The sequence below is a fragment of the Bordetella flabilis genome, assembly GCF_001676725.1.
Classification (GTDB): Bacteria; Pseudomonadota; Gammaproteobacteria; order Burkholderiales; family Burkholderiaceae_B; genus Bordetella_C; species Bordetella_C flabilis.
This window is the reverse complement of sequence record NZ_CP016172.1, coordinates 4,838,160-5,066,796: the sequence shown is the minus strand read 5'-3', so window position 1 is coordinate 5,066,796 and position 228,637 is coordinate 4,838,160. Positions and strand designations below refer to the sequence as shown.

The 228,637-nt window shown below is 67.0% G+C and carries 202 protein-coding genes, 5 tRNA genes and 1 other annotated feature (2 of these 208 only partly in view); of the genes, 86 read left to right on the top strand and 121 right to left on the bottom strand.

Translation table 11 applies throughout. From position 1 onward, the window contains the following. The 5 genes from BAU07_RS22580 to BAU07_RS22560 form a co-directional block, all read left to right on the top strand. A protein-coding gene (locus tag BAU07_RS22580; protein WP_066662760.1) for an ABC transporter substrate-binding protein crosses the window boundary here: on the top strand, positions 1-770 show its 3' portion. 760 nt of this gene lie to the left of the window's left edge; only the last 770 of its 1,530 coding nucleotides appear in the window; the start codon falls outside the window, past its left edge; the stop codon is at positions 768-770. Positions 771-818: 48 nt separating this feature from the next. Then, positions 819-1,742, top strand: a complete 924-nt coding sequence (locus BAU07_RS22575; RefSeq protein ID WP_066662759.1) for an ABC transporter permease — start codon at positions 819-821, stop codon at positions 1,740-1,742. A 5-nt stretch (positions 1,743-1,747) separates the two neighbouring features. Then, positions 1,748-2,611, top strand: coding sequence for an ABC transporter permease (locus BAU07_RS22570; RefSeq protein WP_066665647.1), 864 nt, complete (start codon positions 1,748-1,750; stop codon positions 2,609-2,611). Between the two features lie 4 nt (positions 2,612-2,615). Continuing rightward, positions 2,616-4,355: a M14 family metallopeptidase gene (locus BAU07_RS22565; RefSeq protein WP_066662758.1), complete on the top strand. Its 1,740-nt coding sequence runs from the start codon at positions 2,616-2,618 to the stop codon at positions 4,353-4,355. A gap of 176 nt (positions 4,356-4,531) precedes the next feature. Beyond that, positions 4,532-4,622 (top strand) — tRNA-Ser (locus BAU07_RS22560). Between the two features lie 383 nt (positions 4,623-5,005). On the opposite strand, the gene BAU07_RS27275 is transcribed toward BAU07_RS22560, so the two are convergent. The 7 genes from BAU07_RS27275 to BAU07_RS22535 all read right to left on the bottom strand — a co-directional run bounded on the left by BAU07_RS27275 (position 5,006) and on the right by BAU07_RS22535 (position 9,382). Beyond that, a complete protein-coding gene (locus BAU07_RS27275; RefSeq protein ID WP_157122407.1) occupies positions 5,006-5,626 on the bottom strand; it encodes a hypothetical protein in 621 nt (206 codons plus the stop codon). 112 nt (positions 5,627-5,738) lie between these two features. Beyond that, positions 5,739-6,107: an HVO_A0114 family putative DNA-binding protein gene (locus tag BAU07_RS22555; protein ID WP_066662756.1), complete on the bottom strand. Its 369-nt coding sequence runs from the start codon at positions 6,105-6,107 to the stop codon at positions 5,739-5,741. A gap of 2 nt (positions 6,108-6,109) precedes the next feature. Further along, positions 6,110-6,385 carry a toxin-antitoxin system TumE family protein gene (locus BAU07_RS22550; RefSeq protein ID WP_066662754.1) on the bottom strand — a complete coding sequence of 92 codons (276 nt, stop codon included), beginning with the start codon at positions 6,383-6,385 and terminating at the stop codon, positions 6,110-6,112. A gap of 341 nt (positions 6,386-6,726) precedes the next feature. Then, positions 6,727-7,539 (bottom strand): DUF5677 domain-containing protein, encoded by an 813-nt coding sequence (locus BAU07_RS22545; protein WP_066662752.1) that lies wholly within the window; start codon positions 7,537-7,539, stop codon positions 6,727-6,729. Positions 7,540-7,795: 256 nt separating this feature from the next. Next, on the bottom strand, positions 7,796-7,948 hold the full coding sequence (locus tag BAU07_RS27270; RefSeq protein ID WP_157122405.1) for an HVO_A0114 family putative DNA-binding protein: 153 nt from the start codon (positions 7,946-7,948) through the stop codon (positions 7,796-7,798). A gap of 32 nt (positions 7,949-7,980) precedes the next feature. Beyond that, complete coding sequence (locus BAU07_RS22540; RefSeq protein WP_066662748.1) at positions 7,981-8,631, bottom strand: DsbA family oxidoreductase; 651 nt, start codon at positions 8,629-8,631, stop codon at positions 7,981-7,983. A 346-nt stretch (positions 8,632-8,977) separates the two neighbouring features. Continuing rightward, complete coding sequence (locus BAU07_RS22535; protein ID WP_066662745.1) at positions 8,978-9,382, bottom strand: RidA family protein; 405 nt, start codon at positions 9,380-9,382, stop codon at positions 8,978-8,980. A 480-nt stretch (positions 9,383-9,862) separates the two neighbouring features. Here BAU07_RS22535 and BAU07_RS22530 point away from each other — a divergent pair, with 480 nt between their 5' ends. From BAU07_RS22530 to BAU07_RS22515, 4 genes are all read left to right on the top strand, one after another. Continuing rightward, on the top strand, positions 9,863-10,759 hold the full coding sequence (locus BAU07_RS22530; protein ID WP_157122403.1) for a zinc metalloprotease: 897 nt from the start codon (positions 9,863-9,865) through the stop codon (positions 10,757-10,759). 182 nt (positions 10,760-10,941) lie between these two features. After that, a complete protein-coding gene (locus BAU07_RS22525; protein WP_066662739.1) occupies positions 10,942-11,265 on the top strand; it encodes a hypothetical protein in 324 nt (107 codons plus the stop codon). Positions 11,266-11,402: 137 nt separating this feature from the next. After that, positions 11,403-11,876, top strand: a complete 474-nt coding sequence (locus BAU07_RS22520) for a cupin domain-containing protein (RefSeq protein ID WP_066662736.1) — start codon at positions 11,403-11,405, stop codon at positions 11,874-11,876. Between the two features lie 280 nt (positions 11,877-12,156). Then, positions 12,157-12,209: a sequence feature (sul1 is cis-regulatory element that is thought to sense ions involved in sulfur or methionine metabolism; They are found in Alphaproteobacteria), on the top strand. Positions 12,210-12,297: 88 nt separating this feature from the next. Next, complete coding sequence (locus BAU07_RS22515; RefSeq protein ID WP_066662733.1) at positions 12,298-13,776, top strand: SulP family inorganic anion transporter; 1,479 nt, start codon at positions 12,298-12,300, stop codon at positions 13,774-13,776. A 91-nt stretch (positions 13,777-13,867) separates the two neighbouring features. On the opposite strand, the gene BAU07_RS22510 is transcribed toward BAU07_RS22515, so the two are convergent. The 9 genes from BAU07_RS22510 to BAU07_RS22470 form a co-directional block, all read right to left on the bottom strand. Continuing rightward, on the bottom strand, positions 13,868-14,179 hold the full coding sequence (locus BAU07_RS22510; protein ID WP_066662730.1) for a hypothetical protein: 312 nt from the start codon (positions 14,177-14,179) through the stop codon (positions 13,868-13,870). A 134-nt stretch (positions 14,180-14,313) separates the two neighbouring features. Then, a complete protein-coding gene (locus tag BAU07_RS22505; RefSeq protein WP_066662728.1) occupies positions 14,314-14,592 on the bottom strand; it encodes a DUF3325 domain-containing protein in 279 nt (92 codons plus the stop codon). Beyond that, a complete protein-coding gene (locus tag BAU07_RS22500) occupies positions 14,589-16,292 on the bottom strand; it encodes a PepSY-associated TM helix domain-containing protein (RefSeq protein WP_232338185.1) in 1,704 nt (567 codons plus the stop codon). Before BAU07_RS22500 ends, BAU07_RS22505 begins: the two co-directional genes overlap by 4 nt. After that, a complete protein-coding gene (locus tag BAU07_RS22495) occupies positions 16,289-16,588 on the bottom strand; it encodes a DUF3649 domain-containing protein (RefSeq protein WP_066662726.1) in 300 nt (99 codons plus the stop codon). The genes BAU07_RS22500 and BAU07_RS22495 overlap by 4 nt, the downstream gene beginning before the upstream one ends. Continuing rightward, positions 16,588-19,017 carry a TonB-dependent receptor gene (locus BAU07_RS22490; RefSeq protein WP_198168835.1) on the bottom strand — a complete coding sequence of 810 codons (2,430 nt, stop codon included), beginning with the start codon at positions 19,015-19,017 and terminating at the stop codon, positions 16,588-16,590. The genes BAU07_RS22495 and BAU07_RS22490 overlap by 1 nt, the downstream gene beginning before the upstream one ends. Positions 19,018-19,123: 106 nt before the next feature. Next, on the bottom strand, positions 19,124-20,155 hold the full coding sequence (locus BAU07_RS22485) for a FecR domain-containing protein (protein ID WP_066662724.1): 1,032 nt from the start codon (positions 20,153-20,155) through the stop codon (positions 19,124-19,126). A 6-nt stretch (positions 20,156-20,161) separates the two neighbouring features. Beyond that, on the bottom strand, positions 20,162-20,683 hold the full coding sequence (locus BAU07_RS22480; protein WP_066662723.1) for a sigma-70 family RNA polymerase sigma factor: 522 nt from the start codon (positions 20,681-20,683) through the stop codon (positions 20,162-20,164). Positions 20,684-21,042: 359 nt separating this feature from the next. Continuing rightward, the gene (locus BAU07_RS22475) at positions 21,043-21,723 is read right to left on the bottom strand and encodes an HAD family hydrolase (protein WP_066662721.1); all 681 of its coding nucleotides are present in this window, start codon (positions 21,721-21,723) and stop codon (positions 21,043-21,045) included. Positions 21,724-21,894: 171 nt separating this feature from the next. Beyond that, on the bottom strand, positions 21,895-22,464 hold the full coding sequence (locus BAU07_RS22470; protein ID WP_066662712.1) for a 4-hydroxylaminobenzoate lyase: 570 nt from the start codon (positions 22,462-22,464) through the stop codon (positions 21,895-21,897). Between the two features lie 556 nt (positions 22,465-23,020). Between BAU07_RS22470 and BAU07_RS22465 the strand changes: the two genes are divergently transcribed. From BAU07_RS22465 to BAU07_RS22455, 3 genes are all read left to right on the top strand, one after another. Continuing rightward, entirely contained in the window at positions 23,021-23,284 is a 264-nt protein-coding gene (locus BAU07_RS22465) for a hypothetical protein (RefSeq protein ID WP_066662707.1), read from the top strand. Between the two features lie 54 nt (positions 23,285-23,338). Further along, complete coding sequence (locus BAU07_RS22460) at positions 23,339-23,815, top strand: YaiI/YqxD family protein (RefSeq protein WP_066665645.1); 477 nt, start codon at positions 23,339-23,341, stop codon at positions 23,813-23,815. Positions 23,816-24,022: 207 nt separating this feature from the next. Continuing rightward, positions 24,023-24,322, top strand: a complete 300-nt coding sequence (locus BAU07_RS22455) for a hypothetical protein (protein ID WP_066662705.1) — start codon at positions 24,023-24,025, stop codon at positions 24,320-24,322. 40 nt (positions 24,323-24,362) lie between these two features. Here the strand turns inward: BAU07_RS22455 and BAU07_RS22450 are convergent, their stop codons facing one another. After that, the gene (locus tag BAU07_RS22450) at positions 24,363-25,544 is read right to left on the bottom strand and encodes an NAD(P)/FAD-dependent oxidoreductase (RefSeq protein ID WP_066662703.1); all 1,182 of its coding nucleotides are present in this window, start codon (positions 25,542-25,544) and stop codon (positions 24,363-24,365) included. A gap of 13 nt (positions 25,545-25,557) precedes the next feature. Beyond that, positions 25,558-27,114 (bottom strand): argininosuccinate lyase, encoded by a 1,557-nt coding sequence (locus BAU07_RS22445; protein ID WP_066662701.1) that lies wholly within the window; start codon positions 27,112-27,114, stop codon positions 25,558-25,560. A gap of 181 nt (positions 27,115-27,295) precedes the next feature. Here BAU07_RS22445 and BAU07_RS22440 point away from each other — a divergent pair, with 181 nt between their 5' ends. The 4 genes from BAU07_RS22440 to BAU07_RS22425 all read left to right on the top strand — a co-directional run bounded on the left by BAU07_RS22440 (position 27,296) and on the right by BAU07_RS22425 (position 31,534). Further along, positions 27,296-27,628, top strand: coding sequence for a hypothetical protein (locus tag BAU07_RS22440; RefSeq protein ID WP_066662697.1), 333 nt, complete (start codon positions 27,296-27,298; stop codon positions 27,626-27,628). A gap of 389 nt (positions 27,629-28,017) precedes the next feature. Next, the gene (locus BAU07_RS22435) at positions 28,018-29,112 is read left to right on the top strand and encodes a TRAP transporter substrate-binding protein (protein ID WP_066662696.1); all 1,095 of its coding nucleotides are present in this window, start codon (positions 28,018-28,020) and stop codon (positions 29,110-29,112) included. A 135-nt stretch (positions 29,113-29,247) separates the two neighbouring features. Then, positions 29,248-29,865: a TRAP transporter small permease subunit gene (locus tag BAU07_RS22430; RefSeq protein WP_066662695.1), complete on the top strand. Its 618-nt coding sequence runs from the start codon at positions 29,248-29,250 to the stop codon at positions 29,863-29,865. Between the two features lies 1 nt (position 29,866). Then, the gene (locus tag BAU07_RS22425) at positions 29,867-31,534 is read left to right on the top strand and encodes a TRAP transporter large permease (RefSeq protein ID WP_066658850.1); all 1,668 of its coding nucleotides are present in this window, start codon (positions 29,867-29,869) and stop codon (positions 31,532-31,534) included. Between the two features lie 48 nt (positions 31,535-31,582). On the opposite strand, the gene BAU07_RS22420 is transcribed toward BAU07_RS22425, so the two are convergent. The 7 genes from BAU07_RS22420 to BAU07_RS22390 all read right to left on the bottom strand — a co-directional run bounded on the left by BAU07_RS22420 (position 31,583) and on the right by BAU07_RS22390 (position 45,067). Beyond that, positions 31,583-35,416: a hypothetical protein gene (locus BAU07_RS22420; protein WP_157122401.1), complete on the bottom strand. Its 3,834-nt coding sequence runs from the start codon at positions 35,414-35,416 to the stop codon at positions 31,583-31,585. A 148-nt stretch (positions 35,417-35,564) separates the two neighbouring features. Then, a complete protein-coding gene (locus BAU07_RS22415) occupies positions 35,565-37,037 on the bottom strand; it encodes an amidase family protein (RefSeq protein ID WP_066662674.1) in 1,473 nt (490 codons plus the stop codon). A 10-nt stretch (positions 37,038-37,047) separates the two neighbouring features. After that, on the bottom strand, positions 37,048-38,247 hold the full coding sequence (locus tag BAU07_RS22410) for an MFS transporter (RefSeq protein ID WP_066662672.1): 1,200 nt from the start codon (positions 38,245-38,247) through the stop codon (positions 37,048-37,050). Then, on the bottom strand, positions 38,234-40,807 hold the full coding sequence (locus tag BAU07_RS22405; protein ID WP_198168834.1) for an amino acid adenylation domain-containing protein: 2,574 nt from the start codon (positions 40,805-40,807) through the stop codon (positions 38,234-38,236). Before BAU07_RS22405 ends, BAU07_RS22410 begins: the two co-directional genes overlap by 14 nt. Positions 40,808-40,821: 14 nt before the next feature. Continuing rightward, positions 40,822-41,823 (bottom strand): hypothetical protein, encoded by a 1,002-nt coding sequence (locus BAU07_RS22400; protein WP_066662668.1) that lies wholly within the window; start codon positions 41,821-41,823, stop codon positions 40,822-40,824. 326 nt (positions 41,824-42,149) lie between these two features. Next, positions 42,150-43,256 (bottom strand): SDR family oxidoreductase, encoded by a 1,107-nt coding sequence (locus BAU07_RS22395; protein ID WP_084025928.1) that lies wholly within the window; start codon positions 43,254-43,256, stop codon positions 42,150-42,152. 14 nt (positions 43,257-43,270) lie between these two features. Continuing rightward, on the bottom strand, positions 43,271-45,067 hold the full coding sequence (locus tag BAU07_RS22390) for a thiamine pyrophosphate-requiring protein (protein ID WP_066662663.1): 1,797 nt from the start codon (positions 45,065-45,067) through the stop codon (positions 43,271-43,273). Between the two features lie 383 nt (positions 45,068-45,450). Here BAU07_RS22390 and BAU07_RS22385 point away from each other — a divergent pair, with 383 nt between their 5' ends. Beyond that, complete coding sequence (locus BAU07_RS22385) at positions 45,451-46,956, top strand: tripartite tricarboxylate transporter permease (protein WP_066662661.1); 1,506 nt, start codon at positions 45,451-45,453, stop codon at positions 46,954-46,956. 62 nt (positions 46,957-47,018) lie between these two features. Here the strand turns inward: BAU07_RS22385 and BAU07_RS27870 are convergent, their stop codons facing one another. Beyond that, positions 47,019-49,307: a sensor histidine kinase gene (locus BAU07_RS27870; protein ID WP_066662658.1), complete on the bottom strand. Its 2,289-nt coding sequence runs from the start codon at positions 49,305-49,307 to the stop codon at positions 47,019-47,021. 524 nt (positions 49,308-49,831) lie between these two features. Here BAU07_RS27870 and BAU07_RS22375 point away from each other — a divergent pair. From BAU07_RS22375 to BAU07_RS22365, 3 genes are read left to right on the top strand one after another with little or no spacing between them, the layout of a single operon-like run. Next, positions 49,832-50,500, top strand: coding sequence for a (2Fe-2S)-binding protein (locus BAU07_RS22375; protein WP_232338184.1), 669 nt, complete (start codon positions 49,832-49,834; stop codon positions 50,498-50,500). Between the two features lie 11 nt (positions 50,501-50,511). Next, a complete protein-coding gene (locus BAU07_RS22370; protein ID WP_066662656.1) occupies positions 50,512-51,516 on the top strand; it encodes an FAD binding domain-containing protein in 1,005 nt (334 codons plus the stop codon). 16 nt (positions 51,517-51,532) lie between these two features. Continuing rightward, positions 51,533-53,764 carry a xanthine dehydrogenase family protein molybdopterin-binding subunit gene (locus BAU07_RS22365; protein WP_066662653.1) on the top strand — a complete coding sequence of 744 codons (2,232 nt, stop codon included), beginning with the start codon at positions 51,533-51,535 and terminating at the stop codon, positions 53,762-53,764. Positions 53,765-53,825: 61 nt separating this feature from the next. Here BAU07_RS22365 and BAU07_RS22360 read toward each other — a convergent pair whose 3' ends face one another. After that, entirely contained in the window at positions 53,826-54,851 is a 1,026-nt protein-coding gene (locus BAU07_RS22360) for an aldo/keto reductase (RefSeq protein WP_066662649.1), read from the bottom strand. 283 nt (positions 54,852-55,134) lie between these two features. Between BAU07_RS22360 and BAU07_RS22355 the strand changes: the two genes are divergently transcribed. The 3 genes from BAU07_RS22355 (at position 55,135) to BAU07_RS22345 (ending at position 58,235) form a co-directional block, all read left to right on the top strand. Next, a complete protein-coding gene (locus BAU07_RS22355) occupies positions 55,135-56,067 on the top strand; it encodes an NUDIX hydrolase (protein WP_066662646.1) in 933 nt (310 codons plus the stop codon). Positions 56,068-56,331: 264 nt separating this feature from the next. Continuing rightward, on the top strand, positions 56,332-57,162 hold the full coding sequence (gene nadC, locus BAU07_RS22350; protein ID WP_066665643.1) for a carboxylating nicotinate-nucleotide diphosphorylase: 831 nt from the start codon (positions 56,332-56,334) through the stop codon (positions 57,160-57,162). 11 nt (positions 57,163-57,173) lie between these two features. Continuing rightward, a complete protein-coding gene (locus BAU07_RS22345) occupies positions 57,174-58,235 on the top strand; it encodes a tripartite tricarboxylate transporter substrate binding protein (protein ID WP_084025925.1) in 1,062 nt (353 codons plus the stop codon). Between the two features lie 10 nt (positions 58,236-58,245). On the opposite strand, the gene fabI is transcribed toward BAU07_RS22345, so the two are convergent. From fabI to gloB, 3 genes are all read right to left on the bottom strand, one after another. Continuing rightward, complete coding sequence (fabI, locus tag BAU07_RS22340) at positions 58,246-59,028, bottom strand: enoyl-ACP reductase FabI (protein WP_066662645.1); 783 nt, start codon at positions 59,026-59,028, stop codon at positions 58,246-58,248. Between the two features lie 142 nt (positions 59,029-59,170). Beyond that, on the bottom strand, positions 59,171-60,592 hold the full coding sequence (locus tag BAU07_RS22335; protein WP_066662643.1) for a transglycosylase SLT domain-containing protein: 1,422 nt from the start codon (positions 60,590-60,592) through the stop codon (positions 59,171-59,173). A 7-nt stretch (positions 60,593-60,599) separates the two neighbouring features. Further along, entirely contained in the window at positions 60,600-61,373 is a 774-nt protein-coding gene (gene gloB, locus BAU07_RS22330) for a hydroxyacylglutathione hydrolase (RefSeq protein WP_066665641.1), read from the bottom strand. Positions 61,374-61,521: 148 nt separating this feature from the next. On the opposite strand from gloB, the gene BAU07_RS22325 reads away from it, so the two are divergent. The 5 genes from BAU07_RS22325 to BAU07_RS22305 all read left to right on the top strand — a co-directional run bounded on the left by BAU07_RS22325 (position 61,522) and on the right by BAU07_RS22305 (position 64,572). Then, positions 61,522-62,286: a class I SAM-dependent methyltransferase gene (locus BAU07_RS22325; RefSeq protein WP_066662641.1), complete on the top strand. Its 765-nt coding sequence runs from the start codon at positions 61,522-61,524 to the stop codon at positions 62,284-62,286. 94 nt (positions 62,287-62,380) lie between these two features. Beyond that, entirely contained in the window at positions 62,381-62,869 is a 489-nt protein-coding gene (gene rnhA / locus BAU07_RS22320) for a ribonuclease HI (RefSeq protein ID WP_415830472.1), read from the top strand. Between the two features lie 19 nt (positions 62,870-62,888). Then, entirely contained in the window at positions 62,889-63,626 is a 738-nt protein-coding gene (gene dnaQ / locus BAU07_RS22315; protein WP_066662638.1) for a DNA polymerase III subunit epsilon, read from the top strand. A gap of 62 nt (positions 63,627-63,688) precedes the next feature. Then, positions 63,689-63,763, top strand: a tRNA-Val gene (locus tag BAU07_RS22310). A gap of 152 nt (positions 63,764-63,915) precedes the next feature. Further along, the gene (locus tag BAU07_RS22305) at positions 63,916-64,572 is read left to right on the top strand and encodes a hypothetical protein (RefSeq protein ID WP_066662636.1); all 657 of its coding nucleotides are present in this window, start codon (positions 63,916-63,918) and stop codon (positions 64,570-64,572) included. A 137-nt stretch (positions 64,573-64,709) separates the two neighbouring features. On the opposite strand, the gene BAU07_RS22300 is transcribed toward BAU07_RS22305, so the two are convergent. After that, positions 64,710-64,910 carry a hypothetical protein gene (locus tag BAU07_RS22300; protein ID WP_066662635.1) on the bottom strand — a complete coding sequence of 67 codons (201 nt, stop codon included), beginning with the start codon at positions 64,908-64,910 and terminating at the stop codon, positions 64,710-64,712. A gap of 437 nt (positions 64,911-65,347) precedes the next feature. Beyond that, positions 65,348-66,082 carry an IclR family transcriptional regulator gene (locus BAU07_RS22295; RefSeq protein WP_066662634.1) on the bottom strand — a complete coding sequence of 245 codons (735 nt, stop codon included), beginning with the start codon at positions 66,080-66,082 and terminating at the stop codon, positions 65,348-65,350. Positions 66,083-66,249: 167 nt separating this feature from the next. Here BAU07_RS22295 and BAU07_RS22290 point away from each other — a divergent pair, with 167 nt between their 5' ends. The 7 genes from BAU07_RS22290 to BAU07_RS22260 all read left to right on the top strand — a co-directional run bounded on the left by BAU07_RS22290 (position 66,250) and on the right by BAU07_RS22260 (position 73,384). Continuing rightward, the gene (locus tag BAU07_RS22290) at positions 66,250-67,068 is read left to right on the top strand and encodes an enoyl-CoA hydratase/isomerase family protein (RefSeq protein WP_066662633.1); all 819 of its coding nucleotides are present in this window, start codon (positions 66,250-66,252) and stop codon (positions 67,066-67,068) included. An 83-nt stretch (positions 67,069-67,151) separates the two neighbouring features. Beyond that, positions 67,152-68,132, top strand: coding sequence for a Bug family tripartite tricarboxylate transporter substrate binding protein (locus BAU07_RS22285; protein ID WP_066662631.1), 981 nt, complete (start codon positions 67,152-67,154; stop codon positions 68,130-68,132). A 108-nt stretch (positions 68,133-68,240) separates the two neighbouring features. Further along, positions 68,241-69,224, top strand: a complete 984-nt coding sequence (locus BAU07_RS22280) for a Bug family tripartite tricarboxylate transporter substrate binding protein (RefSeq protein ID WP_066662628.1) — start codon at positions 68,241-68,243, stop codon at positions 69,222-69,224. Between the two features lie 40 nt (positions 69,225-69,264). Then, positions 69,265-70,464, top strand: coding sequence for a CaiB/BaiF CoA transferase family protein (locus BAU07_RS22275; protein ID WP_066662626.1), 1,200 nt, complete (start codon positions 69,265-69,267; stop codon positions 70,462-70,464). Beyond that, positions 70,461-71,309 (top strand): citryl-CoA lyase, encoded by an 849-nt coding sequence (locus BAU07_RS22270; RefSeq protein WP_066662624.1) that lies wholly within the window; start codon positions 70,461-70,463, stop codon positions 71,307-71,309. The genes BAU07_RS22275 and BAU07_RS22270 overlap by 4 nt, the downstream gene beginning before the upstream one ends. Before the next feature lie 14 nt (positions 71,310-71,323). Continuing rightward, a complete protein-coding gene (locus tag BAU07_RS22265) occupies positions 71,324-72,430 on the top strand; it encodes a mandelate racemase/muconate lactonizing enzyme family protein (protein ID WP_066662621.1) in 1,107 nt (368 codons plus the stop codon). A gap of 24 nt (positions 72,431-72,454) precedes the next feature. Continuing rightward, on the top strand, positions 72,455-73,384 hold the full coding sequence (locus tag BAU07_RS22260) for an SMP-30/gluconolactonase/LRE family protein (RefSeq protein WP_066662618.1): 930 nt from the start codon (positions 72,455-72,457) through the stop codon (positions 73,382-73,384). An 81-nt stretch (positions 73,385-73,465) separates the two neighbouring features. On the opposite strand, the gene BAU07_RS22255 is transcribed toward BAU07_RS22260, so the two are convergent. From BAU07_RS22255 to BAU07_RS22225, 7 genes are all read right to left on the bottom strand, one after another. Beyond that, a complete protein-coding gene (locus BAU07_RS22255) occupies positions 73,466-74,140 on the bottom strand; it encodes an amino acid ABC transporter permease (protein WP_066662615.1) in 675 nt (224 codons plus the stop codon). Positions 74,141-74,143: 3 nt separating this feature from the next. Beyond that, positions 74,144-74,821: an amino acid ABC transporter permease gene (locus BAU07_RS22250; RefSeq protein WP_232338183.1), complete on the bottom strand. Its 678-nt coding sequence runs from the start codon at positions 74,819-74,821 to the stop codon at positions 74,144-74,146. A gap of 21 nt (positions 74,822-74,842) precedes the next feature. Then, the gene (locus tag BAU07_RS22245; RefSeq protein ID WP_066662612.1) at positions 74,843-75,589 is read right to left on the bottom strand and encodes an amino acid ABC transporter ATP-binding protein; all 747 of its coding nucleotides are present in this window, start codon (positions 75,587-75,589) and stop codon (positions 74,843-74,845) included. A 1-nt stretch (position 75,590) separates the two neighbouring features. Beyond that, complete coding sequence (locus BAU07_RS22240; protein ID WP_066662609.1) at positions 75,591-76,469, bottom strand: transporter substrate-binding domain-containing protein; 879 nt, start codon at positions 76,467-76,469, stop codon at positions 75,591-75,593. 10 nt (positions 76,470-76,479) lie between these two features. Then, positions 76,480-77,949, bottom strand: a complete 1,470-nt coding sequence (gene hydA, locus BAU07_RS22235; protein WP_066662607.1) for a dihydropyrimidinase — start codon at positions 77,947-77,949, stop codon at positions 76,480-76,482. A 28-nt stretch (positions 77,950-77,977) separates the two neighbouring features. Then, positions 77,978-78,901 carry a dihydrodipicolinate synthase family protein gene (locus BAU07_RS22230; protein ID WP_066662605.1) on the bottom strand — a complete coding sequence of 308 codons (924 nt, stop codon included), beginning with the start codon at positions 78,899-78,901 and terminating at the stop codon, positions 77,978-77,980. A 114-nt stretch (positions 78,902-79,015) separates the two neighbouring features. Continuing rightward, complete coding sequence (locus BAU07_RS22225) at positions 79,016-79,975, bottom strand: LysR substrate-binding domain-containing protein (RefSeq protein WP_066662603.1); 960 nt, start codon at positions 79,973-79,975, stop codon at positions 79,016-79,018. A gap of 187 nt (positions 79,976-80,162) precedes the next feature. On the opposite strand from BAU07_RS22225, the gene BAU07_RS22220 reads away from it, so the two are divergent. Both BAU07_RS22220 and BAU07_RS22215 read left to right on the top strand, forming a co-directional pair. Then, on the top strand, positions 80,163-80,843 hold the full coding sequence (locus BAU07_RS22220) for an aspartate/glutamate racemase family protein (protein ID WP_066662601.1): 681 nt from the start codon (positions 80,163-80,165) through the stop codon (positions 80,841-80,843). A gap of 7 nt (positions 80,844-80,850) precedes the next feature. Continuing rightward, positions 80,851-82,257, top strand: a complete 1,407-nt coding sequence (locus BAU07_RS22215; protein ID WP_066662599.1) for an FAD-binding oxidoreductase — start codon at positions 80,851-80,853, stop codon at positions 82,255-82,257. Between the two features lie 181 nt (positions 82,258-82,438). Here the strand turns inward: BAU07_RS22215 and BAU07_RS22210 are convergent, their stop codons facing one another. From BAU07_RS22210 to BAU07_RS22200, 3 genes are all read right to left on the bottom strand, one after another. Then, positions 82,439-83,404, bottom strand: a complete 966-nt coding sequence (locus BAU07_RS22210; RefSeq protein WP_157122397.1) for a hypothetical protein — start codon at positions 83,402-83,404, stop codon at positions 82,439-82,441. A 700-nt stretch (positions 83,405-84,104) separates the two neighbouring features. Then, positions 84,105-84,569, bottom strand: a complete 465-nt coding sequence (locus BAU07_RS22205; protein WP_066662595.1) for an NUDIX domain-containing protein — start codon at positions 84,567-84,569, stop codon at positions 84,105-84,107. 170 nt (positions 84,570-84,739) lie between these two features. Further along, complete coding sequence (locus BAU07_RS22200; RefSeq protein WP_232338182.1) at positions 84,740-86,182, bottom strand: N-acyl-D-amino-acid deacylase family protein; 1,443 nt, start codon at positions 86,180-86,182, stop codon at positions 84,740-84,742. 377 nt (positions 86,183-86,559) lie between these two features. Here BAU07_RS22200 and BAU07_RS22195 point away from each other — a divergent pair, with 377 nt between their 5' ends. From BAU07_RS22195 to BAU07_RS22165, 7 genes are all read left to right on the top strand, one after another. Then, complete coding sequence (locus BAU07_RS22195; protein ID WP_066662590.1) at positions 86,560-87,999, top strand: M81 family metallopeptidase; 1,440 nt, start codon at positions 86,560-86,562, stop codon at positions 87,997-87,999. Positions 88,000-88,018: 19 nt separating this feature from the next. Continuing rightward, positions 88,019-89,599, top strand: coding sequence for an ABC transporter substrate-binding protein (locus BAU07_RS22190; RefSeq protein ID WP_066662588.1), 1,581 nt, complete (start codon positions 88,019-88,021; stop codon positions 89,597-89,599). Positions 89,600-89,620: 21 nt separating this feature from the next. Next, entirely contained in the window at positions 89,621-90,556 is a 936-nt protein-coding gene (locus BAU07_RS22185) for an ABC transporter permease (protein WP_066662587.1), read from the top strand. Between the two features lie 17 nt (positions 90,557-90,573). Further along, positions 90,574-91,494 carry an ABC transporter permease gene (locus tag BAU07_RS22180; RefSeq protein ID WP_066662585.1) on the top strand — a complete coding sequence of 307 codons (921 nt, stop codon included), beginning with the start codon at positions 90,574-90,576 and terminating at the stop codon, positions 91,492-91,494. A 25-nt stretch (positions 91,495-91,519) separates the two neighbouring features. Beyond that, positions 91,520-92,536, top strand: a complete 1,017-nt coding sequence (locus BAU07_RS22175; RefSeq protein ID WP_157122395.1) for an ABC transporter ATP-binding protein — start codon at positions 91,520-91,522, stop codon at positions 92,534-92,536. After that, the gene (locus BAU07_RS22170; protein WP_084025922.1) at positions 92,533-93,591 is read left to right on the top strand and encodes an ABC transporter ATP-binding protein; all 1,059 of its coding nucleotides are present in this window, start codon (positions 92,533-92,535) and stop codon (positions 93,589-93,591) included. Before BAU07_RS22175 ends, BAU07_RS22170 begins: the two co-directional genes overlap by 4 nt. 81 nt (positions 93,592-93,672) lie before the next feature. Further along, complete coding sequence (locus tag BAU07_RS22165) at positions 93,673-95,223, top strand: amidase (protein ID WP_084025921.1); 1,551 nt, start codon at positions 93,673-93,675, stop codon at positions 95,221-95,223. A 197-nt stretch (positions 95,224-95,420) separates the two neighbouring features. Here BAU07_RS22165 and BAU07_RS22160 read toward each other — a convergent pair whose 3' ends face one another. Continuing rightward, complete coding sequence (locus BAU07_RS22160) at positions 95,421-96,269, bottom strand: class I SAM-dependent methyltransferase (protein ID WP_084025920.1); 849 nt, start codon at positions 96,267-96,269, stop codon at positions 95,421-95,423. 161 nt (positions 96,270-96,430) lie between these two features. Here BAU07_RS22160 and BAU07_RS22155 point away from each other — a divergent pair, with 161 nt between their 5' ends. Continuing rightward, positions 96,431-98,494 (top strand): transcriptional regulator, encoded by a 2,064-nt coding sequence (locus BAU07_RS22155; protein ID WP_232338181.1) that lies wholly within the window; start codon positions 96,431-96,433, stop codon positions 98,492-98,494. 161 nt (positions 98,495-98,655) lie between these two features. After that, positions 98,656-99,651: a Bug family tripartite tricarboxylate transporter substrate binding protein gene (locus BAU07_RS22150; RefSeq protein ID WP_066662576.1), complete on the top strand. Its 996-nt coding sequence runs from the start codon at positions 98,656-98,658 to the stop codon at positions 99,649-99,651. A 93-nt stretch (positions 99,652-99,744) separates the two neighbouring features. Here BAU07_RS22150 and BAU07_RS22145 read toward each other — a convergent pair whose 3' ends face one another. The 10 genes from BAU07_RS22145 to BAU07_RS22100 form a co-directional block, all read right to left on the bottom strand. Further along, positions 99,745-101,175: an aldehyde dehydrogenase family protein gene (locus BAU07_RS22145; RefSeq protein ID WP_066662573.1), complete on the bottom strand. Its 1,431-nt coding sequence runs from the start codon at positions 101,173-101,175 to the stop codon at positions 99,745-99,747. 33 nt (positions 101,176-101,208) lie between these two features. Continuing rightward, positions 101,209-102,807 carry an acetolactate synthase large subunit gene (locus tag BAU07_RS22140; RefSeq protein ID WP_066662570.1) on the bottom strand — a complete coding sequence of 533 codons (1,599 nt, stop codon included), beginning with the start codon at positions 102,805-102,807 and terminating at the stop codon, positions 101,209-101,211. A 6-nt stretch (positions 102,808-102,813) separates the two neighbouring features. Further along, positions 102,814-103,809, bottom strand: a complete 996-nt coding sequence (locus tag BAU07_RS22135) for a Bug family tripartite tricarboxylate transporter substrate binding protein (RefSeq protein WP_066662568.1) — start codon at positions 103,807-103,809, stop codon at positions 102,814-102,816. Between the two features lie 87 nt (positions 103,810-103,896). Next, positions 103,897-105,237: an aromatic ring-hydroxylating oxygenase subunit alpha gene (locus BAU07_RS22130; protein ID WP_066662566.1), complete on the bottom strand. Its 1,341-nt coding sequence runs from the start codon at positions 105,235-105,237 to the stop codon at positions 103,897-103,899. Positions 105,238-105,433: 196 nt separating this feature from the next. Then, positions 105,434-106,426 carry a 2-hydroxyacid dehydrogenase gene (locus tag BAU07_RS22125; protein ID WP_066662564.1) on the bottom strand — a complete coding sequence of 331 codons (993 nt, stop codon included), beginning with the start codon at positions 106,424-106,426 and terminating at the stop codon, positions 105,434-105,436. Between the two features lie 43 nt (positions 106,427-106,469). Then, complete coding sequence (locus tag BAU07_RS22120; protein WP_066662562.1) at positions 106,470-106,679, bottom strand: hypothetical protein; 210 nt, start codon at positions 106,677-106,679, stop codon at positions 106,470-106,472. 36 nt (positions 106,680-106,715) lie between these two features. Then, positions 106,716-107,042 (bottom strand): 2Fe-2S iron-sulfur cluster-binding protein, encoded by a 327-nt coding sequence (locus BAU07_RS22115; protein WP_066662560.1) that lies wholly within the window; start codon positions 107,040-107,042, stop codon positions 106,716-106,718. A gap of 48 nt (positions 107,043-107,090) precedes the next feature. Beyond that, positions 107,091-108,266, bottom strand: coding sequence for an NAD(P)/FAD-dependent oxidoreductase (locus BAU07_RS22110; RefSeq protein ID WP_084025918.1), 1,176 nt, complete (start codon positions 108,264-108,266; stop codon positions 107,091-107,093). 31 nt (positions 108,267-108,297) lie between these two features. Continuing rightward, positions 108,298-108,876: a 3-phenylpropionate/cinnamic acid dioxygenase subunit beta gene (locus tag BAU07_RS22105; RefSeq protein ID WP_084025917.1), complete on the bottom strand. Its 579-nt coding sequence runs from the start codon at positions 108,874-108,876 to the stop codon at positions 108,298-108,300. A 75-nt stretch (positions 108,877-108,951) separates the two neighbouring features. Beyond that, complete coding sequence (locus BAU07_RS22100; protein WP_066665633.1) at positions 108,952-109,695, bottom strand: FadR/GntR family transcriptional regulator; 744 nt, start codon at positions 109,693-109,695, stop codon at positions 108,952-108,954. Positions 109,696-109,941: 246 nt separating this feature from the next. Here BAU07_RS22100 and BAU07_RS22095 point away from each other — a divergent pair, with 246 nt between their 5' ends. Together BAU07_RS22095 and BAU07_RS22090 are read left to right on the top strand one after the other, a co-directional pair. Next, complete coding sequence (locus tag BAU07_RS22095; protein WP_066662553.1) at positions 109,942-111,300, top strand: aromatic ring-hydroxylating oxygenase subunit alpha; 1,359 nt, start codon at positions 109,942-109,944, stop codon at positions 111,298-111,300. A 141-nt stretch (positions 111,301-111,441) separates the two neighbouring features. Continuing rightward, a complete protein-coding gene (locus BAU07_RS22090; protein WP_066662549.1) occupies positions 111,442-112,431 on the top strand; it encodes a Bug family tripartite tricarboxylate transporter substrate binding protein in 990 nt (329 codons plus the stop codon). Positions 112,432-112,505: 74 nt separating this feature from the next. On the opposite strand, the gene BAU07_RS22085 is transcribed toward BAU07_RS22090, so the two are convergent. From BAU07_RS22085 to dctP, 5 genes are all read right to left on the bottom strand, one after another. Beyond that, positions 112,506-113,336, bottom strand: coding sequence for an amidohydrolase family protein (locus BAU07_RS22085; protein ID WP_066662546.1), 831 nt, complete (start codon positions 113,334-113,336; stop codon positions 112,506-112,508). A gap of 99 nt (positions 113,337-113,435) precedes the next feature. Then, complete coding sequence (locus BAU07_RS22080; protein ID WP_066662543.1) at positions 113,436-114,428, bottom strand: NAD(P)-dependent oxidoreductase; 993 nt, start codon at positions 114,426-114,428, stop codon at positions 113,436-113,438. Next, positions 114,425-115,516 (bottom strand): LacI family DNA-binding transcriptional regulator, encoded by a 1,092-nt coding sequence (locus tag BAU07_RS22075; protein WP_066662540.1) that lies wholly within the window; start codon positions 115,514-115,516, stop codon positions 114,425-114,427. The genes BAU07_RS22080 and BAU07_RS22075 overlap by 4 nt, the downstream gene beginning before the upstream one ends. Before the next feature lie 9 nt (positions 115,517-115,525). Next, positions 115,526-117,427, bottom strand: coding sequence for a TRAP transporter large permease (locus BAU07_RS22070; protein WP_066662533.1), 1,902 nt, complete (start codon positions 117,425-117,427; stop codon positions 115,526-115,528). A gap of 100 nt (positions 117,428-117,527) precedes the next feature. Continuing rightward, on the bottom strand, positions 117,528-118,556 hold the full coding sequence (dctP, locus tag BAU07_RS22065; protein ID WP_335617527.1) for a TRAP transporter substrate-binding protein DctP: 1,029 nt from the start codon (positions 118,554-118,556) through the stop codon (positions 117,528-117,530). Between the two features lie 353 nt (positions 118,557-118,909). Here dctP and BAU07_RS22060 point away from each other — a divergent pair, with 353 nt between their 5' ends. Together BAU07_RS22060 and BAU07_RS22055 are read left to right on the top strand one after the other, a co-directional pair. Then, positions 118,910-119,941: a glycosyltransferase family 2 protein gene (locus BAU07_RS22060; protein WP_066662531.1), complete on the top strand. Its 1,032-nt coding sequence runs from the start codon at positions 118,910-118,912 to the stop codon at positions 119,939-119,941. A gap of 27 nt (positions 119,942-119,968) precedes the next feature. Beyond that, on the top strand, positions 119,969-121,540 hold the full coding sequence (locus BAU07_RS22055) for an ArnT family glycosyltransferase (RefSeq protein WP_157122393.1): 1,572 nt from the start codon (positions 119,969-119,971) through the stop codon (positions 121,538-121,540). On the opposite strand, the gene BAU07_RS27745 is transcribed toward BAU07_RS22055, so the two are convergent. Next, positions 121,500-122,126: a GtrA family protein gene (locus tag BAU07_RS27745; RefSeq protein WP_335617526.1), complete on the bottom strand. Its 627-nt coding sequence runs from the start codon at positions 122,124-122,126 to the stop codon at positions 121,500-121,502. The two genes, BAU07_RS22055 and BAU07_RS27745, sit on opposite strands and share 41 nt — an antisense overlap. Between BAU07_RS27745 and BAU07_RS22045 the strand changes: the two genes are divergently transcribed. Continuing rightward, a complete protein-coding gene (locus tag BAU07_RS22045; protein ID WP_335617525.1) occupies positions 122,010-122,765 on the top strand; it encodes a ChbG/HpnK family deacetylase in 756 nt (251 codons plus the stop codon). The two genes, BAU07_RS27745 and BAU07_RS22045, sit on opposite strands and share 117 nt — an antisense overlap. Positions 122,766-122,774: 9 nt before the next feature. Here the strand turns inward: BAU07_RS22045 and BAU07_RS22040 are convergent, their stop codons facing one another. The 4 genes from BAU07_RS22040 to BAU07_RS22025 form a co-directional block, all read right to left on the bottom strand. Further along, positions 122,775-123,425 carry a GntR family transcriptional regulator gene (locus BAU07_RS22040; protein ID WP_066662527.1) on the bottom strand — a complete coding sequence of 217 codons (651 nt, stop codon included), beginning with the start codon at positions 123,423-123,425 and terminating at the stop codon, positions 122,775-122,777. 43 nt (positions 123,426-123,468) lie between these two features. Continuing rightward, entirely contained in the window at positions 123,469-124,380 is a 912-nt protein-coding gene (locus BAU07_RS22035; protein ID WP_066662524.1) for a dihydrodipicolinate synthase family protein, read from the bottom strand. Positions 124,381-124,446: 66 nt separating this feature from the next. Next, a complete protein-coding gene (locus BAU07_RS22030) occupies positions 124,447-125,403 on the bottom strand; it encodes an alpha/beta hydrolase (RefSeq protein ID WP_084025916.1) in 957 nt (318 codons plus the stop codon). 43 nt (positions 125,404-125,446) lie between these two features. Then, entirely contained in the window at positions 125,447-126,304 is an 858-nt protein-coding gene (locus BAU07_RS22025; RefSeq protein WP_084026100.1) for a DUF2182 domain-containing protein, read from the bottom strand. A gap of 184 nt (positions 126,305-126,488) precedes the next feature. On the opposite strand from BAU07_RS22025, the gene BAU07_RS22020 reads away from it, so the two are divergent. Both BAU07_RS22020 and BAU07_RS22015 read left to right on the top strand, forming a co-directional pair. Beyond that, positions 126,489-127,697, top strand: a complete 1,209-nt coding sequence (locus BAU07_RS22020; RefSeq protein ID WP_415830287.1) for a helix-turn-helix domain-containing protein — start codon at positions 126,489-126,491, stop codon at positions 127,695-127,697. A 9-nt stretch (positions 127,698-127,706) separates the two neighbouring features. Then, positions 127,707-128,339, top strand: a complete 633-nt coding sequence (locus tag BAU07_RS22015; protein ID WP_066662515.1) for a Vgb family protein — start codon at positions 127,707-127,709, stop codon at positions 128,337-128,339. Here BAU07_RS22015 and BAU07_RS22010 read toward each other — a convergent pair. Both BAU07_RS22010 and BAU07_RS22005 read right to left on the bottom strand, forming a co-directional pair. Further along, positions 128,336-128,989 carry a LysE family translocator gene (locus tag BAU07_RS22010; RefSeq protein WP_066662512.1) on the bottom strand — a complete coding sequence of 218 codons (654 nt, stop codon included), beginning with the start codon at positions 128,987-128,989 and terminating at the stop codon, positions 128,336-128,338. The genes BAU07_RS22015 and BAU07_RS22010 overlap by 4 nt on opposite strands. After that, positions 128,986-129,909, bottom strand: coding sequence for a DMT family transporter (locus BAU07_RS22005; RefSeq protein WP_066662509.1), 924 nt, complete (start codon positions 129,907-129,909; stop codon positions 128,986-128,988). Before BAU07_RS22005 ends, BAU07_RS22010 begins: the two co-directional genes overlap by 4 nt. Positions 129,910-130,084: 175 nt before the next feature. Between BAU07_RS22005 and BAU07_RS22000 the strand changes: the two genes are divergently transcribed. The 3 genes from BAU07_RS22000 (at position 130,085) to BAU07_RS21990 (ending at position 132,586) form a co-directional block, all read left to right on the top strand. Then, positions 130,085-131,500, top strand: coding sequence for an aminotransferase-like domain-containing protein (locus BAU07_RS22000; RefSeq protein ID WP_198168944.1), 1,416 nt, complete (start codon positions 130,085-130,087; stop codon positions 131,498-131,500). Between the two features lie 150 nt (positions 131,501-131,650). Further along, complete coding sequence (locus BAU07_RS21995) at positions 131,651-132,001, top strand: protein tyrosine phosphatase family protein (RefSeq protein ID WP_066662505.1); 351 nt, start codon at positions 131,651-131,653, stop codon at positions 131,999-132,001. Positions 132,002-132,115: 114 nt separating this feature from the next. Continuing rightward, entirely contained in the window at positions 132,116-132,586 is a 471-nt protein-coding gene (locus BAU07_RS21990) for a universal stress protein (protein WP_066662502.1), read from the top strand. A gap of 102 nt (positions 132,587-132,688) precedes the next feature. Here the strand turns inward: BAU07_RS21990 and BAU07_RS21985 are convergent, their stop codons facing one another. The 6 genes from BAU07_RS21985 to BAU07_RS21960 form a co-directional block, all read right to left on the bottom strand. After that, positions 132,689-134,356: an OFA family MFS transporter gene (locus BAU07_RS21985; protein ID WP_066662500.1), complete on the bottom strand. Its 1,668-nt coding sequence runs from the start codon at positions 134,354-134,356 to the stop codon at positions 132,689-132,691. 144 nt (positions 134,357-134,500) lie between these two features. Then, entirely contained in the window at positions 134,501-134,758 is a 258-nt protein-coding gene (locus BAU07_RS21980) for a formate dehydrogenase subunit delta (RefSeq protein ID WP_066662498.1), read from the bottom strand. 16 nt (positions 134,759-134,774) lie between these two features. Then, entirely contained in the window at positions 134,775-135,614 is an 840-nt protein-coding gene (gene fdhD, locus BAU07_RS21975; RefSeq protein ID WP_066662496.1) for a formate dehydrogenase accessory sulfurtransferase FdhD, read from the bottom strand. 6 nt (positions 135,615-135,620) lie between these two features. Continuing rightward, complete coding sequence (gene fdhF / locus BAU07_RS21970; RefSeq protein WP_066662494.1) at positions 135,621-138,485, bottom strand: formate dehydrogenase subunit alpha; 2,865 nt, start codon at positions 138,483-138,485, stop codon at positions 135,621-135,623. Positions 138,486-138,523: 38 nt separating this feature from the next. Further along, the gene (locus tag BAU07_RS21965; RefSeq protein ID WP_066662492.1) at positions 138,524-140,101 is read right to left on the bottom strand and encodes a formate dehydrogenase beta subunit; all 1,578 of its coding nucleotides are present in this window, start codon (positions 140,099-140,101) and stop codon (positions 138,524-138,526) included. Beyond that, positions 140,098-140,652: a formate dehydrogenase subunit gamma gene (locus BAU07_RS21960; protein WP_066662490.1), complete on the bottom strand. Its 555-nt coding sequence runs from the start codon at positions 140,650-140,652 to the stop codon at positions 140,098-140,100. The genes BAU07_RS21965 and BAU07_RS21960 overlap by 4 nt, the downstream gene beginning before the upstream one ends. Positions 140,653-140,917: 265 nt before the next feature. On the opposite strand from BAU07_RS21960, the gene BAU07_RS21955 reads away from it, so the two are divergent. From BAU07_RS21955 to mobA, 3 genes are read left to right on the top strand one after another with little or no spacing between them, the layout of a single operon-like run. Beyond that, a complete protein-coding gene (locus BAU07_RS21955) occupies positions 140,918-141,997 on the top strand; it encodes a substrate-binding domain-containing protein (protein ID WP_066662482.1) in 1,080 nt (359 codons plus the stop codon). Positions 141,998-142,052: 55 nt separating this feature from the next. Then, on the top strand, positions 142,053-143,162 hold the full coding sequence (gene moaA, locus BAU07_RS21950) for a GTP 3',8-cyclase MoaA (RefSeq protein ID WP_066662480.1): 1,110 nt from the start codon (positions 142,053-142,055) through the stop codon (positions 143,160-143,162). A 14-nt stretch (positions 143,163-143,176) separates the two neighbouring features. Continuing rightward, on the top strand, positions 143,177-143,791 hold the full coding sequence (gene mobA / locus BAU07_RS21945) for a molybdenum cofactor guanylyltransferase MobA (protein ID WP_066662478.1): 615 nt from the start codon (positions 143,177-143,179) through the stop codon (positions 143,789-143,791). On the opposite strand, the gene BAU07_RS21940 is transcribed toward mobA, so the two are convergent. From BAU07_RS21940 to moaC, 5 genes are all read right to left on the bottom strand, one after another. Continuing rightward, a complete protein-coding gene (locus BAU07_RS21940; RefSeq protein ID WP_066662475.1) occupies positions 143,764-144,969 on the bottom strand; it encodes a molybdopterin molybdotransferase MoeA in 1,206 nt (401 codons plus the stop codon). The two genes, mobA and BAU07_RS21940, sit on opposite strands and share 28 nt — an antisense overlap. A 38-nt stretch (positions 144,970-145,007) precedes the next feature. Beyond that, positions 145,008-145,538, bottom strand: coding sequence for a molybdenum cofactor biosynthesis protein B (moaB, locus tag BAU07_RS21935; protein ID WP_066662473.1), 531 nt, complete (start codon positions 145,536-145,538; stop codon positions 145,008-145,010). Then, complete coding sequence (locus BAU07_RS21930) at positions 145,535-146,020, bottom strand: molybdenum cofactor biosynthesis protein MoaE (protein ID WP_066662471.1); 486 nt, start codon at positions 146,018-146,020, stop codon at positions 145,535-145,537. The genes moaB and BAU07_RS21930 overlap by 4 nt, the downstream gene beginning before the upstream one ends. Positions 146,021-146,025: 5 nt before the next feature. Next, a complete protein-coding gene (locus tag BAU07_RS21925) occupies positions 146,026-146,277 on the bottom strand; it encodes a MoaD/ThiS family protein (protein ID WP_066662469.1) in 252 nt (83 codons plus the stop codon). Positions 146,278-146,539: 262 nt separating this feature from the next. Next, positions 146,540-147,031, bottom strand: coding sequence for a cyclic pyranopterin monophosphate synthase MoaC (moaC, locus tag BAU07_RS21920; RefSeq protein ID WP_066662463.1), 492 nt, complete (start codon positions 147,029-147,031; stop codon positions 146,540-146,542). Positions 147,032-147,219: 188 nt separating this feature from the next. Here moaC and BAU07_RS21915 point away from each other — a divergent pair, with 188 nt between their 5' ends. The 6 genes from BAU07_RS21915 (at position 147,220) to BAU07_RS21890 (ending at position 158,494) form a co-directional block, all read left to right on the top strand. Next, entirely contained in the window at positions 147,220-150,882 is a 3,663-nt protein-coding gene (locus BAU07_RS21915) for a DUF748 domain-containing protein (protein ID WP_066662460.1), read from the top strand. A 169-nt stretch (positions 150,883-151,051) separates the two neighbouring features. Beyond that, positions 151,052-151,939: a dienelactone hydrolase family protein gene (locus tag BAU07_RS21910; protein ID WP_066662456.1), complete on the top strand. Its 888-nt coding sequence runs from the start codon at positions 151,052-151,054 to the stop codon at positions 151,937-151,939. A gap of 32 nt (positions 151,940-151,971) precedes the next feature. Continuing rightward, positions 151,972-152,475: a peroxiredoxin gene (locus BAU07_RS21905; protein ID WP_066662453.1), complete on the top strand. Its 504-nt coding sequence runs from the start codon at positions 151,972-151,974 to the stop codon at positions 152,473-152,475. 77 nt (positions 152,476-152,552) lie between these two features. Further along, positions 152,553-153,908: an MFS transporter gene (locus tag BAU07_RS21900; RefSeq protein ID WP_066662451.1), complete on the top strand. Its 1,356-nt coding sequence runs from the start codon at positions 152,553-152,555 to the stop codon at positions 153,906-153,908. Positions 153,909-154,112: 204 nt separating this feature from the next. Further along, complete coding sequence (locus tag BAU07_RS27265; protein ID WP_157122387.1) at positions 154,113-154,847, top strand: hypothetical protein; 735 nt, start codon at positions 154,113-154,115, stop codon at positions 154,845-154,847. Positions 154,848-154,891: 44 nt separating this feature from the next. Next, on the top strand, positions 154,892-158,494 hold the full coding sequence (locus BAU07_RS21890; RefSeq protein WP_084025915.1) for an RHS repeat-associated core domain-containing protein: 3,603 nt from the start codon (positions 154,892-154,894) through the stop codon (positions 158,492-158,494). A gap of 85 nt (positions 158,495-158,579) precedes the next feature. On the opposite strand, the gene BAU07_RS21885 is transcribed toward BAU07_RS21890, so the two are convergent. The 19 genes from BAU07_RS21885 to tssA all read right to left on the bottom strand — a co-directional run bounded on the left by BAU07_RS21885 (position 158,580) and on the right by tssA (position 180,880). Further along, positions 158,580-160,352, bottom strand: coding sequence for a hypothetical protein (locus BAU07_RS21885; protein ID WP_066662443.1), 1,773 nt, complete (start codon positions 160,350-160,352; stop codon positions 158,580-158,582). A 24-nt stretch (positions 160,353-160,376) separates the two neighbouring features. Further along, positions 160,377-161,126, bottom strand: coding sequence for a type VI secretion system-associated protein TagF (gene tagF / locus BAU07_RS21880; RefSeq protein WP_066662440.1), 750 nt, complete (start codon positions 161,124-161,126; stop codon positions 160,377-160,379). 11 nt (positions 161,127-161,137) lie between these two features. After that, positions 161,138-164,773, bottom strand: coding sequence for a type VI secretion system membrane subunit TssM (gene tssM / locus BAU07_RS21875; RefSeq protein ID WP_415830285.1), 3,636 nt, complete (start codon positions 164,771-164,773; stop codon positions 161,138-161,140). Next, positions 164,770-166,056, bottom strand: a complete 1,287-nt coding sequence (locus BAU07_RS21870) for a DotU family type VI secretion system protein (RefSeq protein WP_066662437.1) — start codon at positions 166,054-166,056, stop codon at positions 164,770-164,772. The genes tssM and BAU07_RS21870 overlap by 4 nt, the downstream gene beginning before the upstream one ends. Positions 166,057-166,077: 21 nt before the next feature. Then, positions 166,078-167,412: a type VI secretion system baseplate subunit TssK gene (tssK, locus tag BAU07_RS21865; RefSeq protein WP_066662434.1), complete on the bottom strand. Its 1,335-nt coding sequence runs from the start codon at positions 167,410-167,412 to the stop codon at positions 166,078-166,080. A 57-nt stretch (positions 167,413-167,469) separates the two neighbouring features. Beyond that, on the bottom strand, positions 167,470-168,039 hold the full coding sequence (gene tssJ, locus BAU07_RS21860; RefSeq protein WP_232338179.1) for a type VI secretion system lipoprotein TssJ: 570 nt from the start codon (positions 168,037-168,039) through the stop codon (positions 167,470-167,472). Between the two features lie 46 nt (positions 168,040-168,085). Continuing rightward, positions 168,086-168,457, bottom strand: coding sequence for a TssQ family T6SS-associated lipoprotein (locus BAU07_RS21855; RefSeq protein ID WP_066662432.1), 372 nt, complete (start codon positions 168,455-168,457; stop codon positions 168,086-168,088). Beyond that, positions 168,454-171,084: a type VI secretion system ATPase TssH gene (gene tssH, locus BAU07_RS21850; RefSeq protein WP_066662430.1), complete on the bottom strand. Its 2,631-nt coding sequence runs from the start codon at positions 171,082-171,084 to the stop codon at positions 168,454-168,456. The genes BAU07_RS21855 and tssH overlap by 4 nt, the downstream gene beginning before the upstream one ends. A gap of 31 nt (positions 171,085-171,115) precedes the next feature. After that, complete coding sequence (locus tag BAU07_RS21845; RefSeq protein WP_198168833.1) at positions 171,116-171,520, bottom strand: DUF2195 family protein; 405 nt, start codon at positions 171,518-171,520, stop codon at positions 171,116-171,118. Then, positions 171,510-172,031 (bottom strand): tlde1 domain-containing protein, encoded by a 522-nt coding sequence (locus tag BAU07_RS21840; RefSeq protein ID WP_084025913.1) that lies wholly within the window; start codon positions 172,029-172,031, stop codon positions 171,510-171,512. The genes BAU07_RS21845 and BAU07_RS21840 overlap by 11 nt, the downstream gene beginning before the upstream one ends. Beyond that, complete coding sequence (tssG, locus tag BAU07_RS21835; RefSeq protein WP_066662428.1) at positions 172,028-173,131, bottom strand: type VI secretion system baseplate subunit TssG; 1,104 nt, start codon at positions 173,129-173,131, stop codon at positions 172,028-172,030. The genes BAU07_RS21840 and tssG overlap by 4 nt, the downstream gene beginning before the upstream one ends. After that, positions 173,106-173,765 carry a DUF3540 domain-containing protein gene (locus BAU07_RS21830; RefSeq protein ID WP_066662426.1) on the bottom strand — a complete coding sequence of 220 codons (660 nt, stop codon included), beginning with the start codon at positions 173,763-173,765 and terminating at the stop codon, positions 173,106-173,108. Before BAU07_RS21830 ends, tssG begins: the two co-directional genes overlap by 26 nt. Before the next feature lie 29 nt (positions 173,766-173,794). Next, positions 173,795-175,696, bottom strand: coding sequence for a type VI secretion system baseplate subunit TssF (gene tssF, locus BAU07_RS21825; RefSeq protein WP_066665625.1), 1,902 nt, complete (start codon positions 175,694-175,696; stop codon positions 173,795-173,797). Next, positions 175,696-176,253, bottom strand: a complete 558-nt coding sequence (gene tssE, locus BAU07_RS21820) for a type VI secretion system baseplate subunit TssE (protein WP_066662423.1) — start codon at positions 176,251-176,253, stop codon at positions 175,696-175,698. The genes tssF and tssE overlap by 1 nt, the downstream gene beginning before the upstream one ends. Further along, complete coding sequence (locus BAU07_RS21815; protein WP_066662420.1) at positions 176,253-177,071, bottom strand: type VI secretion system accessory protein TagJ; 819 nt, start codon at positions 177,069-177,071, stop codon at positions 176,253-176,255. Before BAU07_RS21815 ends, tssE begins: the two co-directional genes overlap by 1 nt. A gap of 4 nt (positions 177,072-177,075) precedes the next feature. After that, on the bottom strand, positions 177,076-177,564 hold the full coding sequence (locus tag BAU07_RS21810) for an Hcp family type VI secretion system effector (RefSeq protein ID WP_066662417.1): 489 nt from the start codon (positions 177,562-177,564) through the stop codon (positions 177,076-177,078). 111 nt (positions 177,565-177,675) lie between these two features. Continuing rightward, complete coding sequence (gene tssC, locus BAU07_RS21805) at positions 177,676-179,178, bottom strand: type VI secretion system contractile sheath large subunit (RefSeq protein ID WP_066662403.1); 1,503 nt, start codon at positions 179,176-179,178, stop codon at positions 177,676-177,678. A gap of 18 nt (positions 179,179-179,196) precedes the next feature. Further along, positions 179,197-179,751: a type VI secretion system contractile sheath small subunit gene (gene tssB / locus BAU07_RS21800; RefSeq protein WP_066662400.1), complete on the bottom strand. Its 555-nt coding sequence runs from the start codon at positions 179,749-179,751 to the stop codon at positions 179,197-179,199. 55 nt (positions 179,752-179,806) lie between these two features. Then, positions 179,807-180,880 (bottom strand): type VI secretion system protein TssA, encoded by a 1,074-nt coding sequence (gene tssA / locus BAU07_RS21795; protein WP_066662397.1) that lies wholly within the window; start codon positions 180,878-180,880, stop codon positions 179,807-179,809. A 492-nt stretch (positions 180,881-181,372) separates the two neighbouring features. On the opposite strand from tssA, the gene BAU07_RS21790 reads away from it, so the two are divergent. The 5 genes from BAU07_RS21790 to BAU07_RS21770 are packed head-to-tail and all read left to right on the top strand — an operon-like array spanning position 181,373 to position 188,217. Then, the gene (locus BAU07_RS21790) at positions 181,373-183,757 is read left to right on the top strand and encodes a type VI secretion system Vgr family protein (protein ID WP_066662394.1); all 2,385 of its coding nucleotides are present in this window, start codon (positions 181,373-181,375) and stop codon (positions 183,755-183,757) included. 18 nt (positions 183,758-183,775) lie between these two features. Then, positions 183,776-184,177, top strand: coding sequence for a hypothetical protein (locus BAU07_RS27260; protein WP_066662392.1), 402 nt, complete (start codon positions 183,776-183,778; stop codon positions 184,175-184,177). A gap of 5 nt (positions 184,178-184,182) precedes the next feature. Then, positions 184,183-186,765 carry a DUF2169 family type VI secretion system accessory protein gene (locus tag BAU07_RS21780; RefSeq protein ID WP_066662390.1) on the top strand — a complete coding sequence of 861 codons (2,583 nt, stop codon included), beginning with the start codon at positions 184,183-184,185 and terminating at the stop codon, positions 186,763-186,765. Continuing rightward, complete coding sequence (locus BAU07_RS21775; protein WP_066662388.1) at positions 186,762-187,817, top strand: pentapeptide repeat-containing protein; 1,056 nt, start codon at positions 186,762-186,764, stop codon at positions 187,815-187,817. Before BAU07_RS21780 ends, BAU07_RS21775 begins: the two co-directional genes overlap by 4 nt. Positions 187,818-187,833: 16 nt before the next feature. Then, on the top strand, positions 187,834-188,217 hold the full coding sequence (locus tag BAU07_RS21770) for a DUF4150 domain-containing protein (protein WP_066662386.1): 384 nt from the start codon (positions 187,834-187,836) through the stop codon (positions 188,215-188,217). An 84-nt stretch (positions 188,218-188,301) separates the two neighbouring features. On the opposite strand, the gene BAU07_RS21765 is transcribed toward BAU07_RS21770, so the two are convergent. Together BAU07_RS21765 and BAU07_RS21760 are read right to left on the bottom strand one after the other, a co-directional pair. Further along, positions 188,302-189,627 carry a sensor histidine kinase gene (locus BAU07_RS21765; RefSeq protein ID WP_066662384.1) on the bottom strand — a complete coding sequence of 442 codons (1,326 nt, stop codon included), beginning with the start codon at positions 189,625-189,627 and terminating at the stop codon, positions 188,302-188,304. A 2-nt stretch (positions 189,628-189,629) separates the two neighbouring features. Beyond that, positions 189,630-190,364 (bottom strand): response regulator, encoded by a 735-nt coding sequence (locus BAU07_RS21760; protein ID WP_066662381.1) that lies wholly within the window; start codon positions 190,362-190,364, stop codon positions 189,630-189,632. Between the two features lie 511 nt (positions 190,365-190,875). Here BAU07_RS21760 and BAU07_RS21750 point away from each other — a divergent pair. Both BAU07_RS21750 and BAU07_RS21745 read left to right on the top strand, forming a co-directional pair. After that, complete coding sequence (locus BAU07_RS21750) at positions 190,876-191,565, top strand: cytochrome c biogenesis CcdA family protein (protein WP_066662375.1); 690 nt, start codon at positions 190,876-190,878, stop codon at positions 191,563-191,565. Between the two features lie 106 nt (positions 191,566-191,671). Continuing rightward, positions 191,672-192,196: a thioredoxin family protein gene (locus tag BAU07_RS21745; protein ID WP_066665624.1), complete on the top strand. Its 525-nt coding sequence runs from the start codon at positions 191,672-191,674 to the stop codon at positions 192,194-192,196. Here the strand turns inward: BAU07_RS21745 and bioD are convergent. The 4 genes from bioD to bioB all read right to left on the bottom strand — a co-directional run bounded on the left by bioD (position 192,145) and on the right by bioB (position 196,663). Continuing rightward, the gene (gene bioD / locus BAU07_RS21740) at positions 192,145-192,891 is read right to left on the bottom strand and encodes a dethiobiotin synthase (RefSeq protein ID WP_066662372.1); all 747 of its coding nucleotides are present in this window, start codon (positions 192,889-192,891) and stop codon (positions 192,145-192,147) included. The genes BAU07_RS21745 and bioD overlap by 52 nt on opposite strands. Continuing rightward, on the bottom strand, positions 192,888-194,159 hold the full coding sequence (locus BAU07_RS21735; protein ID WP_157122385.1) for an 8-amino-7-oxononanoate synthase: 1,272 nt from the start codon (positions 194,157-194,159) through the stop codon (positions 192,888-192,890). Before BAU07_RS21735 ends, bioD begins: the two co-directional genes overlap by 4 nt. A gap of 63 nt (positions 194,160-194,222) precedes the next feature. Beyond that, positions 194,223-195,596, bottom strand: a complete 1,374-nt coding sequence (gene bioA, locus BAU07_RS21730) for an adenosylmethionine--8-amino-7-oxononanoate transaminase (protein ID WP_084025912.1) — start codon at positions 195,594-195,596, stop codon at positions 194,223-194,225. Next, positions 195,593-196,663, bottom strand: a complete 1,071-nt coding sequence (bioB, locus tag BAU07_RS21725; protein WP_084025911.1) for a biotin synthase BioB — start codon at positions 196,661-196,663, stop codon at positions 195,593-195,595. The genes bioA and bioB overlap by 4 nt, the downstream gene beginning before the upstream one ends. Positions 196,664-196,938: 275 nt before the next feature. Between bioB and BAU07_RS21720 the strand changes: the two genes are divergently transcribed. The 3 genes from BAU07_RS21720 to BAU07_RS21710 all read left to right on the top strand — a co-directional run bounded on the left by BAU07_RS21720 (position 196,939) and on the right by BAU07_RS21710 (position 199,971). Then, the gene (locus BAU07_RS21720) at positions 196,939-197,241 is read left to right on the top strand and encodes a YciI family protein (protein ID WP_066662368.1); all 303 of its coding nucleotides are present in this window, start codon (positions 196,939-196,941) and stop codon (positions 197,239-197,241) included. 319 nt (positions 197,242-197,560) lie between these two features. After that, positions 197,561-198,514 (top strand): tripartite tricarboxylate transporter substrate binding protein, encoded by a 954-nt coding sequence (locus BAU07_RS21715; RefSeq protein WP_198168832.1) that lies wholly within the window; start codon positions 197,561-197,563, stop codon positions 198,512-198,514. A 173-nt stretch (positions 198,515-198,687) separates the two neighbouring features. Then, positions 198,688-199,971: a RidA family protein gene (locus tag BAU07_RS21710; RefSeq protein WP_066662364.1), complete on the top strand. Its 1,284-nt coding sequence runs from the start codon at positions 198,688-198,690 to the stop codon at positions 199,969-199,971. A 76-nt stretch (positions 199,972-200,047) separates the two neighbouring features. On the opposite strand, the gene BAU07_RS21705 is transcribed toward BAU07_RS21710, so the two are convergent. Further along, positions 200,048-200,977 carry an alpha/beta fold hydrolase gene (locus BAU07_RS21705; RefSeq protein ID WP_157122383.1) on the bottom strand — a complete coding sequence of 310 codons (930 nt, stop codon included), beginning with the start codon at positions 200,975-200,977 and terminating at the stop codon, positions 200,048-200,050. Here BAU07_RS21705 and BAU07_RS21700 point away from each other — a divergent pair. Further along, complete coding sequence (locus BAU07_RS21700) at positions 200,954-201,634, top strand: HD domain-containing protein (RefSeq protein WP_066662361.1); 681 nt, start codon at positions 200,954-200,956, stop codon at positions 201,632-201,634. The genes BAU07_RS21705 and BAU07_RS21700 overlap by 24 nt on opposite strands. An 85-nt stretch (positions 201,635-201,719) precedes the next feature. Here BAU07_RS21700 and BAU07_RS21695 read toward each other — a convergent pair. From BAU07_RS21695 to BAU07_RS21685, 3 genes are all read right to left on the bottom strand, one after another. Further along, positions 201,720-201,796: transfer RNA gene (locus tag BAU07_RS21695), tRNA-Asp, on the bottom strand. Between the two features lie 95 nt (positions 201,797-201,891). Next, a tRNA-Glu gene (locus BAU07_RS21690) sits at positions 201,892-201,967 on the bottom strand. A 27-nt stretch (positions 201,968-201,994) separates the two neighbouring features. Continuing rightward, positions 201,995-202,070, bottom strand: a tRNA-Ala gene (locus BAU07_RS21685). A gap of 681 nt (positions 202,071-202,751) precedes the next feature. Between BAU07_RS21685 and BAU07_RS21680 the strand changes: the two genes are divergently transcribed. Beyond that, on the top strand, positions 202,752-203,759 hold the full coding sequence (locus BAU07_RS21680) for an aldo/keto reductase (RefSeq protein ID WP_198168943.1): 1,008 nt from the start codon (positions 202,752-202,754) through the stop codon (positions 203,757-203,759). Positions 203,760-203,883: 124 nt separating this feature from the next. Here BAU07_RS21680 and lnt read toward each other — a convergent pair whose 3' ends face one another. From lnt to miaB, 5 genes are all read right to left on the bottom strand, one after another. Next, positions 203,884-205,524 carry an apolipoprotein N-acyltransferase gene (lnt, locus tag BAU07_RS21675; protein ID WP_157122381.1) on the bottom strand — a complete coding sequence of 547 codons (1,641 nt, stop codon included), beginning with the start codon at positions 205,522-205,524 and terminating at the stop codon, positions 203,884-203,886. Continuing rightward, positions 205,521-206,414 (bottom strand): HlyC/CorC family transporter, encoded by an 894-nt coding sequence (locus BAU07_RS21670; RefSeq protein ID WP_066662354.1) that lies wholly within the window; start codon positions 206,412-206,414, stop codon positions 205,521-205,523. The genes lnt and BAU07_RS21670 overlap by 4 nt, the downstream gene beginning before the upstream one ends. Positions 206,415-206,504: 90 nt before the next feature. Next, positions 206,505-206,978: an rRNA maturation RNase YbeY gene (gene ybeY, locus BAU07_RS21665; protein WP_066662351.1), complete on the bottom strand. Its 474-nt coding sequence runs from the start codon at positions 206,976-206,978 to the stop codon at positions 206,505-206,507. Positions 206,979-206,981: 3 nt separating this feature from the next. Continuing rightward, positions 206,982-208,010, bottom strand: coding sequence for a PhoH family protein (locus BAU07_RS21660; protein ID WP_066662349.1), 1,029 nt, complete (start codon positions 208,008-208,010; stop codon positions 206,982-206,984). After that, on the bottom strand, positions 208,007-209,422 hold the full coding sequence (gene miaB, locus BAU07_RS21655; protein ID WP_066662347.1) for a tRNA (N6-isopentenyl adenosine(37)-C2)-methylthiotransferase MiaB: 1,416 nt from the start codon (positions 209,420-209,422) through the stop codon (positions 208,007-208,009). Before miaB ends, BAU07_RS21660 begins: the two co-directional genes overlap by 4 nt. A gap of 256 nt (positions 209,423-209,678) precedes the next feature. On the opposite strand from miaB, the gene BAU07_RS21650 reads away from it, so the two are divergent. Continuing rightward, positions 209,679-210,419, top strand: a complete 741-nt coding sequence (locus BAU07_RS21650; RefSeq protein ID WP_066662345.1) for a phosphatase PAP2 family protein — start codon at positions 209,679-209,681, stop codon at positions 210,417-210,419. Positions 210,420-210,531: 112 nt separating this feature from the next. Here BAU07_RS21650 and BAU07_RS21645 read toward each other — a convergent pair whose 3' ends face one another. Together BAU07_RS21645 and BAU07_RS21640 are read right to left on the bottom strand one after the other, a co-directional pair. Next, entirely contained in the window at positions 210,532-211,389 is an 858-nt protein-coding gene (locus BAU07_RS21645) for an FRG domain-containing protein (RefSeq protein ID WP_066662342.1), read from the bottom strand. Between the two features lie 13 nt (positions 211,390-211,402). After that, positions 211,403-212,197, bottom strand: a complete 795-nt coding sequence (locus BAU07_RS21640) for a transporter substrate-binding domain-containing protein (RefSeq protein ID WP_066662341.1) — start codon at positions 212,195-212,197, stop codon at positions 211,403-211,405. A 276-nt stretch (positions 212,198-212,473) separates the two neighbouring features. On the opposite strand from BAU07_RS21640, the gene BAU07_RS21635 reads away from it, so the two are divergent. Continuing rightward, complete coding sequence (locus BAU07_RS21635; protein WP_066665619.1) at positions 212,474-212,857, top strand: RNA-binding S4 domain-containing protein; 384 nt, start codon at positions 212,474-212,476, stop codon at positions 212,855-212,857. 86 nt (positions 212,858-212,943) lie between these two features. Here BAU07_RS21635 and BAU07_RS21630 read toward each other — a convergent pair whose 3' ends face one another. Together BAU07_RS21630 and BAU07_RS21625 are read right to left on the bottom strand one after the other, a co-directional pair. Next, a complete protein-coding gene (locus tag BAU07_RS21630; protein WP_066662340.1) occupies positions 212,944-213,420 on the bottom strand; it encodes an OsmC family protein in 477 nt (158 codons plus the stop codon). A gap of 83 nt (positions 213,421-213,503) precedes the next feature. Further along, the gene (locus tag BAU07_RS21625; RefSeq protein ID WP_066662337.1) at positions 213,504-214,034 is read right to left on the bottom strand and encodes a hypothetical protein; all 531 of its coding nucleotides are present in this window, start codon (positions 214,032-214,034) and stop codon (positions 213,504-213,506) included. Positions 214,035-214,276: 242 nt separating this feature from the next. Between BAU07_RS21625 and BAU07_RS21620 the strand changes: the two genes are divergently transcribed. Then, entirely contained in the window at positions 214,277-215,005 is a 729-nt protein-coding gene (locus BAU07_RS21620) for a haloacid dehalogenase type II (RefSeq protein WP_066662334.1), read from the top strand. Positions 215,006-215,240: 235 nt separating this feature from the next. Here the strand turns inward: BAU07_RS21620 and secF are convergent, their stop codons facing one another. The 5 genes from secF to queA form a co-directional block, all read right to left on the bottom strand. Continuing rightward, the gene (gene secF / locus BAU07_RS21615) at positions 215,241-216,170 is read right to left on the bottom strand and encodes a protein translocase subunit SecF (RefSeq protein ID WP_066662331.1); all 930 of its coding nucleotides are present in this window, start codon (positions 216,168-216,170) and stop codon (positions 215,241-215,243) included. Positions 216,171-216,275: 105 nt separating this feature from the next. After that, a complete protein-coding gene (gene secD / locus BAU07_RS21610) occupies positions 216,276-218,171 on the bottom strand; it encodes a protein translocase subunit SecD (protein ID WP_066662328.1) in 1,896 nt (631 codons plus the stop codon). Between the two features lie 106 nt (positions 218,172-218,277). Continuing rightward, complete coding sequence (yajC, locus tag BAU07_RS21605) at positions 218,278-218,619, bottom strand: preprotein translocase subunit YajC (RefSeq protein ID WP_066662325.1); 342 nt, start codon at positions 218,617-218,619, stop codon at positions 218,278-218,280. 151 nt (positions 218,620-218,770) lie between these two features. After that, positions 218,771-219,949, bottom strand: coding sequence for a tRNA guanosine(34) transglycosylase Tgt (gene tgt / locus BAU07_RS21600; RefSeq protein WP_066662321.1), 1,179 nt, complete (start codon positions 219,947-219,949; stop codon positions 218,771-218,773). 58 nt (positions 219,950-220,007) lie between these two features. After that, positions 220,008-221,054: a tRNA preQ1(34) S-adenosylmethionine ribosyltransferase-isomerase QueA gene (queA, locus tag BAU07_RS21595; protein ID WP_084025907.1), complete on the bottom strand. Its 1,047-nt coding sequence runs from the start codon at positions 221,052-221,054 to the stop codon at positions 220,008-220,010. Positions 221,055-221,201: 147 nt separating this feature from the next. On the opposite strand from queA, the gene dacB reads away from it, so the two are divergent. Next, the gene (gene dacB, locus BAU07_RS21590) at positions 221,202-222,674 is read left to right on the top strand and encodes a D-alanyl-D-alanine carboxypeptidase/D-alanyl-D-alanine endopeptidase (RefSeq protein ID WP_066662315.1); all 1,473 of its coding nucleotides are present in this window, start codon (positions 221,202-221,204) and stop codon (positions 222,672-222,674) included. A gap of 72 nt (positions 222,675-222,746) precedes the next feature. Next, on the top strand, positions 222,747-223,385 hold the full coding sequence (gene upp / locus BAU07_RS21585) for a uracil phosphoribosyltransferase (RefSeq protein WP_066662314.1): 639 nt from the start codon (positions 222,747-222,749) through the stop codon (positions 223,383-223,385). Between the two features lie 237 nt (positions 223,386-223,622). On the opposite strand, the gene cysG is transcribed toward upp, so the two are convergent. Further along, on the bottom strand, positions 223,623-225,032 hold the full coding sequence (gene cysG / locus BAU07_RS21580; protein WP_066662312.1) for a siroheme synthase CysG: 1,410 nt from the start codon (positions 225,030-225,032) through the stop codon (positions 223,623-223,625). A 387-nt stretch (positions 225,033-225,419) separates the two neighbouring features. Here cysG and BAU07_RS21575 point away from each other — a divergent pair, with 387 nt between their 5' ends. From BAU07_RS21575 to BAU07_RS21560, 4 genes are all read left to right on the top strand, one after another. Next, positions 225,420-226,139, top strand: coding sequence for a hypothetical protein (locus BAU07_RS21575; RefSeq protein ID WP_157122548.1), 720 nt, complete (start codon positions 225,420-225,422; stop codon positions 226,137-226,139). 141 nt (positions 226,140-226,280) lie between these two features. Further along, positions 226,281-226,598: an ElaB/YgaM/YqjD family protein gene (locus BAU07_RS21570; RefSeq protein WP_066662309.1), complete on the top strand. Its 318-nt coding sequence runs from the start codon at positions 226,281-226,283 to the stop codon at positions 226,596-226,598. A 67-nt stretch (positions 226,599-226,665) separates the two neighbouring features. Then, on the top strand, positions 226,666-227,109 hold the full coding sequence (locus BAU07_RS21565) for a phage holin family protein (RefSeq protein WP_066662306.1): 444 nt from the start codon (positions 226,666-226,668) through the stop codon (positions 227,107-227,109). Further along, a complete protein-coding gene (locus tag BAU07_RS21560; RefSeq protein ID WP_066662303.1) occupies positions 227,106-227,492 on the top strand; it encodes a hypothetical protein in 387 nt (128 codons plus the stop codon). Before BAU07_RS21565 ends, BAU07_RS21560 begins: the two co-directional genes overlap by 4 nt. Here the strand turns inward: BAU07_RS21560 and BAU07_RS21555 are convergent. Beyond that, on the bottom strand, positions 227,449-228,637 hold the 3' portion of the coding sequence (locus tag BAU07_RS21555) for a UbiD family decarboxylase (protein WP_066662299.1). The gene runs 356 nt beyond the window's last position; the window shows 1,189 of its 1,545 coding nt (coding positions 357-1,545); the start codon falls outside the window, past its right edge — the gene reads right to left on this strand; the stop codon is at positions 227,449-227,451. The genes BAU07_RS21560 and BAU07_RS21555 overlap by 44 nt on opposite strands.

Below are 228,637 nucleotides of genomic sequence, written 5' to 3'. Positions count from 1 at the left end.
ACACCATCAAGAAGTCGTCCAACGCCACTATCGTGAGCACCAGCGGGCCCGGTACCGTGGTTGCCCGCTACGACACGTCGCGCGGCATCACCAAGGACCGCGACGTGCGCCGCGCGCTCATCATGGCGGTGGACCGCGACGCCATCATCAAGCAGCTGCTGCTGGGCTATGCCAAGCCGATCGCCAGCTTCCAGGGTGACTTGTCGTTCGGCTACGACCCCGCGCTCAAGCCCTTGCCGTTCAACCCCGCCGAAGCCAAGAAGCTGCTGGCCAAGGCCGGGGTCAAGCCGGGCGCGGCGCTGCAGCTCGACATCCGCGGCAGCGATACGCAGTTCCGCGAGGTGGCGCAGGCCATCGCCGGCTACCTGCAAGGTGTGGGCATCAAGACCACGATCAAGCCCTACGAAACGCCGGTGCTGATCAACGACATCATCCCGCAGGGCAAGACGGGCGAGCTGTGGCAGATGTATTGGGGCGGCTGGACCTACGACTACGACAATACCGCCTACCTGATGTACCACAGCGGACAGAAATGGAATCCCTATGACAAGGACGCCAAGCTGGACGCCATGCTCGATGCGCAGCGCAATACGTACAAGACGGACGAACGCCAGAAAACCCTGCGCGAAATCGCCGCCTACGTCGCGGACCAGGCCCTGGAGATGCCGCTGTACGCGCTCGATACCGTCGTGGGCGTGAACAAGCGCGTCAAGAACCTGACCGTGCCGGGCGACATCCGCTTCCGTTTCGTCGACGCCAGTGTCGAATAAGTCTTCGCAACCCGTCGCGCGCCCCGCCAATAACGGGGCGCTCCCCGTATGATCGGATTCCTTATCAAACGCGTGCTGCAGGCCGTCTTTGTGGTGCTGGCGGTGACCTTGCTCGTATCCTATGCCGTCCGCATGACGGGCGACCCGGCCATCATGCTGAGCCAAGGCGCAGGCAGCGTCACCGAGCAGGACTTGCAGAACATACGGCAGGCCCTGGGGCTGAACCGGCCATTCTCGGTGCAGTACCTGTCGTACATGCAAGGCATCCTGACCGGCGATTTCGGCCGCAGCTTCATGGGCGGCACGTCGGTGTCGCAACTGATTGGCGATGCGCTGCCCGCCACGCTGCTGCTGGCCTTTGTCTCGCTGGCGTTGTCCCTGCTGATCTCCATTCCCCTGGGCGTGCATGCCGCCGTGCACAAGGGCAAGGCCAGCGACCAGGTGATACGCATCCTGTCGCTGGTGGGGCTGTCCTTTCCGAATTTCTGGCTGGCGCTGATGCTGGTGCTGTTGTTGTCCATCACCTTCCCGCTGTTGCCGCCTTCCGGCTGGGACGGGCCGATCAGCCTGATCATGCCGTCCTTGACCATGGCCGTAATCCTCAGCGCCACCAATGTGCGGCTGGTGCGCACCACGATGCTGGACACTCTTTCGGCGCAGTACGTGATGGTGGCGCGCAGCAAAGGCTTGCGCGAACGGGTCGTGCTCTACAAGCACGCCTTGCGCAACTGCGCGATCCCGCTGATTACCTACATGGGCTTGCAGTTTGGCGGCCTGATCGGCGGCATCGTGGTCATCGAAAAGGTTTTCAACTGGCCCGGCATGGGCACGCTGGCCTTCGACGCCATCGGTGCGCGTGATTATCCCGTCCTGCAAGGCACGGTGACTGTGCTCGCCCTGGTCATCATCATCGTCAACCTGCTGGTCGATATCGCCTACGGCATTGTCGACCCGCGTATCCGCATCCGATGAATCCCATGCAAACGACGTTGACCAAGACCGCGGCCAAGGGGCGCTCGCGCAACCGTTTCCGCTCCCTGGAATTCGTGCTGGGGGTGGTGCTGACCGCCGCCATGGTGCTGGCCGTGCTGCTGTCGGGCTGGTTGTTTCCGGACGGCGGCGAAGGCATGGACCTGGCCGCGCGCCTGACGCCGCCGTTCCAGAGCCTGGCGCATGTCCTCGGTACGGACCCGCTGGGCCGCGACGTGCTGGCCCGCGTGGTGGTGGGCGGGCAGATCTCGCTCACGGCGGGCTTCGTGTCGGTCGTCTTCGGTGCGCTGCTGGGCACCATCATGGGCCTGGTCGCCGGCTACTACCGTGGCGTATGGGACGTGATCGTGATGCGTTTCGCCGACGTGCAACTGGCCTTGCCCTTCATCCTGGTCGCGATTACGTTCATTTCGATCCTGGGTGGCGGGCTCTTCAATGTAATTTTCTTCATGGTCATTTCGCAATGGGTCCAGTACGCCCGGCTGGTGCGCGGGCAGGTGCTGGCCTTGCGCGAGCGCGAATTCGTCCAGGCGGCGCGCGCCTTTGGCGTACGCGACCTGGCCATGATGCGGCATCACATCGTGCCGAATCTGCTGGGGCCGCTGATCATCCTGATGGCGTTGAACGTGGCCAACAACATCCTGCTGGAAAGCAGCCTGACCTTCCTGGGGCTGGGCGTGGACCCGACCATCCCGAGCTGGGGCGGCATGCTGGCCGACGGACGCACCTATTTGCAGACGGCGTGGTGGATCAGCGTCTTCCCGGGACTCGCCATCATGCTTACCGTATTGGGACTGAACCTGCTGGGCGACTGGCTGCGCGACCGTCTCGATCCCACCGGAAAGGTATAAGGCCATGACAGTGTTGCTGGACAGGACTTTCGATCGCACGCTGGACGTCTGGGTAAGCGAGTTCGAACGCGAGGAGTATCGAGGCGCGCGCGTGCAGGCGTGGTTGTTCGAGGACGAGGCGGCGCGCCGCGCCGCTGAACGGCGGCTGGCGGCGGCGGGTGTCAGCGCCGTTTTCCGCAGCGCCTACAAGCCGCTGCTGCACTTCTTCCTTGAAGAAGCCGACCTGGACGGCCTGGACTCCGTGTCCGTGCGCTATCCCGTGCGTGAGGAAGCCGTGCCGCGCCGTTTCACCTTGGAGGCTTATCCCCTGGCCGGCATGCTGCGCGATGTCGATGTGAGCTTCGTGGCGGGAGATGCGGATCTGCATTACGTTGTCGAACTGCGATACACCGACGGCCGCAGCGAAACGGCGCGCGTGTTCGCCCCCAACCAGGTGGTGGAGGACCATGCCGGCGTCGTCAACCTGTCGCCTACCGGTTGGGTGCGCGTGGATGGCCGCGCCGACGGCGTGGCCATGGATGAAGCCAGGCCCACGGATGTTGCGTCGGTGTTCGCCGCCATTGTGGAATGCGTGCGGGGACATGAATGGGGCGCCACGGAGCCCTATTTTGAGCGTCTGGATATCCGCGTCGACCTGCCGGGCATCGAACGGGAGCTGGCCTACGAAGACGAGGTGGTGAGCACCCCTGAGGCCTTGCACGAGGATCTCTACTTCGGCCTGCTGGAAGTTTTCCAGCGGCACTCGGGTCGGCCCCTGGGCAACCGCGGCCTGCAGCCCGGCCAGATCGTGCCGGATGTGCGCCAGGTAGACGGGCCGTCCCGCGTTCGTGTGGAGACCGTGGCCTTCCCAGCGCCGGCGGCGATCGTACCGGACGGCGCGGGCAAGCGCCTGGACCAGGCGGATGGCCCACTGTCCTTCAGCCGCATCGCGCACGAAATGGCGCTGGTCGGCGGGGAGCCGTTCACCGTGCAGACGCGCCAGGGCCGGCCGGTGCTCTGCACCTACATCAAGGGCGAACAGAAGCCCGTGGTGATTTCCGGCGGCCAGCACGCGAACGAGACGTCGGGCGTGGTCGGGGCATTGCGCGCCGCGCATATCCTGAAGAATCGCCCCGGCGCCCATTTCGCGCTATTCGCCTCCGAGAACCCGGATGGCTATGCGCTGCATCGTGAATTGTGCGCGCACAACCCCCGCCATATGCACCATGCCGCGCGCTATTCCGCGCTGGGCGACGACCTGGCTTATCGCGAGCGCGCACCCTGGTTCGAACGCGAGGCGCGCCGCAAGGCCTTCGAAATGACGGGCGCCGAGCTCCATATCAACCTGCACGGCTACCCCGCCCATGAATGGACGCGGCCGCTTTCCGGCTACCTGCCGCGCGGGTTCGAGCTCTGGACGATACCCAAGGGCTTCTTCCTGGTGCTGCGCCACCATCCCGGCTGGGCCGCCAAGGCCAAGGCGCTGCTGGAGCATGTATCTGCCGAACTGGCCGCGAAGGTCCCCGGACTGGTCGAATTCAATGCCCGCCAGATGAAGATGTTCGAAACGCATGCCTTGCAGCGCGGCTTCGAGGTGATGAACGGCATCCCTGTGCAGCGCACCGAAGGGGTGGGCGAGGACGTGCCGCTGTCGCTGATTTCGGAGTTTCCCGACGAGACGGTGTACGGCGACCGCTTCCGCTTCGCCCATACCGTGCAGACGGAGACGGTACTGGCCGCTGTCGAGGCGTATCTGTCCCTGTAGGACAGCCGCCAAGGAAGTCTGCTAGAATCGCGGATTGCCGTTTTGCGCGTCCGTTTGTAGCAGGGCGCGGATGGGCTGGAGCGCCGCCTTCGAGCTGTTATTCAAGCGAGTAGGGGCGCCTGGTACCAGGAGTGGGATGATGGGTATTCCCCGTGTCCCCGAGCGAAACCGGATCAGGACAGGTGGCCGAGCGGTTGAAGGCGCACGCCTGGAAAGCGTGTATACGTCAAAAGCGTATCGGGGGTTCGAATCCCCCTCTGTCCGCCAGTAACATTTGGTTGCGTTCAGTCGCGGCCACTATCCCGCTAAAGCCCGCAAGTTGCGGGCTTTTTTCGTTTCAGTGGCCCCTCGGCGGGGGTACTTTTGCGGGTATTTCAAATAGACGTCGTCATAGTGCAAAAGTACCCGCACATAAGGCGTGATGCGTTGATTGGGTGATATGGGAGCGTTTTACTGCCGGTCCGAACGTCTGGTCACGACGGGCCTTTACAGGCGGCTTATGCAACGACTCGGATCGCTGGGTTTTCCACTGTGCAGACGTTTCTATGAAATGGGTCTTGTTAAGTCATCAACTCAAGAACCGCACTCATCTCCATAAACGTCGGTACCGGCCCCGCAGCTAGTCACGAGATAAGCGAAATTGCGATGCACTAGTATTGATGTATCCAAGAGATCGTCGAAATACGTTGAGGGGGCAGCGCTTCGAGGGTGACCGCAACTGATCGACCATGCCAGGCCACAAGCCGGCTTGTTGTCGTAGCGGTGACTTCGTGCACCCGTTCGGGATCTAGGAAATGTATGCTGAGTCCCATGGAATACTCTCCAGGACAAACAGGAAGAATCAGGTCATCAGCGATTTTTCCGGCCCTTCCCTTCGTTGCCGCCGACAATTTGGACACAGACTTCGACACGATCTTGGCCCAAGGCATCCAACCATCTTGACGAACGGTGAGGTCTACATCGCCGATGCCAAAGAAGGGCTTTTTGCCTTTGCCTTTGGTCAAGTGAAATGTGCCTGGGGGATGAAATGTAAGGTGAGCGGAACCAATCGGCTTCAGAGCTTTTGGATCGTGTGCGATGATGTACTGAATGGCTTGGCGGTTGAACGCGCTCCATACCCCATGGTGAACATCCATGTCGGGCGGTATAAAGGCGCGGTCATTCAGTCCGACCGAGATTGAGCCGTCTTTCTGAAAATTGATCCATGCAAATTGCGCTATTCCAGCACTCCTCTCAGCGCGAACCCGCAGCATATATTCTGGCAAGGTCACCTCCTATTCATATTGGCTATAAATCTCCGAGAGATAAAAATATCGCTAATTAGGCAAATTTCAGCACCCAGCTGCAGATAGTCGTGAGTGGGCACCAAGCATAGTGAAACCTTTAAGCGGCGAGCCGGGATACATGCATATCTACGTGGATATCCGCATAGGGGCATGACAGCGCGCCGGTTTCGGAGCGTTCGATCAGCCCCAGTTCGACCAAGGCAGTGGCATCGTCATGCACGCGCTTTACATCTCGGCTTAGACGGCGAGCGAGTTCTCGCACACCGATGCTACCAGCACCCTGCAATTCGGCCAGCATTGTCCAACGGTTCGACGTGAGGCGGGAAAAGAACGCGGCGGGTGTCTCGAAATTCAGCGTTTCACCCTGATAAGTACCTCTCTTCATACCCTTGGTAGCCGCTACGCCCGCTTCGCGCAGTGCGGCTGCCCAATCGCGCCGGGTGGTAATGGTCAGGTTTCGTTCCATGGTCATTTTCTCCGACTTACTTCAGCAATGAAGTCTTCGATCAACTGTTCGACGCTGACGAATGTGTAGGGAAGTTGGTCGCCGTCGAGGTGGCAGTGATCGCCCTTGCCCCGCTCGTTGTCGTAGCCGACCACGCGCGTATCGTCCGCGATGTACACCAAGCGGTATTTGTAGAGATGTTCCGATGGCGGAACAGGCGAGGGAAGCTTCCAAACGATCATCTCGATGATGCCATCTTCACCGACGGACTTGAACTGGTGAATGAGTTCGGCCTTCATGTTGTCAATTTAGCCAACAAGCCGTGGTGTTGTCAATATGGACAACGCGATCCAACCTGCGCCTTCCGGCTATGTCGTCAGTTGCGCGCAGCCGGCAAGAATAGCGGCTCCCCTTCGCCCAGATGGATGACGTGCAGCCGCTTCGGCCCGTTCTGATCATCGGTTAGCCACTTCCATTCGTACCAACCGTCGCCGGAACAATCGTCCGGCCGTTTTGCTTCATCAGCCAGGCCACGGCCAGCGGTCGGCGGCGATGGTCTCGATCTTGGTATTGCTAATCGCCGGCTTGCGCCAGTTCGCCGGCTTGCGCCAGTTCGCTGGCTTGTAATCCCAGAAGCACGTTAGGACCGCGCCGTGGCGCTAGGTCGAATCCCGCCGCTGCGATCCCAAACCGAATAGCGACGTTCGAGGAGTTGGTACTGTTCTCCCAATTCGGAAATCGCTGCGCTGAGTTCAGGCGTCGTGCCGGCGAGTTCTTCGTGGGATCCAAACGTGATCAGCATAGTCAGAAAGGTGAGAATTAACGCGATCGGCGTATCTTCTGGAACGCAGCGAAAGGAAACGCGGTCCGAACCATTGCCTTCGATGAAGTACAGGTCTGATGCGGTTATCGATGGGTGAGAGGCAATATGCGAAAGGTATCTGTAAAAGCTGTTGTAGAGGTCAAGCAAGCCCGCTCGGCTTGCCATGTTCTCTACTAGTATTGCCTTAGCCCCATCAAGGTCTTTCACGAAGCTCTTGAGGCCGGCGTGGTGTTCATCAAGTGCCGCTGATGGCACCCTTGTAAGCGCACTAGCCAGCTTTCCCCGCGAAGCGAGATCGTGTTGTGCTAGTTCTTCAGTCGTCACCGTATTCTTCGCTAGCGCACAAATGACAAACGATGTCTCCATAAGGCTACGGGTGAGCACCATCGCTTCAACCGGCAGTCCTCGTTCGACGAGCATCACGATCGCTTGGAAATGCGCCACGCTACGAGCGAGCAGTGTCGCGCCCACGAGCTCACGATTGCGGCGCGCTGCTTGCAGCCGCTCTGTGAGCTGCATCCCCACGCGGGAGAATGAGTAGGCGAGCTCAAAAAGATCGCCGTACCTAGCCTTTTGCTGTTCGGCTATCGTGCCCTCGGTTTCGAGGAAGCCTTCGATGGAGAACGGCATTGACGCCTCTCAAGGGCTGAGAAATTGGCAGAATGTTACACCCCTGCTACGCAAGCCTGTGGCCCCCATATAACGCGTGGTCCTTCGATCACCGAAAGCGAAAGATGCCGCGGGTATTTTTGCGGGTATTATTGATCTGCGAACTGAACAGGCGCCCAAAACACGCCACATTGCGACAAGTGTATCGAGTCCCCTCTGTCCGCCAAAATGTTCAATAAAATCAATAACATGGCTGATATTGGCTGCCAGCGTCTCCCTATGCCGTGAGCCGGAAGACGTGCATATCGACATGGATGTCCACGTAGGGGCATGACAACGCGCCGGTCTCCGACCGCTCAATCAGCCCGAGTTCGACCAGTGCGGTAGCGTCATCGTGCACACGTTTCACGTCACGGCGATGGATTGCCATCGCTGGGCGATCTGCTGCCATGGGCACGGGACTTATCCCTCTTGGGCAACCTGCCTCAGTGCCTGCTCGAACGCCTCGGGCGGCTGGCCGCCCGACACCAGATACTTGTCGTTGAGAATCACCGACGGCACTGACGTAATGCCACGATCTAGCCACAGCGTTTCGTTCTGGCGCACCTCGTCGACATAGCGATCCGACGCCAGCACTGCCCGCGCCTGCGCTTCGTCCAGGCCCGCATCAGCGGCGGCCTTCGCGAGCACCTCGGCGTCGCTGGTGTCCAGGTTCTCGTAGTGATACACCTCCAGCAGGCGCTTTTTAAGCGCCGTCTGGCTGCCCTGGTCCTGCAGACCAGCCCAATGCAGCAGACGGTGCGCGTCGAAGGTGTTGAACGACCGGTTGTCTTCCGCCATGCGCACCTTCATGCCAACCGCCGCGGCGCGTTCAGAGATCACCCGGCGGTTGGCCTGCACCTGCTCGCGGGTGTAGCCGTACTTGGCCATCAGGCGCTCGATGGTGTTCTGCCCACCTTTGGGCATGTCGGGATTCAGTTCGAACGGCTGGAAGCGCAGTTCGACGTCGGCCGCGCCCTTCACGCGATCGATGGCGGTCAGCAGGCCGCCGAGGCCTACGGCGCACCAGGGACAGGCAACGTCGGACACGAAATCGATAGTGATCTTGGGCATGAACATCTCCGGGCGGATTTTACCTAGGGTAGAGCAAAGCGTGCTGGTGTCACGCAATGTCCCTGAGCCCGCCAGGGACACCGCCTCGACAAGTCCATGCGCGCCTCGACGCGTCCATGCGCCTGGCGCGCATCCAGACAGGCGTCTCCATTGGGAAGAGGTCATGTGCGTGGCCGATTCGACGGTCTCGATCTCGGCATTGTTGCCTGGGTCGCGTAGCATCGCCCGGAAGTCCATTGGTCCATCGGCTTTTCGGGACATCGATAACTGGCAGTAGCGTCCCGTCAGGTCAAGCCTGCAGCAGATGCCTAATGCCGGCCGCCTCGAAGCCGTCCGGCATTAGGCATCAGGAGCCTGCGACTTCCGGCAGTTTGGCGATCACCTTGATTTCGAATTGGAACCCGGACAGCCAAGTCACACCGACGGCGGTTGCCGTTGGATACGGCGCCTCGCCCCAGTATTCCGCAGCTACCGCCCAGGCGCGCTCAAAGTGGGTGTCCGGATTCACCATGAACACGGTCACATCAATGACGTCGCAGAAGCTGCAGCCGGCCGCGGCCAGGATGGCGTTCAGATTCCGGAACGCCAGGCGTACCTGTTCATCGAAATCCGGCTCAGGCGAGCCATCGGGCCTGCTGCCGACCTGGCCGGACACGAACAGCAGGCCGTTGGCGCGGATCGCGGGGGAATAGCGGTGGAGGTCGTACAGGGCGTGGGGGTTAGGCGGGCTGACGACGTCGCGGGTGGTCATAAGAGGCGTTCCTTGCAAAACGATTGAGAACACGCCCACTGTAGGGTCTCAAGGGATGCGGATAAACCGTCAGTCCGCAGAATCACTGTTTGCATCAGCCAACCAATAGACGGTCGATGGATCGATGCGCTCCTGCAGCCCTTCGCCCGCGTGGTGGCGACCGGCCGGCGAGCTATCGCCGCCCAACGAGCGAGAACACCGTACTGCCAGGCGGGCCATCGCTAGCTTCCATCTAATCTACTTTGCCTGCTCAGGGACAAGAGTCGTCTGCGGCGGATAGGTTCGGGGGCAAGCGCGCGCAGCTTGCGGCCAACGTCGGTCTGGAAATCAAAATAAAAGACCTGTTTTCAAGTCAATGCCCGATTGGAGCGGTCAATATGCTTTCCACCTGACGTGTCGATTGTTTTGTGTGTTGCCTCCGAATTGCCCGTCAGCCCATGACTCCAGGGAGTGACTAAAGTGAGATTCCATGCGTGGCTGTTGGCGGCCTTGCTTCTAGGAAGCTCTTTATCGGCTCCTGCGGCGGCCGATGATTTCCGGGTGCCGTTTATCGACAGCCTCTCGGATCCCAGTAGCGACATCTTCGATCCGGCTTCGGAATATGGCGGGACGATGCGGTATTTCGTGGATCCCTCGAGTTCCTATATGACCTTCGTCGTGAACGGCTTGACCTATTCGGTGGACTGGAGCAGCAAGATCGACGAAGCGATCCAGGAATGGCAGCAAGCGGTCGGGCAGCAACTCTCGTTCACGCGCGTCACCGATGCCGGCCAGGCCAATGTCGTGATCCGCACGGGCAACAGCTCGGTGGTCGGTGGTCCCACGCAACTGGCCGGCACCCGGGTGAGACTGGGATCCGGGAGTCCGACCACGATCAATTTCTATACTGACCAGTTCCAGAGGTACTTCAGTGATGAGAATACGGTTCGGCCGGCCCTGGCATATATGAATGGCGGCACGGCGGCGGACTTGCTCAACTTCGTCACCAGATTGGCCGCGAAACACGAACTGGGCCACGCGCTCGGCTTGGCGGAATTCGGCACACGTGCGGGTCCCGGCGTGCGGGTAGCCATTCCTACCGGCGGGCTCGGCGGTACGCCGCCGGTGGTCGCGCCCATCATGGCCCCGAATCCATTCCTTTACATACGCATGTTGTTCGCTCAGAACAACCGCATGGCCGGGACGCCCAACGAGTCTTTCGTTCCTTCCGCCGGGGAGAGCCTGCTTATCGCCGACATGATCGGTATTGCACCGGCCGAGGCGGAGGCGCTGATCACATTGATGCGCGCCCAGCGGGCGACGTGCAGCAGCAGCTCCATGTGGTGCATCAAGCCACCGTACATCGATCATGGGGGCGGCGACGATGATGAGCTGTAAGCGGGCTCGGCGTCTGGCAGTGCCTGGCACGGCAGCAAGGAATGTAAGTCGCCCGATAGTGGCGAGCGCTGTCGGCGCTATAGGTACTACCGGACAAACTGAACTATCTGGACTATCCGCGCCGTGGGCCATTTCGGTACCTCGGCTCGAGCGAATTTGGCGGTCAATTCTGGAGAGGCGAAATGAAGCGACAAGCGGGGTTATTGCTGGTATCCGCGATTCTGATGCTCTGGTCCGATGTGGCGAGCGCTGGATGTGCGCAGTATACCGGTCGCGTTGCAACCATCGGGTATCTCGATACGCAGCCATTTTTTATTCTGGCGGAATATCCCTCCACCGCGCATAGCCTCGACCCCAGCTATACGCCCGAGCGGAGACGGCTGCTGTTCAGTTTGCTTCAGACTGCGCTGGTGTCGGGATTCCAGGTGCAGGTGCTTTGCAACAACTCCAATCCCAGCAATGTGCTTGGGGTAATCGTCAAGACGATGGACTTACCCACCAATTAGTCGCGCTGGTTTCGGATTTGGTCGGAAGCATGGTCGTTGGTGTTGCCCATGTCCACGTGGCTGGCAGGCGCCTATACTGCGCTGGTCGCCGCCCCGTTAACCCGCCGCTTGGGTGGCCATGCCCGGGAGGCAACGCGATGATCTTCGACTTCCTTCATTCACGCCATCAGGAAACGCCGATCTCCATTCCGCAGATCGGCCTTACCTTGAAGGTTCGCATTGCGCCGGCGCAGACGGGCGGGGTGCTTACTGCGATAGAGACGGTCAACGCACCGGGGTTTGGGCCGCCGCGGCATCGCCACCGGGAGACCGAAGTGTTCTATGTCCTCGAAGGCCGCTATCTTTTCGAGGTCGATGGGGGCCGGTTCATGGCTGACACGGGCGATGTAATTACGGTGCCCGGCGGCGCGGCTCACGCTTTCGTCAACATTACCGACAAGCCGGCGCGCCAGTACATTCAGATCCTGCCGGGGTTGGACGCCACTGCCTTTTTCCTGGGACTGGGCGATGTCATGCGTGCCGGCAAGGTGGATCCCGCCGCGCTGCGTGCTTTCGGGGCGCAGTGGCAGGTCGAATTCCTTGGCCCTCCGCTGGACGCGGCAACTCAATAGCCGATATCCCCGGCGAAGGGCCGCGCAAGGCGGCGAACCACCCACTGCCCGTCACGCACCGCCGCTTAATCATTATCGGCATCGCGTCGATCTCCGCCTTGCTGCCATTACGCACCACGCGCCAGGCATGGCAACCCGCACGGCACCACGCACGGCACTACGCGGTCCAGCCCTCTTGGTTGGCACGGACCGTGGTGCCCCAGTGAAGCGCCTGGGCGCGCCGTGTACAATCCTGCCCGACGCATCTGCAATGGATGCGCGTCGCCATGAGGGCGATTCAAGTGGACCCGGCTTGCCGGGTGGCTCGGCCGGGCGCCTATCCCTCGGACAACTCCAAGCGTCAGGGCTTGCGCCGCATGCGGCGGACCACACGACGATTTGAGCCTTATGCCCTGCTTGGCAGCTTCAGGTCAGTGAATCAATGTCTTTTCTTTCAGCTTTCCGCCGCGATTGGATGGCGAGCCCTCGTGCCGATATTCTGGCCGGCATCGTGGTTGCGCTGGCGCTCATCCCGGAAGCCATCGGCTTTTCGATTATTGCGGGCGTCGACCCGCGCGTGGGGCTGTATGCCTCGTTCTCCATAGCGGTCATCATCTCGTTCGTGGGCGGCCGGCCGGGCATGATTTCGGCGGCCACAGCGGCTGTCGCCGTGGTGGTGGTGCCTTTGGTGAAGGAATATGGCGTCGACTACGTTTTCGCCGCGACGGTCCTGATGGGCGTCATCCAGGTGATCGCGGGCTTCCTGCGGCTGGACCTGCTGATGCAATACGTGTCGCGGTCCGTGGTGACGGGGTTCGTGAATGCGCTGGCGATCCTGATTTTCATGGCGCAGTTGCCGCAGCTCATCAATGTGACGCCGGTGACGTACGTCATGGTGGCGGGCGGCCTTGCGATCATTTATCTGTTACCGCGCCTGACGAAGGCGGTGCCTTCGCCGCTGGTCTCGATTATCGTTCTGACGGCCATCTCCATCTATGGCGGCCTGCACGTCAATACCGTGGGGGACATGGGCAAGCTGCCCTCTTCGCTGCCGTTCTTCCGGATTCCGCAGGTTCCTTTCACCATCGAAACACTGCGGATCATCCTTCCCTATTCGGTGACCATGGCGGTCGTCGGTTTGCTGGAATCGCTGATGACGGCGCAGATCGTGGACGACCTGACCGACACGCCCAGCGACAAACGCCGCGAATGCAAGGGGCAGGGGATCGCCAATTTCGTGACCGGTTTCTTTGGCGGAATGGGCGGGTGCGCGATGATCGGCCAGTCGGTCATCAATGTGAAGTCGGGCGGTTCCACGCGGCTCTCCACCTTCGTCGCCGGCGCCTTCCTTCTTTTCCTTATCGTGGCGCTGGGGCCCTTGGTGGCACAGATTCCGATGCCGGCCCTGGTCGCGGTCATGATTATGGTTTCGATTGGAACGTTCAAGTGGCGTTCCATCCGCAACCTGGGCTCGCATCCGTGGCAGTCGTCGGTGGTCATGGTGGCCACGGTGCTCGTGGTGGTCTGGACGCACGACCTGGCCCGCGGGGTCCTGGTTGGTGTGCTGTTGAGCGGCGTGTTCTTCGCCAGCAAGGTGCAGCGTCTGCTCAGGGTGGATTCACGCTTGTCCCCAGATGGCCGGACCCGCACCTATACCTACACCGGCCAGGTCTTCTTCGCTTCAACCGAACGATTCGCCAAAGCCGTGGACTTCAAGGAGCCCGTGGAGGCGGTACTGCTGGATGTCTCCGCCGCCCACTTCTGGGATATTTCAGCCGTGGGCGCCATGGACAAGGTGGTGATGAAGTTGCGGCGCGAGGGAAAATCCGTGGACGTGGTGGGATTGAACGAAGCCAGCGCCACCCTGCTTGGACGGTTTGCGGTACACGACAAGGCGGCCGCGGGCTCCATCGACCACTAGTACCTGGCGGAATTGAACCTTGCGCCGCCTGTTGAACAGGCTTGTCCGACGGGTCGGAAGCGGCCTCTGCCGCACGTTGGACGTAGCCCCGTTATTTGATGACCGCGGTGCCCTGGATCACGATGCCGGGTTGTGCGGGATACACCGGGTAGGCTGGCACGACGACCGGCTCTACATATCGGGGCGCCTTGCACTTGCGTTCTTCCTTGTAGTCGCCGTTGCCTTTCCACTTGCGTTCGACCTTGCAGTTGCCGTCCCAGTATTCCTCTTTGGCATTCCCACCGTAGTACCCGCGGTGCTTTCCGCCTTTGCCGGATTCGTCCTTCCATGGATCGGCCATGGCGCCCGCATGCATCAACATGCCGAAGACGGCGCACCCCACAATAAGCGCTTTCTTTTTCATTTTCGCCTCACGTTACGATGTCCCCGGATCGTACGTAAACTCGATGGGCATGTGCGCGACAGGGTGTTACCCGATTATCAAACTGGTGACAGCCGTGTCATGTATGTGCTGCACCCTGCAGGAAGACCGCCGTGCTACGTGCTGGAACGCCCGCGGATCACCAGGGCGACATACACCAGCCCTGCAGCCAGGCTGGTGTGGCCGCTATACGCCACCAGGCCGAGTGCCCAGCCTCGCCCGGCCACAATGATGGCCAGCCCCAGGGCAAGCCCGCACCAGCCGGCGCCGCGCAGCGCATGTGCGATCGGCGCCTGCAGTTCGCGGCGGAAGATTGCCTCCTGATGCCGCGTCATGGCCAGCGCCAGGGCGGCGAAGGCGAGGATGCAAATACAGAGCGTCAGCAAATGGATCACGCGCGGTCTCCGCCGGACCCGATCCGCTCGCTGGCGCGCAACGCGCGGCCGCATGAATTGGCGGAGCCGGCAGCCGGCACGCCGCTGCGCTCGGTTAGAGTCTTATCCTGCGGCTGTCGCGCCATGCCGTTCCTGGCACGCATGTGTTCGACGCGCATCGCGAGCGCCGCGTGCAGCGCCGCCAGCGCCCACATCATCAGGTCGAATCCCGCGTAGACCCAGTCGCCCGAGGCCACGCTGTGCCAGAAGGGCCGCTGCGTGGTGACCGCATTGAGCACCGGCAGCAGGGCCAGCAAGGCCGCCGCCAGCCACAGCAGGTTAGCCCAGGCCTTGCCGGCCGGCCGCGCCAGGGCGACGAGCAAGGTCGCCGTCCACACCATGAAGAAGACATTGATCTCCCAGCTGCCGCGCCCGGCCAGGGATACGGGCAGCAGGCGGTTGCCCCACAGGTAGGCCGCCATCGCGACGGACAGGCCGGCGATGCCGGCGATATTCAGCCGCTCGACCACGTGGAAGCCGAAATGCGGATGATGCGGATTCGGCAATTTCTGGCGCCGCTTGACCGTCCACATGACTAGCCCGGTGCCGACCATGGCCGTTCCGGCCAGGCTGACGATGAAGTAGAGCCAGCGCAGCTGCAAGTCGCTGAAGCGTCCCAGATGCAAGGCGTACATGACGCCTCGCACCTCGGCCGCCGCGCCGACCCGGTCATGAACCTCCAGCAGTTTGCCGGTGGCGCCTTCGAACAGCAGGTACTGCGGGCTCATGGAAACGCGTTCGCCTTCGCCGCGCGTGACGGCGACCCGCGCGGCGGCGTCGCCGGCATGCGTGATCGTCACCCGGCCGACGTTGTTCTTGCCCCAGCGCGCCTCGGCTTGCCGCACCATGGCGCCGACCGGCGCAAGGGCGGCCTGCCGCCCGCTCGCCGCGCCGGGCTGGATGAAGGCATTGAGTTGCGCCGATAGCGCCTGGCGCTGCACCGGTGTCTTGATCGCCGCTTGCTGGCCCCATGGCATGTACATCGCCATCAGCGTGACCAGGCCGGTATAGGTGATCATCAGGTGAAAGGGCAGGCCGAATACGGATAGGGCGTTGTGGGCGTCGAGCCAGGAGCGCTGTCCCTTGCCCCAGCGAAAGGTGAAGAAGTCGGTGAAGATCTTCTTGTGCGTAATGACGCCGCTGACGATCGCCACCAGCATGAACATCGCGCACAGGCCGGCCAGCCAGCGCCCCCACAAGGGCGGCATGTAGTGGAACTGGAAGTGGAAGCGGTAGAAAAACTCGCCGCCTTGCGTGCCGCGCGCGGCGACTTCCTGCCCGGTCGCCGGATCGAAGGTGGCCGATCGGAAGGCGCGCTCCCCCGGTTTGGCGTCGGGCTTGCGCCAGAAGGCGCTGACGACGTTGCTGCGTTCCGTGGGCAGCTCCATGCTCCATTGCGCGCTTCCCGCCGCAATCGTCGCGAGCCGGGACGCGATACGCTCGGCGACCTGCGCGGGATCGGGCACCTGGTGTTGCTGCGGCAGCTCGGGCCGCATCCACTGCGAGATCTCGTCCTTGAAGTAGCTGACCGTGCCGGTCAGGAACATGGCGTAGAGCATCCAGCCCGCCAGCAGCCCCGTCCAGGTATGCAGGTCGGACATGGTCTGGCGGATGCCGCGGCCCTTGGGCCTGGCCGAGCCTGTGTGGTCAGCGCGCTTCATGGCGCGGGACCCCGTGTCCAGACGTAGCCTGCCGCCGCCAGCAAGGGCAGCGCGGCTACCAGCAAGCCGGCCCATGCCCGCCATGCGCTGCGCACGGCGAACACCCATATGGCCGCCCCCGTGTAGACGGCGAAGCTGGCCAGCATGCCGGTCAACACGCCCTGGGGAGCGGAGATGGGCAGGGCAAGCGCGGCCACGCTGCCCAGCGCCGCCAGCGCGTAGCCGCCCAGGAGGGCGGCCAGGATGCGCGAGACCAGCGGCCCCAGGCGGGCGTGCGGCGAAAAGAATGCAGGCATCAGAAGTCGATCTGGGCGGATAGCAGCAGGGTGCGAGGCGCCGCCACGGTCATGTAGGAGCCGCTGACCAGCCAGTAGTCCTTGTTGAATAGGTTTTCGATGTTGGCGCGGAAGACCACCGACTTGCCCATGACCTTGGTGCTGTACCGGGCCCCGATGTCGTAGCGCGTCCAGGCCGGCACCTTCAGGGTGTTGGACGCGTTGTAGTAGACCGACGACGTATGAATGACGCGGGCGTTCAGGCTCAGACCCTGGACCCACGGGGTATCCCAATCCACGCCGAGGTTGAAGGCATTGCGCGGCACGCCGTTGGCATCGTTGCCGTCGTTGGTGCCGCCCGCGGTGCGCGTCAGCTTGGCGTCGTAGAACGTGGTGCTGGCCATCATGCGCAGGCCAGGCATCGCCTCGCCATACGCCGCGAGCTCCAGCCCGCGGTTGCGCTGCTCGCCGTCGAAGCTGTAGATGTTGGTATCGGGGTCCGTGACCGAGTTCGGCCGCGTAATCTGGAACACCGATGCGCTGGTCATCAGCGCGCCCCAGTCGACCTTTACCCCCGCCTCGTATTGCTTGGACTTGTAGGGCGCGAAGACCTGGCCCGCGTTGGCGGCCGTGGCGGGCGCGATGCCCCCGCGCGTCAGGCCCGAAGTGAAATTCCCGTACAGCGACACGTTCGAGACCGGCTTGAAGACGATGCCCGCCAGCGGCGAAATCGCGTCCTCGTCGTAGGAAGAGGTGCGCGCGCCGGTGCTGGTGGAGTAGTTGTCCAGGACCACCTGTTGCCGGCGCAGCCCGCCTGTGATCAGCAGGCGGTCATTGGCGAAGGAAAGCGTGTCGGTCAGCGCCAGGCTGGTCAGTTCCGTGTTCGACGCTTTACTGGGCGCGCCGCGATGCGCGGTGATGTCCGGCAGGTCGGACGGGTGGTAGATATTGGACCGTGCCGTGGTGGCCGACGTCACATAGGCATTGCCGGCTTCCTGGTCCAGCCGCGTGGCGCCCAAGGTAAGCGTGTGATGCACCCCCAGGGTGTCGAAGTTGGCGCGCATGCCGATCTCTCCCGTCTTGGTGCGGGAGTAGGAGTCGTAGTAGGCATTGGTGACCGTGAAATTGCCCTGCGCGTCGGCCGGGCCGGAAGGGAAGGTCTGGTCCGCGGAGCCGTAGCGGTAACCTCCCGCCGCGTAGACGGTAAGGTTGTCGGTGATGTCGTACTCGAGGCGGGTGGCGATGGTGGAGTCGGCCAGCTTGAGCTCCGTGCCCGGGAACCAGTTGCGGTGCCCCGAAGGCGGCGACGGCAGCGACGTCACGGACGACTGGAACCCGATCTGCGGCCGGAAGTTGTCGGTATCCTCGCGCTGGTCGTAGGCGTCCAGCGACCAGCGCAGTTTTTGTCCGCGGTAATCCAGCGCCACCGCACCCAGGCCTTGCTGCTGCCGGCTGTCGTCGATGGCAGTTTCGCCATCGCGGTACAGGCCGTTGACCCGGATACCCCACTCGTTGTTCTCGCCGAAGCGGCGGCCCACGTCGAACTGGCTGCCCAGCTGGCCCTTGCTCTGGTAGGTGGTGGTCAGGCGCGTCAGGGGATCATCGCCCGCGCGCTTGGTGACGATGTTGATCGCGCCCCCTACGCTGCCGTTGGGACCGATACCGTACATCAGCGTGCCCGGACCCTTGAGCACTTCCACGCGTTCCATGATTGCGGTGGGCATGCGGCTGGCGGACGCCAGGCCGTACAGGCCGTTCAGGCCGACGTCGCCGCTGGCGACGGTATAGCCGCGAATCTGGAAGTCCTCGCCGAAGCCTCCGCTGGAGGTCAGCACGCGCACCGACGATTCGTTGACCACCACGTCGGCAAGCGTGCGAGCCTGCAGATCCTGCAGCGTTTCGGCGGTGTAGTTGGTGGTATTGAAGGGGACGTCCATGACGTCGGACGTTCCCAGTATGCCCAGGCCTCCGCCGCTGGCGATTTGTCCGCCGGCATAGGGTGCGGGCAGGCCGTCGCCGCCCGCGGCCTGGACCGTTACGGTGGGCAGCTGCACCGCATGGCCGGCCGCGCCGGCGGGCCTGCTCAATACATAACTGCCATTGGATTGCCGTACTGCTTCGATGCCCGTGCCGGCGAGCAGCGCGGCCAGGCCGCTTTGCACGGTATGGTTGCCCGTCAAGCCCTGGCTATGCCGGCCGGCCGCGATGTCGGGCCTGAAGGACAGCATGATGCCTGCCTCGCGTCCGAAACGGTTGAGCACGTCCTCGAGCATTCCAGCGGGGATGTCATAGCTGCGGCTTTCCGCCTCCTGTGCATGGACCGCGAGCGGTGCCGCCAATGCCGGCGAGGCGACGAGGCCGCACAAGGCGATGCGCCCCGCGGCGCATGCCCATGCCGTACGCCGGAATGGAAGAGTTGTTTGGCGCTTGCGCGCCCGGACCTGGTTCATGGACTGGCCTTCTATCGGGTGGATGAGGAATTGGGGTTCTCATCCGCCATGACCCGCGAGAAACGAAAACGGATCAGCGTGGGGCCACCTTTTTTTGTAACGGCGGTCAACTGGACGCCGTGTGCGGTGCGGGTACCAGCCGCAGCGCTTTGTGCCGCCAGAGGCGGCTATGGATTTCGATGCGTATGTCCAAGGTCGTGCTGAGCGCAGCCAACACTTTGCCGATGTCGCCGACCGGGAAAGAGCCCGACAGCCGCAAGCCCGCGATGGCGGGATCGCAGGACAGCGGTTCAGGGCTGTAGCGGCCCAATTCCGCGAGGAAGTCGTCCAGGCGCATGCTGCGCGCCACGATGAAGCCGTCCTTCCAGGCAATGGCGGCGTTCTCCAGCGCGCTCGACGCCGTGACCGCGCGCGCGGTATAGCTGGCCCGATAGCCTGCTTGTACATCCCGCGCCTGCGCCGCATTGTGACGGGGCTGGATGCGCACGGCGCCGCGCAATACGTTGACCTCCGTGTCGTCGCGCTGACGGCGCACCGAATACTCGGTTCCCAGCGCGCGGGCCGTACCGTCGCCGGTTTCGACGAGGAAGGGGCGGGAAAGGCCTTGATGGTCGGGCGCGGTCGCGACGAGGATCTCTCCGCTTATGAGCTCGACGCGGCGTTCCGTGTCATCGAAACAGACATCGATTGCGCTATCCGTATTGAGCAGCAGGTGGGAGCCGTCAGGCAGCACCAGCTTGCGTCGCTCGCCGATCGCCGTGCGATAGTCGGACGACCATGTGCGCCATGGCGTGGACGTTGCGATGCTCCAGGCCGTGCCACCGCCGAATAGCAGGATGGCCGCCGTCTTGAGCGCGCGACGGCGGTGTTCGGAGCGGGGCGCAAGCAGCGCAGCCCGGGCGATGGCCGAATTCGCGGGGGACGACAATGATTGCAGCTGTCCGCGGACGGATTCGATGCGGCCCCATGCCCGCTCGTGATCGGGATGCGCGTCCCGCCAGCGAGCCCATTCGGCGACCCGTTCAGGCGATACCGCGTCGTCCTGCAACTCCAGCAGCCACTCCAGGGCCCGTTCGGCGGCGTCCGGGGAAATGGACGCCGCGTCAGGCGTGGCGCGATACCAGGGCGAGGCGGACAAGGGCGGTCATCCCGTAAAGGACAGATCGGCGAAGTAGCAGCGCTGCAAGGCCTTGACGATATAGCGCTTCACCGTCGGAACGGAGATCGCCAGGGCCTCCGCGACCTGCGCGTGTTTCTGCCCGTCGAGCTGTGAAAGCAGAAAGGCTTGCCGGACGATCGGGGGCAGGCCATCCAGCAGGCGATCGAGTTCGAACAGCGTTTCCAGCACGATGGCGCGATCTTCCGGCGACCACGCCGTCTGTTCGGGAACGTGGCGCAGCGCTTCCAGATACGCTTTTTCCAGTTTTTCGCGGCGCCAGTGGTTGGACACCAGGTGCTGCGCCAGGGTAGTCAGGAACGCGCGTGGCTCGTTCAGCGTGGCGGGCATGCGTTCGGTGGCAAGCAGGCGGACGAAGGTGTCGTGCGCCAGATCCGCGGCATGCTCCGCGTTGCCCAGGCGTCGATGCAGCCACCCCTTGAGCCAGGAGTGGTGATCGCTATAAAGCGCTTCGACGGGGGCGGGGAGGAGGCATCCCGGTGTATTCAAGATCCAGCCTTTTGATCGAGCTTTTTGATCCAGCCTTTCGATCGGCCATGATGGCTTCGAGATCGCTACTCGGGCGGCATGCGGTGCATGAATAGTAATCGTTATTATTATCAGGCGCAAGAAAGGAGGCGCTCGAGCGGCTCTCGGAAGGGGGACCGGGGCCAGCGTGTGGCCACGTCCGTCGCCGTATCCTCGTGGTGGACGTCACCGGGACCGCCGCGAGGCCATCATGCGGCACACGCGCTCGGACGCTGGCAGCTCTGCCGGCCTGAGGAGCCGGCCGACTCCGCCGATCTCACCCAACAGGGGCCCTGACGGCGGCGGCGGGCCTCCGGCGCCCATCGCAGTCCTCCATATTCTCAAGTTCTGGAAGACGGAACGCCGAGCAGTGCGGGCAGGTCGGCCATATCCGCAAATACCGCGATGGCGCCGCTGGCGAGCAGGGCGTCGGCCGGACTGTGCGACGGGCCGCCGGGGCTGTAGCCAAGGACGGTGGCGCCGGCCGCCACGCCGGCGGTGACGCCGGTGACGCTATCCTCGATAACGATGCACGCGGCGGGGTCGGTCTCGAGCGCCGCGGCCGCCGCCAGATACACGTCTGGGCTGGGTTTTGAACGCGCCATCTCGTAGCCGCTGAAGGTCCGGCCCTGGAAGAAGGGCATCAGGCCCGCCTTGTCCAGCTGCAGTTCCAGCTTTTGGCGGTCGGCGCCGGACGCGCAGGCGATACGGCCGTTCAAATGGCGGTAAAGGACTTTCACTGCGTCAAGCACGTTGGGAATCGCTTGCACGTGCTTGCGCAGTGCGTCGTTGCGGCGAAGCCAGAATTGCGCCAGCCACTCCGCGCCGATGGCGCGTCCGGAAGCCTGGCTGATCCACGGCAGCTCGTCCTTCATGGTCCTGCCGACGAACCGGCGCAGCACGTCCTCCTGCGACATGGAAAGCCCCAGTTCGTGCAGCATATCGTGCAAGACGCCGGCGGAGATATGCTCGCTGTCGACCAGCACGCCATCGCAATCGAATAACACCGCGTTGAATTTCAAGAGCCACCCGCGAGATAAACAAGGAACGGGCGGGCCGCATCCCGGCGCCGTCGTTTGCCGATCTTACCTGTTTCCCCCTTTGACGCCGTAGGGGCCTGCTCTTGGCCGATGTGGGCTCCGAAAGGCCTGCGGCGCTGGTGGAAGGCGTGAGGGACTGTTTTCCCGCGCGACCTAGCAGGATTGCGATTCCTTCTCCGGATAATGGATGCGGCCGGCGGGCAGGAAGAACAGCGCGATGACGGCGCCTCCCTTGGCTTCGGGATAGTGGCGGCTGCCCGGCGCGGGCGCCGTCCAGCCGGCATGGCACCAGCCGTTGGGACCGGCCAGCGCGGCGCCGTCATCCACCGGGATGACCATGTTGAACTCGCCATATGGATGGCCGTGGAAATCGCCGCGATAGCTGCCGTCGGGACGGTTCTGCGGGTTGCCGGTGCTGTCCATGTAGACGCTGGTGATGCTGAACCAGAAGGTTTCCTCCGAGGGCGGAACGAGCCTGGCCCGGCGGTAGCGCGGTCCGTCGATCTCCACGTCCGCTGCCCAGTTTTCCTGCAGGACGCCGCGCCTGACCAGGTCGGCCACTTCGTCGTAGAACAGGCTGCCTGGCCCATATTCTTTGTTGAGCCAACGCTCGACCGCGGAGCCTGGCGTCATGGATTTCACCTCCGCCAGGAAGGGGCGGCAAAGCGCCAGCAGCTGTTGCTTGCGGGCCTGGGCGGGGACTTCGGTGATGGTGGCGGACATGATCTTCTCCTAGGCCGATACGGTAGGGCAACTGCTGGCGCGTCCGCGGGGCCGTTGTCGACGCGTATCGGCGGAGCCTGATACTGCCGTGGCCCGAACGCGCAGTGTTGCAACCTTGGATTCAGTATAGGAAGGCCCGAGTCCGGGATCATCGGCGCTGGCGCAATTCTGTATTACGGTCCGGAAAAAGTGGCGGAATGCCCCGCGGGGAGGGCATGCACGTCGCGCAATGCATGTGGGAAGGGCAGGATTGACGTGACGCGGCAATGACAGGCCGGGGCCGAGGCATGCCGCGCGGGGCGGGAGACAAGCCGGCGCGCGGGACCTGTGAGGCCGCCGCACCGGCTGGTTGCCGTGGCGTAAAGTCGGGCTTCAGAACATCCAAAGCGCTGCCAGCGGTCGCTCGCAGACAGGGTGCCCGGCGCAGCTCTGCCAGACCGCCACTCTGCGGGGCGAGGCCGGCGTGCTGCGGGCTGGCGACCGGTGCTGGCGTGGTACAAGCATAGGCCCGCGCGCAGTTGCCGCGGGCAAGCCGCTCATCCCCGGAACTCTCCGCATGAAAAAGACCGACCTGGAAAAGAACAAAGCCCTCAAGCTCATGGGCAGGCTCAATGCGGCGACACCGCCCGGACGCTACGCCGGTGCGTCGGCGCCGGATCGCCGCGAACAGCGGCGGCTCGACCAGGCGGCGGGGCTGGTGCCGTTTCCGGTCAAGCTGCGGCAGCCGCTGATCGAGGCGTTGCGCGCCCGGGCCGAGGCCGACGGCGTGGCCGTCAATGAGTTGATCAACACCTTGCTGTCCGCGGCATTGGAAAAGTAGAGCCCTTCATACCGACAGGAGGCGAGCATGAGTACGCAGACAGGCTTCGGTTCCATGCATATCTGGGTCGATGCCGACGCCTGCCCGGCTGTGATCAAGGACATCCTGTACCGCGCGGCGCAGCGCTGGCAACGGCCGCTGACGCTGGTTGCCAACCAGATGCTGCGCACGCCGCCATCGCCCTTGATCCGTGCCGTGCAGGTGCCGCGCGGGTTCGACGTGGCGGACGACTATATCGTGCAGCATGCGAGCCCCGGCGACCTGGTTATCACCGGCGATATTCCGCTGGCCGCGCAAGTGCTCGAGAAAGGCGCGCTGGCCCTCAACCCGCGCGGCGAACGCTATACCGCCGACACCATACGCGAGCGCCTGTCCTTGCGCGACATGATGGAGGACTTGCGCAATGCGGGCGTGGATACGGGCGGTCCGGCCGTGTTCAGCCAGGCGGACCGGCGCGCCTTCGCCAATGCGCTGGATGGACTGATGGCCGCCCGCGCGCGCGCCGCGCCGCCGTCGGCCGCCGGAGCTTGAAAGCCCTGGGACTGCGGATCCGTTGCCGATAGCGCCCTTTGCTGGCGTCGGAATTTCAAGGAACGTATCGCGAGACGTCTTCGTCGCCGCCTCGGCTTGATGCATATGGGCTAGGGCCGATGCATCTTTCAGCGCCGTCCGTGTCGCTGGATACTGGTGTGGCAGCGGACCCTCGCGTCGATGGGTCCGCGTCACCGGAGACGCACGATGAGCGCAGGCACTGCTGTTCGCGGCAACAATCGGCATATCGGGTCCGGCCATCCATGGCCATCGAAGCGCGGGTCGGTCGCCAAGGCGCCCATCCGCGAGCTGCCCATATCGATCGACCCGGATGTCCTGGTTTTTTTCCTTGGCGATCTGGTTGGCCGCAAGTTGCGCGTCGTGCGCGGCCCGATGCCCATGCACGCCGATGCGCGCGACCTCGACCCTGGCCGGGTGACGATCCTGACGGATGGTGAAGGCCGGATCGTCGACATGTGGGTGGATCGCGACGCCGTGCAAGCGTGAAGCATCGCCGCCGCCGGGGCTGCATCCAACGCCTCGCGCGCTACAGGATGCCTTCTTCCGCGTAGGGCATGCCCGCCTCGATGCGCTCGTATCCCAGGCGGGACAGGTCTATCGTCTGGAAGCGGCCGCTGACGATGAGTTCGGCGATGCCGCGGCCGGCGGCCGGCGCGTGCATCATGCCGTGGCCGGAGAATCCCGCCACGGTATACAGATTGGCCAGGCCATTGTTCCATCGGCCAATGACGGGGTTCCCGTCCAGCTCGTTCTGTTCGTACAGGCCCGACCAGGTGCGGTGGCAGCGGGCGGCCTCGAAGACCGGAAAGCGGTGCGCGACCGCAGGCCACACCACCTCTTCGAAGTAATGGTGGTCGACCTCGAAGTTGAAGCCGCGGGTGGCGTCGCTCGCCACCAGCCCGCCGGAAAACCCGGTCCCTTCGGACCGGAAGGCCAGGCGCGCGGTGTCCTTGACATACGGCAGGCGTTCGACCGGGCCGCCCGCCGTGAAGTAGTGTTCGAAGCGGCGCAAGGGCGAGATGGGCAGCTTCATGCCGAACAGGCTGGCGACTTCGCCGCTCCAGGCGCCAGCCGCGTTGACGAAAACCGTCGAGCGCAGCTGGCCGCCGCCGGCCAGCCGCACGGATCGCACCTGGGTCGCGTCCACATCGGCGCCGACGACGCGGTCCTGCACGTACCGCACGCCGAGCTCGATGGCCTTGCGGCGGAAGCCCCATAGCAAGCCGTAAGGGTCGCACCACCCATCCCGCGGCGTATGCGCGCCGGCGCCCAGATCGTCCACATTCATCGACGGAAACCGTTGCTTCAGTTCCATCGGGGTCAGAAGGTCGACGGTGCAGCCGTGCGCCAGTTGCCGGCGCACGTTTCTTTCCAGGTTCGCCGTGTGTTCGCGCGGGACGATGAACAGGTAGCCGCCTTGCACCCAATCGACCGGAGCCGGCTGGTCGCGCGTCGCCATGGTCGCCTCGAACCGGGTAATGAAGTCGATGCCGAACAGCGACATGGCGATGTTTTCCGGGCAGGTGAACTGCACGCGGCAGCCGCCTGATGCCCGCAACGCCGAGGCGAACTCGTAGCTGGGATCGGGTTCGATCACGCACACGGAGAGGCCTGGCGCGGCTTGTTGCAGGAAATATGCCGTGCTGGAGCCGACGATGCCGCCGCCGATGATGGCGACGTCACAGGCAGGCGGGGCGGTGTCTGTCATGGCATCCGGGCGATCAGTGCGCGGGGCTGGCCGAATTCGCGAGCTTGTCGAAGTCCCGGTCCAGCCCGGCCAGGGCTTCGTCGATATGCGCACGCCGGGCCTTGATCCATGCGGCCTGCGCGGCCAGCTTGTCGCGCGCCTGGCCCAGCATGCGCTGCATCTCCGCGGGCTGCGGCCCGCCCACGGTGGCACGGTTCCTGACGATGGCCCGCGGGTCGAGCGTGGCGCGGAACTCGGCCTCGCTCATGGGAAGTTCCTGCGGGTACTTGGTGCCCTTGACGGTTTCCGCATAGATGCGGCGGGCCTCCGCGTATGGAAAGTCGAGCGGCTTGATGTCTTTATCCCTGGCGTAGTCGACGACGCTGGACGCGAAATGATGTCCTTCGCGAAACGGCAGCTTGTACTTGCGCATCAGTACGTCGGCCAGCTCCTGCGAGGCCGTCCAGTCGCTGTTCAGTTCCTCCAGGGCGCGGTCGGGGTTGATGACCAGCGCCTTCAGCACGCGGTCCCACTTCTTCAAGGCCTGGATGGCGCTGTCCACCATCGCCGAGTTCTGCTCCACGTCCTTGGGGTCGCTCATGCCGGGCGTGATGTTGTGCGTCTGGATGACCGGGCCCATCGCCAGCGTCAGGGCGGTCGAGGCATCGCTGCGCGTGGAGTTAAGCAGCCCAGGATTGCGCTTCTGCGGCATGGCGCTGGAGACATAGGTGTTGCCGCCGCCCTCCTGCAGCAGTATCCACGGCCGCGACTGCGCGTACTGCGTCATGATGTCTTCGATGAAATTGCCCGTGTGCAGCGCCACGCTGGTGACGATGGAGGCAACCTCCACGGGCTCGTCCATGGAGGAGATCTGCGAGGCATCGTAGGCGTTGTCGACCAGTTGGCCGAAGCCCAGGTAGTTCGCCATGCGCTGGCGGTCGAGCGGCCAGCTTGTGCCGTTCAATACCGTCGTTCCCATGGGCGAACGGTCGATGCGGGCGTAGGCCTCGCGGATGCGTTGCGCGTCGCGGTCCAGCGCGGCGGCGTGGCCCAGCAGGTAATGGCCATAGCTGTTGGGTTGCGCGGCCACCCCGTTGGTGTAGTTGGGGACGATGGTGTCGACGTGTCGCCCGGCGAGGTCGACCAGCGTGGTCGATGTGGCATTGAGTTGCTGCGCCAGCGCCAGCAGCTTGTCGCGCAGGATGGCCGCGCGATAGGTGGCGTGCATGTCCTGGCTGGAGCGGCCGGCGTGCAGCAGCGTGACGTCCAGGCCGCCGGCCTTGATCAGCAGCGGCTCGAAGGTGATGACCGTGGACGGCCGTTTGGCCCCGGGCTGGTTGCCGTCCTGGATGACCTTCGCGACGGCGGCCGCCAGGCGGGGCGCCATGGCTTTGTCCAGCAGGCCCTGGTCGGTATTGATGACCGCCGTGGCCTTGTTGATCTCCCCCAGCCAGAAGAATTCGTCGCGGGGCGGGGCGGATGCTTCGGGACGCGCGGCGGCCGGTGGCGCGGAGGCGGATTGCGCCAGGACGCCCACGGCGGAACAGGACAGGACGAGCGCAAGGCCGGAGGCGGGAAGCAGATGTCTCATTGGTTTCTCTATTTTTGGAAGGATTCGATTCTATCGGAGCGCGCCCGGCCGCAGGGGGTGAGCTCATCGCCGCGTGGTGTACATTGGCCCCATTCGTCCGGCGCGGCGATTCAGTCGCGTCCCGGGCGGGGCGGCGGGTCGCGCCCCAGGGTCCCGATACCACTTACGGAGCTTGTCCATCATGTCGCACGGCTACCAGGCCATCCAGCAGTTCCTGGAATCGATCGGCCTGCCGTGGACGCCGGGAAAGACCGTCAAGGCCGAGCTGCGCGTCAGCTATCGCATCGGCAATACGCGGCCGCTGGGCATCGATCGCACGACGGTGGAGTTCCACTGTGATGAAGCCAGGGCAAAGGTCTGGGTGCCCGAATTCGCGCGTACCAGTTTCCACCAGTGGTTCGAGATCCCGCACCAGGACTTCGAGTACACACCGGGCGGGTCGATGCTCAAGATCAAGGCCGCCGCGCGCGGCAATGCGCCGCCCTATAGCGTGGGTATCAAGCCGCCCGGCTGATCGGCCCCTTTTTTCACCATCCAGCTGCCCCTCGCCCTTCCCAGGGTGCCGCAGCCCTTCGGGGCTGCCGGCCTCCCGGCGCCAGGCCAGGGTGCCCGGTGCAAGGTTCCAGCGGAAGGCGCCAGGCGCCCAGGTGCCTTGGCCGGTGGCTGGCTGCCTTCGGCCGGGGGGACGGGGTGCCGGTTGGCTCAAACGGTGGGCTCTCCGCCTAATCGTTACCAGTTATTAAGGGTAATCCGCAGGGGCGGGTTTTTCCCAATCATCTTAAGATTGCGACCCAAATGACAGCCGCCTGAACGTCCGGCCTTATGGCTGAGCGTGTGCACCCGCTCTACCCGAGCGGAGCTGCAAAGATGAATCGACCTTCCTACACCCAGGAGACAATCGCAATGCAACGCCGTTCGTTTTTGAAGAAAGCCGCCCTTGGGGCCGCCGGGAGCGCCACGCTCGCCGCGCCGGCCCTGGCCCAGGAGACCCCGACGATCAACTGGCGGCTCGCTTCGAGCTTTCCGCGCAGCGCCGACGCAATCTACAGCGGCGGCGAAGATCTGGCCAAGTACGTCAACGAAGCCACCGGCGGCAAGTTCCAGATCCGCGCGTTTCCCGCGGGGGAAATCGTGCCCGCCTTGCAGGTCCTGGACGGCGTGCAGAACGGCACGGTGGAATGCGGCCATAGCGCTTCCTACTATTATTTCGGCAAGGATCCGGCGCTGAGCTTCGACGCCGCCGTGCCTTTCGGGCTGAACACCCGCCAGATGAATGCCTGGATGCGGCATGGCGACGGCCTGAAGCTGATGCGCGAGCTGTTCAAGACCTACAACATCGTGAACTTTCCCTGCGGCTACACGGGCACCCAGATGGGCGGCTGGTTCCGCAATGAAATCAAGTCGGTGGACGACCTGAAGGGCCTGAAGTTCCGCATGAGCGCGTTTGCCGGCGCCGTGTTGTCCCGCCTGGGCGTCGTGCCCCAGCAGATCGCCGGCGGCGATATCTATCCGGCGCTGGAAAAGGGCACCATCGACGGCGCCGAATGGATCGGCCCGTACGACGACGAGAAGCTCGGCTTCAACAAGGTCGCCAAATACTATTATTTCCCCGGCTGGTGGGAGGGCACCCTGCAGGTGTCGCTGTACGTCAACCAGGACGCTTACAACAAGCTGCCCAAGCAATACCAGGCGGTGCTGTCGCAGGCCGCGGCCGCGGCGACCAACGACATGATCGCCAAGTACGACGCCGAGAACCCGGCCGCCCTGCGGCGCCTGGTCGCCAATGGCGCCCAATTGCGGGCCTTCCCCAAGCCCGTGATGGATGCCTGCTATGCCGAGGCGGTCAAGGTGTACGCGGAAATGAGCGCCAAGAGCCCGATGTTCAAGAAGATCTACGACAACATGGTGGCGTTCCGCGATAACGAAATCCCCTGGTTCCGCGTGGCCGATGGCAGCTATGACGGTTTCATGGGCACGATCGCGCGCGGCAGCAAGTAAAAACACGGCGGGCCGGCAATCCCGGGGCGGTGTGCCGCCCGGGTGGCACGCCGGCCCGTCCACCGCCGACGGCTTCGCCGCCGTCGGCCGGCGTCCCGATGGACGCCGCACGATTCTCCTTTTCCGTCTTTCGATATGAAACCATTACTCGCTTTGTCGCGTCTGATCGACGCGATAAACCTGCGCGTGGGCCGCGCGGTGACCTGGGTGACGCTGCTGGTGGTGCTGGTAAGCGCCGGCAATGCGGTGGTGCGCAAGGTGCTGCATACGAGCTCGAACGCGTGGCTGGAATTGCAGTGGTATATGTTCGGCGCCATGTTCCTGCTGGCCTCGGGCTATACGCTGCTCAAGAACGAACATGTGCGGGTGGACATCCTGTCCTCGCGGCTGCCGCGGCGCAAGCAGATCTGGATCGAGATTTTCGGGGTGGTGTTTTTCCTGCTGCCGGCGTGCCTGCTGATCCTGGTGCTGTCCTGGCCGATGTTCACGGAGTCGTGGGTCACCGACGAGCAGTCGTCGAACTCGGGCGGGCTGGTGCGCTGGCCGGTCAAGCTGCTGATTCCGGTGGGTTTCACGCTGCTGGTGCTGGCGGGGATTTCGCACCTGATCAAGTGCGTGGGGTATTTGCGCGGACAATGCGAGGACCCCCTGCGCCGTGAATCGGCCAAGTCGGCCGAGGAGGAGCTGGCCGAGGAGATCGCACGCGAAGCGCGGGTCCGCGAGGCCGCGCAGCTGGGGCAGGGGGAGCGCTGAGATGGAATTCTTTATCGCCAATCTGGCGCCGATCATGTTCGCCACGCTGGTGGTGTTTCTGCTGGTGGGGTTTCCGGTGGCGTTCGCGCTGGCGGCCATCGGCATCCTGTTCGGGCTGGTGGGCATCGAACTGGGCTTGCTGACCCCGGCGCTGTTCCAGGCGCTGCCGCAACGGATATTCGGCATTATTTCGAACGACACGCTGCTGGCGGTGCCGTTTTTCACGCTGATGGGGCTGGTGCTCGAAAGATCGGGCATGGCCGAGGATTTGCTGGAGACGATCGGGCAACTGTTCGGCACGGTGCGCGGCGGGCTGGCCTTCGCGGTGGTGTTCGTGGGCGCGATGCTGGCGGCCACCACCGGCGTGGTGTCGGCCTCGGTGATCTCCATGGGCCTGATCTCGCTGCCGATCATGCTGCGCTACGGCTATGACCGGCGCCTGGCCAGCGGGGTCATCGCCGCCTCGGGCACCTTGTCGCAGATCATCCCGCCCTCGCTGGTGCTGATCATCCTGGCCGACCAGCTGGGGCGCTCGATCGGCGACATGTACCGCGCGGCCATGGTGCCGGGCTTCGTGCTGGCCGGGCTGTATGTCCTGTACGTGGCGGTGATGTGCGTGATCAAGCCGGCCTCGGCGCCGGCGCTGCCCGAGGAGGCGCGGCGGTTTCGCGAGGACAACGGCACGCGCGGCGGCCGTTCGCTGCTGGTGCTGATGGCGATCTCGGTGGCGGTGGCGTATTTCGCGGGGCAGGCGCTGGAGAACGACACGGCGCCGGCCGACGAGCGCATCGTGGTCAGCCTGCTGCTGTGGGGGCTGACGGCCTTCGTGGTGGCCGGGGCCAACAAGGTGCTGCGCCTGGGGCTGCTGTCGGCGCTGGCCGAGCGGGTCACCTTCGTGATGATTCCGCCGCTGTTCCTGATTTTCCTGGTGCTGGGCACGATCTTCATCGGCGTGGCCACGCCCACCGAGGGCGGGGCGATGGGGGCGGTGGGGGCCATCGCGATGGCGCTGATCCGGCGCCGGCTGACACTGAACCTGCTCAAGCAGGCCATGGACACCACGACCAAGCTGTCGTGCTTCGTGGTGTTCATCCTGGTGGGTTCGACCGTGTTCGGCCTGACCTTTCGCGGGGTCAGCGGCGATCTGTGGGTCGAGCACCTGCTGACCGGGCTGCCGGGCGGGGAGTGGGGTTTCCTGATCGTGGTCAGCGTGCTGACCTTCGTGCTGGCGTTCTTCCTGGACTTCTTCGAGCTGGCCTTCATCATCGTGCCGCTGCTCGGGCCGGTGGCCGACAAGATGGGCATCGACCTGATCTGGTTCGGCGTGATCCTGGCGGTGAACATGCAGACGTCCTTCATGCATCCGCCGTTCGGTTTCGCGCTGTTCTACCTGCGCTCGGTCGCGCCCAAGGACGCGTACCGCGACAAGGTCACGGGGCGCACCATCGCGCCGGTGACCACCGGGCAGATCTACTGGGGTTCGGTGCCGTTCATCATCATCCAGCTGATCATGGTGGCCGCCGTCATGCTGTTCCCCGGCATGGTCATGCACTACAAGGGCGATTTGTCGCAGGTCGATCCGAACACCGTGAAGATCGATGTGCAGGGCGGCTACGGGGATAGCGTCTACGGCGGCGGGGCGGGCGACCCCGGGGCCGACTTCAAGTAAACCGCCTTGTCCCAGTCGGCCGCCTGGCGCCATGTGGCGCGAGGCGGCTTAGTCGACTACCGGTGAAAGGTTGGGCGACGAGGTCGACGCGCTTGCCCGCTCGAGCATGCGGGCCAGTCTGGGCACGAAGACCGCCTCGACCTGGTCGGCCCTCCAGTCGGATGGGATGTCGGTCGCCGTCGTTGCGATGTCGTCGGCTTCCCAGAACTCACGCTTGTCCGGGATGCGGATGCGAGAGCAAGTGATCGGGTCGCGGATGACGAGCCAGGTGCCGCGTGCGTCGGTTTCGATCGCGTCGAGCATGACCATCTTGCCCTTGCGGCTCAGGATCCCCGGTCCATGCGCCAGCAGCGCTTTCTGCAGCCGGCGTATCAGCATGTCATGGCCCTCGCCGTTGAAGGGCAGGCGCAACGGTACGGCGCAAAGGCGCAGGGCCAGGGAACGCACGATGCGGTTGACGGCGGCTCGCGGATCCAGAACGTGTGCGCTGTCGTAGTGCCGGAGTTGCTCGATGACTTCGTCGCGCGGTTTCCCCTGGGCCAACAGCATGTTTTCACAGGCCAGGCCGTCGCTCGCGAGGTTCGGGGCGGAAATGAGGTAAGTGCGATCAGCCAGTTCATAGACGCCATAGTCTCGCATCAGCGAACGTAGCGGCTCGTCATCGACCATGAACGTTGCCATTGCGGAGGGGGCGCGAAGGCGGTAGCCCGCCAACACCCGTGCGCCCGGCAGCTGCGAATAGTCGGTCATCGTGCGCAGGCGGCACAGCAACGTGTAGTCGAGCATATGGGCATACCCCGGGACGACGACCCCGTGCGTGACATAGCCGGCCGGAAAGCGTCGGATGTTGCCGTCGGCGCCTTTGATGAAGTGATCGCCCACGCTGCGCGCCACCAGTTCGGGATAGGCCATGCGTACGCGAAGCGGATAGGACCATATCTTCAGGGCCAGGGTGTCGTAGCGAGCATGGGCGAAGGTATGCGCGATCTCCTGGTACTGCTGCGCCATTTCGCTCGACTCGGCCCGCAACCGCCGGCGCGCCTGCATATTCCGGTAGGCGCTCATGGCGTTGCCGCCCGCTTTCAAGGCGGGACGGTCCGCTTCGCGCCAGATGCCATGTTCGGCGTCGTAGCGCAGGCGGCCCCGCACCGCCGGCGCGGTTGGGCCCGGAACCTCCACGACTTTCCATAGGGTCCGGCCCGGGACCGACGCGGCACGGTCGCGGGCGATCTCCACCAGCTCGGTGCCCAGGCGGGCATAGGTCTTCCCCTGCGCGACAAGCGTGCCATCGCTGCGAGGCCGCTCGGCACGCATGCGATCGAGTGTCGCCGGCTCGGGTACCCGGTGAAGCTGCAAGTCCCGCACAGGCAGGGAACGGTACAACTTGCCATTGCTGCCGCGCAGCAGCAACGGGCCGACGGGGTCCAGCGTGTCGGCGTCGAACTGGCTGTATGCGTTTTCGCCGAATTGGTGCAGGTGAAGTTCGGCGCCATCCGGGTCGACTGCCGTGACGTAGAGCGGCGCGGGCGCGATATCCAGCCCTGGCGCGGAAGGCGCGATCGGCATGGCGCCCAGGCTCCAACGTCCATCGGCGACATGCTGCCCGGCCTCGCGGCTTGCCGCGCGGTCCAGGGCCGTGGCGATATGCGGGTGCGTCGCCCGCATATGCGCCGCCAGCCGCCCTGTTTCCTCGGCCTCGCGCAAACCCATCATGGCCGACGGCGAGATGATCCGCAGCGGGTGCGTCACCACGTTGTCCACCGTCGCGGCCAGGCTGTGTCGCGCCAACTGGGCCAGCGCACCATTGAAGGCGCCGGCTGCCTTGCCGGCCATCGCCAGGCCATGGCGCATGCCTGCGTGCGCATACCCTTGCAAGCCGGCCTCCAGCCCCGCCTTGATGGCCGCGCTTGCCGTCATGCCAAGTTTCAGTCCAGCGCCTATGGCAGGCAGGAAAGTCGCGACGTCCATCAGGCCGGACAGGATGGCGCCGCGCACGTCGCCATCTCGGATGGCGCGATAGGTCGCGTAGAACGGCAGGAGCCCACGCTCGGCCTCGGCGAGTTTTTCGGAGATCGTCTGGCCCGCCGCGCTGGCACGCGTATTCTCGATCCGTTGCGCGATGGCGGGATCGAGCCAGCTTGGCATCGCGGCCCGCGTGCCGCTGGCCAACGGTTCAAGCGTGATGACGGTTTTCCGCGGCCGATTCCCGGAGGCGTCGCCGTCGGTCGGCTGCTCGGGGTCGCCATGGAAGAGCGTGCCGACATGGTCGCTGGCCCAGTCTTCCAGCTTCACGTCGGCGGGCAATGGCATGGCCGTGCGGGCGCCGGGGTCGAAGAGATAGCGCGTGGTCTTGCCGCGGTGCTGTATCTCGACCAGGAAAGCCTTGCTGGAAATATCGGCGAGCATGGGGCCATATTCCGATAGCGCCGGGCCCAGCCGCGCCAGGATCCGAGCCTGCTGGGATCTCCAGACATAGCGCCGCAGCCGCGCTGTCGATATGGAAACCTGGGCCTGGCCGGCGTCCGCGCCGCTCAGTTCCGGCACGGTGCCGAGCCATGTGGCGACGCTCTTGCCCACGTAGGCGGCGGCAGCGGTCTTGTATGACTCGAAGCGGGTCTGGAACTCCTGCTTCAGCGAGGGTGGCAGCCTGGACCGCGCGTGATCGGCGTCCACGGCGGCCCCTTTCGGCGTCGTTTCCAGGCGCCGGACATCGGAGGCCGATAGCGCATCGCGTTCCATGTAGTAGTCGTGGACACTTGTACGGTACGACCCGAAGAGCAGCGGGATTTCGATCTGGAGCGGTCCCCATGGCGCGGCGAGCACCAGGGACCGGACCCTGATCTGCTGCTTCGGATCGATGCCCGCGTCCTGCAGCAGGTCGGCGGCGACGGCGGCGCGCGACACGCCCTGCAATTCGTTCAGGAGGGGGAGTTCGGCCGCGAAATGTTGCAGCGCGTACGCGTGCAGCTGCGCCGCGAAGCCGGGGATGTCCTGGCGCTTCAGCTCGGCCAGGTCGACCGCGCCGGCGGCCTGGGCCATCCGGATCAAGGCCTGGATGGCCCACGTATTGCCCGGGATGACGAGTGGGGCAGGCGCTCCCGACGCGCTCGCCGGGGGGGCGGCCGTGCCCGCGGGCGGCGCCTGTCCGAAGTCGACGGGCGCACTCATGGCAACCTGTCCCAGGGCGATCAGTTCCGGTATCCCCCGCACGGCGTCGGTAAGGCCATGGGCGCGCGCGCACTGCATGCCGACCCATAAGGTCGCCCATTGCCGGCTGCCGTAGAGGATATCGGGAGACGGCTGCAGCGCCAGGGTCGGGTCGGCGATACATGCCTGCCTGAAGACCGGAATCCATTCCTGCGTATCAAGCGCGCCCAGCCCATGCGCCTGCAGGATTTCGCGCAGGCGTGCGTCGACGGCCGCCGTAGCTGCGGCAATGCGCTGGCCGCTGACGCCCATGACGACGCCGTGATCCACGAAGACGGCATCGGGCTTGGCGGGATCGCGGCCAAGTTCCACTGCCCAGTCTATGTCGCGCGTCAATTCGTGCGCCAAGGCCAGGATCAGGGCTCGCCGCTGCCCTCGTCCGAGCGACGAGGCCGTGACGTCCGCCGCGAACAAGCCGCTACTGGCGCGGGCCAAGGCCACGACGAGGGTCGCGTCGTTCTCCAGTGGCGCGGATAACCGGTGTCCGGAGGCCTGCAGCGCGCGGTACGCGCGCACGCCGGGGTTCTGTTCGACCGTGTCTCCGGTGGCATCGCGCGCGGCTGCAGTGGGCGTCGTGGCCCCCGCGGAGGCCGCGGCGTCGGTCGACGGCTGGCCCGGTCCGGCGTGCCGCCGCGGCCGCGGCGATGCCCCGCCGCCAATATGTTCTGCCAGCATTCGCCCGATTGCCGGCACGCCGTTGTCCGAGAAGGGTTGCGGTTCTGGCGATGAAGGGAAATGCAGCGCCGTGATGGAATGAGCGATGCGCATTGCTGGCCATGCAGGGTGGTTGATATTCCGCGGAGGGTGTGCGCGGCCTGCACTTTCAAGGACAGGTCGACGAAATGGGAAGGGCTGGCGCGGAGACGGCGAGAATGGACTCGAGGGTCAGGCCGATCGCCAGCAGGTGGCGGTCGTCATGCGGCGAGCCGTCGATCTCGATGCCGATGGGCAGCCCATGCGCCGTGTAGCCCGCGGGCAGGCTCAGTGCGGGCAGTCCTGCATTGCTTGCCAGGGCCGTATTGCGGAGGTACGCGTAGTTAAGGGACACCGTCTGTCCGTTCATCGCCACGGTGCCGTCGGCGCCTGCCAGCGGCGCCGCGACGGTCAAAGTGGTCGGCAGGATGAAGGCGTCCAGGCGATGGCGGCAGAGCTGTTCCAGGAACCTGCGGCGCAGGGACGGCCGGTGCCGGCGGATGGCGGCCTCGTACATCGCGGCCGGCACGCAATGCGGCGCGTGTGGGGCGATGAACGTTTCGATCAGGTAGCGGACGTCGGCGCCGGCCGCCTGCCGTGCCAGGTCCGTAACCGACACATTGGCGCCATGAAGACTCAGATAGCGCTGCATGGCCGACCAGAACTCGGCGAAGCCGACCGCCGTCCCGGCCGCGTCGTTGGCATCGGCCAATCCGGGCATGGCGAACTCGATCAGTTGCACGCCGTTGTCCTGCAGGCGCCGCAGCGCCGCATGAACCACGGCGTGAACCTCGTTGTCGAGCCCGTCGAAAAAAAAGTCCCGCACCACGCCCAGGCGTATGCAGCCCGGCCGGACCGGCGCGAGGGGTCGTTGGGATCCCGTGATGACCTGATCGAGCAAGGCGACGTCGGCGACCGTGCGCGCCATGGGGCCCGCCGTATCGCGCGTGGGGCACACCGGGACGATGCCGTCCTCGGGATAGCGGCCGGAGGTGGGACGCAAGCCCACCACGCCATTGAGCGCGGCCGGGATGCGTATGGAGCCTGCGGTGTCGGTGCCCAGGGCGGCGTAGGCCGAGCCTTGCGCCACCGCCACGGCGCTGCCGCCGCTGGAACCGCCCGCGATGCGGGCCGGGTCGCGCGCATTGCGTACGTCGCCGTAGCGGGCGTTGCGCGACGTGACGCCCAGCGACAACTCGTGCATGTTGGTCTTGCCGACGATGACGGCGCCGGCATGGCGCAGGCGCGCCGCCACGGTGGCGTCACAGGCCGGTTCGAAGTGCGCCAGGGCCGGCGTTCCGGCCGTGGCGCCGAAACCCGCGACGTGTACATTGTCCTTGATCGCCACCGGCACGCCTTGCAGCGCTCCGGCCATGGAAGCGCCGGCCTTGTCGTCGTTGCACCCGTCGCGCCCCGCCTCCGTCTGCTCATGGCGCGCGCAAATGAAGGCGCCGTAGCCGGCATGGCGCTCGTACCGGCGGCTGGTGGCGTGCAGGAGATCCTCGCTTCGTACCACACGGCGTCGAAGGGCTGCGACGGCCTGCGTCAAGGTGAAGTCCGCGACGTCCGCGGGCAGCGTCGCGGCACGGAAAGGGAGCAGCATGGTGGCCTCGTCAAGGATGGCGCCTTCGATGCGCCAGATAGAGCAGGGAATTCAGCAGTCCGAGCGCAAGCATCACGGCGCCGAAGGCGGACGGCTGGTGCGCTGTAAGCGGCCCGATGCACTGCGCGGCGAGCGCGGCGCATGACAATTGGATGAAACCCGCCATGCCCGCGGCGGACCCCGCATGGGCCGGCACGGCGCCGATCGCGGCGGCGGTGCCCAGGGGCAGCAGGAAGCCGTTGGCGAAGGTCAGTGTCGACACGCCGGCCAGCATGATGACGGTCGATGCCGGGCGCAGCGCCAGGCCGGCCGCCAGAACGATCCCCGCGCACAGGAAAAGGCCGATGCCCCAGCGATAGACCCGCGCAGCGCCGACTCGCGCGGCGAGATCGCGGGCGGTGAGATTGCCGGCCACGTAGGCGAAGGCCAGGCTGGCATAGGTATAGCCAAGCCAGGCGCGGGGCCATCCCTGGTGCAGCAGCAGGAAGGTCGACTCGGCCAGATAGGCGAAGTATGCGGCCTGGGATATCGCGATAACGCCGGCATTCAGGCGAAAGGCCGGCGTGGCCAGGACGGTGGCGTATCTGCGGGCAGCGCCGCCGGTCGACGGTGCCGGCATGGCCGGTCGTGCCCGCGATTGCGGCACCGCCGCACAGGCCAGCATCCATAGCGCCGCGCCGAAGGCCGCGGTGAACAGAAAGCAGGCTTCCCAGCCGAACTGCGCGTAGAGCAACTGCCCGATCGCGGGCGCCAGCGCGGGCGACATGCCGACCACCACGGATACGTTCAGGAAGAACCGGGTCAGGCCGTGGCCGCTATAAAAGTCGGCCGCGATTGCGCGCCCGACCACGATGGCGCCACAGGCGCCGAAGGCCTGGACCATGCGCCAGCACAGCACCAGGTCATAGTCGGCGGTATACGGGATGGCCAGCGAGGCCACCGAATACAGGCCGAGTGAAAGCAGCAAGGGGGTGCGCCGGCCGATGGCGTCGGCGAGCGCTCCGTGCGCCAGTTGTCCGGCCGCCAGGGCATAAAGGAAGACGGAGAAAAGCGCCTGGATCTCGGTGGCGGTCCTGCCGTATGCCTGCTTCAAGGCCGGGACCGCGGGCAGGAAAATGTCCGTCGCCATGAAACCGCAAATGGATGTCATGGCGATCAGCACGCCAAGATGCCGCGGCGCGCCGCGCAGGCTGCGTTCAGGCCGGAACATGCGCGTAGTGCGGTACGAACTGCCTGACGGCCTGTTCGATGAGCGCGGCGACGTGCGTGGCGACGGGAGGGCGATACACCGTGAAGTGGTCCGCGGGCACATCGCGCACGTGGAGGTCCCCCAGCAGGCTTGGCCAGCCGTCCAGGCTGTCACGCGTGTTGCCGGTGCAGCGGATGAACAGCGTGGGCCCATTGAACTTGCCGTGCGGCTGATGCGTCGAGGCGGCGAGGTTGTTCGCGATCCACATCGCAAGACCCTGTTCCAGGTCCTGCATCGACGCGTCGGCGGGTAGATGTCCTCCTTGTACGCCCATCTTCAGCAGCACGCGGTTGCGCTCGTCGATGGACATTCCACCCAACTGCGCGCGTGAGGGCGCATGGTCGGCGCCATCGGCGAGCTTGCGGGCATAGCTGGTGACGAAGTCCAGTATGTCGCCGCCGGTGGCGCGCGTGATGAAGGTATCGAGCAGGACCAGCAGCGCCACGTGTGCCCCGCGCGATTGCAGGTCCACGGCCATCTCGTGGGCAACCGTGCCCCCGAAGCTGTATCCGCAAAGCACATAGGGGCCATCGGATTGATGCGCCAGTACACGGTCCGCGTACCAGCGCGCCATGCGCGGTACGTTGTTCTCGTAGGCGCCCGCGCCGCCGCGCGGTTCGCACGAGATACCCAGCGATTCGACTGTCCGCACGGAGGTGGCGATGTCGCGGTAACACCATATCCCGCCACCCGCGGGATGGACGAACCAGATGGGCGGCTGCCCGGACTGCCCCGCGATCCTGACGATGCCCGAGGTCACGGCGGGCCGCTCGCGTTCCCGCACGGCTTGTTCGACCATGTCGATCAGGCAGCGCAAGGTCGGGCGGGCGAACAGCGTGACAGCCAATAGTTGCACATCGAGCGCGGCGTTGATCCGGGCCACCAGGCGCATGGCCAGCAGGGAATGCCCGCCGGCCTGGAAGAAATGGCTGTCGTCGCCGGTGCTGTGGGGCAGCAGTGCCGCCCAGATGGTCCTCACCTGCTCGGCGACGCCCGCCGCACACGCGCCCTGCGGGGGACGGGACGCCTCCTGTGCTTCGGGGGCCGGGGCGGGCGCAGCGCCGCGTGCCGCGGCCATTGCCTTGACCGCATTGCGGTCATGCTTGCCGTTCGGCAACAGGGGAAGATGTTCGAGCGGGGTGAGTATCGCGGGCTGCATGTGACGTGGCAGCGCCTCCGCCATGGCCGCGCGCGCGGCGGCCTCGTCCCAGTCGCCGGGCCGGACTTCGACGTAGGCTTCGATCTGCTCCGCCGCATTGATCACGGCGGTCGCGTGCCGCACGCCAGGCACCGTGCGGCACAGGGCGGCCTCGATTTCCTCGAGCTCGATCCGCAGCCCGCGCAGCTTCACCTGGTTATCGGCGCGGCCCAGGAAGAGGTAGTCGCCGTGGTCGTCCAGCCGCACAAGGTCACCGGAGCGATAGCTGCGCTGTCCCGTGCCGGGCGAGACGCCGAAGCGGGACGCGGTTTCCTGGGGCAGGCCCTGGTAGCCTTGCGCCACGCCGGGACCTTCTATCAGCAGTTCGCCCGCGCCGGCTTGCGCGTCCGCACCGAGGATACGGAAGACGGTGCCCGGTATCGGCTTGCCCAGCGGCACGGGATCCCGCTCGTCGGCCTGGCCCGGCTCGCACACATGGAAGGCGCACTGGACCGTGGTTTCCGTCGGGCCGTAGAGGTTGACGACGGGAATGGGCAGGTACGCATGCACCTGGTCGACCAGGCGCCTGGGCAGCGGCTCGCCGCCGCAGAACAGCATGCGCACGCTGCGCAGCGCCGCCATCAAGGCCGGTTCGGTCATGGCCTGCATCACGGCGGGGACCACCTGCAGGATAGTGGCGCGGTGCTGCTGCGCCGCCTGCGCGATGGCGGCCGGCGCGTTCCCGGCGATGACCATGGCGCCGCCCACCATGAGCGGGGCCAGGTACTCCCACACGGACGCGTCGAACGCCGTGGACGTCTTGTGCACGACAACGTCGTCGGCGGTGAAGGCGAACTGGCGCACGAACCAGTCCATCTGGTAGGCAAGCGCGGCCATGGAGACGACGACGCCCTTGGGGCGGCCGGTGGAGCCGGACGTGTACAGCACGTACGCGGGCGCGCCCGCATCCGGCGCGGGCAGCGTGGCGGCGGTTGCCTGCGCCCGCAGCAGGCTGTCCATGGACAGCGTCGTGCGGGTACCGATGCGCGGCGTTCCCGCGCCGGCGATCACATGGCGGGCGCCGCTGTCCTCGATGCAGAACGCGAGGCGGTCATGCGGATAGTCCGGGTCCAGCGGAAGATAGGCGGCGCCGCACTTCAGGACGCCCAGCATGGCGGCCACCCATTCCGTGGAGCGGGGCAGGGCGATGCCGACCACATCGCCGGGCGCCACACCGGCTTCGCGCAGCCGCCCGGCGACGTGGTCGGACAGGGTCCACAGCCGCGCATGGCTGCATGTGCGCGTGCCATCGTGGATGGCGATGCGCGACGGCATGGCCTGCGCGCCGCGGCGGATGGATTCGAGCAGGGAAGGTATCGACATCGGCGTGGTCCCCATCAGCCGTTGACCACGCGCGGCCGGTCGCTCAGGAAGTGGCCGGCGTGGTGTTCGAGCGCCCGCACATTGACGGTCTTCATCAGCCAACGGTTTCTGAGCGCATCCGGGTCGGCGATCTCGCCGACATCCTTGTTGTGGAGGCAATCGTTGTTGGCCGCCCCGACGAGGTCGCCGGGCAGGATCTGGACCCGCTTCTTCAGGCGGTGCAGTGCGCCGATGAGCTGTTCGATGGCCTGCTCGGCGCGTGGTGTCAGTCCCCTGGTGCGGTTCTCGAAGAAGCGGATGTCCGTGGGCGTGGCGCCCCCGAGCACCGGATGGACCTCCGCTTCGCCCAGGATCACCTTGCCGCCGTGTACCGTGAGGTCGTCGTAGGGCGTATGGAATTCCGGTTGGCGCAGCGCGTCGCGCACATCCTCGCCCAGGGCGGCGAGCAAATCCTTGTTGCGAACGAAGGAGGTGTACACGCGGTTCCGGGCAGACGACCGCAGTCCCAGAATGTTGACCCAGTCGGGGCGGACGAAATGGTTCGCCAGGTCCTTGTGGAAGAAGATGGGCTTGAGCGCTTTCTGCGACTGCGAGGTCGCCAGGCTTTTCTTGGGATGGATGTCCTGGAAGATGTCGCCGTCATTCACATTGGCATAGCCGATGGGTTCCTGCCCCATGAGCTTGGCGTACAGCAGGAGGAAAGCCTCGGCGACATAGGTCGTCTTGCGCGTGCGTTTGTCCTTGACGGGATCGTCGAAATCCAGATAGGGCAGGCTGGGATCGATCGGGCAGTTGCGCAGCACGACGTAGGGATGTTCATAGGTGTTCGCGCGGCGCCGGGTCTCGCAACAGGCCATGAAGGGCGCCGGCACGGCGCCCGCGTCGATCACCGCGTCGACCGCCACCGAGAAGCTGGCGTAAGCCGTGTAGGGATTCGCCGTGATCGAGATCAGCGCGCGCTGCAGGTCCAGCGCATCCTTCGGCGTAAAACAGAAATCGATCGGTAGTTCGATCATGAGCAGCCTCGCGCAGGGATGGGAGACGATATGTCCCGGACGTACCGAGGGGCCTGCTCGGCAGGCCCCTCGGTACAGCGCCGCAGAGAGTAGGCGGGCGCTGGGATCGTGTCGCGAGGATGGGGGATTACCAGACGGTTCCGATATGCAGGAACACGCAAAGCGGGCTCGCGGCCGCCATGCGCCGGATCAGGCGCGCATCGGAACCGGTGCGCACGGGAACGTGCCCCGGGGTGGGGTTGCGTCCTCCGTGGCTGTCAATGCAGGCCGGAGGCCTGATGCTGCCGGCGCCGGGCGGGCGCCAGGCGCCGCGCCGTGCGCATGGATCAACGGCGGGAAAGGCGTCGGCGTCCGGCGGGCCGCGAGGCCGCGGACCATAGCAGGCCGGCGACCAGCAAGGCGCCGCCCAGGACGGCGGTGCGGTGCGTGGACAACCACAGCGCCGTGCTGTGCCCGGTGGACTCCGCATCGAAGCCGCCGCGTGTGCGATGCAGGTCGCCGACCGGCTGCCACAGGTTGTCGGGACGGTCCGCGCTTACCGCTTGCTGCCGCTGTTGCGCGCGGTAATTGGTGCGCGCCAGGTAGCGGTCGATGAGGCCTGGAAAGAACTTGTTCGCGACGATCGCCACGATGGAGGACACACCGACGAAAAGCTCCCTGCGCCGGTGCCGCGCGGCCCATACGACAGCGCGGGCGCCCACTTCGGGTTGATAGATGGGCGCGACCGGCCGTGGCGCATGGGGCATGCGGCATGCGGCCCAGTCGAACTGGGGCGTGTTCAAGGCCGGCATCTGCACCATGGTGACATGCACCTTGCTGCGGTCGTGCAGCAGTTCGCTGCGTAGCGCATCGGTGAAGCCGCGCACCCCGTGCTTGGCACCGCAATACGCGGACTGCAGCGGAATCGCCCGGTAGGCGAGCGCGGAACCCACTTGCACGATGACGCCGTGGTCCCGCGCCCTCATGCGTCGCAGCGCGGCCATGGTGCCATACACATAGCCGAGGTAGGTCACCGCGGTGACGCGTGTGTATTCTTCCGGCGTCACGGACGACAGTGGCGAGAAGATGGTCAACATCGCGTTGTTGACCCAGGTGTCGATGGGCCCGAGTTCCGTTTCGACGCGGTCGGCGGCCGCTTCCACGGCCGTGGCGTCGCTGACGTCCACGGCGATGGAAAGTGCGCGTACCCCGTAGGCGCGTACTTCTTCCGCGGCGGCGGCCAATGCGCCGGCGTCGCGTGCGAGCAGCGCCACGTCGGCGCCCTCCGCGGCGAAGGCATGCGCGATGGCCCGGCCGAGGCCGGCGCTGGCGCCGGTGACGACGACAATGCGCGGCACATGCAAGCCGCGGGCGGATGTGGGGGTAGGGTGCGGCGCATGGATGGCGGCGGGACTGCGGGCGAGGGAGCCGGTCCCTGACGATGAATGCGGCATGGTCGGTGGCTTCCTTATTTCTTACGGTTTCCGGGCAATACCGCACTCAGTACCTGTCGCGCGGTGTTGGCGATGACGCTGCCCTGATCCGGATCGCCCTTGAGCAAGGTCGATGCGAAGGCCTTGGCCTGGGCCAGTGTGATATGCGGCGGCAGGGGCGGCACATTCGGGTCCGTCTTGACGTCTATCACCACCGGGCGGTCCGACGCCAAGGCCTGCTCCCACGCGCCCGCCATGGCTTCGGCGCGGTCGACATGGATGCCGCGCAGGCCGATCGACTCGGCGAATTGATGATAGGACACATGGGGAATGCGCTGCGAAGCCTCGAACTTGGGGTCGCCTTCCATGACGCGCTGCTCCCACGTCACCTGGTTCAGGTCTTCGTTGTTCAACACCATGCAGATCCAGCGCGGGTCGCCCCATTCCTTCCAGTACTTCGCGACCGTGATCAGTTCGGCCATGTTGTTCATCTGCATGGCGCCATCGCCGACCAGGGCGATGACGGGCCGGTGCGGATAGGCAAACTTGGCCGCGATGGCATAGGGCACTGCCGCGCCCATCGACGCCAGCCCGCCCGAGAGGGAACACATCATGCCCTGTTGCACCTTCAGGTCGCGGGCGTACCAGTTCGCCACCGATCCCGAATCGCTGGTCACGATGGCGTCCGCGGGGATACGCGGCGAAAGCTCCCATATGGTCCGTTGTGGGTTGACGCCGACCTCGGCATCCGCCAGCGCGCGTGCTTCCAGTTTCTTCCACCAGTCCCCGGTCCATTCCTCGATGCTGTCGCGCCAGGCCCGGTCGGTCTTCGCCGTCAATAGCGGCAACAGCTCGCGCAGCGTTTCCGCGCTGTCGCCGACCAGGTTGACCTCCATCGGGTAGCGCAGGCTCAGCATGTCCGGCTTGATATCGATCTGTACGCCGCGGGCCTGGCCCTCCTTGGGCAGGAACTCGGAATACGGGAAGCCGGAGCCGATCATCAGCAGGGTGTCGCATTCGGTCATGAGCTTGTAGCTGGGCTCGGTGCCGAGCAGGCCGATGGAGCCGGTGACCCAGGGCAGGTCGTCGGGCAGCACGGCCTTGCCCAGCAGGGCCTTGGCGACACCGGCGCCCAGCTTGTCGGCGAGGGCGGTGACTTCGGCGCCGGCCCCCAGCGCGCCGGCGCCCACCAGGATGGCGACCTTCCTGCCCGCGTTCAGGACCTCGGCGGCGCGCTGCAGATCGGCGGGATAAGGGACGCTGCGCGGCGGCCGGTAACCGACGCCTGAATGCACCGTCCCGTGCTTGCGGCCCGGCTCCTCGTAGGGCAGGTCCTGGAGGTCGTTGGGGAGCACCAGGGCAGTGACCTGCCGCGTGCCGAGGGCGATACGAATGGCGCGGTCGACCAGGTGGCGCACTTGCTCCGGCACGGTGGCCTGTTGCACAAAGGCGCCGGCCACATCCTTGAACATGGACACCAGGTCGAGTTCCTGCTGGTAATGCCCACCCAGCGCGGCGCGCGCCTGCTGTCCGACGATGGCAAGCACCGGCATGTGGTCCATGCGGGCGTCGTACAGGCCGGTGATGAGATGCGAGGCCCCCGGCCCCGATGTGGCGATGCAGACGCCGAGCTCCCCGGTGAACTTGGCGTGGGCCGAGGCCATGAAGGCGGCCATCTCTTCATGGCGCGCCTGGACGAAATCGATCTTGTCTTCGGCACGGCTCAGCGCGCCAAAGACTCCGTTGATGCCGTCACCGGGGTAACCGTAAATGCGGCGCACGCCCCAGGCGTGCAGCCGGCCGACGATGAAATCTCCGACAGTAGGCGCCATTGCAATCCTCTTGATTCGATCGCGCGCCGGATCCCGCTGTGGGGGAGCGCGCCGGTGGCGTCCGGGGCGCAACCTGTGGACAGGAGCCGGGGACGCGGTTCGAGGCGGCGGGGCGCAAGTGCTGTACCTGTGCCGGAATAAGGGGGCCGATCAGAGGTATCCCTAGTATTCGCCCCTGTCGTCGCTCGGGTACCATTATTTTCAGTTGTATGTCAGCAAACGTTGCAAGTACTGGACGCGCTGGCGAGCAAGACAGCCCACGGCCCATGCGCCGCAATCGCACCGCGCGGCGTCTTCAGCAACATCTCGAAGGACCGGGGCAACGACCCTGGAACATGCCGGGCGCCTACCGCGCAAATAACGCTAAGAACTAGGGAGACGACATGGAGCTCTGGGAAAATCTGATGCTTGGTTTTTCGGTGGCCGTTTCACCGGAAAACCTGCTCTACGCCCTGATGGGGTGCGTCCTGGGCACGCTGGTCGGCGTGCTGCCCGGCCTGGGCCCGGTACCGACCATCGCAATGTTGTTGCCGATCACCTATGTGCTGCCGCCGATCGCCGGCCTGATCATGCTGGCGGGGATTTATTACGGCACCCAATATGGCGGTTCGACGACCGCCATCCTGGTGAATCTGCCTGGCGAGACATCGGCCGTGGTGACTACCCTGGACGGGCACCAGATGGCGCGCAACGGACGCGGCGGCGCGGCCCTGGCCCTGGCGGCCATCGGTTCGTTCTTCGCCGGCTCGGTCGCGACCATGTTGATCGCCGGCTTCGCGCCGCCCTTGGCGGAGGTCGCGTTCAAGTTCGGGCCCGCGGAGTATTTCTCCCTGATGGCGCTGGGCCTGATCGGCGCCGTCGTACTGGCCTCGGGGTCCATCATGAAGGCCATCGCCATGATTATCCTGGGCCTGTTGCTCGGCATGGTGGGCACCGACGTCAACTCCGGCGTTGCGCGCTATGACTTCGGCATCCCGGAGCTGCAGGACGGCATCGACTTCGCGATCGTGGCCATGGGCGTGTTCGGCTTTGCCGAGATCATGACCAACCTGGAGCTCAAGGATAAGCGCGTGGAGATCTCCGACAAGGTGGGCTCCCTGTATCCGAACCGCAAGGAATTGCGCGAAGCCATACCCGCCATCCTGCGCGGTACGGCGCTGGGATCGTGCCTGGGCATCCTGCCGGGTGGGGGCGCCACCTTGTCGGCGTTCGCGTCGTACACGCTGGAGAAAAAGGTATCGCGCGAGCCGGAGCGCTTCGGCAAGGGCCATCCGGCCGGATTGGCCGGCCCCGAGTCGGCCAACAATGCGGGCGCGCAGACGTCGTTTATCCCGTTGTTGACCCTGGGCATTCCGGGCAACGCGGTGATGGCGCTGATGGTGGGGGCCATGACCATCCACAACATACAGCCCGGCCCGCAGGTCATGTCGAGCCATCCGGACTTGTTCTGGGGCCTGATCGCGTCGATGTGGATCGGCAACCTGATGCTGGTGGTGCTGAACCTGCCCCTGGTCGGACTGTGGATCAAGTTGCTGAAAGTGCCTTATCGCATTCTGTATCCCGCGATCCTGGTGTTCTGCACCATCGGTGTCTATTCCCTCAACTACAACGCCTTCGACATCTTCGTCACGGCGGTGTTCGGGCTGGTCGGCTATGTCTGGGCCAAGCTGCGCTGCGAAGGCGCGCCGCTGCTGCTGGGACTGGTGCTGGGCCCCATGATGGAGGAAAACTTCCGTCGCGCGCTGCTGCTGTCGCGCGGCGACTTCACGACCTTCGTGACGCGGCCTTTGTCGGCATCGTTGCTGGGCGCGGCGCTGCTGCTGGTGGTGATCGTCGCCTTGCCGTCCATCCGCAAGAAGCGCGAAGAGACCTTCGTCGAGGAAACCTGACGGGCCGCGGCGACCGCGTGGCCGCCCGGCTCGGGCCGGGTGGGGTCGCTGCGGTCGGTTCATCAGACAGCGCCCATCAGGGCCAGCCGCTGCAGGCCTTCCAGGTCCAGGCGCTCGATGCAGCCGGACACCTCGCGGTAGAAGCCTTCGCATTGCGGGTGGGTGCGACGCGTCCGGTGCGTCCATTGTTCGATCTCGCTGATCTCGCCGTCGCGCGCCAGCTTGGCCAAGGCCAGCCGTTCGCCGAGGGGTGGGACCTCGATGCCGTGCACAGGCGCGCGTCCGCTCGCCGCATGATGGATGGAAACCGGTACTGTGTACCGGGTATCCGCCAGCGCCACGGGGATGCGCAGCTTGAACCGTACGCCCATGCCGGGAGCGCTCTCGACTTCGATACGGCCTCCCATCCCCTGCGCGATGCGCTCGACGATGAACAGGCCCAGGCCCAGGCCCGCGTCCTGACGGCGAAGCTGCCGGAAAGCCTGGAAGATCTCGGCCTGGTCTTCGGGCGGGATATGCGGTCCATCGTTATGCACCTCCAGGCATAGCTCGGTACCGGCCGGCCGTTGCTCCACCCGGACTTCCAGTCGTACGTTGCCGTGGCGGGTGAACTTGGCGGCATTGCCCAGCAGGTTGAGCGCCGCCTGCCGCAGCCGCTTCGGGTCCGTCCATACCACGCTGGGCAGCGTGGGAGGCGGCAGGTACTGGAAGCTGTTCTGGTTGTGGACGCACAGCGCGATACCGAATCGGGCGAGCTCCTCCAGCAGTTCGGGCAGCCGCGTCTGTTCCGGCGTAACCGCGAACGGCTCCAGCTCCGCGCGCGCGTAGGCCAGGAGTTCCTCGATCAGGCTGAACTGGTATCCCACGCTGCGGTCGATGATATCGATATAGGCAGTTTGCGATGGCGTGGCGTCCTGCCGCAGCAACCTCGTATAGCCGGCTATCGTGGCCAGCGGCGCCCTCATGTCGTGGCCGATGTATCCCAGGATCAAGGTCTTGCGCTCATCCTTCTCCTTGGCCTGCCGCAGCGCGCGTGCCGTGACGAAGCGCCCGTCGTCCATATCCGAGGCCAGCACGGCGCGCGCGCGCAGCCTGATGCGCAGCGGCGTACCGCGCCGGCGCTTGCCGGGCGTGGCGCGAGCGGCCCAGATCGTCAGCACCGCCAGGTTCGCGCCCATGACCAGCATGGTGATGGCTGGTGTGCCCGATTCCAGCGCCACCGGCTCGGTCATGAAGAATGGGGCAAACAACGGCGCGACAGCTGTGAGCGTGGTATCGATGGCCAGCAGCACAGCCGAAAGCGCGATCAGCGTGGCGACGGAGGACCTGTGCTGCCTGAGCACGGCGGCCGAACGCAGCATGCACGCTGCCAGTGCGGCGCCCGAGATGAAAGTCAGCATGGCGGTGACGTGGACGGGCAGTGCCGGAACCAGCATCGCCGCCGCCAACAGAATCCCCGCGATAATGGCATAGCTGCGCGCGTGCGGCCCGGCGTGCGTGCCGCTCCGGAGGGTGTTGTAGACGAATAGCGCGAACAGGCCCAGGCGCACCATATCGAGCGCGAGCTCCAGGCGATAGCCGGTTCCCCCTTCCATGAACCACAGCAGGCGCTGCAAATAGCCGCGCGCCGCGGCCTCGTGCAGGGCCGCGGCCATGGCGACCGCGGCCAGCCATAGGAAGGGCCGCTGACGCGACGCCATCGCGATGAGGGCAGCGCACCACGCCAGTGCGGCCATGCCGCCGATCAGGACCCCGTCGGCAACCGTGGCCCGGATGGTTGCCGCCGTGAAGTCGCCGCGGGAATACAGGGCGGGGGCAAAACGGATGGGGGAATCGCTTTTGATCCTGGTCAACACCTTCACGACCGCGCCGGGCTCCATGTGAAGCAACAGCGCCGGATAGGGCGTGGGCTCGTCGCGCTGTCCCAGGGCAACCCGCGAGCCGGCGCGGTTGTGTCGCCAGATGCCGCCCTGCTGGCTATAGAAGTCCACCCGCTCCAGTTCCGGCCGACCCGCGACCAGGACCACGCGGTGGGTCGCGCTGTGCGTATTGGTGAGGGTGACGTGCAGCCACCAGGCCGATCCGGAATACACTTCGCCGCGCGGGAAATCGCGCGCCGGGCGGAACAGCGCGGGCTCGGCACGCATCGCCGCGAGTACCTGCGGCAGCTCCATCTCGCCCGAGGGATCCTCGTAGATGTCGATGAAAGGCCGCAGCGATGTCGGCCCATCGTAGGCGTTGGAGGTGGCCACTACCTCGGCGATGGCTCCGGACGTGTGCAACAGTGCGCATGCCGTGGCGGCAATCAACAGAAGCTTGATGTCCACGACGCGATTTTTGATTAGTTGCATCCCGCTCTTGTGTCGACAGCGACTGCGTTGTGGGGGACAACGTTTTCCGCGTGCGCCCGCTGCAAACCTGCCGACGCCGAGCGAGTCGCCATACTGCAACAAAACGGCGAACAGCGCCAAGCTTTCTGCCACGCGCCGCGGGTTACGTAATGCCGACGCATGCCGGTGCGCAAGTCCGCGCAGGTGGCCATTTTTGGATTCGCGCAGCCTTGCCAAGGCGCAGCGCCACATGCATGACAAAATGTTCTCATGCCGTGGCCCGGCCGGGACCTGGATCATCGCGTGCCCGTGCCTGCGGCATGGTGGAACGTCGGGCGCGGCTGCCATGTCGGGCGCTTGTCAGGAAACACTGCGTATCGTGCATTGTCGCGCCACGGTGCGGCGAGTAATCTGTTCAAGCCCATTCCGTCTTCGCCCACTGTCCCGCGCAGTGCGCGCGGCCACGGAACCTCCACTGCGGCGACCTTGGTTGGGCACGCGTCTTGCCCTATGGCGCGCCGCACGTCCGCACTCAGGAGAGACCCATGACCACTTCCCAGCCTATGCCGGATGCCGCGCCTCGCGGCGGCGCCGAGGGCTTGCACCGTCCGGCGCGCCGGACCTTCCTGGCCGGCATCGGCGCGGCAGGCCTGTCCGCCAGCGCAGCCGCCCACCTTTCCACGGACCCGCAGGGCCAGGCCGCGGCGGCGGACGCGCCGGTGGCGGACAAGCAAGCCGACGCGCCGGCGGGCACGATACCGACCCGCCTGTCGGTGAACGGACACACGCATGAAATGAATCTGGATCCGCGCACGACGCTGCTCGATGCGCTGCGCGAGCACCTGCATCTCACGGGTACCAAGAAAGGCTGCGATCACGGCCAGTGCGGTGCATGTACGGTGCATGTCAATGGCCGCCGGGTGAATTCCTGTATGAGCTTTGCCGCCACCCACGAGGGCGACACCGTCACGACCATAGAAGGACTGGGCCAACCCGGCGCATTGCATCCCATGCAAGCGGCCTTCGTGGAGCACGATGGCTACCAGTGCGGCTATTGCACCTCGGGCCAGATCATGTCGGCCGTCGCCATGCTGAACGAACCCTGGGGCGATGCCGACGCGGACGTGCGTGAAGCGATGAGCGGAAATATCTGCCGTTGCGGCGCCTACCCGAACATCGTTTCGGCCATCCAGGACGCACGCCGCAAGGCCTGAGGAGCATCGATATGGATATGTTCCAACTGACACGCGCGCAGGATGTCCAGGACGCCGTGCGGGTCGGCGCGGCGGCGCGTACCGCACAGCAGGGCGCCGACGTGCGATTCCTGGCCGGCGGCACCAACCTGGTCGATCTGATGAAGCTGGATGTCGAACGTCCGTCCCGCGTGGTGGACATCAGCCGTCTGTCGCTCGACCGCATCGAGCCGCAACCGGACGGCGGCGTTCGTATCGGCGCCATGGTACGCAATGCCGACCTCGCCAACGACGCGACCATCAAGCGCGACTATGCGGTCCTCTCGCAGGCGCTGCTGTCGGGCGCTTCGGCGCAATTGCGCAATATGGCGACGACCGGCGGCAACCTCCTGCAGCGCACCCGCTGCGTGTACTTCCGCGACACGGCGGCCGCGTGCAACAAGCGCGTGCCGGGCTCCGGCTGTTCCGCCATCGGCGGCTACAACCGCAACCTGGCCGTCCTGGGTACCAGCGAAAGCTGTATCGCCAGCAATCCTTCCGACATGAACGTGGCCATGATGGCGCTGGAGGCAAGCATCCATATCCAGGGTCGGCAGGGTGAACGGGTCGTCCCGATCGGCGATTTCTACACCTTGCCGGGCGACACGCCGGACCGCGAGACGGTGCTGGAACCTGGCGACCTGATCACGCACGTCACCTTGCCGCCACCCGCATCCGGCAGCCGATCGGTTTATCTGAAGCTGCGCGACCGCGCGTCGTATGAATTCGCCCTGGCGTCGGCAGCCGTGATCGCCACCGTGCGCAACGGCGCCATTTCGCATGTGCGCGTGGCGCTGGGTGGCGTGGGCACGCGGCCCTGGCGCGCGCCCGAGGCGGAGGCGGCCCTGCTCGGCAAGGCGCCTGGCGACGAGGTCTTCCGTGCCGCGGCGCAGGCCGCCGTCAAGGATGCGCGTCCGCAAAGCCAGAACGCCTTCAAGATCGAGCTGGCGCGCCGCTGCCTCGCCCATACCCTGAAGCTGGCCATCCAGGCCGCGTGAATACAGGAGTTCAGCAATGAGCACAGTTGCAGATCGTCCGGCGGCAGACGCCGCCGACGTCATCGGCCGCGTGACGCCGCGCGTCGACGGCCCCTTGAAGGTGAGCGGCAAGGCCGTCTATACGTCGGACTTCCATTTTCCCGGCATGCTGTACGCGGTGCCGGTGTGCAGTACGGTCGCCAACGGCCGCATCGTTTCCATGGATACCTCCGTGGCGCAGGCGATGCCGGGCGTGCGGCTGGTGCTGCACCGCCAGAACATCGGTCCCCTGTACCGCGTGCAGGGCGCAAAGGTCGACGAGACGCGCCCTCCTTTCGATGACGACGTGATCCGCTATTACGGCCAATACGTCGCCGCGGTGGTGGCCGATACGTTTGAACAGGCGATGGCCGCTGCGAACGCGGTCAAGGTGCGCTATGCAGAAGAGAAACCCGACGTCGGCACGCGGCTGTCCTCGGACGGCAAGTCCAAGGTCGAGAGCGAACGCGGCAAGGCGCAGCCGGCTTTCGACTCGGCCCCGGTGAAGATCGACTACACCTACGTGACGCCGGTAGAGACCCACAACCCCATCGAACTGCATGCCACGGTGGCGGTATGGGACGGGCAGGCCTATACCTTGTACGAGACATCGCAGGCGGTGACCAACCACAAGGCCGTGATGGTGCAGGCGCTGGGCACCACGCCCGAGCAGGTCCGGGTGATTTCGCGTTTCCTGGGATCGGGCTTTGGCGGCAAGCTGTGGCCGTGGCCGCACTGCATGGTCGCGGCGGCGGCGTCGCGCCAACTGGGGCGCCCCGTGAAGCTGGTCCTGACCCGGCCGATGATGTTCCAGAATGTCGGGCACCGGCCCATCACGCAGCAGCGTATGCGCCTGGGCGCGACGGCCGACGGCAAGCTCGTATCGCTGCAGCAGGACTATCTGACCCAGACCTCGCTGCTCGACGATTACGAAGAGAATTGCGCCGAGGCGACGCCGCACATGTACAGCACGCCGAACCTGCGCATTACCTCGGGGCTGGCCCGGCGCCACATGGGCACGCCGACGGCGATGCGCGGTCCAGGTGCCGTACCGGGACTCTTTGCCCTGGAATCGGCCATGGACGAACTGGCGGTCGCCTTGAAGATGGATCCTGTGCAGCTGCGCCTGAAGAACCAGCCCGAGCACGACGAAGGCAACGGCTTGCCGTTTTCCTCGCGCCACCTGGTCGAGTGCATCGACCGCGGCGCGGAGAAATTCGGCTGGTCCCGGCGTACGCCGGAGATCGGGTCGATGCGCCGCGATGGCCGCATCCTGGGCTGGGGCATGGCGTGCTGTTCCTGGCTGGGGGCGCGCCAGCCGACCCACGCCCGGGTGGACCTCAAGGCGGACGGCACGGCCCATGTGGCATGCGGCACGCAGGATATCGGCACCGGCACGTACACCATCATGGCGCAACTGGTGAGCGCCCAGACCGGCATCCCGCCGGAGCACGTGGACGTGGCTCTGGGCGACACGGCGTTGCCGGAAGGGCCGATTTCCGGCGGGTCCACCGTGACGGCGTCGGTGATACCCGTGGTCCTGCAGGCCACGCGGGCGGCAGTCGACTCGGTGCTGCAGACCGCCTGCAAGGGCGAGGCAGCAGCCTTCGCGGGCAAGAAGCCGGACGACCTGGCCTTCACGGCGGGATACGTGCATCTGAAGGGGCAAGCGCCCGAAAGCGGCAAGCGGTTCGGCGAAATCGTGGCCGGCGCGGACCTGCGGGCGATCTCCGGCGAAGGCAGCCAGACCGAAGGCAATTTCTTCGACGATCCGCTCAAGCGCAAGTACTCCATCAATTCCTATGGCGTGCATTTCGCCGAGGTGGAGTGGCAACCGGAGATCGCCCGCCTGCGTGTGAGCAGGGTCGTCACGGTGATCGACGCGGGGCGCATCCTGAATCCGCGCCCGGCGCGCAACCAGATCGAAGGCGCCATCGTGATGGGCGTCGGCATGGCCCTGTTCGAGCACACCGTCTACGACGAGCGGTCAGGCAAGCCGGCCAACGGCAACCTGGCCGACTACATCGTCGCGTCCAACGCGGACACGCCTGAAATCGACGTTACCTTCCTGGACTACCCGGATCTGGTGCTGAACGAGCTCGGCGCCCGCGGTGTGGGCGAGATCGGGCTGGCCGGCACGGCGGCGGCAATCACCAACGCCATTTACCATGCCACCGGCGTGCGCGTGCGCGAACTGCCAGCCATGATCGAGGACCTGTTGCAGGCCTGATGAAGGACTGCTGCCGGACGCCTGCGCGAGCGATCGCCCAGGTGGCCGGCAGCGTCTGCCCTTAGACGGGGGAGGGGTTGCGTTCGGCGAAACCAGTCTGGTGCCAGTACGGATACGCGCGCCCGGCCTTGCTGGCGGCGTCCAGGCGGGCGACCTGCTCGGCGGTCAGATTCCATCCGACCGCGCCCAGGTTCTGGCGCAGTTGCGTTTCGTCGCGGGCGCCGATCAGCACTGTGCTGACGGTGGGGCGTTGCAGCAGCCAGTTCAAGGCAATCTGCGGAATCGTCTTGCCCGTTTCCTTGGCGATGGCGTCCAGCGCGTCCACCACGCCATACAGGTATTCATCGGGTACCGGCGGGCCCCAGTCCTTGGTCTTGTGCAGACGGCTGACTTCGGGCAAAGGCTGTCCGCGACGGATCTTGCCGGTCAGGCGGCCCCAGCCCAGCGGGCTCCATACCACGGCGCCCACCCCCTGGTCCAGACCCAGCGGCATGAGTTCCCATTCGTAGTCGCGGCCGATCAGGGAGTAGTACGTCTGGTTCGCGACGTAGCGGGGATAGCCGTAGCGGTCCGCCACCGCCAGGGACTTCATCAGGTGCCAGCCCGAGAAATTCGACACCCCGGTGTAGCGGATCTTGCCCGCCCGGACCAGCGTGTCCAGCGTGGACAGCACTTCCTCCACGGGCGTGCGGGCGTCGAAGCCGTGCAACTGGAACAGGTCGATATAGTCGGTGCCGAGGCGCTTAAGCGAGCCTTCCACCGCCTGGATAAGATGAAAGCGCGAGGAGCCGACGTTATTGGGCTCGTCGTTGAAGCGGAAAGTCGCCTTGGTGGACAGGATGACCTTGTCGCGCCGGCCCTTGATCGCCTCGCCCAGGATCGATTCGGAGGCGCCGCGCGAATAGATGTCCGCGGTATCGAACATCGTCACGCCTTCGTCCAGGCAGATGTCGATCAGGCGGCGCGCTTCGGATACGTCGGTCTTGCCCCAGGCTTCGAACAGCTCGCCCTTGCCGCCGAAGGTGCCCGTGCCGAAGCTCAGTACGGGAACCTTGAAACCGGATGCGCCCAAATGTCGGTATTCCATGTGTACCTCTACAAGAAAATCAGGGGAACGCGCCGCTGGCCCGCATGCCTGCGATCAAACAAGGATCGCCGGCCGTCGGCGCAGCAACGCGATGCGCGACCGGATATTCTGCGCCTATCGCGCTCGACGCGAAATCGCTACGATCCGACAACACTTGTCCGCTGACGGAACAGATGCACGGGCGCGCCTCGTATAATGCGATGCCGCGCGGGCGGTGGCCCTATGCCGGCACCGCGCGTGCCATCCGCCGCTGGCCCGGCCTCGTCGCCATAGACGCGCACCCTTGACCGAACCCACTGTAGACCGCGTTTCCACCGAACTGGTTGCCGTACTCGTGGCCGTGACCGACGGCGAGCCACGCGTGCTGACGACGGAAGACGCGCGCGCCTTGCCGGCCGGTCCATTCCAGTTCGCGCATCGCTCCCTGCAGGCAGGCCTGAGAGCCTGGGTGGAGGCCCAGACCCATCATCCCCTGGGTTACGTCGAGCAGCTGTATACCTTTGCCGACCGCGATCGCGCCGAGCACGCTGACACACGGATCATCTCGGTGAGCTACCTGGGTTTAACCAGGGAAATGGGACACACCGGCGTTGCCCGCGTCGGCTGGCAAAGCTGGTATCGGTATTTTCCATGGGAGGACCGGCGCGACGGCGTGCCGGCGTTCGTGGCCGGCATCGTCGAACCGCGGCTGCGGCGTTGGGCGGCCGGCGGGCCGACGGCGCAGCGCGGCCGCCGCTACGAGCGCATCGCCATCACCTTCGGTCTGGATGGGGCCGCCTGGAACGAGGACATGGTGCTGCAGCGGTACGAGCTGCTCTACGAAGCGGGACTGGTTCCTGAGTCCGGGCAGCGCCCGATCAGGCCTGCGCTGCCGGGCACGCCCATGGTGCATGACCATCGGCGCATATTGGCCACCGGCATCGCGCGGTTGCGCGCCAAGATCAAGTACCGGCCCGTCGTTTTCGAATTGATGCCCGAGGCCTTCACACTGCTGCAATTGCAGCAGAGCGTCGAAGCGTTGGCCGGTAGAGGCCTGCACAAGCAGAATTTCCGCCGCCTGATCGAGCAGCAGGAACTGGTCGAGGAAACGGGCGAGATGACCCAGGGCGCCGCCGGACGCCCCGCCAAGCTTTTCCGGTTCCGCCGCGACGTGATGCTGGAACGCGCGATATCCGGCAGCAAGCTTCCATTGGCCCGCGAACCGCATCCGGTCTGACTGTTGGCGGAGCGGCTAATTCGCCACCGGAATAAGCCCCTGCCCAAAAAGAATAAAGCCGGCTCACAAATTCGTTGACAAGGAATTATGCTCAGAAATAGTATAAGTGCGTCCGACAAACCCGCCCGATTAAGACTCAATATGAGCATAAACTCGCTCCATCCCGCCTTCGCTTCCGACGCCTCCGGCCTGCGTGCCCCCGGGCAGCCCAGGGAAGCAGCGTCCGGCGCCGCAGATACCGCGCGCGCCCACCTGCCGCCTGCCATGCCCGCCATCATGCTGGAGCCGCTGGTCCGCGCCACCTTGCTGGAAGACCTTGGCCGGGCGGGCGATATCACCACGGACGCCATCGTCGACGCCGACCAGCGGTCGCGCCTGCGCCTGGTGGCGCGCAAGGCTGGCGTACTGGCGGGGCTCGACCTGGCGCGCCTCGCCTTCACGCTGGTCGACCCCGCCATCCAGTTCGTGCCGCATCTGCGCGATGGCGCGCGGTTGGAGCCGGGCAGGGAAATCGCCGCCTTGTCGGGGCCGGCGCGCGGCATTCTTACCGCCGAGCGTACGGCGCTGAACTTCCTGTGCCACCTGAGCGGCGTGGCCTCCGCAACCGCGGAAATCGCGGACGCCATCCGGCCTTATGGCGCGCGTGTGACGTGCACGCGCAAGACCATGCCCGGTATGCGGGCCGTGCAGAAGTACGCCGTGCGGGTGGGCGGAGGCAGCAACCACCGCTACGGGCTGGACGACGCCATGCTGATCAAGGACAACCACGTCGCCCTGGCCGGCGGCATACGGCAGGCCGTGACCCGTGCGCGGGCCGCGGCGGGCCATCTGGTCAAGATAGAGCTGGAAGTCGACACCCTGGCGCAATTGGAAGAAGCGTTGAGCCTGGGCGTGGAGGCGGTGCTGCTGGACAATATGTCGCTGGACGAACTGCGCCAGGCCGTGGCCATGGCGAAGGGCCGCGCGATCACCGAGGCGTCGGGCGGGGTCACGCCCGACACCGCGCCGGCGATCGCGGCCACGGGCGTGGATTTGATCGCCATCGGCTGGATCACCCATAGCGCCCGCGTGCTCGACATCGGCCTTGACGTCTGAGGGGGCGGATCATGAACCGGCTCGGACGCGTCGCGCGACGCCTTTTGCGGTGGTCGCCGCGCGCGGGCATCCTGGCGCTGGCATGCGTGATCGCCGCTGCGTTGGGGGCCAGCGTGGCGCGTAGCGGCGAGCAGGCCGGCCACGCCGGCGCGGCAAGGCCGGCAGAGGCCGGCGCCGATTATCCCTCGCGGCCTATTACCGTGGTGGTGACATTCCCGCCGGGCGGTGGCACCGACCTGCTGGCGCGCCGTCTTGGCGCGGCCTTGCAGCATGACCTTGGCCAGAGCGTGGTGGTGGAGAATCGTCCTGGCGCCAGCGGCAATATCGGTGCGCGCGACGTGGCCCAGGCCGCCCCGGACGGTTATACGCTGTTGATGGTCAACAGCTCGTACGCGATCAATCCAGGCGTGTATCGCGACCTGCCTTTCTCGCCGCGCGATGACTTGAAGGGCGTGATCAACGTGGCCTTCGTGCCGTCGGTACTGGTGGTCCCGGCGGCATCGCGGTTTCGCGACCTGCACGACCTGCTCGCGGCGGCCGCTCCGGGCGGCAAGCCGGTCAGCTATGCCTCCTGCGGCAATGGGACGCCGCAACACCTGGCCGGCGAGATGCTGCGCATGGCCAGCGGGCGCGCCTTGCAGCATGTGCCCTATCGCGGTTGCGGTCCGGCCCTTGCCGATGCGCTGTCCGGCCAGGTCGGCATGGGTATCGTCACGGCGTCCAGCGCGGCGCCGTTCCTGGCGTCCGGAAAACTGCGCGCGCTGGCAGTGACCTCACCCGAGCGCTCCGACCTCATGCCGGCGGTGCCTACGGTGGCGGAGCAGGGCTATCCTGGCTATGCGCTGGACCAATGGCATGGCCTCCTGGTGCCGGCGGCCACACCCGCCGTCGTCGTCGCGCGTATCAATGCCGCGGTAGCGGCCATCATGCGGCGCGAGGAGATGCGCCACGCCCTGCTGCAATTGGGCTACAGCCCCACGGCGAGCACGCCGCAAGCGTTCCAGGCGCTGATCGAGGCCGATATCGACCGCTTCGGCGCTCTGACGGCCAGCATGGGGCTGCACGCCGACTGACCCGGGCTGCCTACTCCATGCCGGGGACGACGGTCGAGAACCCCGCATCCACATGGGTGATTTCGCCGGTGACGCCGTTGGCGAGGTCCGAAAGCATGAACGCCGCGACGTTGCCGACGTCATCGATGCTGACGTTGCGGCGCAGCGGCGCGTGGGCTTCGACGAACTTCAGGATGGACGAGAAGTCCTTGATGCCGCTGGCAGCCAGGGTCTTGATCGGACCGGCGGAAATGCCGTTGGCGCGGATGCCCAGGGGGCCCAGCGCGGTCGCCAGGTAACGCACGCTGGCTTCCAGCGATGCCTTGGCCAGGCCCATGGTGTTGTAGTTGGGGACCACGCGTTCGGCACCCAGGTAGGTCAGCGTCAGCACCGCGGCATTGCGGCCTTTCATCAGCGGCAGCGCAGCCTTGGCCAGCGCGGGAAAACTATACGCGGAGATGTCGTGCGCGACCCGGAAGCCTTCGCGCGACAGGCCGTCGAGGAAATCGCCGGCGATCGCCTCGCGGGGCGCGAAGCCGATGGAATGGACCAGGCCGTCCAGGCCGTCCCAGCGCTGGCCCAGCTGCGCGAACGCGGCTTCGATCTGCGCGTCCTCGGCGACGTCGCAGGGCAGCACGATATCGCTGCCGAATTCGTTGGCGAATTCCGTTACGCGGTCCTTGAAGCGGTCTCCGACATAGGTAAAGGCCAGTTCCGCGCCTTCCCGATGGCAGGCCCGGGCGATGCCATACGCGATGGAACGATTGGAAAGCACGCCCGTGACGAGTATGCGTTTGCCGGCGAGAAAGCCCATGTGTGGTCCTTGAATGACAGTCCAGGAAAACCGCTATTTTAGGTGATGCGCGCGGACGCCGCCCCATGTGAAAACGCCGGCGCAAGGCGCCGGCGTTGCAGGGCTGAGCAGGGCGCGGCACGGGCCGCGCCGTAAGCCGGGGCTAACCGCGCACGCTGGTGCCCGGCACGCGCAGGGTGCTGCCTACCTTCAGGTTGTTGCCCTTCAGGTTGTTCAGCGCGCGCAGCGCGTCCACGGTGGTGCTGTACTGCCGCGCCAGCGAGAACAGCGTGTCGCCGGACCGCACCTTGTGCTGGCGCACATTGGGCCGCGGGGCGCTCATCTTGGCCGATGCCACATGCGCGGTGGCGCTGCGCACGCTGCCGGTCCGCGCCGGAGCTTGCGGCGCGGAGCCCGCCGTGTCCAGCGACGCGAGCTGCACGCCGCCTTGCGACGGCACCAGCAGGCGCTGCGCCGAGGCATGCTTCTGCCGCGCGGGAATGTCATTGATGTCGCGCAGCGTCGCTTCGCTGATACCGAAGCGTTTGGCGATCGCGCCATAGGATTCGCCACGCCGGGCTTCGTACACCTTCCAGTTCGACAACTGGCCCTTGTAGTTGTCCAGGTTGGCGTTGAAGATCGCCACGCGGTCCGCCGGCAGGATCAGGTTGCTGGCGTGTTCGCCGCGGATGACCGGACGATTGAACGAAGGGTTGAGCGCCTTGAACTCGTCCAGCGGCATTTCGGCCAGGCGCGCCGCGACCTCCACGTCGATGTCGCGATTCTTGCGCACCGTCGCGAAGTAGGGCGTGTTGCTGACCGGCGGCAGGACGACCGCGTATTTTTCCGGGTTGGCGACGATGTTCTTGATGGCCTGCAACTTGGGCACGTAGTTGCGGGTTTCTTCGGGCATCGACAGCGACAGGTAATCGGTGGGCAGGCCGGCGGCCTCGTTCTTGGCCATCGCGCGCTGCACCGCGCCTTCGCCCCAGTTGTAGGAGGCCAAGGCCAGATACCAGTCCCCCTGCATTTCGAACAGCTTGTCCAGGTAATCGAGCGCCGCATTGGTGGAAGCGATGGGGTCGCGCCGTTCGTCGCGCCACCAGTCCTGCTTCAGGTTGAAATGCTGCCCGGTGGCGGGCACGAACTGCCACAGCCCGGAGGCCTGGGCGCGCGACAGGGCGGTCGGGTTGTAGGCGCTCTCGACGAAGGGCAGCAGCGCCAATTCCGTGGGCATGCCGCGCTGGTTGATTTCGTCGGTGATGAAGTAGAGGTACTTGCCGGCGCGCTCAGCCATGCGCTGCACGGCTTCAGGATGCGAGGCGTAATAGTCGGTCCACTGATCGACCAGGGGGTTATGCAGGTTGGGGATGGCGAAACCGCGGCGGATGCGGTCCCAGACGTCGCGCGAGGGGTGGGTGAGATCGATGGTGCGCGACGTCACGGTGGCGACGTAGCGCGTCGGATACCCCGGTTGGTTGGCGTCGAGTTGTGTGCTTGTGAGGTCTGCCTGCTTGTGCGACGTTCCTGCGCATCCGGCCAGTACGGCCACCAGCACAGGAAAAATGAGTCGGAACAATTTCATTGGGTAATCACTTGAAGTTGTTTTTCCATTCGCGAAGTACGGCAAATACTTCGACTGGCGAGGTTAGCGAACGCCCAGCCCATACTGCGGCAGCCTTGGCAACGTCAACTTGCTGTGCGCGCAAGAAAGGATTGGTGTCCCGTTCCAGCCCTATTGTGGAAGGCAGGGTGGGAAGACCGCGCTCGCGCAGTCGCTGGGCCCGCTCGTACCACTGTTGCAGGGTGCGGTTGTCCGGTTCTACGGCCAGTGCCCAGCGCAAGTTGCCGAGAGTGTACTCGTGTGCGCAGCAAACTTGTGTTTCAGCCCGTAATGTTACGAATTTCGCCAGCGACGCCGCCATCTGGGCCGGCGTGCCTTCGAAGAGCCGGCCGCAGCCTCCCGCGAACAGGGTATCCCCGCAGAAAAGCAGCGGCTCCAGGCCCACGGCACGGCCCACATAGGCGATATGGCCCGCCGTATGCCCCGGTACATCGAGGACGTCCAGCCGCAGATCCAGCTCCGGCAGCTCGACCGTGTCGCCTTCCTTGAGCGGAAAATCGCACTGCGGCAGGATTTCCCCCGCAGGGCCATATACGACGGCCCCCGTGGCGCGCGACAATTCGAGCACGCCGCCCACATGGTCGTTGTGGTGGTGCGTGAGTAGAATGGCGCGCAATTGCAGCCCGTCGGCCTGCAGCGCACGCAGTACCGGTTCAGCGTCGCCCGGGTCGACCACCGCGGCCAGGCCTTGGCGGCGCAGCAGCCAGATGTAGTTGTCCGAGAACGCCGGCAGCGGCACCAGTGAAGTATCCTCGTCCGCCCCGCCGCGTGACGGCGCGTTCCCTTCCGGGAATGCGTGCTGCCCGGGGCCGGGCGGGCGGCGATCAGGACCGGATGCATGGACGTCTGCGCGGGCGGAAGTGGCTTGCATCATCTAAGGAACCTATAGCGTGGCAGAAGAAAGTGCGCCGATTGTAGAACTGGCTGAATGGTTTCAGACGCCACCCGGTCAATACGTGCTGCGTTGGGAGCAATCCCAGTTCGACGCCGTGGTCGCCGACGTCTTCGGCTTCAACGCCTTGCAGGTCGGGCTGGCGGAGCTCGATCTGCTGCGCGCGAACCGCATGCCCTTCAAGGCCTACGTGGGCACCGTGATGCCCGAGCCCGATGCCGCGGCGCGCTGGCAGGCCTGCACCTTGGCCGATCCGCGCGCCTTGCCCTTCGCTTCGCAGAGTATCGACCTGCTGGTACTGCCCCATGCCTTCGAATGCACCGACGCGCCCCACGATGTGCTGCGGGAAGTGGAGCGGGTGCTGATGCCCGAGGGCCGCGTAGTGATTTCCGGTTTCAATCCCTGGAGCCTCTGGGGGGCGCGCAACCGCATGCCGGGCATGGAGCCGTGGCTGCCCCACGCGCCATCGGCGCAGGTGTCGCTGGTGCGGGTAAAGGACTGGCTCAAGCTGCTGTCCTTCGAGGTCGATCGCGGCCGTTTCGGGTGTTATTCGCCCGCCTGCCGCACCGATGTATGGCTGCAGCGCTGGCGTTTCATGGAGGCGGCGGGCGACCGCTGGTGGGCGGTGTGCGGGGCGGTCTATATGGTGTCGGCGGTGAAGCGCGTGGCCGGCATGCGCCTGATCGGCCCTGCCTGGAAGCAAAAGCGCAAGGCCGCGCCGGCCGCTTCCGTGGTGGCCAATCACCGCTCGGGCCCTGTGTGAGCCCTTGCTGTAATGGCAACGGGGATAATGTTTGATTCGAATGCAGGAAATCAGGGTTTTGACCAAAACGAACAGCGGGACAGGCATGGATGCCATGACGGACACGAAAAGCATGGCCGATGCACGACCAGAGCCGGAGTCGGTGGAAATGTGGACCGATGGCGCCTGCAAGGGCAATCCGGGGCCGGGCGGCTGGGGCGTACTGATGCGTGCCGGTCCGCATGAGAAAACCCTGCATGGCGGGGAGTTGGCCACCACCAATAACCGCATGGAATTGCTGGCGGTGATCGAGGGTCTCGGCGCCTTGAAGCGGCCATGCGCCGTGACCATCCATACGGATTCCCAGTATGTGATGAAAGGCATGACGGAATGGCTGGCGAACTGGAAGCGCCGAGGCTGGGTCACCGCGGACAAGAAGCCTGTCAAGAACGCGGACCTGTGGCGGCTGCTCGACGAGCAGGTGGCCCGCCATGACGTGTCGTGGCGCTGGGTGCGCGGCCATGCCGGGGATCCCGGCAACGAGCGCGCCGACCAGCTGGCGAACATGGGCGTGGACGCGGCGCGGCGCGGCAAGGCGGCGTAGGGACGGGTACACTACCGCCATGCGTCAGATCATCCTCGACACCGAAACCACCGGCCTGGAGCCCGCACAGGGCCATCGCATCGTCGAAATCGGCTGCCTTGAAATCGTCAACCGCATGGTGACGGGCAACACTATGCACGTCTACCTGAATCCGGACCGCGACAGCGATCCGGAAGCATTGGCGGTGCACGGCCTGACCACGGAATTCCTGGCGGACAAGCCACGTTTCGAGGACATTGCCGAGGATCTCGTGCGCTTCCTGGATGGCGCGGAAGTCATCATCCACAACGCCGCCTTCGATACCAAGTTCATCAATGCCGAACTGGCGCGCCTGGGCAGGGCGCCCATGCACGAGTTCTGCACCACCATCACCGATTCCCTGCTGCACGCGCGTTCGCTGCATCCGGGCAAGCGCAATTCCCTGGACGCCTTGTGCGAGCGCTACGGTATCTCCAACGCGCACCGTACGCTGCACGGCGCCTTGCTGGACGCGCGGCTGCTGGGCGAAGTCTGGCTGGCGATGACCCGCGGCCAGGACGCGCTGCTGATCGACGTTGACAACGCGAGCCAGGAAGGGGGATCGGAAGGCCTGCTGCTGACGCGCTTCGATGCGTCCGTGCTGCCGGTGATCCGCGCCAGCGACGAAGAACTCGCCGAACACGCCGCCTACCTGGGCGCCTTGGACAAGTCCGTGAACGGCGCCTGCCTGTGGCGCCAATGGGATCCGGCACCTGCCGAAGAGCGGCAGGCTGCATAACCGCATGGCCGACCGCGATTTGCATGCGCGAAAAATCGCGTGCTAGAATCGCGGTCTCTCTTGGGCGGTTAGCTCAGTGGTAGAGCACTGCCTTCACACGGCAGGGGTCACTGGTTCGAAACCAGTACCGCCCACCAAGAATCCCTGGAAAGACAAAACGAAAGGCCGGCTTGTGCTACCGCAGCCGGCCTTTTTGTTTCTGCGCGGCGGACGTGTCCCGCGCAGCCGGCGGAACGAAAGCAAGGCGTTTCCCACGTAGCGTCTCCATCGTTTCAGGCGCGACGCAACCATGACCGTTGTTTCTTCCGCTTCCCTTTCCAACATCGCCGCTTTCGCTCCATCCCTGGAAGCCGAGGAAGGCCCCGATAAGCCGCGCGCGGGTTGGCTCATGGACAGTTTCGAGCGTGACCTGCAGGCTTCGATGCAAAGGTCGATGTCCAACTTCAGTCACGCGGGCCGATCTTCCGATGGGGTAAACAGCACGAGCCGGTCCGCCGGCTATCGTTACTCGTCTTCGGACGCCGAGGTCGCCACCCCTGCGGCTCTGCATGATGGCGCTGCTGGCGGTACTCCCGACGTATCGCCCTTCGATGCCAAAATGACCACGCGGATCTCGGCGTACAACAAGATGATTGCCGACGGGGAACGCATTTTGGTAAATGGGCCGGACGGGGTCGCGTTGCCGACCAATCCGCTGACGGTACGCGCCTGGTTGTTCAATATCGGCCTGGCCTTCGACAAGGTCAACCTTGTGATCCGGGAAACCGATGCTCCGGATTGCCAGCGCCGCAAGGACAAGGTCGAAAGGGTTCTTCATGTGTTCCGGAACAACGGGATATTCGAACTGGTGGTGAAGGCGATCAAGCTCAGGTTGTCCTACGATGACGAGCGCGCGAGGGCGCAGGCCGAGCGGCTTATCCGTTACGCGTTCGGCAATAGCATCTAGGGCAGGCCGCGGCCTGCCGCTTCCAGGATCACAGGTGTTTTGCCTGGCCGGGGCTCCGCGGTCGAGTTGCGTCTTTCCGGCTCAGCAGCTGTCGGCAGCAAGCGCCTGCAGGGCCGCCATGCCTGCCGCCGTCCCGCTCAAGAATCAGAGCCGCTGGGATTCTCGTGGCGGCCTTTGTTATACCAATTCACCCAAGCCTGATCTGCCATGGAGCCAAGCTGCACCTGCCACTGTTGGCTTCCGAAATAGTCGATCGCGGCATCCACGATATACGAGCGAACGGGAACCGATATTGAAATGTTCCCGATGTCCTGCTGGGTTTGCGACTTCTCTTCCATAATCGCTCTCCTTCAAGGTAATGGTCGCGCCAGAGATGGCCGGCGGCATCGATGGCGAGGGAACGGCCGTTGTCCGCCAGTACGGGGCCGCTGCCTTTGTACGCGATGTGCACGACCTGCACATTGGCGTCGTTCAGCGGCGGAAGGCTGGACCGATAGGATCGGCTGGTAAGAAAACGCCTGCGGGAACGGCCAATGAAAAGGACGGCCAGCAAAGTGTAGGCATGCCCACGATGCATAGAGGCGTAATTCTGCGTAACGACCGTGCTGCACAACAGGTCGCGCCACGCCGCGCCGCTATGCGGCAGCCGGGGGAGCAGAGCATGGGCGGTCGCTATGCCTTTGGGTCTGCGCCGCGAGCCGCGCCGTCACGCGATCGGCCTGCGTGGCATCGCGCAAGGCGCCCTCCGGGCGCTCATATCGTGCGTGCGTTTGTATCAGGCGACCGGCGGCTCCGGATAGTGCCCGCCCAGCATCATGGTCAATCTGCGCGCCGCCTGCGTGACCGGTTGGTCATAGGCCGCGTCGAAGCGATCGGCCGGCATGGTGAGCGTGAGGGCGCCCACCAGTCCGCCGTCCGGGCCGAAGACCGGCGCGGCGATGCCGGCCAGTTCCGGGACGCGGTCGCCGACCAGCACCACCACCTGTTCGCGCCGGATACGGGTATACAGCGGACCATGCGCACCGCTGAAGGCCATGAGCACGCGACCGCCGGCGCCGCGGTTCAGCGGCAGAAGGTCGCCGACCCGGATGTGGTCGCGCACGGGGCGCGGCGAGTCCACGCGGTGCAGGCAGAGGCGCCGGTCGCCCTGCTGCACATGGAAGGCTGCGCTTTCCTTGGTCTGCGCGACCAGTTGGCGCAGGGCCGGCATGATGACGGATTCCAGGGAAAAGGAGGCCGCATAGATCTGGTGCAGGCGCACGATCCCCGCGCCCAGGGCGTAGCAGCCGTCCGGCTGGCGCTGCACCAGGTGGGCGTGTTCCAGCGACGCCAGCAGGCGCAGCACCGTGCTTTTGTGCATCTGCGTCAGCGCTGCGATATCGGCCAATCCCAACATCGGCGCGGTCGCGGAAAAGACACCCAGGACGGACAGGGCACGGTCGACGGCGGCCACGCCGCCTGCGGCGGCATTGCGGTCGGCCAGGGAGGGTGTGGCGGATTTCCTGGGCATGGATGGGCAGGGTCGCAAGCCACCGGGAATTGACATTCGCAGTGGGCTTGTACATCATAGATAGAACACTATTCTATCTAATGAAACTAATGGAGACAAGCCGCCACTCGTCCGGGGACGATGTTCGCCGGACCGAATCTGCTGCGTCGAGCACGGAACCAGGGGACGTGAAGGAAGCCGGCGGGCCGGCGTTCGCGGCGGATTCGAACGATGCCGATGCCGATGCCGATGCCGATGCCGATGCCGATGCCGATGCCGGTGGCGGCTGCGTGGTCGTCGAGCGGCATGACGCCTGGGCCGTCGTTCGCATCGCGCGGGCGGCCAAGCGCAATGCGCTGGACCGCCGTACGCGTGCCGCGTTGCTGGAGGCCTTCGAGCGCCTGGCCGCCGACGCGCGCTGCATCGTGCTGACCGGCACCGCGGGAAGTTTCTGCGCGGGGCTGGACATCAAGGAGCGGGCGCGCGAGCGTGCGGCCGGCCTGGCGGATACCGCTGGCGCGGAATGGATCGACCTGAACATGGCGATACGGCGGCATCCCGCGATTTTCATCGCGGCGGTCAATGGCGTGGCGCTGGGGGGCGGCGTCACGCTGATCAATTCCTGCGACCTGGCCATCGCGGCGCGGGATGCGAGCATCGGTTGTCCCGAACTGGCGGCGGGCGCGTACGCCAGCGCAGCGGGGCCGACGGCCATGCTGTCGTTGCCGCGCAAGCGCGCGGCGTGGCTGCTGCTGACGGCCGAAAGCATCGATGCCTGCACCGCGGAGCGCTGGGGGCTGGTCAACGAGGTCGTGCCCACCGAGGCGCTGCTGCCGCGTGCCCACGCCCTGGCGGCGCGCATCGCGGCCTTCGATGCCGTGGCCATCGCCGAGACGAAAAAATCGCTGGACCATGTTCCCGCCCGCGTCCACGACTGGGAGGGCGCACTGCGCTATGGGCAGACGGTGAGTGCCGCCATCCGCGCGCGCCAGGCGGAAGACCGTTGAGCGCCATCGCGACGGCATGCCTGGCGCAGTACTCGACACCCTCGAACGTTCCACACAACGATGTCCAACAGGAAGGAGACACGATGAATCCACACCGCCGCGCCCTGATCGCCGGCATGGCCGCCTCGCCCTGGCTGTCCTTGCCGGGATTGGCTCGCGCCCAGGCCTACCCGGCCGGGCCGATTACCCTGATCGTGCCCTTTCCCCCCGGCGGTGGCACCGATGCCTCGTCGCGACTGATCGCGCAGGCCGTCACGCAACTGACCGGCTGGAACATCGTGGTCGAGAACCGCCCCGGCGCCGGCGGAAATATCGGCCTGGGGCTGCTGGCCAAGGCCAACCCGGACGGCATGACGCTGGGCATGGGCCAGACCTCGAACCTGGCCATCAATCCATCGCTGTACAAAACCATGCCCTATGACGCCCGCAAGGCGTTCGCGCCGGTGGCCCTGGTCGCCGGCCAGCCCATGATCCTGGTGGTCAGGGAAGGCGGCGCGCATCGCACGCTGCAGGACATCGTGGCGACGGCCAAGGCCAAGCCCGGCACCTTGAACATGGCGTCGGCGGGCATCGGGACGGTCGGCCACCTGGCGGGCGAGATGTTCGCCAAGCAGGCCGGGATCAAGTTCTTCCACGTGCCTTATCCCGGCGCGGCCCGCGCGCTGGCGGACCTGGCGGGCGGCCAGGTCGACCTGTACTTCGGCACGCCGGCCAGCGTGCTGCCGCTGATGCAGTCGGGCAAGTTGCATGCGGTGGCGGTGAGTTCGCCGGAACGCCTGCCCGCGGCCAAGGATGTGCCGACGATCGCGGAATCCGGCTATGCCGGATTCTCGGCGGAAGACTGGAAGGCCCTGGTCGCGCCCGCGGGCACGCCGGCCACCGTGGTGGCACGCTTGAACGAGGCGGTTAACCAGGCGCTGAAGCAGCCGGCCACGCAGAGCCGCTTCGCGGCCGAGGGTAGCGTGACGCTGGGTGGAAGCGTCGAGGATTGCGCGAAGTTCATGGCGAGCGAGTATGACCGCTGGGGGCAGGCGGTGCGCGATTCCGGCACGAAGATGGAGTAGCGGGCCGGCTTCCAACCTGTTCAACAGCACCGCATCCCATCGCAGCGCGCGGCATCTCACCCAAAGCACAACACAGCACCACACAACACAACAGCCCACGGAGACATCATGAATCATCGACCCCTTCGCCGCCTGTGCGGCGCCCTGCTGGCGTTCTGCCTGGCTACGTTCGCCGGCGCGGCAGCCGCGGCCGATGCCTATCCGAGCCGGCCCCTCAATTTCGTCGTGCCCTTCAGCGTGGGCGGCTCGACAGACCTGGTCGCGCGACTGGAGGCCAAGGCATTGAGCCAGATCCTTGACGCCTCCGCCGTGGTGGAGAACCGCACCGGCGGCGGCGGGGTGATCGGCTGGGGCGCGGTGGCGCGATCCGCGCCGGATGGCTACACGCTGCTGACGGTGGAGATGTCCTATGCCATCGCCGCCAGCCTGATACGGAACCTGCCGTACGAGCCCAAGACCGCGTTCGCCCAGATCACCACCCTGGTACAGGTGCCGCACGTGCTGGTGGTCCATCCCTCGGTACCGGCCAAGACCGTGCAGGAGTTCATCGCGCTGGTCAAGGCGCACCCGGACAAGTATTTCTTCGGGTCGGGCGGTGTCGGCACGAATACGCACCTTGGCGGCGAACTCTTCAACAGCCTGGCGGGCGTGAAGATGTCGCATATTCCCTTCCGTGGGGCGGGTGCCGCGATGCAGGACCTGATGGCGGGCCGGGTCCAGGCCATGATCACATCGGTGCCCACGGCCCTGTCGCAGATCCGTGCCGGCAAGCTGCGCGCGCTGATGGTCGCCAGCGACCATCGCATCGATGCGCTGGCGGATGTCCCCTCGGCCAAGGAAGTGGGCCTGCCCGGCATGGACATGCAGTTCTGGGTGGGCTTCGCGGCGCCGGCGGGCACGCCGAAACCGGTGATCGATACCTTGAATGCCGCCATGGTGAAGACGCTGTCCACGCCTGAAATGAAGGCCCAGCTCAAGGAACTGGCGCTTGAGCCCGTAGGGAATACGCCGGAGCAGGCCACCAAGCTGGTAAACGACGAAATCGCGCGCTGGCGCACTGTGATGGAGAATGCCGGCATCAAGCCGGAATAGCCGGTATCGCGCCATCGCATCGATAGAGGAAACACACTTCATGTCCAAACCCCTGGCGGGCGTCCGCGTGCTGGACTTGACCAATGTCCTGGCCGGACCCTTTTGCTGTCATCAACTCGCCCACATGGGCGCCGACGTTATCAAGGTGGAAACGCCCGGCAGCGGCGATCTTGCGCGCCAGCTTGGCGCCGATCCGGCGCTGAACCAGGCCGGCATGGGCGTGTCCTTCCTGGCGCAGAATGCCGGCAAGCGCTCGATTTCGGTGAACCTGAAGCACGCCGCCGGCAAGGAGGTCTTCCTGAAGCTGGTGCGCGGCGCCGATGTCGTGGTGGAGAATTTCCGGCCCGGCGTCATGCAGCGGCTGGGCCTGGGCTTCGAGGTGCTGCGCGCGCAGCGCCCGGACCTGGTGTACTGCGCGATCTCCGGCTTCGGGCAGGACGGGCCGCTGAAGGACTATCCGGCCTACGACCAGATCATCCAGGGCATGTCCGGCGTAATGAGCATCACCGGCGATGCGCAGACCGCGCCTTACCGGGTCGGGTATCCCATCGCCGACACGATAGGCGGCATGACCGCCGCCTTCGCCGTGGCCGCGGCCCTGGCGGAAAAGCCGCGGACGCAGGCCCGTTTCATCGATGTCTCGATGCTGGAAGCAACCATGGCGACCATGGGCTGGGCGGTGTCCAACTACCTCGTGGCGGGCCGGGCGCCGGGCCCCATGGGCAACGAGAACATCACGGCAAGCCCGTCGGGCACCTTCCGTACGGGAGACGGCCTGCTCAATATTGCGGCCAACAAGCAGGAGCAGTTCGAAGCGCTGTGCCGCGTGGTGGGGCGGGACGACCTGATCGCGCATGCCGACTACGCCGAGCGGCAGGCGCGGCTGCGCAACCGCTACGCCTTGAAGGCGGAACTGGAATCGGCGCTGGCCGCGCGGCCGGCCCAGGAATGGTGGCCACTGCTGACGCAGGCCGGGGTGCCCTCCGGTCCCGTGTACAGCGTCGAGCAGGCCCTGGCGCATCCGCAGGTCAGCGAGCGGGGCATGGTGGCGACCTTTCCCGAGGTGCCCGGCGTCGGGCGCGACGTGCGGCTGGTGCGCACCGGTTTCAAGCTGGACGGCCAGGCGCCCGCGGTCGATGATCCGCCGCCCGTGCTGGGCCAGCACAACGATGAACTGTTGGCGCAGCTGGGCTACGGCGCCGACGAGATCCGCACATTGAAGGAGCAAGGCGCGATATGAACCAAAGCGACGAGCAGGACGCCGGCTGGGAAAGCCGCCAGTGGTGGCGCACCGAAATCACCGATATGAGTCCGGGCGTGATCCGCTATCACGGGTACGCCATCGAGGACCTGATCGGCAATGTCGGCTTCGCGCAGATGGCCTGGCTGATGTTGCGCGGCGAACTGCCCACGCCGGGGCAGGGCAGGCTGCTCGATGCCGCCCTGATGGCCGCGGTGGACCATGGCCCGCAGGCGCCGAGCATCGCCATCGCCCGCATGGCGGCGACCTGCGGCGTGGGCCTGAACAACGCCATGGCTTCGGCCGTCAATGTGCTGGGCGACGTGCATGGCGGGGCGGGCGAGCAGGCGGTGGGCTTGTATGAGGATGTGGCCGCGCGCATGCGCGACGGCGCGACGCGCGACGCCGCCGTGGCCGCGGCGCTGGACCACTATGTCGAGCATCACGGCAAGTTCGTGTCCGGGTTCGGCCACCGCTTTCATCATCTGGACCCGCGCGCGCCGCGCCTGCTGGCGCTGGTGGACGATGCCGCACGTGCCGGCGAGGTGAGCGGCCAGTACGCCGATATCGCGCGTGCGATCGAGGCCGCGCTGGCCGCCCGCAAGGGCAAGGCCATACCCATGAACATCGACGGGGCCACCGCGGTGATCTACGCGGAGCTGGGCTTTCCCGCGCCGCTGGCGCGCGGGTTGTTCTGCCTGTCGCGCTCGGTCGGCATCCTGGCGCACGCCTGGGAGCAGACGCGCCAGGGAGGCCGCAACAAGGGACCCATTCCCCGGCAATACATTCCGCTGTACGACGGCGTGGCCCCGCGTCCGGTGCCAGACCAGGCCAAACAACCCTAGCCCGGGAGAATGCCATGCGGATCGAACGGATCGAGGCCATAGCGCTGCGCATGCCGCTGCCGCGGCCCTTGAAGGCGGCCACCGCCCTTATTACGCACCGCTGCACCGTCCTCACGCGCGTGTATACCGCCGATGGCGTAATCGGCGAGTGCTTCGGCAATAACGAAGATGCCGGCCAGGCGGAGATCCTGCGGCTGATACGCGAAGAACTGGCGCCGGTGCTGGTGGGCCGCGACGCCATGCTGGTGGAGGATTGCTGGCAGGCCATGCAGCCGGCCACGCGCGATATCCTGCGCGATCGCCGCCTGGCCATCCGCGCCATTGCCTGCGTGGACGCGGCGCTGTGGGACGCGGTCGGCAAGGCGCTGGGTGTGCCGCTGCACCGCCTGTGGGGCGGTTATCGCGACGAGGTGCCCGCCTACGCCATGGGCGCCTACTATCGCAGCGAGGACGACCTGGGATCGGTGGCGCGGGAAATGGCCGCCCTGCGCGAACAGGGCTTTGCCGGCTGCAAGATCAAGGTGGGCGCCTTGTCGCCGCAGGACGACGCCGCGCGCGTGCGCGCCGCACGCGACGGCGCCGGGCCCGGGTTCAAGCTGATGCCCGATCCCAACCAGGGCTGGACCTACGAGCAGGCCCTGGCCTTCGCGCGGCTGGTGGAACCGCTGGACATCCATTGGCTGGAAGAGCCTTGCCACTGGTCCAACGACCGCCAGGACCTGGCGCGCCTGCGCCGCACCGTGCCCATACCCATCTGCGCGGGGCAGAGCGAGATCAGCGCCGCCGGCTGCCGCGAGCTGATGGCCGCGGGCGCCATCGATGTCTGCAACTACGATCCCAGCTGGGGAGGCGGGCCGACGGCGTGGCGCAAGGTGGCTGCCGTGGCGCATACCTATGGCGTCGGCGTGCTGTCGCACCTGGAGCCGCAGGTCGGCGGCATGCTGGCCGGGTCCGCGCCCAACGGCGTGGGCGTCGAGGTGATGCAGCCCGACCGCGACCCGCTGTACCACGCGCTGGTGGCGAACCGCCCCGCCATCGCCGACGGTCGCATGCGCCTGCCGGAGGGCCCGGGCTGGGGCCTGGTCCTGGACCGCGATGTCGAACGCCGCCTGGCGGCTTGAACTGGAACCGGCCGAGGAGCCGATATGTGGAATATGCGCTTCACCCCGCCGGTCGTTATCGAGGCGCGCGAACTGACGCGCCTGCCAGAAAGCCTGCGCAACGCCCGCGAGAATCCCTGGTCCTCGGCCAACAAGCCGGGCCATCGCATCGACAGCTTCCTGGAAGGGCCGGCGTTCGATCGTGCGGGTAATCTGTATGTCACCGACATCCCCTATGGGCGCATCTTCCGCATCGATGCGGCGCTGAACTGGGAGCTGGTCGCCGAGTACGACGGCTGGCCCAATGGCATCGCCATCCATGCCGACGGCTCGTTGTGGATCGCGGATTACCGCCGCGGCATCCTGCGGCTGGATCCCCGTAGCGGTACGCTGGACGCCCCGCTGGGGCACCGCAATTCGGAGGGCTTCAAGGGCCCGAACGACCTGACCTTCGATGCGGCCGGCAATCTGTACTTCACCGACCAGGGGCAGACGGGCCTGCACGATCCCAGCGGCCGCGTCTACCGCCTCGCGCCGTCCGGCAGGCTGGACCGCCTGCTCGACAACGTGCCCAGCCCCAACGGCCTCGTCCTGGACAAGGACGAGGCCTTCCTCTACACCGCCGTGACGCGCGCCAATTCGGTATGGCGCGGGCCGCTGTTGCCGGATGGTTCGCTGTCCAAGGTCGGGGCGTTCCGGACCTTCTTCGGTGCGAGCGGCCCGGATGGCTTGGCGATGGACGCGGACAATCGGCTGGTGGTGGCGCATGCCAGCCTGGGCGGCGCCTTCCTGGTGGAAGCCAATGGCGACGTGACGCATTTCATCCGCAGCCCCATGGGCGGGACGGTCACGAACATCGCGTATCGTCCGGGCACCTCGCGCCTGGTGATGACGGAGTCGGCCAGCGGAACGATCCTGGAAGCGGAGCTCCCCGCGCCGGGCGCGGCGCTGTTCTCGCACCGTGCCCCGGCATAGGCGCGTTGTGCGGTGCCTGCTTATGGCGTTCGTCCGGTGCACTGTTGCTTGGCGCGGTGCGGGCGCCGGCTTCGTGCCTGCTCAGCGCGACGCGATGTGCCGGTGCTCCAGTCGGCTGAGCAGGCGCACCACCGGCCATAGCAGCGCCAGATAGAACAACGCGGCCAGCACGATCGGCGAAGGGTTGTAGACCAGCGACTGCGCGTCGCGCGCGACGCGCAGCAGCTCCGGCAAGGCCACCGCGCTGGCCAGGGTGGTCAGCTTGACGACCTCCAGCGTGTTGCTGATCAGGTCCGGCATGACGTTGCGCGCGGCTTGCGGGATCTGTACATACCAAAGGGTCTGCGCCGCGCTCAGGCCGGTGGAGCGCGCGGCTTCGACCTGTCCGCGCGGCACGCTTTCCAGGCCGGCGCGGAAGACCTCGCCGTAATAGGACGAGTTATTCAGCATGAAGCCGATGGCCACCGCCAGCAGCTTGGGCAGGTCCAGGCCCAGGAAAGGCGCGCCGAAGTAGATGAAAATCAGCAGCACCAGGGGCGGCAGGGCACGGAAGAAATCGATGTAGACGGCCAGCAGGAAGCGGCTCCAGCGCTGTTTCAGCGTGATGGACAGCACGCCGATCACCAGGCCGGAGGCCAGGCCCACGGGGATCACGAGCGCGGACAGCAGCAGCGTGCGGCCCAGTCCCTGCAGCAGGTAGGGAGCGACGCTGACATAGATATCGAGATTGAAGAAGTTCTGCAGCAGCTGGTCCATGGCCTAGTTCTTCCACCTGAAGCGGGTCTCGGTCCACCGCCCGAGCAACACCACCGGAATGAAAATCGCCAGGCAGGCGAGGGCCCCCAGGGTGAGCGGCGTGGCGTTGCCCGCGTTGCTGCTGGCGGACTGGGCATTGTTCAGGACCTCGCTCAGGCCCACCACGGATCCCAGCGCCGTGCTTTTGGTGATGGCGATGACGCGGTTGGTCAGCGGCGCCACCGTCAGGCGCACCGCCTGCGGCATGACGACATGTCCCATGGATTGCAGCCAGGTGAGTCCCGTGGCGCGCGCCGCTTCGGCCTGGCCGCGCGGTACGGACAGGATGCCGGCCCAGAATATTTCCTCGGCGAATGCGGCCAGCACCAGGGTCAGGGACAGCCAGGTCGCGGTGAACGCCGACATCGACAGGTCCACATAGGGAAACGCGAAGAACAGCACCATGATGACCACGAGGGGCGGCAGGGCGCGCAGGACGTCGGCGAAACAGACGATGAGGAAGTTCACGGGCCGCAGGTGCAGGGCCCGCAATACCGCCAGCGCCAGGCCCAGCGCCAGCCCGCTGGCCGCGACGGCCACGCCCAACTGCACGGTGACCCACATGCCGGCCAGGATGTCGGGCAGGTAACGCCAGGCGACCTCGGCATTGAAGAAGGAAAAGCCCAGCGCTTTCAGGTCCATGGCAGTGTTCCGTCTTGGCGTTCAGGCCGCATGCTCGCTCATGCGCGCCAGGAAGGTGCGCGTGCGCGGTTGCGCCGGCGCGCCGAACACCTGGGCCGGCGTGCCCTGTTCCACGATGACGCCGGCGTCCATGAAGACCACGCGGTCGGCGGCGGCGCGGGCGAACCCCATCTCGTGGCTGACCACCACCATGGTCATGCCGTCGCGCCTGAGCTCGCGCATCACGTCCAGCACGCCGCCGACCAGTTCCGGGTCCAGCGCGCTGGTCGGTTCGTCGAACAGGACGACCTTGGGATTCAGGGCCAAGGCGCGCGCGATACCGACGCGCTGCTGCTGGCCGCCGGACAGCTGGTCCGGATACGCGGCTGCCTTGTCGGCCAGGCCCACACGGTCGAGCGCCTGCTGGCCCCGACGGTCGGCTTCCGTGCGCGCGAGCTTCTGCACCTTGCGCAACGCCAGCGTCACGTTGCCCAGCACGGTCATGTGGCGATAGAGGTTGAAGTGCTGGAAGACCATGCCGATGTTCTGGCGGATGCGGTTCAGGTTGGCGCCGGGGGCCGTGATGTCTTCGCCATCGACCAGGATCTGCCCGGCGCTGGCGGTCTCCAGCCGGTTGCAGCAGCGCAGCAGGCTGCTCTTGCCCGAGCCGGACGGCCCGATCATGAAGACCAGTTCGCCGCGTCGCACCTCCAGGTCGATGCCTTTCAGGACGGCGTTGGGCCCGTACGATTTGTGCAGGCCGACAATTTGCAGGATGGGGCGCTCCATGTCAGCACTGCAGCTTGACCGGCGTCGCGTCGTAGCCGTCCAGTTCGGGCACGCCTTGGCCTGCGCCCACCGTGGCGGCGGCCGAGCCGGGCGCGGGCGTGAAGCCGAACCACTTCTGCGCCAGGGCCGATACGGTGCCGTTCTGCTTCAGGCACTTCAGGGCGGTGGATACGCGGTCGCGGCCGGCCTTGTCGTCGAGCCGGAAGGCCAGCGCCCACACCAGTCCGGTGCGGAGGGTGTAGCTGGTCTTGACGGCCGGGTTCTGCTTCGCGGCCCAGGCGCTGACGGTGTTGCCCGCCAGGTTGGCGTCGGCGCGGCCGGACTGCACCGCCTGCACGGCATCGGCGTTGCTGGCGTAGACGTCGTACTTGAAACCGTATTGCGCGGCGTTGTCGCGCGCCCAGTTTTCGTAGGCGGAGCCCTTGTTCACCGCCAGGGTCTTGCCCTTCAGGTCCTGCAGCCCGGTGATGTCCGGCTTGTTCTTCGCGATCAGGAAGGTGTAGTCGGTATTCAGGTAGCCCTCGGAGAACAGCAGCGATTTGGCGCGCTCGGGCGTGGCCGTGGTCGGCGCCAGCACGAAGTCGTACTTCCTGGCGTTCAAGCCCGGGATCAGCGCGGCGTACTCCGTGCCCTCGATCTTGATCGTCGTTCCCAACTGCTTGGCCAGCGCTTCGCCCAGGTCGATATTGAAGCCCTGCAAGCCGCCGCCCAGCTTGGGCATGGCATGCGGCGCGAAGGTCGCGTCCACCCCGGTGACCAGGGGCTGCGCGGCGCCGGCCGTGCCGGCGCAGGCCATGGCGACCAGGGTGGCGGCCAGTCCGGCCGACAGGACGAGGCGTCGGGAGCGGAGCGAACGGTGCGGAAGGGGCGGACGGGACATGGGGCGCTCCTTAGCGAGGGCGGAGGTGGGTACGCAGGATTGCGTCGGGGTTGCCGTTCAGGCGCTGGCGCAGCACGGGCTCGGGGGTGCCGCGCTTGAGGAAGCGGCCGCTGCCGCGCTCCACATGCAACAGTCCCTCGTCCACGGCGACGCGTCCGCGGCTGATCACCGTCTCGGGCCAGCCGCGCAGCGTGCGGCTTTCGTAGGGCGTGTAGCCCACTTGATCGTGGAGCATCGATGCCGTCACGTGGACCTCGCGATCGGGATTCCAGATGGCCAGGTCGGCGTCCGTGCCCACCGCGATGGTTCCCTTGCGCGGGTACAGGCCATAGGTGCGGGCATGATTGGTGGCGGTCACGGCGACAAAGCGCTCGATGCTCATGCGCCCTGTCAGCACGCCTTCCGAGAACAGCAGCGGCATGCGCAGCTCCAGCCCCGGCACGCCGTTGGCCATGTCCTTGAAGGTGGTCTGGTCGCCCTTGGGCAGCTTGCCGCTGGCGTCGAAGCGATAGGGCGCGTGGTCGGAGGAATACATCTGCAGGGTGCCGTCCAGCAGGCCGGCCCATACCGCCGCCTGCGAGGCCGCATCGCGCGGGGGCGGGCTGCAGCAGTACTTGGCGCCTTCGACGCCGGGCAGGTCCAGGTCGTCCGCGGTCAGGAAAAGGTATTGCGGGCAACTCTCCGCCAGGATAGGCAGGCCCAGCGCCTGCGAGGAATGGACCACCCGCACCGCTTCCAGTCCGGCGACGTGCACGATCAGCAGCGGCACGTCCATCAGGCGGGCCAGCGCCACGGCGCGATGCGTGGCCTCGCTTTCGGCCAGCGGCGTGTGCGCGACGGCATGGTACTTCGGCGCCGTCAGGCCCCGTTCGACCAGGCGGCGAGCAATCCAGCGGATCATGTCGTTGTTTTCGGCATGCACCATGACCAGCGCGCCTTCGCGGTCGGCCACGTCCAGCACGTCCAGCAGCTGGTAGTCGTCGAGCTTCATGCGGTCATAGGTCATGAAGACCTTGAAGGACGTGATGCCGTCGCGGATGATGGCCGGCAAGTCGTGCTGGAGCGCCTGTTCGGTGGGGTCGGACAGGATCAGGTGGAAGCCATAGTCGATGACGGCCTTCTCGGCAGCGCGCCGGTGGTAGTCCGCGACCACCTCCGGCAGGGCGTTGCCGCGGTGCTGGGCGGCGAAGGGAATGATGGTGGTGGTCCCGCCAAAGGCCGCCGATACCGTGGCGCTGTAGAAGTCGTCGGCGCACATCACGCCCATGCCGGATAGCTGCTCCACGTGGCAGTGGCTGTCGATGCCGCCGGGCAATACCCAGCGCCCTTGCGCGTCGATGTCGCGGCGGCCCGCCGGCAGGCCGCGCCCGACAGCGGCGATGATGCCGTCGCGCACGCCGATGTCGGCATGGAAAGTGTCGCTGGCCGTGCTGATGCGGCCATTGCGTATCGTCAGGTCGAATTCGGTATCGCTGTGCACAGTGCCTCCCTTCCTTGGCGGGTCGCGTTCACGCGACGCGCTGTGCGCCGGAGGCGTCGAGCGCCAGGCCTACGCGGCGTACGGTGGCTTCCAGTTCCGCCGCCGTGACGGGATCGATGCGCATGCCGGGCGAACGCAGGGCATGGCTGCGGATGGCGCCGCGCCGCTGATAAACGTATTTGCGCAGCGCCAGGCCGATCTTCGGCTGGAACTCATAGCGGATCAGCGGGCAATAGCGGTCGAAGATGGCCGCCGCGCCGGCCTCGTCGCCCGCGGCATGGCGCTCGTAGATGGCGACCAGGATTTCCGGGAAGGCGAAGCCGGTCATCGTGCCGACCGCGCCGCGTTGCAGTTCCTCCAGGAAGTAGACGCCGCCCAGTCCGCCGAAGATCTCCATGCGCGCGTCGCCGCACAACTCGCGGATACGGGTGATCTTCTGGCCTACCGGCGGCTCTTCCATCTTGACCGCATGCACGCCGCCTTCGCGGGCCAGGCGCGCGACGACCTCCGGACGGATCTCCGTGCCGAAGGAGTCGGGGAAATCGTGAATGACGACCGGGATGTCCACCGCATCGGCCACGGCCTTGTAGTAGTCGAACAGCAGCGCGTCGGTCGCGTTGTCCAGCGGGGCAGCGAATACGGCGGCGGCGCCCAGGTCCTGCGCTTCGCGGGCCTGCTCGATGGCGCTGGCGATGCCCAGGCCCCGTACCCCGACCCACACCGGTACGCGGCCATCGGCCTGTTGCACGAAGGTCCGCAGGACCAGGCGGCGTTCCGCGTTCGACAGCTTGTGCAGCTCGCCCAGGAAACCCAGTACGGCGAGACCCTTGACGCCGGTTTCCAGCAGGAAGTCGACCAGGCTGCGTATGCTGTCCGTATCGACCTGCAGCGCGTCGTCGAAGGGCGTGGGGCAGATGGTGTATACGCCATGGGCGTCGGTGGGCGGGGTCATCGTGTCTCCGTCGGATGCATCTGGCCGGCGTTCAGCGCCGGACACCGATGACCATCCTAAAGGCCTTCCCGCAGAACTCCACTTGCTTTTTTATTGGCTGCCTATAACACGCCGTTAAGCTGGGGTTTGCCCGGATTCCAGCGCTTGCCCGGCGCTGCGGGTTTGCCCGGATGCCAGTTCGAAGCCCTGTTCGCGCATGGTGGCGCGCAGGGTATCGACGAAGGCCTGCGCCAGTTGCGACAAGGGTTCGAACCGCGATTGCAGCAGGCTGGCGGTGAGCACCTTGGACTGGGCGATGGGACGCACCACGAATTCCCCCGAGGTGCGGCTGCGCACGGAGAACTGGTCGACGATGGCGATGCCCGCGCCGGCCTGGACCAGGGAGCAGGCATTCTGCGGGGAACTGACTTCCACCGCGACGCGGCGCGGCTGGCCGGCTTCCTGGTACATCTGTTCGACCAGGGACCCGAAGGGCGTATCCGCGCCGTAGGAGATCAGCGGGTAGGGCAGCAGGTCTTCTATGGTGAGCATGGCTCGATGCGCCAGCGGATGGTTATAGGGGCAGATGCAGACCAGGCGCGCTTCGCCGATCGGCTGGGCGATCAGGTTGGGATGCTGGGCGGGCAGGATCACCACGCCCAGCTCCGCGCGGTTGTCCAGCAGCATCTGGGTCAGCGGCCGGAACGCCAGGGCCTGGAAGGTGACCTTCACGTCTTCGTGCGCGGCGCGGAAGGCGGTGATGGCCAGCGGAATCAACATATGCCCGATGCTGGGACTGGACACGACGTGCAGGATGCCGCTGCGTCGCTCGGCGAGTTCGCCCGCCAGCTCGCCCACGCGCCGCACGCCGGCGTAGACGTGCTCCACCTCGCGAAACAGTTGCCGCGCTTCCGGCGTCGGGTACAGGCGGCCCTTGATGCGTTCGAACAGGCTGAAGCCCAGCCGCTGTTCGGTATGCGCGAGCAGGCGGCTGACGGCCGGCTGCGACACGAAAAGAAGCTTGGCCGCGCCGCTGATCGAACCGGTGGTCATGACGGCGCGGAACACTTCGATTTGCCTGAGATTGAGCAACATGGCGGGTAGCTTGGCGTGGGGCTCGGTGGCGTGGCCGCGTGGCGGGGCGCGACGGCGGCAGCGCGGTGAACATAACACCCGCAGGCCTTGCCGCGCCATAACACCATGTTAAGCGCGCCCGACAAAATGACATTGCCGGTCGGGCGCGGGGCGCTGCTAGACTCGCCGCATATCGCAAGGAAAGCCCATGGAAAGGACTCTGTTCGTCATCAATCCGAATAGCACGCAGGCTGTCACGGATGCGTTCGACGCCGGCCTGCAGCGCCTGCGCGTGGCGGGCGGGCCGCGTATCGCCTGCCTGACTTTGCGTGAAGGGCCGCCCGGCATCCAGACGCAGCTCGATGTGGAAAGCGTGACATTGCCGCTGGTACGGCGGGTGCGCGAACTCGATCGCGAGCATGGCGCCGCGGCCGCCGGCTACGTCATCGCGTGCTTCAGCGATCCCGGCCTGCACGCGGTGCGCGAGGCTACTCCCAAGCCGGTTCTGGGTATCAGCGAGTGCGGCATTCTTACCGCCATGACGCTGGGGCAGCGGATCGGCGTGATCGCCATCCTGCGCCAGTCGATTCCGCGGCATGGCCGGCTGTTCGGCGCCATGGGGGTGCAAGACCGTATCGCGGCCGAATTGCCGCTGGAACTGGGCGTGGTGGAACTGGGCGACGCCGCGCGGACCCGCGAGCGGCTGGCGGACGTGGGCCGGCGCCTGCGCGACACGCACCAGGCCGACGTGCTGGTGCTGGGCTGCGCGGGGATGGCGGACTATCGTGAATGGCTGGCCGCGGAAGTGGGCCTGCCCGTGGTGGAGCCCACGCAGGCCGCGGTGACGATGGCGATGGGCCGCGTCCTGCTCGCCGCGCCGGCGTCCTGAGCCCGGCATGGACACAGAACTGATACGGCGGTTGGGCCATGTGGTGGGCGACGCCGGCCTGGTGCTGGGCGAGGCGGAGCAGGCGCCCTATGTCGAGGACTGGCTGCGCAAATGGCGTGGCCGTACGCCGGTCGTGGTGCGCCCGCGCAATACCACCGAGGTCTCCGCCGTCATGCGGCTATGCCGCCAGACGGGCACACCGGTCGTGCCGCAGGGCGGAAACACGGGCATGAGCGGCGGCGCCGCGCCGGACGACAGCGGCGCCCAGGTGATCCTGAGCCTGAACCGGATGAGGCGCATCCGCGAGGTGGACGCGGTCAACAATACGATCACGGTGGACGCCGGCGTGCTGCTGGCGGACGTGCAGCGTGCGGCGCGCGAGGCCGGGCGCTTCTTTCCCCTCAGCCTGGGCGCCGAGGGCAGTTGCACGATAGGCGGCAACCTGGCCACCAATGCGGGCGGGACGGCGGTGCTGCGCTACGGCAATACCCGGGAGCTGGCGCTGGGGCTGGAGGTGGTGTTGCCGGATGGCCGCGTGTGGAGCGGCCTGCGCGGGTTGCGCAAGGACAATACGGGCTACGACCTGCGGGGCCTGTTCATCGGGTCCGAAGGTACGCTGGGCGTGATCACGGGCGCGGTGCTGAAGCTGTACGCGCTTGCGCGGGGGCGGGTGACGGCCTGGGTGGGCGTGGATACGCCGGGGGCCGTGGTGGGGCTGCTGTCGCATATGCAGGCGCTGTGCGGGGAACGGCTTACGGCGTTCGAGATGATGTCGGCCCATTGCCTGGATTTGGTCCAGGCCCATGTCAGCGGGGCCGTGCAGCCGCTGGACGGCCGCCACCGCTATTACGCGCTGGTCGAGCTTTCCGATACGGCGCCGGAGGCGCTGACGGAGTTGCTGGAGCAGGGGCTGGCGCAGGCCATGGAGGCGGGCCTGGCGGACGATGCCGTGATCGCCGCGAGCGAGACGCAGAGCCAGGCGCTGTGGCGCCTGCGCGAGGGCATTTCGCAGGCACAGGTGCGGGCGGGGAAGGCGGTCAAGCACGATATCGCCTTGCCGATTTCGCGGCTGGCCGCGTTTATCGAAGAAGCGGATGCGGCGCTGGCGGAGGATTTTGCCGGGCTGCCTATCGTGAACTTCGGGCATGTCGGGGATGGGAATTTGCACTACAACGTGCTGTTGCCGCTGGACGTGGCGGCGGCGGAGTATGGGCGGTTGACCGCGGCGTTGAACCGCCGGGTGCACGACCTGGTGGCGCAGCGTGGGGGCAGCATCAGCGCCGAACACGGCGTGGGGCAGTTGCGGCGGGATGAGCTGCGCCGCTACAAGTCGACGGTGGAGATGGATTTGATGCTGCTGATCAAGCGGGCGCTGGATCCGGATCAGTTGATGAATCCTGGGAAGTTGTTGTAGGGGCGGCGTGGGCCCTGTCGTTCCTGTCTCCCCCCGACCCGGCATCCCCTGGGGCGCGTCGGTCTGGCCGGCGCCGATACATCGAGCTGGCCGTGGGGAGGGCTTGTTGGGCTTGCTGGTTTGGCTGCGTGGTTTTTTGGGCCGTGCGGCGAGGTGGGCGGCTGGCGGGCCGGCACTGCCTTCAACGTGGAAATACCGTGACGACGTCTGGAATCCCAGCGGCCTGGTCCTCGTCTCGATACGTGAAAACGGCTCCCTCATTCGCCGCCGATATTTCCACGATAGGAACGAAGATTTTCGTCAAGTCGAAATACCATTTCTGCTGGGTCTGCGCGTCGTTCAGATTCTTGCCGGGGACAGTTTGTTTCGGGTTGCGCACCAGCGCGGTGACGCTGTTATCGGCGACCGAGAAAAACGCCATCACAGGAATACGGCCGGCGTCATATCCTCGCCAGGGCCCCGCAACGACCTCATTCCAAGGCAGGAGCAATTCAGATTGTTTTTGCTGCAGGACGCGGGCGATTTCTATGACGGTATCCATGTTCTGCTTCGCCGTGCTTTGCCCTGGAATCAGCGCAAAGCCGCAAAAATTCGTCTGCGTGCCATGATACTTGGCCAGCCACTGCTGGGCTGTCGTGATGCCGATGGTCCCGCACGGAGCGGTATTGGGAACGGGCTGATCATCGACGTAACGCTCGCCGCAGCCCGCGTCGTCGCGCTGGACTGTAAGGCCGTCAATAGGAAAAGCGCAACGATAGAACGCCGTGTACGGCGGGTGTCCAGGAGGGTATGGCGGAAAAATGTTATCGACGTAGGCCTTCGGCCATAGCGCCAAACCGGCCGCACCGAATAGCTCCGTCGCGATATCCGTCCTGAAGTAGGTAAACGACAGCTTTGTGATGTTCGGTTCGGTCCAATATAGCGAGTCTTGTTCGAAAGCGGTCACCATCAACCCTCCGCAATAGTATGCAGGCCTGTCGCCGCAAGGGAAGGTTGTCGACAGTTCTCGATCGAACGCAGCGGTCATCCGCTCTTGAACAAAGTGTCCGAAATCCTTGCGGTTCTGGGTTCGAGAGATGTCGGCCCCATGGGCGGCGGCCTGCCCGAGCAAGGCAAGCGCCAGCAGGATGCAAAACGGCGTTTTCATTTTCCATACCCAGATCGGCTTGGTCGGGAGCACCCCATGTCGACGCAACGCCGGCAGCCAAGTCGCGGTTCGCAAAGGGGATGTCGCGACGTTAGCATCGAGGTTGCGAGCCGTGCATATGTATACGCGACTGCTCACAATTGATTGCGCCTGGCCGAGGTTGACGCCGGTGTACGCGGAGATCCTTGCGCGCTTCAACGTCGCCCGCATCCAGGCTGATACTCGGGGTATGGGTAAGGAGCAGGGGCGAGGCTGGACGCCCGCCATGGACGCCGGCGGTCGTACGGGCACTGGTGTGCCGCGGCCGAAGATCTCTATGCGCGCGTCTTGTTGGGCTTGTTCGGCTTGCCGATTTGGCTGCGTGCTTTTTGGGCCGTCCGGCGAGGTGGGCGGCTGCCGGGGCCGGCACGGTCGACCGGTCCGGCGCCCGGGCGCCGGACGCCACTTCGCACGCTCGTCCTGCGGCCGCTGCGCGGTGGTGTTCTTCTTTATAGCTGTGCGGCACGCATCCCTTCGCGCCAGCTCGTTCGGTCTCTACGTGCCGTCCCCGGCAGCCGCCCACATCGCCGGACTCCAGCGTCTTGCCTTCACGGTAGCGGTGGAGAGCCGGGGTGCTTGCCGCTACGCTGGATTGCGGGTTGCCGGTGGAAGATCTGGCGGTGCCCGTGAATACGTGGCCCCCTGCGGGCCACGTATTCGCTTACGCGGTGTCGGGGGTTGGGTGGGGGCGTGGATTGCGGTTTGGGTGTGGGGGGCTTGGTGTCGCTATTTCGAAAACGTCGGGCTTGTGGGCGAGGTACCAGGCCACCGAGCGCGTGACGGGGAGCTGTCGTATTTCGGGGAGGTGGAAGTAGGCGGCTCCGGCGCCTTCCAGTACGCGGAAGTCGCCCCATTCGACGGGTCGGGGCAGCAGCATCAGTGGTGCCTCCTGGCCGTCGCTGCCGGTGCGCCGGCCTATCTCGATGAAGTCGGCAGGAGGGGCGACGATATCCAGTTCTTCTTCCAGCTCGCGCGACGCCGTGTGCCAGTGGTCGGCGTCTTCGGGCTCCACCGCGCCGCCCCAGAAACTCCAGGCCAGTGGGCCGTTGCGGGCGGCGCTGTCGCGCATTTGCAGTAGCGTGCGGCCCAGGCGGTCGCGGACGAGAATGCTGATGTTGGTGATCAAGGCGGTGGTCCTGGCCTGGAAGGGGAGTCTCATTCTATAAGCGCCTGGAAGCGCCTATAAGGGCAGCCACCCCCCCCCGTACCTCGTCATTTTCGCGCCCCGGGCCCTGGCGGGCGATCGGTGGCTTAGCGCGTGATGCCCGGCCGGACGGCACAATTAGCCACTCGCTGTCAGGATCGGGTCGCGCCGATCCGATCAGTGATGTACCGACCAGGCCGGGCACCGGTCGCGGCGCCGTCCTGCCAGGTGGCTACGCCGGCCACGTATACATGCCGCATGCCGGTGGCCTTTTCCGCGGGCGTATCGAAAGTCGCGTTGTCGATGATCGTATCGGCGTCGAATATCGCGAGGTCGGCGTGGCAGCCGGGCGCGATCCGGCCACGGTCCCGCAAGCCCATGCGCATCGCAGTCAGCCCCGTCATGCGGAACACGGCTTCCTCCAGGCTGAACAGCCCCAGCTTGCGGCCGTAGTGGCCCAGGACGCGCGGGAACGTTCCCCACAGGCGCGGATGGGGGCGTCCTTCCCCGCACAGGCCGTCGGAGCCGATCATGGTGTCGGGGTGGGACAGGATGCGCCGCACGTCGCCGTCGTCCATGATGAAGTAGACCGCGCCGGCGGGCAGCAGCCTTTCGGCGGCTTCGCGGCGGCTGCAGCTCCATTCGCGGGCCAGGTCTTCCAGGTAGCGGCCGCTGGCCTGCGGGTGAGGCTCGGACCACGTGATCATGATGCGATCGCAGATCTCCACCCGTTCAGGCTGCAGGATGGTGGATGAAGCGTCATAGGGATAGCAGTCCAGGCAGACGGCCTGGGCGCGTGCCGCGTCGCGCAGGCGGGCCAGCGTCTCGACGGAGCGGCCGTGGTTCTGCTTGCCGACCACCTTGTGGTGCGAGATCACGATGGGTACATTCAGTGCCGCGCCGATGCGCAGGCTTTCTTCGATGGCCTCCATTACGCGGTCGCCTTCGTCGCGCATATGCGTGGCGTAGATGCCGCCCAGCCGGGTCAGCGGTTCGCATACCGCGATGACTTCCGCTTCCGTGGCGGCCGCGGCGGGCGGGTAGAAGGTGCCGGTAGACACTCCCAACGCACCCTCGTGGAGGGCTTGCTCCACATCCTGCCGCATGGCTGCGATTTCGTCTTGCGAAGCTGTACGTTTGACGTCGGCCATGCGCAGCACCCGCAACGTGCAATGGCCGACCAGCGCCGCTACGTTGACCGCGGGTGGCGCTTCCTCGATGGCGGCACGGTATTGCGCGAAGCTGCCGAAACGATAGCCATGGCCCAGCAGGTTGAGCGGCGGCACCTGCGGGCCTTCGGCCCGCAGCGGGGCCAGGCTGATGCCGCAATTGCCGTTCACGACCGTGGTGACGCCCTGCGATATCTTGGGAAGCATGTCCGGTGTGTCCAGCACTGCCCAATCATCATGGGCGTGGCTGTCGATAAAGCCGGGCGCCACGATCAGTTCCGAGACATCCTGCGTGCATGCCGCCTGGGCCCCCGCCAAGTCTCCTACGGCGACGATGCGGCCCTGGCGTATGGCCACATCGGCACGGCGCCGCGCCTGCCCGGTCCCGTCCACGACCGTGCCGCCCGCCAGGAGCAAGTCATACATGTGCGTGCCGTCCGCCATATCGGTCCTCCGGTGATATGAAGTTCCGCCATTCTGCGCCAGCCCGGCTCCGGCCGCCAATGCCGAGGCGGCGCAACCCCATAACCTTGAGGTATGGCGTGGGGGCTGTGCCTGCGATTTCCAGTCCGCCACGCTGGAAAGCGTGCGTGTTTACCCTAATTAACAGCGCTACCAATAACCGTTGGTTATGGGCACTGCCGCGATTGCTATTTGTGCGGGCGCGCGCCCCGGCCGCATCATGCAGCGCTATCGGTCCGACCATCCCGCCGTGGCGTGTCCCGCTTGGACGCTGCCGGGCAGGGCTTGGTGTCTTCCGTGTTGCGCCTTCGCTTTGCTCCTACTTCTGTCGGGGAATGTCCATGCGCGTGTTTTGTGGCGGGCTGGGTACGGAAACGAATACCTTCGCGCCCATGCCCACCAGCCTTGATTCCTTTCGGGATCGGGAGTACTTCCCCGCGGGGAGGCATCCTGACATGCCGACCGCGCAGGGCGCTCCGCTTTGGGTGGCGCGCCAGCGTGCGCGCACCCTGGGTTGGGACGTCAGGGAAGGCATGGTCGCCACCGCGCAACCCGGCGGCATCACCACCCGCGCTGCGTACGAAACCTTGCGCGAAGAGTTGCTGGGTGACCTGCGGGCCGCCCTGCCGGTGGATATGGTGCTGCTGGGGCTGCACGGCGCCATGGTCGCCGACGGCTACGACGATTGCGAGGGCGACCTCTTGACCCACGTGCGCGGTCTGGTGGGCCCGGCTGCGGTCGTGGGGGTCGAGCTGGACCCCCATGCACACCTCAGCGCCACCATCGTCGGCCAGGCCGATGTGGTCGTGCTGTACAAGGAGTACCCGCACACCGACATCGTGCATTGCGCCGAGCAACTCGCGGATCTTTGCCTGGCCAAGCGCGAAGGCCGCACATCTCCGGTGGCCGCGCTGGTGGATTGCGAGATGGTGGTTCCCATGCACACGTCCCGCGATCCGGCGCGCGGCTTCGTCGATCGCCTGCGCGCCATGGAAGGCAAGGACGGTGTGCTTTCCGTGTCCTTCGCAATGGGCTTCGCCACCGGAGATGTGCCGGATATGGGCACCAAGGTGTTGGTCTACACCGATGGCGATGCCGCCAAGGCGCAGGTGCTGGCGCGCCAGTTGGCCGATGAACTGATTGGCCTGCGCGAAGAACTGATGGTGAAGTACCGCAGCGTCGACGAGGCGTTGGATGAAGCGCTGGCCTTCGACGGCGGGCCTGTGGTTCTGGCTGACCGCGCCGATAATCCCGGCAGCGGCGCGCCGGGTGATTCGACTTTCGTACTGCGCCGGTTGCTGGAACGGGGCATATCCGATGCCGCCTTGGGGCCGCTCTGGGATCCGGGGGCAGTGCGCATTGCCTTCGATGCCGGCGTTGGCGCCACGCTGCCCATGCGCCTGGGCGGAAAGATAGGCCCGCTGTCCGGTGACCCGGTGGACGCGCCATGCACCGTCCTGGCGCTGCATCCAGCCATGACCATGACGGGGCTGACCGGCAGCCCCATGGCGATGGGCGATTGCGCGTTGGTGCGAACAAAGGGCGTCGACATCGTACTGGTATCGGTGCGCAACCAGGCCATGAACGTCGATCTGTTTACGCAGCTGGGCTGCGACCTGTCCACACGCAAGATCGTGGCGGTGAAGTCCGCCCAGCACTTCTACGCTTCCTACTCCACGGTGGCGCGGCACGTGGTGTATGTCGGCGCGCCCGGCGTCGCGACGCCGGACTGGAAGGCCCTGACCTACCGCAAGATCAAGTTGCCGAAATGGCCGCTATAGCCAACCTGGAGTCCTCTGCATGACACGACACATACTCAGCGCGCTGACCGCGCTTGTCCTGGGTGGAGTCACGCTGGCGGCTGCCCCCGCCGCGCTGGCGCAGGGCAAGACATTGCGCATGGTTCCCTACGCAGACCTGAAGGTGCTGGATCCGTTTTTCACTACTGCGTACATCACGCGCAACTTCGGTTTCATGGTCTACGACACTCTGTTCGCGCCAGATGCCAAGGGTGTGCCGCAGCCGCAGATGGTGGCCTCCTATAAGACCTCGGATGACGGAAAGCGGTGGACATTCACCCTGCGCGACGGCCTGAAGTTCAGCGACGGCACGCCGGTGCGGGCGGCCGATTGCGTGGCTTCGCTGCAGCGCTGGCAGAAGCGGGACAACGTGGGCGTGGCCATGACCGCAGCCGGCGGCCAATGGAGCGCGATCGACGACAAGACCTTTACCCTCACCTTGGAGAAGCCGTTCGGCCTGGTGCTGGACGGGCTCGCGAAGGTCGCCAGTTACCCGGCCTTCATCCTGCCCGAGCGCCTGGCCAGGACGCCCGACACGGCACCGCTGAACGAAGTGGTCGGGTCGGGGCCCTATATTTTCAAGCGGGACGAGTGGGTGCCAGGCAACAAGCTGGTGTTCCTGCGCAATCCGCTGTACGTGGGACGCAGCGAGCCACCCAGCGGTTTGGCCGGCAACAAGACCTCGCATGTCGATCGGGTGGAATGGATGATTCTTCCCGACTCGAACAGCGCGGTGGCGGCGCTGAAGAACAACGAAGTGGACATGATCGAGGAAGTCCCACCCGACTACATTCAACCGCTGCGGTCTGATCCCAACGTCCGCGTCGGGGTGACGGGTAACACGCAGGCCTACATCATCACGAACTTCCTCAATCCGCCCTTCAACAACCCCAAGGCACGTCAGGCGCTGTTGCATGTCGTGGACCAGGACAAGTTCACGACCGCGATGGGATATCCGGACGACATGCGCCTGAAGTACTGCGCCACGTTCTTCATATGCGGCAGTCCCAGTGACACCAGTGCCGGCTCGGCCCCCTACGCCAAGCCCGATATGGCAACGGCCAAGCGATTGCTGGCCGAGTCAGGCTACAAGGGCGAAAAAGTGGCGGTGCTGCTGCCGACCGATGTCGCCTACCTGAACTCCGCGACGCTGGTCGCGATCCAGGCCATGCAGGAAATGGGCATGAACGTCGACGTACAAGCCATGGACTGGGCCACCGAAACCGCGCGCCGCGCCAAGAAGACGCCGGTCGACCAGGGCGGCTGGAATGTTTACCTGTCCTCTGCCGCCGAGTACAGCGTGAACTCGCCCATCAACAGTACCTACCTGGGGGCGGCGTGCGGCAACGGCCTGCCGGGCTGGCCTTGCGACCCGCAACTGGACGAACTACGCGCCAAGTGGATCGCCGCCACCGACCCGGCGGAGCGCAAGACCCTGTTGGACCGCTTTCAGGAGCGTGCCTACGAGTCCGTACCGTACATTCCGGTCGGCCAGTATTCCCGTGTCTATGCGGTGCGCAAGACGCTCGGCCACAGCGACCGGCTATGGGGGCTGCCCAATGTCTGGGTGCTGGACAAGTAAGCGCCATTCGGGAGAGCCGGCATGGCTTATGTGATCCGCCGCCTGTTGGCGACCGTGCCGGTAATGGCGGTCGTCGCCGTCATCGTCTTCCTGCTGATCCACCTGTCGCCGGGCGATCCGGCAACGCTCATTGCCGGCGACCTGGCATCGGCCGAGGACATCGCACGCCTGCATGTGGCCCTGGGACTGGACCAGCCCATGTGGCGGCAATTCGTGCTCTGGCTGGGACGCCTCGCGCACGGCGACCTGGGCACTTCGCTGTTCACGCAAGTGCCGGTCAGCCGCCTGTTGGGGCAGCGCCTGGAGCCGACCCTATCCATCGCCGCCTTGACCATGCTGTTGTCGCTGGTGGTCTCCATTCCGCTGGGCGTGCTGGCCGCGTATCGCGCGGGCAGCTGGATAGACCGGGTGGTGATGGTATTCGCGGTGCTGGCTTTTTCGGTGCCGGTCTTCTTGGTCGGATACCTGTTGATCTACGGCTTCGCCGTCAAGCTGCACTGGCTGCCGGTGCAGGGCTTCGTCAGCCTGAGCCAGGGGGTATGGCCATGGCTGCGCAGCCTGATCCTGCCCTGCGTGAACCTGGCGCTGGTATATATCGCGTTGATCACGCGCATGACGCGCGCCACGGTGCTGGAAGTGCTGCATGAGGACTATATCCGCACCGCGCGCGCCAAGGGCCTGGGCGTGCTGCCGGTACTGGGCCATGCACTGCGCAATGCCGCGATCCCGATCGCCACCACCGTGGGCGTGGGCATCGCGCTGCTGATCGGCGGCGTGGTGGTGACCGAAACCGTATTCGCCATTCCGGGCATCGGCCGACTGGTCATCGACGCCGTCCAGCACCATGACTATCCCGTCATCCAGAGTGTGCTGCTGTTGTCGGCCGGCACCTACGTCCTGATCAACCTGCTGATCGACCTGAGCTACAAGCTCTTCGATCCGCGCATCCGCTATTGATGCCACAGGAAACGCGCATGTCCGATCGCTCTCCCGCCATGCTGCCTGCTGCCGGCCTAGCCGCGCCTGCGGACGCGGCCATGCCGCTCGACATTGTCGCGCCGTCTTCGTTGCGCTGGCGCTGGCTGCGCAAGCATCCCACATTGATCCTGGGAGCGGCGCTGCTTGTCGCGATGGCGGTCGTCGCGCTCGCGGCGCCCTGGATCGCCACGCATGATCCGCTCGCCATCAATCCGCTGATGCGGCTCAAGCCGTCGTCGCCGCAGAATTACTTCGGCACGGACGCGCTGGGGCGCGATGTCTTCAGCCGCACGATATGGGGCGGCCGCGTCTCGCTGGTGGTGGCGATCTCCGTCGCCGTGCTGGCCACGGCACTGGGCGTCGTGCTGGGGCTGCTGGCGGGCTTTGTGCGATGGGCGGACCCGCTCATCATGCGGGTCATGGACGGCCTGATGGCCATTCCCGATATCCTGCTGGCGATCGCGTTGATGGCGGTGATCCGCGCCAGCCTGACGACGGTGATCGTGGCCATCGCGATTCCGCAGTTGCCGCGGGTCGTGCGGCTGGTGCGATCACTGGCGCTGACGCTCCGCGAACAGCTCTATGTCGAGGCCGCGCACGCCATCGGCACGCGCTTGCCCGTGATCCTGGCGCGGCACGTGCTGCCCAATATCGTTACGCCGCTGGTGGTGCAGGCGACATTCATCGCGGCCACCGCGGTACTGACAGAGGCGGTGCTGTCCTTCCTGGGCGTGGGCGTGCCCGCCCAGGTGCCGAGCTGGGGCAACATGATGGCCGAAGGCCGCAACTATGTCGCGGTGGCCTTCACCATCATCCTCTATCCGGGCCTCTTCCTGGCTGCGACGGTATTGGCGATCAATCTCATGGGCGACGGCCTGCGCGATGCGCTGGACCCACGCCTTGCCAACCGGTTGTGACGCGATGGCAATCCAAGGAAGCATCATGGCTGACAATACGACGGCACCGCTGCTGGAGGTGGAAGACCTGTCCACTTACTTCGATACGCTGGCCGGCACGGTGCGCTCGGTCGACGGCGTGTCCTACCGGGTCGACGCCGGCAAGACGCTGGGCGTAGTGGGGGAATCCGGCTGCGGCAAGAGCGTAACGGCGCTGTCCATCATGCGGCTGCTGCCGATGCCGCCAGCGCGCTTTGCGGGGGGCGCAATCCGCTATCGCGGAACCAACCTGCTCGAACTCAGCGAAAAGCACATGCGTGCCATCCGTGGCAACCGCATCTCGATGATTTTCCAGGAGCCCATGACCTCGCTCAATCCGGTCCTGACCGTCGGCCGGCAGATCGGTGAGGCGGTGATGCTGCATCAGAAGGTGAGCCGTCGCGAAGCACGGGTTCGGGCCGTGGAGATGCTGAAGCTGGTGCAAATCGCCGAACCCGAGCGCCGCGTGGACGAGTATCCGCACCAACTGTCCGGCGGCATGCGCCAGCGCGTCATGATTGCCCTGGCGCTGTCCTGCCATCCCGAGGTGTTGATCGCCGACGAACCCACCACCGCGCTGGATGTGACCATCCAGGCGCAGATCCTGGACCTGCTGCGCGGTCTGCAGGCCAGGCTGGGCATGGGCATCGTGATGATTACCCACGACCTTGGCGTGGTTGCCGAGTGCTGCGATCGCGTCGTGGTGATGTATGCCGGACGCAAGGTAGAGGAAGCGCCGGTGGCCGAGCTGTTCGACCGGCCCGCCCATCCGTATACCCGCGCGCTGATGGCGTCCATGCCCGCCATGAGCCCGGTGGCGCGTCTGGCCGAAATACCGGGGATGGTGCCTCCGCCCACGCAACCCCGCCGCGGCTGCGCCTTCGCGCCCCGCTGCGCCTATGCGACCGAACGGTGCGGCAAGGAGGCCCCGGGACTGACCCCGCAGGGGTCGGCCGACCATGTGGCGGCCTGTTTCGAAGCAGAACGTGTCGCGGCGTTGCCGCGCGAGCGAGTGCCGGCATGAGCGTCATCGATACGACCGCCAAGGCGAGGCGCGAGACGGATACGGCGGCGCCCGCGGCTCCGCCCCTGTTGGAGGTGCGTGACCTGGTCAAGCACTATCCGGGATCGTCCAACTGGCTGGGCCGACGCCGCAGCCTGGTGCAGGCGGTGGACGGTGTGTCTTTCACGCTGGCACGGGGTGAGACCCTGGCCCTGGTCGGCGAGTCAGGGTGCGGCAAGACCACGACCGGCAAGTCCATCCTGCGCTTGATCGAGCCGACCTCCGGCACGGTGCAACTCGAGGGCGAGAACATTGTGGCGCTGGACGCCGAGCGCATGCGAGAGCGTCGGCGCGATATGCAGATCATCTTCCAGGACCCGTACGCCTCGCTCAACCCGCGTCTGTCGGCGGCGGCTATTGTCGCCGAGCCCATGCGAAACTTTCCGAGCCTGCAGGCGGGGGGCGGATCGGCACGCGCGCGCGACGAGCGGGTGGCGTGGCTGTTCTCCAAGGTGGGACTGCGGCCCGAAGCCATGAAGAAATTCCCGCACGAATTTTCGGGCGGGCAGCGCCAGCGGCTGGGCATCGCGCGCGCGCTCGCGCTGAACCCCAAACTGATCGTCTGCGACGAGCCGGTGTCGGCGCTGGATGTGTCGGTGCAGGCGCAGGTCATCAACCTCCTGACGGACCTGCAGGCGGAGTTCGGCCTGGCCTATCTTTTCGTCGCGCACGATCTGGCGGTCGTGCGTCACATCAGCCACCGCGTCGCGGTGATGTACCTTGGCCGTATCGTTGAGCTGGCGGACCGCGACACATTGTTCTCGCGCCCGTTGCACCCGTATACGGAGGTGCTGCTGTCGGCAGTGCCGGTGCCCAATCCCCATGTCCGCAGCCAGCGCATGCTGCTGGGCGGCGACCCGCCCAGTCCGGCGAATCCGCCCACAGGCTGCCGTTTCCATACGCGCTGTCCTCTGGCGCAGCCGATCTGCGCCCGTGAGCGGCCAGGCTTGACGCCTCGATCCAAGGGGGGCACGGCGGGAGAAGCCAGCCAATGGGTGGCCTGCCATTTCCGTTAGCGGCCGCGGCCCGCGCACCAGCGCGGAGAAACACGCCGGCAGCCACCGGCCAGGACTGCGTGAAAGAGCGGCGGGAGCAGGATGATGGCATCGGCTTTCCAAACGGACGAGCAAGGTTTTCAGGGCCGGCAGAGCCTCGCGGAACTGGCTGCTGCCCTGGCGCAAGGCCGGACTAGTTCGGTGGCCCTGGTGGAGGCCTGCCTGGCGCGTATCGCCGCCTGGGACTCCTCGGGCCCGGGCCTGCATGCCATGATTGCGCTGGATCCTGGGGCACGGGCCGAAGCCGCGCGCTGCGACGATGAGCGCCGGCGTGGCATATGCGGCGGGCCTCTGCATGGCTTGCCCATGGTGGTCAAGGACAACATCGATGTGGCAGGACTCCCAACCAGCGCAGGTTCGGTTCTGTGGCGCGAACACGTGGCGCCGCGCGATGCGGCCGTGGTGGCGGCCCTGCGATCGGCCGGCACCATCGTGCTGGGCAAGACCAATATGTCGGAGTTCGCCTGTTCCAGCGGCTGGTATGGCTATAGCTCCCTGGGCGGCTTGACGCTCAACCCTTACAACCACGCGCGCAATGCGGCAGGGTCCAGCAGCGGCAGCGCGGCGGCCGTGGCGGCCGGCTTCGCGGCCTTTGCGCTCGGTACGGACACCTTCGGCTCCATCCGTGCGCCGGCTTGCGTCACGGGTCTGGTGGGGCTGCGTCCGACGCATGGTCTTTGCCCGACCGATGGCATCTTGCCCTTGGCCCCGGGTTTCGACGTGGTGGGGCCGATGGCGCGATCCGTCCGCGATGCCGCGCTCGTGCTGGAGGCCATGACGGCGGGCAGCCCGCGGTCGACGGGCCACGGTGCCGCCGCATTGACGGAGGGAGCGTTGCGCGGTGCGCGGCTGGGTGTTGCGTACGAATTTCCCGGCGAAGGCGAGGTGCGCGGAATTTTCCAGGCGGCTTGCGCCGTTATCGCGAGCCAGGGCGCCGAGCTCGTGCCGGTGGCCTTGCCGCCGGGCGCGGCCAGCGTGCATGCTGACTTTCTAGGCCCCTTGGCCGATGCGGAGTGGAACGCCGCACTGGCCGCGTATTTTGCCGACCGGCCGGGGAACTGGCCGTGCACCCTGGCGCAGCTTGCGACAGCAGCGGACGCGATACCCGCGGACGGGACCGCCGCCACAAGCGGCATCAATCCGCGCACCATCGCCTTCCTGCATCATGCCTTGGGGCAATCACGCGCCATGGCACCGGCGCGCCGCGCGGCCTTGCTTGGCCGGCAGGCCTCTTTCCGCGACGCGCTGACCGGCCTTCTGCGGCGCGAACAGTTGGACGCCATCGTCTATCCGAGTATGCTTTGCCCCGCCTCGCCGCGCTACGACAGGCCGGACCCGACCTACGCCTGCGCCGCCTCGAACGCCTATTTGCCACTGTATGTCGCCAGCGCCGCCGGCATGCCGGACGTGACGGTGCCGGCCGGCATGGCGGAGGCCGGCGTGCCGGTGGGCCTGTCCTTCATGGGCCGGCCCTTCGGCGAGGCGGCGCTGCTGTCCCTGGCCTGGGCATTCGAACAGGCGGCAACCCCTGGTCCTGCCCCCATGGCCTCACCCTTTTCGACAGTGTCGCGCCGATCCCCTGCGGGCGTATGATCGCGCGTAGGCGCGTTCTTCCGCGTTCTTCCTCTGGCACAGGCCGACGCCCATTGCCGGCCTGTCACATGGTTGCTTGACACCGGCCACCCTGGACAGACGATGGGCGGCCGCGAAGGCGGTGTGCCGTGGATCACTTTCCTCTTGCGGTCTGCATGAAAGGTCCGGATGCGCAGGGCGGGACGGTCGAGTCCGGGTCAGCGGCGGGTCACCACGATCTCCAGATACTCGCTGGGCACCACCACCGCGCCGTCGCCGGCGCGATTGAAGCGCTCGATCTGTGCCACCAGATCGTTGGCCAGCGCGGTTTGTGCCGCGGGCTCCAGCGCCCCGAACGCCTTCAACAGCGGGCCGTAGTAGGTCTTGAATACCTGTATCCAGTGCTCCGGCGAGCGGTAGCGGAACACGAACTTGCGCGACTCGCATTGGATGGCGGAGGCGTGCGCGCCGAACATTTCCTCGATACGCGCCCGGGTGCCCCACAGCGCCGGGGACTTGACCCCGGCGGGCGGCGGCAGATGCTTGCCGATGGTCTTGAAAACCTGGCCGATGAAGCCTTCCGGCGTCCAGTTGGCCAGGCCGATCTTGCCGCCCGGCCGGCACACACGAAGCAATTCGCCCGCCGCCTTGTCCTGGTCGGGCGTGAACATTACCCCGAAGGTGGAGAGCACAACGTCGAAGCTGGCATCCTGGAAAGGAAGCGCCTCGGCATCCGCCTCCTGGAAGGCGATCTCCAGCCGTTCGGCGGCGGCGCGCTCGCGGGCGCGCGAAAGCAGCGCCGGCACGTAGTCGGTGGCGACCACGTCGCAGCAGCGGCGGGCCGCGGCCAGCGAGGCATTGCCGTTGCCGGCGGCGACATCAAGCACCTTCTGCCCCGCGCGTATATCCAGCGACTCGCACAGTTGCTCGCCCACGATCTGCAGCGTCGTGCCGACGACGGCGTAATCCCCGGACGCCCACGTGCTCTGCTGTCGGCTTTTCAGGGCGGCCAGGTCGGGTTGTGCGGAACCCCGTACATCGACGGGGGCGAGGGTCGAAATCGACATAGTCTGTCTCCAATCAAGCGGTCGGGATCCGAAGGCGTTCATCGCCAGCGATCCGGGGAAGCGCAACAGACGCCGCGAAGGTTTCCGCGCGTCCTGCGATCCGGCGTCAAAGATAAGAGGCCACCGTGGAGGCGAGCGTGGTAGCCCGCGTGGAATCTGCCGTGGAAACCGCCGGGCCGGGCGATCCAGAGCGCGGCGCGACAGTCCATATCCGCATGCTGGGGCCCCTGACGATACGCCGTGCCGACGTGGTATTGCCGCAGCCACCGTCCCGCAAGCTGCGCGCCCTGATCGCCTACCTGGCGCTGGCCCCGCACCCCTTGACGCGCGAGCACCTGTGCGAGCTTCTGTGGGACATCCCGAACGATCCGCGCGGCGAGCTCCGCTGGTGCCTGAGCAAGGCGAGGACCCTGCTGGACGAGCCCGGACGCCGCCGGGTCGAAACGGTGCAGGAAATGGTCGGGCTGGACCTGGCCGATTGCCAGGTCGATGCGCTGGAGATCGGCCAGGCCATGCAGCAGGGCATCGATGTCCTGGAAACCGGGCGGCTGCGCGCGCTGGCCCTGCTGTTCGCCGGTGATTTCCTGGCGGGGCTGGAGGTCGATCGCAGCCCCTTTTTCAAGAACTGGCTGACCGCGCAGCGGCGCCGCTTCCGGTCCTGCCATGCGGCCGTGCTGGAGCACCTGGTTGCTCGGCTGCCGGCCGGATGCGAGGAAGGCTATGCCTGCCTGGACAAGTGGCTGGCGCTCGCGCCTTACGACACGCGCGCGCATCAATTGGTGCTGCGGGCGCTTGGCGCATCGGGACGTTGGCGGGAAGGCGAAGAGCATCTGGCCGCGGCCGTTCGCGCCTTCGAATCCGAAGGGCTGGACTCGCGGCCCTTGCGCAGCGCATGGCGCGAGGCAAAGGCCGGATGCGCAACCGCGGCGGTACAGGTTGCCGATAATGCGGAAACTGCACTGGCGCAGGGGGTCGCGCGCGACAACGCGGCCGCAGCACCGGCGCCGGGCAGCGCGCCGGACAACGCGGGCGGCAGGGCCTGCCGCGCCTCGATCGCCGTCATGCCGTTCCTGGATCGCTCGAACCCGGGCGGCGCCCGGGGCGGATTGACCGATGGCCTGGCGCACGACATCATCGCGCGGCTGGCCAAGCTGCGCAGCCTGTTCGTGATCGCACAAGGCACCGTTTTCGCCCTGGACCAACGTGGTGTGGGACCTGAGGAGGCAGGGCGTACGCTCAACGTCGACTATGTCGTCGGCGGATCGCTGCGGCGCGACGCCGGACGCATCGCCGTGGATGTCGAGCTGGTGGAGTCCAGGACCGCCCGCATCGTGTGGGCCGAGGTCTTCGAACGCAAGGCCGGCGATGCTTTCCTGGCGCTCGACGACATCGGCAACCGCATCGTTGCCTCCATCGAAAGCGAAATCGAGGCGGCCGAGCGCAACCGGGCCATCCTGAAGCAACCGGATTCCCTGGATGCATGGGAGGCGCATCATCGCGGCCTCTGGCACATGTACCGGTTCAACCGGGTCGACAATGCGCAGGCGCGCCGGTTCTTCGAGATGGCGGTACGACTGGACCCGACGTTCTCGCGCGCCTATGCGGGCTTGTCCTTCACGCATTGGCAGGACGCCTTCCAGGGCTGGAGCGGGCAGGACGCGGCAATGAACCTTGCCCTGGAAACAGCGGGACAGGGGCTGATCGCCGACGATCGCGACCCCGCCGCCCATTGGGCCATGGGCCGTGCGCTATGGCTGCGCGGCCGGCCGGACCAATCGCTGGTCGAACTGCAAAGCGCGGTCGACCTGAGCCCCAACTTCGCCCTGGGGCATTACACCCTGGGCTTCGTGAACTGCCAGTCCGGCGACGCCCAGGCGGCGATCGAGTCATCCGACCATTCGCGCCGGCTGAGCCCCTTCGATCCCTTGCTTTTCGGCATGCTGGCCGTGCGCGCCATTGCGCTGGTCCGCCTGGGCCAATACGAGGATGCGGCTCACTGGGCCGTCAAGGCGGCGGCGCGCCCGAACGCGCACGCGCACATCCTGGCCATCGCGGTCCACTGCCTGGCGCTGGCCGGCCGGGTCGACGAGGCCCGGGGTTTCCTCGCCACGATCCACAAGACGCTGCCGTCATATCGCCTCGACAGCTTCCTCGCTGCTTTCCGCCTGGCGCCCGAAGTGGAAGCATTGTTTCGCGAGGCCGCGCGGCGTATCGGCTGGACCTGAATGGGATCGCGCATGCGGTGGCTCTTCTGGCGGGCTCGCATGGATACGGGTTTCCCGCAGTTTTGCGTGGCGGCGTACCGGCGTATGTTGATCGTAGGTTAATCATACAAACGGCCTGAAGGCTGGCTTGGGCAGGCCACGACTCGCGCAAGGGGAAAGGTATGAAGCGACGCAGTGCATTGAAGCTACTGGGCTCGACCAGCATGCTGGCGCTGGCCAGGCCGGTGTGGTCGCAGGGGGAAAGCTACCCCAATCGACCGATCAGGATCATCGTTTCGTCCACACCGGGCAGCGCCACCGATGTCGCCGGGCGCCTGGTGGGCGACCTGCTCGGCGCGCAGTACGGCCAGAGCGTCGTGATCGAGAACAAGGCTGGCGCGGGCGGCGTCATCGGCATGACCGCCGCCGCCGCCGCGCAGCCGGACGGCTATACGCTGACCACCGGCGGCCTCGGCCACAACGTGCTGCCGCCCGTGACGCTGCGCGGCCTTCCCCTGGACATTCCAAAGGCGCTACTGCCGGTCGCGCAGATCGCGGAATTCGTGAACGTGCTGGTGGTGCGGCCCGATCATCCCGCCAACAACGTCGAGGAACTGATCGCCTATTTGAAGGGACGCCCTGGCAAGGCGCTGTACGGGAGCAACGGCGTGGGCAGCTCCGCCCAGATGACCACCGAACTGTTCGCCATCCAGGCCAAGGTGCCGCTGGACCACGTGCCGTACAAGGGCGCGAGCGAGGCGCTGGTGGGCGCGTCCATGGGCGACCTCGATCTGTGCTTCATGAACATGCCGCCCACGCTGCCGATGGTGCGCGCCGGCAAGCTAAAGGCCTTGGCGGTGACCAGCTCATACCGCGCCCGCCAGTTGCCCGAAGTGCCGACCATGCAGGAACAGGGCATGACAGACTTCGACGTCACCAGCTGGCTTGGCATATATGTTCCCGCGAAGGTGGATCCGGCCATCGTCGCCAAGCTCTCGCGCGACATCGTGCAGGGCATGGCCACGCCGGCGCAGCAGGCGCGGCTGGTGGGTGCCGGCCTGGAACCCAAGCTGCGCGAGGCGGCTGAATTCCAGGCTTTCTCGGCCGCGGAACTACGGCGCTGGGCCAGCGTGGCCCAGCAGGCCAATATCGTCGTCGACTACGGCGGCAAGGGCTGAAGCGGTGCGCGATGGGGCTGGGGCCGTGTGTGGGCGCCTCCACGGACAGCGCCCGCGCGCGCCTCCCGCAGACGCGCCCCAGCCTGCGCCGTGCTACGACGCCGTGTACGCCGTCTTCACGCTGGTGTAGAACTCCAGCGCATAGTGGCCTTGCTCGCGCGGCCCGTAGCTGGACTCCTTGCGTCCGCCAAAAGGCGCGTGGTAGTCCACACCCGCCGTGGGGCAGTTGACCATCACCATGCCGGCCTGCGATTCCCGCTTGAAGTGCGCGGCATGCTTGAGCGACGTGGTGCAGATGCCTGACGACAGCCCGAACTCGGTATCGTTGGCCAGCTCCAGGGCCTCCTCGTAGCTGGACACCGGAATGGCGGCGGCCACCGGGCCGAAGATTTCCTCGCGGCAGATGCGCTGGGCGTTGTCGCAGTCGACGAAGAGCGCCGGGCGCATGAAGTAGCCCTCGGTATCCGCTTTTATGCGGTCGCCGCCATAGGCCAGCACCGCGCCTTCGTCCTTCCCGATTCCTACATAGCGTTCATTCTGGGCGAGCTGCTCCGCATCGACCACCGGCCCGATGTCGATGCCAGGCCGCAGTGCGTGTCCGACCTTCAGGCCCTCCAGCCGGCGCTTTACCGCTTCGGTGAAGCGACCATAGATGCCGCGCTGGACGATGAAGCGACTGGACGCGGTGCAGCGCTGGCCCGTCTGGAAGTACGCGCCGTTAACGGCGCACTCCACCGCCACGTCCAGGTCGGCATCGTCCAGGATCACCAGGGGGTTCTTGCCGCCCATCTCCATCTGCACCTTGGCCAGCCGGCCGATGGCGGCCTCCGCCACGCGCCGGCCCGTGCCGACGGAGCCGGTGAAGCTGATGGCATCGACGCGTGGGTCCTGCAGCAGGGTCTGCCCGACCACCGAGCCGCGGCCCATGACCAGGTTGAACGTGCCGTCGGGCAGGCCGGCACGGCTGATGATTTCCGCCAACGCCCACGCGCTGCCGGGCACGAGGTCGGCCGGCTTGAACACCACGGCGTTGCCATAGGCCAGCGCCGGCGCGATCTTCCAGGCCGGAATGGCAATGGGGAAATTCCACGGCGCGATGATGCCGACCACGCCCACGGGTTCGCGCGTCACTTCCGGCACGATGCCGGTGCGGTTCACAGGCAGGATCTGGCCGGGGAGCCGCACTGCCTCGCCGGCGAAGAACTTGAAGATGCCGGCGGCGCGATCGACCTCGCCGCGTGCGTCGGCCAGCGTCTTGCCTTCCTCGCGCGCCAGCAGGGTGGCCAATTCCTCCTTGCGCGCCAGGATCTCTCCGCCGATCGCGTCGAGCGCGTCGAATTTGCGCTGCGCGGTCGTGCGTGCCCAGGTGGGCGCCGCGGCGCGCGCGGCGGCTATGGCCTGCCCCGCCTGCGCGGCGTCGGCTTGCGCGTATTCGCCGATCACGTCCGAAAGGTCGGAGGGATTGATGTTCTCGCGTGCCTGCGTACCGCCTACCCAGCGGCCGCCAATGAAGTTTTCATGCATGATGTTGTCAGGTAAGACCCGGTAAAGCGGCCGTCAGGGAAGCACGGCCTCGATCAGGAAGGGGGAAGGGTGTGCCAGCGCGGCCTGGAAGAGACGGCGCAGTTCGGAGGTGCTGCGGGCTCGCGCCGCCGGTACTCCAAACGACTGCGACAGCGACACCCAGTCCACGGCGGGATTGGAGAGGTCGAGCAGGGCCTGCACGTCGTGGCGGTGCAGGTCGTGCCCGGTGCGCTTCATTTCGTTCTGCAGGATCTGGTAGCGTCGATTCGCCGCGATCACGATCACCACATTGGAATTCTCGCGCGCCATCGACCACAGGGCCTGCGCGGTATACAGCGCGCTGCCGTCGGACTGCAGGGCCACCACCTTGCGGTCCGGCGCCGCGACCGATGCGCCGAAGGCCGCAGGCAAGCCCTGTCCGATGGCCCCGCCCGTCATGACGATGGTGCTGTGCCGCGCCGCCTGGCTGGCCAGCGCGTTGAACGGAAAGCCGAGCGTGCCGCCTTCCACCGAAACGATGGCCTGGTCGGGAAGGTGCGCGGCGATGACCTGCGCCGCGGCGGCGGCGGTCAGTTCGTCGCCCAGGCCGGTGTCGACCACGCGGGCGGGCGCCTGCAGCCGCGCCGGCGCCAGGCCCAGCGTGTCGGCCAGCTCCGCCAGCGCGGCCAGGCCGCCCTGGCCGGGTTGGGACAGCGCCACCATGCGTTCCGGGTCGCCCAGGCGGCTGGGGTAGCCTGCGGCGCCGAAGAAGGCCACCGGTTGCAGTGCGTCGACCAGCGCCACGCGGTCGTACTGCAGCAGGACGGGATGGCCCTGTTCGGCCAGGTAGGAAAAGCGGCGTATGGAAGGCAGCCCGCCGCCATGCTCGCTGCGCGCGGGAAAAGTCTCGCCGATCAGCTCGACGTTGGGCAACGCCGCGAAGCGCGAGGCCTGCGCCAGCGCGGCTTCCGTCATGGCGCTCGCGCCCAGGAACAGCAGGACGCGCGCGCCCTGGCGTATCGTCGCGGCCAGCGCATGCACTGCCGCCGCGTCGTAATGCGCCTCCGATGCGGTGGCGTCGACCCGCAGCGGTGCCGTGTCGATGGCGCCCTGCTGCAGGTCCATCGGCAACACCAGGCTGGCGATGCCGCCCCCCGCGCCCAGCACTTCACGCAGCGAGCCGGCCGTGGCGGTCCGCAGCGTCGCCGTGCTGTCGGCGCGCCACACGCCCGCCGATACCGGCCGCGCCAGCGACTCGATATCCGAGTTCAGCGGCGGATCCGCGGCGATGTGCCAGGACATATGCTCGCCGATCACGTTGAGGATGCGCGACCGCGCGCGGCGTGCGTTGTGCAGGTTGGCGATCGCGTTTGCGAAGCCTGGCCCCAGGTGGGTAAGGGTCATCGCCGGCGTACCGGAAATGCGGAAGTAGCCGTCCGCGGCGCCCGAGCAGACGCCCTCGAACAGGCTCAGGATGGCGCGCACTTCGGGCACCGAGTCCAGGGCGGCGACAAACGGCAGTTCGGTGGTCCCCGGATTGGCGAAACAGACCTTCAGGCCGGATGCCGCAGCCGATCGCAATAGCCACTGGGAGCCGTTCTGGGCGGTCCCGTCCCTCGCGGCGCCGGCCGGCGCTTGCGTTGTAGCGGTCATGGTGGATCAGGACCCGAAGTTCAGCGATACACCGGCATCGCGGGCCACGCCGGACCAGCGCGCCAGTTCTTCGCGGTTGAGCCTGGCGAAGTCGGCCGCAAGCGCGGCCTTGGGTTCGAAGCCCGCGCCCGTCAGGATCTGCGTCGTCGCCGGGTCCTTGACGCCATCGACGATGGCCTGGCCCAGGCGCTGCGTAATGTCCGCATCCATGCCCGCCGGACCGTACACGCCCAGCCAGCTCGTCACCGCGAAATCGCGCATGCCCAGTTCTTCCAGCGTGGCGACATCCGGGATTTCACGGCTGCGATACGGGCTGGTCACCGCCAGCGGGCGCACCAGGCCTTTCTTGATCAGGCCGATGACCGGCGGCAGGTTGCTGAACGTGAAATCCAGGTTCCCGTTGGTGACGTCCACCAGCACCTCGCTGCTGCCCTTGTACGCGACATGCAGGCACTTGATGTCGTTGCGCATGCAGAAGAACTCCCCTGTCATGTGCGCGGAGGTGCCAGTTCCGTTCGAGCCATAGCTTAGTCCGTTCGCACCCTTGGCCCGGGCGCGTGCCAACAGCTCGGGAACGCTGCGGATATCCGAGTTGGCGCCCACCACCAGCACGTTGACGAACTCGGCAACCTGCGCAACGGGCGTGAGCGCGGTGTTGTAGTCGATTGGATAGCCTTTCAGCGTCGCCGCGGGCAACACGATTCCGCCCAGCCCGTTCAGCAGCAGGGTATAGCCGTCGGCGGGCGAGCGCGCCACCATCTGGCTGCCGATCAGGCCATTCGCGCCCGGGCGATTCTCCACCACCACCGGCTGGCCGAACTTCTTCGACACGATCTCTCCGACCACGCGGCCCGCCAGGTCGGTTACCCCGCCGGGCGGGTAGGGCACGATCAGGCGGATCGGCTTGTTGGGCCACGCCGCTTCGGCCGCGAAAGGGGCCCGATGGGCAGCGAACGCGCAGAGGCCGGCGCCGGCAGCCCCGAGAAAGGCACGACGTTTCATGGTTGACTCCAGGTTTACCGAGGGCACCCCAGGCCCTCTTGCAAGCGGATGAATGAAGGCTGCCGGCGCGGGAGCCCGGGAATGCGGTCAGCCGCCTTGCGGCATCAGCGCATCCCAGCCCGCGCCACTCATGAACTGGGCCCAGCGGCGGTAATAGGCGCGGGCGTTTTCTTCGGTGTACTCGCCGTTCTCGACGCAACCCTTCAGCTCCGGGACGGCACGCGCGTGGCCTAAGCCCATCTGGTAATTGAAGTACAGCTTGCGCGATTCGGTGCCCGTGCAAGCCTCGGTGGCGCCGGTCCAGTTCTCCATGTCGTCGGATTCGGTCATGCCGCCCGGGCCGGAGTAGCGCAGGAAATAATGGCGCGCAGCGTCCTTGACCGCCTCGGGCGCGTCCCGGTCCACCAGGTACATGCGCCACATCTCCATTTCGGTGGGGCTGATGGGATGGAATACCGCCAGCGTGCGTGGCTGCCGCCCATGGAAGGACATGTTGGGGAAGATGGTCCCGACGCTGAGCTGCACGCGCATGTCGGAACCGAGCGTGCGCACACGTTTATCGTGCACCGCGCGGTAATAGGCATCGACTTCCGGGTAGCGCGCGTACGTGGCCGCGTAGGGCGGTTCCTCGTAATACGGCAGCCGTCCGAGCAGCCCGTGGCCGAGCTGCGGGAAGCAGATGGCCGAACGCGTGGCCGACGGATCGCGCCGGCCCTTGCCGCCGCTGGGCCCGATGCCGACGATGTCGACCGAGCGGTGGCTGATATCGTGATAAAGGTCGCCGATGAAGTTTTCCGGGGCGAATTTCCAGTTGCACTTCACGCGCCACTTCTGCACGCCGCCGATGACCTCCGAGCCGCCTTCGCTGCCGTCGCGGTGGTCCAGCGCGGCATCCAGGTACAGGCGCATGTCGCCCAGGTAATCTTCGAAGGGCGGCGCGGCGGGGTCCCAGGTGGCGAAGATCGCCCCCTTGTAGTTGCACACCTGCGCCACCGTCTTCAGGCCCCAGGCCTTTTTATCCAGTTCGCCCTTGTAGTGCGTGGCGTGGCCCGGCACGCCGACCAGTTCGCCGGGGCGCTCGACCAGCTTGCCGTCGGTGGAAAAGCTCCAGCCGTGGTACGGACAGGTGAAGGTGCGGTTGTTGCCGTGATCGTAGCGGCACAGCTTCATGCCGCGGTGCGCGCAGCTGTTGAGCATGACCTGTATCCTGCCCTGGCGGTCGCGCGTCAGGATGACCGATTCGCCGCCCATGCGGGAAACAAAGTAGTCGTCCGGCTTGGGAACCAGGCTCTCGTGCCCGACGAACAGCCAGGCGCGCGAGAAGATCCGCTCCAGTTCCTGCTTGAAGATCGCGTCGTCGACGAAGATGGAACGGCTCACCATTCCTTCATCGGCGCGAACCAGCGTATCGATGCTAGACGCAGACATGACTTCTCCGTCACGATGCTCGCGGCCTGCGGCCGGAATGCCATGCGTGCACCGCGCGCCTGGCATGAACATCAGTACGATAATATTACAAAGGTGGTTTGTCCCATTGGGGGAACTACCCATCATCCTCTGTCCCGCGGCTGTCCCCGTGACGCGTGTTCGCGCCATGGGAACGGGCGCGGGACAGGGACCGGCTTCAGGCAGCCTTCGCCTGGCGCGCCAGCGGCCAGGCTTGCGCGTTCACCATGGCCTTGGGCTGCTTGCCGGTCATGGAGTCGACGAGGTTGCGCACCGCCAGGTCGATCATGGCGCGGCGCGTCTCCACCGTCGCGCTGCCGATGTGCGCCTGGAGCACCACGTTGGGCATCTGCACCAGGGGGCTGGTCGGCGGCAAGGGTTCCGTCGTCATGACGTCCAGGCCGGCGCCGGCGATGGTGCCGTCCTTCAGCGCCGCGATCAGCGCCTCCTCGTCCACCACCGCGCCACGCGCGGTATTGAGCAGGATGGCCGATTTCTTCATCAGGCCGAACTCGCGCGCGCCCACGCTCTGGCGCGTCTCCGCGGTAAGGGGAATGTGCACGCTGACCACGTCGGACTCCGAGAACAGGGCATCGCGCGATACATAGCGGGCCAGGCCCTCGGCCTCGGGGTCGGGCTTGCGGTTGTGGTAGATGACATCCATGTCGAAGGCGCGCGCGGTACGGGCGACGACGCGGCCGATGCGGCCCATGCCCAGCAGGCCCAGCGTCTTGCCGCGGATATCCGTGGCCAGCGGGAAGGCGCCCTTGGTCCAGTCGCCGGAGCGTACGAAGGCGTCGCCGGCCACGAGGTTGCGGGCCACGCACAGCATCAGCCCGATGGTCAGGTCGGCCACCGCGCCGTCGAGCACGCCCGGCGTATTGCACACCAGCACCTTGCGTGCATTGGCGGCGTCCATGTCGACGTTATCGAAGCCGACCGCGAAGTTCGACACGACCTTCAGCGCCGGCAGCGCGTCCAGCAGCGCCGCGTCGACGCGGGTCTTCACCGTGCACACCATGCCGTCGATGGCGCCCCACTGGGACTGCGGCAGGGCCTCCAGCGGGCTCTTGCCGGTGGGCACGTCGACCGTTTCGCAGGATGCGTCCAGCAACTGGCGCAGGTCCGGCGGTACGGGCGCGGTGACGATGATGCAGGGCTTCTTGGTCATGGTTGGGACTCCAGAGGAAAGGGAAGGGAAAGCGCGCGGGGAATCATCCCTGCACGCCCTCGATATCGGTGGCGAAGACTTGCACTTCCTCGCCGTTGACTACGGCCGGCTCGGTGGGGTGTTCGAGATAGCGGACGATCACCCAGAAGCCGTCCTGCGGGTTCTCGACGACCTCGGCGATGGCGCCGTCGGCCATGCGTACCTTGTCGCCCGTCGCCAATTCGACGAGGTTTACGGTTTTCCAGTCAGCCATGTGGCACTCCCAGTGTGGACAGGATGGGCGAACGCGTCACATCGACAGCTGTTCGCTGGGAACGCGCACGCGTATGCCGTCCAGTGCGGGCGTCATGATGACCTGACAGGACAGCCGGCTGGTGGGCGAACGCTCGGGCACGACTTCGAGCAGCGCATCCTCGGTAGGGCCGGCCGGCTCCAGGCGCTCGAACCACGCCTGCTCGACGTGCACGTGGCAGGTGCCGCAGATGGCGCCGCCGCCGCACTCCGCGACGATGCCGTCCAGGCCGTCGCGGCGCGCGGCCTCCATCAAGGACCAGTCTTCGGGCACGTCCGCGGTGTGCTGCGTACCGTCGGGCAATTCGAATATCGCTACGGGCATGATGTTTCCTGCATCAAACGGGATAGGAATCTTGTGGTTGCGGCGGCTTCATGCCGGCACGGGTTGCGCCGCGCTGAGGCGTTGCACCGCCCGGACGAAGTCCGCCGGGCTGTCCACCGCTTCCACCGCGACAAGGCGCTCGTCCTGGTAGCGCTCGACCATCCAGCCGCGCGGCGTGTCGATGATCTCGTCGCGGCAGGGCCGCATGGGGTCGACCATGCCGGCCATCTGCAGTCGGCGGCCCTGCTGCTCCGACCAGAAGGTCGGCACGCGCACCGGCGCCGGGGCCTTGCCGGCAATGGCCGCCGCGGCGATGCGGGCCTGGGCCATTGCGTTCTGCACGCTTTCGACACGCAGCGCGCGGCGCAGCTCCGGGCGGTAGCCAATGGCACAGTCGCCGATGGCGTAGACGTTGGGCGCCGAGGTGCGGCAATACGCGTCGATCACCACGCCGCCCTGGCACGCCAGTCCGGCCTGCTCGGCCAGCGCCGTATTGGCGGCGGCGCCGATGGCGACCAGTACGGACGGCGCGCTGAATGCGCGGCCGTCGGCCAGCCTTGCATGCCACTGGCCGCCTTCATGCCGCCATTCCTTCACGGCGATGTCATGCACCAGCAGGATGCCGGCGCCGCGGTGCATATCGGCAAAGCGCTCGGCCGTCGGCGCGGACACCTTGCCCGGCATGATGCAGTCGGCCACCTCCAGGACGATGACCTCGACGCCCATCTTGGCCGCCGTCGACGCGGCTTCCAGGCCCAGGTAGCCGCCGCCGACGACCAGCAGCCTGCTGCCCGGCACCAGGGCCGCATGCAGCGCCAGGCTGTCGTCGGCGTTGCGCACCGCGTACACGCCCTGGCCCCGCAGGCCCGGAAGGGTGCGCGCCACGGCGCCGGTGGCCAGTACGGCGTTCGTGAAATGCAGTTCACGGCCGGACTGCGTGCGCAGGCTGCCCGCGGCCGGGTCCAGCGCGGTCACCGGATCGCCCTGCAGGCGGACCAAGTCCAGCTTGTCGAAGACGGCCGGGCTGCGCAGCATGATCCGCGCCATATCGGTGGCCCCGTGCAGCAAGGCCTTGGACAGCGGCGGCCGTTCGTACGGTGCGTGCGCCTCGTCGCTGATCAGGGCGATCGGCTCTTCGACACCCATGCTGCGCAGCGCGCAGGCGCATTCCACGCCGGCGTGGCCGGCGCCGATGATGGCCGTGTGTACGCGGCTGCTTGTCATTGTTGTCTCCCCCCCTCCGTTGTGGCGGCGATCAGAAGAACGTCGTCAGCGCCTTGGCCAGCAATACGTTCTGGTCCAGATGGATTTCGCGGGACAGGACTTTCCATCCACGGCCATGGCGGCGCAGCACGTCGTTGCGCTTGCCGACGAATAGCGACACCTCTCCCTGCAGGCGGTTCTGGTAGACCAGGAAGCGCGATCTCACCGTGACGCGTTCGCCTCCTTCGGCCGCGCCGTCCACGGCCAGGATGCGGACATTGGTGACGAGATGCGAGATGCGCGAAGCGGGCTCCTCGGCCCAGTGGATGCCGGTATTGATCTGCGCGACGCGCTGGCGCAGCGTTTCGATGCCTTCGTCGAACCACGCGGCCTCCCCAGGTTTTGTGTATTCGGTGGAGATGGCATCGCGGCGCACATTGCGGGCCAGCGGCATGCGGTAGGCGATGTCTTCGTCCAGCAGTGTCAGCCAGGCATCGAACTGCCGGCTGTCCAGCAGGTCCGCCTCGTAGTGCATGAACTGCTGGATCTCCCACCACAGCTTCGGATCCCCATCGAGGTACGGGGCCGCGGTATCCGTTTGGTCGTCGAGTACGTCAGGCGTGGTCTGCATGGATCTATCCTCGGTAGCAAGCGACGGTGCACGCCATGCGTGCGCGGTGCTGGGGGCAGGTGGGCGCGGACCGACTCAATGCCAGTCCATGGCCTGGGTGGAGCGCAGCCGCGCCTCGGTGTGCTCCACGTGCGTGCGCGCGTGGTCGCGCGCGGCCTCGGGATCACCGGCCTCGATCGCGGCGAACAGCGTTTCATGCTCGCGCTGCGCCTGGCTGGCGCGCCCGGCGAGCTTGGCGGACCGCGAGCGCGATACGCGCAGGTTCTGCTTCAGCAACCCCGCCAGGAAATCGAAAAAGCTCAGGTAGTGTTCGTTCCTGGTGGCCAGGGCCACCGCGCGGTGAAAACCGAGATCGGCTTCGACGCCGGCCGCGACGTCGCCGTCCGCAATGGCCTGCGCCATGGCATCCAGGGCCGCGCGCATGGCGGCGAGGTCGCCGTCGGTGCGGCGCTGCGCAGCGAGTGTCGCCGCCTCGATCTCGAAGCCGCGCCGCAGTTCGACGATGCGCAGGACCTGCTCCGCATCGCCCTGTTCGGCGGCCATCATGCGCAGCACGGCGGGCCGGGTGGTCAGCATGACGGTGAGCCCGACGCCCTGCTTGCTCTGCACCAGGCCTTCGGCCTTCAGCCGCGACACCGCCTCGCGCAATACCGTGCGCGAGACATTCAGGCGGTCGGCGATGACTTGCTCCGGCGGCAGCACTTCACCCACGGAATACTGCCCGCCCGTGATTTCGGCCACCAGCAGATCGGTAATGCGGTCAGTCAGGTTGGCATCGGCGCGCAGCGCGGGGATGGGTTCTTTTTTCAGGAATGCCATGGGTTGTTCCCGTTCCACCATTGATAAGGTTGTAGTCGAGTTTGTCGTATTTTCGTACTGGTACTTTCCCCAGCGCGAGGTCGACGACCTCGCGGAATGCTTCCGCGCTCCCGTGAAATTTTTGCCAAAACCAGTGTTTTCCCGGGCATTTTGCACATTCGTCTTCGCGTAAATACTAACTTGCACCGCTTGCGCCGGCCTGCCTAGGATAGGCCGCCGACTTTATAGTATTTATGGAAACCTACTATGCGAAGCGTGGAAACATTGGTCCAGGCCGACGCCGGCCTCGTCAGTCGTGAGATTTTCGCCAGCGACGAGATATACCGCATGGAACTGGAGCGGATCTTCTCGCGCGCCTGGCTGTTCGTCGGGCACGAGAGCCTGGTTCCCAAGCCGGACGACTACTTTGTTTCCCGCATGGGCGGCGAATCGGTCATCCTGACGCGCGACCGCCAGGGCAGGATACAGGTCATGCTCAACAGCTGCGCGCACCGCGGCATGAAGCTGTGCCGCTACGATCACGGCAACAACCGCACCTTCACCTGTCCGTACCACGGCTGGAGCTTTTCCACCGACGGCAAGCTGGTCGAGCGCCCCGGCGAACTGGTCGGCGTGCCGGGCCACGCCACGCACTACAAGGGCGAACTGGATAAAAAGGCCTGGGGCCTGAAGACGGTGGCGCAGGTGTGCAACTACAAGGGGGCGATCTTCGCCACCTGGGACCCCGCCGCGCCGCCCTTCGAAGATTACCTGGGCGACATGCGCCTGTACCTGGATGCCGCGCTGGACCACCGCGACGGCAGCGAAGGCGGCTCGGAGGTCATCGGCGGCGTGCAGAAGTGGCGCGTGAAGTGCAACTGGAAATTCGCCCCGGAAAACTTCATCGGCGACCGCCACCACGACATCAGCCACCGTTCCGTGGACCTGGTCGGCATCGGACCGAGCGCCGGCAAGGGCAGGCGCGACTTCACCGAAGGCCGGGTCTGTGTCGCCTTTCCGGATCTGGGCCACGGCTCCATCGGCCGCCTGCCGGCATTCGAAGAGCCGCCCTTCAAGAGCCAGTTCCAGAACCACCCCGTCGCCGAGGCCTACTTCCGCAAGGTCTACGATGCGCGCGTCGCGCGCCTGGGCGATTCCCTGCGCGTGACGCCGCATGCCGTCGGCACGATATTCCCGAACATGTCCTTCCATGCGCACCAGCCGCGTTCGCTTGCCGTGTTCCATCCGATCAGCGGCACGGAAATGGAGATGTGGCGGATGTACCTGATCGACAAGGACGCGCCCGAGGAAGTGAAGGAAGCCGCGCGCCACTATTACCTGCGCTACTCCGGCCCGGGCGGACTCACGGAGTCGGACGATATGGAGAACTGGACCGGCGCCACCGAAGCCTGCGTCGGAACGGAATCGCAGAAGCTCTATTTCAATTACCAGATGGGCATCGGCCATGTGCAGCCGGTGCCGCACATCACCGGGGCGGTGCACGGCGAGTACTCCGAGGAAAACGCTCGGGCCTTCTACCGGCGCTGGGGGCAGTTCATGGGCGGTGCCGATTGGGACGCGCTCATGCCCGGCGCGGTGCCACCGCGCGCCGCTCGCGTGGGTTGAGGCAGTACGCAGCACGCAGCACGCAGTACGCAGTACGCAGACCGTAAGCAGAAAGGCAGCCGCGGCAGCGCGGCCCCGGGGGAGCCACCGTCGGGGCGATCGGCGATCGTCCCATCCAATCCGATAGAACAGGGGAAAGTCATGCACCGTCGTACCGTCGTGAAGGCGCTCGTCGCCTTGCCCGCCTTGTCCGTGTTTCGTCCCGCGCTGGCGCAGGGCGCATACCCGGAAGGACCCGTCCGTGTCGTCGTGCCATTCCCGCCGGGCAGCGCGGTGGACATCGTCACCCGCATCACCGCGCAGGCCATGTCGGACGTGCACGGCTACAACATGGTCGTCGAGAACAAGGCCGGCGCCAGCGGGGTGATCGGACTGCAATATGCGCTGACCAGGAAGGCCGACGGCTACACCCTGATCGGCGGTGGGCTTGGCACCATCCTGCCCATTGCCACGATGACGGACTTGCCCATCGATATCGCCAAGTCCATCGTTCCCATCGCCCAGGTGGCCGACTTCGCCAACGTCATCGTCGTGGGCCAGAACTCCCCCTACACGAACCTGCAGCAGCTGCTCGACGCCGCGCGCAAGTCGACCGACCGGCCGTTCACATGCGGCGCCAATGACCGTGGCAGCTCGCCACACCTGGCGACGGAACTGTTCATGATGCGTACCGGCATCAAGATGACCTACGTGCCTTACCGCGGCCCGAACGAGATCGTGGTGGACGTGGTGAACGGCGGCCTGGATCTCGGCATCAGCAGCCTGCCTTCGTATGTGTCATTGATACGCGCCGGCCGGCTGCGCGCGTTGGCGGTGACCAGCCGCCAACGCTCCAAGCACCTGCCCGACGTGCCCACCGTCGAAGAGAGCGGCATCAGGGACTTCAACGTCAGCAGCTGGCTGGGCCTGTACGGCCTGCCGGGCACACCGCCCAAAGTCATCGATAAAGTGGCCGGCGACGTGGTCTCCGCCATGCGCGATCCGAAGATGGCGAGCAAGATCGAAGGGGCCGGATTCGAGGCCACCGTCCTGGGCAGCGCAGAGTTCGCGGCGCTCAGCGGCTCGGAGATCGTTCGCTGGACCGAAGTGGCGAGCAGGATCGGCCTGCAGCGCAGCTACGGGAAGGTCTAGAACCCGCCGCCAAGGTCCATGGTGACGTGGCGGCAGGTCGCCGCGTCGCGCGGCGTGTGTGGGGAGCCGGCTGCTCAGAACCCATACAGCTGCGCCGGATTGTCCACCAGGATCTTGCGTCGCGAGGCTTCGTCCGGCACCCAGTGCAGCAGCATGTCGAGCATCGCCGCGTTGTCCGGACGGTCCGCGCGGCCCGGGTGGGGATAATTGCTGGCCCAAAGGCAGCGGTCCGGATAGCCCGACGCCAGGGCCCGGGCCAGCGCGCTCACATCGTCGTAGCGCGGCGGCCCCACCTGCGAGGTTTCGTAGGGCGCGGAAAGCTTTACCCATACGTTGCCCGTGTCCAGCAGCCGCAGCAGCGCCTGGAAGCCGGGGTGCGAGGTCGGCACGGGCGTCAGGAACTTGCCGTTGTGGTCGATGCTGACGCGGCACGGCAGGTCGCGCAACCGTGCCGCGTGGTCGGCCAGTTCGCGGCCGTCCAGTTGCAGGTTGATGACCCAGCCCAGGTCGGCGATGCGGCGCGCCATGGGCGCCAGCATGTCCCATTGCATCAGGCCGCCGCTGTTGGGCAGCATCATGAACCGTACGCCGCGTACGCCGGCGGCATGCAGCGACTGCAGTTCCGCCTCCGGCGTGTCGACCGGCAGCGTCGCGATCATGCGGGCCGTTCCCTGCGCTTGCGCCAGCGCGTCCAGCGCGCAGCGGTTGTCGAAGCCATAACCGGTGGCCTGGACGATCAATGCCCGTTCCAGTCCAAGCGCCTGCCGCACCTGCAGGTAGTCATCCCAGGATGCCTGCGGCGGCGGGAAGGTGGCGGTGGGCGCCAGGGGATAGCGGGTCAGTTCGTAGACGTGCATGTGGCAATCGCAGGCCCCGGGGGGCGCTTCAAGTATCGGCGTGTTCATCGCGACTTTCCTCCTCGGTGTTCGATGTGCCCGGTCATGGGCAAAGGCTGTCGGCAGCGTCTGTCTTTATCGGCTCGCGGTATCGACGCGGGTGACCGGCTACCGGGCCAGCCGGCGCAGCCGCGTGGCCTGCTCCGGGTTGACCGCATACGGCGGCATGTCGCCCGCGAGGATGGCGCGGACCTGTTGCACGCTGTCCATGGCCTGGTGCTCGGCCGCCTGCGGTGTCAGGCCGCCGATGTGCGGAGTGGCGATCACCCGCGGATGCGCCGCCAGCCAGGGGGAGGGCATCTGGTCTGCCGCGCGGCCTACATCCAGCGCGCAAGCCGCGATCACGCCGCTGTCCAGGGCTTCGCGCAGGGCCTGCTCGTCGACCAGTTCGCCCCGCGACGCATTGATGAAGACTGCATCGCCCTTCATGCGGCTGAACGCCTCCCGGCCCATGAGGTTCGCCGTTTCGGGCAGGGCGGGAGCAAGGCAAACCACGTAGTCGGATTCCGCCAACAGGGTGTGCAGGGCGACCTGCCGCATGCCTTCCGGCAGGGACTGTGGCGCGGGGTCGTGGACCAGGACCCGCATGCCGAACGCCAGGGTCAACCGCGCCAGGTAGCGGCCGATATGGCCGTGGCCGATGATGCCCACGGTGGCGCCGCGCAACTCGCGCCCCATGGCCACCTGCGCGGGCCGGTGCTGCCAGTAGGCCGCGGCCGCCTGGCTGATATGGCGGCTGGCGTCCACCATGACGCCGATGATCCATTCGGACACCGAGGCATCGAAGCCCGGTGTCGCGCGCGTCACCAGCACGCCGTTGCGGCTGGCGGCGTCGACGTCGATATTGCGGATATCCACCGCCACACGGCAGTAGGCGACCAGGTCGGGCAGGGCATCGAAGACCGCGGCGGGCGCGGCGGCCAGCCGGCTGGACACCACGATGCGGCAGCCCTGCGCCAGGCGGATCAGTTGCTCCGGCGTGCCCGGATCGGGGCCGGGATTCAGGCGGACTTCCCCGAGCGCGCGCAGCGCTGCCAGGGCGCGATCGCCGTAATAGTTGGCCAGCGCCTGCGGGGAATGCGTCAACAGTATGGTGGTCATGCGTGGGGTTTCCGTGGGGACCGGGCGCGGGGACGCGCGGATGCTGCGGCGGGCGTCGGAGACGCCACCGATTGCCTTTCGATGAGCCGGGGCTGGAACAACACTTCCCGCGCGGGCAGCTCGGGTTGCGCCAGGCGTTCGACGACCATGGCGACCATGGCCTGCGCCATCTGCGCGCTGGGCATTTCCACCGTGGTCAGGGGCGGATTGGCGTAGGCCGTCATGACCAGGTTGTCCATGCCGATGACGGAGACATCGCCGGGGACGGCCAGGCCGGCCTGGCGCAGTCCGGCCATCAGCCCCAGGGCCATCATGTCATTGATGGCGATGATGCCGGTGGGGCGGTCCTTCATGGCGGCGATGCGGCCGGCCATGGCGTAGCCGACGTCGGCCAGGTGCGAATCGCCGTAGCCCGGGCCTGTCGCGCCCTCGATGACCCGCACGCCATCGGCCAGGCCGGCATCGCGCGCCGCTTCCAGGAAGCCGTCGCGCTTGAGCGAGCGGCTGACCGTCTTGATGTCCGGTGTGGCGAGCGCCAGCCTGCGGTGGCCGTGCGCGGCGAGGTGCTGGACCGCCAGCCGCGACGCCAGGCGGTTATCCGGCGACACATGGTCGATGCGCGAACGCGCGTCGCCATCGCCGCCGCGGTCATAGCTGACCACGGCCAGGCCGCGCGCGATGGCGGCTTCCAGATGGTCTTCGTCGGTGCGCGACGAGGCCAGGATGACGCCGCGCACTCCCAGGGCCATGAGGTCCTGGAAAGTGCGCGATTCCTGCTCGCGATCGCGGTGGGTGTTGCCCAGCAGCACGCGGTAGCCATGGGCGTCGCGCGCGGCGGCCTCGACATGGACGGCCAGCTCGCCGAACATCGGGTTGGCGGTGGAGGGCACCAGCAGACCGATCAGCGGGGCATGGCCGGTCTTGAGCTGGCGCGCGACCAGGTTCGGCCGGTAGCCCAGTTCGCGGATGGCGTCCTCCACGCGCTGGTAGGTATCGCGGCTGAGCCGGTCGGTCCGGCCATTCAGCACATTGGAAACCGAACTGACCGAAACGCCGGCCAGCGCGGCCACATCCTGGATCGTTGTCATTGCGTCTACTCAAGCCATGTTCATCAGGCGGGGCACCCACAGGCTGATCGCGGGCACGAAGATGAGCACTATAAGCATGATTACGAGCAGGACGAGGTATTTGACCATCGGTCGCGATACCTGTTCGACGCGCGTGCCGGTCATCGCGCAGGTGGCGAACAGGCCCAGGCCGAACGGCGGGCTGAACAGCCCCAGTCCCATGGCGATCACCACCACGGTGCCGAAGTGCAGCGGATGCACGCCGACCTGCTGGGCGATAGGCGTGAGCAGCGGCCCGAAGATGATGAGGGCTGGCGCGCCTTCGAGGATGGCGCCGAACACCACCATCAGCAGGGCGGACACCAGGATGAAGGCGGTGCTGCCGTAGTTGTGCGCCAGCTGCGTCATGGTGTCGGAGAGAAAGCCCGGCAATTGCTGCACCGTCAGCGCGAAGGCCACGCTGGAGGCCGCGGCGATGATGAACAGGATGCCCCCGGCCATGGCCGCGGCGCGCACGAACAGGGCGACGATGGCGCGCAGCGTCAGTTCGCGGAAGGCCAGGGCGCCGGCGCCCAGCGCATAGACGACCGCGAAGGCCGATACCTCGGTCGAGGTCGCGACGCCGGATGTCACGCCCTTGCCTATCATGCCCACCATGACCAGCGCGATGACAGCGCCGCCCAGCAACTGCGGCCAGGGCATGCGCACCGGGAAGGCACGGCGTGGATCGATCTTCCTGCCGAAGTAGATGGCCATGGCGGACAGGCCCGTGGCGAGCACGGCGGCCGGCACCAGGCCGGCCAGGAACAGCCCGCCTATGGAGATATTCGCGACGAAGCCCAGGATGATGAGGTTGACGCAGGGGGGGATCGTCTCGGCCATGACGGCGGAGCAGGCCAGCACCGCGGCGGTTTCGTTGACGTCCTGCTCGGTGCGTCGCACCGCCGGCACCACGATGCCGCCCACCGCCGCGATGTCCGCCAGCTTGGACCCCGATACGCCGGAGAAGAAGGCCGTGGCCAAGATCGTGATGAGATTCATCGAGCCACGCACCCGCCCGAACATCCGCACCAGCAGCTCGATGAGCCGCGTCGACATGCCGTTGGCCTCCATGACCAGGCCGGCCAGCACGAAGAAGGGAATGGCGAGCAGCACGAAGTGGTCCATCCCGGCCATGACCTGCTGCGAATAGATGATCAGCGGCAGGGTAGGCTCGGCCAGGAAGTACACCAGCGCCGACAGGGCCAGTACGAAGGCGATCGGCACCCCGGCGAGCAGGCTGCCCAGGAAAGCCAGCGTGAGCAGCAGCCAGGGCCTGATGGCCCAGGCTTCGGGCAGGTAGCTGTTCCAGGCCCACACGGCCACGCACAGCGCGATGGCCGCGGCCAGGGTCGTCCAGGTGGCGCGCCGCGCACCGCTGACGGCGTTGGCGATCCCCACGACGGTCATGACCAGGGCGCCGAGGAAGACCGGCAGCACGCTGAGCCATTGGGGCGACCCGATGGGCGTGGTCACATTCACGGAGTCGAGCAGCAGCTCCCATGACGAATAGCACAGCGCGCCGGAGACCCCGGCGACCGCCCAGCCGCCCAGCTGCACGGCCGGCTCGCGCCACGCCGCCGGCAACAGCCCGCGGAAGACCTCGATGCCGACGTGCTGGCGCCGCGCCAGCACCGTGGCGCCGCCCAGGAATACCAGCGTCACCATGAGCCCGCGCGCGGCTTCCTCGGCCCAATCCACCGGGCTGTGCAGGAAGTAGCGCAGGATCACCGAGACGAAGACTACGCCGACGTCCACGGCCAGGACCGCGCCGCAGAAATATTCGATGAAGGTGCAAAGCCGGTCCAGCCACGGCCATAGCCGCGCCGTGCCGTCATGGCCGGCCTGCGGGTGGGCGGCTGCGCCGGTCCCCGTCATTACATGTGCATTCATGCTGTCATCCCTGCCGCCAGGGCGGCATCGTGCCGGCGCATCCGGCGGGCATGGCGTTGCCGCGCATGCCGTCGCGCGTGGTCCGGCTGTCGGAGGGCGCTCAGGCGCGCGACTGGTTGATGATGTCGAGCATGGGCTTGGTGACCGGATACTGCGCCGTCACGCCGGGCCACAGCTTGTCTTCCATCGTCTGGCGGATCCGCTGGCGTTCGGCGGGGTCCATGGGGTGGAACTGGATGCCACCCTTCTGCAATGCCGCAAGGGCTTCGGTGCCCTTGCTGCCGGCCACCTGGCGCTGGTATTGGGAGGCCTCGGTGGCCGCCTTCAGGAAGGCCGGCGCCAGGTCCTTGGGGAGCTTGCTCATGCCGCGCTTGCCGATGGCCGTGATGGACGGGCTGAACAGGTGGTTGGTGAGCCAGCAGTTGGTGACCACCTCGTTGAACTTGCTCGACAGCACCGTGGCCGCGTCGTGCTCGAAACCGTCAACCACGCCGGTCTGCACCGCCGTGTACAGCTCATTGATCGGGATCGGCGTCGGAATGGCGCCCATCAGCTTGAAGGTCTCGACGAAGATGGGCGTGGGCAGTACGCGCAATTTGACGTTCTTCAGGTCGGCGTCGTGCTCGACCACTTTCTTGGTGTAGACGCTGCGTGCATTGAAGTGGTTGCCCCATCCAATGAAGGTGCAGCCCGTGCGCGCCTGCAGCAGCTTGTTGAACTGCTCGCCCACGCCCGCGTCGACCGACTTGTTTACGTGGTCCCAGCTGTCGAAGACGAAGCCCATGTCCAGCAAGGCAAGCTCCGGCAGTGCCGTGGCCCAGATGGAGCTGCCCGTGATCATCATGTCTATGGACCCAAGCCTGACCTGCTGCACCACGTCCGACTCCTTCCCGAGTTGTCCATTCGGGAAGATGTCGACGCGAATGCGGTCGCCCACGGACTGCTTGAGATCCGCGGCGAAGCGCTCGTACCAGATGTACTGGGCCGAATTCTGGTCGGCGGGCTGCGAAATGGAGCAGCGCAGCGCGACGGTGGCGGGCGCGGCCATCAGCCGCGGCGCGGCGAGGGCAACGCCGGCGCCGGCCGTGGTCTTGAGGAAAGTGCGGCGGGAAAGGGCAGGCAGGGTCATTGTCTTGTCTCCGTTATAGGTGTAGTAGAACGATTTAGTAAATCGTTCTACCTATGCTAGGACGTTTGGCCGCTATTTACAATACCGACCCGTCCTGAAGCGGGATCCCTTACGGGGCGGAGGCGCGCGGGACATCATGCCGGCCGGCGGGCAGGCGTGCGTCGCCACCGGCGAACCGGCACGGCGCCACAACGCGCTCGATGCTCCAAAGCGGTGCATGGCGGGCGCATCACGGCGCCGCGCCGCGCGGGCGCCGATTGCAAGGGTCGGGTCCGACTTCGTTTTCATTTCATGAAAATTCGACGGCGGGGGGCCGATACTGCGTCGCAGCAGTTCCCTACTCTGCGATTGCCATGCATATTGAAGCCCGCTCCGAAGCGTTCGCGCCGCGCACGCTTACCACCGAAACACTATCCCGCAAGGCCGATCCCCAGGACATCCGCATTTCCTGCGTGGTGCCCTGCCTGAACGAGCGGGACAACCTGCGCGTGCTGTTGCCCGCGCTGCTCGCCATGCTGGGTCGGCTATGCACGTCCTGGGAAGTCATCGTCACCGACGACGGCAGCACCGACGGTACGCCGGAACTGATGCGCGAATGGTCGGCGATCGACGGCTTCCGCTATATCCAGCTGTCGCGCAACTTCGGCAAGGAAGCCGCGCTGAGCGCGGGCCTGGAAGCTTCGACCGGCGACGTGGTCATCTGCCTGGACGCCGATATGCAGCATCCGCCGGCGCTTATCCCCGAGATGCTGGCGCGCTGGCGGGCGGGCGCCGACATGGTTTATGCCGTCCGTCAGCACCGCGAGTCGGAACATTGGCTCAAGCGTACTGGCGCCAATCTTTTCTATCGCCTGTTGAGCGAAGGCCGCGGCGTGGAAGTGCCTGCGCATGCGGGCGACTTCCGCCTCATGGACCGCCGGGTGGTGCAGGCCCTCAATGCGCTGCCCGAACGCACGCGCTTCATGAAAGGACTGTATGCGTGGGTCGGTTTCCGCGCCGAAGCGCTGCCGTACACGCCGGCCGAGCGGATACACGGCGACAGTCGCTTCAACGGCAGGCAGCTCTTCAAGCTGGCGTTCGCCGGGCTGACGGCGTTCACCACCTGGCCGCTGCGCATGGTGACGGTGCTCGGCTTCGTGTTCGCCCTGATGTCCTTCGCCTATGGCTGTTACCTGGTGGTGGACTACTGGGTCGATGGCAACGCCGTCTCCGGCTGGACCACCATCGTCACCGCATTGCTGTTCTTCGCGGGCATCAACCTGCTGTCGCTTGGCGTCGTGGGCGAGTATGTCGGCCGCATCTTCGACGAGGTCAAAGGCCGGCCCCTGTACGTGGTGCGCGAGCAGCACGGCAAGGTATTCACAGAAAAAAACCTCACCAAGTAAATGACTTCTACTGTCGCGGGAAGCTGGATGCGCCGTCTGCAGGCGCCGTCCAGGAACTGGCTTTTCCTGTTCACCGGTATCTGGCTGGCCTGGCTTTCGTGGCTGCGGCCCATGACGCTGCCCGACGAAGGCCGCTATGCCGGCGTGGCGTGGGAGATGCTGCGTGCCGGCGAGCATGGCGTGCCGCTGCTCAACGGCCTGCCGTTCTTCCACAAGCCGCCGCTGTACTACTGGCTGGCCGAAGCTTCGTTCAGCGTCTTCGGGGTGCATCCATGGGCGGCGCGCGTGCCCTCGTGGCTGGCCGCCTGGGCCGCCGCCGTCGCGCTGTACGCCTTCATGCGCCGCTATCGCGGCGCCGGGACGGCGACGGTGGCCTTGCTGGTGCTGGTGACGCAGCCCTTCTTCTACGGCGGATCGCAATTCGCCAATCTGGACATGCTGGTCGCCGGCATGATCACCCTGACGACGCTGGCCGGCGCCGACACGGTACTGCGCGCCACGCGCGGCGAACCGTACCGCGCGATGTCGGTCGCGACAGGGGTCCTGGCCGCTCTCGGCGTGTTGTCCAAGGGGCTGATCGGCATGGTGCTGCCCGGCGGTATCCTGCTGCTGTGGATCGTGCTGCTGCGCCGCTGGCGCGGTTTGGGGGCGCTGCTATGGCCCCCGGCCATCGTGGCGTTTCTGGCGGTGTGCCTGCCGTGGTTCTGGGTGGTGCAGAAAGACTATCCCGGGTTCTTTCATTATTTCTTTGTCTACCAGCAGTTCGACCGCTTCGCCGAAGCGACCTTCAACAACCGCCAGCCCTTCTGGTTCTATCTGCCCGTGGTGGCGGGCCTGGCGCTGCCGTGGACATTCTGGCTGGGCGGCGTGTTCCGCAAGGTTTTCTGGGTGGACCGCGCTACCGACGCGCATGCCCTGCGCGTCCTGATGGCGGTGTGGATCGCGATCGTGCTGGTGTTCTTTTCGATTCCGGCTTCCAAGCTGATCGGCTATGTGCTGCCGACACTGCCGCCCCTGGCCGCGCTGGTCGCCGAAGTGATCGTCGCCGCCCTGGCCGGCCAGGACGCGGAAAACGCGCGGCGCAGCTATCGCAGCTCCCTGGTCGCGGCCGTCGCGGTCTGCCTGTTGGCGACGGGGCTCTCGACCATCTACGCACGGCCGAATGCCGCGCCCCTGGCACGGCGCGCCGCGGCGGACTTCCGCGCCGGCGACCAGGTGGTGATGCTGCACGCCTATTCGTATGATCTGCCGATGGCGCTGCGCGACCCGCGCCCCGCATGGGTGGTCGACAACTGGGACAACCCGGAGATCCCCTTGCGCGACAACTGGCGCAAGGAGCTCTATGACGCCGGGCAATTCCGTCCCGAGGTAATGCGGCGCACGCTGATCTCGCCCGATGAGTTGCAGGCGCGCCTGTGCGCCGCGCCGGCGGATCGGACCTTCTGGTTCTGGGGCAACCCGGAAGACGACCAGGAGCAATACGGCGCCTTGCGCGGCGTGCCGACCTATGCCGTGAGCGGCAAGCGCGCGCTATGGCGCGTCGTTCCGAACCAGGCATTCAAGTCGCAGCATTGCGGCGGAATGCCCAGAACCGACTGAACAGGAAGGTGAGCACGGCAATGGCCAACAGCACCAGCGCGAGCAGGACGTCGTACCGCAAGGCCGTACGATGCAGCAGCCAGGCGTATGTCAGCTCATTGATGGCGAACCCACCGGCGGAGATGCAGAAAAAACGCACGGCCGCCACATGCCACGCGCCCGCCTGGTGGCGGAAAGTGAGCAGATAATGACCGCTGAAGGACACGCAGAAAGCCACCAGCCAGCCCAGGACGTTCGCCAGCAATGGCCGGGCATCCATCGCTTCGACGCACGCCACGACCACCAGCCAGTGGGTGGCGGCGGCTGCGCAGCCAACGGCGATGAACCAGCTGAGTTGGCGGATCAGGGACCGCATTCGAAGACATCCATGGAAACGGGTTCGGGTGGACCGGCGGAGGTGGGTGCCGGGGTCAGGCGCATTGTCGTATGCGCCGACGATTTTGGCATGAACACGGCGATCAACGATGGCGTGATTGCGCTCGCGCACGCTGGCCGCCTCAGCGCCGTCGCGTGCCTGAGCCACGCACCTTCCTTCCGCCAGGATGCGCCGCGGTTGCGGCAGGCCGATGTGGATACCGGCGTGCATTTGAATTTCACCGAGGCGCTGGGCGAGTCCGGGCTTTATCTGCCGCTGCCGCGCCTGATCGCGTGTGCCTATGCGCATGTGCTGGATGCCGGCCGCATCACCCGGCAGATCGACCGCCAGCTCGACGCCTTCGAATCGGCAATGGGCCGCGCGCCCGACTTCATCGACGGCCACCAGCACGTCCACCAGTTGCCGCAGATCCGCAGCGCGCTGCTGGCCGTGGTGGCGCGGCGCTATACCGGCAAGGGCCCGTGGCTGCGGTGCACGGTGCCGGGGCGGCTGGATGGCCTGCCCGAGGCCTTGCGGCGCAAGGCGCGAATCATCGGCGCGCTGGGCGCCGGCGCCTTCGCCAGGGCGGCGGGCGCAGCCGGCCTCCGCACCAATCGGCGGCTGCTGGGCGTCTACGATTTCCAGGGCGGCGCGCAGGCCTACGATGGCCTGCTCAAACTATGGCTGCGCAATGCCTGCGACGGCGACCTGCTGATGTGCCATCCCGCGTTGCCCGCGGCCGGCGGGCGCGGCATGGCGGCGCAACGCGGCGCCGAATACCAGGTCCTGTCCGGCCCGGGGCTGGCGGAATGGCTGCTGCGCAACCGCCTGCGTATCGCACGCTATGCCGCGAACCGGGATGCGGACTGACCCCCGGACCTACGCGTCGATCACCTTGCGCGCGAACGCTTCCAGATAGTCCATCAATGCGTTGGCGCCGCCCAATGCGGCGTGCTCGTCGCCGCTGGCGATGCCTTCCGCCATGGCCATGTGGAGCCGGGCGCCTTCGTTGACATCCCCTTCATGCTGGTAGGCGTACCAGAAGCGGCGGCACTGGATAAGCAGCGGGGTGACGGCCGTCACCGCCGATACGTTGCGGCAGGCGTCATGGCAGGCGTGGTCCAGCATCTGGTCCGCCTGCATGTAGTCGTCCAGGTTGCCGCTCGTGGCGGCGCGCATCATATGCCGCGCACAGTCGACAATGCCGTGCCGCTGCGGCGGCGTGGCACGCCGCGCCGCCGACGTCGCGATCAAGTGCTCCAGCGACCTGCGGGTCTGCAGCAGGTCCAGGTAGTCGGACAACTCGACGTTGGACACGCGCAGCCCGCGCCGGGGTTCCTGCGTGATCAGGCCGGCGCTCACCATGCGCAGCAGGGCTTCCCGCAACGGCGTGCGGCCCAGGCCGGTCCGCTGCACCAGGTCGGCCTCGACCACGGGGCTGCCCGGCAGCAGCTGCAGCGTGGCGATCATGCTTTCGATGATGTCGTAGGCGACGTCGGCGGCCCGCCGCTTCGGTACGGCGCCGGTCATGCGCGAAGCTCCCGCGGCAAGCGCAGCGGTACGTGGCGCACGCTCATTGCGAACGATAAGCCTGCGGCCGGCTTTCCAGCGCGGCCCTGACGATGGCCTCCACGCGGGCCCGTTCCTCGCCGGCCAGCGGCAGGCGAGGGCGCCGGACATGCTCGTTGCCGACGCCCGCCATGGCTTCGGCCAGTTTGATGTTCTGCACCAGTTTGGTCGATACATCCAGATGCAGCAGGGGGGTGAACCACTGGTAGAGCTTGAGCGCCTGCGCCCACTCGCCGGCCTTCATCAGGTCGTAGAGCGCGACGGTCTCGCGCGGGAAGGCCGTGACCAGGCCCGCCAGCAAGCCGTCTGCGCCCAGCGCGAGCGCCTCGAACGAAAGGTCGTCCACCCCGATGAACAACTGGTAGCGCGTGCCGAGCGCATTGCGCAGGTCGGTAATGCGGCGGATGTTGTCCGTGCTTTCCTTGATGGCGGCCAGCCATTCGCAGTCGGCCAACTGGGCCATGTCCTCCGGTTTCAGGTCGACCCGGTAGGCCACGGGATTGTTGTAGATCATGCACGGCTTGCGGGCGGCTTCGGCGATGGTGCGCACGTTCTGCATGGCCTCGCGCGCATCGGCGACATACAGCACCGAAGGCATGACCATGAAGCCGTCCACGCCCAGGTCCACCGCGGCCTTGACGTAGCGCAGCGCATCCCGCGTGCTGGTTTCCGAAACGTTGGCCAGTACCGGAATGCGGCTTCCGGAGACTTCGACGGCGGTCCTGGCCACCGCCAGTTTTTCTTCCATGGACAGCGTGCTGGCCTCGCCGAGGGATCCGCAGGTCACCATCCCGTGCACGCCGTTGTCGATCAGGAAGCTGAAATGCCGGCGCATTTCATCATGGTCCAGCGATTCGTCTTCATGGAACTTCGTGGTGACGGCGGGAAAGACCCCTTGCCAGCGCGTACGGTTCAACGTCTTCTCCTTGGAGAGGGCGCGGCTCGCGCGCCGATGGGGCAGTCTAATGGCTGCTTAATATATTTACAACGGCTCCGCTCCGCCCGGGGCGCCGGTCCGCGCGTCCACCGGCGCGCGCTGCGGCATGGGAGCGCCATGGTAGGCGGCGATGGCGTCGCGCACGAAGGACTCCACCGCTTCCTGGTAGACCGGACCGCTGCGCACGGCCCCGGAATGCGAGGCGCCGTCGATCTTCACCAGCCGCTTCAGGTTCGGCGCCACCCGCTGCGCCGCCGCGAAGAGCTGGTCGCTCATGGTGTGGGGGACCACGCGGTCGTTCGTGCCATGCAGGAAGAGCACCGGCGTGGTCAGGTCGGTGAGCTTGTCCACCGAATCGAATGGCTGCGTGACGAGCAGGCTGGCGCCTGGAACCCATCCCCATTCCAGCGTGCCCAGCATGGCGGCAATGCTGGTGAAGCTGGACTCCACGATCAGGCCCGCGAAACGCGGGGCGTCCTTGCGCGATGCCAGGTCGATGGCGACGGCGCCGCCCAGGCTATGGCCATAGACGAAGCGGCGCGCGGGGTCCGGCTGGCGGCGCGCCAGTTCCTGCATGGCGGCGGCCGCGTCTTCGCCGGCCGTTTCTTCCGATGGCAGCAGGCGGGTGGAGTCGCCGAATCCGCGGTAATCGATTGCCAGCACCGAATAGCCCATGCGAGTCCAGCTGGCCATGCGAAAGGCGCTGCCGTTCAGGTTCCAGCGGGCGCCATGCAGGTAGAGTACGGTCGGCGCGCCGGGCGTGGGGCTTTGCCAGTACCAGGTACGCACATGCTGCCCCGGCGCGACCGGCAGGTCGAAGACCTCCGTGCCTTCCGGCGGCTCGCTGAACCAGCGCTGGTCGCCGTGGGCAGGCGAGAAGATCGCTTCCCGCTGCCAGGCATCCAGCCGCGTGCAGCCCACTACCGCGCAGGTCGCCACCAGCGCGGCGGCGATGGCGCGGCGCATGTGGAGACGGATGGGCAGGCGGGGAAGCGTCGGCATGGCGTATAGACCGCCGGCCGGGAGCCCGGTTCCCGGGGCTTGTTCACGCGCCGGTGATCGCTCGCAACCCGAGGTACAGGCCGCCGACGAGGGTGACGGCCCCAATGCCGCGTGCGACCCGTGCGCCGCCGGGGGCGACCCGTTCGGCTGTGATGGCCGCCGTGACGAGGGCCATCGCGGCCAGGTCCATGATGCCCATGGCCAGCAGGACGGCCGTCAGGCCCGCGCAGCAGGAGCCGCAGTGCAGGCCCAGGCGCATGCCGTGACGCCAGGCGGTACCCGGGTCGGCGGGCAAGCCGCGGTCCGGGTCCGGTGTCCGCAGAGAGCCGGCAAGATGGCGTGCTTTCCATGGGCTGCATTGCAGTACTCCCCCGAGTACCACGACCACGCCCTGCGCGAGCGGCATGGCTTGCGCCAGCGCGGGCAGTCGCATCGCGGCGGCGCCTACCGCCGCGCCGATCGGAAAGATGGCCACGCCGAACGCCGTCCATACCGCCAGATAGCCCAGGCCGGCCAATGCGGCGAGCCCGTCCAGGCGTGCCTCGCCCGCGCGCGGCCGCGCCGGTTCGCCATGGCGCGAAACGCCGCGCTCGACCGCGAGCCGATAGCGCCACAGCATGGGCGCCAGCGCGGGCAGCATCATGGCGGTCATCATCGCGACCCACATGGCCACGAAGGCGAGTCCGGCGTCCAGCCAGGTCTGTCCCGGCATGCGCATCCAGGTCATGGACATCGTCCCGCCCCCGCACAGCGGGATGCCCGCCCACGCCGGCAAGGCCGCATGTGAGGCGAGCGTCGCGGTGACGCCGCCCAGGAAAAGCAGCGTCGAGATGCCGATGAACCGCCGCCGCGCAGCGCGCGCCGGCGTTGGGTACGGCGGGGGCGGGGGGTTTGTGTGCATGTCCATCGGGATCCTCTGCTCCGCGGTGGTTCGGGCCGGGCCCGCAGCGCGTGTCCTGCGTGATGCCGCGCCGGGGCGAACACCCTGCGTTCCATCGGCGCGCTGCGTGGGGGCCGTGATAGATTAGGCCGGGGCAGCGCAGGCTGGGAGTGACAAGTGTGGCGGGAATCCAGTGGACCAGAAGATGAGGGCTGCGGCGCGCTCGCTGGCGGCGGGTGACCCGCTGGGCGCGCTGAACCAGGTCGCGCTGCGCGACGACGCCTCCGCGCTGGCGCTGCGCGGCATTGCCATGGCGCAGTTGGGCGATTTCGTGCGCGCGCAGGCGCTGGTACGCAGCGCGGCGCGCGCCTTCGGCGTCAGGGATGTGGTGGCGCGCGCCCGGTGCGTGGTGGCGGAAGCGGAGATTGCGCTGGCTGCGCGCGACCTCGGCTGGCCCGCGAAGGCGCTGGATGCGGCCCGCATGACACTGGATGCGCATGGCGATCGGCGCAACGCCGCGCATGCGCGCTGTCTGCACGTACGGTATCTGCTCCTGACCGGCCGGCTGGACGAGGCCGAGCATGTGCTCGCCGCATTGGATCCGGTGGCCCTGCCCGCGGCAAGCAGGGCCGTCCATGCCTTGCTGGCCGCCGGGGTCGCCATGCGCCGCGTGCGTGCCCGGGCGGCGCGCGAAGCGCTGGTGCAAGCCCGCCGCGCGGCTGACGAAGCCGGTATTCCCGCCCTGCAAGCCGAGGTCGAAAGCGCCCGCGCGGCCTTGGACATGCCGGCGGCGCGGCTGGTCGCGGGGGGCGGGGAACGGCTGCTCCGGCTCGACGAGGTGGAAGCCGTGCTGGCATCGGATGCGCTGGTCGTGGACGCCTGCCGGCATGTGGTGCGCCAGGCCGGCATCGCCGTCCCATTGGCGAGCCGGCCGGTCTTGTTCGCGCTGGCGCATGCGCTGGCCGAGGCCTGGCCGGCCGACGTACCGCGCGGGATGCTCATCGCACGCGCATTCCGGGCCCGGTCCGCGGACGAATCGCACCGTGCACGGCTGCGCGTGGAAATGGGGCGGCTGCGGACGTTGTTGCGCGACCTGGCCGAGGTAACGGCGACCCGGCAAGGCTTTGCGCTGGCGCCGCGCCGTGCCCCGGAAGTGTTGGTGCTGGCACGTCCGGTGGACGTGCCGCACGCGGCGGTGCTGGCATTTCTGGCGGACGGCGAGGCGTGGTCCAGCTCGGCGCTGGCGCTGGCCCTGGGGGATAGCCAGCGTACCGTGCAGCGGGCGCTGGAGTCGCTGGCCGCGGCGGGCGCCATCCACTTCGTCGGCCGGGGTAGGGCACGGCGCTGGATGGCGCGGCCGCTGCATGGATTCGCGACGACCTTGTTACTCCCTGCGCCGCTGCCGATGGACTAGGATGCCCACATGAAAACCAAACCTGCCCAGATCGATCGCGAATATGGCCCGTTCCCGGGCGTCGACGCCGTACATGGCGTCACCTATGACGGCCGGCACGTCTGGTTCGCCACGGGTGACCAGCTGCTGGCCTTCGACCCCGCGAGCGGCCAGACACAGCGTTCCATCGATGCTCCCGCGAACGCGGGAACGGCCTATGACGGCCACCACCTGTTCCAGATCTCGGGCGACCGGATCCTGAAGATCGATCCGGACAGCGGCGCGGTCCTGGCGACCATCCCCGCACCCGGTGGCGGGGGTGACGATGCCGGACTGGCATGGGCGGAAGGCACGCTCTGGGTGGGCCAGTACCGCGGCCGCAAAATCCACCAGATCGATCCGGAGACGGGCGCGATCCTGCGCACCATCGAATCGAACCGCTACGTCACCGGTGTGACCTGGGTAGAGGGCGAGCTTTGGCATGGCACATGGGAAGCCGAGGCCAGCGATCTCCGTCGTATCGATCCGCGCAGCGGGGAAGTGCTGGAGTCGCTCGAAATGCCGCCTGGCGTGGGCGTTTCGGGGCTGGAGGCCGACGGCGCCGACCGTTTCTTCTGCGGCGGCGGCAACAGCGGCAAGGTCAGGGTCGTGCGGCGGGCTTAGCGCGGCGCGAAGTGCGCCGCCAGTTCCAGGGCAATCGGATACAGCGAAATCACCAGCAGCGCGGCCATGCCCACGTTGAAGGCCCGCACGGCCGCAGGTTGGCGCAGGACCCGGCGCAGCGCCGTGCCGAAAGTCACCCAGACGCCGATGCTGGGCAGGTTGACGACCGCGCACACCAGCGCCGCCACGATCAGGTTCAGGAAGAAACCGGATTCCGGAATATAGGTCGCGGCCAGTCCCACCACCATGACCCAGGCCTTCGGATTGACCCATTGGAAAGCGGCGGCCTGCATGAAGGTGATCGGCCGCGCGCCCCGGGCGCCTTCCTCGATCTGTCCGGCGGTGGCGATCTTCCACGCCAGGTAGAGCAGGTAGGCGGCGCCCGCGTACTTCAACAGCGTGTAGAGCAGCGGCATGCTGTGGAACACCGCACCCAGCCCCGCGCCCACCAGCAGGATCATCAGCGTGAATCCCAGGTTGACGCCCAGCATGTGCGGCATCGATCGGCGGAAGCCGAAATTCAAGCCGGAAGACGCCAGCATGATGTTGTTGGGTCCCGGCGTGATCGAGCTCACCAGCGCGAACAGCGCCAGCGGTCCCAGCAGGCTGCCCGACAGCAGCGGAATCGTCTCGGTCAGGTCCATCGTCATCGGCCTCCTCGCGCGGCGGCGCGGCGCCCCGCGGCGATCACCCCGATGACGGCCACTGCGAACAAAAGCGTGGCGAGCGTCACCGTTTCGCCGAACAGGAGGGCTGCCGCCACGACGGTGATGAACGGCTGCAGCAACTGCACCTGGCCGACCCGCGCGATGCCGCCGCGCGCCAGCCCCCGATACCACGCGAAAAAGCCCAGGAACATCGAACCGAAGGACAGGTAGGCCAGCGCCAGCCATACCGCCGGCGACGGTGCCGCGGTTACCTGCGCGGCCATCCACGCCACCGGGCCTATGAGAAAGGGCGCGCTGACGACCAGCGCCCAGCAGATGGTGCGCCAGCCGCCCAGTGTGCGGGACACGCGCGCGCCTTCCGCGTAGCCCATGCCGCCCAGGACGGTGGCCACGAGCAGCCAGACGTCGCCGACCTGCAGTGCGCCGCCGCCTTCGCGCAGGGCGAACGCCGCGACCAGGGCCGCGCCCGCCATTGCCCAGAACCAGAAGCGGCGGGGCGGGCGTTCCCCGCTGCCCAGGGCGGCGAAGGCGGCCGTCGCAAGCGGCAGCAGTCCGTTGACCACCGCGCCATGCGCGGCCGGCACGGTTTGCATGGCCAGCGTCGAGGCCACCGGCCATCCGGCCACGACGCCCAATGCCGCCAGGATCACGCCAGGCCATTCGGCTCGTGCCGGCAAGCGGCTGCGCGTCAGCCACAACAGCAGTCCGGCCGGTACGGCCGCCACCACCGCGCGCCCCAGCCCGACCAGCAGGGGATGCAGCTCGGCCACCGCGATGCGCGACATCGGCAATGTCAGGCTGAATACCAGCACCCCCACGAAGGCCGCCCCGTAGCCCTCCCAGTGGTGGGGCGCCACCGGCGCGGCGGGCAGGGTAACCGAAGGGGCGACATTGCGCGGCATGGTCATATCCAAGGGAAGATACGGAGGCCACGGCACTTGCACGCGGGCTCGGGAACTGACACTCTACGCACACCAACCAGTACAGTACCGGTACAGATCTCCAGTTCACTGGCATAACTGGCCTGCCTTTCCCACCATGACACTTTCCTCCGACTCGCCGTCCCGCTGGCGCCCCGTGCGCGGCAATGACGTCACGCTGGCCGCCCAACTGGTGGATGCGCTGACGCGCCGCATCGAAGACGAAGGCTTGCGTCCGGGCTCGCGCCTGCCCTCGATCAGGGCCATGGCCGAACAGGCTGGGGTCAGCCGCTTCACGGTCGTGGAAGCCTACGACCGCCTGGCTGCCAGCGGACTGGTGCAGTCGCGCCGCGGCGCGGGGTTTTTCGTTGCGGCACGCAGCCCCGCGCGATCGGCGGCGGTGCCGGCGCCGCCGGCAGCGCTGGATGCGCCGGCGCGCATCGACATCGCCTGGCTGTTGCGCAGCATGTTCCGCGAGACTGTCGGCCCCGGCATGCCGGGTGGCGCGGGACTGTTGCCGCCCGAATGGCTGGACGCCGACATGGTTGCAGGCGCCGTCCGCGCGGTTGGGCGCACGGTGCGCAACAACCTCCTTTCCTACGGCCAGCCGCAAGGTTACCCGGCCCTGCGCCAGCAGATCGCGGCCCTCCTGCAAGGCCTCGGCGTGCCGGCGCATCCCGAACACAATCTATTGACCACGGCCGGCGTCACCCATGGGCTGGACCTGATCGCCCGCCTGCTGGTAGGGCCAGGCGATGCCGTGCTGGTGGAGGACCCGGCCTGGTTCGTGATCTTCGGCCGCCTGGCCGCGGTGGGCGCGCGCGTCATCGGCGTGCCGCGCACCCCGGCGGGGCCGGACGTGGAGGCCCTGGAACGGTTGGCGGCGCAGCACCGGCCCAAGCTCTTCATCGTCAACAGCGTCGTCCACAATCCCACCGGGCACACGCTGTCGGCGGGCACGGCCTACGACATCCTGCGCATCGCCGAGCGGCACGACTTCATGCTGGTGGAAGACGATACCTATTCGGAACTGCACCCCGGCAACGCGATGCGGCTGTCGGTGCTGGACCGGTTGAACCGGGTGATGCTGGTGGGCGGTTTTTCCAAGATGCTGGCGCCCAGCCTGCGGGTCGGCTACGTCGCGGCCGCGCCCGCCCTGCTGGAGAAACTCGCCGAATTGAAAATGCTGTCGGGCCTGACTTCGTCGGAGCTGGGAGAGCGCGTGATCCACCGCATCCTGGCCGAGGGCCAGTTCCGCCGCCACGTCGAACGGGTGCGCGCGCGCGTCGACGTGGCGCGCGAACGCTGCGTGAAGCTGCTGCTGGAACGGGGCTTCGAGGTGCCGCAGATGCCGCATGCCGGCATGTTCATCTGGGCCGACTGCGGCCGCGATGCCGAAGGGCTGGCGCGGGCGGCGGCCGAGCGCAACCTGTTGCTGGCGCCCGGGACGCTGTTCTCTCCCACTCAGGCCCCTTCGACGTATCTGCGATTCTCCGCCAGCATGGTGGACAACGATGCGGCCTGGCGCATGGTCGAGGACCTGATGCGTGCCCCGGCCGCGCGCGGCGCATAACGGCGCGCCGGCAGCATGGCCACCGTCATCCGGGACGCCTATACTGGATCGTATCCATTCCGTCGCCGGCGTTGCGCGGCGTTTCGCGGCGTATTGTCACGTCGTGCGGCGGCACGGCCCTATCCATAGACGCATAGAAGGAAAATCGCCATGTCCGTTCCCATCAATCGCCTCTCCGACACCTTCGCCGTCGCGCCGCAATTGTCGCCCGACGACATGGCGGCCGTTGCCGCGGCCGGCTACAAGAGCGTCATCATCAACCGCCCGGACTATGAAGGCGGACCGCAGCAGCCGACGGCCGCCGACGTATCGCAGGCGGCCCTCAATGCCGGCCTGCAGGTCGAGTACCAGCCGGTGGTCAGCGGCGGCATGACCGCCGAGGACGTCAGCCGCTTCGCGGAATTGCTGCGCACCTTGCCCGGCCCGGTGCTGGCGTATTGCCGCACGGGGACCCGCTGCACCAACCTGTATGTCGCCGCGCAGCAAACGCCCCAAAGGTAGCTTCAACCCCGGCTCGATCTCAGGGTAGACCCCAGGCGCGACCCCGGGTAGGTGCTCTGCCGCCGCGCACGGTTTTCCGGTAGGATGGATTCACCGAAAAACAAGGAGCAGGCCATGTTCAAGAAGATCCTGATTCCCACCGACGGGTCCCCGCTGTCCGCCCAGGCCGCCAATGCGGGGATCTGCTTCGCCCGCTCGACGGGCGCCGAAGTCGTGGCGCTGCATGTTACCCAGCCCTTCGCGGCCACCATAGGTTTCGACGGCATGGCCGCCGCCTATGCCATCACCGACGAAGACTACGAAAAGGCGTCCGCCGAGCAATCGCAGCGCTATCTGAAGCAGGTCATGGACCGCGCCAGTACCGCGGGCGTGAAGGGCTCCTCGCGCGCGGTGTCCAACTTCAACGTGGCCGATGGCATCGTACAGGCCGCCACCGATGCCGGCTGCGACCTGATCTTCATCGGCAGCCACGGCCGCAGCGGCCTGTCGCGGCTGCTGCTGGGCAGCGTGACCGCCAAGGTGCTTTCCCTGGCGCATGTGGCGGTGCTGGTGTACCGCGTCAAGGAAGACAAAGACAAGTCCTAGGCTTGCCTGTTCGCCGGTGGCTGCGCATGGCGCGACCGCCTGAAGAAAAACGCCGGTGTCCTAATGGGCACCGGCGTTTTTCATGGCCTTGATCGCACCGCTTTACCGGAACAGCACCACCGCCTGCTGCAGGGTGAGCCAAAAGCCCCAGGCCAGCGGGATGCCGACGCAGGCCCAGCCGAAGGCCACGGCCATGGCGGGTGTGCGCGTGGTGGAGATGGCTTCGCCCTGCACCTGCGTGGCCACGGCGCGCTCATGCGCCAGCGCCTTTTCGCGGGCAAGCTCTTCGTCGTTCATGAAGTGCTTGGGATTGACCGGACGGATCGCCAGGTTGCACAGCAGCCCCAGCACCAGGATGCCGGCCAGGATGTACATGGTGATGTCGTAGACCTGCGCGCGCGGCACGCCGATGGCCAACTGATACTCGCGGATATAGCTGATCAGTATGGGGCCGAAGATGCCCGCCGCCGACCACGCGGTCAACAGGCGTCCGTGGATGGCGCCCACCATCTGGGTGCCGAACAGGTCGGCCAGGTACGCGGGCACCGTGGAGAAGCCGCCGCCGTACATCGACAGGATGATGCAGAAGGCGCCCACGAACAAGGCCAGGTGGCCGGCATGCGCGGACCAGGGCACCGAGGCGTACAGCACGATGCCCAGGACGAAGAAGACGCAATAGGTCATCTTGCGGCCCAGCTTGTCCGAAAAACTGGCCCAGGCGAAGCGGCCGCCAATATTGAACAGGCTGAGCAGTCCGGTGAAGCCGGCCGCGATGGTCGCGATGGCGGCCAGTTGTTCCTTGTTCAATTGCGAAAAGGTCAGGCCGTCCTGGCCGATGAGACGGCCGCCGAACACTTCCTGCAGCAGGGGCGAAGCCATGCCGATAATGCCGATGCCGGCGGTCACGTTCAGGCACAGCGCCAGCCAGACCAGCCAGAATTGCGGCACGCCCCACACTTTCTTCACGTGCACATGGCCGTGGGTGATCATCGCGTTCCTGGTCTGTGCCGACGGGGGCGTCCAGCCTTCGGGCTTCCAGTTCGATGCCGGTACCCGGTAGGACAGCGCGCCGGCGACCATGAATACGGCGTAGATGGCCGCCATGGTCAGGAAGGTCTGCCACACGCCGGGCGAACTGGGCGTGGCGTAGTGGCGCATCAACAGGTTGGCGAGGGGCGCACCCACCATGGCGCCGCCGCCGAAGCCCATGATGGCCATGCCGGTCGCCATGCCGCGCCGGTCGGGAAACCACTTGATCAAGGTGCTGACCGGCGAGATATAGCCCAGTCCCAGGCCCACGCCGCCGATCACGCCGGAGCCCACCCACAGCATCCACAACTGATGAAGGTAGACCCCGATGGCCGAGATGACCAGGCCGCCGCACCAGCATAGCGCCGAGACGATACCGGCCTTGCGCGGTCCGGCGCGTTCCAGCCACCCGCCCCATACCGCGGCCGAGCAGCCCAGCAGCACGAAGAACAGGATGTAGGTCACCGTCATGCTGGAAATACGCCAGTCGCAGCTGGTGGTGAACAGTTCGGCGAACAGGCTCATGTCCGCGGGGCACGAGAGCGCCGCGGTTCCGCCCAGGGCCTTGGACAGCGGCAGCCAGAACACGGAGAACCCGTAGGCCATGCCGATGCACAAATGGATCGCCAGCGCGGCGGGCGGAACAAGCCAGCGGTTGAAGCCGGGGCCCGCAATGGTTCTTTCCTTCTCCAGGAAGCCGGGTTTGCCGGCTGGAATGTCCAGCGTGGTCGCTGAGCTCATGTCTTCTCCTTCGCTCTTCGGGTGGATGCGAAATTGCGCGCGCGACCATACGCACGCGCTTTCCGGTTCTTCTACTGCCGCCTTGCCTTCGTTTGATCCGTCTGCCTGGTCACGCTCGGTTCTTCCGCCGCGTACGGCTTGCGGTCAGTGCACGGCCGTCTTCGGAGTCAGCCGTTCACGGTTGCCCTGCACCGCTTCCAGCACGATGGGGCTTAGCGTGATGTCGTTGTCCACGCCATCGGGGTGGCGGGCCAGGAATTCCAGCAGTTCTGTCCGCATGCGCGGCTCCCAGAACTTCTGGATATGGTTGGCCACGCCCTCGACAGCTTCGGGGCGGTCCGGCATCGCGTCGAAGAAGTCGCCGATGCGGTTGGCCATGCGTATGAGATTGCCGATGTCCATGTGGTCTCCTTGTTCTTCAGGGCGCGATGCGCTCGGCATGGGCGTACAGCGTGGCGTTGTCGTCGCGCATGAAACCCAGCAGCGCGATGCCGAGCCGGTCCGCCAGCCGCTGGGCCAGCGCCGTCGGCGCCGACACGGCGGCCAGGATGCCGACGCGGGCGGCGGCGGTCTTTTGCACCATTTCGAAGCTGGCGCGGCTGGACACGACGATCATGCCGGCGCCCGCGGCGGCATGCGGCGCGGCGCCGGGCGCGTGCCGTGCCAGTGCGCCGACCAGTTTGTCCAGCGCGTTGTGGCGGCCCACGTCTTCGCGCACCAGGCCGACCGCGCCGTGTGCGTCGGCCCAGCCGGCGGCATGCGTGGCGCCGGTCAGGCCATGCAGCGCCTGCCGTCCGCGCATGGCCCGCATGGCGGCCAGCACCGCGCCCACCGTCATGCGCGGGCCCGGTGGCACGGCCGGGATATCGCGCAGCACTTCGGGCAGCGTTTCGACGCCGCACAGGCCGCAGCCGGTGCGGCCGGACAGGGCGCGGCGCCGTTGCTTGAGCCGCGCCCCGCAGGCGCTGGAAATGGTGACCGCGACCACCACGCCGTCGCTGTCCGCGCGCAGTTCGATGTCGCGTACATCGTGCGCGCTGTCGACGATGCCCTCGGTCAGGGAAAAGCCGATCGCGAAATCTTCCAGATCCGTGGGGGTGGCCAGCATGGTGGCGTGGCTGATGCCGTTGTACTCGAGCGCGATGGGCGTTTCCTCGGCCAGCACGTCGTAATCGGAGGCCGGCGCCAGTGCGCCGCCGCGTATGCGCAGCACGCTGGCGCGCACCGAGGCTGGCTGCGGGGTGTCGAGCGCTTCCATGCTCTCCTACTTGCCGGCCGGCGCGGTTTCGCGGGCCGCGAGCAGTTTCTGCTGGATGTCGGTGAAGCGGCTCCATTCGCGCTGCCATTCCGACGGCTGTGATACCCGCATTACCTGCACCGCGGTGACCTTGTACTCCGGGCAGTTGGTGGCCCAGTCCGAATTGTCGGTCGTGACGACGTTGGCGCCGGACTCGGGGAAGTGGAAGGTGGTGTACAGGACGCCGGGCTGGACCCGGTCGGTCAGCACCGCGCGCAGGACGGTCTCGCCGGCACGGCTCTGCACGCCCACCCAATCGCCATCGGCGATCCCGCGGTCCTCGGCGTCCTGCGGATGGATTTCCAGCACGTCCTCGCTATGCCACATCACATTCGGCGTGCGCCGCGTTTGCGCGCCCACGTTGTACTGCGACAGGATACGGCCGGTCGTCAGCAGCAGCGGGTACTTGCGCGTGCTGCGCTCCTCGCTGGCGACGTACTTGGTGATGATGAATTTGCCCTTGCCGCGCACGAATTCGTCCACGTGCATGATGGGCGTGCCTTCCGGCGCTTCGTCGTTGCATGGCCATTGCACGCTGCCCAGGCGCTCCAGCTTCTCGTAGGTCACGCCGGCGAAGGTCGGCGTGAGCCGCGCGATCTCCTCCATGATTTCGCTGGGATGGCGGTAGTTCATGGGGTAGCCCATGGCGTTGGACAGATCCATGGTGATTTCCCAATCCGCCTTGCCGTTGCGCGGCTCCATGACCTTGCGCACGCGGGAGATGCGGCGCTCGGCATTGGTGAAGGTGCCGTCCTTCTCCAGGAAGGACGAGCCGGGCAGGAAGACGTGGGCGTACTTCGCCGTTTCGTTCAGGAACAGGTCCTGGACCACGATGCATTCCATGGCCGCCAGCGCCGCGGCCACGTGTTGCGTATTCGGGTCGGACTGCACGATGTCCTCGCCCTGGCAGTACAGGCCGCGGAAGGTGCCGGCCAGCGCCGCCTCGAACATATTGGGAATGCGCAGGCCGGGCTCCGGCTGCAGCGTCACGCCCCAGTCGCGTTCGAACTGGCCGCGCGTCGTGTCGTCGGAGATGTGGCGGTAGCCCGGCAGCTCATGGGGGAATGAGCCCATGTCGCAGGAGCCCTGTACGTTGTTCTGGCCGCGCAGCGGGTTTACGCCCACTCCTTCACGGCCGACGTTGCCGGTGGCCATGGCCAGATTGGCGATACCCATGACCGTGGTCGAGCCCTGGCTGTGCTCGGTGACGCCCAGGCCGTAGTAGATCGCCGCATTGCCGCCGGTGGCATACAGGCGCGCGGCGCCGCGCGCCAGCGCGGCCGGCACGCCGGTGACAGCTTCCATCGCCTCGGGCGAGTTCTCCGGCCGCGACACGAACTCGCGCCATTCCTGGAAGGCCTTGGTTTCGCAGCGTTCGGCGACGAAGGCCTCGTTGATCAGTCCCTCGGTGGCGATGACGTGGGCCAGGGACGAGAGCAGCGCCACGTTGGTGCCGGGCCGCACCTGCAGATGGAAGTCCGCCTTGGCGTGCGGCGAGCTGACCAGCTCGATGCGGCGCGGGTCGATGACGATCAACCGGGCTCCTTCGCGCAGGCGGCGCTTGAGCCGCGACGCGAAGACGGGGTGGGCGCTGCTGGGGTTGGCGCCCATCACCACGATCACGTCGGAAAACATCACCGAATCGAAAGTCTGCGTGCCCGCCGATTCACCCAGCGTCTGCTTCAGGCCATAGCCGGTCGGCGAATGGCATACGCGTGCGCAGGTATCGACGTTGTTGGTGCCGAAGCCGGCGCGCACCAGTTTCTGTACCAGCCAGGTTTCCTCGTTGGTGCAGCGCGAGGACGTGATGCCGCCAATGGCGTCGCGGCCGTGCTGCGCCTGCAGCCGCTTGAACTCCGATGCGGCGTAGCCGATGGCCTCTTCCCAGGACACTTCGCGCCACGGATCGCTGATGTTCTTGCGGATCATCGGCTTGGTGACGCGTTCCTTGTGCGTCGTGTAGCCCCAGGCGAAACGGCCCTTGACGCAGGAGTGCCCGCGGTTGGCCTGGCCGTCCTTCCACGGCACCATCCGCACGACTTCCTGGCCCTTCATTTCGGCCTTGAAGCCGCAACCCACGCCGCAATAGGCGCAGGTCGTCACGACGGAGTGCTCGGCCTGGCCCATCATGATGACGGTCTTCTCCTGCAGCGTCGCGGTCGGGCAGGCCTGCACGCACGCGCCGCAGGACACGCATTCGCTATCCATGAAGGGCTGGTCCTGGCCGGCCGACACGCGCGAGTCGAAGCCCTTGCCGGAAATCGTCAGCGCGAAGGTGCCCTGCGTTTCCTCGCAGGCACGCACGCAGCGGTTGCAGACGATGCACTTGGAGGGATCGTAGGTGAAGTAGGGGTTCGATTCGTCCTTGGCGTCGTCCAGGTGGTTCTCGCCGCCGTAGCCGTAGCGCACCTCGCGCAAGCCCACCACGCCGGCCATGTCCTGCAGCTCGCAGTCGCCGTTGGCCGGGCAGGTCAGGCAGTCGAGCGGGTGGTCGGAGATGTACAGCTCCATCACGCCGCGGCGCAGGTCGTGCAGCTTGGGCGTTTCCGTGCGCACCACCATGCCCGCTTCGACCGGCGTGGTACAGGACGCCGGATAGCCGCGGCGGCCGTCGATCTCCACCAGGCACAGGCGGCACGAGCCGAACGCTTCCAGGCTGTCGGTGGCGCACAGCTTGGGGATATTGATGCCCGCTTCGGCGGCCGCCCGCATGACCGACGTCCCGGCCGGCACGCTGATCTCCTGGCCGTCTATGGTCAGGTTGACGTATTGCCCGGATACGCGGGCCGGGGTGCCATAGTCGCGTTCACGCTTGATGACGGTTTCCAACATGGTGTTGTCTCCAGTACGCGCCGTTCTCCGGCCGCCGTTCAGGCCGGATGGGTCGCGCCGGCGTTCGATACGCCGAAATCCTGCGGAAAATGGTTCAGGGCCGAAAGCACGGGGTACGGCGCCATGCCGCCCAGGGCGCACAGCGATCCGCCCAGCATGGTGTCGCACAGATCGCGCAGCAGGTGCACCTGCTTTTCGTGATCGGCGCCGCGCGCGGCGATGCGGTCGATGGTCTCCACGCCGCGCGTGGAGCCGATGCGACAGGGCGTGCACTTGCCGCAGGATTCGATCGCGCAGAACTCCAGCGCGTAGCGCGCCATGCGCAGCATGTCGACGCTGTCGTCGAAGGCGACCAGTCCGCCATGGCCGATCATCGCCGAGATGCCGACATAGGCTTCGTAGTCGAGCGGCACGTCCCACTGCGATTCGGGCAGGTAGGCGCCCAGGGGCCCGCCGACCTGGACGGCGCGCAGCGGCCGTCCGGACGCGCTGCCGCCGCCGAAGTCGTACAGCAGTTCGCGCAGCGTCAGGCCGAACGCCTTTTCCACCAGGCCGCCCTGCTTGAGGTTGCCGGCCAGCTGGAAGGGCAGCGTGCCTTGCGAACGTCCCACGCCGTAGTCGCGGTAATACGCTGCGCCGCGCGCCAGGATGATGGGGACGGAGGCCAGCGAAATGACGTTGTTGATGACCGTCGGCTTGCCGAACAGGCCGGCGATGGCGGGCAGCGGAGGCTTGGCGCGCACAACGCCGCGCTTGCCTTCCAGGCTTTCCAGCAGCGAGGTCTCTTCGCCGCAGATGTACGCGCCGGCGCCCTTGCGCACGTGCAGGTCGAAGGCCCGTCCGCTGCCCAGGATGTCGGCGCCCAGCCAGCCGGAGGCGCGCGCCCGGACGATGGCGTCTTCCAGCGCCGCGATGGCGTGCGGGTATTCGGAGCGCACGTAGATGTAGCCCAGCGTGGCGCCCACCGCCAGGCCGGCGATGGCCATGCCTTCGATCAGCACATACGGGTCGCCTTCCATCAACAGGCGGTCCGCGAAGGTGCCCGAGTCGCCTTCGTCGGCGTTGCAGACGATGTACTTCTGCTCGGCCGGCGTGGTCAGCACAGTCTTCCACTTGATGCCCGTCGGAAAGGCCGCGCCGCCGCGTCCGCGCAGCCCCGAGGCCTGTACTTCCTCGACGATCTGCGCCGGCGCCAAATCCAGCGCGCGGCGCAGGCCTTGCAGCCCGCCATGCGCCGTGTAGTCGTCCTGATCAAGCGGGTCGATAACGCCGACGCGGGCGAAGGTCAGGCGCTCCTGGCGCTTCAGGTAAGGGATCTCTTCCGTCAGGCCATGGCCCAGCGCATGCGCGCCGCCCTGCAGCCAGCCGGCGTCGAACAGCGCCGGAACGTCCTCGGCCTGCACCGGCCCGTAGGCGAGGCGGCCGGCCGGCGTGGCGACCTCCACCAGCGGCTCCAGCCACAGCAGGCCGCGGGAACCGTTGCGCACGATGCGCACGGCCTGCCCGCGGCGCGCGGCTTCCGCTTCGATCGCACGGGCGACATCGTCGGCGCCCACCGCGAGCGCGGCGGCGTCGCGCGGCACATAGACGGTGATGGGAGCGGCGGACGCGTTCATGAACCCTCCTTCACATAGCCGAGGATGGTGTCGAAACGCCGGGGCGTCAGCCGCGCATAGGGCACGCCATCCACCAGCATGGCCGGTGACTGCGCGCACAGCCCCAGGCAGTACACGGGTTCCAGGGTGTATGCGCCGTCCGCGCTGGTGGCATGGAAGTCGCAGCCCAGCTTCTTGCGCGCATGGTCGGCGATGTGCTCGCCGCCCATGGCCTGACAGGACTCGGCACGGCAGACTTCGACGATGTGGCGGCCGGCCGGCTTCTGGCGAAAGTGCGGATAGAAGGTGATCACGCCGTGCACTTCGGCGCGCGACAGGTTCAGGGCCTCGGCGATGGGTGCCACCGCCTCCGGCGGAATACAGCCCAGTTCGTGCTGCACCGTATGCAGGATGGGGAGCAGGGCCCCGGGCACATCCTTGTGCGCGGCGACGGCACGCGCCGCGGCGGCGATGGCCGGATGATCGGATCGGGCTGCGGTCTGGTGGGCGAGTTCGCCCCCGCGTGCGCCGCCGTTGGATGCCAGGTCCGCCCTGGCGTGGCCTTCTTGCATGGAGTCGGACTCCCTCAGATCGTTTTCTGGCAGCGCTAATATGTTTTTTGGAACATAATATATGGCGCTGTTGTCTCTTGGACGCGACTCTAAACCCGGATTCGATGCGTTTCAATATGAACAAGTTTGCCTATAAGCCGGCATCCCGAAGCGGTTGTGGCGTGGCACGGTGCCCGTGCGGCGGCGGGCCACTGCCTGCTCACCGGCAGCCGCGGCGCGGTGATGCCCCGGGGGACCGGCGCCTGCACGGGGCGGCGTCGCAGCCATGAGCACCGGCTTCCGTATCGCCCTGCGCCCGGGCTGGTGGCTGACGCGCGACAGCGCCGACGACGGCGTCGCCCTGCAGGAGGTGCTGTCGCTGCTCGCGGCCATCGACGCGCTCGGCCATATCGCCGGCGCCTGCCGCGCCTGTGGCTTGTCCTATCGCCATGGCTGGGGCGTCCTGCGCCGCTTCGAGGCCGTGTTCGGTACGCCGTTGCTGATCACGCGCCGGCGCCAGGGCACGGAGCTATCGCCCTTCGCGCAGCGCCTGTTGTGGGCCAACCGGCGCATCGAGGCCCGCTTGATGCCGATGCTCGAAAGCCTGGCGTCCGAACTGCAGGAGGACCTGGAGCGCCTGCTGCCGGAAAGCGGCCCGCACCTGAAGCTGCATGCCAGCCATGGCTTCGCCGTGGAAGCGCTGATGCAGCACATGAGCGAACGGCAGCCCGGACTGGAACTGCGTTATCGCACCGCGACGGAAGCGCTTGCCTCGCTGGACAGCGGCGAATGCGACCTGGCCGGCTTCCAGGTGCCGCAGGGGGAATTCGAAAAAACCATGATGCGGCATTACGCGCAATGGCTCGATCCCGCCGAGCACCTGCTCATACACCTGGCCGTGCGCAATACCGGGCTGTTCGTTACGCCGGGCAATCCGAAGGGCATCCGCGGGGTCGCCGACCTGGCGCGCCCGAACGTGCGCTTCGTCAACCGCCAGATCGGCTCCAGCACACGGCATCTGGTCGAACTGATGCTGCGCCGGCTGGACATTCCGCTGACACGTGTGCAAGGCTACGAGAACAGCGAGTTCACCCACATGGCGGTGGCGGCGCATATCGCCAGCGGCATGGCGGACGCCGGCATCGGCGTGGAAACCGCCGCGCACCGCTTCGGCCTGGACTTCATTCCCCTGGCGCAGGAGCGGTATTTCTTCGCCATACGCAAGTCGGCCCTGGAGTCGCCCGCCATGCAGGCCCTGCTGGCCATCATGCGAGGCGCGGACTACAAGAACTATGTCGGCCAGCTGGTGGGCTACGACGCCACCGAGACCGGCCGCATCCAGACGCTGCAGGAGGCGTTCGGTTGATGCCATCGATCCTGCATGGCCCGGCCTGCGGCCGGCACGTTATGATGATCCCACCATGTCCAAAGTCATTTTCCTGACCGACCATCGCGCCGCGCCGCGCGCCAGCTCCGGCGCGCCCGTCCTGCCGGAGCCCGGACAGCCCGTGCGCGACACCCGCGCGCGGCCGCTGCGCGACCTGCGCATATCGGTCACGGATCGCTGCAACTTCCGCTGCACGTACTGCATGCCGCGCGATGTGTTCGACGGCAACCATGCCTTCCTGCCGCACGCGCAGCTCCTGTCCTTCGAAGAGATTGCGCGCACGGCGAATGTGTTCGCGCGACTGGGCGTGCGCAAGATCCGCCTGACCGGCGGAGAACCCTTGCTGCGCAAGAACATCGAAACGCTGATTGGCATGCTCGCCCGATTGCGTACGCCGGACGGCGAGCCGCTGGAGCTCAGCCTGACCACCAACGGCAGCTTGCTGGCGCGCAAGGCGCGCGCGCTCAAGGATGCCGGGCTGAATCGTGTGACGGTCAGCATGGATGCGCTGGATGCGCAGATGTTCGCCCGCATGAGCGACACCGATTTTCCGGTCGCCGACGTGCTGCGCGGCATCGACGCCGCGGCCGAAGCGGGCCTGACACCCGTCAAGGTGAACATGGTGGTGCGGCGCGGGGTCAACGACGACCAGATCATGCCGATGGCGCGCCACTTCCGCGGCACGGGCCACGTGCTGCGCTTCATCGAATACATGGATGTCGGCAGCACCAACGGCTGGAATATGGCGGAGGTGTTGCCCAGCGCCGACGTGCTGGCGCGCATCGGCGCGGAGTTTCCTCTGGTGCCCCTGGAAACCGACCCGATGGGCCGCGTGGCGCAACGCTGGGCCTATGCCGATGGCGCCGGCGAGGTGGGCGTGATCTCCAGTGTCACGCAGGCTTTCTGCGAAGGCTGTACGCGCGCGCGCCTGTCGCCCGAGGGGCGCCTGTTCCTGTGCCTGTTCGCCAGCCAGGGCCACGATCTGCGCGCGCTGATCCGGGGTGGTGCCGACGACGACCGGCTGGCGGCGGCCATCGCGGGCATCTGGTCAGGCCGTGACGACCATTATTCCGAAGGCCGGGTGGCCGGTACGCCCGCCGCGGGATCGGGGCCCAAGGTCGAGATGAGCTACATCGGCGGTTGAGCGCCCTGAACCCCATGGAGACCTCGCAGATCGCCGGGTTGATTCTCGCGGGCGGCCGCGGCTCGCGCATGGACGAGGCCGACAAGGGGTTCGCATTGCTGAACGGCCGTCCCATGGTCGAGCACGTCGCCAGCCGTTTCAGGCCGCAGGTGAGCGCCTTGCTGATCAGCGCCAATCGCAACCTGGAGCGCTATGCCGATTACGGCCAGGTGGTGACCGACGATCCCGCGCACGGCACATGGCAAGGCCCCTTGGCCGGCGTGGCCGCGGGCCTGGAGGCCTCGCAGCATCCGTGGCTCGCCACCGCTCCCTGCGATGTTCCCTTTGTGCCGCAAAGCCTGGTGGCGCGCCTGGCTCATGCCCTGGCGTCGCCGTCCGCCGGCCCCCGCGTGGCGGTCGCCTGCACCGGCGGCCGTCGCCAGCCCGTATGCATGCTGCTGTCGCGCGACCTGTTGCCCGATCTGCTGAAATACCTGGACGAGGGCGGCCGCAAGGTCGACACCTGGCAATCGCGCGTCGGCTGCGTCGAAGTTGCCTTCGACGACCAGGCCGATGCCTTCATGAACGTGAATACGACCGGCGAACTGAGCCGCGCCAGCCGCTACGACAGCCAGTGGCTGAAGTCGTAGTAGGCGACTTTCTCGCCGTCGTACACCGGCACGCCGGCCGGAATGCGCGCCAGCCCCGTGGCCCAGGGCAATGAACTGACCACGCCCGATCCCTGCTTGTCGAACGCCTGCAATTCGCCGACCCCGCCGGCGTTCACGATGCGGCGCACGCGCAGGAATTCCTCGCGGCTGTCCTGGCGCGGGTCTTCCGTGCGCAAGGTCAGCATGCTGACCTGCGGGAAGAGCTCGCGCCGGCCCTGCATGCGCCGTAGCAGGGGCGAGACCAGCACCGCGAAAACGGCGAAGGCCGACACCGGATTGCCGGGCAGGCAGACCACCGGCGTGCCGCCCACATGGGCCATGGCGACGGGTTTGCCGGGCTTCATGCGCACGCGCCACAGGTCCAGCGTGGCGCCCAGGCTTTCCAGCACCGGCTTGACCAGGTCCTTGTCGCCGACGGATACGCCGCCGATGCTGATGACCAGGTCGCATTCGCGGGTCAGGGTCTGGAAGGCGTCCTTCAGGCTGGCTTCCTCGTCCGCGGCATGCAGGACGTGGGTGGCGCGGCCGCCCATGTTCTCGACCAGGGCGGCCAGCATGGCGCCGTTCGAGTTGTAGATCTGGTGGTCGGCCCGCGGTTCGCCGGGCGCGACCAGTTCGTCCCCGGTGGTGAGGATGCCGACCCGCACGGCGGGATGCACGCTGACGCGGACGATGCCCTGCGAAGCCAGCAGGGCGATCTGCGCGGGGCCGATGCGCGTGCCGGCCGCGAGCAGCGGCGTGCCGGTCGCCGTGTCCTCGCCGCGTCGGCGCACGTGCTGGCCCTGCCGGGGGGCGCGGGTGATTTCGACGTGGCCGTCGGCTTCGCGGGTGTCTTCCTGCATCACGACCGTATCGGCGCCGGCCGGCATGATGCTGCCGGTGAACAGGCGGCTGGCATGGCCGGGCTGCAGCGCCTGCGGCGTGTGGCCGGCATAGACGATCTGGTCGATCGGCAGGCGGGCGCCTTCGCGGTAGTCGGCATGGCGCAGGGCGTAGCCGTCCATGGCGCTGTTGTCCGCGGGCGGCAGGTCCAGCGTGGCGGTCAGGTCCCGCGCGAGCACCAGGCCCATGGCTTCGCGCAGGGGCATGTCGGTGGCAGTCGTGGGCAGGGGCGCGCCGTTGGCGAGCCGGGTCTGGGCGTCGTCGAAATCTAGCATCGTGGTCCTTGTTCGCGCGTAGCAGGCGCGCCCGCGCCTTAGCGCGAGCGTCCCGAGTTCTGCAAGTGCGTGGCGAAGTTGCACGGCTTGTGCCGGCTGTCGAGCTGTTCGCGCAGGATGTGCTTCCACGCGGTTTCGCAGGCGCCGGTGGAGCCGGGCAGGCAGAAAATCAGGGTGTCGTTGGCATAGCCGGCCAGCGCGCGCGACTGGATGGTAGAGCTGCCGATCTCCTGGTACGACACATGGCGGAACAGTTCGCCGAAGCCCGGGATTTCCTTGTCGAGCAGCGCCGTCACGGCTTCCGGCGTCGAATCGCGGTGCGAGAAGCCGGTGCCGCCGGTTATCACGATGACCTGGACTTCGGGGTCGGCGATCCAGTCGCTGACGATGCGGCGGATCAGGTAGATGTTGTCCTTGACCAGGTCGCGGCGCACGCAATCGTGGCCGTCGCGCGCCAGCGTCTCGGCCAGCCAGTTCCCCGAGGTATCGTTGCCGGCGGTGCGCGTATCGCTGACCGTCAGGACGGCGCACGCCAGTGATACCTTCCGATCGTTGTTCTGCTCGCTCATTTGTTTTCCTTCGAAAAGCCCGTGCTGCCGGCGTCCCAGGACCGGGTCCGGTCATGATCGGTTTGACGTTGTTCCACCCAGAAGCTGCGCCCGCTGGCCAGCGTTTCCCGCTTCCAGAAGGGCGCGCGCGTCTTGAGCGCATCGATCATGTATTCGCAGGCGCGGAAGGCATCCCCGCGATGCGCGCTTGCCGCGCCGACGAAAACAATCTGAGCATTGCGGGGCAGGGCGCCCACGCGGTGCGCGATGATGAAGTCGACCACCTGCCAGCGCGACATGGCCTGCTGCCCGATCTCTTCGAGCTCGCGTTCGCACATGCCGGGGTAGTGTTCCAGGAAAAGCGTCTCCGTCGCTTCATCGGCCGAAAAGTCGCGCACATAGCCCGTGAAGGTGACGATGGCCCCGGCTGCCGCGCCCGCACGCGCGCGCAGGCCGGCCAGCAAGGCCGACGCGTCGAAATCGGCGTCCTGGACGACGACCATGGCGTTCAACCTCCCGTGACGGGTTCGAAGACGGCCACTTCGTCGCCCGCATGGATGGTGACGGATGGCTTGGCGTGGGTCTGGTTCACCGCCAGCTTGAGCCGGCCGGCGGGCGCCAACTGCGGATAGCGCTGTTCCAGGCTCTGCAGCAGCGCGGTGCCCGTGATGGCCGGCTCGGGCAACGGCCAGGGTTCGGCACGGCGCCCGGTCAGTTCGGCGACGTGCGCAAAATACAGAAGATTGATGGCCGGGCTCATGCCGGGGTTCACATGGTTTCCGCTCACCGCGCACCTCTGGGCCATCGGCCCGAAATCGTTCGCCTGGCGCCCTGCCGCCGCGGCGCGCGCGATGGCGGCGCGGTCGCCGGCCCGGGCAGGGCCGCATGACAGGACTCTGGCATTCTACCCCCGCCGGCGGGGCGCCGCGGCCGGTCCGGCGAGCGTGACGGGACGCTCCCGGACAAGGCGTCCCGTGGCGCCTGCGCCGACAGGAGCCGGCGTCACCGGTCCCGACCCTCTGCTACGGCTGCGCATGCCACTCGCCGCTTTTCCCGCCCGCCTTGTATTCGAGGCGGACCTGCTCGATGACGATGCCCTTGTCGGCGGCCTTGCACATATCGTAGATGGTGAGTGCAGCCACGCTGCAGGCGGTCATGGCCTCCATTTCGACGCCGGTACGGAAATCGGTGCGGCACGTGGCGCGGATATCGATGCTGTGCCCGGCGTCGTCCAGCGCGAAGTCCACGCCCACGAAGGACAGCGGCAGGCTATGGCACAGGGGGATCAGGTCCGCGCACCGCTTGGCGGCCAGCATGCCCGCCACGCGCGCGGTGTTCAGGACTTCGCCCTTGCCCTGTCCCGGCTGCGTCAGCAGGCCATACGCCGTGGCGTTCATGCGCACGCGCGCCGCGGCGATGGCCACGCGAGCCGTGACGGTCTTGCCGCCGACGTCGACCATGCGGACCTGGCCGGATTCATCGAGGTGACTCAAAGCAGGGGGAGGATTCGGCATCTGCGTGCGCTCGCCAACGGCGGCCAATTGAGGTTTTGAAACGAACTGTGTGTCCGCCGTGTCTGCACGGCGCGCTTATTTATGATGGCGCGCTGTGCCCTGGCGGCGGAAGGCTGTGCGACCACGATCATAATGGACGCGCTCCGGCCCCGGGGCGATAATGCCGCAACCTCGACAGGAGACCCCCGATGCCCTTGCGTTTGCCCCGAATACGAATCACGCGGCGGTTTTTGCGGATTACTGGGGGCATCGTCGGGTTCATCCTGCTGCTGTTCGCCCTGGCCGCCTGGCAGGTGCCGGAATTCACGCGGCGGGCCTTGACGCGCGACGTGGCAGGGATGCTGGGCCGCGACGTGCAAGTCGGCAAGATCACCTTCAATCCGTTTACGCTGACATTGCGGGCGCACGACATTGCCGTGGCCCAGCCCGGCGGCGCGCAACCCTTGTTTGCGCTGGCGCAGGCCGATATCAGCGCATCCTGGCGCTCGCTGTTCTGGTTCGCGCCGGTGGTCGACGCCCTGGTGCTGCGCCAACCTCGCCTGGCGCTGGTGCGGGACGGCCAGGCGCATTTCAATTTCTCCGACGTGCAGCAGAAGCTCGCGGCGCTGTCGGCCGGCGAGCCGCCGGCGCCCGAAGAGCAGGACAAGCCGCTGCCGCGCTTCTCGCTGAACAATATGCGGCTGGAGGACGGCTCGATCACCCTCGACGACAAGGTGACGGGCAAGAAGCAGGTCATCGACGAAATCGCGCTGGGCGTCCCGTTCATTTCGAACTTCGGCTACGCCACGGATATCGACGTGCTGCCACGCTTCCACGCGCGCATCAACGGCAGCCCCTTCGATCTGCACGGGACGGCGCGCCCCTTCGATGCCGTGCCGACCTCCACCCTGGATGTCAACTTCAAGGGACTGGCGCTGGAGCAGTGGGCCGATGCCTGGGGTGTGCCGCTGCCCATCAAGCTGAACCGTGGCTTGCTGGATTCGGATCTGCGCATCGCGTTCGAACAGCCCAAGGACGCCACGCCCAAGCTGCGCATCGCCGGCGGCATGAGCCTGCGCGAACTCGACCTGCGCGAGGCCTCGGACGACGGGTTGCTGGCGTGGCAGTCGCTGAACGTGCGCGGCGTGGATCTGCTGCCCTTGGAGCGGCGCCTGCATATCGGCGAAGTGGAACTGGCCGCGCCGCGCATCCAGACGCGCCGCTACGCCGACCAGCGCATCAACTGGATCGACGTGGTGGATAAACTCCAGCGGCTGGGCGCAGGCGCCAGGACGGACGGTCCGCCGCCCGTGTCTACCGTCAAGACGGCGACAACGCCATTGGCGGCCGGCAAGGCGGCGCAGGCGGATAAAGGCGCGGCAGGCGGCGCGACGGGTGGCGCGGCGCCGCCAACCGGCCAGGCCGCCGCGAGCGCGCCCGCGGGTCCGGCCCCCGGTACGCCCGCCACGGCGCCGGCTGCGACGCCCCCGGCGCCGGGACCCTCCGCGCCGGCAAATCCCGCAGGAACGACAGTGCCCGCAGGAACGGCGGCTCCCGCAGGTACGACGGCTCCCGCCGGAACGACAGCCCCGACAACGACGTCGGCTCCTACAGCTCCGCAGCCCGCCGCGGCGCCCGACCCTTGGCGCGTGTCCATCGACAAAATCAGCGTGGTCGACGGCCAGCTGCAGGTGCGTGACGCCGGCACGCAGCTGGACTATGCGCTGGATAAGTTGGCCGTGACGGTCGAGCACGTGCAATTGCCGCAGCCCAAGGACCAGCCCATCGCGCTCCGTGTGAGCGCGGCCAATCCCGACGGCGCCACCCTGGAAAGCAGCGGCGGCCTGATCCTGCAGCCGCTGGCCCTGAACCTGGACCTGCGTGCCGCGCGCCTGCCGCTGAAGCCGTTCGCCGGGGCGGTGCGCAGCGTCGCGCCGGTCACGCTGCTGGGCGGCACCGCCGGCGCTTCGGCCAAAATCAATGTCACCGACAAGGGCGGCGTGTATGTCACCCAGGCGACCGACGTGAAGCTGGACCTGGCCGATGCATCGGCGCGCGACGAAACCCTGCAACCGCCGGTCAACGTTGCCGTCAAGACGCTGGCCCTGGGCCTGGACCGGCTGGCGCTGGGACCCGGCACATCGAAGTTCGACCTGCGCGGCACCGGCATCCTGGGCGAGGGAGCGCTGTCGTCGCAAGGCAGCGTCAGCCTGCAGCCGCTGGCGGTCAAGGCGCGTATCGATCTTTCCGACCTCAATGTGGCGCAGTTGGCCCCTTACGCGGCGTCCAGCCTGAACGCCACGGTGCGCTCGGTACGGATCGGCGCCAAGGGCGACGCGGAATTCGTGGCGGCGCAGGGCGCCACGCCGATGAAGGCGTCGTGGAAAGGCGGTATCGACGTCACCGACCTGAACCTCCAGGACCGCGTCAATCGCGCCGACTTCCTGGCGTGGAAGCGGCTCAGCATGGCGGACATGGCGGTATCCATGGCCGGCGGCAAGCCGACGATCGATCTTGGCGACGTGACGCTGGACAACTTCTACGGCAATGTCCTGCTGAATGCGCAGGGCCGGTTGAATGTGCTCGACCTGGTCGCCGAGCCCGGCCAGGCGCGCGGCTCCATCACGCAGGATACGCAAAGCCGGGGCGCTCCTCCGCCGTCCGCCAAGGGCGGCGCGATGCCGGACATTGCAGTGCGCAGCGTGACGCTGAAGAACGGCCGCGCCACCTTCAACGACCGCTTCGTGCGGCCCAACTACACCGCGGAACTCTCGGCCATCGAAGGGTCGGTATCCGCCGTGTCCTCGACCAACCCCAAGCCCGCGAATGTCAGCGTCAAGGGACGCGTGTATCGCACCGCGCCGCTCACCATCAGCGGGATCGTGCAGCCTTTCGCGAAGTTCCTGACGCTCGACATCAAGGCCTCGGCGCGCGGCGTGGACCTGCCGCGCTTCACCACCTATTCCGCCAAGTACGTGGGCTATCCCATCGAACGGGGCAAGCTGTCGCTGGACGTGGAGTACCGCATCAAGAACCGCGAGCTCCAGGCCAGCAACCGGGTGCAGCTGGACCAACTCACCTTCGGCGCCAAGACCGACAGCCCGCAGGCCACCACGCTGCCCGTCATGCTGGCGGTCGCGCTGCTGAAGGACCGCAACGGCAATATCGACATCAACCTGCCGATATCCGGGTCGCTGGATGATCCGAGTTTCTCCGTCGGCGGCATCATCGTGCGCGTGCTGGGCAATCTCATCGTCAAGGCGGTCACCTCGCCCTTCAGCCTGATCGCGTCGGCCTTCGGCGGCGGCGGGGAGGAATTGTCGTATGTCGCCTTCGCGCCGGGCAGCGCCGTATTGACCGACCAGGCCAAGGATAAGCTGAAGAAGCTGGCGAGCGCGCTGGCCGACCGGCCCTCCTTGAAGATGGATATCTCCGGACGCGCCGATCCCGTCACCGACGAGGACGGGCTGCGCCAGGCCTGGGTGGACATGCGGGTGCGCGCCGCCCGCGCCCGGGCCACGGGCAAGAGCAGCCGCCTGGACGGCGAGGCGCCGCTGTCGGACGCCGAGCGCGCCAAATACCTGGCCGACGCCTACGACAACACCAAGCTGGACAACAAGCCGCGCAATTTCATCGGCATCGCCAAGTCGCTGCCGCCGGACCAGATGGAAGCGCTGATGCGGCAGGCCGCGCCGGCGGGCGAGGCCCAGTTGCGCCGGCTCGCCGATGCGCGCGCGCAGGCCGCCTACGAGCAGCTGCAGGCCGACGGCGCGCCGATGGACCGCATATTCATGGTGGCGCCCACGCTTTCGGCCGATGGCATCAAGGACGATGGCGCGCCGAATCGCGTAGAGTTTTCATTGAAGCGCTGAGACCCACCGCCGGACCGCGGCAGGTCCGCGGCCGGTTGCAGGCTCGCACGGGGCGGGGCGCAGGGCCGAGCGATCGGCATGTAAGGGGCCAGCACGGCGTCCGCCACGGGCGCCGGAGATGGCGGCGCGCCGTGGCGCTTCCCCGGCGATTGATCAGGAGCAGGGTTCCATGAGCATGGACGACAAGCATCTCGATAGCCTTCTTCCCAGGTTGCGCCTGGACCGGCGCGGCTTCATCGCCACTGCGGCCGCCTCGGCCGGGTATTGCCTGGCCGCGGGTCCCGTCATGGCGCAGACGGCCATCAAGACGGACGCCCAGGGATTGACCGCCGGCTGGGTCGAGGTGCCGGCCGCGGGCGGCAACATGCGGGCGTACCGCGCGGCCCCGCAGAACAAGACCGGGCTGGCCACGGTGCTGGTGGTGCCGGAAATATTCGGGGTGCACGAGTACATACAGGATGTCTGCCGCCGGCTTGCTCATCGCGGCTATATGGCGATCGCGCCCGACCTGTTCGCGCGCCAGGGCGATCCGTCCAAGTACACGGAGGTCGCCAAGTTGTTGTCCGAAGTGATCAGCAAGATCCCCGACCCGCAGGTGCTGGGGGACCTGGATGACTGCGCCAAGTGGGCGTCCGCCCATGGCGGCGATGCGGACAAGCTGGGGATCATCGGCTTTTGCTGGGGCGGACGCTATGTCTGGCTGTATTCGGCGCACAATCCCAAGCTGAAGGTCGGCGCCGCCTGGTATGGCGCCTTGCGCGGCAAGACCGATGGCAAGATCCGCACGGCATTCCCCGTCGACATCGCGGACAAGCTGCATGCCCCCGTCCGCGGGGCCTACGGCGCCGAAGATACGGGTATCACGCAGGAAGACGTTCAGGCAATGCGGGATGCGCTGGCCAAGGGTTCGCCTGCCGCGCGCGCTTCGGTGATCGACGTCTATGCGGGCGCTGGCCATGCTTTCCATGCCGATTACCGTCCCAGCTACCGCAAGGAAGCCGCGGATCAGTCATGGCAGCGCATGCTGGAATGGTTTTCGCAGCATAATTTCAAGTAAACCGCTTTTTCATCCCTACACTGGAGAACTCCATGACCATCAAAGTCGGCGACCGGGTGCCGGACGGCACCCTGACCGAATTCATCGAAACCGAAACCGAAAGCTGCGCGCTGGGGCCCAACAACTTCCAGGTCGCCGATCTGGTCAAGGGCAAGAAGATCGTGGTGTTCGCGGTACCGGGCGCCTTCACGCCGACCTGCTCGGCCAAGCACCTGCCCGGGTTCGTGCAGAATGCCGCGGCCTTCGGCCAGAAGGGCGTGGACGAGATCTGGTGCGTGGCGGTCAATGACGCCTTCGTCATGGGCGCCTGGGGACGCGAACAGAAGACCGACGGCAAGGTCCGCATGCTGGCCGACGGTTCGGCCACCTGGACCAAGGCACTGGGCCTGGAGCTGGACCTGAACGCCCGCGGCATGGGCGTGCGTTCGCAACGCTATGCCATGGTGCTGGAAGACGGCGTCGTCAAGACGCTGAACGTCGAGGCCCCGGGCAAGTTCGAAGTCAGCGACGCCGCGACCATGCTGTCGCAATGCTGATGCGGCCAGCCTTGCACTGAAAGTACCGCCATATCCGAGAGCCGCCCCGTGCGGCTCTCGTCGTTGCTCGGGGCACCATGTACGCCACGATTTCGTCTTTTTCCTCGTTGTACGCCGCGACCCTGCTGATGCTGTGCGGCACGGGCCTGTTCAATACCTTCATGGGGCTGCGGCTGACCGCGCAGTCCGTCAGTCCGTTCTGGATCGGCATCCTGATCGCCGGCTATTACCTGGGCCTGGTGTGCGGGGCCCGGCTGGGGCATCGACTGCTGATCCGCGTGGGCCATATACGCGCCTTCGTGGCCTGCGCCGCGATCGCCGCCACCATGGTGCTGGCCCAGGCTTCCATCGTGATCCTGCCGCTGTGGCTGGTCTTCCGCCTGGTGGCCGGCATCGCCATGGTGACCCAGTTCATGGTGATAGAAAGCTGGCTGAACGAGCAGACCGAGAACCGGCTGCGCGGGCGCGTGTTTTCCGTCTATATGCTGGTGTCGGGCCTGGGGACGGTGCTGGGACAGTTGTCGCTGACGCTGTTTCCGACGCTGGATCTGCGGCCGCTGACGCTGGTTGCGGTGTTCCAGATCCTGTGCCTGGTGCCCATCGCGCTGACGGCGCGCTCGCATCCGGCCACACCGGTGCCCGCGCCGCTGGACCTGAAGTTCTTCGCGCGTCGCGTGCCCTTGTCGATGACCGTGCTGTTCGTCGCCGGCATGCTGTCCGGCGGCTTCTATGGCCTTGCGCCGGTTTATGGCGCGAAGCACGGCTTTTCCACGTCTGAGGTGGCCGTCTACGTCGCGGCCACCGTTACCGCCGGCCTTTTGTCGCAGTTCCCCATGGGCTGGCTGTCCGACCGCGTGAATCGCGCCGGGCTGATCCGCGTCAATGCCGTGCTGCTGGCCGTGTTGCCGGCCCTGCTGTGGGGATGGACCACGCTTCCCTTCGTGGTCGTGCTGTGCCTGACCTGCGTCTTCGGCGTGCTGCAGTTCACCTTGTATCCGCTGGGCGCGGCCTTCGCCAACGACCATGTGGAGCCGGAACGCCGCGTCGGGCTCAGCGCCATCCTGTTGATGGCCTATGGCATCGGGGCCTGCATCGGGCCGATGATCGCCGGCGGCCTGATGTCGCTGGCCGGTCCGAACATGTACTACGTGTTCGTGTCGGCTTGCGCCTTGACGCTGGTCCTCACCGTGCGGCCGATGCGGGTCACCCACGAGCACCAGGTGGAGGACGCGCCGGTGCATTTCGTGGTGATGCCGGACACGCTGCAAAGCTCACCCGCTGCGGCGGCGACATTGGACCCGCGCGTGGATCCCGAGGTCGACAAGGAGCTGGTCATGGTCGAGCCCCAATCCGATGTCGTGGCGCCGCCACGCGCAACGGCAGCGCCGGAGAAAGAGGCGTCAGACGAGGCGGAAGACGCGACGCGCGTGTAAGACGCGTGGGAACAGTTGGTTGGCCGGGGTCGCGTGCTTGCGCAATCCCTCGGTCCCCAACGGCATAGGCATGACCGCCGGACCGGAGATTGCCTGACCGCGCGCGAGCGGCCTGGCGCTGCAGCGATCGGGACATCGATCATCACAAAACATTACCCCTGCGGTGTCGGAGCCGCGGCTCGCCGCGACTTACTATGGGCTCGCGTGTTCGCTGCCAAGGGCACATCGAAAGCGGCGCCCGCGCTGCGGTGGCTCGGGCCACACGGCCACGCGATGCACGACATGCGGCTTCTGCTTCGTCCTTGCAGGCAGCCGGTGCATCGGAATGTCCGCGACTGGCGTTTCCCGGAATTCTCCGATGAATGCGGGCCCTTGGGAGGGGAGATTATGCGAAGAACCACCGGTGCCATCTGTGCCTTCGCGGTTTTCTTGCTGCAAGCTGCGCTTCAATCTTCTTATGCAGCGTCGGCCAACGCCACGTTCAATTGGGTGAATCGTACGAAGCATTCGATGTACGTCAAGGTCAATTCCCAGAATTCCTGCGCGCTCTCCTACGGCACCAAGAATTTCACGTTGAAGCCTGGGGGGAGTTATAGCTTGCAGGTGATGTACCTCGCAGGCTGTTCGAGCTTGCAATTGGCCTGGGATGTGTCAGGAGGCGGGTCGAAACGGCCTTTCTCGGGGACGCTCACCTATAAGCACAACTACCCGGACCCCAAGACCAGGACGACGGCGGGCGTAGGGATTGATTACTCCGCACAGCTGAAGGGCGCTTCTTTCCGGATTGCGTGCGGCAACAATCAGGTTATCTGCTATCGACCGAACAAGATTGCCGCCGTGATTGCACGAGGGCCCGGAGCCTCCATCGACCTATTGTCCGACGCTGTGTTCGGTATGGAGCTCTTTGGCGGTACGTCGCCGATCCGCCAAGGGCTTTGAAGGCAAATCACTCGTTTCGAGCGCAAGTAGCCGGAGTCTCCGATATGCCTATCCTAATGAGCCATTGCACGCGTAACAGCGGCCAGGCGCTTCTGGATGAGACAACATTCACCTACGCAAGCGACACGGCCAATTTCGGTCGGCTGACCCGGCGTGTCCGCACCCACCACGATGGCCAGGCCTATGCCACCACGGAGGATTTCGGCTACGGGAAGGACGCGGATTCGAACGGCGCGATCCTGTACACCCGCACCGTTACGACGCACGATGGTCTGAAGGTGAGCACAAGCGCCAGCCGTTCGGCCCTGACCGGCCGGCTGTGGCGGCGGACCGGCGCGCAAGGCGTGGTTACCGCTTACACCTATGATGCCTTGGGACGGTTGCTCACACGCACTCGCGATCCCGGCGGTATATACGAAAACACGCTGACGTACGATTATGTGATCACCAGCGGAACCGACGAGGCGTTCCAGCTGGTCGTCACGGATTCGAATGGCAACAAGCGCTGCCGTGGAATGGATGGAGCCGGCCGTGCGCTCTATATCGCGCCCAATAGCGTGGACGACGGGCTGAACGAACCCGAACCGCAGAAGTACAAAACGGTCAGCCGGACCTACGATGGCCTGGGCCGGCCGGCAGCCCATAAACGGGCCGACTGGCTGCTGGCCACGGGAGGCGAGTATGCCCGCACCGGCACCTGCGCCTACGACGACTGGGGCTCTCCTTGCCGTGTGGATTACGACGACGGCACGTGGACCGGCCGCGCTGTCGATCCCATCGGACTGACCTCCAGGAGGGTTATCGGCGGCAAGAACAAACAAGGCAGCGTAACCAGCGGCCAGGTCGTGAACACCTATGACGCGGGCGGCAGGTTGCTCAAGGTTGCCCGCTATGCGGCCGGTGCGGATACGAATTCCGCCGCGCCATACAGCACGCGCACAATGAGCTACGACGGCCTGGGGCGGCTGCGCAGCATCACCGACCCATTGGGCCGTACCACGACGTACGAGTACGACAACTGGGGCAGGGCAGTGCAGACGACACTGCCCGATGGCACGGTGGTCAAGCGGCGCTATGGCGCCGACACGCCGGCTCCGCGTGTCGTGGAAATCACCCTGGCGAATTCGGCGCAGCAGGTGCCGGAAACAACGCTGGGAACCCGCGCTTTCGATGGGCTGGGCCGCGTCGTATCGGCCGACGTTGGCGTCGGCTCGTGGCAGTACGAATACGATGCCCCCAATGCCGATACCCACACGATGGACCCTCGCGCTTCGAGAGTGACCTCCAGCGACGATCCGGTGCGTGCGTTCAGCTATATTGCGGAACTCGGCGGCAAGGTCGGCACGATAAAGGCATACGGGACCGGTGGGGCAGACGATCCGCCGGCGATCGTACAGAGCTTCACGTACGACGCGGCCACGGGCTCCCTGGAGTCTGCCAGCGAGACGACGGAAATCGCGGGGCTTGCGTCTTCCGCGCAGTACGGCACCCATGCGTCCGGACGCCTGAAAAGCCAGACGTGGGTCCAGGGCAATACGACCGGAACCATGGCGTACGATCACTACACGATCGGCGGCATGTGTTGCCAGTACACGCACGTCGATAATGCGGTGCGTACCACCACGCTCGATTCCTGGGGCAGGATCGGAGAGGTGAGCGATGATCAGATGAAGGTCACGCTGACCTATGATCCCGCTGGCCGGCTTACTGTCTGGCAGACCTCGGATTCCGCGGCCAGCCATACCTTGCGAGTGCCGCTTACGCTGGACGATTACGGCCGTGAAGTGGGACGTTCGATTTGGGAAGACAGCGAACCGTCCGGCGATCCCACGTGGCAGATTACCCAGCAATGGAACGAAGCCGACCTGCTCACGCAGCGCACGATCAAGCAGGGCGGCAATAACTATCGTACGGAAAGCTACGGCTATGACAGTCGCAACCGGCTGACGAAATGGGCAAGCTCGGGCGCCAGCCCCACGGACCGTTATGGCAATGTTTTGCTTGCACAGGTCTTCACCTTCGATTCCTTCAACAATGTCACGCAGGTCGTCAGCAGCTTTCCCGACGGACAGAGCAACACGGCCAGTTTCCAGTACAACGATCAGGCAGGGGCGCCCTGCATGTTGTCCAGCTTTTCCAATACCCATCCCACCTATCCCGCCCACAATGGCACGCCGGCGACCGTGTCGTATGCGGGCACCCGGCTCACTGGCGACGGCCTGGGCAATGCGTTCGGTCCGTACGATGAGTTGGGTCGGCTAACGCAGGTCGCCACGCCGGCTGGGACGGCTCACTACGCCTACGATCCGCTCGATCGGCGGCGCAGCCGGGTCGACGGAAGCGGTGCGAGTTATTTCTACTACAAAGGGCGCGCGCTGGTGAACGTCGTGGAGGGCGCCAACGCCACGCGGCTGCTGCGATCGCCGGCGGGAGGCACTGCCCAGTACAGTGACCGGGGAGGCAGCGGTGAAGTGTGGCTGACCGCCAGCGACGCTGCCGGTTCGGTGCTATCGGCCAGCTCGGGCGCGAATCGCGAGGAGTTCGCGTACAGCCCGTACGGCGAGGATCAGGACAAGAACAATGTGACGATATCCGGCTATACCGGCCAATACCGCGATCCTCTATTGCCAGGGTACATGCTGGGTAATGGCTATCGCGCTTACCTGCCGGCGCTGATGCGCTTCGCCCAGGCCGATAGTCCGGCCTATAGCCCCTTCGGCAGGGGCGGGATCAATCCTTACGCGTACTGCGCCGGCGATCCGATCAATCGCTCCGATCCGTCCGGACACTTCTTCCTGACCCATTGGATAAAGCACATCGACCATGACATCGGCAATTTCTTCTCACGGCACGCTCCTTTTATCTCGCGCGCGTTCAACGCAGCGGGGCGGTGGGTGCTGAATTTCACCCAAAAGGGCGGCGTCCTGAGCTTTCTTCCCGACAAGGACAACCCATTGGTGCTAGGCGAAAACTGGTTCTCCGGTGTCATGCGGACCAAGTACTTGCGCTACACCCCGCTTGCTTTCGCCCTGAAAGGAATGAACTGGGCCACCAACGAATTGACCAATGTCATCCACAACACCACCGGACTTTCCGATTCGTGGTCCAAACTGGGCGCGATGGGGATCGAGGCCGGCGTCACGTATGGGGTGGGTGAAGGGGTCGGCGCTGCTGGGGCAATGCTCGGCGAGTCGGGCGCCGCTGGAGAGGAGGCCGCCAGCCAGGCAGGCCTTGGCATGACGGGGAGCAATAGCGCGGGCGACGTCGCGGAGAGCTGGGGTCGTTTCGAAGGCGGTGCGGACAGTTTTGCTTCCAATCTCTCACCCGCGGAGGACGCAGGTGGCGAGTTACTGGATGAGAAGCCGACTCCGCCGCCCCCGGAATATCCGACTGAGCCGTATGAGGAGGAGCGCCTGATAAATGTTGTCTATGACAACGGCAATGTTATTGACCAGCAATGGGAGACCTGGACTTATTACCCTGGCCCCTATCCCATGGCACCGACTGTACCGACCTTTGCGGAGTTTGCGATCGATGAGGGGTTCCTGGGTCTTTTGCCCAGCTACAACTGGGCAGTCAACCTCATGGGATCCGAATATGCGTTGCCTCCCGAAGTGGGAGAGCCGCCACCGGACTACATGCCTTGATCAGTCGTCAAATTGATGCCTATGTCCGCCGCGGACCGTATGAGGGACGCGCCACCCTGATGGTGTGGTGGCGAGGCACGCCTGCTCACTCAAAGGTATGCGAAATCGCCGCACTGCGCCCGGCCGTGACAACCAATGTCTGGTGATAGTCCGGGCCTGCTTTGTTCCGGACGGTGATTGCGTACTTGCCAGGAGGCAGCGTCAGGCGATTAAGCGGCGGGCTGACGCCGTGTGAACGACCGTTGACCAACACCTCGCCCCACGGTCGGATCGAGACCGATACGGTGACCGGGGTCTTGCTGGCCGGCGGCGGTGCGAGCGCTGCCTTGGATCGTTCGTCGCGGCCTGGCTTCGCTTCGGCGGCGGCGGCCGGCAAGGCGGCCGGACCGGCACTCGGGTTTTGCGATTCGGTGGCGGCACGAGCCGTGGCGGGAGACGATGTGACGGCGGGGGATGCCCCCTGGGCCGACGTCGCGGGGGAGGACGTAGCTGGGGCGGAAGTGTCAGGGGACAGCGTCCCGACCGCTGGGGCCGCCGCGGATGGCGGGCTCGACGGACCCATGCCGGAGGAAGGCAACGCTGCCGTATCCGTAGTCGATCCTGTCGCCGGTGTGGCGGGCGGAGTACCGACGCCGGTGGCGTCTGCCGCCGGTGTCGCGGAGTTCGTGGACGGCGGCGAAGTCGCACCTTCGGCGGCGATATCCAGTGGCGCCGTGTCGCGCGCATCCGTGCTGGACGAGGCGATCCCCGCCGCTTCTCCCGGCGGACTGTTGATTGTCCCTGCGGCGGTGCCGGCCGCTGCGTTGCCGGAGGCGCTGTCGGCGGCGCGGGCGACGATGTCGGCTTGCTGGGTCGGCTGGGGTCTCAGCCAGACGTAGACCGTGGCCGCGATGGCGACGATGATGGCCAGGACCATCAACCATGGGGCTCGCTGTTGCGTAGGCGGCTGCTTGCCAGGCGGCACCGGGACGGACGCGGTCTTGCGGGCGTCCCGATCATTTAACTCGTGTGCGGCCGATAGAACCGCCGTGTGCTTTTCCAAGTCCCGCGTTGTCCCCGGGAGGATCTCCGGCTCCCGGTCCAGGCGCGGCGACGCCTCGCGCGATGCAGGCGCCGCGGCAGGGATTGTGGGTGCTGGTGCAGGCTCCGGTGCGGGTGCTGAATTCGACACTGCTGCCCTTGACGCTGCGGCGGCGCCCGCCCCTTGTGCTGCCGCCATGGCCGCGCCCGCCGCCTCTGCTGTCGGTGCCGCCGCCGCTGGGGCTGCGGGCGCCGTCTCTGTTTCCGTTGCCGCTCCCGTCGCCATTGGGCTTACCGCGGCCGGCATCACATCCAGATGCAGCATGCGCGCGAACGCGTCGATCGTCTGCGGGCGCGCGTGGGCGTCCATGGCCAATCCCTGGTCAAGAACGGCACAGAAGGCCTCCTCACCGGGGGCGCAGCGCTGCGCCAGCGGAACGTAATCGTCACGCACGCAGCGCGCCAGCGCGGGCGGAGGCGGCATGGCGGTCAACAGCGCGCACGCCGTGGCGGACAGCGCGTAGATATCCGTCCATGGGCCGCAAGGCGTGTCGGGGTCATCCGTGTATTGCTCGAAGGCCGCATAGCCGTCGCGGTGCAGCGCATACTCGGCGTTGGCCGCCGGCATCAGGGGAGGCGACAGCAGCCGCGCGCGGCCGGACTCGTCCAGGCCGATGGTGGACAGTGAGATGTCCCCGTGCACGGCGCCCGTGCGGTGCAGGTCGGCCAGGGCGGGCGCCAGGTCGGCGAGAATGCGGCGGACACGATCCGGTCCCATACCGCCGGCGGCAGCATGGCCGTCCAGGGTTTCATGGGCGTTCGCGGCACCTGGTTTCATATGCGGCTCCTGGAGCTTGCGTCGTCATGGCCGCCACGCGGGCAGCGAAGAGAAAAGCCGGGAAAACAGCGTGGCGTTCAGCGCGCCGCCATGCACATAGGTTTGCAGCGCCGCGCCGTCGGCCTGGTTGGTCCACCAGTAGCTGGTATGCGAGCTGGGGTTGAAGCAGAAGGGCAGGTCCGGCCACGCCGCCAACGATCGTGTGGCCAGCGGAGCGATCGCGTCGCCGACGCCCGCGTTCAGGATATCCATGATGTCGTTGCCCGATGAGGGCGCCGCCTCCCGCGCCGGGCCGGGCAGGGGCACGTAGAGCAAGGACTTGTCGAACACCTCGGGCGTGCAGCCATGCCGCACCGCCGCAAGCATATTGACCCCGATGGCGCGGTAATACTCGCTGCCGCCCTCCAGCAGGCCGCTGTGATATTCGCCGGCCTGCAGGGGCAGGGCGACGCAAAGCGGATAGCCGCGGCCCACGCGGTCGCGGCTGGGGGCGATGCAGCCCAGTTGCGCGACGCCGGCGCCGGGACCGGCGGGGATGGCGAAGTTCCAGATGGGCGCGCCGGCGAAACCGCGCGCCGCGTGGGCGTCGGCGCTCTGCTTCAAGCCCGCCACCCCGTGCTGCAGCCAGCGGTCCCACCACGCGATCAATTCGCGCGGCAGGCGCCGGTGCACGAAGTCGCCCGACGCCGGCATCTTGCCGTACCAACCCAGGCGTCCACTCAGGTACGCGTTGCCCCTGTCCTGCGTCCACCGGTTATCGGTTCGCTTGTCCATGCCCTATCCGGCTACGTACGGCCCGGGCATGAATAGCCCTGCATCTCGGCCAGGCGGAACGGACTCTTCACGCTGCCGGCCGTGATTTCCAGCACGACCTTGCGTCCGCCGAAGTCAAAGGTGGCGAGCGTCGTCTCGGGCGAGGCGCCACGCCGTAACTGGGCTTTGTCCAGCATCCGGTTCAGCGCCCATGGGCCGGATGTCGTCATGCCGGCGGCCCCGACCTGGGGCGACAGCTCGATGCTGACCTGGTTGGATCCGCGAGGACCCGGCCACTGCACCGTGGTGGCGACCTGCGGGCCGTGCGCGTAGCGTATGGGCTGGCCGTCCACGTCCATCAGGAATTGCGTGATGCCGGCGTCCATTTCCACCGGCCGTATCGAGACGCGGTAGGAAGGCATGGGGTTGCCGGCCGTGAAATAGACATCGCGTATGACGCCAGCCTTCTGGAAGGCATCCAGGTAACCGGATGTCGAGCCCGCCTGGCCATCGATGCCGGGCTTGAAACGCCAGCGTGGCCCCGACACGTCTATCTGGTTCACCAGGTGCTTCTGGAAGAAGTCGTCCATCATGCCGTTGGGCGCGAACAGCCGCGCCATGTCGTTGGGCGCGACGTCGCGCGCCGACTGCGCGGCGAAAGGGTAGCGTCCCGCGATGGACTGCCGGCAGAACAGCCCGATGGTGGCGGAGACGGTGTCGCCCATGCGTTCACGCGCCACGTCGCTGATCTCCCCGGATGCGTTGACCGACAAGGTATCGAGCAGGCCGCGCACGGGACCGGGCATGCGGCCGGCCTCGGCCCGCAGTTTGGTCACCACGTCCGCGCTCGGCGTGGGGCTGGCGCTGCGCAGCGCGGCATCGGCGGCGGTCAGGTAGGTATAGAGCTCGTTGATCAGGCCGGTGGTGGCGGCGATGGGAGGCGCGCCGCCGGCGCCTTCCGGCTGCGTCAGGCGCCGGTAGGGCTCGAAGTGCTGGTCGACCACGCGTTCGAGCTTCTCGTCGCTGGCGTCGCCGCGGATGGCGCCGCCCGGGCCGGTGGGGCCGAACATCTGTTCCAGCGCCTCGCGCGTGCTGCTGACCCGGTCGCGGGCCTGGTCCATCAGCGATCGTTCGTCGGACCCGGTATCGCGCAACAGCGTGGTCTCGCGGGCCACGCCACGCACCAGGCGGGCCAGCGGCGAGTCCGGCGCCGACAGCGTGCGCGCCATCTGGATGTTCTGCAGCAGCGAGGTGCTGGGCGCCAGTTGCAGGTCGTTCAGGTAGGCATCCCATTGCGCGACGTAGTCGTTCATGTACAGCCGCTTGATGTCGACGATCAACTGGCGCCGCGCCGTGTCGTCCAGCAGCCCGGGCGGTGCGATATCCAACACCCAGGCATCGTCGCTGCGCAGCAGTTCGGCCACCCGTTCGACGCGCTTGTTGAAGACGTCCCAGTACCCGCGGTAGCTGTACAGCGCCGGTATGCCCTGCGTCAGCGGCTTGCCGCTCTTGCGCACGAACACCGCGGTCGCCTGCGGCCCGCCCAGGGTGACGGCCGTACTGTCGGGCGTTTCGTCCGTGTTGGCCAGCATGCGACGCAACCGGCTGTAGGCCCGTTGCGCCAGGGTGTAGCGCGCCAGGCGGTCGCGCGCATCCCGCACCAGGTCGTCGTCGCGCGGGAAGGGCGAGGCCAGCACGCGGTCCTGCACGAGGTTGCGCAGGTGCAGCGACATTTGCTCGTACTGGCGCCGCGTATAGCCTTCCGGCAGCGTCTTCTGCATGTCGGAAAGCAGCCAGGCATGCATGAATTCGGCGTCGTAGTGATCGGCCTCGTACAGCATCAGGTAGGCGCGCAGCGCTTCGTACGAGAATTCCAGGTCCGCCGCGGACGCCTTGCGCAGCGCGCCTTCCACGCGCCGCGCCACCTGCGGCAGCAGGGTGCGTTCCAGGGTATCGCGGTATATGCCCTGCGCGGCCGATTCCATCTTGCGGCCCTGGTACAGGCCGAAGCGGTAGCGCAGCGGCGGATCGTCCAGTTCGAAGCGGGCGTCGCGCGGCAGGAACCACAGCGCGTCCAGGAAGGGCATCAGGCCCAGCACGTCGCCGGCGCGCGTGATCTTGATGTCGCGGCCCAGCTTTTCCACGGTGGGCACGCGGCGGGCGACTTCGTCGATATAGCCGGCGTTGTTGCGATAGCTGATGACCCAGCCTGTCGCCAGGACCAGGAAGGCAACGGTGATGGCGCCGTAGCCGGCCCAGTGCAGTTGCCGGTAGCGGCGCTCCCAGCGCAGGTTGCGTCCGGCCAGGCCGGCCTCGCGGAAGATCACGTCCTGCAGCAGGTTCTTCAGGAAATAGCTGCGGCCCTCGCCCGGGGCGGGCGGGCTGGCCGGCGGGGCGGCCGCGCCGTCGATGCGCAGGTAGCGCTTCAGGTGCCCGGTGACCTGGTCGAAAGTCTCCCCGCCTTGCGTGCCGCTGGTGAAGTAGACGCCGCGCGGCAGCAGCCGCGCTTCGAACTTCGACGAGGCGAACACATCGCTCAGGAAATGCCCCAGCATGGCCTGCAAGCCGGCGAACTGCTGCGGGAGCATATAGGCAAGGGCGCGCCGGGCCGGGTCGGTTTCCGCGGCCAGCACTTCGGGCAAGGCGTCGTCCAGCCGCCGCTGCAGCAGGCGGTACTCGGCGTGGAAGGCTTCGTACAGGTCGAAGTCCGGTTCCTGGGTGCGTGCATAGGGCAGGGTGAAACCCCACACCTGCGCCAGATCGTCCCGGCTGAACGAAGCGAAGTATTCCTCGAAGCCCGACAGCAGGTCGGTCTTGGTGATCAGTACATAGACGGGAAACTGGATACCCAGTTGCTCGCGCAATTCCTGCAGGCGGCGCCGCAGCACGGCCGCGTGCTGCACGCGCTCGGCGTCCGAGGCGCCCAGCAGGTCCTCCACGCTGATCGTCAGCATGGCGCCGTTGATGGGCTGGCGGCCGCGGTACCTGGACAGCAGGCCGAGGAAACCCTTCCATTCATCTTCGTCGCCGGTGGGATCGCTCTCGTGGGTGGTATAGCGGCCGGCAGTGTCCAGGAGCACGGCATCGTCGGTGAACCACCAATCGCAATTGCGCGTGCCGCCCACGCCGCGCAGCGCCACCTTGCCGAAGCGGTCGGCCAGCGGAAAGTTCAGGCCCGAGTTCGCCAGCGCGGTGGTCTTGCCCGCGCCCGGCGCGCCGATGATCACATACCACGGCAGCTGGTACAGGTACTGGCGCGTATAGCGGTGCAGGCCGAAGCGGCCGCCGCCCTCGGCGAAGCGCCGCTTGCGCAGCAGCTCCACTGCTTCGTCGAAACGTTCCTCCAACTGGCGCAACTGGTCCTTGTCCGTTTCGCGCGCCGGCGCCGCGGCCTGCGGACGGGCGGGCCGTCGCAACTGCCCCAGCAGTTGCGCGTTCAGGCGTCCTTCGCGCCATTTACGCCACAGCAGGCGCAGCAGCCAGACGCCGAACAAGGCGCCGATGACGATCAGGCGCACGGTTTCGCTTTCCAGCGGACGCGTGGTGCCGATCGCCAGGATGGGACCGATGATCCAGACCAGCACGGCCAGCGCGACCACGCCGAGGAAGTTCCACAAGCTACGGCTGAAGAGGAAACCGAACATCCGGTAGAAGAAGCTGGACATCATGGCTGCGCGCCCTCGAGCGTGGTTTCGCGCGGCACCGGCGGCACCATCAAGGTGATTTCCACGCGCCGGTTCAGCGCCCGCCCGGCCGGCGTATCGTTGGGCGCCATGGGATCGGCCTCGCCGCGGCCTTCGGCGCGTACGCGGTCGGGCTGGCCCAGCCGCTGTTCCAGGATGTTCTTCACCGTATCGGCGCGCGCCTGCGACAGGTGCCAGTTGGAGGGGTAACGGGCGCTGCGCATGGGGACATCGTCGGTGTAGCCGCGGACCAGGATGGTGCCGTGCGTTTCGCGCAGCGCGTCGGCCACCCGCGACAGCACCGGTATGTACGGGCCGCGCACTTCCGCGGCGCCGGACTCGAAGGCGCCGTCGCCGCGCAGCACCACCACGCTGCGGTCCACTTCATCGCGCACCGTGACCAGGCGGTCGCGGATCTCGGGCGCCAGGAATACCGCCAGCCGCGGCGCCGGCGCGGGACGCGGCTGCGCGGGCATGGCGATCTGCACGGTGGGCGGCTTCAGCGCGCTCACGGCGGTGAAGACGGCGTCGGACTGCCCGCCCAGGCGCCAGCTCAGCAGCGAAAACACCGCCAGCGCCAGCACGGCCGCCAGCGCGCCGTAGGCCCATAGCGGCACGGGCAGTCGCCGCATCGGCAATTGCGCCGGCGCGTCGCGCCAGTGGGGCGACAGTTCGCGGGGATACTCGCCACGCGCCGTGCGCAGGATGCGCAGCAGGCGCTGGCGCAGGGTCTCCAGTTGCGAGCGCCCGTTGTCCACCACGCGGTAGCGGCCTTCGAAGCCCAGCAGCAGGCAGTAATAGAGCAGCTCCAGCAGGTCCAGGTGCTGGGTCGGGTTCTGCGACAGCCGATTCAGCAGTTGGAAGAACTTCTCGCCGCCCCAGGTTTCGTTATGGAAGGTCACCAGCAGGCTGTGCGCAGACCACACGCCGTTGCCGCCCCACGGCGTCAGCGCCGCCGCTTCGTCCAGCGCCGTGCACAGGCAATAGCGCGCGCCAAGGATGGTTTCGTTCGGTATGCCGGCCTGCTGCGCGCGCAGTTCGAACTGGCGGATCTCGTCCAGCAGGTGTTCGCGCAGCATGGCCGGCGAGGGGTGGCCGGCCGTGGCGCGGATCTGCGGGATCAGGTCGAGCAATGGATTGGCCGCGGCGACCAGGGGATTGGAGCCGCTGATGACATACTCGTGCGGCCGCAACCGGCTGGATGCCGGGGCCCCGGTATCCGCCGGGCTGCCCAGGGGGCCGGGCAGGGCGCTGTCCGATGCGTGCATGGGTGTCGTCTCCTACCGGGCTCAGTCGCGCAGCGCCCAGAACTCCATCGTCAGGCCGGGGAACTCGCCGGCCAGGTGCAAGGCCAGCGCGCCGCTGCGTTCCAGCTGCTTCCAGAAGTCGCCGTTCTTGTCGAGCTCGAAATACACATGGCCCGCGCTGTAGGGAATCTGCCGCGGCGCGACGGGCAGGGCGCGCACCGCGACGCCGGGCAACTGCAGGTGCACCAGATCGCGGATCTTTTCCACGGGACCGATCTTGACCTGGGCCGGGAAGCGGGTACGCACGGTGTCAGACGGGATGTCGGCGCGCACGGCCAGCACGAAGCCGGCGTTGCGCAGCAGCTCCAGGTCCGGCACCTGGGCGACGCGCACGCCCTGGCCGCGGTCCTGCAGGGGAATCTGCAGCGCGCGCTGTTCGAGCACCGCCGACAGGGACCGGCGCAGTTCGTCCATCAGCGGCGTGAAGGTGGCCTGCAGGTCGTCGTGCGCGTAGTCCGGCAGCGCCTGCGGGCGCCTGGACGGCGACGTGTAGGTGGCGAGGTCACAGGCCAGCATCAGCCAGTCATGGAACAGGCGCTCGGGATGCACGCCGGCCATCTGCCGGCCGTGCCATAGCGCGCCCAGGTAGCGGTTCACGGTCTCCAGCAGCATGAAGTCGGAGACCTCGGCCACCCCGCCACGGCCCGGCTGCGACAGGCGCCGGGCCAGCGCCTCGCTGCGCGCGTCGAGCAGGCCATACAGCTCCTGCACATAGCCGTTCAGCACGGGGTGCGCGCCCGCGGCCAGCCATGGCGGGATATAGCCGTCGTCCAGCACCACCCGGTTGTCCGCCCGGCGCTCCACGATGCGAGCCACGCCCAGTCCCAGCCACTCGTCGGTCAGCTCGCTTTCCAGCATCAGGCGCAGGCGCAGCCGGCCCACCTGCAGTAGGGCCGGCTCCAGGCCCATCGCGCCGCTGTCTTCCACTTCGGTTTCCTGCACCAGGTAGCGCGCCAGCGCCGACGCTTCGTCCTCATAGGCGGTGTCGCCCGCCCCGGCCCGCACGCGCGGCAGCGCCAGCATGACGCGCGAGCCGGCGGCATGCCCCGGAACTTCCAGGGCCGGGGGCGCCTCGTCCGGCTGCCAGAATTCGAAGGGCGTGCCGTCCGGCAGGACGCCGCGCGCCTCGCTCAAGGCCAGTTTGCCCAGCGCCAGCGCGTCGCGGTCCAGGGACAGGTGGACGAAGCCCCAGAAGAAGGCCTGCGCGGCCGACGCGCGCTGCTGGATCGCATGTTCGACGTAGCGTTCGAACTGCTGGAAATGCTGGGGACGCAGGAACATCCCCTCGGACCAGATGACTTTGTTGCGCTGTGGCATGACGTGTTGTTCAGGTGGATTGCATGGCGGTACGGCGGCGGCGGGCCGGTGCGGGTCTCAGAAGGGCCACCACGAGCGGTCCCGGTCCGTTTCCGCCAGGCCCCTGCGGCCGACGGCAACGTGGACGTTCTCCGCATTCGGGGAAAACTGCCAGACCTTGTAGATGTTGGTGTTCTGCGGTTCCGGCAGCGGCACGACCAGGCGCCAGCGGCTGTGTTCCAGGTCGCGATAACCCGCGACGATGCCGATGGCGCGCGCCTCCGGGTTGCCCGGCCGCTGCACCACCTGCGTCTGTCCCGGCTTCAGGATGACCTGGTCGGTATTCAGCAGGTCCTTGCCCAGCGCCGCCTGCGCGTCGGCCTGCAGGGAAAAGTAATCGCGCGACTCGAAGGTGCCGGGGGATTTCAGTTCGTACATGGTGACCTGGATGGGCGAAGGCCGGCCGCTGCTGTCGGGGTTGACCTGCGCGTCGGCGCTGAAGGCGATCGCATAGGGGATGGGAACCTGCCGGGCCGTGGACGAGCAACCGCCCAACAGCGTCGCGCCGAGCAGGCACGGCAGCAATGCGGACACGCAGGCGCGGGCGGCGCCGCGCATGCCGGACCGCGATGTCCGGGTCGTCGTCATACCGGTCCTCCTTCGGGACGTCATGTCGCGAACCAGGCCGGCCATGTCAGCCTGCCCCGACGGCCGCCTGGGCGCGCTGGAACGCCGGGCCCCATTGCGGATGGCCGGCCTCGTTGGGCGCCAGCGCGAATGACGGCTGGATGCGCAGGATGCGGACGAAGCCGTCCTGGCACAAGGCAAGGTGGTCGGTGACGCAGTAGCTGAAGGACTGCAGCTTGAGCGCTTCCACGCGTTCGGCGCGCGGCGCGCCGGCCAGCGCGCTCGACGTGGCCACCGTGCGGATGACGCTGCCGTAATCGCCCGCCGCGTAGGCGGTGCGCACGCCCTGCAAGGCCTGCCGCGCGGCCTCGTCCTGCGCGGAGGCGCAGCCGCCCAGCACCGCGGCGGCCATCAGTAAGGGAAGGAATGACTGCTTCATGATGCGTACTCGTAGCTGAATTCCCCGTCTGCCACGCCCAGCGTGACGGAACGGATGCGGTGATCCTGCGTGGATGCGGTCAGCAAGGCGCGGCCGATATGGGGCAGCACCGTGTTGGTGAGAATGGCGTCGACCATGCGCGCGCCCGATTCGACTTCGGTGCAGCGCGCCGCCACCAATGCCGTCGCCTCCGGCCGCACGGTCAGCGCGATGCCATGGTTGTCCTGCAGGCGCTGCCGAATGCGGGCGACGTGCAGGTCCACCACGCCGGCCAGCATTGCGTCGCCCAAGGGCAGGTAGGGCACCACGACCAGCCTTCCCAGCAACGCGGCGGGAAAGACCTGGCGCAGCGGTTCGCGCAAGGCCGCGGCCAGGCCATCGGGTTCCGGCGCCAGGGCGGGATCGCGGCACAGGCGGGCCAGCAGGTCCGCGCCGACGTTGGAGGTCAGCAGGATGATGGTGTTGCGGAAATCGATGTGGCGGCCTTCGCCGTCCTCCATCCAGCCTTTGTCGAAGACCTGGAAGAAAATCTCGTGCACGTCGGCGTGGGCCTTTTCGATTTCATCCAGCAACACCACGCTGTACGGACGCCGCCGCACCGCCTCGGTCAGCACCCCACCCTCGCCGTAGCCCACGTAGCCCGGCGGCGCGCCCTTGAGCGTAGACACCGTGTGCGGTTCCTGGAACTCGCTCATATTGATGGAGATCAGGTTCTGCTCGCCGCCGTACAGGGTTTCGGCCAGCGCCAGCGCGGTCTCCGTCTTGCCGACGCCGCTGGGGCCGCACAGCAGGAACACGCCCACCGGCTTGTCCGGATCGGTCAGCCGCGCGCGCGAGGTCTGGATACGCCGGGCCAGCGTTTCCAGCGCATGACGCTGGCCGATCACCCGCTTCTCCAGGACATCGGCCAGGCCCAGTACGGCGCGTGCCTCGTCGCGCACCATGCGGCCCACCGGAATGCCGGTCCAGTCGGCCACCACGGCGGCCACTGCGGCGGCGCCGACGGCGGGATGCACCATCGGCGTCTCGCCCTGGGCTTGCGCCAGCGCCTGCTGCGCGTCCACCCGCCGGGCCCGCAGCGCCGCGGCCTGCGCCGTCGGCAGGTCGGCGCGCTCCAGCGCCTCGGTCAGCTCCAGCACCTGCGCGGCCAGCCGCTGCTCGGTTTCCCAGCGTGCCGCAAGCGTGGCTTCTTCCGCGCGTGCCTGACGCAGCTGTCCCACCAGCGCCTGCGCGCGGTCCGCGGGCGCGAGCCCCAGCCGGGCTTCGCGATCGGCGATGTCGCGTTCGATCTCCAGGGCGCGGATACGGCGGTGCGTGTCCTCCAGCACGGGGGGGACGGCGTGCTGGCTGACCGCGACACGGGCACAGGCCGTATCCAGCAGCGCCACCGCCTTGTCGGGCAACTGGCGCGCAGGGATGTAGCGGTGCGAAAGCTTCACGGCGGCTTCGATGGCCTCGTCCAGCAGCAGCACCCGATGGTGCCGCGCCAGGGTATCGGCCAGGCCGCGCAGCATGCCGAGCGCGCGCGTTTCGTCCGGCTCGTGCACCTGCACGACCTGGAAGCGCCGCGTCAGTGCGGGGTCTTTCTCGATGTACTTCTTGTACTCCGACCAGGTGGTGGCGCCGATGGTGCGCAGTTGTCCGCGCGCCAGCGCCGGCTTCAGCAGGTTGGCGGCGTCGCCCGTGCCGGCGGCGCCGCCGGCCCCCACCAGGGTGTGGATTTCGTCGATGAAAAGCACGATCGGCTTTTCGCTGGCCTGCACCGCGTCGATGATGGCACGCAGCCGCTGCTCGAATTCGCCCTTTACCCCTGCGCCGGCCTGCAGCAGGCCCAGGTCCAGCAGATACAGCGAAACCCCGCGCAGCGCGGGCGGCACGTCGCCGGCGGCCAGGCGCAGGGCCAGCCCCTCGGCCACCGCCGTCTTGCCCACCCCGGCCTCGCCAGCCAGCAGCGGGTTGTTCTGGCGCCGCCGCATCAGGATATCGACGATCTGGCGGATCTCTTCGTCGCGGCCGGACACGGGATCGACCTGGCCGGCGGCCGCGCGCGCGGTCAGGTCCACGGCATAGCGCGCCAGCGCGTTGGCGCCGGCGGACGACGGCCCGGCATCGGCAGCGCCGGTGGACGGGACGGCGTCGTCCATCGCGTCCTCCGGCGAACCGCGCACGATCTGGTCCAGGTCCTCCAGCAGCACATCGGGCACGATGCGGGCGAATTGCCCCGACATGCCCAGCAGTACATTGCGCAAGGCATAGGTTTTGACCAGCGCCAGCAGCAGGTCGCCGCCGCGTATCCGGGCGCGGCCGTAGCGCAGCGAAGCCAGGATCCAGGCGCGCTCCACCGCATGATCGATATGCTCGGAAAGATCGGCGACCGAGCCGGCGCCGCGCGGCAACTGCTCCAGCGCCCCCGCGATGTCGGCCTCCAGGCGCGCCGCGTCCATCTCGAAGCGGCGCACGATGCGATGCAGGTCGCCATCCTGGTGATGAAGCAGCTGGTGCACCCAGTGCACCAGTTCCACATAGGGATTGCCTCGCAGCTTGCAGAACGCGGTGGCGTTGTCCAGGCTGCGATAGAGCAGGGTGTCGAGCTTGCCGAAGAGGTCGAGGCGGCCGATGTCGGACATAGAGGGTCTTTGCGTGGAGGGCAGCGGGCGTTCAGTCGGCGGGGGCGCAATGCAGGGACAGCGCGATGGGGCGATCGCCGACCAGGCGTGTATCGCTGGCCAGCGTCAGCGTGCGCGTGCCGGACGACGTGGCGCCGAAGCGCCCCTGTTGCAGCGCGCTGCGCCGTCCGCCTTCCAGCACGACCTCGGCGCGGTAGTCCAGCATGGCCGACGTGCAGCCGCATGCGCCCACGGGCTTGTTCACGTCCAGGGCGATGTCCTGCAGCAGCATGCCGCCGGTCGTCGTGCGCAGGCCGGGCCGGATCGCAAGGCAGGCCTGCAGCGGGTTGTCGAGCGTCAGCGGCGCGACCGGCGCGGCATGGGCGGACCCGGGGGCCAGGGCCACCAGCGCCGCCAGGGTGGCCAGCGCCGCAGGGATCGGGGCCTTATTGGACACGTGTGCCTCCATAGGTGGTGCGGCCGGCTACGTACTCCACCTTCAGGATCATGGATACGCGCTGGCTGCTGCGCACGTAGGTGCGCAGCAAGGGGAAGATGCGGCCCTCGACCTCGATGCAGCCGTGGCTGTAGCCCTTGATCGAATCGTGCAGGTAGAAGCCGCCGCGCGCCGGTGTGCACCGGTTGCGTGTCGCCGCGTCCGCGGGCTCCATGCGAGCGCGGTTCCAGCCCCAGTTGGCCCAATACGGTTCGCACTCGCCGGCGGCGGTACCGCGCGGAATCGCCTGCACGCCCCAGGCGGGCTTCAGCGCGCACACATCGCGGCCGTCGTCCTGCGCCGGCCCGCGGTCGGCCAGCAGCACCTTGTAGTAGCCCGGCGGAATGGGGCCGCCGTCGCTGATGCAGAACTGGTCGGGCGTCTGGTGTCCCGGCATGCCGCTGCTGGCGCGGAATTTGCCATGGCCCGGCCAGTCCAGCAGCTGGCCGTCATAGAACATGTCGTGCTTCACTGCGTCGTCTCCTCGGTGGGCGGTTGGGGGGCGGTGGGAACGCGGCGCGCGATGCGCGCGCGGCTTTCGTAGTCGAGCAGCAGGTCGCCGGCATCGCCCTGCGCCGGACGGCGCAGGCCCAGCCATGTCGCCAGCCCGAGCGGTTGGCGGGCGCCCAGGCTTACGCCGCCGGCCTCGCGCCGGTGCAACATGGGCCGCACGTCCCAGGCGAACTCCACGCCGATGTAATGCCGCACCCAATGCATCAGCTGCAGCGCCCGCTTGCCGCCCGGCAGGAAGGCGCCATACGCGGCGCGGTCCATGGGCCCGAGTTCGATGCGGAACTTGTGCTGTACATCGCGCACGGCCGCGCCCAGGACGGTGTCGCGTCCCAATCCCATGGGACTGCCCAGCGCCAGGCGCTGCGCGGGCTCCAGTCGTATCCACTGCGGCACGAACTCGTCGATGCGCACCGGCACCTGGAAATAGCCTTGCAGGATGTGCTTCAGGCCTTCCGGGTTGCGCGTCTGCCGCAGCAGATGGCCCGCCATGAAGTATTTGGCGTGGTCGCCGACCGTATCGCGCCGCCGCATCGATGGCAGGCCCATATGCAGCAGGCTGGCGACATAGCGGGTATAGCCTTCGTCGCCGCGATCCAGGCTGACGGTACTCTGGGCGTCGGCCCAGGCTCGGTAGAACAGCAGGATGAGCCGGTGATGGAAGATGTCGGCGAACGCGGACAAAGTGCGGTCGCGGTAATGGTGCATGCGCTCGCGCGCATGCTCGGTCAGGTGCAGCGGCAGCGGGCCGTTCGGACCGAACAGGCCGAAGCTGTAGATGGACAGCTCCGGCGGCCGGCCCGGTTGCGCCGCGCGTGCAGCGGCCAGGGTCGAGGGCGCGAACGCCATCGAGGGCTCCTGGCGCAGGCGCACCGGCTCGTTGCGGGGCAGGGTGTCGCGTCCCAGCGGCGCGCGGCCGCCAGCGCGCGCATCGATCCAACGCAGCGTATTGAACAGGTCGTGCGCGTAGGGCGCATCTTCCAGGCCGCGCCAGAACTCCGCGGGCAGCGCGGGAGACCGCCGCTGTGCCACCGCGCTAGCCCATGTGGATCTGCTTGGCATCGACCTTCACCAGTTCGTGGCCGGTGACCAGGGTGTACTCGCCATGCAGGCGAACGGCCTGCTCGGCCTCGTAGTCCAGCGTGCCGGCGCGTACCTGTTCCACCTCCTGGATGGTGCGGAAGCTCAGCCGGCTGATCGTCGACAGGCGGTCGAGTACCGCCTCGCAGGCCTTGCCGATCAGGCGCGTCATGCCGACCGTGGCCTGGACCTCGGTCGCCACGTAGCGCATGCGATCCGTAACGCAGCGAGCGTCACTCGCTTGCAGCGAGAAGGCGGCAGTCTCCACGCGCACGGCGTCCTGTCCGCGCAGGGTCACTGCGCGGGGACTTTCCAGCGCCACGTCGCCGTCGGCCGAGCCCATGACCACATCGCCCGCCATCTCCAGCCGCGTGTGGCGCGGATCCGCCTGTTCGGTCACGGCGATCAGGTAGACGCGGCTGGGATCGGGCCCGCTGATCAGCACCTCGTCGCCTTGCGCCGGCACGAGCAGGCAGCTGGCGGCGCGGCGAGCGTGCCAGGCACGGCCATCGCATTCGACCCGATAGCGGCCGTCCTGCTCGCGGCCCGACACGCGCCCGAGCAAATGGACAGGATCGTAGACGGGGTGGGGGCGGGCTGCCGTGGCGGTCTTCATCTTGGGATTCCTCTCATGGGTATGGGCGCCTATACCGCCGGGCGGTCGCCCATGCGCGGTTTCCAGCGGGCGATCTCGCCGCGTTGCAGCGTGGACAGGACCAGCTCGGACATCATGTTGATCGACACGTGGCGGGCGAAGAACTTTTCCAGTACGGCGCCGAAGAGATAGGGACTGATGCCGGAGAAAGCGCCTTCGTCGACCTCCAGCGCGATGCGCACGCCGCGGCCGTAGACGATGGGGCCGGGCGTGGGCAGCCGGTGATGCACGGGCGTCGCGCGCACGTGGCGCACGCCGGCGATATGCTTGCGCACCGCCGGGTCGGCCAGGTTGCCGTAGATCGTCAGCATCTCGCGCAGCGTCTGCGCGCCGGCTTCGGTGTCCAGGTCGGTCAGGCTCAGGTAGTTCAGCCCCAGGTGGCTGATCAGGTGCCAGGTGGCGGCGTCTTCGGCCAGCGCGGGATGCGGCCGCGTCGGGCCATGCAGCACCTTGACCGCACTGACGGGGGCGGACACGCGCAAGGTCAGGTCGGTCGGCGTGCCCAGCGGCAGCAGGACCGCCAGGTCACGGTTGGTGCACAGCGTTTCCAGCGTCAGGTGGCGCAGCTGTCCGGAAAACGGGGCCTCGCGGCGGTCCACCAGCGACAGGTAGACCTCGCTGCCGGTGTAGCCGGTGCGCGTGCCGTTGCGGCGTGCGGCGTCGGAGATCAGCCGCGGTTCGCGCCGCATGGAGTAGTACGCCCCGTAGTCGTCGGGATCGCTGAAGACCGAGCCGTAGAAAGGGCGGAACTCCTGCTCCGGACGCTCCGCCGAGGCGTGGCCGGTAACGCGGGTGAGGCTGAATACTTCGTAGTCCAGCGGACGCGTGCGGTCCACCACGACGTGGTATTCCGAGGTGCGCGGCGTGATCGCGACGCGGTCGGCGCGCTTGGGGAACAGGTTGATCACCGGCGCGCAATGCAGGGGCAGGTTGTCGGCGGCGATGGCGCCTTCCAGTTCCGGCGCCGCAGCCGAGAACAGCAGGGTCAGCTCGAAGGCGCGCGTCTCGCGGCGTGTGCCGGATTCGACCGGCGTGCGCAGCCCGCGCTTCAGCCCATTGAGGCTGAAGAACAGGTAGCGGCGCGGGAAGGCGAAGTACTCCTGCAGCAGCCGGTATCCCTGGAACACCCGCGTGTCGGCCGGCAGCAAGGCCTGGTCGTCGTCGAAGCCTTCATGCCGCACGGCGCTGGCCGGCATGGCGTTGATCCAGGCCACGGGGCGGGTGCTGTCGTGGCCGAGCACGGCCAAGGTATGGCCCATGATGACCTCCAGCAGGCGCTGCATCTGCAGGTCCTGGCCGTTCAGGTAGAACGTCAACTGGTCCAGGTCCAGGTCTTCCAGGCGCGCGCCGCCTGCTACTTCCAGCCGTATGCGCAGGGCGCTCAGCACGCCACGCCCGCGGCCACCCAGGCCCAGGCGCGCCAGTGGCAGGTCGGGAGGCGGCGGGCCGAACGACGCGTCCACCACGCGCAACGGCCACAGCTTGACGCGGTGTCCGGTCATGAACTCGGCCGGCGTCTGCTCGCCGCGCGGGACCTTGCCGCGCAGCAGGGTGCCGCGCGGCAGTTCGAAGCCGCCGGCCAGCGTGCCTTCGTTCATGCTGGGGTCGAAGCGCACGACCGCCATGGCCGGCGTGGGCGCCAGATAGTTGGGATAGACGACTTCAAGCAGCCGCTGCGAAAAGCGCGGGAATTCGGCATCCATCTTCATGTGGATGCGCGCCGTCAGGAAGCTGAAGCCTTCCAGCAGGCGTTCGACATAGGGGTCCGCGACCTCCGTCGCGTGCATGCCCAACCGGCCCGCGACCTTGGGATAGTGCTGCGCGAACTCCGCCCCCAGTTCGCGCAGGTAGACGAGTTCGCGGTTGTAGTAGTCCAGCAGCCGCGTATCCATCAATAGCCCCCCAGGTCGCGCAGGTCCATATGGCCGCTCTCCAGGTCGATATCGGTACGGAACAGGAATTCCAGGGGATGCGGCACGCACCACAACATGCCCTTGATTTCGAGGCTCAGCACGTTGTGATGTTCCAGCGTGCCGGTATCCGTGACGCAGCGCACTTCGACCGAAGAGTCCAGGATGCGCGGCTCGAAGGCCGCGATGGCGCAGCGGATCGAGTCCTCGACGTCTATCCAGTCGATCTCCGACATGCGCTTGCCGGCCATCGCGTGCACGCCGAAGTTCACCACCGATCCGCTGGCGCGGGGATAGGGCGACAGGTCGTCGGTGGTTTCCAGGTTGACGGTGTTCAACAGCCAGCGTAGGTCGCGCAGCACGACCTCGCGCAGTTGCGCGTGGGTCAGCATGGAGGACTCGCGCGGTTCCTCGCGCTTGTTGGGCTCGTCATCCATCAGGCGGTCCAGCAGCGAAGGCTGCAGGCGGTCGCGGGCCGCGCGCTCGCCGCGCGGCAAGGGCTCCCAAGCGGGGACGGCGGCGCGATCGGCGGCGCCCATCAGTCGTGCTCCAGGACCCGTGTATCGAGCAGGGGGTGTTCGCCCTGGTCGGTGATCCATGTTTTCTGGCCCACGCCCGCGTAGCTGTCGCCGTGCAGCGGCACCCACTCCGTGACCCGGCCGAGCTTGACGCTGTCCGCCTGGTCGGCGAAGCGCTGGCCGCGCCCGGCCGGATAGCGCGCAGGAATCAAGCCATGCAGCACCCGGCCGTCGGCCAGCGTGATTTCCGCCTGTGCCCAGAGCAGGTCGCACAGGCCTTCGGGAGGCAGCAGGCGCGCCGCGCGCACATAGGAAAACGGCAACCACGCGTAGTGCTCGCCGGCGATGAACTCAAAGACCGGACCCAGCCGGCTGTCGCCATCGCCGATCCACTGGAAGGCTTGCGGCGCCGGCGAGGTGCCGGTGTGCAGGACGCCGGCCTTTGCGTCGGCCTCCTCCAGGGCGGCTGCGCGCAGGGCCGCCGATTCCGCAGGCGCGGTCGCGTCCTGGCGCAAGGCTTGCAACAGCATGTCGGCCCAGGGCGGCCGGGGACCGGGGAAAAAAGGCTCCGCCATGTCACCGGCGAGCACGGCTTCACGTCGACGTTCCGCCCCCATGGCGCGGTCGTACATCAGCGCCATGGGCGCGGCCTGCGGGTTGAGTTCCGCGCACAGCCGCAGTTGTTCGCCCGCCCGCTCCCATTCGGCGTCGGCGGCCAGCAACTGGAACAGTTGCGCGCGCAGGTCCGCGTCGCCGGGATGGCGGCGAATCTGCGCGGCGACCGTGTCCCGATGCCCGGACAGGCTGCCTTCCTGCAACGTGACGGCGGTCCTGGGCATGGGATCAGCCAACCTCCTTGTTCTGCTTGATGTCCCAGGCCACCAGCGTTTCGGCGCCCTTGCCGCCCTTGTCGGTCTGCTCCCAGTACTGCTGCTTGACCTTGGCGGCCTGGAAGGCATAGTTCACCAGCACGCCCGATTCCGATCCGCCGTCGCCGGACATCTGGACCGAGGACACCAGCACGTCCTCCAGCGTGATCTTGGAGTATTCGACCTGCGCGCCGCCCGCCTTGCACATCGACAGTTCGACCTTGCTCAGGTGCTTGCCGCTAGCACAATGCTTCATCACCGCGGGCGACGCCTTGTCGATGCGCGCCACGACATGCAGGTCGTTGAAGCTGGCCTTGCCGGCGCCCAATCCGCCGCCGCTGGCCATGTTGCCCGGTTGCGTGGCGCCCCACGAAAACGACAGGACGTCGCTCCAGTCCTTGTGGTTCGCGTCTTTCGACTCGCCATTGGCTCCGTCGATCTTCATGAAAATGTCAACAGCCACTTCCCTCTCCTAGTCAGATTCCAGTGAAAGTCCTGCTTGGATGAACAGCCAGCCAGCCGCGCGGCGCAAAACCCCGCGGATGCCTGTCCTTGCGTGTGCCCTGGCCGGGCGCTAGCCCTCGTTCTGCTTGAGCGACGGCAGCTTGGAGACGAGCCGCAGCGACACGGTCAGCCCTTCGAGCTGGTAGTGCGGCCGCAGGAAAAACTTGGCGGAGTAATACCCGGGGTTGTCCTCGATCTCCTGTACCTGCACCTCGGCGGCGGCCAGCGGCTTGCGCGCCTTGGTTTCCTGGGAGGAGTTCACCGGGTCGCCGTCGACATAGTTCATGATCCAGTCGTTCAGCCAGCGCTCCATGTCGTTGCGCTCGCGGAAGGAACCGATCTTGTCGCGCACGATGCACTTCAGGTAATGCGCGAAGCGGCAGCAGGCGAACAGATAGGGCAGGCGCGCGGACAGCTTGGCGTTGGCGGCCGCGTCGGCGTCGTAGTAGTCCTGCGGCTTCTGCAGGGACTGGGCGCCGATGAAGGCCGCGAAGTCGGAGTTCTTGCGGTGCACCAGCGGCATGAAGCCGTTCTTGGCCAGTTCAGCCTCGCGACGGTCGCTGATGGCGATTTCCGTCGGGCACTTCATGTCCACGCCGCCGTCGTCGGTGGGGAAGGTGTGGCAAGGCAGGTTCTCCACCGCGCCGCCCGACTCCACGCCGCGTATGGACGTACACCAGCCGTACAGCTTGAACGAGCGGTTGATGTTGGCCGCCATGGCATAGGCGGAATTGGCCCAGGTATAGCGGTCGTGGCTGGCGCCGTCGGTGTCTTCCTCGAAGTCGAAATCGTCGACGGGATTGGTGCGCGCGCCGTAGGGCAGGCGGGCCAGGAAGCGCGGCATGGCCAGGCCGATATAGCGCGCGTCTTCCGATTCGCGCAGGCTGCGCCAGGCGGCGTATTCGGTATTGGTGAAGATCTTGGTCAGGTCGCGCGGATTGGCCAGCTCCTGCCACGAATCCATCTGCATGACATTGGGCGACGCTCCCGCAATGAACGGACAGTGCGCCGCCGCGGAGATGCGGGCCATCTCGCCCAGCAGTTCGACGTCCGGCGGGCTGTGGTCGAAGTAGTAGTCGCCGACCAGGCAGCCGACCGGCTCGCCGCCGAACTGGCCGTACTCTTCCTCGTAGACGCGCTTGAAGATCGGGCTCTGGTCCCAGCCCACGCCCTTGTGGCGCTTGAGCGTGCGGCCCAGCTCCTGCTTGGAGATGCACATCACGCGGATCTTCAGCAGCTCGTCGGTCTCGGTGTTCGATACCAGGTAATGCAATCCGCGCCACGCGCCTTCCAGTTGCTGGAAGTCCGCCTGGTGCATGATGACGTTGATCTGCTCGGACATCTTGCGGTCGATCTCCGCGATGATGGCCTGGATGGTTCGGTAGGCGTCCGAGGAAAGCCCCACCCCGCTGTTCTGCAGCGCCTGGTGGGCCAGGGTGCGTACCGCGTGCTCCACCGCCTCGCGCGCCTGCTCGGTCTTGGGCTTGAACTCCTTCTTCAGCAGGGCGGACAGGTCGTCCGCTTCCAGTGCCGGGTCGGCGCGGTTGTCGGCGCGTTGGGCCATCGCAGTCATGGCGTTCTCCATGGTGTGTCAGTTGGCGCCGGCCGCGGGCGCGGCGTCATCGGCATCGGATGCGCGATCCGCCGGCTTGGGCGCGGCGGCCAGCGCGTTCAGCAGCGCCGGGTTTTCCAGCACCTTGCCGATCAGTTCCTCCGCGCCGGTCTTGCCGTCCATGTAGGTCAGCAGGTTGGCCAGTTGCGTGCGCGCGCTGAGCAGTTCGTTCAGCGGACCCACCTTGCGCGCCACCGTGGCGGGGGAAAAGTCGTCGATGCTCTCGAACGTAATGTCCACGCTCAGGTTGCCCTCGCCGGTCAGGGTGTTGGGCACCTGGTAGGCGACGCGCGGACGGATGGACTTCATGCGTTCGTCGAAGTTGTCGATGTCGATGTTGAGGAACTTGCGTTCGCCGATATCCGGCTGCGGCGAGTCGGAACGGCCTGCCAGGTCGGCCAGCACGCCCATCACGAACGGCAACTGGACCTTGCGCTCGGCGCCATAGATTTCGACGTCGTATTCGATCTGCACGCGCGGCGCACGATTGCGCGCGATGAACTTCTGGCCGCTGCCTTTCAAGGTGGTTGTCATGCTTGGTCTCCTGCGGGTGCTGGTGCTGGAATAGGAAACGCGCGACGGAGCCGCGCTAGGGCGCGCCGCCCGCGTCCTTGGGTAGCCACGCTTCGAACTGTTCCAGTCCTTGCGGCGCCAGGTTGCGGATGATGTCGTGAAAGCTCATGGCGATAAGCTGCTGCGCCCGCCGTATCAGATAGGGCGCGGGATGGCTGGGCTCGTGCACCTCGAAGTAGCTGCAGACCTTGGTCAACATGGCGGCCGCCTCTTCGCGCGAGTGGATCTGCGCATCCTGCCAGCGCACGGGGCCCTGCGTGTCCGCCTTGCGCGCGTGCTGCCCACTGGCCGCTTCGTCGATCGCATCGGCCCGTTCCGCGCCGCTGTCCGCCATCGTGGCGTCCGTGTTTTCCTGCGCGCCCCCGGTATGCGGCGCGTTGTCCAACCCCTGGGTCACGACGTCGAGCGTGCGCAGGATCAGCCGGTAGTCCGGCACCCATTCGCGGCCCAGCCGGTTGGCCACCAGGTCCTGAATGCGGCGCAGGGCGTGCGCGGCGGACAGCAGTGCAAGCAGATTGGGCTGCTGCTCCAGCCACGCCTGGCGCAATTGTTCGGTAAGCCGCGCGCGCCCGCCCGGGTAGGATTCGGTCGCGGCGCGGCTGCCATCCAGCACGGCCTCGGCCTCGCGCAGGGTCAGGTGCCCGTGCACGCCGTCGATAAGGCGCGCCGAGCGCGCGCTGCGTCCGCAGCCCTGCGCGTCGCCCAGCGAGGCCAATGCATTCATGCGCGGCAGCGGATCGTTTTCGCCGACGCTGTCCAGGCGTGGATGCACCGCGTCCCAATAGCGTTCCAGTGCATCGACGCTGAGCCGCAGCCCATCCGCATAGCCGGGCAGCCCGCGCGTTTCCGTCCACGCGCGCGTCAGGTGCCCGATCACGCGCAGGTCGCGGGTGCGTTCGAGCAGCGCGCGCGCCTGCTTCTCGACCTCGCGCCAGTCCGGCGGTTGCGCGGGGATGATGGTGGTCCCGAACTGTTGCTCGCTGCGCTCCGCGGCGGCCTGTTGCAGCCGCAGGAAATCCGCGTCGTATTCGAGGTCCTCGCCGCATGGCAGGCGAGGGTCGAGCGCACTCAGGATATCGGCGAATTCCATGGTCATTTTATTGATCGATGTGCAACGCTTCAGGGGCCGGAAGGCGCTTTCGCTTCTTGTCTCCTCCACGGAATGCGCATTCTATGCAGGCGAAATCGTCTGACTATGGCAACTCACACGCTCTGTATCTTCTTACCGATTCTTAACAATCCAGAAAGGTTTAGAACACTTTCGCCGCTCGAAAATTGACGTCTTGTAATGATCCTTACGTATGTGGCCAATTCGTACGGGGTCGAAGACAAATAATGCAACGATGGCGAAGAATTATCCTTACCATCGTTAACCCTTACGGGTGTCAAAGCATTTCAAATAAGTAAAAAACACAATTGCTTGTGATACCGCTTCTCCGCGTCTTGCGGGCTGTTTAGAATCGCCGATCTCGCGCGTCGGGCAGCGTTGGACGCGGCGATTCCCATGCCGGGCGGCCCTTCCCATATGTAGAAAAACAGGGCGCGCCGCGGGCAGGATGCTTTCTCACAGGGAGACAATGCGATGGACCGCATGGTGGAGAGGGATCGGATCGTCAAGGCGCATACGCCGCTGCCGCCTGAGCAATTGCGGTTTTATGCCATGCACGGCGACGAGGGCCTTTCCCGCCTTTTCGAGTTCGAGGTCGACCTGGTCTCCGAGTCGTACACGCTGGACATGAAGGCACTGCTGGGCAAGCCGATGACACTGGAGATCGAGGCCGCGGATACGCCGCGTTTCCTGAATGGCGAGATCACCCGCTGCGTGCTGGTGGGCCGGGCAGGGAGCGATTCGCGCCAATACATTTATCGCGCAACGCTGCGCCCATGGCTGTGGTACCTGACGCAGACCTCCGACAACAAGATCTTCCAGAACAAGAGCGCGCCGGATGTGATCCGCGAGGTGCTGAAGGACTACAAGTACCCGGTGGAGTTCAAACTGGTGGACCGCTATCGGAGCTGGGAATACTGCGTGCAGTACCAGGAAACCGATTTTGCCTTCGTAAGCCGGCTGATGGAGCACGAAGGCATCTATTACTGGTTCCGCCACGACCGGGACAAGCACACGCTGGTGCTGACGGACGACGTAACGCAGCATGACGCCGCGCCGGGCTACGAACGCGTTCCCTACTATGGTCCCGAACGCAGCGCGGTGCCGCGCGAAGACTACGTCTACGAATGGGAAGTCGCCGAGCAGATCACCCCGGGCGCCTTCGCCACCACCGACTACCATCCCCTGACGCCCGCCGCCAGCCTGGAGGCGCGTCGCAACAATCCCGGCTCGCACGACAACGGCGACCTCGAGATGTTCGAATGGCAGGGCGGCTACACCGATCCCGAGGACGCCGAGCACTACACCCGCGTCCGGCTGGAGGCCTTGCAATGCCAGCGCGAACAGGGGCGCGGGTCCTGCAACGTCCGCGGGCTGGCCAGCGGGCGTCTGTTCTCGCTGCGCAACCATCCTCGCCAGGCGGAGAACCGCGAATACCTCGTCGTCGGCACCTACTACCGTATCCGCGAGAGCGGCTATACCACCGGGGCCGGGGAGCCTGCCACCTTCGACATCGACTTCGTCGTGCTGCCGTCCAGCACGCAATTCCGCGCGCCGCGGATCACACCGATTCCGCATACGCATGGACCGCAGACGGCAACCGTGGTCGGCAAGCAGGGCGAGGAGATATGGACCGACAAGATGGGCCGCGTGAAGGTCCAGTTCCACTGGGACCGCTACGGGCAGAAGGACGAGAACAGCTCCTGCTGGGTACGCGTGTCCAGTCCCTGGGCAGGCGGCGGCTTCGGTGGCATCCAGCTGCCGCGCGTCAACGACGAGGTCGTGGTCGACTTCATCGGCGGGCAACCGGACCGGCCCATCGTCATCGGCCGCGTGTACAACGCCAACAACCTGCCGCCCTGGGACCTGCCGGACAATGCCACGCAGAGCGGTTTCCTGAGCCGCTCCAAGAACGGCACGCCGGCCACCGCCAATGCCTTGATGTTCGAGGATCGGCCAGGCGCCGAACGGATCTGGGTACATGCCGAACGCAACCTGCATACCGAGGTCGAGGCCGACGAGTTGCACACCACCGACGGGACGCGGACCACGGTCATCGGCGGCAATGACGCCAAGCGCGTCCTGTGCAACCGCGATATCCATGTGACGGGCACCGACACGCTGACGGTGTGCGAGACGCGCACGGTGAATGTGACGGGCCACGAGGACTACACGGTGAAGGCGTCGCGCACGGTGCACGTGCAGGACGGACTGATGGACGAGAAGTTCGACAATGGCCTGAAGACCACGGTCGCCGCCGGCGGCGAAACCCGCGAGATCAAGGGCCTGTTCCAGGAAACCCTGAAATCCGGCGAGACCGTGATCGTCGAAAGCGGCGACGCGCTGCACGACGTGCAGTCCGGCACGCTGACCGCCAAGGCCAAGGGCAAGGTCGTCGTGAAATCCGAATCGGGCGCGCTGGACGCCACCGCGCCGCAGAAGGTCCTGGTCGAATCCACGGGCGACGCCATGGATCTGAAGGCGCAGGGCAAGGTGTTGCTCAAGTCCAGCGGCGACGCCATGGACCTGCAGGCCGATTCGGATATCACGCTCACCTCGCCGACCAACATCGTGCTGAACGCGCCGTCGGTGAAGAACATGGCGAACGGCCAGTGGTTGACCACCACGCCCTATAGCGTCGCGCTTTCCGGCGCCAAGGCGGAATTCGGCGGCTGGCGAGTCGCCCTGTTCCGCACCACGGTCATGTTGAACCTGTCCTTCACCAACTATTCCGTCATCAGCAACATCGGCATGGTGGCGTCCTACCGCACCACCGGGCAGGGCTATTCCTTCGATGCGCTGAAGGCGCAGCAGGTCGGCCTGGGCGCGTCCATGGTTGGTCTTTTCAGCATCCTCTAGCGTGAACAGGCCTGGTCCATGATTCCCTCTTCTACCTGGCCGGGCTGGACCTGGCTGATCGTGGCCGTCATCGTGCTGTCCATCCTGCAGGCGGGGCTGCACGTGCGCGCCGAGATGCGTCGCCGCGCAGGGGACCGCGCCGTCGCGGCACGGCAGGAGGCCGTGCGCCAGACGGGCCGGCCTGCCCAGGCCGTGGTCCTGCAAACCCGGGACACCGGCATACGGCTGGGAGCGACGACATTCTTCGTGATCGACCTGACGCTGCGCGTGCAGGGCGACGCGCAGTTGCCGGCCTTCGACACGACCTTGCGTGTGCCGATATCGCCGGTGCGCCTGGGGGATTTCGCCGAAGGCAAGACCATACGCGTGCGCATCGATGCCGGCACACGCGAGGTGGCCGTGGACCAACGTACCGAGTAGCCCTTATGAAGACCATCAAGCCGTTTCGCCTTGGCGTACTGCCGCGGCCATACCGCTGGCAAGGGCGCGACCACCTGGGCGTTGCCGTGCTCGCGCTGGTGGAGCTCGGGGACGCGCCGCGCCTGCTTCCCGAGCAGATGTTGTGGAAGCTTGCCGGCGAGGAGGCAGGCGGCGTGCTGGACCTGGGCGTGCCCAAGGCCTACCCGGAAGTCCTGGCGTCCGGATACGCCTATACGCGGCACCAGCGCGATGACACCGCCTGCGGCGTACGCCTGAAGGTGGAAGGCGTCCTGGACAAGTCGCTGCTCGTGTTCGGCGATCGCTACTGGGTCGACGGCAGGCCGGATGCGCGGCGCCCGTTCGAGGCCATGCGGGTGGACTGGGGCCGCGCCTACGGCGGCCCGGGCCACGCCCCCAACCCCGTGGGGATCGGGGCGGTGGATGAAGTCGTCAACGGCGTGCGCGTGCGCAGGGTGCCGAACATCGAATCGCCGCATGAACGTTTGTCCGCGCCTTCCCAGTCCGCGGCGCCCGCCGGCTTCGGGGCGCTGGGCATGGACTGGTCGACCCGTGCGCGGCATCTGGGCACGCGCTACGACCAGGCCTGGCTGGAGCAGGACTATCCGGGTTTCGCCGCCGACACCGACTGGCGCCTGTTCAACGCCGCGCCGCCGGATCAATGGGCCGCTTCGGCGGAGACGCGGCTGGCGGGCGCGGCCTATGAAATATGGCATATGCATCCGGACCGGCCCGTGCTGCGCGGGCGCCTGCCGGACTGGCGGGCGCGCTGTTTCGTCAGCCGCGATGCGGACGGCGGCGCGTTGGAGGAAATCCCGCTGGCCCTGTCCACCGCGTGGTTCTTCCCCCATCGCGACTGCGTGGCCCTGGTCTGGCACGGCCGCGCCGACATCCGCGAGGACGACGGCGCCGACATCCGCCACATCATGCCGGCGGTGGAGATGCCGGGCCAGCCGCGCGACACGGCGCACTATGCCGCGGTCCTGGCCAAGCGGCTCGATCCGCGCCGGGGCGCGGTGCATGCGTTGCTGGACGAGGACCTCGTGCCGCGCGATGTGTGCGGGCCATGGCTGGACAGCGAGATGCGGGACGAAGCCGGTCGACCGTCACGCCGCAACCTGCGCGCGGGTACGCGGCGGCGCCACGCGGCCGCCCGCGCGGACCTGCTGGCCCAGGGCCTGGACCCCGACAAATACCTGCCGCCAGAGGAGGAACCGGAGCCGGCGCAGGCGCTTGCCGATCTGCCGGCCTGGGTGGAACGCATGGAGCGCGAGCAGGACGAAGCACGCCGTGGCGAAGGACAGACGGCCCGCGCCTACACGGATCCGGACATGCCGGCGATGGCCGCCGTGGCGGGCGTGGACCTCGACGGCTTGCGCGGGCTGGATGAATCGGCCCAGGGCGGCAGGACGGGTCCGGCTTTCGACCCGGCGGCGCTGCGCCGCCAGCTGCGCGATGCCGGCGCGCAGGAGGATGCCCGGCTCACCGCCATGCTGCATGGCGCCTACCTGGATTCGGCGCAGCATTACGCCGCTCCGCCGCCGATGACGCCCCACCGCGCGCGTCGTACCCGTATCCGCCTGCAGGCGCGCCAGTCGGGGGACCGGAACGCGGCCGGCATGCAACTGGCCGGCGCCGACCTTTCGGGCATGGACCTGAGCGGCATGGATTTTCGCCGCGCCGTGTTGACCGGCGCCGACCTGAGCGGAGCGCGCCTGGATGGCTGCGATTTCTCCGAGGCGGTGCTGGCTGCCGCGCGCCTGGCCGGCACCTCGGCGCGCGGTGCCCGCTTCGTCGACGCCAACCTCGGCGGCGTGCGTTGCCGCACCGCCGACTTCCATGGCGCAGACCTGTCGCAGGCGCGGTTCGACGAGGCCGTGTGCGAGGAATGCGATTTCGGTGCCGTGACGGCACGCGGCGGCTGCTTCAGCAAAACCCTGTTCCGGTCCTGTGACTTCGGCGGCGCCCAGCTCGCGCAATGGGCCGCCATGAACGTCATCGTGGAGCACTGCGGTTTTCCCGGGGCTGTCCTGGAGCAATGCGCCTGGATGCAATGCGCGCTGCGTGACTGCGACTTCGCCGCCGCGCGGCTGTCCAGGGTCGGTTTCACCCAATGCCAGTTCGACGGTGCGCTGTCCTTCGCGGGCGCGGAACTGGAAGGCTGCGCCTTTGCCGGCGGCGCGGCATTGACCGGCGCGTCCTTCGTCGATGCCGTGGTGTCGAACAGCAGCCTGCGCGGCGCCGTCATGGAGCGCGCCGACCTCAGCGGCGCGCAACTGCAGGCCTGCGATCTGTCGGAGTGCAAGCTGCGCGGCGCCCGGCTGGACCGCGTGCGCGCGCCACGCACCCTGTTCGTGCGCGCCGACTTCCAGGGCGCCAGCCTGCGTGGCGCCGACCTGATCGAAGCCATCCTGGCCAAGGCGGACCTGCTGCGCGCCGACCTCGGGCAGGCCAACCTGTTCCGCGCCGATGTGTCGCAGGCCCGCATGGATGCGTCCACCGGCATGCGGGACGCCTACACCGAAGGCGTCAAGCGCTATCCGCTGCGCCGCCCGGAGCCGGTGGCATGACGACGATCGCCGAACTGCTGGACAAGGTGCGGCATGGCGAGCCGGTGGAAGGGGCTGACCTGCGGGGTGTCGACCTGGCGGGACTGGACCTGGCGGGCGGCTTCTTCGACGAAGTGGACTTCAGCCAGGCCCGCATGGCCGGTTGCCGCCTGGAAGACAGCCAATTCACGCACTGCCGCTTCGACGGCGCGGCCTTGCAGGAGGCGAACCTGGCGCAGGCGCGCCTGGTACGTTGCAGCCTGCGCGGCGCCGATCTGTCGGGCGCCGTCGCGCATGACGCCATGGTGAGCGAATCGGACCTGGGCGGCGTGCGCCTGTGTGGCGCCGCCATGAACAAGGCCAGCTTCCACGCGACGCGGCTGGTGGGGGCGGTATTGCGCATGCCGAAGATCGACCGGGCGGTGTTCTCGCAGACTGCGCTGGACGATGCCGACTTCGGCGACGCCGCCTTGTCCTTCGTCACCTTCCACCGGCTGGACCTGCGCACCACGCGCTTCGCGGGCGCAAGCTGCGAAAGCACCATGTTCGTCGAATGCGATATGACGGGGCAGCAATTGGCCGAACAGGTGTTCGCGCTGTGCCAGTTCACCGACAGCAAGCTCGACGGCGCGGACTTCAGTGGCGCGGACCTGCGGCAGGCGAACTTCAAGGGCGCCTCGCTGCGGCAGTCCCGCTTTGCCGGCGCGCGCGGCCCGCAATGCCTGTTTCCCGAGGCCGACCTCAGCCGGGCGGACCTGCGCGGCGGCCATTTCGACGGCGCCATCTGGGCGGACGCCGTGCTGGAGCGCGCGAACCTGCAGGGCGCCAGCCTGAACCTGTGCGTCTTCCAGCGCGCGCGCGCGGCCGGCGCGGATTTCCGCCGTGCCGGACTGACGGATGCGGATTTCTCGATGGCGGACCTCAGCGACGCCGATATGCGCGACGCGTCCTTTACCCGTACGCGCCTGCACCGCGCGGTGCAACACGGCACGCGCTGGTCGCACCGGACCGGCATCATCGAAAACGACCCCGCCTTGCTGCAGGCCGAACTGTGGTCGGCGGGCAGGCAATGAACGCAGGAGACGCCACATGCTCGCTGTCTGCCAACTGCCCGGCATCGCGCTGGGATTTCCCGACGTGTGCAAGACGCCCATCCCGCCGCTGCCGCACGTGGACGTCGCCACGTCCAGCATGGGCATCCCCGTGGCATGGAACATATTGCTCATGGCCGCGCCGGTGCACAACATGGCTACCGTCGTGCCCATCACGCTGGGCGACACCGCCGGCGTGGGCGGGGGCATCGTCTCCCAGACCTTCATGGGCAGCTCGCGCTACCTGACCGGCGCGTTTACCGTGCTGGTGCGTGGGACGCCCATCGTGCGCATGACCAGCCTGACCTTGCAGAACACCATCAACTCGCCCGGCATGCAGGTGTTTTCGCCGCAACCCAAGCTCCTGGTGCTGGCGCCCTGAGCCGGCGCTGTCTTCATCGTCAGGCTTGCGCGGCCGGTCCGATGCCGCGCCGCAGCGGGGCCTGGGCGCAAGCCGGCCTGTTCGTTACGGCTCCGCGCGCAGCCGCACGTCGGCGCGTAACCCGCCGCCCGCGCGATTGCGCAACACCAGGGTCCCGCCGAGTACAGAGGCCAGTTGCTGCGCGATGGCCAGCCCCAGTCCCGTGCCGCCCGTGTCACGGTTGCGCGAGGTCTCCAGGCGGTAGAAGGGCTGCAGCACCGCATCCAGTTCGGCTTCCGGAATGCCCGGACCGCGGTCCAGCACGGAGATCGTTACCCCATGGTCGGGCTGGGCCTGTACGTGCACTTCGGCCGCGCCCGCGAATTTGACGGCGTTGTCGATCAGGTTGCCCAGCAGGCGGCGCAGCGCGTGCGGCCGCGTGGAGAAGGGGGCGGGATAGCTGCCGCTCAGGACGACCTGTTTTCCGGTGTCCTGGTAATCGCACACCAGGCTGTCCAGGAAGGCATCCAGGTCCAGGCGCGCCGGCGTTTCGTGCACGCCATGCGCGGCGCGCGCATAGGCGATGCCTTCCCGGACCAGCCGCTCGACTTCATCCAGGTCATTGGCCAGCTTTTCCTTGTCCGCCGAGTCTTCCATGAGCTCCGCGCGCAGCTTCATGCGCGTGATCGGCGTTTGCAGGTCATGGGAAATCGCGCCCAGGATGCGCATGCGGTCGGCCAGGTGGGTCGCGATGCGTTCCCGCATGGCGTTGAAGGCGGCCGCGGCATGAGCCACTTCGACCGGGCCGTGCTCGGTCAGGCGCGGACCCGCCTTGTCCGGATCCAGCGTGTCGGCCGCGTGCGCCAGCCGCGTCAGCGGCCGTATCGCCAGCCGGACGGCGAACCACGCGCATCCCACCAGGACGGCCAGCTGCAGCGCCAGGACGGCCGGCAACCAGCGCGCGAGCGGCATGATGGAGAGGCGGATGTCGAGCGTGACCGGCTCGCCATCGCGCAGGCGTATGAGGGCCTGGATGTGCTTGGGATCATCCCGCATTTCGCGCACCGTGACGGCGTAGCCGGGGAGTGCGCGCTTGATCGTGTCGGCCGCCGTGTGCGCCGCCGGGGTGCTCAGGGGCTGGTCCGCCGTTCCTGCGGCGAGGATATAGCGCCGGTTCGGGCTGTCCAGGCGCGGCAGCCAGGCCGGGCGCTCCTCCCTCGGCAGGCGGTCCAGGATGTCGACCGCGATGCTGACGTCCCGCGTCAGGTCGCCCAGCATGACCGAGCGCGCGGCGTCATACCGTTCATAGAAAAGCAGCGCGAAGGACAGGGCATGGGCCAGCACCAGGGCCACCAGGAAGATGACGAACAGCCGGATACCCAGGGTGCGCGGCCACAGCGGGAGCCGCCATGCGCGGGCCGATGCGTCCATCGTCAGGCCTCCGTCACATCGACCGGCGAGGCAAAGACATAGCCTTCGCTGCGCACCGTCTTGATGTAGCGCGGCTCGCGCGCGTCTTCGCGCAGGCGCTGGCGTACGCGGCTGACCAGCAGGTCGATGGAGCGCCCGTACAGGTCGGCGTCGCGGCCCTGCGTCAGGTTCAGCAACTGGTCGCGCGTCAGCACGCGTTGCGGATGGTCCAGGAACACGCGCAGCAGGCGGTACTCCGCGCCGCTCAGCGAGACCACGGTGCCTTGGGCATCCAGCAGATGGCGCGCGGTCGTGTCCAGGCGCCAGTCGCCGAAGCTGATGTGGCGGCCGGGCTCGGTCACCTGGAAGTTCGGCGGCAGCATGCGCGTGCGCCGCAGCACGGCCTTGATCCGCGCCAGCAGCTCGCGCGCCACGAAGGGTTTGACCAGGTAGTCGTCCGCGCCCATCTCCAGCCCCAGCACGCGGTCCATATCGTCGCTGCGCGCGGTCAGCAGCACGATGGGGATGCGGCGGTGCTTGCCGCTGCGCAGTTCGCGGCACAGGACCAGGCCATCGTCGCCCGGCATCATGATGTCCAGGACGATCAGGTCGACCGTCATGCTTTCCAGCAACTGCCGCATCTGGCGGCCGTCCGCGGCGAAGGTGACCTCCAACCCGTTTTTCTTCAGGAAATTGCCGGCGAGTTCCCGTATTTCCCGATCGTCGTCCACGATCATGATGTGATCGATCTGGTCCATCCTGCCTGCCTCGTCACGAAGGTTGGTGGGCGCGCAAGGCAGCCGCGGTGGTACGGCGGCGCGGGCCGTGTGCGAAGGATAGTCGCAAAGCCCGGCAGCGGGTATCCCTGCCGCCGGGGCGGCGCGTCGATGCGCGGGTCGCGATCAGCGTGCACTGCAGGGGGTGGACGCATTCCGTGCCGAGGCCGCCCAGCGTCAGGAGCAGCGCCGCGAGCCAGCGCTTCATGGCCGCGGCCCGCCGCCGGCGCCGCGAAGGCGGGAGGGGGAAGAAATCGGTTCCTTCATGGTCGTCTCCAGTGTGGGCCCCCGTGTCGGGGCCATGGTCGGGATGGACGCTTTATACCGTCGGGCGGCGCGGCGATTGTGTCGTAGTGTGTACGGCCGGGCCGGCGATACAGAACATTTAAAAAAGCCGCTTTGCCGGCACAGCCCGGATACGTGACCCCGTTGAAATGCGTGCATCGAGGGCCGGTTGCCACCGCGAGGCCCTTACCAAACGGGATTACGCCACATGGACTTTATCGATCCGCCCATCGCCCTGCTGGCCGGCGTGCTGACCATCGCCTCGCCGTGCGTGCTGCCCCTGTTGCCGGTCGTGCTCGGCACGTCGGTGGAGCGCGCCGGGCGTGCCCGGCCGCTTTTCATCGTGTCGGGCTTCGTGCTGGCGTTCGCCGCCCTGGGCGTCGCGCTGAGCCTGCTGTCCCAGTCCGCCGCATTCGCCCACGAAACGGTGCGCGGCGTGTCCACCGCCTTGCTCGCGCTGTTCGGGCTGCTGCGCATCTGGCCGCGCCCCTACGATTGGCTGGCGGCGCGGCTCGGCGGCTCACTGCAGCGGCTGACGCTGCCCAGGGGCGCCGACATGGGCGGCAATGCCGGCGGGTTCGTGCTGGGCATGTCCCTGGGCGCCGTCTGGACGCCCTGCGCGGGGCCCGTGCTGGCGTCCATCCTGATCCTGGTCGCCAAGGCGCAGGACACCGCGCATTCCGGCCTGCTGCTTTTCCTGTTCGCCTTGGGCGCCGGCATACCGATGCTGGGCATTGCCTACGGCGGCAGGTTCATCGCGGCCCGCGTGCGCCGCATCGCGCGGTACAGCGGTCGCCTGCAGCAAGGCTTTGGCGTGCTGTTGATCCTTACCGCCGTGGCCATCCATTTCCAGTACGACGTCCTGGCCTATGCCTGGATCGCCGGTCTTTTCCAATGAACCCGTTTCAGTCCGCACCCATCCATCGGAGCCGCCAGCCATGAACCTCTATCCGTCGACGCCGCGCGCCGCGCTTCCCCGTCCCATGAACGCCAAAGGAACCCAAATGCTCCCCAGCCTGAGAAAACTGGCCTTCACCACCCTGGTCGCGGCCGCCGCCGCCACCAACGCCCATGCCGCCGCCGCGACGACCTTCAAGGCGCCGGAATTCACCGGCATAGAAACCTGGCTGAACAGCGCCCCTCTGACCCTGTCGGCGCTGCGCGGCAAGGTGGTGCTGGTCGACTTCTGGACCTATACCTGCATCAACTGCATCCGCACGCTGCCGTACGTGAAGAGCTGGCACGAAAAATACAAGGACCAGGGCCTGGTCGTGGTGGGGGTGCATACGCCCGAGTTCTCCTTCGAACGCCCCACCGCCAACGTACAGGCGGCGATCAAGCGCTTCGGCATCACGTACCCCGTCGCCCAGGACAATGGATATCAGACCTGGGACGCCTACCGCAACATGTACTGGCCGGCCTTCTACCTGATCGACAAGCGCGGCCAGGTGATCTACAGCCATTTCGGCGAGGGGCGCTACGGCGATACCGAGGCGCAGATCCAGCGCGCCCTGGCCCAGGCGGAATAGCGCAACAAACCTAGGTCCAGGAAGGCGGCGGCCGCTTGCCCGCGGGGTTGCGCCATCCATGGGATGGTGCCGATCCACGGCACGCCATGGCGTCGCTCCAGCAGCACCCGCAAGCCCGCGATGTTGTCATCCCGCAAGCGCATGCCGGCATCGATGACGTTGGCGATCCAGCCGACCATGGTGAGGCCGCTGGCCGCAATGGATTCCGCCGTCAGCAGCGCATGGCTCAGGCATCCAAGCCGTATGCCGACCACCAGGATCACAGGGATATCCAGGGCCCGCGCCAGGTCACCCGTGTCGCGCACGTCGTCCAGCGGCACCCGGAAGCCGCCCACGCCTTCCACCACCGTCATGTCCGCGCCCGCCGATACCGCGGCATGGCATTGGACGACGCGCGCGATGTCCAGCGAGACGCCTTCCTGGCGTGCCGCCAGGTGCGGGGCGACGGGCGCGCGCAGCAGGAAGGGCGTGGATAGCGCACGCGGCACCGCCACGGTGGCGGCGGCGGCCAGCGCCTCGGCGTCTTCGTTGCGCCAGACGCCGAGGGCGTCGGGCTCCGCGCCGGCGGCGATGGGCTTCATCGCCGCCGTGGCCAGCCCGCGCCCCGCGAAGGCGTGCAGCAGGGCGCAACTGGCCAGGGTCTTGCCGATTTCCGTGTCGGTGCCCGCCACGAAAACGGATAGGCCGGCTCTCATGGCGCCGGCGCCGGACGCTGAACGGCCCCGGCCCGCCGCAGCGCTTCGCCGAGCCGCTCGAGGTCCGCCATGTCGTGGGCGGCCGACAGGGATAGCCGCAGGCGCGCCGTGCCGGGCGGCACGGTGGGCGGGCGCACCGCCGGCACCCAGAAGCCCTGTTCCTGCAGGGTGCCGGCCAGCCTGAGCGCGGTTTCGTTTTGCCCGGCGATGACGGGTTGTACCGCCGTCGTCGAATCGAGCACCCGCCATGCGGTGCGGAGCAGCATGGCGCGCATGGCGTCGATGCGCTGGCGCAGCCGCGCGCGGCGCATGCGTCCCTCGTCGCCGCGCATCAGCGCCAGGCTGGCCGAGGCGGCATGCGCCAGCGCGGGCGCCGCCGCCGTGGTGAAGATATAGCTGCGGGCGCGCTGTATCAGCCATTCAATGACGGGGGCCTCGGCCACCACGAAAGCGCCCGCAACGCCCGCCGCCTTGCCCAAGGTCCCCATGTAGACCAGCAGCGGCGAGCGCAGGTCCAGTGCGGCGACGGTACCGGCTCCGTCGTCCCCGTGCACACCGAAGCCGTGCGCATCGTCCACCACCAGCCAGGCCTGGTGGCGGTGGGCCAGCGCCAGCAGCGCCGTCAGTGGGGCGATATCGCCGTCCATGCTGAAGACCGCATCGGTGACGATGATCCTGACGCCGGTCGTCTTCCCCGCTGCGGCCGCGTTTTTTGCGTCTGCCGTTCCCGCTTGCGCCGCGGCCACCGCATCCGCTTCCATCATCCGGCCCAGCGCACCGGCGTCGGCGTGCGGATAGATGCGGACGTCGGCTCGCGAAAGCCTGGCACCGTCGATCAGCGACGCGTGATTCAAGGCGTCCGAGTAAATCGTCGCGCCACGCCCGCCCAGCGCCGTCAGGATGGCCATGTTGGCCATATACCCGGTGCAGAACGACAGGGCTCGTGCATGGGTGGCGAACCCGCCTGCATACCCGGCCAGGTCGGCTTCCAACTGTTCGTGCGCGCGTGTATGGCCGCCCAGCAGGTGCGAGCCGCCGCTGCCGGCGCCGTAGCGGCGCGCACCCTCGGCAATCGCCTCCACCAGGGCGGGGTGGCTGGCCAGGCCCAGGTAATCGTTGCTCGCGAAAGCGATAAGGCGCTGGCCGTCCAGGCGCATGCGCGGGGTGCAGGGCGTCTGCGCCACGCGGCGCCGCCGCGTCAGCGCGCGCGCGTCCAGGTCGGCCAGGCCGGCACGCAGGACATCGAACGGATGCAGGGCAGGTTCCATTGCAGGGACTCCATGGCAAGGTTGCGTCGCGCACGCCGGCGATAGGGCTTGCCGGCGCGCGGTTCAGTATGGGGTGGCCGCCGCGGCATCGTCGGCGAGCGTGCGTTCCAAGGCCTGCAGGGTGCCGTCGGCCAGCCAGTCGGTTTCCTCGGCGTCCAGGATGTAGGGCGGCATCAGGTAGACCGTGCGCCCGATGGGCCGCAGCAGCACGCCCGCGGACAGGGCGTGCTGGAAGAAGCGCCGCGCGAAGGTGCGCGCCGCCTGCGGCGCGTCGATGACCACGTCGAAGGCCAGGATGGCGCCGCAGCGGCGCAGGTGCGAGATGCGAGCATCGCCGGCCAGTGGCTGGAGCCGCGCGGCCAATGCGTCGAAGCGGGCGCGGTTTTCGTGCAGCACGTTGTGGGCGTCGAACAGGTCCAGCGTCGCCAGCGCGGCGCGGCAGGCCAGCGGGTTGCCGGTGTAGGAATGCGAATGCAGGAAGCCGCGCGCCGTGTCGTCGTCGTAGAAGGCGGCATGGATCTCGTCGCTGGCCAGTACCGCCGACAAGGGCAGGTAGCCGCCGGTGATGCCCTTGGACAGGCACAGCAGGTCCGGACGGATGCCGGCCTGTTCGTGCGCGAAGAACGTACCGGTGCGACCGAAGCCGACGGCAATCTCGTCGGCGATCAAATGCACCTCGTATCGGTCGCACAGCGTCCGCAGTCCGGCGAGGTAACCGGCATCGTGCATGGCCATGCCGGCGGCGCACTGTACCAGCGGTTCGACAATGATCGCCGCGATGGTCGACCCCTGCGTCTCCAGCAAGGCGGCGACGCCGGCCAGGGCGCGTGCCGCCGCGTCGGCAGCCGTCTCGCCGGGCCGCGCATGCCGCGCATCCGGGGAGGGCACGCGATGCGCGTGGCGCAGCAGGGGATCGTACGCGTCGCGGAACAGCGGCACGTCGGTCACGCCCAGCGCGCCCAGGGTCTCGCCGTGGTAGCCGTGCTCGATGCAAGCGAAGTCGCGCTTGGCCGGGCGTCCTGCGTTGCGCCAGTAATGGAAGCTCATTTTCAGCGCGATCTCGACGGCCGACGCGCCGTCCGAGGCATAGAAGGCATGGCCCAGCGCGCCCTGCGTCAGCGCCGACAGGCGCTCGGCCAGGGCCACGGCCGGCCGATGCGTGCAGCCGGCCAGCATGGCGTGCTCCAGCGTGCCCAACTGGTCGACCAGCGCGGCGTTGATCGCCGGATTGGCATGGCCGAACAGGTTGACCCACCACGAGCTGATGCCATCCAGGTAGCGGCGGCCATCAATGTCGTACAGCCACGCCCCGGACGCACGCTCGATGGGAAGCAGGGGCAGCCGCTCGTGCTCCTTCATCTGCGTGCAGGGATGCCAGACGGCGCGCAGGCTGCGCGCGACCCAATCGTGCTGCCCGCGGTCCACGCCGGCCATCATGCCGCGCGCTCCGCGTCCGCCGCATGCATACCCAGCCGCGCCAGCAGGCGCTGGTCGGCTTGCACCTGCGGATTGGCGGTCGTCAACAACTGTTCGCCGTAGAAGATGGAGTTGGCCCCTGCCAGGAAGCACAGCGCCTGCGTCGCGTCGTCCATCTGTTCGCGGCCGGCGGACAGGCGCACCATGGCGCGCGGCATGGTGATGCGCGCCACCGCGATCGTGCGCACGAACTCGAACGCGTCCAGTGGCTCCGCATCCTGCAGGGGCGTGCCCGCGACCCGCACGAGGTTGTTGATCGGCACAGATTCGGGATACGGGTCCAACGCGGCGAGCTGCGCGATCAGGCCGGCGCGGGCCAGGCGGTTTTCTCCCATGCCGACGATGCCGCCGCAGCACACCTTGATTCCGGCCTCGCGCACGCGTTGCAGCGTATCCAGCCGGTCCTGGTAGGTGCGGGTCGTCACGATGGTCCCGTAGAACGCCGGCGACGTGTCCAGGTTGTGGTTGTAGTAGTCCAGCCCGGCCTCGGCCAGCGCGCGGGCCTGGCCGTCCTCCAGCATCCCCAGCGTGACGCAGGTCTCCAGGCCCAGCGCCTTGACCTCGGCCACCATGCGGGCCACGGCGGCGACCTGCCGGGGCTTGGGCGAACGCCATGCGGCACCCATGCAGAAGCGCCGCGCACCGGCCGCCCGGGCCGCGCGCGCGGCGGCGAGTACATCGTCCAACGGCATCAAGGGCTGGCCCGCGACCCCGGCGTCATGGTGCGCCGACTGCGGGCAATAGCCGCAGTCTTCCGGACAGCCGCCCGTCTTGATCGACAGCAGGCTGGACAGTTGGATGGCGCAAGGGTCGAAGTGCTCCCTGTGTACCTCCTGGGCGCGATGGATCAATTGCGGAAACGGCAGCTCGTACAAGGCCGCCACGCTTTCGACGGTCCAGCGAGGCCGGTCCGCCCCGGCATGGTGCGAAGGCACCGGCGGAACCGGGGCGCCCGGCGCAGGGCAGTTCGACGGTGACGAGGCGGCGGACGGCGGCGCGGCGGAGGAAACGGGACGAGAAGCAGGCATGCGGCGAACTCCGGCAGGGGTGTTGAGGCGGCCGGATCGTAGGAATGTCGCCGCGCGGAATCAAACATGCCTTTTCGTGGAAATAGAGTGTAAGTTGTGCGCAAAATGGCGACGTAGACGGTTTTTTGGAGCGTCGTGGCTGCATCTTGCCAGCTACTTCGCGGGCCGCTCGGGGGCGATATTTGGTGTCAATGTGTATCTGAAGGAGCTGCTACGAGGGCCGTAGCGGGATATTCCGCAACATCGCTCGACCACCATCCGACCGAGGAGACTGCATGCTTTACGCCATTCACTTGCTGGACAAACCCGGCGCCGCCGACATTCGCGCGCGCGTACGGCCCGAACACAGGGCATATCTGGCCACCAAGGCGGACCAGATGGCGTTCGCCGGTCCCTTGCTGGCCGACGACGGGCAGACCATGGTGGGCAGCCTGCTCGTCATCGATTTCGCCTCCCGCGATGCGGCCGCCCAATGGCTACGCGAGGAACCATTCACCCGCCACGGCGTGTACGCCAGCACGTCGATCTATGCGTTCACCAACCTATGGCCGCAGAAAGTCGGCTTCCCGGCCGGCTAGGCGCACAGGACGGTGCGGCGACGCCGCACCACCAGGCAACGGACGGCATAGCGCCGCGCGCGGCGCAATCGCGTAGCGTCCGTCGGGCGGGAACGCGGCCGGCCGTGCGCCGGGCATCGAAGATCCCGTTGAATAGTGTGTTCACCCAATCGCCTTGTTCTTTGGCCGGCACCGTCGCACCATGCAGGCATCCCTGTCCGATCAACCGCAGGAGCCTGTGATGAACCGTGTTTCGATACGTCGCGCATTGGCCCCATGGGTCCCGTTGGCCCCATTGGCTCGGATCTCCTCCCTGGCATGCATGCCGGCATGGGTTCGCTTGCTTCCGCTGCTGGCGATCTGTGCCGCCGTGGCCGCGCCGTCGGCGCGAGCCGACGACTATCCCGCGCGTGGCATCCGGGTGATCGTGCCGTATTCGGCCGGCGGTTCGTCGGATGCACCCATGCGCGTCGTCGCCCAGCAACTGTCCCAGCAGCTCGGACAAGCGCTGGTGGTGGAGAACAAGCCGGGGCAGGGCGGCATGATAGGAACCGAGGCCGCCGCGCGATCGGCGCCGGACGGCTATACCTTGCTGCTCGCGTCGAATCCGCAGGTCATCAGCGCCAGCCTGTACAAGAACCTGGCCTTCGACCCGGTCGGCGACTTCTCGGCGATCTCGCTGTTCGTGCGCGAGCCCAGCGTGCTCGTCGTCAATCCCAGGTTGCCGGTGCGCACGCTGGGCGAATTCATCGACTACGTCAAGGCGCGTCCCGGCAAGATCGACTATGCGTCCTCCGGCAACGGCAGCGCGCAGCACCTGTTCACCGCCATGTTCCTGTCGGCCGCCGGCCTGCAGATGATGCACATTCCCTATCGCGGCAGCGCGCAGGCGGTGACCGACGTGGTCGGCGGCCAGATCCTGGTCGCCATGCCGGGGCTTGCGGCCATGATGCCGCACATCCGTGAGAAGCGCCTGATCCCGCTGGCCGTGACCGGCGAGAAGCGCTCGCCGCTGCTGCCCGACGTGCCTACGCTGGCGGAATCCGGTTTTCCCGGGTTTTCGGCCTATGTCTGGTCGGGGCTCGTGGCGCCCAAGGGCACGCCGGCCCCCATCATCGATCGCCTCAACCGCGAGCTCAAGCAGGCGATGGCGGCGCCCGCCGTAAAGACCTACATGGACAACGCGTCGGTGGAAATCATCACCGACACGCCGGCCGAGTTCCAGGCCTTCTTGCAGCAGGAAAAGGAACGCGCCGCCAAGGCTGTCCAGCAGGCGGGGCTGAAGGTGGACTGAGCGGCGCCGCGCGATTTCCCGGATCGACAGGTGGACCCAGGATTTGCCGGGCCGGCGTGCGGCGGCACGATAGTTCAAGGAGACGGAGCGCGGCTCGTTGCCAGCCTGTCGCCCCGATCGCCGCCCGCCATGGCGCCGCGCAGCCGCGCACAGATTCATACGGAGACAGCAGCATGACCTTCGAACGTTACGGCGCCAGGCGCTATGGCAACGGCGACATCGTCCACATTCCCTTCGTGCGCGCCGGCAACTGGGTGTTCGGCACGGGCTTGCGGGCGGTGTTGCCCAATGGACTGGCCGACCCGGCCGTTCTGCGCGCCGACCGTCCGCTGGGGCTGGCGCCGCAGGCGCAACGCGAGGCCGAAGCCATCTTCGGCGCCATGCGCCAGGGGCTGGAGCAGGCCGGCAGCGCCATGGACCGCGTGGCCCGCCTGGACCAGTACTATCCGGATTCCCGCTACGTCGATCCCTACCATGTCGCGCGCAAGCAAGCGCTGGCGGGCCAGGTCGCGCCCAGTACCTCTGTGGTGGTGGACCGCCTCTTGAACCTGGATGCATCGATGGATGTCCAGGTCATGGCGGCCACGGCGGCCAGCGGCTATACCGCGCAGAAGGCCGGCGCGCAGCAGCTCAATGTCCCGCAGACGTCCGGCTACGCGCCATGCCTGCGCATGGGGGACATGATCTTTGTCGCCGGCCAACTGGCGCGGGATTCCACCGGCAATATCGCGCCCGAGGCCATGGTGCCCGCCGGCCAGTTGTGGAACGGCACCCGCATCAAGCTCGAGACCGACTATCTCGTGCAGAAGCGGCTGTTGCCTGCGCTGGAGGCCGCGGGCAGCCGGCTGGACCTGGTATTGAAAGCGCAGGTCTACCTCGGTCATGGCGAGGACCTGCCCGCCTTCTGGCAGTCGTGGTCACGTGCCTTCGGCGGCCGCGTTCCGCCGACCACGGTCGTGCCGGTGCGCCATCCGGCCTTCGGTACCCGCGAAGCAACCATAGAAGTGAACCTGGTCGCCGCGCACGCCGGCGGCGCGCAGCGGCTGCGCGACATCGATTGCGACGTCGCGCTGATCGCCCCGGACATGATGCCGGCGCGCGTCTTCGACGGCATACTGTTCGTGGCCGGCCTCATGGGTATCGAGGACGGCGGCCTGTGCGGCGCCGCGCGCGTGGAACCGAGCGCGCCCTTCTATGACGATCCGGTCCACGCGCAGATGCACGACATCCTGCAGAAGGCGGCCACCATCTTCGCGGCGGCCGGTACGGACCTGAGCCGCGTGACGCGCGCCTTGCACTTCCACGCGGACCTGGGCGAGTTCCGGCGCGGGTACATGGCCTGGGACGGCGACCTGCGGCGCGCGGGCCTGCCGTTCAGCGCCATCCAGGTCGCGGACCCGATCTTCCTGCGGGGCGCCTCGGTCATGCTGGATCTGTGGGGGCATGCCCCGGCGTGAGTCGGCGCCGGCTCTCCCCGCAGGGCGCCGCGATGATGCTCGGGTGTGTGGACTGATGCCGCGGCCCGAGCCGACGCTAGCGCGCTTTCATTCCGGAGAAGAAGGCCGCCAGGATTCCCGCCAGCTTCACGGGCTGCTCCATCGGGCTGGGATGCCCGCCGGGAATTTCGGCATAAGCTGCGTCCAGGCTGGCCGCAAGCGCCTTGCCCTCCGCGGGCGTGGTGATGAGATCTTCCTCGGAGGACACGACGAGCGCCGGATAAGGCCATGGCCGGTTGCCGGCCCCCGCGCCGAAGGTCTTCAGCGCATGCAACTGCCGCTCCTGATCGGCGAGCGACTGCGGCGCCGGATGCTTCCTGAGCACGTCCTTGTAGGCGGCGATGTTCCCCGGCATGGCCAGCCACGCCTTGCCGGCAAACCAGGGCAGGCCGACATCGACCTGGAGGTCGAAATCCACATCGGCGCGGCGCAATGCCAGCAAGGTATCCAGGGCAAGCAGGGTGGTGGCGCTGAACGAGCGGGTGGAATTGACGATGGCGCATTGCCCGCAGATGCCGGCGTGCCGCGCGAGCATCGTTTGCACGATGGCGCCCCCCATGGACTGCCCCACCAGGGCGGGGCGCGACAGTCCAAGATGCCGGATCAGGCCCGCCGCGTCATCGGCCAGGGTTTCCATCGAAAAAGCCTTGCCGTTATCTTTGCTGCGGCCAACGGCCCTGTTGTCGAATACCACCACCTGGAAATGCTGCGCCAGGTCGGGCACCATGGCGTCCCAGAACGTGTGATCGCAGGTATAGCCGGCGATCAGGACGATCGGCGCACCGGCTCCATGGACTTCGTAATACAGCTCCAGGTCGCCGATTCTGCAGGTCGTCATGATGGTTTCCTGTTCGCGTCCAGGACGATCGAGGTCCAGATCGCGGTAGTTTTGTCCCGTATGATGGAAAGCCTGCATCTGAGCGCTAATAGCGCCGCCCTTCATATGCACGCCAACCTCGAACTGCAATCGACGATCTCCGAATGGCGCCCGAGGCTGAGACGCTTAGCCGCCACATACGTTGGAACCGACTCCGCCCATGATCTCAATCACCTGGACAGAGTGTGGGCGAATGCGCGTCAAATCATGGCTTCGACCACGGATGCAAATGGCCTCGTGGTCTTGGCGGCATGCTATCTCCATGATCTTATCAATGTCCCCAAGAATCACCCCGATCGCGCGAAAGCGTCCTCGATATCGGCGTCCGAAGCCGTTGTTCGGCTGAAGCAGCTGCGGTACCCCGCCGAATACCTTGACGATGTCGCTCATGCGATCGAGGCCCATAGTTATTCTGCGGGGATCGCTCCAAGGTCGATTGAAGCGAAAGTGGTGCAAGACGCTGACCGCCTCGACGCCTTGGGTGCGGTCGGACTGGCGCGCATGTTCCACATCGGGGGCCGATTGAACTGCGCTCTCGCCCACGATAGCGATCCCCTGGCGATGCAACGTCCGGTGGACGATATGCTGTACTCGCTCGATCACATTGAGCAGAAGCTGCTCCGCTTGCCTGATGCGATGCAGACGCAAGCCGGACGCACGCTGGCGACCAAGCGTGCCGACCTGCTGGCCAAGTTTCGAGACCGCTTTGTATCCGAGTGGACGGGACGGCTCGAAGGGATGGCATGAGCGACTAGTCGGCCGCATAAGCAAAAAGCCCCGGCGGACCGGGGCTTAGGCATTGACCAATGACGTCATCATCGTTCTGGAATTCTGGCGGAGCGGACGGGGCTCGAACCCGCGACCCCCGGCGTGACAGGCCGGTATTCTAACCAACTGAACTACCGCTCCGCAGCGGTATTAGGACGACATCCCCGGACTGGCGTCCGTGACATCGCACTTGCAACCTTGCCGGCTTCCGGCCTGGGTAATCCCATGCCTGAAACTGGCGTCCCCTAGGGGATTCGAACCCCTGTACTCACCGTGAAAGGGTGATGTCCTAGGCCTCTAGACGAAGGGGACCTTGAACCACAGTGCTTCGCTTTCGACTGGTGGAGGTAAGCGGGATCGAACCGCTGACCTCTTGCATGCCATGCAAGCGCTCTCCCAGCTGAGCTATACCCCCGTATCCACCAAGCAAAATCCTGCAACTTCAGCGCTTGGTACAGACACCAGGTACTGGCCTTCCTGCTCTGCCGGTACCTCTATGTCGTGCCCTTGGAATTCTCTTCAATCGACTCTTTCGACCCGGTTTTTGGAGCTGGTTTCGGGCCTGTTTCGGGCCCATTCCAAGGCTTACTGCGCACTGTTCTTGCCGGCTTTTGTTTGTGCCGTTGGCGAAGAAACGAGATTATGCACGAGAATTTTTGGCCATGCAAGTTGGCCAGGCGGGCATGTCGCATGCCGGCGCGCGGGCGCGGCCCCTGGCGGTTTCGGGACCGGGCGGGGCATGTTGCAGCGTCCACCGCGTCGGATGCCGGGGGACGTTGGCCCGTCCCTCGGCGCCCGACGCAAGGTCAACGCAAGCTCCAATGCAGGCCCGGCGCAGCCCCCGACCCAGGGCCCAGCCAAGCCCGATGGAGTCCGATCCAAGGCCCGTTCAAGCCGCATTCAGCCCTGAGTCGCATCATGTCCATGTTGCGTACAAGGTGCAATTCCATATGGTGCGCCGGCCCGGCACGCTCCACCGGACATGGGCCCGGGCGTGTCGCGAGACGCCGCCGTTGCGCGCCATCGACCACTGCTACACACGGAGATCCGCATGAGCCATACATCCTTCCCAACCCGGCCGCTCGGGCGTACCGGCATGAACATCACCCGCATCGGCTTCGGTGCGTGGGCGATCGGCGGCGGCGGGTGGGCCGCCGGCTGGGGCGCCCAGGACGATGCCGATTCCATCGCGGCCATACGCCATGCCGTCGCACGCGGCATCAACTGGATCGACACGGCGGCCGTCTACGGGCTGGGACATTCCGAGGAACTGGTCGGGCGCGCCCTGAAAGGGATGTCGGCCAGCGAGCGGCCGTATGTGTTCACGAAATGCGGCATGTTGTGGGACAAGGACCGCCCGACCGCGCCGCCGCGCCGGGTCGGGGCCGCGCGCAGCATCCAGGCAGAGGTGGATGCCTCGCTCAAGCGCCTGGGTGTCGAACGCATCGACCTTTACCAGATGCATTGGCCTGCGGGGGACGGTACGTCGCTGGAGGAATACTGGCAGACGCTGCTGGACCTGAAGCAGGCCGGCAAGGTGCGCGCCGTGGGACTGTCCAACCACAACGTGGCGCAACTGGAGGACTCGGAGCGGCTGGGCCATGTCGACAGCCTGCAGCCGCCTTTTTCCGCCATTCGCCGCGACGCCGCGGCGGACCTGCTGCCGTGGTGCGCGCAGCACGAGACGGGCGTCATCGTCTACAGCCCCATGCAGTCCGGACTGCTGACCGGGCATTTCAGCGAGGCGCGCGCCGCTGCCCTGCCGGCAGACGACTGGCGATCGCGCAATGCCGAATTCTCCGGCGATAACCTGCGACGCAATCTTGCGCTGGCCGATGCATTGCAGCCGGTGGCCGAGCGGCATGGCTGCACAGTGGCGGCCACCGCCATCGCCTGGACGCTGGCCTGGCCCGGCGTCACCGGCGCCATCGTCGGCGCGCGCGGGCCGGCACAGGTGGATGGCTGGCTGGGCGCCGCGTCGCTGGAACTGGATGGGGACGATATGGCGGAGATCGCGGCGTTCATCGAGAACACCGGCGTGGGAACGGGTCCGTCGTCGCCCGCGCGCCAGGCTGGCGCCGACCTCCCATTGCGCGAGGCCTAGCGCGCTGCGCCGGCCTGCTCCTGCATGCGCGGGAGCGAGCCGACGGCCCGTCCCTGTGCGGCGGCATCCGGGTGCGGGGCAGTAGGTCCCGACTTCGTATGGTTCGATGCCTTGGCCGCCGGCGTCACGCCGCTGCCACCCTGCGCGTGGCGACAACACGCGATACCGCCAGCAGCAGCAGCCCGGCCGCCACCAGACCCATGGCCGTCGCGTTGCCGGTGCGCACATACGGCGTCAGGCCGGTCATGCCCTGCACGGTGGTCTCCAGCACGGTGGCCTGCATGGCGGGCGCTTCCGCGGTCACCCGCCCGTGGGCGTCGATGGCCGCCGTCAGCCCCGTGTTGGTGGCGGCCAGCATGGGCCGCGCCGTTTCCAGCGTGCGCATGCGGCCGATCTGCAGGTGCTGGCGCAGCGCCCAGGTATCGCCGAACCATCCGAGATTGCTGATGTTCACCAGGATGGACGCACCCGGTCCGCCATCGGGCGCGGGGCGCACCGCCGGCAGCAGTTCTTCGCCGAACAGGTCTTCGTAGCAAATGTTCAAGGCCAGCCGCTGGCCCGCGATGTCAAAGGGAGCCTGGCGCGCGTCGCCACGGTCGAAGTCGCCCAGCGGGATGTCGAGCATGCGCACGAACCAGTGGAAGCCGGGCGGGATGAACTCGCCCCAGGGCACCAGGTGGCGCTTGTCATAGCGCATGGCGACGTTGCCGGACCGCAGCGCCTGTACCGGCGTGTTGCCGTCCAGGCCGATGGCGCTATTGGTATAGCGGTCGTCGTCGCCGATGCGTTGGTGCAGCGGAATACCCATGACGATGGTGGCGGCGCGCTCCTGCGCGATGCGGCGCCACAGGTCCCAGGCGCGCGGATCGAGCTGGTCCTGGAAGACCGGCAGCACGGTTTCCGGCAGGATGATGACGCGCGGCGCGGGCGCACCGGCGGCCGGCGGCATGGTGGCCAGGTTCATGTGCTGCAAAAGGCCTCTTTCCATCTGGGCCGGGTCGAATTTCTGCGACTGTTCGATGTTTCCCTGGACCAGGCGCACGGCGAGCGGCTCGCCGTCCGGGCGGGCCCACGCGATATACGAGATGCCCCAGCCGGCCAGCGCGGCGAGCACGGCCAGTCCCGCCGCGGCGCCGTGGCGCGCGTCGCGCGGCGTGTTCGCGCTACGCCACAGGGCGGCCAGCGCCGCGGCGGAGAAGGCGGCGAACCAGGCCACGCCGTACACGCCGACCACGGGGGCCCAACCGGCGAAGGGGCTGTCTACCTGCGCATACCCGATGTTCAGCCACGGGAAGCCGGTCCACAGGCTGCCGCGCACCCATTCCAGCGCAGTCCAGGCGCAAGCGAAGGCGAGCGCGGCCCGCAAGGCCTGCGCCGGCGTTGCGTTGGCGTCCAGGGGCGCCAGCCATCGCGCCAGCACACCCGCGAACGCGGGAAACAGGGCGATGAAACCCGACAGCGCCAGCACGCCCGCCACCGCGAGGGGTACGGCCAGGCCGCCATAAACATGCAGGCTGACGAAGATCCAGTACAGGCCCAGCGCATAGCAGCCGAAGCTATAGAGCCATCCCTCCCACAGCGCGTCGCGCCAGGACGGGGCGGTAAGCTGCCGCCGCGCCAGTATGGCCAGCATCAGGATCTGCACCACGGCCAGCATGCCGTCGGGCAGGGGGCCGGGCGCGAAGGTCAGCGCCTGCACCGCGCCGAGGCCCAGCATGCCCGCCGCGCGCATGGCGCGCGGGTAGCGCGTGATCAACGTCTTCATTCGGTATCGCGTACAGGGGAGGCGGACACTTCGGGCGGCAGGCGTTTTACGCGCAGCCACAGCGCGCGGCGCGGATCGGCGCGCACGACTTCGATGCGCAGGCCGTGGCGTTCGGCGGCATCGCCGCGGCGCGGGATGCGGCCCAGTTCTCCACCCAGCCAGCCGCCGACGGTGTCGTATTCGTCGTCGGGCAGCGCCACCCCGAAGATCTCATTGAACTTGTCGATGTCGGTCGTGGCAAGCACCCGCCATTGGTCTTCGCCTTCGGCGAACACCGTGCTTTCATGGTCATCGTCGAATTCATCTTCGATGTCGCCGACGATTTCCTCCAGCACGTCTTCCATGCTGACCAGGCCGGCGATGCCGCCATGTTCGTCGATGACGATGGCCAGGTGGTTGCGGCTGGCGCGGAAATCGTGCAGCAGCACGTTCAGGCGCTTGGACTCCGGAATGAACACGGCGGGACGCACCAGCGACCGCAGTTCGAGATCCGGCTCCAGCATGCAGCGCAGCAGGTCTTTCGCCAGGAGTATGCCGATGATGTTGTCGCGGTCGTTCTCGAACACCGGGAAGCGCGAGTGCGCGGTGTCGATGATGATGGACAGCAGGCGTGGCAGGGGCTGGGCGATGTCCAGCAGATCCATGCGGGAGCGCGGCACCATGATGTCGCCTACCGTGCGCTCCGACACCGCCAGGGCGCCCTTGATCATGGCATAGGATTCGGCGTCCAGGAGTTCTCGCTCGTGAGCGGCTTCCAGGATGGCCTTGATGCCTTCCCGGTCTTCGGGTTCGCGTCGCACCAGCGACAGCAGGCGATCAAGCAGGGATTTGTTGGCGGGTTTCAATTGACGCGGGGTGTCCGCGTCGTTCGCAGGGTAAGGATCTGACATCGTCCAGAGGACAAGTTACAAAAAAATCAGCATAACCGATGTTGCACGGTGGTTCTGTAACGGCATGGAGGGAATTACCCCAAGAACCGGTCAACGCGGCGCGTAGGGATCGGCAATGCCCATGTCGCCCAGCACCCGTGTTTCCAGCGTTTCCATGCGGCGGGCGTCGCGCGCCCGGATGTGGTCGTAGCCCAGGGCGTGCAGGGTGCCGTGGATGGTGAGGTGGGCGGCATGGTCCAGCGGCGGCTTGCGCTGTTCACGGGCTTCCCGGTTCAGCACCGGCAGGCATAGCACGATGTCGCCACGGGCCACGGCGTCGGGCCCCACGCCGTATTCGAAGGTGAGCACATTGGTGGCGTAGTCGCGTCCGCGGTAGGCATGGTTCAGTCGCCGGCCTTCGGCCTGCCCGACCACGCGCAGGCTGATCTGCGCGCCGTGGAAATCCAGCAGGCCGTCGTCCCGGGCGGCACCCAGGGCGCGGGCGACCCAGCGCCGCAGGCGCCAGCGCGGCAGCAGCGGGGCGTCCACCGCGTATTGGACGGACAGCGACAGGGCCGGGATCATGACTCAGCTTTCGTCGGCGGCCGCGCTCTCGTAGGCGTCCACGATGCGGGCCACCAGCGGGTGGCGAACCACATCGCGGCTGGTGAAGCGGGTCGTCGCGATGCCCTGGACTTCCTCCAGCACGCCCAGCGCGTGCACCAGCCCGCTTTGCTGGCCGCGTGGCAGGTCGACCTGCGAGGGGTCGCCGGTGATCACCGCCTTGCTGCCGAAGCCGATGCGCGTCAGGAACATCTTCATTTGTTCCGGCGTGGTGTTCTGGGCCTCGTCCAGGATGACGAAGGCATGGTTCAGCGTGCGGCCGCGCATATAGGCCAGCGGCGCGATTTCGATGGTCTGCTTTTCGAAAAGACGCTGGACGCGGTCGAAGCCCATCAGGTCGTACAGGGCGTCGTAGAGCGGACGCAGATACGGGTCGACCTTCTGCGCCAGGTCGCCGGGCAGGAAGCCCAGCCGTTCGCCTGCTTCGACCGCCGGTCGCGTCAGGATGAGCCGCTGTACCGTGTCGCGTTCCATGGCGTCGATGGCGCAGGCCACGGCCAGCCAGGTTTTGCCCGTTCCCGCGGGCCCGACACCGAAAGTGATGTCGTGCTTGAGGATGTTGTCCAGGTAGTCGCGCTGGCGCGGCGTGCGCGGGCGCAGGTCGGAGCGGCGCGTACGCAGCGCCAGGCCGGCGCCGTAGTCGTCCATGGGCGGCAGGGCGGCAGGGTCCAGGAGCGGTTCCGCGCCGCGCGATTCCGTGACGCGCCCGACGCCGATCTCCACCAGGCCCAGCTGGATGTCGTCGACCGACAGCGGCTTGCGCTGGGCCTGTTCGTCGAAGCGGCGCAAGGCTTGCGCGGCCAGTTCGGCCTGCTCGCCTTCGACGACGACCCGGCTGCCGCGGCGCGATAGCTTCACGGCCAGGCCGTCGGCAAGCTGGCGCAGGTTCTCGTCCAGCGGTCCGCACAGATTGGCCAGATGGGCGTTGTCGCCGCTGACCTGCACGGTCACCGTGGGTTGGCGGCGCGGGGCACGTGCGCGCGTGGCGTTCATCGGCCCGCCTCCGCGCCGTCCGCGTCCACCATGGCGACGCGGGCCCGCAGCGAATTGGGATAGGCCTGGGTGATGACGACGTCCACCATCTGGCCCACCAGGCGCGGCGGCGCGGGGAAATTGACGATTCGGTTGTTTTCGGTGCGCCCCATCAATTCATTGGGGTCGCGGCGCGAGGGGCCCTCGACCAGCACGCGCTGGGTGGTGCCGACCATGGCCTGGGCGATGGCGGCGGCCTGTTCGGCGATACGGGCCTGCAGCCGCTGCAGGCGCTGCAGCTTGACGGTCTGCGGCGTGTCGTCGGTCAGGTCCGCGGCGGGCGTGCCGGGACGGCGCGAATAGACGAAGGAAAACGAGGTATCGAAGCCGACGTCGTCGATCAGCTTCATGGTCTTCTCGAAATCCTCCGCGGTTTCACCAGGGAAGCCCACGATGAAGTCCGAAGACAGCGTCAATGTGGGCCGGGCTTCGCGCAGCCGCCGCACGATGGATTTGAATTCCAGCGTGGTGTAGCCGCGCTTCATCGCGGCCAGCACGCGGTCGCTGCCCGCCTGGACGGGCAGGTGCAGAAAGGACACCAGCTTCGGCAGCCGCGCATAGGCCTGGATCAGGCGCGGTGTCATTTCCTTGGGATGCGAGGTCGTGTAGCGGATGCGCTCGATGCCGGGGATGTCGTGCACGTACTCCAGCAGCATGGCGAAGTCGGCGATCTCGTCGCCATCGCCCAGGCGGCCGCGATAGGCATTGACGTTCTGGCCCAGCAGGGTGACCTCCTTCACGCCCTGGTCCGCCAGGTCGGCGATCTCCACCAGGATGTCATCGAAAGGCCGCGATACTTCCTCGCCGCGGGTATAGGGCACCACGCAGAAGCTGCAATACTTGCTGCAGCCTTCCATGATGGATACGAAGGCTGTCGCGCCGTCCACGCGGGGAGGCGGCAGGGCGTCGAATTTTTCGATGCTCGGAAAGCTGATATCCACTTGCGCGATACCCTGCGCGCGGCGCTGGCGGATGAGCTCCGGCAGCCGGTGCAGCGTCTGCGGTCCGAACACCACATCCACATAGGGCGCCCGCTTGACGATGGCTTCGCCCTCCTGGCTGGCCACGCAACCGCCCACGCCGATGACCAGGCCAGGCTTGCTCTTCTTCAGGTGCTGCACGCGGCCGAGGTCCGAGAAGACTTTTTCCTGTGCCTTTTCGCGTACCGAACAGGTGTTGAAGAGGATGATGTCCGCGTCTTCCGGCGTGTCGGTCAACTCGACGCCTTGCTCATCGCGCAGCACATCGGCCATCTTGTCGGAGTCGTACTCGTTCATCTGGCAGCCGAAGGTGCGGATGAAGAGCTTGCGGGGGGAATCGGAAACAGGTGCGGCGGCGTCGTCGCCGTCGCACGCGAGGATGTGTTCTTGCATAGGGGGCCGTGACGGGTGTAGATCCCGGGGGCGATAAAAAACAGAATTTTACCCCGGATCCCTGCCTGTCTTGGTATTGTCTCGGTCGGCTTCTACCATGAGCGCCGCGCGGGGTCCGCTGGACGTCGCGGCAAGCGCGGCACAACGATGCCAGCCCGGCTCGCGCAGGATGAGCGGCATGGGCCAGACCGATAAAGCCGGATTGCGCCGGACCGTCGCGGGGCGGAACGCGCGAACGAACCGACAGGGAACGCATATGTTCAGCAAGAAGGCCGGCGCCGCCGGCCCAGGGGGGAAGGGCGCCAGCGGGTCGGCGCAAGCCGACCGGCGCATACGGTGGCTGGCGGGCTGGGTGCTGGCCCTGCTGCTCCTGGGTTGCCTGGTGGCCTTCGTCGATCTGCCGCTGGCGCGCTACCTGAAGGCCCATGTGTCGCCCGGGGTCGACCATGCTTTCGAGTGGATCGGCGAGGTCGGCGACAGCGACAACTACACCTGGATCGTATTGCTCGTCTACGTGCTGGCCCTGCTGGGCATGCGGCTGGGATGGCACGCGCCGTGGACAGGCGGCTATGTGCGCGTGGCGCGCGGGTCGCTGCTGCTGCTGGCCGCGTGGATCGTGGGCGGCATCCTCACCGGCATCCTGAAGCAGACCGTGGCGCGCGCGCGGCCCGAGGTGTTTTTCGAGCGCGGCTTCTATGGGTTGGAAGAGGCGTTCTCCGGCAAGCCTTTCAATTCCTTTCCGTCCAGCCATGCCTTGACGGCCTTCGTCCTGGCCGCCGCGATCTCCGCCACGGCGCCCCGTCTGCGTTGGGTGGTCTATACGGTCGCCATCCTGGCCGCGCTAAGCCGGCTGGTCAATCTGGATCACTATGCATCCGATGTGACGGCCTCGGCGTTTATCGCGATCGCCGCCGTGCATCTGCTGAAGGGACGTTTCCTGGACGAGCGCTACCAGTGGCCGACGCGCATGCCCTGGCAGTGGTTCAGGCGCGCCTGAAGGGCCAGGTCGCGGGCCGGGGCGGCGTACCGCGCGCCCTGCGCCGGCGCGACGGCGGATGCCCCAAGGTGAAGCCGTGCTTCAAGGGGATTGGATGGCGCATCGGTGCGCGTCACGCCTGCGCGGCACCGAGCCGCTGGCGAATTCGTCCGGTCACTTCCAGCATGGGGTCCTGCGGCGGATAGAGTGCCTGCTTGCCTACAATGGGAAAACTCGTGCCTTCCCAGAAGCTTGCCGGGTCGAAGCGGAACTTCGCGATGAGGCGCCGCCCGAAGTCGGTTTCATGGTGCAGATATAGCGACTTCTGCCCGATGCCCGACATCTCGGGATACTCGCCCAGCAGGTAGCCTTCCTGCAGGTGCGGACGCACCGCCGACGGTGGACACACGCTGGCCAGGCGTATGGCCTGCAGGCCGGCTTCCGCGCTGGCCGTGATGCCGCCGCTCAGGTTCGGTACGCCCAGCACGAAAACATGCGCCATGCCGGCCGCGCCATGGCTGGCGAAGGATGCGGCGATGCGCAGCGAGTGCGTCACGTCCAGCAGCGGGGTGGGGCAGAGCTCGTAATGCTGCAGGATGGACCATCGCACGATGCGCAGGCGCTCCACGCGATCGCGGCCCAGCAGGCCGGCGTTGCGGTATTCGTCCACCAGGATTTCTTCGGCCAAGGCCAGACGCGCGTACCGTTTGCGTAGTTCGCCTGCGCCGGGGTTCTTGCCGGCGCCGCCGCGCAGCAGCGTCGGCTTCAGAGAGGTATAGCCGCGCTGATTCCGGTGATCGGCCGCCTGGCCGCGGAACAGCAGCACGTGGTCGCGATTGCGGAATTGCAGTTCCGCCACCTTGGTCGCCAGATCGAAATAGGATTGCACCGGATGGGCGTCGGCCTTGCGGAAGTTCTGCCCCTGCACCACCATGGCGCCGGGCGAACCGGCGACGAACGACCACAGCTTGTGTTGGTTGATCGGCTCCAAGGCGGCGCTCCCGCTACTTGCCCAGCCACTTCGCGCTGAGTTGAGCGTACTCGCCGCCGGCCTGGCTCAGGTGCAGCCACTGGTCGACGAAACGCTTGAAGACTTCATCGCCCAGGGGCAGCAGATACGCCATCTCCGCATACTGCAGCGGCCGGTCCGGGTTGACGGCGCACAGTTCCGGATGGGCCTTGCTTTGCACGATGGCCTCCGCCGCCTCGGTGACGAATACATCGGCCTGGCCCTTGATCAGTTCGTCGAAGATCGTCAGGTTGTCGGGATGCATGGTCAGGGTCGCGTGCGACAAACGGGTCTTGGCGAAACGCTCGTTGCTGCCGCCGGGGTTCGCGATGACGCGCACGGACGGTTGGTCGATCGCCTCCACCGTCTGGAATCGGGCCACGTTCTCGCAGCGGGTCAGCGGCGTCTTGCCGTTCACCATATAGGGGGTGCTGAAGTAGGCCTGCTTCTGTCGTTCCAGGGAAACCGAAATACCGCCCGCGGCAATATCGCACTTGCCCGCCACGAAGTCCGGCAGCAGCTCCTTCCAGGTGGTCTTGACGTACTGCGGTTTGGCGTTGAGCGCGGTGGCCAGCGTCTGCATCAGGTCCACATCCAGGCCCTCGAACTGGCCGGGGCCATGCTGGAAGCTGAAGGGCTTGTAGTCGCCGGGCGTACACACCCGCAGCACGCCGCTCTGCGTCACGCGGGCCAGCGTGGAAGGCGCCGTCTGCGCCGGGGCGGAGGACGGGGTCTGGGCCATGGCGGCGGCTTGCACGCACATCAGGATCGAGGCAGCGAGGATTTTCATGGGTGGTTCCCGGGGATGTTGAGCGGTAAGGCTGCAGCCCAGCACTGTAATCGCGGCCGTGGTTTTCTTCATGCGGGTTTGCACGGCTTGCCAGGCGCCATGGATTAGGTCCCGGTCCATTGGCCGCCCGGCCATCGGCCAAGGTGCCCCTTGCTCATGGGCAACGAGTCACTCGGTGGCATGCGCGTCGCGACGGGGCGGGCCGTGGCGTGCTGCTTCCAGAGCCGCGGTGCCGAGGGCTATCATTTGTCCTTTCGACAAGGCGCCGAGGCAATCATGACAGAGCGGATTCGGCTCGATAAATGGCTCTGGGCCGCGCGTTTCTACAAGACCCGCAGCCTGGCGGTGGAGGAGATCGGCAAGGGCAGGGTGCTGGTGAACGAACAGCCGGCCAAGCCTTCGCGCGAGGTGGCGCCCGGTGATCTCGTCAGCGTGCGCAAGGGCGATCCGCCCATACAAGTGCGCGTGCGCGCCGTCAGTGGCGTGCGCGGGCCGGCGCCGGCGGCGCGCCTGCTTTATGACGAGACGCCCGAAAGCGTCGCCGCCCGTGAACGGGCGGCGGAGATGAAACGGCTGGCGCCCGAACCCGCCGATGCACTGGCCGCCGGCCGGCCCACCAAGCGGGACCGCAGGTTGATTGATCTCGTACGTGGCCGCTGATCTGGCGGGTTGGGGCGCTGCCCGTATCGGCGCTGTGGCCGGCATGCCGGGCCGTTGGCTTGCGTCGCCGCGCAGCGCGCTCGGTATCAGCCGTGGGCGGATTCGATGACCGGCTCACAGGTGATCGGGAAGTTCACCGAGTTGGCGATATAGCATTTGTCATGCGCCGCGTGATGCAACGATCGCGCCAGGGCAAGGTCGTCTCCGGCCTTTATAGTTACCCGCGGGCGCAGCTCGATATGGGTCAGCTTGCCGCCCGTCGGGCCGTCCAGCATCGTGCCATGCGCGTCGTCGACATAGGCGACCACGCGGACGCCCGCTTCGGCACACAGATGCAGGTACCAGAGCTTGTGGCATGCGGACGCCGCGGCAACCAAGAGGTCCTCGGGATTCCAGCGGCTGGCGTCGCCCCGGAACGCCGGGTCGGACGAGCCGGGGATGTCAGGCTTGCCGTTCGCGCTTATGGTGTATTCGCGTCCATACTGGCTGTAGCCCGAGGTTCCCGTTCCCCGGTTGCCAGTCCACGCGACCGCCACGCGGTAATTGTGTTCGCCGTATGCCACTGTGCTTCTCCTGCAGGCCGGCGGCCCCTTGAACGGCTGCGCCACGGCCGGTCAGGGCGCGCCAATGCGGCGCGCTGCCGATATCAGGCTCTATACATATCATGGGAAGGCGCGGGCCGGTGCGTATCGGACCGTAGCGAAACAGGCTGTGGCCGGTTGCCGTTGCTGCCGGCATACGCGCCAGTGCTGCCATCCGCCAGGAACCCCCCCGCCTGCCGCGCCGGACGCGGCATCGACGGCTGGGCGTCCGCATTGCCGGCTTCCACCTTGCCCGGCTTCGTCGCCGCCTTGGCCAGGCGCCCGATCAGGGCCATCGCCAGGCCGTACAGGCCCCCCGAGGTAAGATCCACGACCCAGCCCGCGGCCTCGGTCACGGATACTCCGCCGGCCGGGGACGCCTGCGACTTTTCACCGGCCGTACCGGGTGGCGCTTCGTAGTCGCTGTCGAACTCGTAGGGGGCGCGAATCGCGCTCATGGGCGCGCGCGGGTAGCGGGCCAGGGCGTCCGTCGCGGCATCGCCGGCGGGAAAGTAGGGCGCGTGGATATCGGCGGCGAGCTGAAACCGGCTGGGTGGCGCCATGTCCGAAACGCCGCTCAGGGTGGAAACCTGCATTCGATTTGCTCCTCGGAAGTCATGCGGTATGCCGCCTTGCCGGCCGCGAACCGCGGGACAGTTGCGTGGCCCGGGATGAACGCCGGTTCCATATTCCTGCAGGCGGATGGGCGGGGCGATTGTGCCGGCGGGCCGTTCCTGCGGATGGCGGATCGTGGACCCCAGGCCGCAAGCTGTTCAGCCCGCCGTGCCCATCCCTGAAGTAGACTCCTCCGACATACGCGAGCACGGAGGCAATCATCATGGCGAACGGCACGGACATCCAGGCGCTTCTGTTTGACGTCTTTGGCACGGTGGTGGACTGGCGCGGCGGGGTGGCGCGCGAGGCACGGTCTTTCCTGGACCGCTATGCCCCGCAACTGGACGCCTACGAATTCGCCGATGCATGGCGCAGCAAGTACGGGCCATCGATGGAGGAAGTGCGCAGCGGGAGGCGCCCCTTCGTGCGCCTGGATGTGTTGCATTACGAGAACCTGTCCCAGGTGCTGCAGGAATACCGCATCGACACGGCCGCCATCCCTCAGCAGGAACTGGACGCCTTGAACCTGGCCTGGCACCGGTTGGATCCCTGGCCCGATTCCGTGCAGGGCCTGGGCCGGCTCAAGCAGCGCTTCATGATTGCGCCCATGTCCAACGGCCACATCAGGTTGATGATGGACATCGCCAAGCGCGCGGGGCTGCCCTGGGACGCCATCCTGGGCTCGGAGGTCGTGCGGGCCTACAAGCCTGCGCCACAGGCCTATCTGGGCGCGGTGGAGGTATTGGGGCTGCAGCCCGACCAGATCTGCATGGTCGCGGCCCACAACGGCGACCTGGCCGCCGCGCGCCGCTGCGGCCTGAAGACCGCCTTCATCCCACGTCCCACCGAGCATGGCCCCACGCAAACGAGCAATCTGCGCGCCGAGCAGGACTGGGACTACGTGGCGCGCGACATGAACGATCTGGCCAGCCAGCTGGGCTGCCCGGCGTGACCCTTGGCCCGCCCCGTGCAGGCAGGCGCGGCTCGCGGCGTGCGCCGGGTGCTCTGGCGGTCGGTCCGGCAATCACTTTCGCGCGATAAGCCGGCGAATACGGCGGCCATCGGCCCAGGCGGGCAGTTCCGAAATAACAAAGGCGCCCCGCGGGGCGCCTTTGTGTTCCGGCCAGTTTGACGCGATGGCAGCCCGGATGGCGCTGCCTGCCGCGCCGACCGCGGCAACGCCGCGCTCAGGCCACCTCTGGGCCGTCCTTCTTGGCCGGCTTGACCAGGTCTTCGCGCTTGACGCCGAACCACATGGCCAGCGCCGCGGCCACGAAGACCGACGAATAGATACCGAACCAGATGCCGATGGTCAGCGCCATCGCGAAGTAGTGCAGCGTCGGGCCGCCGAAGAACAGCATGGACAGCACCATCATCTGCGTCGAACCGTGGGTGATGATGGTCCGCGAAATCGTCTGCGTGATGGCGCCGTTGATGACCTCGGCGACTTCCGCCTTGCGCTGCTTGCGGAAGTTCTCGCGGATCCGGTCCATGATGACCACGGATTCGTTCACCGAATAACCCAGCACCGCCAGCACGCCGGCCAGCACCGACAGCGAGAATTCCCACTGGAAGAAGGCGAAGAAGCCCAGGATGATGACCACGTCGTGCAGGTTGGCGATCACGCCGGCCAACGCGAACTTCCATTCGAAACGGATAGCCAGGTAAACGACGATGCCCAGCACCACGAACAGCAGCGCCATCAGGCCGTTGTGCACCAGTTCGCGCCCGACCTGCGGGCCGACGTACTCCACGCGCCGCAGCTCCACGGACGGATCGGCGGCCTTCAAGGACTGCAGCACGGAATCGCTTTGCTGCGACGAGGTCTGGCCTTCCGCCAGCGGCAGCCGGATCAGCACGTCGCGCGAGGTGCCAAAGTTCTGGACCTGGAAATCCGCGTAGCCCAGCTTGGACACCGCGCCGCGGACGGAGTCGAGCTGTGCCGTATGAGCGTAGCTGACCTCCATTACCGTCCCGCCGGTGAACTCGATGGACAGGTGGAACCCGCGCGTCAGGATGAAGAACACCGCGGCCAGGAAGGTCACCGCGCTGATGATGTTCAGCAGCAGGGCGTGACGCATGAACGGGATGGTGCGGTGGATCCGGAAAAATTCCATGTTTCGCCTTGCTTGGGTAGGCCCCGCGGGGCCGTCGTTGCATTCTGTCGTTCGGTGCCGCCCGCGCTGTCGCCGGTGGCTTCGTAGTCCGGGGACCTTTCGCCCTCAGGCCTTGGCCTTCGCGTTCTCCGTGGGTTTCCACACCTGCCCGATCGACACGCTGCTGAGCTTCTTGCGGCGGCCATACCAGAGGTTCGCCAGCGCACGCACGCCGACCACCGACGAGAACATCGAGGTCAGGATGCCCAGGCAGTGGACCACCGCGAAGCCGCGTATCGGGCCCGAACCGAAGGCCAGCAGCGCCAGGCCCACGATCAGCGTCGTCAGGTTCGAATCCAGGATGGTGCCCCATGCGCGCTCGAAGCCCTGGTGGATGGCCTGCTGGGGGGTGGCGCCATTGCGCAGTTCCTCGCGGATCCGCTCGTTGATCAGCACGTTGGAGTCGATGGCCATGCCCAGGGTCAGCGCGATGGCCGCGATACCCGGCAGGGTCAATGTGGCCTGCAGCATGGAAAGCACGGCCAGCAGCAGCAATACGTTGACCGCCAGGCCGATCGTCGAGAAGACGCCGAACAACCGGTAGTACAGCACGATGAAGATGGCGATCGCCAGGAAGCCGTACAGCGTGGAGGCGAAGCCCTTGGCGATGTTGTCCGCGCCCAGGCTGGGGCCGATGGTGCGTTCCTCGATGATCGACATCGGCGCGGCCAGGGCGCCCGCGCGCAGCAGCAGCGCGGTGTCGGCGGCTTCCTCGGCCGTCATGCTGCCGGAGATCTGCACCTGTCCGCCGGGGATTTCGCCGCGGATGACCGGCGCGGTGACGACTTCGCCCTTGCCGTTTTCGAACAGCAGGATGGCCATGCGCTTGCCGACGTTGTCCCGCGTGACGTCGCGGAAAATGCGGGCGCCCTTGGCATCCAGGGTCAGGTGGACCGCAGGCTGCTGCGTCTGCTGGTCGCGGCCAGGCTGCGCATCCTGCAGGTTCTCGCCGGTCAGGATGACCTGGCGGCGCACCAGCAGGGGACGGCCGTCGCGCTCGGTGTAGCGCTCCAGGCCGAACGGCACGGTATTGGCGGCCAGGGCGGCCTGCGCCGCGGGCGAGTCGTCCACCATGCGGATTTCCAGCGTGGCGGTGCGGCCCAGCAGTTCCTTGGCCTTGGCCACGTCCTGGACGCCCGGCAACTGCACGACGATGCGGTCGTTGCCTTGCTGCTGGATGACCGGTTCGGCCACGCCCAGCTCGTTGATCCGGTTGTGCAGGGTGTTGATGTTCTGGTTCAGCGCGCTTTCCTGCACTCGCGTGATGGAAGCAGGGCTGAGCGCGCCGACGAGTTGCGGCTTGCCGCCGTCGTTCTGGTCGGTGAACGCCAGGTCCGGCAGGCGCGTGCGCAGCACCGACAGCGCCTTGTCGCGGTTATCGGCATTGGCGAAGGTCGCCGTGACGGACTGGCCGGTGCGTTCCACGGTGGCGCCGGCGATGTCCTGGTCGCGCAGCACGCTGCGCACGTCGGCGGCCAGGGAGTCGTAGCGCGCGGTCAGCGCGCCCTGCATATCGATCTGCAGCAGGAAGTACACGCCCCCGCGCAAGTCCAGGCCCAGGTACATGGGCTTGGGCTCGAACCAGCCCAGGGCGCGCATCCATTCCGGCGACGCGGGCAGCAGGTTCAGCGCCACGGTGTAGTGCGGGTCCCCCGGCACCGTGTTCAGCGTCTTGTCGATCAGGTCGCGCGCCTGCAGCTGCTGGTCGGTGGACGCAAAACGGGCGCGGATGGTGCCCAGCGGGCCATTCTGTTCGTAATAGATGCCGGCGGACGGGATCTTGGCCTGGGCCAGCGTCTGTTCCACCGTATTGAGCAGCGCGTTGTCGACCTTGATGGTCGCCTTGGCGCTGGAAATCTGTACCGCCGGGGATTCGCCGTAGAAATTGGGTAGCGTATAGAGCGCGCCGATCAGGACCGCGATCAGGACCGTGAGGTATTTCCAGAGGGGATAGCGGTTCATGGCCGGCTACTTATGACGAATGACGGTTAGGGCGGAAAGCCGGGGAGCGGGCGGGGGCCTACCGTCGGGGCGGGTCGCCGCCGCGCGGTTTGGCCCGCTGTGACCCTTACAGCGCCTTGATGGTTCCCTTGGGCAGGACGGTCGACACGGCGCTCTTCTGCACCACGACTTCGATGGGCTTCTCGGCCGCTTCGCCGATTTCCACGGTGATATAGGTGTCCGTGACCTTGGTGACCTTGCCCAGCAGGCCGCCGGCGGTAACCACTTCGTCGCCCTTGCTGAGCGCAGCCAGCAGGTTCCTGTGTTCCTTCTGGCGCTTCATCTGCGGCCGGATCATCAGGAAGTAAAGGATGACGAACATCAGCACGATGGGCAGCATGCCCATCAGCGCGTTGCCCTCGGGGGCGGCCTGGGCCAGGGTAAGGCCTAGGGTGTCGGTAAGGGACATCGAATTCTCCTGGTTGGATCCGTGTGAATGGATTTTGGTATGGTTTTTCGCTTCTTATGGCGCGAGCCGGTATACCGGGCAGCCCGCTATTGTAGCGAAGCTGTGCGAAGCGGGCGGCGCTGCGGCACCCACCCGGCCGCCGGGGGCGGCGTCATGGTGTCCCGGGGTTATCTCCGTGGCGCCCGGCGCCGCCCTGATCGACGCCACGGGCCCGGTCGGCGGCGAATCGGGCGCGCCAGGCCTCGAAGCGGCCGGCCGCGATGGCGTCGCGCATTTCCGCCATCAGGGCCAGGTAGAAATGCAGGTTGTGCAGCGTATTCAGCCGCGCGCCGGTGATCTCGTTGGCCCGCTGCAGATGGTGCAGGTAGGCGCGCGTGAACAGGCGGCAGGTGTGGCAGGCGCAGCTCCCATCCAGCGGACGCGTGTCGTCGCGGTAGCGCGCATTGCGGATCTTGATGTCGCCATAGCGGGTGAACAGCCAGCCGTTGCGCGCGTTGCGCGTGGGCATGACGCAATCGAACATGTCGATCCCCTGCGCCACGCCGGCGACCAGGTCTTCCGGGGTGCCGACGCCCATCAGGTACCGCGGGGCCTGCGCGGGCAGCCGGGGGGCGACGTGTCCCAGGATGCGCATCATGTCTTCCTTGGGCTCGCCCACAGACAGCCCGCCGATGGCATAGCCGTGGAAGCCGATATCCTGCAGGCCGGCCAGGGATTCGTCGCGCAGCCGTTCGTACATGCCGCCCTGCACGATGCCGAACAGCGCATTGGGATTGCCGAGGCCATCGAAGGCGTCGCGGGAGCGGCGCGCCCAGCGCAGCGACATCCGCATCGAGCGCGCGGCCTCTTCCTCGGTGGCGGCGCGTCCGTCGATCTCGTAGGGCGTGCATTCGTCGAACACCATGACGATGTCCGAGTTCAATGCACGCTGGATCCGCATGGACTCCTCCGGCGTCAGGAACAGACGCGCGCCGTCGATCGGGGAGGCGAAGCGCACGCCTTCTTCGGTGATCTTGCGCATGCCTTGCAGGCTGAACACCTGGAAGCCGCCGGAATCGGTCAGGATGGGCCGGTTCCAGCCCATGAAACCGTGCAGGCCGCCGTGCTTCTCCATGATGTCCGTGCCCGGACGCAGCCAGAGGTGGAAGGTATTGCCCAGCACGATCTGGGCGCCCACCTCGTCCAACTCGTGCGGCAGCATCGCCTTGACGCTGCCGTAGGTGCCCACGGGCATGAAGATGGGCGTTTCAACCACGCCATGGTTCAGCGTGATGCGTCCGCGCCGCGCGGCGCCGTCGGTGGCCAGCAGTTCGAAATGCAATCCGGTCATGGTGTTCGGTTCTCGTAATGGGCGGGCCCGGGCGGGTGCGGGCCGGAGCACGGCGGACTCAGGCCGCGGCCGCCTCGATGAGCATTGCGTCGCCGTAGCTGAAGAAGCGGTAGCGTTGCGCCACGGCATGCGCATAGGCGCGGCGGATCGGGTCCATGCCGGCCAGGGCGGATACCATCATCAGCAGTGTCGACTGGGGCAAATGGAAATTGGTGATCAACCCGTCCAGCACCTGGAAGCGGTAGCCCGGCGTAATGAACAGCCGCGTGTCGCCTTGCGACGCCTGTAGCGGCATGCGCTGCGCGGCGGCGGATTCCAGCGCGCGGGCGCTGGTGGTGCCGACCGCGATCACCCGTCCGCCCGCGGCCCGGGCCCCGGCGATGGCGTCCACCGTGGCTTGCGGGACGGTGTACCACTCCGCATGCATGACATGGTCGGCGATGTTTTCCACCCGCACGGGCTGGAAGGTTCCGGCGCCCACGTGCAGGGTCACGAATGCGCGCGCCACGCCCGCCGCCTGCAGCCGGTCCAGCATGGGAAGGTCGAAATGCAGGCCCGCTGTCGGCGCGGCCACGGCCCCGGGTTCACGCGCATAGACGGTTTGGTAGCGCGCCTCGTCCTCGGCGTCGGCCGCGTGGGTGATGTAGGGCGGCAGCGGCGTTGCGCCATGGGCGTCCAGCAGCTTCAGCACGTCGTCGGGAAACCGCAGGTCGAAGAGTTCGCCTTCGCGGCCGGCGACCACCGCATCGAAGGCGTCCGCCAGGTGCAGGACGGTGCCGGGGCCGGGCGATTTGCTGGCCCTGACATGGGCCAGCGCCTGCCGCGGCCCGACGATGCGCTCGACCAGCACCTCGATCTTGCCGCCGCTGGCCTTGCGGCCCGCCAGGCGTGCCTTGATGACCCGTGTGTCGTTGAACACCAGCAGGTCGCCGGGACGCAGCAGCGCCGCGATATCGCCGAAATGGCGATCGTGCAGGCCGCCGTGGGCATCCAGGTGCAGCAGGCGGCTGCCGCCCCGCTCGGCGCTGGGGTGCTGGGCGATCAGCTCCGGCGGCAACTCGTAGTCGAAGTCGGAAAGGCTGTACGAAGGATGGGAAGTGGACACGCGGACTCGGGATGCAATGACGGGCCAACCCGCAATTGTAGTGGGAGTCGCGAAAGCGGCCGCTGGCGTGCGCCGCCCCTCAAGTCTGGATGGCGCTTCACGGTATGCTTGGCGCTTTTGGTATTTGGCGACGGGCGCGGGCAGGGGATGATCAAGGCGTTGAGCAAACGGGTGGCGCATTTCGGGCGGCGCTGGGCCGCGGCCCTGCTGGCGGCGGTGGCGCTGGGCGGGACGGCCCAGGCGCAGGGCCTGGCCCCCGCATCCAGCAACGCGCTGCCCCATGAGCTGGCCGCCGCCTGGCGCGCCAGCAAGCTGCCCGTATCGTCCTTGTCCCTGGTCGTGCAGGAGCTCGACGGGCAGCGGCTGTTCTCCATCAATGCCAAGGAACCGCGCAACCCGGCCTCGGTGATGAAGCTGGTGACGACGTGGGCGGCGCTGTCGAACCTGGGCCCCAACTATGTATGGCGTACCGAGCTGCTGTCCGAGCCCGGCGCGCGGCTGCAAGCCAACGGCGTGCTGTCGGGCCCGCTGTATCTGCGCGCCAGCGGCGACCCCTATTTCCTCTTGCAGGACCTCTGGACGCTGCTGCGCGACCTGCGCCTGCACGGCGTCCGGCAGATCAGCGACCTGGTGATCGACCGGACAGTGTTTGGCGCGGTGTCGACCGATCCGGGCGCTTTCGATGGCGCGCCGGACCGGCCCTACAACGCGAGTCCGGATGCGCTGATGGTCGGCTTCGGCGCCGTACGGCTGGTCTTCATGCCGGACCCGGCCACGCGCCAGTGGGTGCCGGTGATCGATCCGCCATTGCCAGGCCTGAGCATAGGCGGGAAGGTGGAATGGACTGACGCCGTCTGCCCGGGCGCGCCCGAGGTGGCCACCGAGCCGGTCATTACGCAGCAGGGCATCACGCTGCGCGTGGCGGGCAAGGTAGCCGGCTCCTGCGGGGAATTCAGCCTGTATCGCCTGGCCTTGTCCCAGCCGGAGTACGCCACCGCCGTATTCCGCATGCTCTGGCGCGAGCTGGGCGGCTCCTTCACCGGACAGGTGCGAGCGGGCATGGTGCCGCCCGACGCGGTGCCGCTGGCCACGCACGAATCGCCGCCCCTGGCCGACATCATCCGCACGGTCAACAAGCGCAGCAACAATGTCATGGCGCGCCTGCTACTGCTGACGCTGGGCGCGGAAGGCGGGCGCCGTCCCGCCTCGGAAGACAGCAGCGCGGCGGTGGTGCGCCGCGTCCTGGGCAGCCAGGGGCTGTCCATGCCGGAACTGGTCGTGGATAACGGCTCGGGCTTGTCGCGGGTGGCCCGGGTGTCGGCCGACAGCCTGGCTTCGCTGCTGACGGTGGCATGGCGTTCCCCCTATATGCCGGAATTCATGTCATCGCTGGCCATCGCCGGCGTGGACGGTACCGTACGCCTGCGGCTGCGCGGCAACGACACCCGCGGCATGGCGCACCTGAAGACCGGTACGTTGGCCAATGTGCGCGCCATGGCCGGCTATGTCCTGGGCGCCAGCGGCAAGCGCTATGTCGTGGTCAGCATCGTCAACGACGAGAAAGCACAGGCCGTGCGTCCCTTCGACGACGCCCTGATCAAATGGCTTGCTGACCGCTGACGGCCATGCGCGGCGCTGGTCGCCGGGCGGCCGGCGGGCTACGATTCCACGCATCGCCATCGGAGAACCGCCATGCCCGTGCATGAAATCCGCCACCCGCTGATCCGCCACAAGCTGGGCATCATGCGGCGCGCGGACCTGAGTACCAAGAGTTTCCGCGAACTGTCCCAGGAAGTCGCGGCGCTGCTTACCTACGAAGCCTGCAAGGACCTGCCGCTGGAACCCTGCCGCGTGGAAGGGTGGAGCGGCACGGTGAATGTCGAAAAACTGGCCGGCAAGAAGATCACCGTCGTGCCCATCCTGCGCGCCGGCATCGGCATGCTGGATGGGGTGCTGAGCCTGGTGCCGGGCGCCAAGGTCAGCGTCGTCGGCATCGCCCGCAACGAAGAGACCTTGCAGGCGCAGACCTACCTGGAGCGCCTGGTCGCCGAGCTGGACCAGCGCGTGGCGCTGATCGTGGATCCCATGCTGGCGACGGGCGGCTCGATGGCGGCCACCATCGATATGCTGAAACGCGCGGGTTGCCGCGATATCCGGGCGCTGGTCCTGGTGGCGGCGCCCGAGGGTATCGCCCACATCGACGCCGCGCACCCCGACGTGCATATCTATACCGCGTCGATCGACGATCGCCTGAACGCGGACGGCTATATCATGCCGGGCCTGGGCGACGCCGGCGACCGTATATTCGGCACCAAGCAGAAGGCGGAATAGAGGAAGGCGGAATCAACGAGCCCGGGATCAACGACGGCGGGATCAAGGACGGCAGGATCAAGGACGGCAGGATCAAGGACGGCAGGATCAAGGATGGCTTACCTGCCGCTTCGGCGGTCCGTTCGCCACGCCGCCGGTCCGCTGCGCGCTACGCTCTCTACGGCCACCGGGCGTACGAAGCCGACCAGCCGCAACATGTCGAACGGGCCGGACACGTCGGCCGGCCGGCTATGGCGGCTACGCCGGCTGGGCCATTCCGTCGATGTGCTGCCCGAACCAGTTCAACTCATTCGCCAGGGCAGCCACGCTGCCCACGATCAGCAGGGCCGGCGCCTGCACCGCGTGCGCCCGCGCCAGCGTGGGCATATCGGCCAGGCGCCCCGTAACGACGCGCTGTTCGGGGCGGCTGCCGTTTTCGACGAGCGCGAAGGGCGTATCGGGCGCCCGCCCATGGGCCTGCAGGCGCCGCGCCAGGGAATCCAGCTGGCCGACACCCATATAGAAGGCCAGGGTCTGGCGGCTGTCGGCCAGGGCGGCCCAATCGATCGTGTCGCCGTCGTCGCGGCAGTGTGCCGTGATCAGGTGCAGGGATTGGGCATGCTCCCGGTGCGTCAACGGGATGCCGGCATGGGCCGCACAGGCGAGTGCCGCCGTCACGCCCGGGACGACTTCGTAGGCGATGCCCTGGGCGCGCAGGTGTTGCAGTTCTTCCCCCCCGCGGCCAAAGATGAAGGCATCGCCCCCTTTGAGCCGCACCACGCGGCGGCCACGGCGGGCATGGTCCACCATCAGGGCGTGGATGCGTGCCTGGGTCGCGGCATGGTCCTCGCCGATCCGTTTGCCGACGTCGATCCGCTCGGCGTCGCGCCGCGCCAGCGACAGGATGTCGGCACTGATCAACCGGTCGTACAGGATGACGTCGGCTTCGTTCAGGGCGCGCAAAGCCTTGAGGGTCAGCAGGCCTGGATCGCCGGGACCGGCGCCCACCAGCACCACGCTGCCGGCGGGCGTTTCCTGCGCCTGCTCCAGCGCGGCGTCGAGCGCGTGCTCCGCTTCCCGCGCGCGCGACTGGCGCAGCAGCGCCGCGACCGGGCCGTCCATCAGCCAGTCGTAGAAACGCCGCCGCGCGCCAAGGTCGGGGCGGCGTTCCCGGATGCGAGGGCGATAGCGGGCCGCCAGCTCGGCCAGCGGCCCCAGGGCATGGTCGAAGAGCGATTCGATGCGCTCACGCAGCCTGCGCGCCAGCACCGGCGCCACCCCGGATGAGGAAATGGCGACGATCAGCGGTGAACGGTCCACGATCGACGGCACCTGGAAGGACGACAGCGCCGGGTCGTCCACGACATTGGTCAGAATGCGGCGGGCCCCGGCCATCGCCGCGACTTCCGCATTGACCTTCGCGTCGTCCGTCGCCGCCACCACCAGCCACACGTCCGCCAGCCACTCCTCCTGGAAACGTCCCAGCACATGGGTGATGGTTCCCTCTCGCGCCAGGACGGCCAGCTCCGGATTGAGTTCCGGTGCGCCGACACGCACCTGCGCGCCGGCCTCCAGCAGGGCTTGCGCCTTGCGGGCGGCGACCGCGCCGCCTCCAACGACCAGGACGCGGCGCTGGTGCAGATCGGCAAACAGGGGGAATAGCTTCATGGTGGCGGCAAGGAGAAGGTCGGCTGCAGGTCCGGACCGGCAGGAAAAGGCAAGGCAGGAAAAGGCAAGACAGGAATAGGCAAGACAACGGTGCCGGCTTGCACCGGGCTGCCTGTGCGGCCGCGCTGGCACGGGCGGGCGGCCCGACAAGACAAAAAGGGCGCGATGCGGGTACGTCATTCTAGGAAGCTGCCAGGCTGCCGCGAACGACGGTGTGGCTATGTCAATATAGCCATCCACTATATCCGGCCAATATTTCATTGCCGGCCGATATTAGCCGGCGCCCCGGCCGCGCTGCGGCGCGCACAGTGTAGTATCGACGGAACCCGCTCCGCATCGGTGCGCGGCGTTTTATCACGAGGTCTTTCTGTGCAATCCCATACGACGATTTTCGCCAGGCTCGCCTTGGCCGGCGCGCTGCTGTCGGGCGCGGCCGCCGCCCACGCCGGGGTCTGCGACGCGCAATTCATACGCAATGGGGGCGAAGTCCAGCTGACGGGCTCCGGCAACCTGCAATTGGGCGCGGATCTCGCCTTCGCCGAGGTCAGCAAAACCAATGGCGAAAACTGCCGCGCGCGGGTCACCGGCATCGCCACGTTTTCCTATGCTGGCCTGCCCCCGGGCAAGTCCAGGCTGGACTACCTGATGACGGTCCACAGCGGACAGGCCACTTTCGTGCGTTACGAGAACGCCGGCGAGAAGCCCTCGTCCGAGGGACAGTTCGATCTGCGCATGCTGGGCCTGTTCGCCTATGACGGCAAGATCAGCGGGCCCGGCCAGAAGTTGCCGGGGGCCACGTTCCGCCTGAACATCGGCAAAGAAGCGCCCGTGGGGGGCACGCCCAGCACGACGGTCCGCATCAGCCAGAAGACGGTCGGCACCCGCCGCACCATGGACACCGCGCTCGGCAAGCAGTCGTGCTGGCCGATCTCCTATCGCCGCGATACCGATCCCACCATGGCCACCTTCAAGGGCCTGACCCTCCCTATTCCGGCGCTCAACACCACGGTCACCGACTGGTACTGCCCGGCGGTCAACCTGGTGATGAAGCAGGACATCGACCAGCAGGGGATCAAGTCGGCGGTCGAGATCACCCGTATCAAGTAAGTCCGCAGGCAAGGCATGCCACTTGCTTCCGGCATTCGCTCATGCAGGCCGTGGCAGTTGCCGCACGAGGGGGACAGGAGGCATAAGCCTCGCTGGTATCATTGATTTTCCGTCCAGGACATGCACAAAAAAGGAGCGACCATGAACGTGATCAGATCTTCCGAAGGCGCTAAAGACAATCTCATCGACAGCGTCAAAAGCAGCCTGAACGACGCGGAAAGCCTGTTGCGCGAGGCCGCCACCTCCACGGGTGACAAGGCGGCCGAACTGCGCGACCGCGCGATGACGTCCCTGAAGCGCACGCGCGAAAGCCTGTACGAAATGCAGGATGCGGTCTTCGAACGCGGCCGCAAGGCGGCCCGCGCCACCGACGACTACGTGCACGACAATCCCTGGCAGGCAATCGGCATCGCAGGCGTGACCGGCCTGCTGCTGGGCCTGCTCATCGCCCGCCGTTAACGGAGCGGGACAGCCCGCGCCGCCGCGGGGCCAGGCTCCGCGGCGAGGCGGCTTTCCCTCATAACCAATGGCTATCCGCAAATCTTTGCTTGGCGTCGCGTCCAGTCTGGTCGAATTGGGGCGCACGCGTTTCGAGCTGCTGGCGCTGGAAGCGTCGGCCGAGAAGGGCCGGCTGCTCAAGCTGCTGGGGTATTCCTTCGCGGCCCTGCTTTTCCTCACCTTGGCGGTCCTGGTGTTCTCCATCCTGGTGGCCGTCTATTTCTGGCCTACGGAATCGCGCTACATGGCCCTGGGCGTACTCGCCGCGGGTTATGCCTTGCTGGGGTTGATCCTGCTCTACGCGGTGCGCCGCTCCCTGGTCCAGGGGCCGACGCCCTTCGCCGCTACCTTGCAGGAACTGGGCCGCGACGCGCAGTTGCTCGATCGCCTGCGCGCTGCCGCGCAGGCTGAAGAGGAAGCAGAGCGTGCGGCAGCCGCCCATGCGGCGCGCCGACAGGAGGGCGCACTATGAGCAAGATATCTCCGGCGGTGGATCGCCAGGTGCGCATCGAATTGTTGCGCGCGCGGGCCGCGGTCGAACGCGAGGCCCTGGTCCATGGCATGACAGACCTGACGCAGTCGCTCTCGCCCCGCCACCTGGTCAAGAGCCTGATGCCGCGCATGGGCGTGGGCAACAGCTCCAAGCTGGCCTGGCAGGCGTTTTCCATGGTACGGCGCTACCCGGTCATCATGTCGACGGTATCCGCGGTCTTCCTGCGCGGCAAGCGGTCCAGGCTGTTGAAGCTGGCCACCGCCGCGACCGTGGGCTGGCAGGTTTATCGCGGCTGGCGGGCCCGCCACGATGCGGACGCTACAAGCCCAGTTGGTCCCACATCGCATCAACCCTATCCTTGACCGCGGGGTCCATCGCGATGGGGCGCCCCCATTCGCGATCGGTCTCGCCGGGCCATTTATTGGTGGCGTCCAGGCCCATTTTGCCCCCCAGGCCGGAAACCGGCGAGGCGAAGTCCAGGTAGTCGATGGGCGTACGCTCCACCAAGGTTGTGTCGCGCACCGGATCCATACGCGTCGTCATTGCCCACACCACCTCCTTCCAATCGCGTGGGTTGACGTCCTCGTCCACCACCACGATGAACTTGGTGTACATGAATTGCCGCAGCACGCTCCAGAGGCCGAACATGACGCGCTTGGCGTGCCCTGCGTACTGCTTGCGGATGGAAACGACGGCAAGCCGGTAGCTGCAGCCTTCGGGCGGCAGATAGAAATCCACGATCTCCGGCATTTGCCGCCGCAGCAAGGGCACGAAGACCTCGTTCAACGCCACACCCAGCACGGCGGGTTCGTCGGGCGGCTTGCCGGTGTAGGTGGAGTGGTAGATCGGATCCCGCCGCATCGTGATGCGATCGACGGTGAAGACGGGGAACCAGTCGCGCTCGTTGTAATAGCCGGTGTGGTCGCCGTATGGACCTTCCAGAGCCATTTCGTACCCGGTGTCCGGCGGCGGCGCGACACCGGCCGGCACCTCCGGGGCGCGCGCGCGCGGGTCCATGGCCGGCAGCAGGTGGCCCTCCAGCACGATTTCCGCGTAGGCCGGCACCGATAGTTCGCTGCCCAGCGCCTTGGCGACTTCGGTGCGCGATCCGCGCAACAGGCCGGCGAACTGGTATTCCGACAAGCTATCGGGCACGGGCGTCACGGCGCCGAGGATGGTGGCCGGGTCGGCGCCCAGCGCAACGGCGATGGGAAAAGGCTGCCCCGGGTATGCGCGCGCATGTTCCCGGAAGTCCAGGGCGCCGCCGCGGTGGGACAGCCAACGCATGATGAGCTTGTTGCGGCCGATCGGCTGTTGCCGGTAGATACCCAGGTTCTGCCGTTTGGCGCGCGGACCCTTGGTGATGACCAGGCCCCACGTCAGGAGCGGGGCGACATCGCCCGGCCAGCATGTCTGCAACGGCAGGCGGGACAGGTCCACGTCCTCGCCTTCCAGGACGATCTCCTGGCAGGCCGGAGCGCGCACGATCCGCGGGCTCATGTCCCAT

Excerpts from the sequence above, each read along its gene's own strand:
- BAU07_RS22575 (WP_066662759.1), top strand. The coding sequence starts at position 819 with ATGATCGGATTCCTTATCAAACGCGTGCTGCAGGCCGTCTTTGTGGTG.
- BAU07_RS22570 (WP_066665647.1), top strand. The coding sequence starts at position 1,748 with ATGCAAACGACGTTGACCAAGACCGCGGCCAAGGGGCGCTCGCGCAAC.
- BAU07_RS22565 (WP_066662758.1), top strand. The coding sequence starts at position 2,616 with ATGACAGTGTTGCTGGACAGGACTTTCGATCGCACGCTGGACGTCTGG.
- BAU07_RS22555 (WP_066662756.1), bottom strand. The coding sequence starts at position 6,107 with ATGGAACGAAACCTGACCATTACCACCCGGCGCGATTGGGCAGCCGCA.
- BAU07_RS22550 (WP_066662754.1), bottom strand. The coding sequence starts at position 6,385 with ATGAAGGCCGAACTCATTCACCAGTTCAAGTCCGTCGGTGAAGATGGC.
- BAU07_RS22545 (WP_066662752.1), bottom strand. The coding sequence starts at position 7,539 with ATGCCGTTCTCCATCGAAGGCTTCCTCGAAACCGAGGGCACGATAGCC.
- BAU07_RS27270 (WP_157122405.1), bottom strand. The coding sequence starts at position 7,948 with ATGGCAATCCATCGCCGTGACGTGAAACGTGTGCACGATGACGCTACC.
- BAU07_RS22540 (WP_066662748.1), bottom strand. The coding sequence starts at position 8,631 with ATGCCCAAGATCACTATCGATTTCGTGTCCGACGTTGCCTGTCCCTGG.
- BAU07_RS22535 (WP_066662745.1), bottom strand. The coding sequence starts at position 9,382 with ATGACCACCCGCGACGTCGTCAGCCCGCCTAACCCCCACGCCCTGTAC.
- BAU07_RS22525 (WP_066662739.1), top strand. The coding sequence starts at position 10,942 with ATGAAGCGACAAGCGGGGTTATTGCTGGTATCCGCGATTCTGATGCTC.
- BAU07_RS22520 (WP_066662736.1), top strand. The coding sequence starts at position 11,403 with ATGATCTTCGACTTCCTTCATTCACGCCATCAGGAAACGCCGATCTCC.
- BAU07_RS22515 (WP_066662733.1), top strand. The coding sequence starts at position 12,298 with ATGTCTTTTCTTTCAGCTTTCCGCCGCGATTGGATGGCGAGCCCTCGT.
- BAU07_RS22510 (WP_066662730.1), bottom strand. The coding sequence starts at position 14,179 with ATGAAAAAGAAAGCGCTTATTGTGGGGTGCGCCGTCTTCGGCATGTTG.
- BAU07_RS22500 (WP_232338185.1), bottom strand. The coding sequence starts at position 16,292 with ATGAAGCGCGCTGACCACACAGGCTCGGCCAGGCCCAAGGGCCGCGGC.
- BAU07_RS22495 (WP_066662726.1), bottom strand. The coding sequence starts at position 16,588 with ATGCCTGCATTCTTTTCGCCGCACGCCCGCCTGGGGCCGCTGGTCTCG.
- BAU07_RS22490 (WP_198168835.1), bottom strand. The coding sequence starts at position 19,017 with ATGAACCAGGTCCGGGCGCGCAAGCGCCAAACAACTCTTCCATTCCGG.
- BAU07_RS22470 (WP_066662712.1), bottom strand. The coding sequence starts at position 22,464 with ATGTCCGCCACCATCACCGAAGTCCCCGCCCAGGCCCGCAAGCAACAG.
- BAU07_RS22465 (WP_066662707.1), top strand. The coding sequence starts at position 23,021 with ATGAAAAAGACCGACCTGGAAAAGAACAAAGCCCTCAAGCTCATGGGC.
- BAU07_RS22460 (WP_066665645.1), top strand. The coding sequence starts at position 23,339 with ATGCATATCTGGGTCGATGCCGACGCCTGCCCGGCTGTGATCAAGGAC.
- BAU07_RS22455 (WP_066662705.1), top strand. The coding sequence starts at position 24,023 with ATGAGCGCAGGCACTGCTGTTCGCGGCAACAATCGGCATATCGGGTCC.
- BAU07_RS22450 (WP_066662703.1), bottom strand. The coding sequence starts at position 25,544 with ATGACAGACACCGCCCCGCCTGCCTGTGACGTCGCCATCATCGGCGGC.
- BAU07_RS22445 (WP_066662701.1), bottom strand. The coding sequence starts at position 27,114 with ATGAGACATCTGCTTCCCGCCTCCGGCCTTGCGCTCGTCCTGTCCTGT.
- BAU07_RS22440 (WP_066662697.1), top strand. The coding sequence starts at position 27,296 with ATGTCGCACGGCTACCAGGCCATCCAGCAGTTCCTGGAATCGATCGGC.
- BAU07_RS22435 (WP_066662696.1), top strand. The coding sequence starts at position 28,018 with ATGCAACGCCGTTCGTTTTTGAAGAAAGCCGCCCTTGGGGCCGCCGGG.
- BAU07_RS22430 (WP_066662695.1), top strand. The coding sequence starts at position 29,248 with ATGAAACCATTACTCGCTTTGTCGCGTCTGATCGACGCGATAAACCTG.
- BAU07_RS22425 (WP_066658850.1), top strand. The coding sequence starts at position 29,867 with ATGGAATTCTTTATCGCCAATCTGGCGCCGATCATGTTCGCCACGCTG.
- BAU07_RS22420 (WP_157122401.1), bottom strand. The coding sequence starts at position 35,416 with ATGCTGGCAGAACATATTGGCGGCGGGGCATCGCCGCGGCCGCGGCGG.
- BAU07_RS22415 (WP_066662674.1), bottom strand. The coding sequence starts at position 37,037 with ATGCTGCTCCCTTTCCGTGCCGCGACGCTGCCCGCGGACGTCGCGGAC.
- BAU07_RS22410 (WP_066662672.1), bottom strand. The coding sequence starts at position 38,247 with ATGTTCCGGCCTGAACGCAGCCTGCGCGGCGCGCCGCGGCATCTTGGC.
- BAU07_RS22405 (WP_198168834.1), bottom strand. The coding sequence starts at position 40,807 with ATGTCGATACCTTCCCTGCTCGAATCCATCCGCCGCGGCGCGCAGGCC.
- BAU07_RS22400 (WP_066662668.1), bottom strand. The coding sequence starts at position 41,823 with ATGATCGAACTACCGATCGATTTCTGTTTTACGCCGAAGGATGCGCTG.
- BAU07_RS22395 (WP_084025928.1), bottom strand. The coding sequence starts at position 43,256 with ATGCCGCATTCATCGTCAGGGACCGGCTCCCTCGCCCGCAGTCCCGCC.
- BAU07_RS22390 (WP_066662663.1), bottom strand. The coding sequence starts at position 45,067 with ATGGCGCCTACTGTCGGAGATTTCATCGTCGGCCGGCTGCACGCCTGG.
- BAU07_RS22385 (WP_066662661.1), top strand. The coding sequence starts at position 45,451 with ATGGAGCTCTGGGAAAATCTGATGCTTGGTTTTTCGGTGGCCGTTTCA.
- BAU07_RS27870 (WP_066662658.1), bottom strand. The coding sequence starts at position 49,307 with ATGCAACTAATCAAAAATCGCGTCGTGGACATCAAGCTTCTGTTGATT.
- BAU07_RS22375 (WP_232338184.1), top strand. The coding sequence starts at position 49,832 with ATGACCACTTCCCAGCCTATGCCGGATGCCGCGCCTCGCGGCGGCGCC.
- BAU07_RS22370 (WP_066662656.1), top strand. The coding sequence starts at position 50,512 with ATGGATATGTTCCAACTGACACGCGCGCAGGATGTCCAGGACGCCGTG.
- BAU07_RS22365 (WP_066662653.1), top strand. The coding sequence starts at position 51,533 with ATGAGCACAGTTGCAGATCGTCCGGCGGCAGACGCCGCCGACGTCATC.
- BAU07_RS22360 (WP_066662649.1), bottom strand. The coding sequence starts at position 54,851 with ATGGAATACCGACATTTGGGCGCATCCGGTTTCAAGGTTCCCGTACTG.
- nadC (WP_066665643.1), top strand. The coding sequence starts at position 56,332 with ATGCCCGCCATCATGCTGGAGCCGCTGGTCCGCGCCACCTTGCTGGAA.
- BAU07_RS22345 (WP_084025925.1), top strand. The coding sequence starts at position 57,174 with ATGAACCGGCTCGGACGCGTCGCGCGACGCCTTTTGCGGTGGTCGCCG.
- fabI (WP_066662645.1), bottom strand. The coding sequence starts at position 59,028 with ATGGGCTTTCTCGCCGGCAAACGCATACTCGTCACGGGCGTGCTTTCC.
- BAU07_RS22335 (WP_066662643.1), bottom strand. The coding sequence starts at position 60,592 with ATGAAATTGTTCCGACTCATTTTTCCTGTGCTGGTGGCCGTACTGGCC.
- rnhA (WP_415830472.1), top strand. The coding sequence starts at position 62,381 with ATGACGGACACGAAAAGCATGGCCGATGCACGACCAGAGCCGGAGTCG.
- dnaQ (WP_066662638.1), top strand. The coding sequence starts at position 62,889 with ATGCGTCAGATCATCCTCGACACCGAAACCACCGGCCTGGAGCCCGCA.
- BAU07_RS22305 (WP_066662636.1), top strand. The coding sequence starts at position 63,916 with ATGACCGTTGTTTCTTCCGCTTCCCTTTCCAACATCGCCGCTTTCGCT.
- BAU07_RS22300 (WP_066662635.1), bottom strand. The coding sequence starts at position 64,910 with ATGGAAGAGAAGTCGCAAACCCAGCAGGACATCGGGAACATTTCAATA.
- BAU07_RS22295 (WP_066662634.1), bottom strand. The coding sequence starts at position 66,082 with ATGCCCAGGAAATCCGCCACACCCTCCCTGGCCGACCGCAATGCCGCC.
- BAU07_RS22285 (WP_066662631.1), top strand. The coding sequence starts at position 67,152 with ATGAATCCACACCGCCGCGCCCTGATCGCCGGCATGGCCGCCTCGCCC.
- BAU07_RS22280 (WP_066662628.1), top strand. The coding sequence starts at position 68,241 with ATGAATCATCGACCCCTTCGCCGCCTGTGCGGCGCCCTGCTGGCGTTC.
- BAU07_RS22275 (WP_066662626.1), top strand. The coding sequence starts at position 69,265 with ATGTCCAAACCCCTGGCGGGCGTCCGCGTGCTGGACTTGACCAATGTC.
- BAU07_RS22270 (WP_066662624.1), top strand. The coding sequence starts at position 70,461 with ATGAACCAAAGCGACGAGCAGGACGCCGGCTGGGAAAGCCGCCAGTGG.
- BAU07_RS22265 (WP_066662621.1), top strand. The coding sequence starts at position 71,324 with ATGCGGATCGAACGGATCGAGGCCATAGCGCTGCGCATGCCGCTGCCG.
- BAU07_RS22260 (WP_066662618.1), top strand. The coding sequence starts at position 72,455 with ATGTGGAATATGCGCTTCACCCCGCCGGTCGTTATCGAGGCGCGCGAA.
- BAU07_RS22255 (WP_066662615.1), bottom strand. The coding sequence starts at position 74,140 with ATGGACCAGCTGCTGCAGAACTTCTTCAATCTCGATATCTATGTCAGC.
- BAU07_RS22250 (WP_232338183.1), bottom strand. The coding sequence starts at position 74,821 with ATGGACCTGAAAGCGCTGGGCTTTTCCTTCTTCAATGCCGAGGTCGCC.
- BAU07_RS22245 (WP_066662612.1), bottom strand. The coding sequence starts at position 75,589 with ATGGAGCGCCCCATCCTGCAAATTGTCGGCCTGCACAAATCGTACGGG.
- BAU07_RS22240 (WP_066662609.1), bottom strand. The coding sequence starts at position 76,469 with ATGTCCCGTCCGCCCCTTCCGCACCGTTCGCTCCGCTCCCGACGCCTC.
- BAU07_RS22230 (WP_066662605.1), bottom strand. The coding sequence starts at position 78,901 with ATGACCCCGCCCACCGACGCCCATGGCGTATACACCATCTGCCCCACG.
- BAU07_RS22225 (WP_066662603.1), bottom strand. The coding sequence starts at position 79,975 with ATGTTGCTCAATCTCAGGCAAATCGAAGTGTTCCGCGCCGTCATGACC.
- BAU07_RS22220 (WP_066662601.1), top strand. The coding sequence starts at position 80,163 with ATGGAAAGGACTCTGTTCGTCATCAATCCGAATAGCACGCAGGCTGTC.
- BAU07_RS22215 (WP_066662599.1), top strand. The coding sequence starts at position 80,851 with ATGGACACAGAACTGATACGGCGGTTGGGCCATGTGGTGGGCGACGCC.
- BAU07_RS22210 (WP_157122397.1), bottom strand. The coding sequence starts at position 83,404 with ATGAAAACGCCGTTTTGCATCCTGCTGGCGCTTGCCTTGCTCGGGCAG.
- BAU07_RS22200 (WP_232338182.1), bottom strand. The coding sequence starts at position 86,182 with ATGTATGACTTGCTCCTGGCGGGCGGCACGGTCGTGGACGGGACCGGG.
- BAU07_RS22195 (WP_066662590.1), top strand. The coding sequence starts at position 86,560 with ATGCGCGTGTTTTGTGGCGGGCTGGGTACGGAAACGAATACCTTCGCG.
- BAU07_RS22190 (WP_066662588.1), top strand. The coding sequence starts at position 88,019 with ATGACACGACACATACTCAGCGCGCTGACCGCGCTTGTCCTGGGTGGA.
- BAU07_RS22185 (WP_066662587.1), top strand. The coding sequence starts at position 89,621 with ATGGCTTATGTGATCCGCCGCCTGTTGGCGACCGTGCCGGTAATGGCG.
- BAU07_RS22180 (WP_066662585.1), top strand. The coding sequence starts at position 90,574 with ATGTCCGATCGCTCTCCCGCCATGCTGCCTGCTGCCGGCCTAGCCGCG.
- BAU07_RS22175 (WP_157122395.1), top strand. The coding sequence starts at position 91,520 with ATGGCTGACAATACGACGGCACCGCTGCTGGAGGTGGAAGACCTGTCC.
- BAU07_RS22170 (WP_084025922.1), top strand. The coding sequence starts at position 92,533 with ATGAGCGTCATCGATACGACCGCCAAGGCGAGGCGCGAGACGGATACG.
- BAU07_RS22165 (WP_084025921.1), top strand. The coding sequence starts at position 93,673 with ATGATGGCATCGGCTTTCCAAACGGACGAGCAAGGTTTTCAGGGCCGG.
- BAU07_RS22160 (WP_084025920.1), bottom strand. The coding sequence starts at position 96,269 with ATGTCGATTTCGACCCTCGCCCCCGTCGATGTACGGGGTTCCGCACAA.
- BAU07_RS22150 (WP_066662576.1), top strand. The coding sequence starts at position 98,656 with ATGAAGCGACGCAGTGCATTGAAGCTACTGGGCTCGACCAGCATGCTG.
- BAU07_RS22145 (WP_066662573.1), bottom strand. The coding sequence starts at position 101,175 with ATGCATGAAAACTTCATTGGCGGCCGCTGGGTAGGCGGTACGCAGGCA.
- BAU07_RS22140 (WP_066662570.1), bottom strand. The coding sequence starts at position 102,807 with ATGACCGCTACAACGCAAGCGCCGGCCGGCGCCGCGAGGGACGGGACC.
- BAU07_RS22135 (WP_066662568.1), bottom strand. The coding sequence starts at position 103,809 with ATGAAACGTCGTGCCTTTCTCGGGGCTGCCGGCGCCGGCCTCTGCGCG.
- BAU07_RS22130 (WP_066662566.1), bottom strand. The coding sequence starts at position 105,237 with ATGTCTGCGTCTAGCATCGATACGCTGGTTCGCGCCGATGAAGGAATG.
- BAU07_RS22125 (WP_066662564.1), bottom strand. The coding sequence starts at position 106,426 with ATGACCAAGAAGCCCTGCATCATCGTCACCGCGCCCGTACCGCCGGAC.
- BAU07_RS22120 (WP_066662562.1), bottom strand. The coding sequence starts at position 106,679 with ATGGCTGACTGGAAAACCGTAAACCTCGTCGAATTGGCGACGGGCGAC.
- BAU07_RS22115 (WP_066662560.1), bottom strand. The coding sequence starts at position 107,042 with ATGCCCGTAGCGATATTCGAATTGCCCGACGGTACGCAGCACACCGCG.
- BAU07_RS22110 (WP_084025918.1), bottom strand. The coding sequence starts at position 108,266 with ATGACAAGCAGCCGCGTACACACGGCCATCATCGGCGCCGGCCACGCC.
- BAU07_RS22105 (WP_084025917.1), bottom strand. The coding sequence starts at position 108,876 with ATGCAGACCACGCCTGACGTACTCGACGACCAAACGGATACCGCGGCC.
- BAU07_RS22100 (WP_066665633.1), bottom strand. The coding sequence starts at position 109,695 with ATGGCATTCCTGAAAAAAGAACCCATCCCCGCGCTGCGCGCCGATGCC.
- BAU07_RS22095 (WP_066662553.1), top strand. The coding sequence starts at position 109,942 with ATGCGAAGCGTGGAAACATTGGTCCAGGCCGACGCCGGCCTCGTCAGT.
- BAU07_RS22090 (WP_066662549.1), top strand. The coding sequence starts at position 111,442 with ATGCACCGTCGTACCGTCGTGAAGGCGCTCGTCGCCTTGCCCGCCTTG.
- BAU07_RS22085 (WP_066662546.1), bottom strand. The coding sequence starts at position 113,336 with ATGAACACGCCGATACTTGAAGCGCCCCCCGGGGCCTGCGATTGCCAC.
- BAU07_RS22080 (WP_066662543.1), bottom strand. The coding sequence starts at position 114,428 with ATGACCACCATACTGTTGACGCATTCCCCGCAGGCGCTGGCCAACTAT.
- BAU07_RS22075 (WP_066662540.1), bottom strand. The coding sequence starts at position 115,516 with ATGACAACGATCCAGGATGTGGCCGCGCTGGCCGGCGTTTCGGTCAGT.
- BAU07_RS22070 (WP_066662533.1), bottom strand. The coding sequence starts at position 117,427 with ATGAATGCACATGTAATGACGGGGACCGGCGCAGCCGCCCACCCGCAG.
- dctP (WP_335617527.1), bottom strand. The coding sequence starts at position 118,556 with ATGACCCTGCCTGCCCTTTCCCGCCGCACTTTCCTCAAGACCACGGCC.
- BAU07_RS22060 (WP_066662531.1), top strand. The coding sequence starts at position 118,910 with ATGCATATTGAAGCCCGCTCCGAAGCGTTCGCGCCGCGCACGCTTACC.
- BAU07_RS22055 (WP_157122393.1), top strand. The coding sequence starts at position 119,969 with ATGCGCCGTCTGCAGGCGCCGTCCAGGAACTGGCTTTTCCTGTTCACC.
- BAU07_RS27745 (WP_335617526.1), bottom strand. The coding sequence starts at position 122,126 with ATGCACGCCGGTATCCACATCGGCCTGCCGCAACCGCGGCGCATCCTG.
- BAU07_RS22040 (WP_066662527.1), bottom strand. The coding sequence starts at position 123,425 with ATGACCGGCGCCGTACCGAAGCGGCGGGCCGCCGACGTCGCCTACGAC.
- BAU07_RS22030 (WP_084025916.1), bottom strand. The coding sequence starts at position 125,403 with ATGCCGACGCTTCCCCGCCTGCCCATCCGTCTCCACATGCGCCGCGCC.
- BAU07_RS22025 (WP_084026100.1), bottom strand. The coding sequence starts at position 126,304 with ATGCACACAAACCCCCCGCCCCCGCCGTACCCAACGCCGGCGCGCGCT.
- BAU07_RS22020 (WP_415830287.1), top strand. The coding sequence starts at position 126,489 with ATGAGGGCTGCGGCGCGCTCGCTGGCGGCGGGTGACCCGCTGGGCGCG.
- BAU07_RS22015 (WP_066662515.1), top strand. The coding sequence starts at position 127,707 with ATGAAAACCAAACCTGCCCAGATCGATCGCGAATATGGCCCGTTCCCG.
- BAU07_RS22010 (WP_066662512.1), bottom strand. The coding sequence starts at position 128,989 with ATGACGATGGACCTGACCGAGACGATTCCGCTGCTGTCGGGCAGCCTG.
- BAU07_RS22005 (WP_066662509.1), bottom strand. The coding sequence starts at position 129,909 with ATGCCGCGCAATGTCGCCCCTTCGGTTACCCTGCCCGCCGCGCCGGTG.
- BAU07_RS21995 (WP_066662505.1), top strand. The coding sequence starts at position 131,651 with ATGTCCGTTCCCATCAATCGCCTCTCCGACACCTTCGCCGTCGCGCCG.
- BAU07_RS21990 (WP_066662502.1), top strand. The coding sequence starts at position 132,116 with ATGTTCAAGAAGATCCTGATTCCCACCGACGGGTCCCCGCTGTCCGCC.
- BAU07_RS21985 (WP_066662500.1), bottom strand. The coding sequence starts at position 134,356 with ATGAGCTCAGCGACCACGCTGGACATTCCAGCCGGCAAACCCGGCTTC.
- BAU07_RS21980 (WP_066662498.1), bottom strand. The coding sequence starts at position 134,758 with ATGGACATCGGCAATCTCATACGCATGGCCAACCGCATCGGCGACTTC.
- fdhD (WP_066662496.1), bottom strand. The coding sequence starts at position 135,614 with ATGGAAGCGCTCGACACCCCGCAGCCAGCCTCGGTGCGCGCCAGCGTG.
- fdhF (WP_066662494.1), bottom strand. The coding sequence starts at position 138,485 with ATGTTGGAAACCGTCATCAAGCGTGAACGCGACTATGGCACCCCGGCC.
- BAU07_RS21965 (WP_066662492.1), bottom strand. The coding sequence starts at position 140,101 with ATGAACGCGTCCGCCGCTCCCATCACCGTCTATGTGCCGCGCGACGCC.
- BAU07_RS21960 (WP_066662490.1), bottom strand. The coding sequence starts at position 140,652 with ATGCAAGAAGGCCACGCCAGGGCGGACCTGGCATCCAACGGCGGCGCA.
- BAU07_RS21955 (WP_066662482.1), top strand. The coding sequence starts at position 140,918 with ATGAGCACCGGCTTCCGTATCGCCCTGCGCCCGGGCTGGTGGCTGACG.
- moaA (WP_066662480.1), top strand. The coding sequence starts at position 142,053 with ATGTCCAAAGTCATTTTCCTGACCGACCATCGCGCCGCGCCGCGCGCC.
- mobA (WP_066662478.1), top strand. The coding sequence starts at position 143,177 with ATGGAGACCTCGCAGATCGCCGGGTTGATTCTCGCGGGCGGCCGCGGC.
- BAU07_RS21940 (WP_066662475.1), bottom strand. The coding sequence starts at position 144,969 with ATGCTAGATTTCGACGACGCCCAGACCCGGCTCGCCAACGGCGCGCCC.
- moaB (WP_066662473.1), bottom strand. The coding sequence starts at position 145,538 with ATGAGCGAGCAGAACAACGATCGGAAGGTATCACTGGCGTGCGCCGTC.
- BAU07_RS21930 (WP_066662471.1), bottom strand. The coding sequence starts at position 146,020 with ATGGTCGTCGTCCAGGACGCCGATTTCGACGCGTCGGCCTTGCTGGCC.
- BAU07_RS21925 (WP_066662469.1), bottom strand. The coding sequence starts at position 146,277 with ATGAGCCCGGCCATCAATCTTCTGTATTTTGCGCACGTCGCCGAACTG.
- moaC (WP_066662463.1), bottom strand. The coding sequence starts at position 147,031 with ATGCCGAATCCTCCCCCTGCTTTGAGTCACCTCGATGAATCCGGCCAG.
- BAU07_RS21915 (WP_066662460.1), top strand. The coding sequence starts at position 147,220 with ATGCCCTTGCGTTTGCCCCGAATACGAATCACGCGGCGGTTTTTGCGG.
- BAU07_RS21910 (WP_066662456.1), top strand. The coding sequence starts at position 151,052 with ATGAGCATGGACGACAAGCATCTCGATAGCCTTCTTCCCAGGTTGCGC.
- BAU07_RS21905 (WP_066662453.1), top strand. The coding sequence starts at position 151,972 with ATGACCATCAAAGTCGGCGACCGGGTGCCGGACGGCACCCTGACCGAA.
- BAU07_RS21900 (WP_066662451.1), top strand. The coding sequence starts at position 152,553 with ATGTACGCCACGATTTCGTCTTTTTCCTCGTTGTACGCCGCGACCCTG.
- BAU07_RS21890 (WP_084025915.1), top strand. The coding sequence starts at position 154,892 with ATGCCTATCCTAATGAGCCATTGCACGCGTAACAGCGGCCAGGCGCTT.
- BAU07_RS21885 (WP_066662443.1), bottom strand. The coding sequence starts at position 160,352 with ATGAAACCAGGTGCCGCGAACGCCCATGAAACCCTGGACGGCCATGCT.
- tagF (WP_066662440.1), bottom strand. The coding sequence starts at position 161,126 with ATGGACAAGCGAACCGATAACCGGTGGACGCAGGACAGGGGCAACGCG.
- tssM (WP_415830285.1), bottom strand. The coding sequence starts at position 164,773 with ATGATGTCCAGCTTCTTCTACCGGATGTTCGGTTTCCTCTTCAGCCGT.
- BAU07_RS21870 (WP_066662437.1), bottom strand. The coding sequence starts at position 166,056 with ATGCACGCATCGGACAGCGCCCTGCCCGGCCCCCTGGGCAGCCCGGCG.
- tssK (WP_066662434.1), bottom strand. The coding sequence starts at position 167,412 with ATGCCACAGCGCAACAAAGTCATCTGGTCCGAGGGGATGTTCCTGCGT.
- tssJ (WP_232338179.1), bottom strand. The coding sequence starts at position 168,039 with ATGACGACGACCCGGACATCGCGGTCCGGCATGCGCGGCGCCGCCCGC.
- BAU07_RS21855 (WP_066662432.1), bottom strand. The coding sequence starts at position 168,457 with ATGAAGCAGTCATTCCTTCCCTTACTGATGGCCGCCGCGGTGCTGGGC.
- tssH (WP_066662430.1), bottom strand. The coding sequence starts at position 171,084 with ATGTCCGACATCGGCCGCCTCGACCTCTTCGGCAAGCTCGACACCCTG.
- tssG (WP_066662428.1), bottom strand. The coding sequence starts at position 173,131 with ATGCCAAGCAGATCCACATGGGCTAGCGCGGTGGCACAGCGGCGGTCT.
- BAU07_RS21830 (WP_066662426.1), bottom strand. The coding sequence starts at position 173,765 with ATGAAGACCGCCACGGCAGCCCGCCCCCACCCCGTCTACGATCCTGTC.
- tssF (WP_066665625.1), bottom strand. The coding sequence starts at position 175,696 with ATGGATACGCGGCTGCTGGACTACTACAACCGCGAACTCGTCTACCTG.
- tssE (WP_066662423.1), bottom strand. The coding sequence starts at position 176,253 with ATGGGCGCCGCCGATCGCGCCGCCGTCCCCGCTTGGGAGCCCTTGCCG.
- BAU07_RS21815 (WP_066662420.1), bottom strand. The coding sequence starts at position 177,071 with ATGCCCAGGACCGCCGTCACGTTGCAGGAAGGCAGCCTGTCCGGGCAT.
- tssC (WP_066662403.1), bottom strand. The coding sequence starts at position 179,178 with ATGACTGCGATGGCCCAACGCGCCGACAACCGCGCCGACCCGGCACTG.
- tssB (WP_066662400.1), bottom strand. The coding sequence starts at position 179,751 with ATGACAACCACCTTGAAAGGCAGCGGCCAGAAGTTCATCGCGCGCAAT.
- tssA (WP_066662397.1), bottom strand. The coding sequence starts at position 180,880 with ATGGAATTCGCCGATATCCTGAGTGCGCTCGACCCTCGCCTGCCATGC.
- BAU07_RS21790 (WP_066662394.1), top strand. The coding sequence starts at position 181,373 with ATGGACCGCATGGTGGAGAGGGATCGGATCGTCAAGGCGCATACGCCG.
- BAU07_RS27260 (WP_066662392.1), top strand. The coding sequence starts at position 183,776 with ATGATTCCCTCTTCTACCTGGCCGGGCTGGACCTGGCTGATCGTGGCC.
- BAU07_RS21780 (WP_066662390.1), top strand. The coding sequence starts at position 184,183 with ATGAAGACCATCAAGCCGTTTCGCCTTGGCGTACTGCCGCGGCCATAC.
- BAU07_RS21775 (WP_066662388.1), top strand. The coding sequence starts at position 186,762 with ATGACGACGATCGCCGAACTGCTGGACAAGGTGCGGCATGGCGAGCCG.
- BAU07_RS21770 (WP_066662386.1), top strand. The coding sequence starts at position 187,834 with ATGCTCGCTGTCTGCCAACTGCCCGGCATCGCGCTGGGATTTCCCGAC.
- BAU07_RS21765 (WP_066662384.1), bottom strand. The coding sequence starts at position 189,627 with ATGGACGCATCGGCCCGCGCATGGCGGCTCCCGCTGTGGCCGCGCACC.
- BAU07_RS21760 (WP_066662381.1), bottom strand. The coding sequence starts at position 190,364 with ATGGACCAGATCGATCACATCATGATCGTGGACGACGATCGGGAAATA.
- BAU07_RS21750 (WP_066662375.1), top strand. The coding sequence starts at position 190,876 with ATGGACTTTATCGATCCGCCCATCGCCCTGCTGGCCGGCGTGCTGACC.
- BAU07_RS21745 (WP_066665624.1), top strand. The coding sequence starts at position 191,672 with ATGCTCCCCAGCCTGAGAAAACTGGCCTTCACCACCCTGGTCGCGGCC.
- bioD (WP_066662372.1), bottom strand. The coding sequence starts at position 192,891 with ATGAGAGCCGGCCTATCCGTTTTCGTGGCGGGCACCGACACGGAAATC.
- BAU07_RS21735 (WP_157122385.1), bottom strand. The coding sequence starts at position 194,159 with ATGGAACCTGCCCTGCATCCGTTCGATGTCCTGCGTGCCGGCCTGGCC.
- bioA (WP_084025912.1), bottom strand. The coding sequence starts at position 195,596 with ATGATGGCCGGCGTGGACCGCGGGCAGCACGATTGGGTCGCGCGCAGC.
- bioB (WP_084025911.1), bottom strand. The coding sequence starts at position 196,663 with ATGCCTGCTTCTCGTCCCGTTTCCTCCGCCGCGCCGCCGTCCGCCGCC.
- BAU07_RS21720 (WP_066662368.1), top strand. The coding sequence starts at position 196,939 with ATGCTTTACGCCATTCACTTGCTGGACAAACCCGGCGCCGCCGACATT.
- BAU07_RS21710 (WP_066662364.1), top strand. The coding sequence starts at position 198,688 with ATGACCTTCGAACGTTACGGCGCCAGGCGCTATGGCAACGGCGACATC.
- BAU07_RS21700 (WP_066662361.1), top strand. The coding sequence starts at position 200,954 with ATGCACGCCAACCTCGAACTGCAATCGACGATCTCCGAATGGCGCCCG.
- BAU07_RS21680 (WP_198168943.1), top strand. The coding sequence starts at position 202,752 with ATGAACATCACCCGCATCGGCTTCGGTGCGTGGGCGATCGGCGGCGGC.
- lnt (WP_157122381.1), bottom strand. The coding sequence starts at position 205,524 with ATGAAGACGTTGATCACGCGCTACCCGCGCGCCATGCGCGCGGCGGGC.
- BAU07_RS21670 (WP_066662354.1), bottom strand. The coding sequence starts at position 206,414 with ATGTCAGATCCTTACCCTGCGAACGACGCGGACACCCCGCGTCAATTG.
- ybeY (WP_066662351.1), bottom strand. The coding sequence starts at position 206,978 with ATGATCCCGGCCCTGTCGCTGTCCGTCCAATACGCGGTGGACGCCCCG.
- BAU07_RS21660 (WP_066662349.1), bottom strand. The coding sequence starts at position 208,010 with ATGAACGCCACGCGCGCACGTGCCCCGCGCCGCCAACCCACGGTGACC.
- miaB (WP_066662347.1), bottom strand. The coding sequence starts at position 209,422 with ATGCAAGAACACATCCTCGCGTGCGACGGCGACGACGCCGCCGCACCT.
- BAU07_RS21650 (WP_066662345.1), top strand. The coding sequence starts at position 209,679 with ATGTTCAGCAAGAAGGCCGGCGCCGCCGGCCCAGGGGGGAAGGGCGCC.
- BAU07_RS21640 (WP_066662341.1), bottom strand. The coding sequence starts at position 212,197 with ATGAAAATCCTCGCTGCCTCGATCCTGATGTGCGTGCAAGCCGCCGCC.
- BAU07_RS21635 (WP_066665619.1), top strand. The coding sequence starts at position 212,474 with ATGACAGAGCGGATTCGGCTCGATAAATGGCTCTGGGCCGCGCGTTTC.
- BAU07_RS21625 (WP_066662337.1), bottom strand. The coding sequence starts at position 214,034 with ATGCAGGTTTCCACCCTGAGCGGCGTTTCGGACATGGCGCCACCCAGC.
- BAU07_RS21620 (WP_066662334.1), top strand. The coding sequence starts at position 214,277 with ATGGCGAACGGCACGGACATCCAGGCGCTTCTGTTTGACGTCTTTGGC.
- secF (WP_066662331.1), bottom strand. The coding sequence starts at position 216,170 with ATGGAATTTTTCCGGATCCACCGCACCATCCCGTTCATGCGTCACGCC.
- secD (WP_066662328.1), bottom strand. The coding sequence starts at position 218,171 with ATGAACCGCTATCCCCTCTGGAAATACCTCACGGTCCTGATCGCGGTC.
- yajC (WP_066662325.1), bottom strand. The coding sequence starts at position 218,619 with ATGTCCCTTACCGACACCCTAGGCCTTACCCTGGCCCAGGCCGCCCCC.
- tgt (WP_066662321.1), bottom strand. The coding sequence starts at position 219,949 with ATGACCGGATTGCATTTCGAACTGCTGGCCACCGACGGCGCCGCGCGG.
- dacB (WP_066662315.1), top strand. The coding sequence starts at position 221,202 with ATGATCAAGGCGTTGAGCAAACGGGTGGCGCATTTCGGGCGGCGCTGG.
- upp (WP_066662314.1), top strand. The coding sequence starts at position 222,747 with ATGCCCGTGCATGAAATCCGCCACCCGCTGATCCGCCACAAGCTGGGC.
- cysG (WP_066662312.1), bottom strand. The coding sequence starts at position 225,032 with ATGAAGCTATTCCCCCTGTTTGCCGATCTGCACCAGCGCCGCGTCCTG.
- BAU07_RS21570 (WP_066662309.1), top strand. The coding sequence starts at position 226,281 with ATGAACGTGATCAGATCTTCCGAAGGCGCTAAAGACAATCTCATCGAC.
- BAU07_RS21565 (WP_066662306.1), top strand. The coding sequence starts at position 226,666 with ATGGCTATCCGCAAATCTTTGCTTGGCGTCGCGTCCAGTCTGGTCGAA.
- BAU07_RS21560 (WP_066662303.1), top strand. The coding sequence starts at position 227,106 with ATGAGCAAGATATCTCCGGCGGTGGATCGCCAGGTGCGCATCGAATTG.